This window comes from Acinetobacter sp. TUM15071, assembly GCF_008980925.1.
In the GTDB taxonomy this organism is placed as follows: domain Bacteria; phylum Pseudomonadota; class Gammaproteobacteria; order Pseudomonadales; family Moraxellaceae; genus Acinetobacter; species Acinetobacter dispersus.
In genome coordinates, this window is sequence record NZ_BKGB01000001.1 from 1 (window position 1) to 230,686 (window position 230,686).

210 protein-coding genes, 2 tRNA genes and 1 pseudogene (1 of these 213 cut by a window edge) are annotated in these 230,686 nt (G+C 40.7%); 104 read left to right on the plus strand and 109 right to left on the minus strand.

Going from position 1 to position 230,686, the window contains the following annotated elements; all coding sequences use genetic code 11:
• The first annotated feature begins 129 nt into the window (after nt 1-129).
• Complete coding sequence (locus tag GBI66_RS00005) at nt 130-2,202, plus strand: TonB-dependent siderophore receptor (protein WP_151714711.1); 2,073 nt, start codon at nt 130-132, stop codon at nt 2,200-2,202.
• A gap of 159 nt (nt 2,203-2,361) precedes the next feature.
• Nucleotides 2,362-2,583, plus strand: a complete 222-nt coding sequence (locus GBI66_RS00010; protein ID WP_151714712.1) for a DUF6500 family protein — start codon at nt 2,362-2,364, stop codon at nt 2,581-2,583.
• On the opposite strand, the gene GBI66_RS00015 is transcribed toward GBI66_RS00010, so the two are convergent.
• The 3 genes from GBI66_RS00015 to GBI66_RS00025 are packed head-to-tail and all read right to left on the minus strand — an operon-like array spanning nt 2,580 to nt 6,254.
• Entirely contained in the window at nt 2,580-4,049 is a 1,470-nt protein-coding gene (locus GBI66_RS00015) for a sulfite reductase flavoprotein subunit alpha (RefSeq protein WP_151714713.1), read from the minus strand. The two genes, GBI66_RS00010 and GBI66_RS00015, sit on opposite strands and share 4 nt — an antisense overlap.
• A 9-nt stretch (nt 4,050-4,058) precedes the next feature.
• Nucleotides 4,059-4,649, minus strand: a complete 591-nt coding sequence (locus tag GBI66_RS00020; protein ID WP_151714714.1) for a PepSY-associated TM helix domain-containing protein — start codon at nt 4,647-4,649, stop codon at nt 4,059-4,061.
• Between the two features lie 33 nt (nt 4,650-4,682).
• Complete coding sequence (locus GBI66_RS00025) at nt 4,683-6,254, minus strand: DUF2271 domain-containing protein (RefSeq protein ID WP_151714715.1); 1,572 nt, start codon at nt 6,252-6,254, stop codon at nt 4,683-4,685.
• Nucleotides 6,255-6,568: 314 nt separating this feature from the next.
• On the opposite strand from GBI66_RS00025, the gene GBI66_RS00030 reads away from it, so the two are divergent.
• The 3 genes from GBI66_RS00030 (at nt 6,569) to GBI66_RS00040 (ending at nt 9,300) form a co-directional block, all read left to right on the plus strand.
• A complete protein-coding gene (locus GBI66_RS00030) occupies nt 6,569-7,456 on the plus strand; it encodes a DUF4198 domain-containing protein (protein ID WP_151714716.1) in 888 nt (295 codons plus the stop codon).
• 122 nt (nt 7,457-7,578) lie between these two features.
• Complete coding sequence (locus GBI66_RS00035; protein ID WP_151714717.1) at nt 7,579-8,580, plus strand: AraC family transcriptional regulator; 1,002 nt, start codon at nt 7,579-7,581, stop codon at nt 8,578-8,580.
• A 96-nt stretch (nt 8,581-8,676) separates the two neighbouring features.
• Nucleotides 8,677-9,300: a sterol desaturase family protein gene (locus GBI66_RS00040; protein WP_151714718.1), complete on the plus strand. Its 624-nt coding sequence runs from the start codon at nt 8,677-8,679 to the stop codon at nt 9,298-9,300.
• A 65-nt stretch (nt 9,301-9,365) separates the two neighbouring features.
• Here the strand turns inward: GBI66_RS00040 and GBI66_RS00045 are convergent, their stop codons facing one another.
• Nucleotides 9,366-9,698, minus strand: a complete 333-nt coding sequence (locus GBI66_RS00045) for a multidrug efflux SMR transporter (protein WP_004805937.1) — start codon at nt 9,696-9,698, stop codon at nt 9,366-9,368.
• 108 nt (nt 9,699-9,806) lie between these two features.
• Nucleotides 9,807-11,687, minus strand: coding sequence for a tRNA uridine-5-carboxymethylaminomethyl(34) synthesis enzyme MnmG (gene mnmG, locus GBI66_RS00050; protein WP_151714719.1), 1,881 nt, complete (start codon nt 11,685-11,687; stop codon nt 9,807-9,809).
• Nucleotides 11,688-11,939: 252 nt separating this feature from the next.
• On the opposite strand from mnmG, the gene GBI66_RS00055 reads away from it, so the two are divergent.
• The 9 genes from GBI66_RS00055 to GBI66_RS00095 all read left to right on the plus strand — a co-directional run bounded on the left by GBI66_RS00055 (nt 11,940) and on the right by GBI66_RS00095 (nt 21,339).
• On the plus strand, nt 11,940-12,308 hold the full coding sequence (locus GBI66_RS00055) for a hypothetical protein (protein ID WP_151714720.1): 369 nt from the start codon (nt 11,940-11,942) through the stop codon (nt 12,306-12,308).
• 183 nt (nt 12,309-12,491) lie between these two features.
• Nucleotides 12,492-13,397, plus strand: a complete 906-nt coding sequence (prmA, locus tag GBI66_RS00060; protein WP_151714721.1) for a 50S ribosomal protein L11 methyltransferase — start codon at nt 12,492-12,494, stop codon at nt 13,395-13,397.
• Between the two features lie 14 nt (nt 13,398-13,411).
• Nucleotides 13,412-14,272, plus strand: a complete 861-nt coding sequence (locus tag GBI66_RS00065) for a DUF3426 domain-containing protein (protein ID WP_151714722.1) — start codon at nt 13,412-13,414, stop codon at nt 14,270-14,272.
• 374 nt (nt 14,273-14,646) lie between these two features.
• A complete protein-coding gene (gene fis, locus GBI66_RS00070; RefSeq protein WP_001086304.1) occupies nt 14,647-14,916 on the plus strand; it encodes a DNA-binding transcriptional regulator Fis in 270 nt (89 codons plus the stop codon).
• 82 nt (nt 14,917-14,998) lie between these two features.
• The gene (gene purH / locus GBI66_RS00075; protein ID WP_151714723.1) at nt 14,999-16,573 is read left to right on the plus strand and encodes a bifunctional phosphoribosylaminoimidazolecarboxamide formyltransferase/IMP cyclohydrolase; all 1,575 of its coding nucleotides are present in this window, start codon (nt 14,999-15,001) and stop codon (nt 16,571-16,573) included.
• A gap of 203 nt (nt 16,574-16,776) precedes the next feature.
• Nucleotides 16,777-18,063 carry a phosphoribosylamine--glycine ligase gene (gene purD / locus GBI66_RS00080; protein WP_005189848.1) on the plus strand — a complete coding sequence of 429 codons (1,287 nt, stop codon included), beginning with the start codon at nt 16,777-16,779 and terminating at the stop codon, nt 18,061-18,063.
• Nucleotides 18,064-18,671: 608 nt separating this feature from the next.
• Nucleotides 18,672-19,547, plus strand: coding sequence for a MetQ/NlpA family ABC transporter substrate-binding protein (locus GBI66_RS00085; protein ID WP_005151915.1), 876 nt, complete (start codon nt 18,672-18,674; stop codon nt 19,545-19,547).
• Between the two features lie 71 nt (nt 19,548-19,618).
• Nucleotides 19,619-20,647, plus strand: a complete 1,029-nt coding sequence (locus GBI66_RS00090; RefSeq protein WP_005189850.1) for a methionine ABC transporter ATP-binding protein — start codon at nt 19,619-19,621, stop codon at nt 20,645-20,647.
• A complete protein-coding gene (locus GBI66_RS00095) occupies nt 20,644-21,339 on the plus strand; it encodes a methionine ABC transporter permease (protein WP_004654491.1) in 696 nt (231 codons plus the stop codon). Before GBI66_RS00090 ends, GBI66_RS00095 begins: the two co-directional genes overlap by 4 nt.
• Before the next feature lie 54 nt (nt 21,340-21,393).
• On the opposite strand, the gene GBI66_RS00100 is transcribed toward GBI66_RS00095, so the two are convergent.
• The gene (locus GBI66_RS00100) at nt 21,394-22,260 is read right to left on the minus strand and encodes a histone deacetylase (protein ID WP_151714724.1); all 867 of its coding nucleotides are present in this window, start codon (nt 22,258-22,260) and stop codon (nt 21,394-21,396) included.
• The gene (locus GBI66_RS00105) at nt 22,254-23,240 is read right to left on the minus strand and encodes a hypothetical protein (RefSeq protein WP_151714725.1); all 987 of its coding nucleotides are present in this window, start codon (nt 23,238-23,240) and stop codon (nt 22,254-22,256) included. Before GBI66_RS00105 ends, GBI66_RS00100 begins: the two co-directional genes overlap by 7 nt.
• A gap of 360 nt (nt 23,241-23,600) precedes the next feature.
• Here GBI66_RS00105 and gloB point away from each other — a divergent pair, with 360 nt between their 5' ends.
• The 10 genes from gloB (at nt 23,601) to GBI66_RS00155 (ending at nt 35,252) form a co-directional block, all read left to right on the plus strand.
• Entirely contained in the window at nt 23,601-24,332 is a 732-nt protein-coding gene (gene gloB, locus GBI66_RS00110) for a hydroxyacylglutathione hydrolase (protein ID WP_005189857.1), read from the plus strand.
• Between the two features lie 299 nt (nt 24,333-24,631).
• Nucleotides 24,632-24,838: a hypothetical protein gene (locus tag GBI66_RS00115; protein WP_004771531.1), complete on the plus strand. Its 207-nt coding sequence runs from the start codon at nt 24,632-24,634 to the stop codon at nt 24,836-24,838.
• Nucleotides 24,839-25,136: 298 nt separating this feature from the next.
• Nucleotides 25,137-26,519 carry an adenosylhomocysteinase gene (ahcY, locus tag GBI66_RS00120; RefSeq protein WP_005211580.1) on the plus strand — a complete coding sequence of 461 codons (1,383 nt, stop codon included), beginning with the start codon at nt 25,137-25,139 and terminating at the stop codon, nt 26,517-26,519.
• Between the two features lie 73 nt (nt 26,520-26,592).
• Nucleotides 26,593-27,429 carry a methylenetetrahydrofolate reductase [NAD(P)H] gene (metF, locus tag GBI66_RS00125; protein WP_033133643.1) on the plus strand — a complete coding sequence of 279 codons (837 nt, stop codon included), beginning with the start codon at nt 26,593-26,595 and terminating at the stop codon, nt 27,427-27,429.
• Between the two features lie 22 nt (nt 27,430-27,451).
• Nucleotides 27,452-28,171, plus strand: a complete 720-nt coding sequence (locus tag GBI66_RS00130) for a 16S rRNA (uracil(1498)-N(3))-methyltransferase (protein WP_151714726.1) — start codon at nt 27,452-27,454, stop codon at nt 28,169-28,171.
• A gap of 116 nt (nt 28,172-28,287) precedes the next feature.
• Nucleotides 28,288-31,164 carry an EAL domain-containing protein gene (locus GBI66_RS00135; protein WP_151714727.1) on the plus strand — a complete coding sequence of 959 codons (2,877 nt, stop codon included), beginning with the start codon at nt 28,288-28,290 and terminating at the stop codon, nt 31,162-31,164.
• Between the two features lie 191 nt (nt 31,165-31,355).
• Nucleotides 31,356-33,626, plus strand: a complete 2,271-nt coding sequence (locus GBI66_RS00140) for an NADP-dependent malic enzyme (protein ID WP_005189872.1) — start codon at nt 31,356-31,358, stop codon at nt 33,624-33,626.
• A 96-nt stretch (nt 33,627-33,722) separates the two neighbouring features.
• On the plus strand, nt 33,723-34,949 hold the full coding sequence (locus GBI66_RS00145) for a multifunctional CCA addition/repair protein (RefSeq protein WP_151714728.1): 1,227 nt from the start codon (nt 33,723-33,725) through the stop codon (nt 34,947-34,949).
• A 142-nt stretch (nt 34,950-35,091) separates the two neighbouring features.
• Nucleotides 35,092-35,167: transfer RNA gene (locus GBI66_RS00150), tRNA-Asn, on the plus strand.
• Nucleotides 35,168-35,176: 9 nt separating this feature from the next.
• A tRNA-Asn gene (locus GBI66_RS00155) sits at nt 35,177-35,252 on the plus strand.
• A gap of 58 nt (nt 35,253-35,310) precedes the next feature.
• On the opposite strand, the gene GBI66_RS00160 is transcribed toward GBI66_RS00155, so the two are convergent.
• From GBI66_RS00160 to GBI66_RS00215, 12 genes are all read right to left on the minus strand, one after another.
• Nucleotides 35,311-35,991: a TonB C-terminal domain-containing protein gene (locus GBI66_RS00160; RefSeq protein ID WP_151714729.1), complete on the minus strand. Its 681-nt coding sequence runs from the start codon at nt 35,989-35,991 to the stop codon at nt 35,311-35,313.
• A 48-nt stretch (nt 35,992-36,039) separates the two neighbouring features.
• A complete protein-coding gene (locus GBI66_RS00165; RefSeq protein ID WP_151714730.1) occupies nt 36,040-36,702 on the minus strand; it encodes a tRNA-(ms[2]io[6]A)-hydroxylase in 663 nt (220 codons plus the stop codon).
• 4 nt (nt 36,703-36,706) lie between these two features.
• Nucleotides 36,707-37,435, minus strand: a complete 729-nt coding sequence (pdxJ, locus tag GBI66_RS00170; protein WP_005189881.1) for a pyridoxine 5'-phosphate synthase — start codon at nt 37,433-37,435, stop codon at nt 36,707-36,709.
• Between the two features lie 54 nt (nt 37,436-37,489).
• A complete protein-coding gene (locus GBI66_RS00175; RefSeq protein ID WP_005189885.1) occupies nt 37,490-38,197 on the minus strand; it encodes a DNA repair protein RecO in 708 nt (235 codons plus the stop codon).
• A gap of 9 nt (nt 38,198-38,206) precedes the next feature.
• Nucleotides 38,207-38,404, minus strand: coding sequence for an NF038104 family lipoprotein (locus GBI66_RS00180; RefSeq protein ID WP_005189888.1), 198 nt, complete (start codon nt 38,402-38,404; stop codon nt 38,207-38,209).
• Nucleotides 38,405-38,430: 26 nt separating this feature from the next.
• The gene (gene era, locus GBI66_RS00185) at nt 38,431-39,456 is read right to left on the minus strand and encodes a GTPase Era (RefSeq protein WP_005189893.1); all 1,026 of its coding nucleotides are present in this window, start codon (nt 39,454-39,456) and stop codon (nt 38,431-38,433) included.
• Nucleotides 39,457-39,460: 4 nt separating this feature from the next.
• On the minus strand, nt 39,461-40,156 hold the full coding sequence (rnc, locus tag GBI66_RS00190; protein WP_004805889.1) for a ribonuclease III: 696 nt from the start codon (nt 40,154-40,156) through the stop codon (nt 39,461-39,463).
• Nucleotides 40,125-40,502, minus strand: a complete 378-nt coding sequence (locus GBI66_RS00195) for a DUF4845 domain-containing protein (protein ID WP_004654518.1) — start codon at nt 40,500-40,502, stop codon at nt 40,125-40,127. Before GBI66_RS00195 ends, rnc begins: the two co-directional genes overlap by 32 nt.
• A 24-nt stretch (nt 40,503-40,526) precedes the next feature.
• Complete coding sequence (gene lepB, locus GBI66_RS00200; protein WP_005189895.1) at nt 40,527-41,390, minus strand: signal peptidase I; 864 nt, start codon at nt 41,388-41,390, stop codon at nt 40,527-40,529.
• Between the two features lie 73 nt (nt 41,391-41,463).
• Complete coding sequence (gene lepA, locus GBI66_RS00205) at nt 41,464-43,281, minus strand: translation elongation factor 4 (protein ID WP_005189899.1); 1,818 nt, start codon at nt 43,279-43,281, stop codon at nt 41,464-41,466.
• A 162-nt stretch (nt 43,282-43,443) separates the two neighbouring features.
• Entirely contained in the window at nt 43,444-43,899 is a 456-nt protein-coding gene (locus GBI66_RS00210) for a thioesterase family protein (protein ID WP_151714997.1), read from the minus strand.
• A 129-nt stretch (nt 43,900-44,028) separates the two neighbouring features.
• Nucleotides 44,029-45,405 (minus strand): Do family serine endopeptidase, encoded by a 1,377-nt coding sequence (locus GBI66_RS00215; protein ID WP_151714731.1) that lies wholly within the window; start codon nt 45,403-45,405, stop codon nt 44,029-44,031.
• A gap of 380 nt (nt 45,406-45,785) precedes the next feature.
• On the opposite strand from GBI66_RS00215, the gene nadB reads away from it, so the two are divergent.
• Nucleotides 45,786-47,417 (plus strand): L-aspartate oxidase, encoded by a 1,632-nt coding sequence (gene nadB / locus GBI66_RS00220; RefSeq protein WP_151714732.1) that lies wholly within the window; start codon nt 45,786-45,788, stop codon nt 47,415-47,417.
• Nucleotides 47,418-47,490: 73 nt separating this feature from the next.
• Here nadB and GBI66_RS00225 read toward each other — a convergent pair whose 3' ends face one another.
• The 5 genes from GBI66_RS00225 to pabC form a co-directional block, all read right to left on the minus strand.
• Complete coding sequence (locus tag GBI66_RS00225) at nt 47,491-47,856, minus strand: immunity 22 family protein (protein WP_151714733.1); 366 nt, start codon at nt 47,854-47,856, stop codon at nt 47,491-47,493.
• A gap of 33 nt (nt 47,857-47,889) precedes the next feature.
• Nucleotides 47,890-48,315 (minus strand): hypothetical protein, encoded by a 426-nt coding sequence (locus tag GBI66_RS00230; protein WP_151714734.1) that lies wholly within the window; start codon nt 48,313-48,315, stop codon nt 47,890-47,892.
• Nucleotides 48,316-48,395: 80 nt separating this feature from the next.
• Nucleotides 48,396-49,001, minus strand: a complete 606-nt coding sequence (tmk, locus tag GBI66_RS00235; RefSeq protein ID WP_151714735.1) for a dTMP kinase — start codon at nt 48,999-49,001, stop codon at nt 48,396-48,398.
• Nucleotides 49,001-50,080 (minus strand): endolytic transglycosylase MltG, encoded by a 1,080-nt coding sequence (gene mltG, locus GBI66_RS00240; protein WP_151714736.1) that lies wholly within the window; start codon nt 50,078-50,080, stop codon nt 49,001-49,003. Before mltG ends, tmk begins: the two co-directional genes overlap by 1 nt.
• Before the next feature lies 1 nt (nt 50,081).
• Nucleotides 50,082-50,894, minus strand: coding sequence for an aminodeoxychorismate lyase (pabC, locus tag GBI66_RS00245; protein WP_151714737.1), 813 nt, complete (start codon nt 50,892-50,894; stop codon nt 50,082-50,084).
• Between the two features lie 251 nt (nt 50,895-51,145).
• Here pabC and GBI66_RS00250 point away from each other — a divergent pair, with 251 nt between their 5' ends.
• The 6 genes from GBI66_RS00250 to GBI66_RS00275 all read left to right on the plus strand — a co-directional run bounded on the left by GBI66_RS00250 (nt 51,146) and on the right by GBI66_RS00275 (nt 56,639).
• A complete protein-coding gene (locus tag GBI66_RS00250; RefSeq protein ID WP_005189923.1) occupies nt 51,146-52,153 on the plus strand; it encodes a sulfate ABC transporter substrate-binding protein in 1,008 nt (335 codons plus the stop codon).
• Between the two features lie 31 nt (nt 52,154-52,184).
• Complete coding sequence (locus GBI66_RS00255) at nt 52,185-52,787, plus strand: alpha/beta hydrolase (RefSeq protein ID WP_005211528.1); 603 nt, start codon at nt 52,185-52,187, stop codon at nt 52,785-52,787.
• Between the two features lie 77 nt (nt 52,788-52,864).
• Nucleotides 52,865-53,698 carry a sulfate ABC transporter permease subunit CysT gene (cysT, locus tag GBI66_RS00260; RefSeq protein WP_151714738.1) on the plus strand — a complete coding sequence of 278 codons (834 nt, stop codon included), beginning with the start codon at nt 52,865-52,867 and terminating at the stop codon, nt 53,696-53,698.
• Nucleotides 53,695-54,579 (plus strand): sulfate ABC transporter permease subunit CysW, encoded by an 885-nt coding sequence (gene cysW / locus GBI66_RS00265; RefSeq protein ID WP_005189931.1) that lies wholly within the window; start codon nt 53,695-53,697, stop codon nt 54,577-54,579. Before cysT ends, cysW begins: the two co-directional genes overlap by 4 nt.
• Nucleotides 54,580-54,590: 11 nt before the next feature.
• The gene (locus GBI66_RS00270; RefSeq protein WP_151714739.1) at nt 54,591-55,661 is read left to right on the plus strand and encodes a sulfate/molybdate ABC transporter ATP-binding protein; all 1,071 of its coding nucleotides are present in this window, start codon (nt 54,591-54,593) and stop codon (nt 55,659-55,661) included.
• A gap of 54 nt (nt 55,662-55,715) precedes the next feature.
• Nucleotides 55,716-56,639, plus strand: coding sequence for a CysB family HTH-type transcriptional regulator (locus tag GBI66_RS00275; protein ID WP_005189937.1), 924 nt, complete (start codon nt 55,716-55,718; stop codon nt 56,637-56,639).
• 102 nt (nt 56,640-56,741) lie between these two features.
• Here the strand turns inward: GBI66_RS00275 and carO are convergent, their stop codons facing one another.
• Nucleotides 56,742-57,497 carry an ornithine uptake porin CarO type 5 gene (gene carO / locus GBI66_RS00280; protein ID WP_005189940.1) on the minus strand — a complete coding sequence of 252 codons (756 nt, stop codon included), beginning with the start codon at nt 57,495-57,497 and terminating at the stop codon, nt 56,742-56,744.
• Nucleotides 57,498-58,059: 562 nt separating this feature from the next.
• Here carO and dapD point away from each other — a divergent pair.
• The 8 genes from dapD (at nt 58,060) to GBI66_RS00320 (ending at nt 63,241) form a co-directional block, all read left to right on the plus strand.
• The gene (gene dapD, locus GBI66_RS00285) at nt 58,060-58,881 is read left to right on the plus strand and encodes a 2,3,4,5-tetrahydropyridine-2,6-dicarboxylate N-succinyltransferase (RefSeq protein WP_151714740.1); all 822 of its coding nucleotides are present in this window, start codon (nt 58,060-58,062) and stop codon (nt 58,879-58,881) included.
• A 119-nt stretch (nt 58,882-59,000) separates the two neighbouring features.
• Nucleotides 59,001-59,711, plus strand: a complete 711-nt coding sequence (gene queE / locus GBI66_RS00290; RefSeq protein WP_151714741.1) for a 7-carboxy-7-deazaguanine synthase QueE — start codon at nt 59,001-59,003, stop codon at nt 59,709-59,711.
• 77 nt (nt 59,712-59,788) lie between these two features.
• Complete coding sequence (queC, locus tag GBI66_RS00295) at nt 59,789-60,457, plus strand: 7-cyano-7-deazaguanine synthase QueC (protein ID WP_201772399.1); 669 nt, start codon at nt 59,789-59,791, stop codon at nt 60,455-60,457.
• Between the two features lie 31 nt (nt 60,458-60,488).
• Nucleotides 60,489-60,914 carry a hypothetical protein gene (locus tag GBI66_RS00300; protein ID WP_005151830.1) on the plus strand — a complete coding sequence of 142 codons (426 nt, stop codon included), beginning with the start codon at nt 60,489-60,491 and terminating at the stop codon, nt 60,912-60,914.
• Between the two features lie 94 nt (nt 60,915-61,008).
• Entirely contained in the window at nt 61,009-61,695 is a 687-nt protein-coding gene (locus tag GBI66_RS00305; protein ID WP_151714742.1) for a diphthine--ammonia ligase, read from the plus strand.
• A 19-nt stretch (nt 61,696-61,714) separates the two neighbouring features.
• On the plus strand, nt 61,715-62,176 hold the full coding sequence (locus GBI66_RS00310) for a peroxiredoxin (RefSeq protein WP_151714743.1): 462 nt from the start codon (nt 61,715-61,717) through the stop codon (nt 62,174-62,176).
• 120 nt (nt 62,177-62,296) lie between these two features.
• Entirely contained in the window at nt 62,297-62,866 is a 570-nt protein-coding gene (locus GBI66_RS00315) for a CAP domain-containing protein (RefSeq protein WP_151714744.1), read from the plus strand.
• Nucleotides 62,867-62,878: 12 nt separating this feature from the next.
• Entirely contained in the window at nt 62,879-63,241 is a 363-nt protein-coding gene (locus GBI66_RS00320) for a glyoxalase superfamily protein (RefSeq protein ID WP_151714745.1), read from the plus strand.
• A 13-nt stretch (nt 63,242-63,254) separates the two neighbouring features.
• Here the strand turns inward: GBI66_RS00320 and GBI66_RS00325 are convergent, their stop codons facing one another.
• Nucleotides 63,255-63,827: a nicotinate-nicotinamide nucleotide adenylyltransferase gene (locus tag GBI66_RS00325; protein WP_171494241.1), complete on the minus strand. Its 573-nt coding sequence runs from the start codon at nt 63,825-63,827 to the stop codon at nt 63,255-63,257.
• A 107-nt stretch (nt 63,828-63,934) separates the two neighbouring features.
• Here GBI66_RS00325 and GBI66_RS00330 point away from each other — a divergent pair, with 107 nt between their 5' ends.
• Nucleotides 63,935-64,735 (plus strand): enoyl-CoA hydratase-related protein, encoded by an 801-nt coding sequence (locus GBI66_RS00330; protein ID WP_151714747.1) that lies wholly within the window; start codon nt 63,935-63,937, stop codon nt 64,733-64,735.
• A 135-nt stretch (nt 64,736-64,870) separates the two neighbouring features.
• Complete coding sequence (locus GBI66_RS00335; protein WP_151714748.1) at nt 64,871-66,016, plus strand: glycerate kinase; 1,146 nt, start codon at nt 64,871-64,873, stop codon at nt 66,014-66,016.
• A gap of 3 nt (nt 66,017-66,019) precedes the next feature.
• On the opposite strand, the gene GBI66_RS00340 is transcribed toward GBI66_RS00335, so the two are convergent.
• The 5 genes from GBI66_RS00340 to purL all read right to left on the minus strand — a co-directional run bounded on the left by GBI66_RS00340 (nt 66,020) and on the right by purL (nt 72,366).
• Nucleotides 66,020-66,334, minus strand: a complete 315-nt coding sequence (locus GBI66_RS00340; protein WP_151714749.1) for an NGG1p interacting factor NIF3 — start codon at nt 66,332-66,334, stop codon at nt 66,020-66,022.
• Nucleotides 66,335-66,396: 62 nt separating this feature from the next.
• Nucleotides 66,397-66,528, minus strand: a complete 132-nt coding sequence (locus tag GBI66_RS19805; protein ID WP_005189972.1) for a KGW motif small protein — start codon at nt 66,526-66,528, stop codon at nt 66,397-66,399.
• A 109-nt stretch (nt 66,529-66,637) separates the two neighbouring features.
• Nucleotides 66,638-67,189 carry a hypothetical protein gene (locus GBI66_RS00345; RefSeq protein WP_151714750.1) on the minus strand — a complete coding sequence of 184 codons (552 nt, stop codon included), beginning with the start codon at nt 67,187-67,189 and terminating at the stop codon, nt 66,638-66,640.
• A 56-nt stretch (nt 67,190-67,245) separates the two neighbouring features.
• Nucleotides 67,246-68,460 (minus strand): multidrug effflux MFS transporter, encoded by a 1,215-nt coding sequence (locus GBI66_RS00350; RefSeq protein ID WP_151714751.1) that lies wholly within the window; start codon nt 68,458-68,460, stop codon nt 67,246-67,248.
• Between the two features lie 75 nt (nt 68,461-68,535).
• Complete coding sequence (purL, locus tag GBI66_RS00355) at nt 68,536-72,366, minus strand: phosphoribosylformylglycinamidine synthase (RefSeq protein WP_151714752.1); 3,831 nt, start codon at nt 72,364-72,366, stop codon at nt 68,536-68,538.
• Between the two features lie 418 nt (nt 72,367-72,784).
• On the opposite strand from purL, the gene GBI66_RS00360 reads away from it, so the two are divergent.
• From GBI66_RS00360 to pal, 10 genes are all read left to right on the plus strand, one after another.
• On the plus strand, nt 72,785-74,125 hold the full coding sequence (locus tag GBI66_RS00360; protein ID WP_005189988.1) for a deoxyguanosinetriphosphate triphosphohydrolase: 1,341 nt from the start codon (nt 72,785-72,787) through the stop codon (nt 74,123-74,125).
• Between the two features lie 68 nt (nt 74,126-74,193).
• Nucleotides 74,194-74,799, plus strand: a complete 606-nt coding sequence (ruvA, locus tag GBI66_RS00365; protein ID WP_151714753.1) for a Holliday junction branch migration protein RuvA — start codon at nt 74,194-74,196, stop codon at nt 74,797-74,799.
• Nucleotides 74,800-74,806: 7 nt separating this feature from the next.
• Nucleotides 74,807-75,802, plus strand: coding sequence for a Holliday junction branch migration DNA helicase RuvB (gene ruvB, locus GBI66_RS00370; RefSeq protein ID WP_151714754.1), 996 nt, complete (start codon nt 74,807-74,809; stop codon nt 75,800-75,802).
• A gap of 173 nt (nt 75,803-75,975) precedes the next feature.
• Nucleotides 75,976-76,866: a hypothetical protein gene (locus tag GBI66_RS00375; RefSeq protein WP_151714755.1), complete on the plus strand. Its 891-nt coding sequence runs from the start codon at nt 75,976-75,978 to the stop codon at nt 76,864-76,866.
• Between the two features lie 147 nt (nt 76,867-77,013).
• Nucleotides 77,014-77,421, plus strand: coding sequence for a tol-pal system-associated acyl-CoA thioesterase (gene ybgC, locus GBI66_RS00380; protein ID WP_005151801.1), 408 nt, complete (start codon nt 77,014-77,016; stop codon nt 77,419-77,421).
• Nucleotides 77,422-77,445: 24 nt separating this feature from the next.
• On the plus strand, nt 77,446-78,144 hold the full coding sequence (gene tolQ, locus GBI66_RS00385) for a protein TolQ (RefSeq protein WP_005189993.1): 699 nt from the start codon (nt 77,446-77,448) through the stop codon (nt 78,142-78,144).
• Nucleotides 78,144-78,596: a protein TolR gene (tolR, locus tag GBI66_RS00390; protein ID WP_151714756.1), complete on the plus strand. Its 453-nt coding sequence runs from the start codon at nt 78,144-78,146 to the stop codon at nt 78,594-78,596. Before tolQ ends, tolR begins: the two co-directional genes overlap by 1 nt.
• Nucleotides 78,597-78,599: 3 nt before the next feature.
• Nucleotides 78,600-79,961 (plus strand): cell envelope integrity protein TolA, encoded by a 1,362-nt coding sequence (gene tolA, locus GBI66_RS00395; RefSeq protein WP_151714757.1) that lies wholly within the window; start codon nt 78,600-78,602, stop codon nt 79,959-79,961.
• A gap of 99 nt (nt 79,962-80,060) precedes the next feature.
• The gene (gene tolB, locus GBI66_RS00400; RefSeq protein ID WP_005189999.1) at nt 80,061-81,344 is read left to right on the plus strand and encodes a Tol-Pal system beta propeller repeat protein TolB; all 1,284 of its coding nucleotides are present in this window, start codon (nt 80,061-80,063) and stop codon (nt 81,342-81,344) included.
• 22 nt (nt 81,345-81,366) lie between these two features.
• Nucleotides 81,367-81,933, plus strand: a complete 567-nt coding sequence (pal, locus tag GBI66_RS00405; RefSeq protein WP_151714758.1) for a peptidoglycan-associated lipoprotein Pal — start codon at nt 81,367-81,369, stop codon at nt 81,931-81,933.
• 57 nt (nt 81,934-81,990) lie between these two features.
• Here pal and GBI66_RS00410 read toward each other — a convergent pair whose 3' ends face one another.
• The gene (locus GBI66_RS00410) at nt 81,991-82,176 is read right to left on the minus strand and encodes an NF038105 family protein (RefSeq protein WP_151714759.1); all 186 of its coding nucleotides are present in this window, start codon (nt 82,174-82,176) and stop codon (nt 81,991-81,993) included.
• A 176-nt stretch (nt 82,177-82,352) separates the two neighbouring features.
• On the opposite strand from GBI66_RS00410, the gene GBI66_RS00415 reads away from it, so the two are divergent.
• The 5 genes from GBI66_RS00415 (at nt 82,353) to GBI66_RS00440 (ending at nt 85,622) form a co-directional block, all read left to right on the plus strand.
• Nucleotides 82,353-83,324, plus strand: a complete 972-nt coding sequence (locus tag GBI66_RS00415; RefSeq protein WP_151714760.1) for a class 1 fructose-bisphosphatase — start codon at nt 82,353-82,355, stop codon at nt 83,322-83,324.
• Nucleotides 83,325-83,380: 56 nt separating this feature from the next.
• The gene (locus tag GBI66_RS00420; RefSeq protein WP_005211471.1) at nt 83,381-84,157 is read left to right on the plus strand and encodes an RNA methyltransferase; all 777 of its coding nucleotides are present in this window, start codon (nt 83,381-83,383) and stop codon (nt 84,155-84,157) included.
• Between the two features lie 158 nt (nt 84,158-84,315).
• Nucleotides 84,316-84,933, plus strand: coding sequence for an RNA polymerase sigma factor (locus tag GBI66_RS00430; protein WP_005190009.1), 618 nt, complete (start codon nt 84,316-84,318; stop codon nt 84,931-84,933).
• Complete coding sequence (locus tag GBI66_RS00435; RefSeq protein ID WP_005190010.1) at nt 84,920-85,243, plus strand: hypothetical protein; 324 nt, start codon at nt 84,920-84,922, stop codon at nt 85,241-85,243. Before GBI66_RS00430 ends, GBI66_RS00435 begins: the two co-directional genes overlap by 14 nt.
• Nucleotides 85,233-85,622 carry a DUF3106 domain-containing protein gene (locus GBI66_RS00440; RefSeq protein WP_005211466.1) on the plus strand — a complete coding sequence of 130 codons (390 nt, stop codon included), beginning with the start codon at nt 85,233-85,235 and terminating at the stop codon, nt 85,620-85,622. The genes GBI66_RS00435 and GBI66_RS00440 overlap by 11 nt, the downstream gene beginning before the upstream one ends.
• A 72-nt stretch (nt 85,623-85,694) precedes the next feature.
• Here GBI66_RS00440 and GBI66_RS00445 read toward each other — a convergent pair whose 3' ends face one another.
• The 4 genes from GBI66_RS00445 to cxpE form a co-directional block, all read right to left on the minus strand.
• Nucleotides 85,695-88,211 (minus strand): CSLREA domain-containing protein, encoded by a 2,517-nt coding sequence (locus GBI66_RS00445; RefSeq protein ID WP_151714761.1) that lies wholly within the window; start codon nt 88,209-88,211, stop codon nt 85,695-85,697.
• Nucleotides 88,212-88,225: 14 nt separating this feature from the next.
• Nucleotides 88,226-90,103 (minus strand): rhombotarget A, encoded by a 1,878-nt coding sequence (gene rbtA / locus GBI66_RS00450; RefSeq protein ID WP_151714762.1) that lies wholly within the window; start codon nt 90,101-90,103, stop codon nt 88,226-88,228.
• Nucleotides 90,104-90,215: 112 nt separating this feature from the next.
• Nucleotides 90,216-90,914 carry a DnaA regulatory inactivator Hda gene (hda, locus tag GBI66_RS00455; RefSeq protein WP_005151777.1) on the minus strand — a complete coding sequence of 233 codons (699 nt, stop codon included), beginning with the start codon at nt 90,912-90,914 and terminating at the stop codon, nt 90,216-90,218.
• 20 nt (nt 90,915-90,934) lie between these two features.
• Nucleotides 90,935-92,128: a chloramphenicol efflux transporter CxpE gene (cxpE, locus tag GBI66_RS00460; protein WP_151714763.1), complete on the minus strand. Its 1,194-nt coding sequence runs from the start codon at nt 92,126-92,128 to the stop codon at nt 90,935-90,937.
• 133 nt (nt 92,129-92,261) lie between these two features.
• Here cxpE and purM point away from each other — a divergent pair, with 133 nt between their 5' ends.
• Together purM and purN are read left to right on the plus strand one after the other, a co-directional pair.
• Nucleotides 92,262-93,332 carry a phosphoribosylformylglycinamidine cyclo-ligase gene (gene purM / locus GBI66_RS00465; RefSeq protein WP_004805639.1) on the plus strand — a complete coding sequence of 357 codons (1,071 nt, stop codon included), beginning with the start codon at nt 92,262-92,264 and terminating at the stop codon, nt 93,330-93,332.
• Nucleotides 93,329-93,958 carry a phosphoribosylglycinamide formyltransferase gene (gene purN / locus GBI66_RS00470; protein ID WP_171067215.1) on the plus strand — a complete coding sequence of 210 codons (630 nt, stop codon included), beginning with the start codon at nt 93,329-93,331 and terminating at the stop codon, nt 93,956-93,958. The genes purM and purN overlap by 4 nt, the downstream gene beginning before the upstream one ends.
• A gap of 37 nt (nt 93,959-93,995) precedes the next feature.
• Here purN and GBI66_RS00475 read toward each other — a convergent pair whose 3' ends face one another.
• The gene (locus GBI66_RS00475; protein WP_151714764.1) at nt 93,996-94,787 is read right to left on the minus strand and encodes an alpha/beta fold hydrolase; all 792 of its coding nucleotides are present in this window, start codon (nt 94,785-94,787) and stop codon (nt 93,996-93,998) included.
• A 131-nt stretch (nt 94,788-94,918) separates the two neighbouring features.
• Nucleotides 94,919-95,941, minus strand: coding sequence for a signal peptide peptidase SppA (gene sppA, locus GBI66_RS00480; RefSeq protein WP_151714765.1), 1,023 nt, complete (start codon nt 95,939-95,941; stop codon nt 94,919-94,921).
• A gap of 137 nt (nt 95,942-96,078) precedes the next feature.
• Between sppA and GBI66_RS00485 the strand changes: the two genes are divergently transcribed.
• A complete protein-coding gene (locus tag GBI66_RS00485) occupies nt 96,079-97,035 on the plus strand; it encodes a lysophospholipid acyltransferase family protein (protein ID WP_151714766.1) in 957 nt (318 codons plus the stop codon).
• Between the two features lie 4 nt (nt 97,036-97,039).
• Here GBI66_RS00485 and GBI66_RS00490 read toward each other — a convergent pair whose 3' ends face one another.
• The 3 genes from GBI66_RS00490 to GBI66_RS00500 form a co-directional block, all read right to left on the minus strand.
• On the minus strand, nt 97,040-99,460 hold the full coding sequence (locus tag GBI66_RS00490) for a DNA internalization-related competence protein ComEC/Rec2 (RefSeq protein ID WP_151714767.1): 2,421 nt from the start codon (nt 99,458-99,460) through the stop codon (nt 97,040-97,042).
• 86 nt (nt 99,461-99,546) lie between these two features.
• On the minus strand, nt 99,547-100,230 hold the full coding sequence (gene lolD / locus GBI66_RS00495; RefSeq protein ID WP_005151761.1) for a lipoprotein-releasing ABC transporter ATP-binding protein LolD: 684 nt from the start codon (nt 100,228-100,230) through the stop codon (nt 99,547-99,549).
• Nucleotides 100,223-101,458, minus strand: a complete 1,236-nt coding sequence (locus tag GBI66_RS00500; protein ID WP_005211449.1) for a lipoprotein-releasing ABC transporter permease subunit — start codon at nt 101,456-101,458, stop codon at nt 100,223-100,225. The genes lolD and GBI66_RS00500 overlap by 8 nt, the downstream gene beginning before the upstream one ends.
• Before the next feature lie 25 nt (nt 101,459-101,483).
• On the opposite strand from GBI66_RS00500, the gene GBI66_RS00505 reads away from it, so the two are divergent.
• Nucleotides 101,484-102,059 (plus strand): PilZ domain-containing protein, encoded by a 576-nt coding sequence (locus tag GBI66_RS00505; RefSeq protein ID WP_005190032.1) that lies wholly within the window; start codon nt 101,484-101,486, stop codon nt 102,057-102,059.
• Between the two features lie 13 nt (nt 102,060-102,072).
• Here GBI66_RS00505 and GBI66_RS00510 read toward each other — a convergent pair whose 3' ends face one another.
• Entirely contained in the window at nt 102,073-102,966 is an 894-nt protein-coding gene (locus GBI66_RS00510) for a DMT family transporter (RefSeq protein ID WP_005190035.1), read from the minus strand.
• Nucleotides 102,967-102,973: 7 nt separating this feature from the next.
• The gene (locus GBI66_RS00515; RefSeq protein ID WP_005151751.1) at nt 102,974-103,444 is read right to left on the minus strand and encodes a YaiI/YqxD family protein; all 471 of its coding nucleotides are present in this window, start codon (nt 103,442-103,444) and stop codon (nt 102,974-102,976) included.
• Nucleotides 103,445-103,677: 233 nt separating this feature from the next.
• Between GBI66_RS00515 and GBI66_RS00520 the strand changes: the two genes are divergently transcribed.
• Nucleotides 103,678-104,616 carry a hypothetical protein gene (locus GBI66_RS00520; protein WP_151714768.1) on the plus strand — a complete coding sequence of 313 codons (939 nt, stop codon included), beginning with the start codon at nt 103,678-103,680 and terminating at the stop codon, nt 104,614-104,616.
• A 35-nt stretch (nt 104,617-104,651) separates the two neighbouring features.
• The gene (locus tag GBI66_RS19390; RefSeq protein WP_005151747.1) at nt 104,652-104,795 is read left to right on the plus strand and encodes a hypothetical protein; all 144 of its coding nucleotides are present in this window, start codon (nt 104,652-104,654) and stop codon (nt 104,793-104,795) included.
• Between the two features lie 75 nt (nt 104,796-104,870).
• Here GBI66_RS19390 and serC read toward each other — a convergent pair whose 3' ends face one another.
• On the minus strand, nt 104,871-105,950 hold the full coding sequence (gene serC / locus GBI66_RS00525) for a 3-phosphoserine/phosphohydroxythreonine transaminase (protein ID WP_151714769.1): 1,080 nt from the start codon (nt 105,948-105,950) through the stop codon (nt 104,871-104,873).
• A gap of 348 nt (nt 105,951-106,298) precedes the next feature.
• On the opposite strand from serC, the gene GBI66_RS00530 reads away from it, so the two are divergent.
• The 8 genes from GBI66_RS00530 (at nt 106,299) to GBI66_RS00565 (ending at nt 115,123) form a co-directional block, all read left to right on the plus strand.
• Complete coding sequence (locus tag GBI66_RS00530; protein ID WP_032864450.1) at nt 106,299-107,795, plus strand: TolC family protein; 1,497 nt, start codon at nt 106,299-106,301, stop codon at nt 107,793-107,795.
• A gap of 12 nt (nt 107,796-107,807) precedes the next feature.
• The gene (locus tag GBI66_RS00535) at nt 107,808-108,971 is read left to right on the plus strand and encodes an HlyD family secretion protein (protein ID WP_151714770.1); all 1,164 of its coding nucleotides are present in this window, start codon (nt 107,808-107,810) and stop codon (nt 108,969-108,971) included.
• Nucleotides 108,972-108,974: 3 nt separating this feature from the next.
• Nucleotides 108,975-110,105, plus strand: a complete 1,131-nt coding sequence (locus tag GBI66_RS00540; RefSeq protein WP_151714771.1) for an ABC transporter permease — start codon at nt 108,975-108,977, stop codon at nt 110,103-110,105.
• Entirely contained in the window at nt 110,102-111,190 is a 1,089-nt protein-coding gene (locus tag GBI66_RS00545) for an ABC transporter permease (protein WP_151714772.1), read from the plus strand. Before GBI66_RS00540 ends, GBI66_RS00545 begins: the two co-directional genes overlap by 4 nt.
• Before the next feature lie 117 nt (nt 111,191-111,307).
• Nucleotides 111,308-112,102, plus strand: a complete 795-nt coding sequence (locus GBI66_RS00550) for a ChbG/HpnK family deacetylase (protein ID WP_151714773.1) — start codon at nt 111,308-111,310, stop codon at nt 112,100-112,102.
• Complete coding sequence (locus GBI66_RS00555) at nt 112,099-113,079, plus strand: glycosyltransferase family 2 protein (protein ID WP_151714774.1); 981 nt, start codon at nt 112,099-112,101, stop codon at nt 113,077-113,079. Before GBI66_RS00550 ends, GBI66_RS00555 begins: the two co-directional genes overlap by 4 nt.
• Nucleotides 113,079-113,462, plus strand: a complete 384-nt coding sequence (locus tag GBI66_RS00560) for a GtrA family protein (RefSeq protein ID WP_151714775.1) — start codon at nt 113,079-113,081, stop codon at nt 113,460-113,462. The genes GBI66_RS00555 and GBI66_RS00560 overlap by 1 nt, the downstream gene beginning before the upstream one ends.
• Before the next feature lie 14 nt (nt 113,463-113,476).
• A complete protein-coding gene (locus GBI66_RS00565) occupies nt 113,477-115,123 on the plus strand; it encodes a glycosyltransferase family 39 protein (RefSeq protein ID WP_151714776.1) in 1,647 nt (548 codons plus the stop codon).
• Between the two features lie 36 nt (nt 115,124-115,159).
• On the opposite strand, the gene GBI66_RS19685 is transcribed toward GBI66_RS00565, so the two are convergent.
• The 9 genes and pseudogenes from GBI66_RS19685 to xerA form a co-directional block, all read right to left on the minus strand.
• Nucleotides 115,160-115,570: a hypothetical protein gene (locus GBI66_RS19685; RefSeq protein ID WP_228267275.1), complete on the minus strand. Its 411-nt coding sequence runs from the start codon at nt 115,568-115,570 to the stop codon at nt 115,160-115,162.
• The gene (locus tag GBI66_RS19690; RefSeq protein WP_228267276.1) at nt 115,567-115,875 is read right to left on the minus strand and encodes a hypothetical protein; all 309 of its coding nucleotides are present in this window, start codon (nt 115,873-115,875) and stop codon (nt 115,567-115,569) included. Before GBI66_RS19690 ends, GBI66_RS19685 begins: the two co-directional genes overlap by 4 nt.
• A 145-nt stretch (nt 115,876-116,020) precedes the next feature.
• On the minus strand, nt 116,021-118,753 hold the full coding sequence (gene gyrA / locus GBI66_RS00575; RefSeq protein WP_151714777.1) for a DNA gyrase subunit A: 2,733 nt from the start codon (nt 118,751-118,753) through the stop codon (nt 116,021-116,023).
• Between the two features lie 348 nt (nt 118,754-119,101).
• Nucleotides 119,102-119,323: pseudogene (locus GBI66_RS00580) on the minus strand (hypothetical protein); the annotation flags it as partial.
• 36 nt (nt 119,324-119,359) lie between these two features.
• A complete protein-coding gene (locus tag GBI66_RS00585; RefSeq protein WP_373885775.1) occupies nt 119,360-120,322 on the minus strand; it encodes an MBL fold metallo-hydrolase in 963 nt (320 codons plus the stop codon).
• Nucleotides 120,323-120,409: 87 nt separating this feature from the next.
• Entirely contained in the window at nt 120,410-121,249 is an 840-nt protein-coding gene (locus GBI66_RS00590) for an AraC family transcriptional regulator (protein WP_151714998.1), read from the minus strand.
• Between the two features lie 77 nt (nt 121,250-121,326).
• A complete protein-coding gene (locus GBI66_RS00595) occupies nt 121,327-122,262 on the minus strand; it encodes an electron transfer flavoprotein subunit alpha/FixB family protein (protein WP_151714779.1) in 936 nt (311 codons plus the stop codon).
• 17 nt (nt 122,263-122,279) lie between these two features.
• Nucleotides 122,280-123,029 carry an electron transfer flavoprotein subunit beta/FixA family protein gene (locus GBI66_RS00600; RefSeq protein ID WP_004654672.1) on the minus strand — a complete coding sequence of 250 codons (750 nt, stop codon included), beginning with the start codon at nt 123,027-123,029 and terminating at the stop codon, nt 122,280-122,282.
• A gap of 438 nt (nt 123,030-123,467) precedes the next feature.
• The gene (xerA, locus tag GBI66_RS00605) at nt 123,468-124,355 is read right to left on the minus strand and encodes a site-specific tyrosine recombinase/integron integrase (protein WP_171494244.1); all 888 of its coding nucleotides are present in this window, start codon (nt 124,353-124,355) and stop codon (nt 123,468-123,470) included.
• Between the two features lie 162 nt (nt 124,356-124,517).
• On the opposite strand from xerA, the gene GBI66_RS00610 reads away from it, so the two are divergent.
• A complete protein-coding gene (locus GBI66_RS00610; protein WP_151714781.1) occupies nt 124,518-125,129 on the plus strand; it encodes a LysE family translocator in 612 nt (203 codons plus the stop codon).
• 50 nt (nt 125,130-125,179) lie between these two features.
• On the opposite strand, the gene dapF is transcribed toward GBI66_RS00610, so the two are convergent.
• From dapF to GBI66_RS00635, 5 genes are all read right to left on the minus strand, one after another.
• Nucleotides 125,180-126,034, minus strand: a complete 855-nt coding sequence (gene dapF / locus GBI66_RS00615) for a diaminopimelate epimerase (protein WP_151714782.1) — start codon at nt 126,032-126,034, stop codon at nt 125,180-125,182.
• A 6-nt stretch (nt 126,035-126,040) separates the two neighbouring features.
• Nucleotides 126,041-127,291 (minus strand): diaminopimelate decarboxylase, encoded by a 1,251-nt coding sequence (gene lysA / locus GBI66_RS00620; RefSeq protein ID WP_005190266.1) that lies wholly within the window; start codon nt 127,289-127,291, stop codon nt 126,041-126,043.
• Between the two features lie 22 nt (nt 127,292-127,313).
• On the minus strand, nt 127,314-127,553 hold the full coding sequence (locus tag GBI66_RS00625) for a lipoprotein (RefSeq protein ID WP_151714783.1): 240 nt from the start codon (nt 127,551-127,553) through the stop codon (nt 127,314-127,316).
• 142 nt (nt 127,554-127,695) lie between these two features.
• Nucleotides 127,696-129,108, minus strand: coding sequence for an amino acid permease (locus GBI66_RS00630; RefSeq protein ID WP_151714784.1), 1,413 nt, complete (start codon nt 129,106-129,108; stop codon nt 127,696-127,698).
• A 293-nt stretch (nt 129,109-129,401) separates the two neighbouring features.
• Nucleotides 129,402-130,910 carry a sodium:alanine symporter family protein gene (locus GBI66_RS00635; RefSeq protein ID WP_151714785.1) on the minus strand — a complete coding sequence of 503 codons (1,509 nt, stop codon included), beginning with the start codon at nt 130,908-130,910 and terminating at the stop codon, nt 129,402-129,404.
• 349 nt (nt 130,911-131,259) lie between these two features.
• Between GBI66_RS00635 and radA the strand changes: the two genes are divergently transcribed.
• Entirely contained in the window at nt 131,260-132,651 is a 1,392-nt protein-coding gene (radA, locus tag GBI66_RS00640) for a DNA repair protein RadA (RefSeq protein WP_151714786.1), read from the plus strand.
• A gap of 95 nt (nt 132,652-132,746) precedes the next feature.
• Nucleotides 132,747-133,733, plus strand: a complete 987-nt coding sequence (locus GBI66_RS00645; protein WP_005190280.1) for a Tim44 domain-containing protein — start codon at nt 132,747-132,749, stop codon at nt 133,731-133,733.
• Between the two features lie 471 nt (nt 133,734-134,204).
• Here the strand turns inward: GBI66_RS00645 and GBI66_RS00650 are convergent, their stop codons facing one another.
• Nucleotides 134,205-135,836: an inorganic phosphate transporter gene (locus GBI66_RS00650; protein ID WP_005190284.1), complete on the minus strand. Its 1,632-nt coding sequence runs from the start codon at nt 135,834-135,836 to the stop codon at nt 134,205-134,207.
• A 438-nt stretch (nt 135,837-136,274) separates the two neighbouring features.
• On the opposite strand from GBI66_RS00650, the gene metH reads away from it, so the two are divergent.
• A complete protein-coding gene (gene metH / locus GBI66_RS00660; protein WP_151714787.1) occupies nt 136,275-139,961 on the plus strand; it encodes a methionine synthase in 3,687 nt (1,228 codons plus the stop codon).
• A 54-nt stretch (nt 139,962-140,015) separates the two neighbouring features.
• On the opposite strand, the gene GBI66_RS00665 is transcribed toward metH, so the two are convergent.
• From GBI66_RS00665 to def, 3 genes are all read right to left on the minus strand, one after another.
• Nucleotides 140,016-141,011: an AbiH family protein gene (locus GBI66_RS00665; protein WP_151714788.1), complete on the minus strand. Its 996-nt coding sequence runs from the start codon at nt 141,009-141,011 to the stop codon at nt 140,016-140,018.
• Between the two features lie 194 nt (nt 141,012-141,205).
• A complete protein-coding gene (locus GBI66_RS00670; RefSeq protein ID WP_151714789.1) occupies nt 141,206-142,483 on the minus strand; it encodes a glutaminase in 1,278 nt (425 codons plus the stop codon).
• 116 nt (nt 142,484-142,599) lie between these two features.
• Complete coding sequence (gene def, locus GBI66_RS00675) at nt 142,600-143,082, minus strand: peptide deformylase (protein ID WP_004805557.1); 483 nt, start codon at nt 143,080-143,082, stop codon at nt 142,600-142,602.
• 133 nt (nt 143,083-143,215) lie between these two features.
• Between def and GBI66_RS00680 the strand changes: the two genes are divergently transcribed.
• Entirely contained in the window at nt 143,216-143,419 is a 204-nt protein-coding gene (locus GBI66_RS00680) for a hypothetical protein (protein ID WP_016541744.1), read from the plus strand.
• A gap of 44 nt (nt 143,420-143,463) precedes the next feature.
• Here GBI66_RS00680 and GBI66_RS00685 read toward each other — a convergent pair whose 3' ends face one another.
• Nucleotides 143,464-143,955 carry a DUF2505 family protein gene (locus GBI66_RS00685; protein ID WP_005190300.1) on the minus strand — a complete coding sequence of 164 codons (492 nt, stop codon included), beginning with the start codon at nt 143,953-143,955 and terminating at the stop codon, nt 143,464-143,466.
• Between the two features lie 107 nt (nt 143,956-144,062).
• Nucleotides 144,063-144,353 (minus strand): hypothetical protein, encoded by a 291-nt coding sequence (locus tag GBI66_RS00690; RefSeq protein WP_005321921.1) that lies wholly within the window; start codon nt 144,351-144,353, stop codon nt 144,063-144,065.
• Between the two features lie 249 nt (nt 144,354-144,602).
• Here GBI66_RS00690 and GBI66_RS00695 point away from each other — a divergent pair, with 249 nt between their 5' ends.
• The 3 genes from GBI66_RS00695 (at nt 144,603) to GBI66_RS00705 (ending at nt 147,062) form a co-directional block, all read left to right on the plus strand.
• Nucleotides 144,603-145,043, plus strand: a complete 441-nt coding sequence (locus tag GBI66_RS00695) for a universal stress protein (RefSeq protein WP_004805552.1) — start codon at nt 144,603-144,605, stop codon at nt 145,041-145,043.
• A gap of 262 nt (nt 145,044-145,305) precedes the next feature.
• The gene (locus GBI66_RS00700) at nt 145,306-146,547 is read left to right on the plus strand and encodes an OmpP1/FadL family transporter (protein ID WP_151714790.1); all 1,242 of its coding nucleotides are present in this window, start codon (nt 145,306-145,308) and stop codon (nt 146,545-146,547) included.
• A 146-nt stretch (nt 146,548-146,693) separates the two neighbouring features.
• Nucleotides 146,694-147,062, plus strand: a complete 369-nt coding sequence (locus GBI66_RS00705) for a hypothetical protein (RefSeq protein ID WP_004805549.1) — start codon at nt 146,694-146,696, stop codon at nt 147,060-147,062.
• Between the two features lie 53 nt (nt 147,063-147,115).
• Here the strand turns inward: GBI66_RS00705 and GBI66_RS00710 are convergent, their stop codons facing one another.
• Nucleotides 147,116-148,279 (minus strand): alanine racemase, encoded by a 1,164-nt coding sequence (locus GBI66_RS00710; RefSeq protein WP_151714791.1) that lies wholly within the window; start codon nt 148,277-148,279, stop codon nt 147,116-147,118.
• Here GBI66_RS00710 and GBI66_RS00715 point away from each other — a divergent pair.
• Nucleotides 148,278-148,517 carry a hypothetical protein gene (locus GBI66_RS00715; protein ID WP_151714792.1) on the plus strand — a complete coding sequence of 80 codons (240 nt, stop codon included), beginning with the start codon at nt 148,278-148,280 and terminating at the stop codon, nt 148,515-148,517. The two genes, GBI66_RS00710 and GBI66_RS00715, sit on opposite strands and share 2 nt — an antisense overlap.
• 6 nt (nt 148,518-148,523) lie before the next feature.
• On the opposite strand, the gene GBI66_RS00720 is transcribed toward GBI66_RS00715, so the two are convergent.
• Both GBI66_RS00720 and GBI66_RS00725 read right to left on the minus strand, forming a co-directional pair.
• A complete protein-coding gene (locus GBI66_RS00720) occupies nt 148,524-149,810 on the minus strand; it encodes a D-arabinono-1,4-lactone oxidase (protein ID WP_151714793.1) in 1,287 nt (428 codons plus the stop codon).
• Nucleotides 149,807-151,555 (minus strand): neutral/alkaline non-lysosomal ceramidase N-terminal domain-containing protein, encoded by a 1,749-nt coding sequence (locus GBI66_RS00725; RefSeq protein ID WP_151714794.1) that lies wholly within the window; start codon nt 151,553-151,555, stop codon nt 149,807-149,809. The genes GBI66_RS00720 and GBI66_RS00725 overlap by 4 nt, the downstream gene beginning before the upstream one ends.
• A gap of 62 nt (nt 151,556-151,617) precedes the next feature.
• On the opposite strand from GBI66_RS00725, the gene GBI66_RS00730 reads away from it, so the two are divergent.
• Nucleotides 151,618-152,712 (plus strand): AraC family transcriptional regulator, encoded by a 1,095-nt coding sequence (locus tag GBI66_RS00730; RefSeq protein WP_151714795.1) that lies wholly within the window; start codon nt 151,618-151,620, stop codon nt 152,710-152,712.
• A gap of 319 nt (nt 152,713-153,031) precedes the next feature.
• On the opposite strand, the gene tauD is transcribed toward GBI66_RS00730, so the two are convergent.
• Genes tauD through tauA form a run of 4 tightly spaced genes read right to left on the minus strand, consistent with a single transcriptional unit; the run spans nt 153,032 to nt 156,613 of the window.
• The gene (gene tauD / locus GBI66_RS00735) at nt 153,032-153,877 is read right to left on the minus strand and encodes a taurine dioxygenase (protein WP_151714796.1); all 846 of its coding nucleotides are present in this window, start codon (nt 153,875-153,877) and stop codon (nt 153,032-153,034) included.
• A gap of 16 nt (nt 153,878-153,893) precedes the next feature.
• Entirely contained in the window at nt 153,894-154,775 is an 882-nt protein-coding gene (tauC, locus tag GBI66_RS00740; protein ID WP_151714797.1) for a taurine ABC transporter permease TauC, read from the minus strand.
• On the minus strand, nt 154,772-155,563 hold the full coding sequence (locus tag GBI66_RS00745) for a taurine ABC transporter ATP-binding protein (protein ID WP_151714798.1): 792 nt from the start codon (nt 155,561-155,563) through the stop codon (nt 154,772-154,774). Before GBI66_RS00745 ends, tauC begins: the two co-directional genes overlap by 4 nt.
• 9 nt (nt 155,564-155,572) lie before the next feature.
• Nucleotides 155,573-156,613 (minus strand): taurine ABC transporter substrate-binding protein, encoded by a 1,041-nt coding sequence (gene tauA / locus GBI66_RS00750; protein ID WP_171494238.1) that lies wholly within the window; start codon nt 156,611-156,613, stop codon nt 155,573-155,575.
• A 405-nt stretch (nt 156,614-157,018) separates the two neighbouring features.
• On the opposite strand from tauA, the gene GBI66_RS00755 reads away from it, so the two are divergent.
• The 4 genes from GBI66_RS00755 (at nt 157,019) to GBI66_RS00770 (ending at nt 161,654) form a co-directional block, all read left to right on the plus strand.
• Nucleotides 157,019-157,528, plus strand: coding sequence for a rhodanese-like domain-containing protein (locus GBI66_RS00755; RefSeq protein ID WP_004805540.1), 510 nt, complete (start codon nt 157,019-157,021; stop codon nt 157,526-157,528).
• Between the two features lie 62 nt (nt 157,529-157,590).
• Complete coding sequence (gene epsC / locus GBI66_RS00760) at nt 157,591-158,529, plus strand: serine O-acetyltransferase EpsC (RefSeq protein ID WP_004805539.1); 939 nt, start codon at nt 157,591-157,593, stop codon at nt 158,527-158,529.
• Nucleotides 158,530-158,776: 247 nt separating this feature from the next.
• Nucleotides 158,777-159,709, plus strand: coding sequence for a family 2A encapsulin nanocompartment shell protein (locus tag GBI66_RS00765; RefSeq protein ID WP_004654714.1), 933 nt, complete (start codon nt 158,777-158,779; stop codon nt 159,707-159,709).
• Complete coding sequence (locus GBI66_RS00770; RefSeq protein ID WP_151714800.1) at nt 159,684-161,654, plus strand: family 2A encapsulin nanocompartment cargo protein cysteine desulfurase; 1,971 nt, start codon at nt 159,684-159,686, stop codon at nt 161,652-161,654. Before GBI66_RS00765 ends, GBI66_RS00770 begins: the two co-directional genes overlap by 26 nt.
• Nucleotides 161,655-161,700: 46 nt before the next feature.
• Here the strand turns inward: GBI66_RS00770 and GBI66_RS00775 are convergent, their stop codons facing one another.
• On the minus strand, nt 161,701-162,342 hold the full coding sequence (locus GBI66_RS00775; protein ID WP_151714801.1) for a LysE family translocator: 642 nt from the start codon (nt 162,340-162,342) through the stop codon (nt 161,701-161,703).
• Between the two features lie 92 nt (nt 162,343-162,434).
• On the opposite strand from GBI66_RS00775, the gene GBI66_RS00780 reads away from it, so the two are divergent.
• The 11 genes from GBI66_RS00780 to chrA all read left to right on the plus strand — a co-directional run bounded on the left by GBI66_RS00780 (nt 162,435) and on the right by chrA (nt 173,305).
• Nucleotides 162,435-163,379 carry a LysR family transcriptional regulator gene (locus GBI66_RS00780; RefSeq protein ID WP_151714802.1) on the plus strand — a complete coding sequence of 315 codons (945 nt, stop codon included), beginning with the start codon at nt 162,435-162,437 and terminating at the stop codon, nt 163,377-163,379.
• A gap of 252 nt (nt 163,380-163,631) precedes the next feature.
• Nucleotides 163,632-164,384: a GntR family transcriptional regulator gene (locus tag GBI66_RS00785; protein ID WP_151714803.1), complete on the plus strand. Its 753-nt coding sequence runs from the start codon at nt 163,632-163,634 to the stop codon at nt 164,382-164,384.
• A 44-nt stretch (nt 164,385-164,428) separates the two neighbouring features.
• Nucleotides 164,429-166,168: a fumarate reductase/succinate dehydrogenase flavoprotein subunit gene (locus tag GBI66_RS00790; RefSeq protein ID WP_151714804.1), complete on the plus strand. Its 1,740-nt coding sequence runs from the start codon at nt 164,429-164,431 to the stop codon at nt 166,166-166,168.
• 10 nt (nt 166,169-166,178) lie between these two features.
• Complete coding sequence (locus GBI66_RS00795; RefSeq protein WP_004654721.1) at nt 166,179-166,424, plus strand: ferredoxin family protein; 246 nt, start codon at nt 166,179-166,181, stop codon at nt 166,422-166,424.
• Nucleotides 166,425-166,434: 10 nt separating this feature from the next.
• Entirely contained in the window at nt 166,435-167,844 is a 1,410-nt protein-coding gene (locus GBI66_RS00800; RefSeq protein WP_151714805.1) for an ABC transporter substrate-binding protein, read from the plus strand.
• 128 nt (nt 167,845-167,972) lie between these two features.
• Nucleotides 167,973-168,815 carry an ABC transporter permease gene (locus tag GBI66_RS00805; protein WP_151714806.1) on the plus strand — a complete coding sequence of 281 codons (843 nt, stop codon included), beginning with the start codon at nt 167,973-167,975 and terminating at the stop codon, nt 168,813-168,815.
• A 1-nt stretch (nt 168,816) separates the two neighbouring features.
• Nucleotides 168,817-169,638, plus strand: a complete 822-nt coding sequence (locus GBI66_RS00810; protein WP_151714807.1) for an ABC transporter ATP-binding protein — start codon at nt 168,817-168,819, stop codon at nt 169,636-169,638.
• A 12-nt stretch (nt 169,639-169,650) separates the two neighbouring features.
• Complete coding sequence (locus tag GBI66_RS00815; RefSeq protein ID WP_151714808.1) at nt 169,651-170,643, plus strand: HEAT repeat domain-containing protein; 993 nt, start codon at nt 169,651-169,653, stop codon at nt 170,641-170,643.
• A complete protein-coding gene (locus GBI66_RS00820) occupies nt 170,633-170,920 on the plus strand; it encodes a gamma-butyrobetaine hydroxylase-like domain-containing protein (RefSeq protein ID WP_151714809.1) in 288 nt (95 codons plus the stop codon). The genes GBI66_RS00815 and GBI66_RS00820 overlap by 11 nt, the downstream gene beginning before the upstream one ends.
• A 106-nt stretch (nt 170,921-171,026) precedes the next feature.
• Nucleotides 171,027-171,950 (plus strand): chromate resistance protein ChrB domain-containing protein, encoded by a 924-nt coding sequence (locus tag GBI66_RS00825; protein WP_151714810.1) that lies wholly within the window; start codon nt 171,027-171,029, stop codon nt 171,948-171,950.
• Between the two features lie 2 nt (nt 171,951-171,952).
• Nucleotides 171,953-173,305: a chromate efflux transporter gene (gene chrA / locus GBI66_RS00830; protein WP_151714811.1), complete on the plus strand. Its 1,353-nt coding sequence runs from the start codon at nt 171,953-171,955 to the stop codon at nt 173,303-173,305.
• Between the two features lie 46 nt (nt 173,306-173,351).
• Here the strand turns inward: chrA and dmeF are convergent, their stop codons facing one another.
• Nucleotides 173,352-174,299, minus strand: coding sequence for a CDF family Co(II)/Ni(II) efflux transporter DmeF (gene dmeF / locus GBI66_RS00835; protein ID WP_151714812.1), 948 nt, complete (start codon nt 174,297-174,299; stop codon nt 173,352-173,354).
• Between the two features lie 56 nt (nt 174,300-174,355).
• Between dmeF and GBI66_RS00840 the strand changes: the two genes are divergently transcribed.
• Nucleotides 174,356-174,622, plus strand: a complete 267-nt coding sequence (locus GBI66_RS00840; protein ID WP_151714813.1) for a metal/formaldehyde-sensitive transcriptional repressor — start codon at nt 174,356-174,358, stop codon at nt 174,620-174,622.
• Here the strand turns inward: GBI66_RS00840 and GBI66_RS00845 are convergent.
• From GBI66_RS00845 to GBI66_RS00925, 17 genes are all read right to left on the minus strand, one after another.
• Entirely contained in the window at nt 174,617-175,234 is a 618-nt protein-coding gene (locus tag GBI66_RS00845) for an ATP-binding cassette domain-containing protein (protein WP_151714814.1), read from the minus strand. The genes GBI66_RS00840 and GBI66_RS00845 overlap by 6 nt on opposite strands.
• Nucleotides 175,231-175,926, minus strand: a complete 696-nt coding sequence (gene modB, locus GBI66_RS00850; protein WP_005211366.1) for a molybdate ABC transporter permease subunit — start codon at nt 175,924-175,926, stop codon at nt 175,231-175,233. Before modB ends, GBI66_RS00845 begins: the two co-directional genes overlap by 4 nt.
• 4 nt (nt 175,927-175,930) lie before the next feature.
• Nucleotides 175,931-176,701, minus strand: coding sequence for a molybdate ABC transporter substrate-binding protein (modA, locus tag GBI66_RS00855; protein ID WP_151714815.1), 771 nt, complete (start codon nt 176,699-176,701; stop codon nt 175,931-175,933).
• Between the two features lie 458 nt (nt 176,702-177,159).
• On the minus strand, nt 177,160-177,966 hold the full coding sequence (locus GBI66_RS00860) for a hypothetical protein (RefSeq protein WP_151714816.1): 807 nt from the start codon (nt 177,964-177,966) through the stop codon (nt 177,160-177,162).
• 68 nt (nt 177,967-178,034) lie between these two features.
• Nucleotides 178,035-180,290, minus strand: a complete 2,256-nt coding sequence (locus tag GBI66_RS00865; RefSeq protein WP_151714817.1) for a TonB-dependent hemoglobin/transferrin/lactoferrin family receptor — start codon at nt 180,288-180,290, stop codon at nt 178,035-178,037.
• A gap of 465 nt (nt 180,291-180,755) precedes the next feature.
• Nucleotides 180,756-181,019, minus strand: coding sequence for a PAAR domain-containing protein (locus tag GBI66_RS00870; RefSeq protein ID WP_005190378.1), 264 nt, complete (start codon nt 181,017-181,019; stop codon nt 180,756-180,758).
• 33 nt (nt 181,020-181,052) lie between these two features.
• Nucleotides 181,053-181,826, minus strand: coding sequence for an OmpA family protein (locus GBI66_RS00875; RefSeq protein WP_151714818.1), 774 nt, complete (start codon nt 181,824-181,826; stop codon nt 181,053-181,055).
• A complete protein-coding gene (gene tagF, locus GBI66_RS00880; RefSeq protein ID WP_151714819.1) occupies nt 181,823-182,782 on the minus strand; it encodes a type VI secretion system-associated protein TagF in 960 nt (319 codons plus the stop codon). Before tagF ends, GBI66_RS00875 begins: the two co-directional genes overlap by 4 nt.
• A 37-nt stretch (nt 182,783-182,819) precedes the next feature.
• Complete coding sequence (gene tssM / locus GBI66_RS00885) at nt 182,820-186,629, minus strand: type VI secretion system membrane subunit TssM (RefSeq protein ID WP_151714820.1); 3,810 nt, start codon at nt 186,627-186,629, stop codon at nt 182,820-182,822.
• Nucleotides 186,630-186,657: 28 nt separating this feature from the next.
• The gene (locus tag GBI66_RS00890; RefSeq protein WP_151714821.1) at nt 186,658-188,082 is read right to left on the minus strand and encodes a hypothetical protein; all 1,425 of its coding nucleotides are present in this window, start codon (nt 188,080-188,082) and stop codon (nt 186,658-186,660) included.
• Complete coding sequence (gene tssG / locus GBI66_RS00895) at nt 188,082-189,077, minus strand: type VI secretion system baseplate subunit TssG (protein WP_151714822.1); 996 nt, start codon at nt 189,075-189,077, stop codon at nt 188,082-188,084. The genes GBI66_RS00890 and tssG overlap by 1 nt, the downstream gene beginning before the upstream one ends.
• Complete coding sequence (tssF, locus tag GBI66_RS00900) at nt 189,041-190,849, minus strand: type VI secretion system baseplate subunit TssF (protein WP_151714823.1); 1,809 nt, start codon at nt 190,847-190,849, stop codon at nt 189,041-189,043. The genes tssG and tssF overlap by 37 nt, the downstream gene beginning before the upstream one ends.
• 12 nt (nt 190,850-190,861) lie before the next feature.
• On the minus strand, nt 190,862-191,338 hold the full coding sequence (gene tssE, locus GBI66_RS00905) for a type VI secretion system baseplate subunit TssE (RefSeq protein WP_004654759.1): 477 nt from the start codon (nt 191,336-191,338) through the stop codon (nt 190,862-190,864).
• Between the two features lie 78 nt (nt 191,339-191,416).
• Nucleotides 191,417-191,920 (minus strand): type VI secretion system tube protein Hcp, encoded by a 504-nt coding sequence (locus GBI66_RS00910; RefSeq protein ID WP_005151564.1) that lies wholly within the window; start codon nt 191,918-191,920, stop codon nt 191,417-191,419.
• Nucleotides 191,921-191,971: 51 nt separating this feature from the next.
• Nucleotides 191,972-193,453: a type VI secretion system contractile sheath large subunit gene (gene tssC / locus GBI66_RS00915; RefSeq protein ID WP_005190398.1), complete on the minus strand. Its 1,482-nt coding sequence runs from the start codon at nt 193,451-193,453 to the stop codon at nt 191,972-191,974.
• Complete coding sequence (gene tssB, locus GBI66_RS00920; RefSeq protein ID WP_004805522.1) at nt 193,446-193,949, minus strand: type VI secretion system contractile sheath small subunit; 504 nt, start codon at nt 193,947-193,949, stop codon at nt 193,446-193,448. Before tssB ends, tssC begins: the two co-directional genes overlap by 8 nt.
• 19 nt (nt 193,950-193,968) lie before the next feature.
• Complete coding sequence (locus GBI66_RS00925; protein ID WP_151714824.1) at nt 193,969-194,676, minus strand: hypothetical protein; 708 nt, start codon at nt 194,674-194,676, stop codon at nt 193,969-193,971.
• Between the two features lie 373 nt (nt 194,677-195,049).
• On the opposite strand from GBI66_RS00925, the gene tssH reads away from it, so the two are divergent.
• Genes tssH through GBI66_RS00955 form a run of 6 tightly spaced genes read left to right on the plus strand, consistent with a single transcriptional unit; the run spans nt 195,050 to nt 202,631 of the window.
• On the plus strand, nt 195,050-197,716 hold the full coding sequence (gene tssH, locus GBI66_RS00930) for a type VI secretion system ATPase TssH (RefSeq protein WP_151714825.1): 2,667 nt from the start codon (nt 195,050-195,052) through the stop codon (nt 197,714-197,716).
• Nucleotides 197,717-197,741: 25 nt separating this feature from the next.
• Nucleotides 197,742-198,839, plus strand: coding sequence for a type VI secretion system protein TssA (gene tssA / locus GBI66_RS00935; protein ID WP_151714826.1), 1,098 nt, complete (start codon nt 197,742-197,744; stop codon nt 198,837-198,839).
• Between the two features lie 16 nt (nt 198,840-198,855).
• A complete protein-coding gene (gene tssK / locus GBI66_RS00940) occupies nt 198,856-200,220 on the plus strand; it encodes a type VI secretion system baseplate subunit TssK (protein WP_005190409.1) in 1,365 nt (454 codons plus the stop codon).
• A 10-nt stretch (nt 200,221-200,230) separates the two neighbouring features.
• Complete coding sequence (gene icmH, locus GBI66_RS00945) at nt 200,231-201,037, plus strand: type IVB secretion system protein IcmH/DotU (RefSeq protein WP_005190413.1); 807 nt, start codon at nt 200,231-200,233, stop codon at nt 201,035-201,037.
• Between the two features lie 10 nt (nt 201,038-201,047).
• Nucleotides 201,048-201,659 carry a hypothetical protein gene (locus GBI66_RS00950; RefSeq protein WP_005190416.1) on the plus strand — a complete coding sequence of 204 codons (612 nt, stop codon included), beginning with the start codon at nt 201,048-201,050 and terminating at the stop codon, nt 201,657-201,659.
• Between the two features lie 3 nt (nt 201,660-201,662).
• Nucleotides 201,663-202,631, plus strand: a complete 969-nt coding sequence (locus GBI66_RS00955; RefSeq protein WP_167515362.1) for a M15 family metallopeptidase — start codon at nt 201,663-201,665, stop codon at nt 202,629-202,631.
• Between the two features lie 122 nt (nt 202,632-202,753).
• On the opposite strand, the gene GBI66_RS00960 is transcribed toward GBI66_RS00955, so the two are convergent.
• Nucleotides 202,754-203,314, minus strand: a complete 561-nt coding sequence (locus GBI66_RS00960; RefSeq protein WP_151714827.1) for an undecaprenyl-diphosphatase — start codon at nt 203,312-203,314, stop codon at nt 202,754-202,756.
• Nucleotides 203,315-203,473: 159 nt separating this feature from the next.
• On the opposite strand from GBI66_RS00960, the gene GBI66_RS00965 reads away from it, so the two are divergent.
• The gene (locus GBI66_RS00965; protein WP_005190423.1) at nt 203,474-204,238 is read left to right on the plus strand and encodes a hypothetical protein; all 765 of its coding nucleotides are present in this window, start codon (nt 203,474-203,476) and stop codon (nt 204,236-204,238) included.
• Between the two features lie 88 nt (nt 204,239-204,326).
• Here the strand turns inward: GBI66_RS00965 and posA are convergent, their stop codons facing one another.
• From posA to GBI66_RS01025, 12 genes are all read right to left on the minus strand, one after another.
• Nucleotides 204,327-208,325 (minus strand): delta-poly-L-ornithine synthetase PosA, encoded by a 3,999-nt coding sequence (gene posA, locus GBI66_RS00970; protein WP_151714828.1) that lies wholly within the window; start codon nt 208,323-208,325, stop codon nt 204,327-204,329.
• Nucleotides 208,326-208,493: 168 nt separating this feature from the next.
• Nucleotides 208,494-209,195: a membrane integrity-associated transporter subunit PqiC gene (locus tag GBI66_RS00975; protein ID WP_151714829.1), complete on the minus strand. Its 702-nt coding sequence runs from the start codon at nt 209,193-209,195 to the stop codon at nt 208,494-208,496.
• Nucleotides 209,192-210,844 carry an MlaD family protein gene (locus GBI66_RS00980; protein ID WP_151714830.1) on the minus strand — a complete coding sequence of 551 codons (1,653 nt, stop codon included), beginning with the start codon at nt 210,842-210,844 and terminating at the stop codon, nt 209,192-209,194. Before GBI66_RS00980 ends, GBI66_RS00975 begins: the two co-directional genes overlap by 4 nt.
• Before the next feature lie 45 nt (nt 210,845-210,889).
• Entirely contained in the window at nt 210,890-211,669 is a 780-nt protein-coding gene (locus GBI66_RS00985; RefSeq protein ID WP_005190433.1) for a paraquat-inducible protein A, read from the minus strand.
• The gene (locus tag GBI66_RS00990; RefSeq protein WP_151714831.1) at nt 211,666-212,316 is read right to left on the minus strand and encodes a paraquat-inducible protein A; all 651 of its coding nucleotides are present in this window, start codon (nt 212,314-212,316) and stop codon (nt 211,666-211,668) included. Before GBI66_RS00990 ends, GBI66_RS00985 begins: the two co-directional genes overlap by 4 nt.
• A gap of 314 nt (nt 212,317-212,630) precedes the next feature.
• Nucleotides 212,631-214,121: an amino acid permease gene (locus GBI66_RS00995; protein ID WP_005205135.1), complete on the minus strand. Its 1,491-nt coding sequence runs from the start codon at nt 214,119-214,121 to the stop codon at nt 212,631-212,633.
• Between the two features lie 172 nt (nt 214,122-214,293).
• Nucleotides 214,294-215,268 (minus strand): succinylglutamate desuccinylase, encoded by a 975-nt coding sequence (gene astE, locus GBI66_RS01000; protein WP_151714832.1) that lies wholly within the window; start codon nt 215,266-215,268, stop codon nt 214,294-214,296.
• Between the two features lie 33 nt (nt 215,269-215,301).
• Nucleotides 215,302-216,642, minus strand: coding sequence for an N-succinylarginine dihydrolase (gene astB, locus GBI66_RS01005; RefSeq protein WP_151714833.1), 1,341 nt, complete (start codon nt 216,640-216,642; stop codon nt 215,302-215,304).
• A 32-nt stretch (nt 216,643-216,674) separates the two neighbouring features.
• The gene (gene astD / locus GBI66_RS01010) at nt 216,675-218,144 is read right to left on the minus strand and encodes a succinylglutamate-semialdehyde dehydrogenase (protein ID WP_151714834.1); all 1,470 of its coding nucleotides are present in this window, start codon (nt 218,142-218,144) and stop codon (nt 216,675-216,677) included.
• Nucleotides 218,144-219,187: an arginine N-succinyltransferase gene (gene astA, locus GBI66_RS01015; RefSeq protein WP_151714835.1), complete on the minus strand. Its 1,044-nt coding sequence runs from the start codon at nt 219,185-219,187 to the stop codon at nt 218,144-218,146. Before astA ends, astD begins: the two co-directional genes overlap by 1 nt.
• Nucleotides 219,188-219,208: 21 nt before the next feature.
• The gene (locus tag GBI66_RS01020; protein WP_005205143.1) at nt 219,209-220,414 is read right to left on the minus strand and encodes an aspartate aminotransferase family protein; all 1,206 of its coding nucleotides are present in this window, start codon (nt 220,412-220,414) and stop codon (nt 219,209-219,211) included.
• A 78-nt stretch (nt 220,415-220,492) separates the two neighbouring features.
• Nucleotides 220,493-221,767, minus strand: a complete 1,275-nt coding sequence (locus GBI66_RS01025) for a Glu/Leu/Phe/Val dehydrogenase (RefSeq protein WP_171494239.1) — start codon at nt 221,765-221,767, stop codon at nt 220,493-220,495.
• Nucleotides 221,768-221,992: 225 nt separating this feature from the next.
• Here GBI66_RS01025 and GBI66_RS01030 point away from each other — a divergent pair, with 225 nt between their 5' ends.
• Nucleotides 221,993-222,415: an Lrp/AsnC family transcriptional regulator gene (locus tag GBI66_RS01030; RefSeq protein WP_005292597.1), complete on the plus strand. Its 423-nt coding sequence runs from the start codon at nt 221,993-221,995 to the stop codon at nt 222,413-222,415.
• Between the two features lie 42 nt (nt 222,416-222,457).
• On the opposite strand, the gene GBI66_RS01035 is transcribed toward GBI66_RS01030, so the two are convergent.
• The 6 genes from GBI66_RS01035 to tgnC all read right to left on the minus strand — a co-directional run.
• A complete protein-coding gene (locus GBI66_RS01035) occupies nt 222,458-224,158 on the minus strand; it encodes an NAD-dependent malic enzyme (RefSeq protein ID WP_151714836.1) in 1,701 nt (566 codons plus the stop codon).
• 589 nt (nt 224,159-224,747) lie between these two features.
• Complete coding sequence (locus tag GBI66_RS01040; RefSeq protein WP_151714837.1) at nt 224,748-225,134, minus strand: carboxymuconolactone decarboxylase family protein; 387 nt, start codon at nt 225,132-225,134, stop codon at nt 224,748-224,750.
• A complete protein-coding gene (locus GBI66_RS01045; protein ID WP_151714838.1) occupies nt 225,131-226,588 on the minus strand; it encodes an NAD-dependent succinate-semialdehyde dehydrogenase in 1,458 nt (485 codons plus the stop codon). The genes GBI66_RS01040 and GBI66_RS01045 overlap by 4 nt, the downstream gene beginning before the upstream one ends.
• Nucleotides 226,589-226,722: 134 nt before the next feature.
• Entirely contained in the window at nt 226,723-227,892 is a 1,170-nt protein-coding gene (locus GBI66_RS01050; RefSeq protein WP_151714839.1) for a hypothetical protein, read from the minus strand.
• 30 nt (nt 227,893-227,922) lie between these two features.
• Complete coding sequence (locus GBI66_RS01055) at nt 227,923-229,317, minus strand: cytosine permease (RefSeq protein WP_151714840.1); 1,395 nt, start codon at nt 229,315-229,317, stop codon at nt 227,923-227,925.
• A gap of 311 nt (nt 229,318-229,628) precedes the next feature.
• Nucleotides 229,629-230,686: the 3' portion of a (Z)-2-((N-methylformamido)methylene)-5-hydroxybutyrolactone dehydrogenase gene (gene tgnC / locus GBI66_RS01060; protein ID WP_151714841.1), read on the minus strand. It continues 412 nt past the right edge of the window; 1,058 of the gene's 1,470 nt are visible here — the last part of the coding sequence; its start codon lies off the right edge, out of view — the gene reads right to left on this strand; the stop codon is at nt 229,629-229,631.

The window sequence follows — 230,686 nt, forward strand, 5'->3', positions numbered from 1 at the left end:
TCCTATTAAGCTGTTTAATCATAAAAATATTTTTAAATCTTTGAGTTATCAGCACTAAATTCCATTTTTCTACACAATTGTACATTAGGCTACACAGAAAATAATTTGATCGTTTCTTGGGGTTCTAGAATGAAATATGCTGTTTATTGTGGAAAACTCAGTGTGCTTAGCTCAGCATTACTCAGTATAAGTGCTTCAATGTTCGCTGCCGAACCCGCTACCGAGAGTTCTATACCCGCAGCGTCCGAGTCAAGTCCTCAGGTTTTGCCTACTCTCTCATTCAAGGCTTCGGCCGAACCCAAAAAAGTAAAAGATGATGATATTAGTGCTGTACCTAAAACTATTATTACCCAAGAAGAAATGCTGCAATATGGCGACCAGTCTGTGATGGATGCTTTACGACGCGCTGCTGGTTTTCAAATCCCTGCTTTCGGCCAAAGTCCTCGCGGTGGCGGCGGTGCTTCAGGCATGCGTTTCCGTGGTGGTGGCGCACCCACATTTTTGGTCAATGGTGAGCCTGTACAAGGTGGCCCACGTGGTGGTATGTCAGTTATTGACACCATTACTCCAGAAATGATTGAACGGATCGAAGTGATCAAGCAACCCAGTGTTGCTCAAGCTTCGGTTGCCTCTTCAGCAGTGATTAATATTATTTTAAAAGAGCCTCTAGATACCCGTTTAAATGGCTCAGTCAAACTCGGCTATGGATTGCGTGATAGTGGTGAACAACAATCTGAACGCAAGCAAATCAACATTCAAGCAGACGGTCGTGAAAACCAGTGGTCATATAGCGTTTCAGCCAATCAGATGTGGATGGACAACACGTCAATCACTAAAACTGAAACAGCAACGGGAACACGCGAACAGCTTCGTACCACCAACCGTACCATGCAGATGTTCTCCCCACGTTTGCAATACGATTTGGATGATCAGCAAAAGTTGATTGCAGAATTGTTCTACCGAAATATCAAAATGGATGGCTATTCATCTAATCAAACTCAAGATGACAAGAACGATAGTATTCGCTTAAACACGCGTTATGAGCGTAAAGACAAAGACCTGAGTGATAAAATCCGCTTGTCTGTTGAACGTCAGACGGAAACACAGCTCACACGCTCGCCACAAAATACAATTTATACCGATGAAACGGTAAATGAGTATGGTCTTGCTTATGATGGCGTTCGTAAATTAGATAAAGACCGCCAAATTAAATTTGGTTTTGATACCCGCAGCAACGAACTCGATAGCAACGTCAGTAAAAGTCTGGATGAACAACGCTATGCTGTTTATGGTGAGGGTAGCTGGCGTTTTACAGACCACCAAACAGTAACTTTAGGTGCGCGTCAGGAATGGCTTAATCGTTCAGGCTTGGTTGATTATCAAGATCAACATTTAAGTCCAGTTTTGGCTTATCGCTTTGACCTCACTGAGCAATGGTCAATTCAAACCAACTTGAGCCAAGCATTTAAAAGCCCGAATACCGATCGGCTAATTCCGAATGTGACTGTCTCTACAGATAGCGATGCGGGTAGTTTAAATAACCCTGATCGTGGTGGTAATCCTAATTTAAAACCTGAAAAAATCCGTGCAGCTGAATCCACCCTTGCCTATGATTCTGCGAGTGGTGGTGTAAGTGTCACGGCGTATCATCGCGAAATTAAAGACTACATTGAAAAAGTCATTGCACTTGAAGGCACACGTTATGTAGAGCGCCCACAAAACCAAGACCAAGCAACCACTTATGGTATTGAATTCTCAGGACGTTATGCTTTAAAACAAACTGAAGCTGGACACGCGTTTATGCTCAACGGGCAAGTGTCAACGATTCGCGCCAAGATTGAAGATGGACAACATAATGAACGTTTGGTCAGTGATGTTGCACCCTATAATGCCAGTGCTGGTATGTCTTATAGTTATAAGCCTTGGCAATTATCAACCAGCGTGAACATTAGTTACACGCCTGAATTTACCCGTGCCTTAGATGGTCAGCCCTATGATCGCACCACCAATGAACGTTTTAGCTTAGATTTGAGTGCAACCAAACGCTTTAATCATGGCTGGGCAGCGAGCCTTAATCTCAATAACGTCTTGAGTACCAATTATAAGGAACGCCTCACCAATCAAACCGATGGCAGCTTATATCAGGCGAGAACCAATGAAAGTATTCCATCATTACAGTTTAGCCTTGAGAAAAAATTCTAATTTTCTTGCGCTTTAAAATGATTCAAGCACCCAAAGTCAGCTTATCTCAAGCTGACTTTCAAATTTCAAGAACAAATATTAAAACTAAATAATGGCAATCGCGTATGTTTAGGATGCTATGATCTGCACCCAATTCTGATTAGCCACTTAGAACTCAAGATGAGAACCGAATTAAAAGCTAAAATCATACAGATTTGCGATGAAAAAATTACCAAAAAAGGTAGCAATGTAGGACTTTCATTTTATGCTTTCTTTGCCAATAAAAATGATGATCCTGAGTGCCTTATGGAAGCTGCCCATTGGTGGATTATGGAGCATCGACTGGATCATTTTGAGAAAGCCAGCAAGATTAAAGCACTGGTTTTAGCTGAATCCGATTAATAGACATCGCGTTGATAGCGTTGTTCCTGTTTGAGTTGCTCCACCAAATCAAGGCCTAAAATCTCTTTTAAGGCTTGATCAACGCCACCCGCCATTCCCTTAAGGCTACCGCAGATATAAATTGCTGCGCCCTGTGCAACCCAAGTCAGTAATCGAGTTGATTGGCCTCTTAAACAATCTTGCACATAGACTTTCTCAACTTGATCACGAGAAAATGCATAATCGACTTGATCAAGAAAACCATGTTGCTGCCAATAGTGAATTTCAGTCTGATAAAGATGATCAAATTGCTGCTGTCGTTCACCAAAAATCAGCCAGTTTTGCTTATAACCCCAATGTTCTCTCTGGCGTAAATGTGCCAGTAAACCCGCAATCCCCGTACCATTGCCAATCAAGATCAAAGGCCTCGCATCATGCGGCAAATGAAAACTTGGATTATGACGAATATGAGCCTGAATCAATTGATCTTGCTGTAAGCCTTGTGTCAGCCAGCCAGAACCCAAACCCAGACCTGTTTCTGTATGTTGTTGCCTAACCACCAGCTCAATAAAACCATTTTCAGCTAGACTTGCGATGGAATATTCACGCTTGGACAAGTGCTCAAATTGTGCCATCCACTGTTCGAAAGATTGCTCTGCTTTGCTCGGTAATTTTCTTAAATTCAGGGTACTTAATTGAGTCGCCAACGCAGAAGTAACCTGCTGTTGCTGTGATTGCAAAAAAGCCTCAATATCATCCAGATTGTTTTCGCATTGGATCTCTAAAATATCACCTGATGACCAAACCAAGTCCTCATCACCAATCAATTGAACTTTATAAATAGGCTCGCCGAGACTACCTTTATTTAAGCACTGCCGATGCGCAAATTTTAATTGCAACATCTGTTGTGAACTTGGCAAGTCACTGAATTGCATCGAGGTCAGTTGTTCTAAACCACTCAACCATTGTTCCAAATCACGGCTATTCAGCTGGTCTACCAAAACAGTATCAAATAAAGCATGTGCCTGTTGTTGAACTAACCATTGTTCTAATCGCTGCCCAAACTGACAGAAATTAGCATAGCGTCGATCTCCCAAAGCCAATATTGCAAAAGATAAATGGGATAAATCCAAGCCTTGAGTAAAAGCTTTATTGATAAAAGATTGTGCACTATCTGGTGCATCCCCTTCACCATAGGTACTGACTACCCATAAAATTCGCTGTTGTTCGGCTAAATCATTGATACTCAAATCTTGAATATTTCTGACCACAATCTGATCATCAACTAAACGTAATTGCTCAGCCGTATGTCTCGCCCAGATTTCGGCATGTCCAGACTGACTGGCATAGACCACCAAATATGAAGGATGCGATTGCGGGGATAATTTTGTATTTCTTTGCTGCCAATATAGCCACACAATCACAAAAAGATGCAGACTCAATAATATTGCCAATATAGCAATAACGATCAGCACAGCCTGAGTCATGATGTCACCTTAAATGGCAAACCAAATGAGTAAAATAATTGCCGCTAAACTAGCAGCTGTGAGCAGCAAATGCGTCATTAAACGGGTTTTAATGGTGAGAAATAAAATATAGCCCGCCAAGGACAATAAAATAATAATGATCGCACTGATATCAATAAGCCAATGCCATGTTTCACCGACATTTTTACCGCGATGTAGATCATTGAGCAATGAAACGGTAGTTGCTGGTTTTTGGGTAATTTCGACTTCGCCTTGATCCATCAACACCCAGAGATCTGTTGAACCTGCTGGACTCTCCAAACGGATCATCACCTCCCCATCCATGACTTCGCTGCTTTTATAGCGTCCAATCAATGGCTGCTTGTCGCGAACAAAATCCAGAATCGCCTGAGTTGGATTCTCTTGTTTTTGGATAGCACTCACAAAAGCAGTTGGCAAAGTGAGTTTTACGATTTGCTCATCATTGGATGATTTAAACCAATCTGGGTTATTGAGCAGCAATCCTGTTGCAGCAAAAAAAATCAGTACGATGAAAGCAAATGCAGAGAGCCAGCCATGCACATAGCGTGCATGGCGGTAAAAATCACGACGTTGATACAAGTGACAAGCCTCGTAAATAAATAGGGCTTTTAATTAAGCACCACGTTGGAAGTTTAATTTCAGCGTACCAATTTCTGCCTGTGCAGGAAGTGTTTTTGTTACAGGTTTAGGGCCAACCTCTAACTCAAAGCTTTGATATGAATGATCGCCATGCTCACGAGAGGTTTCAATATGAATTAAATATTTACCCGCATCTACCGCTTTGCCTGCTTCATCTTTACCATCCCAAGCCAAACGGTACTGTCCTGGTTGACGTGATGGCTTCGCCACTGCATCCAAGTTTGGCATTTGACGACCATAGCGGCGCCACCATACATAGTTTGAGTTCAGCCACTTCTCATCTTTGCCCCAAACGGCAAGCGTACGAACTAATTTTTTATCGCTGTCTGTCACCCAAACGGAAACATAAGGTGCACGATAATTATCAACGGCAAGTTTGGGAATATTCACTTCAATTTGAGCCTGATAACCTTTAGGCCAAGCCGTTGCTGCACCATTTGCAGCCACATGTCGCATGATCGCAGGTTGATTGGCATCTAAAAGCGTAGACCAACCTGAACTTTGATAGCTGCTGCCATCACTCGCAACCAACTGGGCTTCAAAACCAACCAATTGTTCAATCAGCTGCATTCCTTCATGGGGTGACATTGCGGTTAAAGCCGTTGCCAAAGCATCCGCATCTGCAGCGCACTGTCCGACCACGACACATTGCTCTACGTTTTGAATTGGCATACCTGTTTGTGGATTGAGCAAATGCGATTGGCCTGCCAACGAACGATAACCTTGCCCACTAAAAGCAACAGCTTGATCTTTAATATTTAAAACTTGTGTTGGTGCTGTATTATCAAAGCGTTCATTTGGATCTTGAATACCGATCTTCCAGCTTGCTTGTTGTGGTGATTGACCCCACACCCGCATATCGCCACCAATATCGATCAAAATCCCCTGTAAATATGGCACGGCTTGTTTAGCGGCAATCAGGGCACGATCAATTACATAGCCTTTTGCATAGGCATCTGGTGCAATTTTAACGGCTGAATCAAGCTTAATCTGTTTGGTTTTTGGATTTAACTCAATACTCTGTGTCTTTAACTGGCGTAATAAGGCTTCTTGGGTTTGATCATCCAGATTGTGTACCTGATGACTTTGTTCCCATAACTGAATCAATTGGCCTAAACGTGCATCAAAACCACCACAGGTCGCACTGCGCCATTGTTCACAAGCAGCAATTACCTCATAAAGTTCAGAAGAAGCTTCGATCTGTTGTTCACGATTGAGCTGACTGATTTCACTGTCATCACGCCATACCGATAAAATCTTGTCCAAACGTGCCACTTCATTCTGGATTGCCTGTAATGCCTTTTCTGCATCTTTTTGATGTGCAGTAGTTACAACAACATCTAAAGAAGTACCCAAAATATGATCTTGGTGAAAACTATAACTTGGCGTCTGAACGGGTGCTTGTAATGTCTGAGGGTCTTTTATAGCATTTTCATTGGCCTGAGTTGCTGTAATTGGCGACATGAATACAGCGATAGCTGCCATCAACGGTGATAAACGAAATATGATTTGAATCGGGCGAAAAGCTTGTTGCGTTGATGACATCGTTAAGGTTCCTTTTCTAAGATTTACCTAAGCCAATACATGAGCTTTGTCAAAAGCAAATGGCTTGGTCTCACGCATGAATTACAACCAAAAGAACATGAAAGTGAAACTGTTTTATTTTCAATAAAATCAAAAATATTCCATTCACTTAAGATACACATTAGGGAGAAAAATAACGTGTTCATCTTTAGATGTCTAATGGTATAAAAACGATTAAAAATTTATCGAAATAATATTGCAACTGATACTCGTTATCAAGTAGATTGTAGCAATTCTTTTGCATTTTTGTTTATTTCTCTTTTAAGGAATTCTTCATGCGTCATCTACTTACTGTTGCCTTATTTTCTGCACTGCCAACATTCAGTTTTGCTCACACAGCAAGCCCTTTTTTATTGCCAGAAGTATTTGACAGCAAAGCAGATAACGTCAGCTTTCAAAGTGGAATCACTGTAGAAAAATTCTTTGTTCCAAGCCGTAACTTTAAAACAGATTATCAGGTCACTACGCCAGAAGGAAAAACTGAAACCATTAAAGCAGCAGCAGAATTAAAAAAATTTAATATCGCTGAAGTCAATTTAACCACGGATGGCACCTATCGTCTTCGTACGCAAAATGCGACAGGCAACCCAACGAAATATGCATTGATTGATGGTCGTTGGCTACGTGTTCGCCCTCAACGCCCAGCGAATGCAAACTCGATGCCTCCTCAAAGCAATAATGCAGAACAAAAAGCGCCTCAAGCACCAGCAAATCAACCACCTCGTTTTATTGCTGAAGACCAAATTCCTGCAAATGCAAAAACGGCTCAAACCATCAATACTTATATTGCTGAAAGCTTTATCACCAAGGGCAAACCAAGTACTGTACCTGCAGTGACCAACAAAGGCTTTGAATTCAAATTTATCACCCATCCAAATGAACTGTATGCGGGTGAATCATTTAAGGCTCAGGTTTTAATGGATGGTAAACCAGTGCCAAATTTAGAAGTTGATGTGTTTAAAGGTGCAAGCAGTTACCAACCCAATGCAAAACGTGATCAACCGCATGTGAAAACCAACGCCAAAGGTGAAGTTGAAGTGAAATTCAATGAAGCTGGTATTTATCTCATTACCACCGCTTACCCTGAAGCAAATACAGATAATACTAAACAACCGATCGCTCAATCTTATACATACAGCGTGACCGTTGAAGTGACTGAATAAGCCTTTTGACCAAGGTACTTATCAGCGTATAAGTACCTTTCCCCCTCTGATTTAGCTGCAATCCATTTCTATCTTAAAAATAACAGCGTATATTGTTTTAAAACTCGTACTTACCCTGTTTTATGACTTCAAAAAAAACCAGTGATGCAGGCATCTTTTTATGGATGGTTTATCAAACCATGCAAAAGATGAATTTAGATGCCGCTGCCATATTTGCTCGTGTTCATTTACCGGATCAGCCACCTGATAAATTCGTACGGCGCGACAACGCCACACAGCAACGCTTTTGGCAAGCAGCAGAACAAATTAGTGATGATCCCGATATTGGTTTACATGTCGGTCACAATGTTCCACCCTTTCGCGGGCAAGTGATTGAATATCTTTTTCTCAGTAGTGCAACATTTGGTGAAGGCCTCAAACGAACCGTTCGATATCAGGCCTTACTCACTGATGCCATGTCATTTAACTTAGAAATGATAAATGAACATAGGGTAATGATTTCAGGGCTCAATCATCCTGTTCGACACTATTTGGAATGTGCCATAGGCATTCTACTTAACTTCTTTAAATATATTAGTGATGAAACATTTACACCACTTGAAATCGGTTTGCCGTATCTAAACGGAGCAGATCAAGAGGAATATCAGAAAATATGGGGATGTCCTGTCAAACTCGGTCAAGATAATGGCTACATTTGCTTTGATTCAGCACAATTAACAACACCCTCTGCTGCACATGAACCTGAACTGTTAAAAGTACATGAACATCATGCTGCCTCACAGCTTGAGCTATTAAACAAACACCAGCTTATAAACGAAATCGAAAAAATCTTGGCCAGTGGTTTATTAGAGTCTGGAGAATTTGATCAAAACATCATTGCTGAGTATTTGGGACGTAGCACTCGTAGCTTAAGAGCAGATCTACAACTGTTAAATACCAGCTACGAAAAAGTTATTGCACATTATCGTGAACGCCTTGCGCGTCGCTTACTCTCCCAGACACAGGAAAGTATTGATCAAATCGTTTATCTCACAGGTTTCTCCGAACCTTCAGCATTTTCAAGAGCATTTAAACGCTGGACTGGAGAGACACCTACAGCATATCGACAACGTAAACAGGCTTAAATTGATTGGATAGGCAGCTTAAAACTGTCAGATCAGTCAAAACTTTTTGCGCTTCTCTTTTTAAAATTCGATCTATGTTAGACGAGGTAATCCAGCATGATCGGTTTTCCAGTAGGTGTTTTTGTTGCAAATGGTATGGAATGGTACTTCCACAAAGTATGGTTACATGAATTTCCAAGCAAAAATAGAAACAGCCCCTTCTTTACCCATATTGCCCATCACAAACGTGCTCGCTTAAATGGCTTTCATGATGAAGGCTATGCGGAGTCGATGTTTAAAAACTCTGAAATGTACAATGAGAAATCAGCACTCATCGGCTTAGCTGCTGCATCCACCATTTTTCTTCCCGTTGCCCCCTTCTTTACCGCGGGTCTATACTATGGCATTTGGAATTATTGGAAGGTGCATGCCAAATCACACCTAGATCCAGAGTTCGCCAAAAAGCGGATTCCTTGGCACTATGATCATCACATGACTAGCAATCAAAATGCCAATTGGTGTGTGACTAAGCCATGGTTTGATTACATTATGGGAACGCGTGTGATGACCAATGTATCAGTAACGGAAACCAATCCATTGGCGATCAACATGCCGAAATGGCTAGAAAAAAGAGTAAATCGGGTAGCACGCCAGCTATTACCGAAAGCCTATGCTCAAATTGATACCAATACGCAATTTGATCAACAGAATTTACGCCAAGGGATTGAGGTAGCGTTATAAGTACACTGTATTAGAATATTAAATCAAACCGAGTTATGCATGACTCGGTTTTTATTGCTGGAAAGTCAATGCGAGCTGGTTTTAGACAGCAAATTAAGGATAAGTACACCGCTCATGATCAAGACTATCCCAATGATCCCCCAGACATCCAGCTTTTGGTCAAATACAAACCAAGCCACGGTAGTAATCAAAACAATCCCGACACCAGACCAAATCGCATATGCAACGCCTACAGGAATGGTCTTTAAGGTTAGCGACAAGCAATAAAATGCAATCACATAGCCAACCACAACCACGATAGAAGCAACTGGTTTGGTAAAACCTTCACTACTTTTTAAGGCAGATGTTGCGATCACTTCTGCAGTAATCGCAATGAATAAAATTATCCAATTGTTCATTTACTCATCTCCCATAATTAAATACGACCTATAAGAACATCTATAAGAAAAAACACCCTTTTATAAAGGGTGTTTTTTAATGTTTATTTCAACGTGTCGAATAAAAGCTTAAGCCGACTTCTTTGCCATATTGTTTTTACGGATAGTAATCATCACCAACTGAACGGCAGCTGGCGTAACACCCGGAATACGACTTGCTTGCGCTAAAGTCTCAGGACGAACTGTTTTCAACTTCAAAGTAATTTCACGCGACAAACCAGAAATACCATCATATTCAAAATCAGCAGGAATCTTGGTTTCTTCAAGACGCTTTAATTGCGCAACATCTTCATGTTGACGATTAATATAGCCTTCGTATTTCACCGCAATTTCAATTTGCTCACCCACATGTTCAGATACTTCTGAACCCGTTAATTCAGCAATTTGAGCAAAGTTGATATTTGGGCGTTTCAACAAATCGATCGCACTACATTCTTTACTGAGATCAGCACCCGTCATTTCAACGAATTTTTTACCCATTGGGTTGTTTGGCGCAGCCCATAAATGTTGTAAGCGAGAGGTTTCACGCTCAACTGCTTCCATTTTTTCGCTATATGCAGCCCAACGCGCATCATCAACTAGGCCAAGTTCACGACCAATTGACGTTAAACGTTGATCGGCATTGTCTTCACGTAACATCAAACGGTATTCCGCACGTGAAGTAAACATACGATACGGTTCTTTGGTACCCAAAGTGATCAGGTCATCGACCAATACGCCCATATATGCTTGATCACGTTTCGGTGTCCATTCTTCTTGTTCCCACGCACGGCGTGCCGCATTCAAACCTGCAAGCAAGCCTTGTGCACCCGCTTCTTCATAACCAGTCGTACCGTTAATTTGACCAGCAAAGTACAAGTTTTGAATCGCTTTGGTTTCAAGTGTGAATTTTAACGCTTGTGGATTGAAATAGTCATATTCAATCGCATAACCTGGACGAAGGATATGCGCATTTTCCATACCACGGATTGAACGCACCAAATTGAACTGCACATCAAATGGCAATGAAGTCGAAATACCGTTTGGATAAAGCTCATGAGTATCTAAGCCTTCAGGCTCCAAGAACACTTGATGTGAATCTTTATCGGCAAAACGGTGAATTTTATCTTCAATCGATGGGCAATAACGTGGACCAACACCTTCAATCACGCCTGTGTACATTGGTGAACGATCTAAACCACCACGGATAATTTCGTGGGTTTTTTCACTAGTATGCGTGATATAACAATTGACTTGTTCAGGGTGCATTGACGCATCACCCATGAATGACATCACTGGAGATGGGAAATCACCGGGTTGTGGCGTCATTACTGAGAAATCAACACTACGTGCATCAATACGCGGTGGCGTTCCAGTCTTTAAACGTCCAACAGGTAATTTAAGCTCACGTAAACGATGAGCCAATGCAATTGACGGCGGATCACCTGCACGACCACCACTTGTGTTTTGTAAACCAACGTGGATCACACCACCCAAGAATGTTCCTGTCGTCAATACCACTGTTTTAGTATCGAAACGGATACCCATTTGAGTGACAACACCCTTAACAGTATCGCCTTCTACAATTAAATCATCTGCTGCTTGTTGGAAAATATCCAAATTCGCCTGATTTTCTAAAGTTTCACGAATCGCAGCTTTATAACGTACTCGGTCCGCTTGCGCACGTGTTGCACGCACAGCCGCACCTTTACGAGAATTTAGGATACGGAACTGAATACCACCTTTATCAGCAGCAAGTGCCATTGCACCACCAAGTGCATCAATCTCGCGGACAAGATGTGATTTACCAATACCACCAATCGCAGGGTTACAGCTCATCTGCCCCAAAGTTTCAATATTATGCGTTAACAATAATGTTTGTCTTCCCATACGTGCAGCAGCAAGCGCCGCTTCCGTACCAGCGTGACCGCCACCAATTACGATAACGTCGTAAACTTTAGGATAGTGCATAGTGGTAAATGTGTATTCAAAAAATGACAGAGTATTATATAGGAGTTTTCCATTAAATTGGCAAAAACCATCAACATTGTTGTAGGTTTCAAGCCACTGTTCTGGCTACAGAATACACAAAAAGAAACCTTCTGTTGCATTTTCCTCTTAGACTTCACACAGCGAATCATCACTATTAACTTGAACACCACTGTTTTATCTGTTCAGTTTCTTATCCTAAAAAGTGCATAACAAATACTTTAGGAAAATGACATGAACACAAAGCTTTTATTTTCATCTCTTATTTGTGGCCTATGTTTTAGCGTAGCTGCACATGCAGATACCAAGGCAACCCAAGATCAGCAAACCAAGAAATATCAGCAGGTTTGTAAAGGCAAAAAACAAGGTGACCCAGTTTCTTTTGCATATAAAGGCGTTGTTTTCAATGGTTCATGTGAACCGAATGAAGCAGGTAAATTATCCTTCCAACCACCAACACCTGCCAATAATGCGACACCTGAAACACAAAGCCGTCTTTCAGAAACGCAATCTGCACCTCGTCCTGTAACTGAACCTGTAGAGACCCCACCAGTGGCTCCAGCACCTCCAGTTGCACCAGATGTTGAGCAGACAGCACCTTAATTGCAATAATCATTAAGAAGGTCTTTATGACCTTCTTTTTTATTTATTGGCTACAAAAACAATCTCATAACACCCACTTACTGAGATATTTGCGCTTAAAATTGTAATCTGTCTATTTTATAATCCCTTTAATAAGTTTTAATCTATTACAATACGCACAAATACATTTATTTAGGTTTTCCTGTGAACTGGCTACAAATTCATATTACTGTTGATCAAAATCAAGTTGAACTCACCGAAACATTACTCCTGTCATTGGGTGCGGTAAGTGTTACTTTGGATGATGCAGAAGATCAAGCCTTGCTAGAGCCACTTCCAGGAGAAACACCACTTTGGAATAAAGTCATCGTCACGGGCATTTATCAACAAGAAGAAGATGACCCAATTGATGTCGATACTTTAGAAGCGTTCCTCAAAGTACAACTTCCAGATGTTCCTATGCGCCACCAATACTTAGAAAATCAAGTCTGGGAACGTGCATGGATGGATTATTACGAGCCAATTCAAATTGGTGAAAAATACTGGATCGTTCCAGAGTGGTTAGAACCGCCAGAAGCAGATGCAACCAACATCAAGTTAGATCCAGGTCTTGCATTTGGTACGGGCAACCATGCGAGTACCTTTTTATGCTTACAGTGGTTAGGTAAAACTGATGTAAAAGATAAAATCGTGATCGATTATGGTTGTGGTTCAGGTATTTTAGGCGTTGCGGCACTGTTATTAGGTGCAAAAAAAGTTTATGCAACGGATATTGACCCGCAAGCTGTACTTGCTACAAAACAAAATGCAGATTTGAATGGTGTACTTGATCGTCTTTATGTAGGATTACCAGAAGAATTTGATCAAGAATTTAAACCACAACAAGCAGACGTCCTTGTCGCAAATATTTTAGCGGCACCGTTAATGGCGCTTGCGCCTGAATTCTCAACTTTATTAAAAAATGAGGGTAAGTTCGCACTTGCAGGTATAATTGAAGAGCAAGTTGCTGATGTTTCTAGTGTTTACTCGCAGTTTTTTGATATATTAGAGATTGAAAAGCGTGAAGAAAACTGGTGCCGCATTTCAGGAAAACGTAAAACAACAATTTGAGAACATTGTTACTTATGAGTGAAAAACAAACCCGCTGCCCTAAATGTTCAACTGTGTACAAAGTGACCCTTTCACAACTCAGTGTTGCACAGGGCATGGTTTGTTGTCCAAAATGCGTGATTAACTTTAATGCATTGACCAATTTATTAGAATCAGAAAGCGAAGATATCCCCACTCCGACAAATCGCTCACTCTTTTCTTCAATTCAACCTGATAGCTCCTTTGCAGAAAAGCAAATGCAGATTTTGCGAATCTTCGATCAGAAAATTGAAAACTCAAATATTGATTTATTAACTTATCTCAATAATCTAAATTACTTTAATACCGAACCCGTTACCGCCCTCCCCAATTTAAATCTGTCTGAAGATACTTTGTTGATCGATCATGAGAACAATGACAAACAGCATGGGTGGCTGTATTACACCTTGTGGGGTATGGGCAATATTGCTTTAATTTTGGTTTTTGCATTTCAAATTCTATGGTTCAACCCTAAACTGATGCATGAAAGCCCAGCACTGAATCAGATGTTTAATTATGCATGCAGCATTTTTTCATGCAAAACCAGCAATGAACAATATAAATACCTTAGCTTTGAAAAAGTAAAAATTAAGCAGGCCGAGAAAGATAAAACCATTTTTTCTGGTGTGCTTTTGAATCATCACGAAAATAGTGTGGCACTACCTCCGATTAAAGTCGTGCTCAAACAAAATGACGAAGCCGTTTTTAACGTAATGCTCAAACCACAAGATTATTTAGTCGACAGTTTAAAAACGATTCAACGTATTCCAACTAACAGCCCTTTTCGCTTCGAATTTACCCTTCCAAAAAGCAAAAATAGCTTTAATGACTATAGTTTAGAATTTGTACAGCCCTAAAAGCTCAAAAAAGTGACAAAAAAACAAAAAAAAGTGAAGTTAATTTGCTCACTTTTTCGCTGACAGTGGTATGATACGCGCCACGAATGCTTTGACCTACTTACTCCTCGTTATTTATAGACAATAAAATCGTTAAACGAACTGTGCTTCTATCCCATAAGCGCATTGTTGGTTTTTTTGTTTTTAAAAGTAGGCGGTAACAAATATTTAACTATTGTTACGCTTATTTTTTACACAATTCGAGGATTTGTGGCAAGCTAATAGTCCCATTGTTTTAGAGTCACTGTTTTAGGATCTAAAACAGGACTCAGTAATTTAGACCACATTTATATCACTTTACCCAAGTGATATTTTGATTTTTCGGATTAAAACGCATGAATAGCAAATCTCCTATTTTTACGGCTCAATCTGATGTCGCTCTTCGCATCCATGTAGATCGCGCAGTTCGTCATTATTTTGCACAATTGCAAGGTGAGCAACCATCTCAAGTTTATGACATGGTTTTAGCAGAAATGGAGAAACCTCTTTTATCTGTGGTCTTAGAATATACTCGCGGTAATCAAACACGTGCCGCTGAGATTTTAGGCCTTAACCGCGGAACTTTACGCAAAAAGTTAAAAGCTCACGGTTTAATGAGTGAATAATTGATAAAATGCTCACGTTCTCGTGGGCATTTTTTTTGCCTTTTATTTTCAATCTGTAGACTTCAAACTGTTGACTAAAATCATGACTATCAAACGTGCTTTAATCTCTGTATCTGATAAAACCGGAATCGTTGAATTCGCTCAAAATCTTGTAGCTCTAGGGGTAGAAATTTTATCTACGGGCGGTACATATAAGTTGCTTAAAGACAACAATATCGCCGTAGTAGAGGTTTCTGAACATACAGGTTTTCCCGAAATGATGGATGGTCGTGTAAAAACATTACATCCAAAAATTCATGGAGGCATCTTAGCTCGTCGTGGTCTGGACGAAGCAGTGATGCAAGAACACAACATCGATCCGATTGATCTGGTGATTGTAAATCTGTATCCATTCGCAGCAACAGTAGCAAAACCGAACTGTTCACTTGCAGATGCAATCGAGAATATCGACATCGGTGGTCCGACGATGGTTCGTGCCGCTGCAAAGAACCATGCTTCAGTAGGCATTATCGTGAATGCAGCTGACTACGACACAGTGGTTGCTGAATTAAAAGCAAATGGCGCACTTTCTTACGAAACTCGTTTCGACCTCGCGGTAAAAGCATTTGAGCACACTGCACAATACGATGGCATGATCGCATCTTATTTAGGCGCGCGTGTTGGCAAAACTGAAGGTGAAGCGGACCTGTTCCCACGTACCTTCAATACCCAACTAAATAAAGCACAAGATTTACGTTATGGTGAAAACCCTCATCAAAATGCAGCATTCTATGTAGAAGAAAATGCAAAAGAAGCATCTGTTTCTACCGCGAAGCAATTACAAGGCAAAGAACTCTCTTATAACAATATTGCAGATACCGATGCAGCACTTGAGTGTGTGAAATCATTTGCGAAGCCTGCTTGTGTCATCGTTAAACATGCAAACCCTTGTGGCGTTGCTGTTTCATTGGATGGTATCAAAGCAGCTTATGATCTTGCTTATGCAACCGATCCTGAATCAGCATTTGGTGGCATCATTGCATTCAACCGTGAATTGGACACTGCGACTGCACAAGCGATTGTAGATCGTCAATTCGTTGAAGTGATTATTGCACCAAGCATTGCGGATGGTGTACTTGAAATCACAGGTGCGAAAAAGAATGTACGTGTGTTGGTGTGTGGTGAGCTTCCAGCAATTGACGCTCGTGCAGCACAACTTGACTATAAGCGCGTGAATGGCGGTTTATTGGTTCAAGACCAAGATCTAGGCATGATCACTAAAGATGATCTTAAAGTTGTGACCAAACGTGCGCCAACTGAACAAGAAATTGATGATTTGATCTTTGCTTGGAAAGTAGCGAAATATGTGAAATCAAATGCAATTGTTTATGCAAAAAATCGTCAAACGATTGGTGTAGGTGCAGGTCAAATGAGCCGCGTCAACTCAGCACGTATTGCAGCGATTAAAGCTGAACATGCAGGTTTAGTGGTTGAAGGTGCGGTAATGGCATCTGATGCATTCTTCCCATTCCGTGATGGTATTGATAATGCAGCTAAGGCTGGTATTAAATGTATTATCCAACCAGGCGGTTCAATGCGCGACGAAGAAACCATTGCAGCAGCGGATGAAGCTGGTATTGCCATGGTATTCACAGGCATGCGTCACTTCCGTCACTAATACTACTTTAAAAATTCCATCTTATTTACCTCCCTCTAAATCTCCCTCCTAAAAGGAGGGAGACTACACCAATATCGATATGGGTTCCCTCTCCTCTTAGGAGATGAGGGACGATTGTAGTTCCGCAAGGGAGAGGTTAAGGGGGACTTTTTTATTCTGAACAGGTATATTCTTAGATACTGAAAAAGGGAAATAACTTAATAATGAATATTTTAGTTTTGGGTAGCGGTGGCCGTGAACATGCACTTGCATGGAAAATCGCACAAGATGCAAAAGTCACACAAGTTTTCGTTGCGCCAGGTAATGCAGGCACGGCAACAGAAGATAAATGTACAAACGTAGAGCTTAATATTCTAGACAATCCAGCAATCATCGCATTTGCAAAAGCAAATGATATTGCATTGGTCATTGTTGGTCCTGAAGCACCATTAGTCAATGGTGTAGTAGATGCTGCACGTGAAGCAGGTTTAAAAATCTGGGGCCCAACCCAGTACGCTGCACAGCTTGAAGGTTCTAAAGCATTTGCCAAACACTTCTTAAAACGCCACAACATTCCGACGGCTTTTTATGACGTTTTCACTGAAGTGGATGCAGCAAAAGCCTATGTTGAAAAAAATGGCGCACCTATCGTAATTAAAGCGGACGGTCTAGCTGCAGGTAAAGGCGTAATCGTGGCAATGACCAACGAAGAAGCTTTTGCTGCGATTGACGATATGCTTGCGGGTAACAAGTTTGGTGATGCAGGTTCACGTGTTGTTATCGAACAGTTCCTCGCTGGTGAAGAAGCAAGCTTCATTTGTATGATCGATGGCAACAACATTTTGCCAATGGCCACCTCACAAGATCACAAACGTATTTTTGAAGGCGATGAAGGTCCAAACACTGGCGGTATGGGTGCTTACTCTCCTGCACCAGTGGTAACCCCAGAAGTGTTTGAACGTGTCATGAACGAAGTGATGCGCCCAACCGTTGATGGTATGGCTGCGGATGGTCACGTTTATACAGGTTTCTTATATGCAGGCTTGATGATTGATGAACAAGGTCAACCACGTGTGATCGAATTCAACTGTCGCTTTGGTGATCCTGAAACTCAACCGATCATGATGCGCTTAAAATCATCTTTAGTTGATTTGGTTGAGGCTGGTATTGCAGGTAACTTGCCAAGCGAAGCTGAATGGGATGAGCGCAAATCGATTGGTATCGTTCTTGCTGCTGGTGGTTACCCTGAAACTGTACGCAAAGGCGATGTGATTTCAGGTCTTGGTCAATCTCCAGAAGACACCAAGATTTTCCATGCAGGCACGGCGATGAGTGCTGATGGACATGTGATTACTGCGGGTGGTCGTGTACTGTGTGTGACTGCACTGGGTGATACCGTACTTGAAGCACAAATCAATGCGCTAGAGGTATGCGGTCAAGTAACCTTTACAGGTATGCAATACCGTAGTGACATCGGGTACCGCGCAATTGCTCGTGAAAAAGCTGAATAAGCTTTGTTGAGCAAAAAAGCCTTCTCAGGAAGGCTTTTTTTATTCCATAAACCGCATAAATATGAATTCTATATTCATTATTTAAATATAAAATTCAGAAAAATATATATTTATTATTCAACTGATTCCTCTCTTTATATTTTTGGAAAAATTTATAAAACTATCATTTATTTATATTTACTTAGGCCATAATTTTCTTCTAGCAAGCAGGTTGTTAAGCTGCGAAGTACAAGCTGTTCCACTATAACCGCCCATAAATTGTTGCTATGATTGCCGAAATTTTAGATGTTGTTTTTATGTTAACTGTATATTCTTTTTCATTATTTTAAATGTCTAGAATATTAAACCTAACAAAACAAATTGCAGCTAAATCCAAATTTGATTTGAAAATGAGATGAATAGTTGGTTCCTATCTGTATATACTGAATTGGAACATGAATATTCATCTACTTTTCGGATGTTGTAGATCTATCACACTTGTTCAAACTTTAAGAATAATTCAGGGATTGTTTTGAGTGCGATGTCAATTTACAACATACAAACCTATTGCAATCATTAATGCTAGAGAAATGATGATTTTCTCGACATTTTACGATTAGGATTTATACATGAAAAAGCTGATTAGTCTTTTTTTAAGTGTATCTGTGTTATTACTTGCAGCCTGCAGTAAACAACCAGATACCGCATCTACTGAACAAAAAGGTGATGCTGCTGCATTACAAACCGTTGTAATCGCTTCTACAGGTTCAGACGCTGATATTTGGCGTTATATCGCAACATTACCAGAAACTAAAGCCGCTGGACTTAAACTCGAAATCAAGAACTTCACAGACTACGTTGCAATGAACACTGCAGCCGCGAATAAAGAAGTTGATTTGAACGCATTTCAATCTTACGCTTACCTTGTCGCATTCAATGCTGCAAATAAAGACAAGATTGCTCCTGTTTCAACCACTTACTTAGAACCAATGGGTATCTACTCAAGCAAAGTAAAGAAAGTTGAAGAGTTTGCTGAAGGCGCAACCATTGCGATTCCAAATGACGGTGCCAATGAATCACGTGCTTTATTACTTTTACAAAGTGCTGGCTTAATCAAATTAAAAGCTGACTTCGACCCTGTAAAAGGCACGCCTGCTGACATTATCGAAAACAGCAAGAAAATCGTGATTAAACCTATCCAAATGGCGACAGCTGTACGTGTTAAAGACGAAGTTGATGCGATTCTATTGGGTAATACACTTGCAATGGAAGGCGGTTTAAACGTTCTTAAAGATGCAATCTACTATGAACCAGTTGATCAAAGTACCAAATTAAATGTCAATGTATTGGCAACTGCTGAATCTCGTAAAGATGATGCAGTATTGCAAAAAGTTGGCGCGCTTTATCATACGGAAGCAGTGAAGAAATATGTTCAAGAACACTTTGCTGGTACTAAAGTTGACGTAAATAAACCAACAAGCTACCTCACAGAAGCGAATTCGTAATATAATACCCCCAAATAAAACAGGCAAAGTGATTTTGCCTGTTTTTTCTTTTTTGCATAGTATTGACGAACATGATCCAATTTAAAAACATTTCGAAACACTATCAGTTGAAAGGTCAAACAATTAACGCGCTGGATCAGATCAATTTAGAGATCCCAGACGGTAGTATCTTTGGCATTATTGGCTACAGTGGTGCAGGTAAAAGTACGCTTATCCGTATGATTAATTTACTTGAGCGCCCGACTCAGGGACAAGTGATCATTAATCAAAAAGATTTTACCGCAATGGATGCGCGTACACTTCGTCAAGAACGTGCAAATATCGGCATGATCTTTCAGCACTTCAATTTACTTCAGACCAAAACTGTGTCTGAAAATATTGAAATACCGCTAAAATTATTAGGTCATAGCAAAGCAGAGCGAGAAAAACGTCTCGCTGAATTGCTTGATTTCATTGATCTCAAACATAAAAAAGATGCCTACCCTGATGAACTTTCAGGTGGTCAAAAACAACGCGTCGGGATTGCACGTGCACTCGCCAATCATCCTAAGATTTTACTCTGCGATGAAGCAACCTCTGCACTTGATCCACAAACCACCAAATCTGTTTTGGCTTTATTAAAAAAGATCAATCAAGAACAAAACATCACTATTGTCATGGTCACTCATGAAATGGATGTAATCGAATCGGTATGCGATTATGTGGCGGTAATGGAATCAGGTCATGTGATTGAAACTGGTCCGACACTGGATATTTTCAGTCAGCCACAGCATCCAACCACCAAGACCTTTATTCAAACGGTATTGCAACAACAGTTGCCGATCAATATTCTGAATAATCTTGAACATAAGCATCACAATAGCATCTATAGCTTGCAGTTCTTAGGTACATCAGCACAAGAAACCGTTATTCAAGCTGCGATTAAGCAATTTGATATCAGTCTAAATATTCTTTTCGCGAACATGACCGAAATTAATGGCACCGTGATTGGACAAATGTTCATCCAACTCTTAGGTGATCCGCTGACCATTCAAGAAACTGTTAAATTTCTTGAGCTTCAAGGCGTGAAAGTTGAACAGTCTGGAGTGGTTAGCCAATGAGAGATTTAATCGTACAATGGTTGACTCAAGTCACCGCTCCGTTTTGGCATAGTTCCTTATCCATCGACCAATTTGTTACAGCACTACAAGAAACCTTCCAAATGGTATTCTTCTCCCTGCTGTTTGGCTGTATTTGGGGACTTATCCAAGGCATTACCTTAGTGGTTACCCGTACGGGCGGTATTTTACAAAATCGCGCGATTTATTATTTCCTCAATCCGATTGTGAATGCCTTACGTTCTCTTCCCTTCATTATCTTATTGATTGCTGTTATTCCACTGACCAAAATGTTGGTTGGAACATCAATTGGGACTTGGGCTGCGATTGTGCCCTTAACCATTTATGTCGGCCCATATTTAGGTCGTTTAATTGAAACTTCGTTACTTGAAGTGAATGAAGGCATTGTTGAATCCGCACAAGCAATGGGTGCATCCCCTTGGCAAATTATCTTTAAATTTATTATTCCTGAAGCACGTAGCTCTCTGATTCTGAATTTAACTACGGGTACGATCTCGCTCATCGGTGCAACTGCGATGGCAGGTGCTGTTGGTGCTGGTGGTATTGGTGACTTGGCAATTTCTTATGGTTACCAGCGTTTCGACACCAGTGTGGTGATTTTAACGGTCATCGTGTTATTACTGTTGGTTCAGATGGTACAAATGCTCGGTGATTGGTTAGCAAAACTGCGATAGTAAAAAATAGAAAAAACGCTCAGCTGAGCGTTTTTTTATGTCTTGTATTTTTACTTAAGGAAAATAGATTTTATTCGCCGCTTTAAAAGTATTGACATGCAATGGCACTAAATCATCCAATGCCTGATATCCCCCAGCCAAAACGAACAGTATTGGAATTTTCATTTTCTTGGCCATCTCAAAGACAATTCGATCACGTTCGAATAATAGCTCAGTGCTAAACCATTTGGAGCCATATTTATCATGTTGATGACAGTCCATACCTGCCTGATAAATGATTAAATCTGCCTCCCAACGCGAAGCATATTGGAATGCCTCAAAAATCGCTTCACGATATAAATCGAAACTCCCTTGTTTGGGATGAATATAACGGGTCAGGCTGCGATCACCAGCCTTACAACCAAAACGAATGCCAAAAATTCCAAAATTTACCAAATTGGTCATTCGGTTGGTGAAAATAGCTGTGCCATCACCGCCATGCTGATCACAATCCAAAACAAATATACGTTTTTCTGGATATTGCTTAGCAACCAGCGCTAAACCATTAAAAGTACAATAGGCTGCACCAGATTCATAACTGGCATGATGAAAACCTTGAGCAATATTTGCGGCAATCCCTTCATTCAAAGCGATTTCAGCTCCAATCAACTGTCCAGCCTGAACTGATAAAATCGCATCTCTCAGTTGTTCATTCCATGGCTTAAAACCTTGAATAGTTGCAAATGCAGTTTCTCCAGATATAAAAGCATCCACATACTGTGGATTATGCAATTTCTTTAACAGCTCAACATCAATACTACCTGGGTCTATCAATTCAACCATCTGTTGAGCACGTAATACATCCGCAACAGCAGTGAGTTTTTCCATACTATTGGTATGCGTTCGTGCAAAATAGCGTGGAGAATAACAAGCTTTTAGCATGGATGTCCTACGTAAATCTGATCACGCGCAATTTCCATCAGCTGACTCAATTCGGTTGTATCAGGTCTAAATAATCCATTATCGACCTGTTGTTTAAAGTGATATCCAAATGCCCGAGCACGATTTTCAGGTGACACAGCCAAAGTTGTTAAACGTAAAAACCAAAAACCATTCATCTCGGCAATCGGGATCACATAGCCTTTATATTGCTTATTTTTATGCTTTTCGAGCAGCTCGATTTCATAATGTGTTGAAAACAGACTTCCGGCAGGTAAACGAACACCATTCATCATCAAGGGAACTAAGCTGATGCAAGAGTGGTTATCCCCCATATTCAATTTTTCCATCATGATGGGTTGATCATGCTCATCCACAAAAATATTGATTTCACCCTGCCTTAATAAACGGTGGTGTGCAATACGCAAGAAGAATTTTTCTGCCATCGGGCAAGAGCCCACCTTGGGCTTTTCCTCTAAAGCCTGACACTCAATCATGCCAATCTGCTGTGCTTTTTGCGGCAGAATAATATCGCTAAGAAGCTGACAAATCAGCTGGCTCTCTTCAAGTTCTGCATATTGATGAATGGCTCTTAACTTGGCTTGAAAATTAACTTCCTGTTGCAGATTTTGGGCAAAGGTTTCTTGTGGATTTAAGCGTTGTAAACATTGTTGAACTGCTGGGCTAATATCTAAGTTGCGCCACGAATCAAGTTCCAATCCATAGGAAGCACTCTGGTTCAAGACATTCTTTAAACCCTTGCTGTCATAATCTTCAAAAATACGCAAATCCTGAAACCCAATTGAATCTCGAACTTGAGAAACAAACTCTGCAATAACACGCGTTGCTTGTGTATAACCACAACCCCGACGTTCAGTCTGATGACTAAAATGCTCATTCAGCATTTCTGTAAGTTTGGCAGAGAGCGGGTATAAATACTTTTTAAAGATAACGACCACTTCATGATCGATCAGCTCAGACATAACGCCCCCTCTTGTTTTTCAGATTTATTACTTTTCACCCATCGTAAAAAATCTGTATTTCTCTTTTTAAATCTAATCATTGAAATTATTTAGCTTTACTTCAATATTTTTATACGATTAAAGATAAATCATTAACTTATAAAACTTTTATCTCATCTTTATTGAAAATATGATACTTGTCAACGATAAAGATATCGGCTGAACTTAGCTGTCAAAATATGCCCGAGAAAGTCATTATTCAGCACTATAAATCAGTAGGAGTTTTGCACTGGACTGAATTTGCACTTACACTAGAAATAGGCACTCATATGGGTACCCAAACCGCAATAACCTCACGAAACAAAGCTTTAGGATTCGGCTATGCATTATAAGATTCATGCAATTGACGTAAAAAATGCCTTAAAAAACTATATTTGGTTATTGGAAGATACAGATACACAAGAAGTCGTAGCCATTGATCCAACAGAAGCTGGTTTAGTTACTGATTTCTGTGAGCAGCATGGTCTACAACTTAAACAAATCTGGCTGACGCATTGGCATAAAGATCATACAGGTGGAGTTGAAGGTTTACTCGCCGATCAGAATATTTTGGTGTATGGACCACGGGATGAGTTGACTAAAATCTCATTCATTTCAAATCCATTACAAAATGACGATCATTTTCATTTTAATGATCTTAAAGTTGAAATTATTGCAACACCTGGTCATACCCTTGGTCATATTACTTATTTTATTGAAAAAATAGAGACACTGTTTAGCGGTGACACCTTATTTGCAATGGGTTGTGGTCGTCTATTTGAAGGGACAGCGGAGCAAATGTATCACTCATTGAATCGGTTGGCTGCGTTACCTATTCAGACCAAAGTATACTGCACCCATGAATACACCCTTGCCAACGCTGAATTCGCCTTAACTGTTGAACCAAATAATGTCGCACTACAAGAGCGTATGCAACAAGTCAAAGCGCTAAGAGAAGCAGATCAAATTACCCTTCCAAGTACGATCGAATTAGAGCTTGAAACCAATCCCTTCCTGCGAACTGAAAGTGCAGAAGAATTTGCACGAATTCGTAGTCTGAAAGATCAATTTTAATTAAATCCCATCGCTTCGACTGATTCATTTTCTACTTTCACAGCAAAGTGGAAAATGAAATCATTTTTTACATTTGATTCAAGAATATTTTCCCTAAAAATTGATTTCCACCATATTTATAAAAAATATTTTTTATAGTAAATTCAATAAACTAATAAAAACACAGATAAGATTCTATCTATAAAAATTACGCTAAATTTACATTACTTACATGTGGAAAAATAAATCTATGCAATCCCCCCTTTAAAAAAATTTAACTGACCCTTATTAATAAATACATGTTCACAAGGAGATCTGCCATGAAAAACAGAGTTGTTAAAGCAAAAAACGTATTGGCTTTCCGTATTTGGTTAGAAAAATTAGGATATTCGGTTAAAAATCTGACAGATAACCGTGGCTTCACATTTAGCTTCAAAAAAGAATATGGATTAGTCACAGGCGATTTATCTGGTAATGCTTTAGCAATGCAACTGGGTGAAGAGTTTGAAGATCATTTAAAAGCCTAATGGCAAATTTCCCTAGATATCAGGGTTTCAAAGGGATTTGGAATCCTTGATTGATGCTCATAAAAATAATTAAAACGTATCTCTCATTTAATCCTTCATTTTCTAACCATTTCAAACAAAATTTCATTGGAACAAACACGATTTCCAAGTATCATTATGGCCAGTCGAGGGATGCTGCGACAATTGATTGGCATTAAAGATCAATTTGCCAGGCTCGACGATCGGTTAGACGCTCGTTTTAACCAACAACGGCATCCGCGAACAGAATGATCCATACTATTTTTTCTAGGAGATCCTGATGAACGCGGTGAATGCTTCATTTACAGATTATAAAGTTGCTGATATTTCCCTTGCTGACTATGGTCGTAAAGAGATCAAACTTGCTGAAGCAGAAATGCCAGCTTTGATCGGTTTACGTAAGCGTTATTCAGCAGCTAAACCACTTGCTGGCGCAAAAATCTTGGGTTGTATCCACATGACAATCCAAACTGCTGTTTTAATCGAAACATTGGTTGAACTCGGCGCAGAAGTGCGTTGGACCTCTTGCAATATCTTCTCTACTCAAGACCATGCTGCTGCTGCGATTGCTGCAAGCGGTGTTCCAGTATTCGCGTGGAAAGGCGAAACTGAAGAAGAATATGTGTGGTGCTTAGAACAGCAAATCAACGTCAACGGTCAGCCTTGGGATGCCAACATGATCTTGGACGATGGCGGTGACTTAACTGCTCTTGTTCATGAAAAATACCCTGCGCTTTTAGAACGTATCCACGGTATTACTGAAGAAACCACAACAGGTGTACAACGTCTGTTGGAAATGTGGAAAGACGGTTCGCTTAAAGTACCAGCGATCAACGTGAACGATTCGATCACTAAATCGAAGAATGACAACAAATACGGTTGCCGCCATTCATTAAACGATGCTATCAAACGTGCAACTGACATGTTACTTTCTGGTCGTCGTGCACTAGTCATTGGTTATGGTGATGTTGGTAAAGGTTCTGCGCAATCTTTACGTCAAGAAGGCATGATCGTTCGTGTAACTGAAGTTGATCCAATCTGTGCAATGCAAGCATGTATGGATGGATACGAAGTTGTATCTCCATATAAAAATGGCGTACAAACTGGCAAAAAAGAAGATATTAACCAAGACTTACTAGGCAATACTGATCTTGTTGTCACGACAACTGGTAACTACCATGTATGTGATTCTGCAATGTTAGATAGCTTAAAAGCGGGTGCTGTAGTGTGTAACATCGGTCACTTTGATACAGAGATCGACACTGCATACTTACGTGGTTACAAGTGGGTTGAAGTGAAGCCACAAGTACACCAAGTGTATCGTTCAGAAGACGAAAACAACTACCTCATTCTTCTTTCTGAAGGTCGTTTAGTGAATCTTGGTAATGCAACAGGCCACCCATCACGTGTGATGGACGGTTCTTTCGCTAACCAAGTGTTAGGTCAAATGCATTTATTTGCTGAAAAATTTGCTGACTTACCTGCTGAGCAAAAACAAGCAGCGATTCGCGTAGAAGTTCTTCCTAAGAAATTAGATGAAGAAGTTGCTGCGGCAATGGTGCTTGGCTTTGGTGGTGTGTTAACACAATTAACGCAAGTACAAGCAGATTACCTTGGCGTTCCTGTAGAAGGTCCGTTCAAATCTGACGCTTATAAATACTAAGAAAATCAGGGCAGACGTTTTACGGACTGCCCTTTTTTCTAAAATTCCAAGCGATTTTTAAAAAGGATTTGAAATGACAAAACGTGTTCCTATTTCTTTTGAATTTTTCCCACCAAAAACTGATGCTGGTGCAGAAAAATTAAAAACTGTTCATCAAGAATTACAACGATTAAACCCAGAGTTTTTCTCGATTACCTATGGTGCAGGTGGCTCTACACGCGAACGTACTCTAGCTGCGATTAGTGACTTTAACGGCAAAGGTACACCAGTTGCGCCTCACCTTTCTTGTATTGGTGATGACAAAGCACGTATTGCTGAGCTCTTAGATTTATATAAATCTCAAGGGATTGATCGTATTGTCGCTTTACGTGGTGACTTACCATCAGGTCAGGTCGGTTTGGGCGAACTTCCTTATGCCCAAGACTTAGTTCGCTTTATCCGCGAGCATTCAGGCGATCATTTCCACATTGAAGTGGCTGCCTATCCTGAAATGCATCCACAAGCTGATACCTTTGATAGTGATATTCAACGTTTTGTTGAAAAAGTAAATGCAGGCGCGAATGCAGGTATTACTCAATTTTTCTTCAATCCAGATGCGTATTTCTATTTTATTGAACGTATTACTAAAGCTGGCGTGAATATTCCAGTTGCACCAGGTATCATGCCAATTACCAATGCGAGTAACTTGATCCGCTTTGCTGATGGAACAGGTGCAGAAATTCCACGTTGGATTCGTAAGCAACTCGCAGCGTATGGTGACGATAGCGCAAGCATCAAAGCATTTGGTCACGAAGTGATTGTAAAACTTTGTGAACGCCTGATCGCAGGTGGCGCACCTACCCTACATTTTTATTCAATGAACCAAACCGAACCGACTCGACAACTGGTTGTCGATCTTGGTTTAAACTAATTTGTACGAGCATAACCCAAGCATGAATCGTTTTTATATCGAAACCGAATTAAATACAGGCAATACCGTTGAATTAACCGAATCGGTATTTCATCATTGGGTACGTGTGCTACGTGCAAAAGAACAAGAACAAGCCATCTTTTTCAACGGAAAAGGTGGTGAATATGTCGTAACACTAACTCAAATCGACAAAAAAAATGCTTTTGTTTCTGTTGATCAATTTGAAGCAGCAGACCGTACAGCACCTTTCAAAGTTGTTTTAGGTCAAGTGATGAGTAAAGGTGATCGCATGGATTATGCGATTCAAAAAGCCACTGAACTCGGTGTTACGACCATTCAACTCCTGACCAGCGAACGCTGTGAAATGCGTTTAAAGTACGACCGTGACCAGAAAAAAATAGACCATTGGCAGTCCGTTGCAATTGCAGCCTGCGAACAATGTGGCATGAATCGCGTTCCGCAAGTCCTTGCCCCGATTCCCTTAACAGAGTGGCTAAGTTCAGAGCTACCTACAACACGTTTAGTGCTTGCACCCAATAAAGACCAAAACAATGTATTGCTGAATAGCTCCCCTGATTTAGCCTTACTTATTGGTCCCGAAGGTGGCTTAAGTGAAGCAGAGATTAACACTGCCAATCAACATCAGTTTCAAAACTGGTGTATTGGTGATCGTGTTCTAAGAACGGAAACAGCACCAGTTGTTGCTTTATCTATTTTAAATTATCACTTTGCATCGAACTAAAACAGTAGCATTGCTTTCTGTTATGTTTAGCGTTAATTTAAAATAAAACTCCGCTCTGTTTACAAAAAAACAAAGACTGTAAATATAGATAAAAAATGAAAAGGATTATTCTTTGTATGTTAGGGGTTCAGGAAAAAAATTTGCCACAGTTTATCTATACGGATCAAATCGATTATCCAAATCATGTACGCTTATTCGTATTAAGCGTATTTTGTATTTGTCTGTTAGATTACGCCCTGTTTGGTCTTTTTTATTCATTTGAATCAAATATTTTCACAACTTGGATGAGCATTACCCTCATCCTTTTGTTTAGTTTCACTTGTATCTGTCATTTTCTATTAAAACGCTATTCTTCGATTCGCTATACCAAACAAACCAACATCATTTTCCAGTTGATTTGTTTCTTTACAGGCTTATTGATCGGGGTCAATACCATTGTGATTAATCACTATTTGATGGTAGATGTCCCTCATCTGGTCGGGTCGCATGTTTTAACTTTAACTGCCTTGTTACTTACGGCATCTCATATCATTGCACTCACCTTTTTAACTCAACATATTCGCTATTTTTTCTTATTTTTTATTCCAAGTATCTTCCCTTTAATCGCATCTCAGCTTTTACATCGTGATCATGATCACACCTTGTTCTATCTTGCTTATTATTCTTCTTTTTTTGCAACAGTCCTGTGTGCTCAAGTCACCTATAAAATTCATAAACGTTTAGCTTTGGTACTGGATAAGAATAAACAACTGATTGATGTCGCTGAACAACATAATCAATGGACAGAAGAACTTTGCCAACAATTACAACGTGAAGTGAATAAATCTAAAGATATTGAAGCGCAACTCCAGTTTAATAATCATTTATTGGAACAGAAGGTTCGTGAGCGTACATTCGACCTCACACAAATGAATGAAAGTTTAGAAGAACATCGTCAGAACTTAACCTTTGCCCATGAAACTGCGGGCATTCGCCCTTGGGACTGGAATCTTGAAAATCATACCGTTGGCGTGACCAATGCGCACAGCAATGCAGTCACTCGTAATTCTGAAAATCACTACACCCTATTACATAAAATCATTCACCCAGAAGACATCGAGCGGGTAAAAAACACCTTATACAATCACCTCTGCGGTCAAACTAAACGTTATGAAGAAACCTTCAGAATTAAACGCCAAAATGGTGAGTGGACCTGGATTCACGATGTCGGTCAGGTCATTTTAAGAGACCCCAAAGATGATACGCCTTTACGCATGGTGGGTATTCATCGTGATATTAATCAGGAAAAGAAAGATCAGGAACGTTTAAAACTCGCCGCCAGTGTGTTCGAACAAGCATCTGAAGGTATTTTTATTTTAGATGAAAACTTTAACTACATTGAAGTGAATCCAAAATACGAGCAACTTACCGGCATCGATAAACAAACCATCATCAATAAACAGTTATTTGAAATCACCAAACAAAATAAACAACATCACCACAATTTCCATTTGTCTATTCTCGATACTCTTCGTGAAGAGCATGAATATGAAGGTGAATTTCAAGAAACCTATAGTTCTGAAAAATCCTGTTTCTTATGGATTCATATCAATGCAGTGAAAAATGAGCAAGATCGTGTCATCAATTATATTGGTATTGTCTCGGACCAAACTGAACGCAAACATCAAGAACAGCGTTTATCTTACCTCACCAATTACGATACGCTGACTGATCTGCCAAATCGCTTTTACTATCAACAACAACTACATCAATATTTGGTCAATGAAGCTTCGATTCAACATTTGGCTGTAATTCGTCTAAATATCGATCGTTTCCGCGCATTGAATGAAATCATTAGTAATCAAGCTGGCAATGAGCTGCTGAAACAGGTCGCACAACGTTTACGCATTAGTAATATTGATGCGCTATTAGTCGCGCACTTAAGTGCAGATGACTTTGCGATCATTTACGAAATGTCACCCTTGCACCCGCCGATTCATCAACTGTGCAATAACATCGTTGAAGCCTTCAGCAAGCCATTTTATTTGGCTGATCAAGAATACTTCGTGAGTATTTCAATTGGTGTTGCCATTTACCCAGAACATGGTCGCCAAGTGGATAATTTAAATACCCACGCAGAACAGGCGCTGACAGAAGCCAAGCGCTTGGGTGGCAATACCATTCGCTATTATTCAAATGAAAGAGCCAATTTTGTTGCGAAATATACCGACCTTGAACTTGACCTCAGAAAAGCCATTCAGAACAATGAACTGGTTGTTTACTATCAACCGAAAATTAATGCACATAATAATCAAATTAATGGTTTTGAAGCCTTAATTCGCTGGAAGCATCCAACCAAAGGTCTGATCATGCCAAGTATTTTCATTCCTTTAGCGGAAAGTACCAGCCTGATTTCGGATATTGGTCAATTCGTCTTGCATGAGGCAGCCAAACAACTGCAAACATGGCAAAAACTTGGTTTTAGTAATATCAACATTGCTGTCAATATTGTGGCGCAGCAGATTTTACGTGGTCAACTTCTACATGACATTGATGCTGTGTTAAATACCTATGCCATTTCAGGGAAAAATCTTGAATTGGAAATTACTGAATCTGCCTTTATTGAAAATACCGACAGTGTCAAAACGGTGTTAAATGCCATTAAAGAACGTCATATTTCTATCGCTTTAGATGACTTCGGTACAGGCTATTCTTCACTCGCCTACTTAACCGAATATCCAATTGACATTTTAAAAATTGACCGAGCTTTTATCTCGAAAATTGGCAATGCCAAACAAGATGCGATAGTTAATGCCATGATTGCAATGGGCAAAACCATTGGCCTAAAAGTTGTAGCAGAAGGCGTTGAGACAGAACAGCAGTACGAATACTTGAAACGACAAAATTGCGACATATTACAGGGTTACTTATTTTCACAGCCATTAACTTCTGCCCATGCAACGGAATATCTGCAAAAACAGATGCAACAGTCAACTGTAAAATATTCCATTTAACGACTAATTTTGAGCTTTTTGGCAGTTTATTTTACACACAGCATCGATTGTCAATAAGCTTGAAGTTCAGTGAAAATAAGCTTTTTTGACTGTGCGAAAGCATGAACTAGTGCTATATTCTTGTGCACTTATCTTAATATCGTAATTAGACATCTATATGTCTGATTATTATCGGAACAAACGAGACTCAGATGGACGATCAATCTTTAAAACAAGCCGCTTTGTATTACCATGAATTTCCAACACCAGGAAAAATCAGTGTGACACCTAGCAAGCAGCTCGTTAACCAACGAGATTTAGCGCTTGCCTACTCACCAGGTGTTGCTGCTCCATGTTTGGAAATCGAACGTGACCCTTCTGCCGCTGCAAAATATACAGCGCGCGGTAATCTGGTTGCCGTCGTGAGTAATGGTACAGCCGTGCTTGGTTTAGGAAATATTGGTCCGCTCGCTTCTAAACCAGTGATGGAAGGTAAAGGCGTTCTGTTCAAGAAGTTCGCTGGTGTTGATGTATTTGATATCGAAATTGATGAAAATGATCCAGACAAGATCGTTGATATCGTTGCTGCATTAGAGCCAACTTTTGGTGGTATCAACTTAGAAGATATCAAGGCACCAGAATGTTTCTATATCGAGAAGAAACTTCGTGAACGCATGAAAATTCCAGTGTTCCATGATGACCAACATGGTACCAGTATTATTGTCGGTTCAGCATTGCTCAATGCTTTGCAACTGGTAAATAAAAAAATTGACGAAATTAAAATCGTTGCATCAGGTGCAGGTGCTGCCGCACTTTCATGCTTAGATTTGCTTTGTGCTTTAGGTGTGAACAAAGCAAATATCTTCGTTGCCGACTCTCGCGGTCTTCTCACAACATCACGTGAAGGATTGGATGATTCGAAAAAACGTTATGTGCAAGACATTCAAGCCAGCCAATTACATGAAGTTATGGCAGGTGCTGATATGTTCTTGGGTCTTTCAGCTGCAGGTATCTTAACCAAAGAAATGGTTAAAGAAATGGCTGAAAATCCAATTATTTTTGCACTTGCAAACCCAGATCCTGAGATTTTACCTGAACATGCACATGAAGTTCGCCCAGATGTCATTATGGCAACAGGACGTTCTGATTATCCAAACCAAGTAAACAATGCACTTTGCTTCCCTTACATCTTCCGTGGTGCACTTGATGTTGGTGCAACTACAATTAATGAAGAAATGAAGATTGCATGCGTACACGCAATTGCACGTATGGCACATGTTGAAGCTGATGCTGCAACCTATGGTGAAAAATCTGCATCATTTGGCCGTGATTACCTGATCCCTCGCCCACTTGATCAACGTTTGATTTTAGAAATCGCGCCTGCTGTAGCGAAAGCTGCAATGGATTCTGGTGTAGCAACACGCCCGATTGAGGATTTCTCTGCATACCGTCAACGTCTTTCTGAGTTTGTTTATAACTCAGCATTCTTGATGAAACCTATCTTCTCTCAAGCAAAGACAGATCCTAAACGTATTGCATATGCCGAAGGTGAAGACCAACGTGTATTACGTGCTGTTCAGATTGTGGTTGATGAAGGCTTAGCGAAACCAATCCTGATTGGTCGTACTGCGGTAATTGAAGACAATATCAAAAAGTTAGGTTTACGCTTACAACATGGTGTAAACATTGAAATCGTCGATCAGGAAAAAAATCCTTCATACGATGATTTCTGGAAAGAATACCATCAAATCATGCAACGCAAAGGCGTAACTGTTGAATATGCGCAACGTGAAGCACGTCGTCGTTCTACACTTATCGCAGCGATGTTGGTTAAATTTGGCAAAGCTGATGGTATGTTGTGTGGTACCTACTCAAGTTACGACATTCATTTAGATTTCGTGAAAAACGTCATTGGCTTAAAAGAAGGTCGCAGCACATTCTTTACATTGAATGCGTTAATGCTTGAAGATCGCAATTTATTTATTGCTGATACTTATGTAAATACCAATCCAACAGCGGCACAACTTGCTGAAATGACGATTTTAGCGGCTGAAGAAGTTCGTCGTTTCGGGATTACACCACGTGTTGCCCTGCTTTCTCATTCAAGCTTCGGTAGCGACCAAACTGATGCAAGCGCACAAAAAATGCGCGAAGTCTATCGTTTGCTTTCAGAGCAAGCGCCTGAGTTAGAAGTGGAAGGTGAAATGCACGGTGATGCAGCATTAGATGAAAATATTCGTCATTTTGCATTCCCGAACTCACGTTTCAAAGGTTCAGCAAACTTGTTGATTATGCCTAACCTAGATTCAGCTAACATTTCATTCAACTTGTTAAAAGCAACTTCTGGTAATAATGTGACTATTGGTCCTATTTTATTAGGTGCTGCAAAACCTGTTCATATTCTGACACCTACAGCAACGACTCGTCGTTTGGTGAATATGACAGCATTAACAGTTGCTGAAATTCAGCAAAGTCAAAACTAAGTCGACTCGAGCCTAGCTTTTCTTGAAAAGCTTCGCTTAACGCTTGAGAAAACCTCTATTCTGTAGCATGATTGTGTGAAGAATAGAGGTTTTTTCATGCAAGTTTATTTAGTAGGCGGTGCAGTTCGAGATCATTTACTCGGCCATCCCTATCACGAAAAAGATTATGTGGTGGTTGGAGCAACGCCCGAGCAACTATTGGCTGAAGGTTATCAACCCGTTGGCAAAGATTTTCCTGTATTTTTACATCCAAAAACAAAAGAAGAATACGCGCTTGCTCGTACAGAGCGTAAATCTGGTGTGGGTTATCACGGCTTTCAATTTTTTACCGACACTACAGTTAAGTTAGAAGAAGATCTCATTCGTCGCGATTTAACCATTAATGCAATGGCGATGGATGATGATGGTACAGTATATGACCCCTATGGCGGGCAGCAAGATTTAGATCAAAAAATTCTACGTCACGTATCGGATGCATTTACCGAAGATCCACTACGCGTACTCCGTGTAGCTCGTTTTGCTGCTCGTTATGCAAGCTACGGCTTTAAAATCGCAGATGAAACTCTAGAATTAATGCAGGAAATTGCCAAATCAGGTGAGCTTGATGCATTAACACCTGAACGCGTCTGGAAAGAAACCTCACGTGCATTGCTTGAAGATCACGCAGATGTCTACTTTCAAACACTCAAAGCGTGTGATGCCCTAAAAATTTTATTCCCTGAGATTGACGCGCTATTTGGTGTACCACAACGTCCTGAATATCATCCTGAGATTGATTGTGGTATTCACACGCTCATGGCACTCAAACAAGCCTGTTTAGCAAAATATGCGCTAGATGTGCGTTTTGCTGTGCTTGTTCATGATCTTGGCAAGGCACTCACCCCAGTGGACGAATTACCACGCCATATCATGCATGAAGAACGTGGCATAAAGCCTGTGACAGATCTCTGTGATCGTTTAAAAGTACCCACCCATTTAAAAAGCTTAGCTTTAATTGTGTGTAAAGAACATTTGAAGTGCCATCAAGTAAAGAATCTGAAACCTGGCACTTTATGGCGTCTTTTACAACGCTTAGATGTATTGCGTCGACCTGAAAAAGTGGAAGCTTTTGTTCAGGCCTGTGAATGTGATGCCAAAGGTCGTTTAGGCTTAGAGCAACGCCCGTACCCACAAGCGCAATACATGTTAGATGCGATGCAAATCGTCAGAAATATTCGTGCGCAAGATTTACCTGAACATGTCACTGGCCCAGAAATTGGTGAAATGCTGATTCAGTATCGCATTGAAGCACTAGCCAAATTTAAAGAGTTGCACAATAACTGATTAATTTTTAAGTAAATTAAGTCTTTTTTATACAGATTTTCTTATCTATGTATCAAAAAGATTATTAATCAAGCAAACGATTAATTTTATTTACTATTGTTGTTGACGCATCTGCTTTTCATGCCTAAAATGCGCATCAGATTCTCCAATAGCTCAGTCGGTAGAGCGACGGACTGTTAATCCGCAGGTCCCTGGTTCGAGCCCAGGTTGGAGAGCCAATCTACTAATCTCCCATAGCTCAGTCGGTAGAGCGACGGACTGTTAATCCGCAGGTCCCTGGTTCGAGCCCAGGTGGGAGAGCCAAGATTCTAAAAAGCCCTGATCATTGATCGGGGCTTTTTTTATACGTACAAATTAATATTTAGTTTGATCGAAATACTATTATTACCACCCTTGACTCCAACCCACCAAAGAAATCATTCTTCTCAGCATTCGTTAAATTACTTACAATTGTTGAATGACGAACTGCTTGTCTCGTAGATAGATCAAAAATTCTATTCCCACTACTCTGAAGAACCTGTACAGAATCAATTGCGTTATTTCTTGATATATTAAATCTCACGATATTACTTAAATTTGCACTATCAGCAGGAACTTCCCATAAGCCCATTATTTCTTTATGAACTTTCTCTTCTATTGATTTACTTCTATCACTTTCTGTTAAAGCTGGATCATCCACTTGATTATCATTAATATAAAATTCGAAGGGTTGCTCGACTCTAACAGGATAATATTTACCATTTAACTGATACGGATAAAGACTAGATTTCTTAATTTCAGCCTCCACCAAAGTATCTAACTCAACAATACCACTACTTTTCTTAATTTTTGATGCAACTACTTCCCCTTTCTCATTTACATATATCAAAATATTCAGATCCCTATCTTTACCTTGTAATAAAGAAGGATTAACTAATATTTGCGGTATTTTTTTCCATTTTAAGACATGACGATCAATATTAATAAATTCAATGCTCTTAGCATGAATACCCTCTGCCCAAATGCACAATAATACAACTATTATTTTTGATAAAAATCTCATTTATAATTCTCAAAGTTGTTATTTTTATATCCCTAATTCGCTATCTCATTACGATGAGATAGCGACCTGAGCTGGCACACCACTATGGAAACGGAAGGTATCATCTGGACTTAAAATCAGATTTTTTTCCACTTCACGAATATGCTCGATGCGTTGCTGGATCGTCTCTTCTGGATCTTTAAGTTTCGCCGTTTTTGCAACATCCAAAGCTAAAGCCAGATAGTCCTCAAAATGACGAGATTCAGACTTAAGCAAGTAGCGGTAGTAACGCCCCAGCTCATCGTCCACAATCGGTGCTAGCGCATAGAAACGCTCACACGAGCGTGCTTCGACAAATGCACCAATAATCATCACATCAATTAGAGCCTCAGGCTCATAAGTACGGATCTCTTTCCGCAATCCACCTGCATAGCGGCCTGCACTCAAACCCTTCCACTCTTGGCCGCGTTTGTTCATGAATTCCAAAACCTGCTCATAATGCAGCATTTCTTCACGCACCAATTGCGCCAATTTCACTTGCAGGTCCGTAAAGAAACTATAGCGGAACATCAAGTTCATTGCTGTACTCGCTGCTTTTTTCTCACAGTTAGCATGGTCTTGCATTAAGATGTCCAGATTATTAATGGCTTCATCCAACCACGCCTGAGGAGTCGTACAACCCAAAAATGCGATGACAGGTTGCATCAACTCATCATAATTTACACTACTCATCAACTTATCTCGCAGCAGCCTGAATCGCTGCTTTCATATCTGTTACTGCTTGAGCCAAACCAACAAATACACTATCGGCAATAATTGAGTGTCCGATGTTTAATTCATGAATTTGTGGAATTGCTGCAATCGCGGCAACATTATCCAAATTCAATCCATGCCCAGCATTCACAACCAAACCTTTTGCCGCTGCATATTCAGCACCTTTGATAATACGAGCTAATTCAGCTTGCTGTTGCTCATCCGTTTCCGCATCTGCATAAGCACCCGTATGGATCTCAATGGTGGGTGCACCACATGCTACAGCGGCATCAATTTGTGCCAAATCTGCATCGATAAACAAAGACACATCACTGCCAATGGCTTTGAGTGCTTGGGTCGCTGCTTTAACTTTTTCAAAATGACCAACCACATCCAAGCCACCTTCGGTTGTCACTTCTTGACGACGTTCAGGTACAAAGCACACATGTTGCGGTTGAATCTCTTTGGCAAATGCAACCATTTCATCAGTCACAGCCAATTCAAGATTCATACGTGTTTTTAACAATGGACGCATGCGACGTACATCATCATCTTGTATATGGCGGCGATCTTCACGCAAATGCAAAGTAATCCCCTCAGCACCTGCCTGTTCACAGACCAAAGCAGCCTGAACTGGATCAGGGTAAGTTGTACCACGTGCTTGTCTTAATGTCGCAACATGATCAATGTTTACACCCAAGATTGCAGCCATAAAAATATCCTATCGGTTTAGCCCTGAATCATTATTTTCAATACATCAGGAATATCAATTTTGTGTACTTTGAATCCAAAGTTGCCGACTCTTCAGCGGCCGATCGCCCAGCAAAGAGCTAATCATTTGACGGTATAGTTTACCCAATAATTGCAGCTGTTCGTGAGAAAAATCCTGCCCATCTTCGTAACTTTGCATGGAGGTAATCAATGCACCATCAAGTGTTGAACGCGAAGCTTGTGAAACTGGTAGAAAGCCATCATTGAGTTGAAATTGATAGTGCTGAGTGACCTGTATGTCTTTTTGGCTCGCGTCTACTGAGAAATCAATGGCATAACCAAGTTCAGGCAATAATACATGCTCAAATTGACGTAAAATTTGTCGAAGAAACAAAGCCGCTTGCTCATGTGTAGCCAATTGCTGTAACAGCGCGAGAATCAACTGATATTGTTCGAATGTTTGCGGCATCATCTCTTCTAAAGGACACAGTCGCAATAGAATTTCATTTAAATAAAAACCAGCAAAAAATGCATCACCATGAAAGAACACAGGTTGATTCAGGATTTCTAATTTGGTGAAATTTTTAAGTTCCGACTTACCAGAAGCTTGCAGACGAATAGGTTGGTATTGCGGCGGTGGGATCTGCCTAAGAATCCCATCCACCCGACCATATTCTTGGGTAAATAAATGCACAATATGGCTTTTTTCACGATATTTACGATGATGAATCAAATAGCCATGCAGGACTTCATTACGCATCATAGAACGATACTAGTCCTTCTTTTTCTCATCCTTTTCTTCATCATCGCCATCAGGAATCACTGCACCAACAACCGCAGCAGTCCCTTTAACAACACCTTTAGTGGTCTTATAAGCAACTTTCACAGGTACAGTCACAAGCTTATGAATACAGCCCTGCAACATGAATACACATGTCACGATTGCGAGTAAACGGATTGTTGTTTTCATACCTGTTTCCATTGTCAACGAGACAGTTAAATATCGCTATAACCTAAGCTTTTAAGTGCACGTTCATCATCAGACCAACCACCTTTAACTTTCACCCAAAGTGTCAGCATGATTTTTTGCTCAAACATTTTTTCCATGTCTGCACGTGCATCCATACCAATACTTTTCAGCTTCGCACCTTTGTCGCCAATCACAATCGCTTTTTGACCTTGACGCTCTACAAAGATAGTTGCATCAATATAGGTACAAGGTGGTTTTAAACGACCGGTTTTTTCATTTACAGCCGCTTCTTCAGTTTTGAATGATTCAATTTGAACCGTTAAATCGTACGGAAGCTCTTCACCCAACTGACGCATAATTTTCTCACGAATGATTTCACTCGCAAGGAAACGTTCAGAACGATCGGTAATCTGATCTAATGAATACAAAGGTGGTTGATACGGCAGATATTTTTCAATCGTGTCACGTAAATGATCTAGGTTCGCACCACGCAACGCTGATACTGGAACAATCTCAGCAAAATTCATTAACTTGGCACGCTCTCGAATCAGCGGCAAAGCTTCATTTTTATTTTCGAAAGTATCTAGCTTATTGATCACAAGGATCACAGGCATATCTGCATTTTTAAGCTTTTCCAAAACCAATTCGTCGTTTTGCGTCCACTTTTGTGCATCAACCACAAATAAAACCAGATTCACATCGCGCAATGCTGAGTGTGCAGCACGGTTCATCATCTTATTGATGGCACGTACTTCTTTTTTATGCATCCCAGGGGTATCTACGAATACCGCCTGTGATTTCTCACGTGAATCAATCCCCACGATCTTATGACGTGTGGTTTGTGGCTTACGTGAAGTAATCGATAGTTTTTGACCTAGGATGTGATTCATCAAAGTTGACTTGCCCACATTTGGACGGCCAACGATTGCAACAAAACCGCTTTTGAAATCTGAAGGAATTGTACTTCCTTGAGAACTAAAAAATTGATCAACTACATTATTGCCATCTTGCTGTTCAGTTGCTTCTGGCTTATTTTCTTCTGAATGAGACATCAGGTTATTGCTCCAATAATTTTAAAATCTCTGCCGCTGCCGTTTGTTCGGCAAAACGACGACTTGAGCCCTCGCCTATAATTTTTGGCAATCCCGCTACATCACATTCCACTTTGAAATGTTGATTCGGGGCATCACCCTGAATATCTACAACCTCGTAAACTGGGAGAGGTTTTTTACGTGCTTGTAAATACTCTTGCAAACGTGATTTAGGGTCTTTCAGTTGATCTGTCGGTTCGATATGATCAAGATATGGTTCATACCATTTTAACACAATGCGCTCTAGCAAGTTGAGATCATTACTGTCTAAATAAATAGCACCAATAATGGCTTCAACCGTATCAGCCAAAATCGATTCACGGTGATGTCCACCCGATTTTAACTCGCCTGTGCTTAAAATTAATGACCGACTCAATTGTAAGTCATTTGCAATTTTCCCCAATGCTTCCTGTCGAACCAAAGTCGCACGCATACGTGTTAAGCGACCTTCATTTTCTAGGGGATAGGCATTGTACAAATAATTTGCAACAATCATCCCTAATAATGCATCGCCTAGAAATTCTAGGCGTTCATAATTATGTTTATGACTGACCGAGCGATGGGTCAAAGCCAGTTTTAACAAGTCAAACTGTTTAAACTGGTGACCTATTCGCCCTTGCAGCCGTGTATCATTGAGCTTGTTTTGCAGATTTTTGGTCAAAAGTCTTCTCAAAGGTCATCACTAAACTGATATTCAGCATGAAAGGCTTACGTATTTCATACTTCTTCATCACCACAAGATCATCTTTATAAGTCACTTGCGCAATATCTTTAAAATGTAGATCGCGAATCCCGTTCATATCGAAACGTTGATCCATCTGAGATGCAAACTTACTCGGTGTGATATTTGCAGGACTATCTTTTAATAGCCCCTCAATTTGAGTATTAATCAGTTTGTCATCCCAGTATGCTGGCCAAATCGCAATTGCCGCTTTCACAGCAACTGCAAATAAAACCACCCCAAATAAAATTGCAATATACGAAGTCCCTTGTTGAGATTTACGCATCTGTCTATTTCCTATATATTTTTATTAGTCAATCTTACCATTTCGGTTGAAACTTGGAAGATTAAAACCAGGTTCTTTATGCATCCATACATAAAAAGCACGACCTGTTAGGTTCGCTTCAGGTACAAAGCCCCAAAAACGACTATCTGCACTTTGATCACGGTTATCACCCATTGCGAAGTATTGCCCCTTTGGCACGGTTACTTCCCAATCTTGACCATTGCTTTGGATAAATACATCATTCGCTTTTGCAACAAATGGTACCAAAGCTTCAGCACCTCTTAATTGCGCAAATTGGAATTGTTCAGCAAGTGGATTGCGTCCTTCCAAGTAACGGATTAAGTGCTGATGTTCACCCAAAGTTTCCTTGAAATAAAGTGCTGTAGGCGTATCTTGCTGATCTTTTGCACGCGTAAATTGCGTTGCAACTTTTGCAATCTGCTGACCATTGATTGTCAACTCGCCCGCTTTAAACTGAATATGATCACCTGGTAAACCAACCACACGTTTAATGTAGCTAATAGTTGGTTGTGGTGGATAACGGAATACAATCACTTCACCACGTTTCGGTTCACCAACGTTAATGATTTTCGAATTTACAATCGGTAAACGAACACCATAATCAAACTTATTCACCAGAATAAAATCACCGGTTTCTAAGGTCGGAACCATAGAATCTGATGGAATATTAAATGGCTCATACAAGAAAGAACGTAGTACAAGTACAACAGCTAACACTGGCCAGAAATCATATGCCCATGTGATCACAAAGTTTTCTTGATTACGCCCACGTGTTGCACGCTGTTTTAATACCAACTTATCCAGTAACCACACCAAAAAGAAAATCAGTGTTGCTGGCACCAGAATCAAGTTAAAATCAAAATCCACAAACCCTCTCTTGCAGTTTAACTGCCTGTCGTTCGACTGGGTAAAACCAACGTTTCCCCAGCCTCATCTTTCTTTATCTATCAACTTTCAATACAGCTAAGAACGCTTCTTGTGGAATCTCAACACTTCCCACTTGCTTCATACGTTTCTTACCTTCTTTTTGTTTCGAAAGAAGTTTCTTCTTACGCGAAACGTCACCACCATAACATTTTGCCAATACGTTTTTACGCATTGCTTTTACGGTAGAACGTGCAATGATTTGCGCACCAATCGCGGCCTGAATCGCAACATCATACATTTGGCGAGGAATCAAATCTTTCATCTTCTCAACCAATGCAATACCACGATGACGAGCATCTTGACGGTGGCAGATCATTGCCAAAGCATCAACCTTTTCGCTATTAATTAATACATCAACCTTAACCAGAGCTGAACTCTCGAAACGAACGAAGTTATAATCCAGTGAGGCAAAACCACGTGAACATGATTTCAATTTATCAAAGAAATCCATGACCACTTCTGCCATTGGAATTTCAAAAGTGATTGATACTTGGTTACCCAAGAATTTCATATCTTTTTGAATACCGCGACGCTCGATACACAAGGTCATGACATTACCCAAGTATTCTTGCGGTACAAGGATATGACATTCAGCAATCGGTTCACGTAGATCTTCAACTGTCGAGCCATCTGGCATTTTTGACGGGCTGTCGATATAAATGATATCGCCTTTCTTAGTCAAAGCTTCGTAAATAACTGTTGGTGCAGAACTGATCAGATCAAGGTCGTATTCACGTTCTAAACGCTCTTGTACGATCTCCATGTGCAGCATTCCCAAGAAGCCACAACGGAAACCAAAACCTAAAGCATCTGAACTCTCAGGTTCGAAGAATAAAGCAGAGTCATTGATCTGTAATTTTTGCAGTGCTTCACGGAATGGTTCAAAGTCACTTGAATCAATCGGGAACAGACCTGCATAGACCTGTGGTTTAACCTTTTTAAAACCCGGTAAAGTCGCAACATCAGGTGTATTCGAAAGTGTAATGGTATCACCGACTGGTGCACCAAAAATGTCTTTAATCCCTGCAATTACAAAGCCAACTTCACCTGCTTCAAGAATGTCAGTTTCAGTATGCTTCGGATTGAACACACCCACAGAAGTCACAGGATGTGTTTGCCCTGTTGATTTCACCAACATCTTGTCGCCCTTGCGGATACGACCTTGTTTAATACGAACAAGCGATACAACACCAAGGTAGTTATCGAACCATGAGTCGATAATTAAGGCTTGTAACGGTGCATCACGATCACCTTCTGGTGCAGGAATCACGTCAACCAAACGTTCTAGAACGCCTTCAACACCTAAACCAGTTTTTGCAGAACAAGTAGGTGCATCTGTCGCTTCAATCCCGATAATTTCTTCAATTTCGTGGATTACACGTTCAGGCTCAGCTTGAGGTAAATCAATCTTGTTCAAGATTGGTAAAACTTCTAAGCCCTGCTCAATCGCGGTATAACAGTTTGCAACTGACTGCGCTTCTACACCTTGAGCAGCATCAACCACCAACAATGCGCCTTCACATGCAGCCAAAGAACGTGATACTTCATAAGAGAAGTCAACGTGTCCCGGAGTATCAATGAAGTTCAATTGATATTCTTGACCATTTGGGTGCGTGTAATACAAGGTGACTGACGCGGCTTTGATGGTAATCCCACGTTCACGCTCAAGCTCCATAGAGTCTAATACTTGAGCTTGCATTTCGCGATCTTGCAAACCACCGCACATTTGAATGAAACGGTCAGCCAAAGTTGACTTACCATGGTCAATATGAGCAATGATCGAGAAATTGCGTATATTTTTGATATCTACGGATTTTTTAGCTTGCGCCATGGGTTACCTTAACAAAATAGAACGCCCTGTACCTTAAAAAAGTAGTGGGCCAAATGGTTTAATAAAATTGCTCGCGATTATAACAGAACAGGCTTTCAAAGTATTCAAAATAATAAAAGCTTTAATAGGATCAACTGAACAATTTATCTATATTTAAACCAATTAAACTGCTTCATATGAAATGGAGAAATCCATTGGGTTTAAATCAGGAGCAATCGGCTGATAAGCTTGAGTAAAACTTTGCGACATCCGTTTCGGTCTTCCTGTTTCAATTTCGATACAGGCCCATTTGGTATTGCCGACAAAGAGTATGCTCTGATCTTTAGGTCGATAAAAAGCATACTGGCGAAATGAGTAAAGCGCATTAATATCATCCAGCCATGTCCGCAAGATGACCTCTTCACCTTCAAGCGCAGCTTTACGATATTGAACATGATGTTCAACTGCCACCATGGCATGTTTCAGCTCTAAGTATTGAGCCAGTCCCAAACCCAAAGTTTCAATATGAGCTGCCGCAACATCTTGCATCCACTGGATATATATGACGTTATTGACATGCCCCAGTACATCAATATGCTCAGGCTGAACTTGTATCTTCAAATCAAAAATCGTACTCATAATCTCAGGTATTTCATTCATCAAAGTTCAGCTAGCTACACTAATCTAAACACAACGGCATTACAAAACAAAAACCACCCTATTTTTAGAGTGGTTTTATTTAGTCTTCTACAGCATGTCAATTAAAACTTAAGGTAGGCGTAAACCAAGAATTGCACGTTGACCTTGACGAATAATCGTCACACGCGCAACGCTATTTTTTGGCAAAGCAGAAACAGTTTTTGCAAACTGCTGGCTGTTGGTAATCGGTGTACCATTCACTTGCACAATCACATCACCCGCAATCAGATTTGATAAAGACGCAGTACCACCACGCTTCACATCTTGAATCAAGATACCACCACGAACTTCTAAACGTGCTTGTTCAGCCGCGCTTAAATCACGGATACTCATGCCTAACCCACTGGTTGGGTTATTTTTCTCAGCATCAGCAGCAGTATCATCTGGTGCAGTACCCAGCGTTGCAGAAATCGTACGTGTTTTATCATCACGAAGAATTTCTAGTTGAACTATTTGGTTCGGCGCAATACGGTTTAGTGAATACAATAAGTCGCTGGTACGCGAAATTGGCGCACCATTGGCTTTTAAAATCACATCCCCTGATTTTAAACCTGCTTTTTCAGCTGGAGACTTTGGTGCTACTTGAGTAATCAACGAACCTTCAGGTTTCGGCAACTTATAGGCTTCCGCCAAGTTACGATCAATATCTTGCATCATAATACCAAGATAAGAACGGGTAACTTTACCTGTTGTCTTCAATTGTTGTACGACATCCATCGCCACATCAATTGGGATGGAGAATGATAAGCCCATATAACCACCCGTACCACTGAAGATACGTGAGTTAACCCCCACCACTTCACCACGCTGGTTAAATAATGGACCACCCGAGTTACCTGGGTTTAAAGCCGCATCAGTTTGAATAAATGGAACCGAAGTTTCCCCACTCATATTTCGTGATTTTGCACTGACGATCCCTGCTGAAGCCGAATAATCAAAACCAAATGGAGAACCAATTGCGAGTACAGGCTCACCTACTCGAAGTTGATTCACATCACCTACTTTCAACTCTGGGAAATTACTGCCATTCACTTTCAGCAAGGCGATATCGGTACGTTCATCACTCCCTACAAGCGTCGCATCAAGCTCACGACGGTCATTCAGCGTGATACTGATACGTGACGCATCTGCAATCACATGTCGGTTGGTAAGCAAATAACCATCTTTCCCGATAAAGAATGCACTTCCGAATGCAGTTTTTTCTTGCGGGCCCTGCTGTTGCGGGATAATCACTTGATTACCAAAAAAACGTCTTAAAATTTCAGGGACTTGTTGTTGCAATAACTCTTCCTGAGTCATTTTCTTTACAACATTGACACTCACAACAGCAGGACTGACCTGCTCAACGAGGTTTGAAAAATCTACTGGCGCAGCAGCATTGACTTGAGACGCTGCTATCGTAAATACCGCAGCATACATTCCTTGTTGTAAATAGCGACTTTTCATGAAGCAAGAACCTACATACTGATAATTAAAATGAAATTTAGGTCTATATTTCTAGCACACCCCTATCATTCTTTTCGTAAAAATATGTTTATATTTTCAATGCATACAACGATCTAGAATGATGAAATGTGAATAAACTGTGGAGAAATACGCCATAATCTACCCTATAGAAATGGTTTTATCCTGAACAGCTTAACGATAGATTAAAACAATGTACTGAAACGTAATCATTTTCTCATTCATACAGATGAGGCAAAAATAATCAGCAAATAAGTCGCATTCGCTAAAAATTCACTCAATTCTAGGCAGATTGGCCCTTGCCTTTTTGATAAAAAAGCGGTGTCATTAGCGAACGTTTAAAACTGAAGCAGATCGACGACATGCCTGATTTAAAAACAATTCACCATTTTGATGTGATTATTGTGGGCAGTGGCGGTGCAGGTTTAAGCCTTGCACTCTCTTTACCTAGTCATTACAACATTGCAATTTTAGCTAAGGCTGCGCTGACAGAAGCCAGTACTTTCTATGCGCAAGGTGGTGTTGCTGCAGTATTAGACGAAACTGATTCTATTCAACAACACATTAATGACACTATGATTGCAGGCGGTCATCTTTGTGAGTTGGATGCCGTCAAACATACCGTCGAAGGCGGTAAACCTTCAGTTGATTTCCTGCTCAAGCAAGGCGTGCAATTTACGTTAGATGACGATGAACAATTACACCTTACCCGCGAAGGTGGTCATTCACAACGTCGTATCATTCACTCTGCCGATGCGACAGGTAAAGCCATTTCAACTACATTGGTTGAACGTGCGAAAGAACGAAAAAATATTACGATTTTTGAAAATTATATTGCGATTGATCTGATTACCCTACATAAGCTTGGGCATCAAAACCAAACCAATCGATCAATCGGCCTATATGCTTTAGATGAAGCTAATGAACAGGTTCATACTTTCCTAGCGCCATTCACCGCACTTGCCTGTGGCGGTGCAATGAAAGCTTATCTCTATACGTCTAATCCTGATATTGCGACTGGTGATGGAATTGCCATGGCCTATCGTGCAGGTTGTCGCGTGGCGAATATGGAATTTAACCAATTCCATCCAACCTGTTTATATCATCCGAAAGCGCGTTCGTTCTTGATCACCGAAGCGATGCGGGGTGAAGGTGCTTATTTGCGCCTACCAGACGGCGAACGTTTTATGCTGCGTTTTGATGAACGTGCTGAACTTGCACCACGTGATATTGTGGCACGTACCATCGACCATGAAATCAAGCGCTTAGGTATTCGTCATGTTTGGTTAGACATCACCCATAAATCGCCAGAGTTTATTACTGAACACTTCCCGACACTGTATGCCCGTTTGCTTGAACTCGGTATTGATATCACCAAAGATATGATTCCCGTGGTGCCAGCAGCACATTACACCTGTGGTGGTGTGGTGGTCGATGAACATAGTCAAACTGACTTAGATGGCTTATATGCCATTGGTGAAACTTCATATACAGGTTTGCATGGCGCCAATCGTATGGCAAGCAACTCATTGCTTGAATGCTTTGTTTATGGCATGAGTGCAGCAGAAGATATCGAACAAAAATTTGATGCGGATTTTAAACTTCCAGACGTTCCTTCGTGGGATGAAACGCAAGTCACCGATGCCGATGAAGATGTGGTGATCCTGCAAAACTGGGATGAGCTTCGTTCCACCATGTGGAACTATGTGGGTATTGTTCGTACCACCAAACGTTTACAGCGTGCCTTGCACCGTATTGAAATGCTAAAACGTGAAATCACTGAGTATTATCAGGATTATCGCGTCAGTAAAAATCTGATTGAATTGCGTAACTTGGTTTTAGTTTCGGAAATGATTGTGCGTTGTGCAATGGAGCGTAAGGAATCACGTGGTTTGCATTACACACTGGATTATCCAGAACTCTCAAATGAAATTCGCAAGACAGTGTTAACACCACCAAATTTTAAAGTGGAACAGCCGTTGGTGAATGAATAATAAACTAATTGAGATACATATTTTTATTGGGCCGCATTACTAAATATATAATGTTGGCCCAGCCAAATCTTGATTATTTATAAGGAACTGCACACAAAAAAGTAAAGTTTTCTGTTGTCTTGTCTAATTCATATGAATAATTATATATCAATATTATTGAATTAATAGGAAATGGCAACCTAAAGCCCTTTAAAGTTATTTCCTCTTTTATCTTATCAGAATAAGAAAAACCATCTAAAATCATCTCGAAGTTACTAGTTAAATTATGGAAATCCTTTTCAATAAAATCGTCATCTACAAAATCTATTTCAAATTCTTTTGAAAAAATAGATCCTACAAACTCACCATCCCATGAATAATCATTAAATGTATAACTATTTAACAAATCATGAGAACCTAATACTCCCCCCCAAATAGAGACATAGCCATTTTTCTGCATCACTCATCACCTAATACAACATAAACCATCTGATTAAATATCAACCATTTGTTCTAAAAATTCTAAATATTTGGGATCATCTTCCATGAAAATATCGATGCCCCCTCTCATATAAGCTCGAACAAATTCATCTTGTGCTTTTTCCCAGTGTTCCTGCTCAAAATAATACTGCCCTAAACGAAAGTGTATATATGGATTACCCAAACCATTTGGACATTGCAGAGCATTATAATAAGCTTTAAAAGCTTTCTCATTATTATTAAGGTGTAAATGTGCATCACCTACAGCAACATATATCCATGTTGCTGCTTCCCACTCTTGATGATTAGAAGGCAACAAAAGTAAAGCATCCAAATATGAATCCTTTGCCTCCTCAAACTGCCCTTCTGCTACCTGCTTATCACCTTGTTTACATAAAACCATAACATCTTGATAAACACTATCAGCTAATTGCTTCATAAAAAACCAACCAAAAAGAAGTAAGCCATGGATAATTTATTAGTTCACAATAATGTCAAATAAATTATATAAAACAGCTCTTAGAGCTGTTTTATATAATTTAATGCCTCTTCAAACACAACATCTGCATTCTGTGTTGCATCCAAACGCTTCATCCGTTCAGGTTCTACTTGCCACAAGGTCTCGTAACCTGCACGCACCTTAGCAAAGAAACTTAATTTCTCTTGCTCAAAACGGTCCAAAGCACCACGCTCTCGCGCACGGGTCATGCCCAATTCAATTGGGGCATCCAGCCAAAAGGTGATATTCGGCATTTTCGCCACAAAGGTTTGATTTAACAGTTGCAACTTTTCCTGACTTAAACCACGTCCAGCACACTGATAAGCAAAGCTGGCATCGGTAAAACGATCACTCAACACAATCTTCCCTGCCGCTAAAGCAGGTAAAATCACTTGTTGTAAATGCTGTGCACGTGCTGCATAAATCAATAACAGCTCGGTATCATGACTCATTTGCTCTTCATGATTCACTGCTAATAATAAGGAGCGAATCTGCTCAGCCAATGGCGTTCCACCCGGTTCACGGGTCAACACCACTTCTTTACCTTGCTGTTCAAAGTACTGATGAATTTTACGAATCAGCGTGGTTTTTCCTACACCTTCCGTACCTTCAAAACTAATAAACATTATTCGCCCTGCTTTTTCTTTGAACGTAGCACAGTTAAATATTCTTGCACTGCACGATTATGGTCTTCTAAAGACGCGGTAAATTTATGCCCGCCATTGCCTGTAGCAACGAAGTAAATATTTTTGGCATCATCAGGATGCATCGCTGCTTCAATTGCTTTCTTACTTGGCAAAGCAATTGGTGTTGGTGGTAAACCGTTAATGGTATAGGTGTTATAAGCCGTTGGCGTACGCAGGTCATTACGGGTGATATTGCCTTTATAGTTATCGCCCATACCATAAATCACAGTTGGATCTGTTTGTAAGCGCATACCCATTTTCAAACGACGGACAAATACACCTGAAACCTGTTCCAACTCACTGTCTAAACTGGTTTCTTTCTCGATAATTGAAGCCATGATCAATGCTTCATACTTATCTTTATACGGTAAGTTCGGTGCTTTCTTGACCCAAGCCTCATCCAACGATTTCATTTGACGGCGATACAAATCGGTTAAGATTTTTTTATCGGTCTCACCTTTGGCAAAGAAATAAGTATCCGGCGCAAATAGGCCTTCTGGATGCGTATATGAAATATTTAATTGTTTTAATAATTCACTTTGCGGAAGATCAAGCAACGTATTGGTGACATTTGGGTCTTTTCTTAGACTCTGAATCAACTGTGAAAAAGTTGTTCCTTCAATCACTAGAATACGGTTCATCTGTGCATTATCTGCATCAGACAACATATCCATCACCTGACGAATACTCATGCCTTCTGTAATTTCATAAACGCCCGCTTTCATGGTGTCATGAATCATAAACTTCTGATACAGCTTTAAAACTATTGGAAAATTCACCTTATTTTCTTTGGCTAAACGATCAATAAAGCGTGAATAGGTATCACCAGAAGAAATCACTAAAAGTTGTTTTTTACTGTCTACAGGGTAATTTTTAAATAAACTAGACCATACAATGCCAAAGATCGCCAATACAAAAATAACAATGGCGATCAAAAAGGCTTTAAAAAAAGAAAATCTAGATTTCGGTTTCGCTTTGGGCTTTTTCTTACTTTTGCTGGAATTTGGCGGCTTTGGCATATTAATCAATCTGGCTAAGTTTTAAAGTTTCAAATAAATCAAGATAGGGTTGCTGCGCTAAGGCCTGATCATTAAATCGAACAACCGCTTTCATTGGATGTAACGCATTGCAAAAAAATAAACTTTGGATATGGCCAATCTCATTCATATCGATACACCGCTGCTCACATTCAATCTGATATTGCTGCATTCTCGACAAGATTTTGGCTCTCATCACACCGTGGACGCCATTATAGCGAAGTTCGGGCGTAATCCACCGATCATTTATACGAATAAAACAATTACTGCTCACCCCTTCAACAATATAACCTTGTACATCACTGACGAGGGCTTCTAACCAACCACGCTGATCAGCCTCTTGCTTGAGCAAGACCTGTTCTAATCTGTTCAGCGTTTTTAAACCCACCAAATGAGGCATATTCAAACCCAACGCATGATTTAAAATGCCACTTTCAATCCACTCAGGCTGAAAAGCCTGTGTTACTCTTGGGTAATACCAGACATAAACATCAGCCGCATGTAATGGCAGACTATAGCCACGATCGCCTTCACCACGGCTAATCACGACTTTTAATGTGCCATTGAGATTTGAATATTGCTGCTGTAATTGCACCAGTGACTTTTCTACACAAGATAAATCTGCATCCAGCTGTAAGGACTGACATGCCAATTTTAAACGTGCAAAGTGTAGTTCTTTTAGTTCAAAAATTCCGTGAAAAATACGTGCTGTGGTAAAGCAGCCATCACCATAATGAAAAGCTCGGTCTAATAAAGGGATGGAATCAATTAATTGTCCATTTTTATAACACTGCATAATCTAGATACCTTTCCACTTTATAAGTCAGCACCACCAAAACCAATAAGCCATTGATTTTAAATAAGTATAACAATTAAAACCTAAAATTAAAAATCGCTTATATATCAATAATTCAGCAAAGCTTATCTGTTTTATCTATTTCTATTTTTTTCATAACAAATTCGATTTTAATTATTTTTTTTGCAAAAAAACTGGCGTTATGCTGCGTACATATTCCAAACAGTGATTTAGATTTTAAGGGGTTTTCCATGCGTTTTTCTCAAGTTAAAGTTGGCGTAATTGCCGCATTACTCTCAGTTTCTTCATTCGCGGCACAAGAATTCTTAAACGTTTCTTATGACCCAACGCGTGAACTGTATACAGATTTCAATAAACAATTCGGTACGTTCTGGAAACAACGTACAGGTCAGGACATCGACTTTAAACAATCACACGGCGGTTCAGGTAAACAAGCCCGTGCCGTGATTGATGGCTTAAATGCAGATGTAGTCACACTTGCACTTGCAGCAGATATCGATGAAATTGCAGAAAATGCAAAACTCCTTCCAGCAGACTGGCAAAAGAAATTACCGAACAACTCTACGCCATATACCTCAACAATTGTATTCCTAGTTCGTAAAGGCAACCCAAAACAAATCAAAGATTGGGGTGATCTCGTTAAGCCAGGTGTAGAAATCATTACACCAAATCCTAAAACATCGGGTGGTGCACGTTGGAACTACTTAGGTGCTTGGGCTTGGGCAAAACATCAAAAAGGTGGTAACGACGCTAAAGCTCAAGAGTTTGTTCGTCAAATTTATAAACAAACCAAAGTACTTGATTCAGGTGCACGTGGTGCAACCACAACATTTGCTGAACGCGGTATTGGTGACGTATTACTGGCTTGGGAAAATGAAGCTTATCTTGCGGTACGTGAGCAACCAGGCAAATTCGAAATTGTCACACCTTCTCTTTCGATTCTTGCAGAACCGCCAGTTGCTGTAGTTGAAAAGAATGCTGAGAAAAAAGGTAATCTACAAATCGCTCGTGGTTATTTGAATTACTTGTATTCACCAGCAGGTCAAGAGATTGCTGCACGAAACTTCTACCGTCCACGTAATGCGGCAGTGTTAAAGAAATACAGCAATGTATTTAAACCACTTAAATTAGTGACGATTGATCAAGAATTTGGTGGCTGGACCAAAGTACAAAAAACTCACTTTGATAATGGTGGTGTGTTTGACCAGATCGTCAAGCTCAACAGCACAACGAAATAATTTACTCAACGGGTAAATAGGGAGAGCGGACATGATTCATACCGTAATTGTTCCAGGTGTAGGTGGTAGCGAAGCACAGCATTGGCAGTCTTGGTTACAACAGCAGCTCGTGTCTAGCTCTCGCGTTCAACAGAAACACTGGGATCGTCCTGTGTTAAGCGAATGGGTCGCTCAATTTGTTAAAACTGTTATTGCAGCTCCAGCGCCTGTTCAAATCGTTGCACATAGCTTTGGCTGCTTAACCAGTGTTGCTGCACTTGCTGAACACCCAGAACTCAGAGCAAAAGTTAAAAATCTGATTTTAGTTGCACCCGCGAACCCGGCACGTTTTGGTGAAGCAGGCTTCGCTCGTCATAGCTTGACTGACTATAAACAGTATTTTCAGCAACTGAAAATTGACGTGCCGACCACGTTATTGATCAGTGAAAATGACCCTTGGTTAGGTTATGTCGATGCACTACAACTTGCTCAAGCATGGAAGTTAACACCAATCAATTTAGGTCCAGTGGGTCATATCAATGTTGCTTCTGGATTTGGTCCTTTCCCCGAGATCCTGAACTATCTGCTGCCTGAAAAAAAGACGCAGTTGGTTGCCCGAATGAGTCAGGCAAATTTTAATTTGAAATTTGCCTAACCCCAGCTTTCCGTAATTTTAGTATTCGCATTATTTATTTGCTTGTTTTAGCAAACATTTCTCTTTGAGGAAATATCATGTCGCAGCGTTCCCGAGTGCTGCCTGGGTTTGGTCTCTCATTAGGCTTCACCCTCGCTTACGTGTCTTTGATTGTGCTTATTCCTTTATCTGCTGTATTTATCAAATCTTTAGGGATTGGGTGGGATGGCTTATGGGAAATCTTAACTTCAGAACGAATTTTAAAGTCCTTACAACTGAGCTTTAGCGCTGCATTGATTGCCGCTTTGGTGAATGTAGTCTTTGGCTTATTGCTCGCATGGTGCTTGGTTCGTTACAACTTCCCAGGTAAACGCATTGTCGATGCTTTGGTGGACTTACCGTTTGCCCTACCGACTGCTGTTGCGGGTATTGCCTTAACCTCTTTATATGCCCCAACAGGCTGGATTGGACAATATCTTTCCCCTCTTGGGATTGAAGTGGCTTATACTCCGATTGGGATCACACTTGCTTTAATCTTTATTGGTCTACCCTTCGTAGTTCGTACCGTACAACCTGTACTCAGTGATATTGAAACCGAATTGGAAGAAGCCGCTTCAGCACTAGGAGCGAATCGTTGGCAAACCATTACCAAAATCATTTTGCCGATTTTATTCCCTGCTTTGCTAACAGGTTTTGCCTTAGCTTTTGCGCGTGGCGTTGGCGAGTATGGCTCTGTTATCTTCATTGCAGGCAACCAACCTTATAAAACAGAAATTGCACCATTGATGATCATTTCTCGCTTAGAGGAATACGATTACGCAGGTGCAACGACCATCGCTGTGGTTATGCTCATCCTCTCTTTCGGCATCTTATTTTTAATTAACTTGGTGCAAGCATGGGCTAGCCGTCGTACAGGGAGAGTTGCACAATGAGCTTAAATACCAATAGCAACGCTTTAGCAATCAAATTACAAGCCAGAGATGCAACCCGAGAACCAACTTGGGTCCGTTATACCCTAATTGGTGTTGCTCTGATCTTTTTCCTGAGCTGCTTAATCCTACCGCTGATTTTGGTTTTTGTTGAAGCATTTAAACAAGGTCTGACCGTTTATATCAATGCTTTAACCGATTCTGATACTTTATCGGCGGTCAAACTGACCTTACTCACTGCCGCGATTGCAGTACCCATTAATGTGGTGTTTGGTGTTGCAGCAGCATGGGCGGTTGCAAAATTCCAGTTCCGAGGGAAAGCCATCTTAACCACCATTATTGATATGCCTTTCTCGGTATCGCCAGTCATTGCCGGTTTAATGTTGGTTCTGATTTTTGGTACGCAAGGTTGGATGGGCAGTTGGTTAATGGACCATGACATCAAAATCTTGTATGCCGTACCTGCGATTGTATTAGCCACCATTTTCATTACTGTTCCATTCGTTGCTCGTGAGTTAATTCCTTTAATGGAAGCACAAGGGACTGAGGAAGAAGAAGCTGCGATTGTACTCGGTGCTTCAGGCTGGCAAACCTTCTGGAGAGTGACGTTACCGAATATCAAATGGGGTCTGATTTATGGCGTGATTCTGTGTAATGCCCGTGCAATGGGTGAATTCGGTGCGGTATCCGTGGTTTCAGGTCATATTCGTGGTCAAACCAATACCTTACCGTTACACGTCGAGATTCTTTATAACGAATATACCTTTAGTGCTGCATTTGCTGTGTCATCGTTACTGGCATTTTTAGCGATCATCACTTTGATTTTGAAAACATGGCTAGAAATACGTCAAGAGCAAGCAAATAAACATCAGCCGAATCACTAAGGAATAAACACATGAGTATTCAAGTTAAAAATATTGAAAAACACTTTGGTGCATTCCATGCGCTGAAAAATATCTCTTTGGACTTTCCTGAAGGTGAATTGGTTGCCCTACTTGGTCCTTCAGGCTGCGGAAAAACAACCTTATTACGCATCATTGCAGGCTTAGAATCTGCAGATGGCGGTCAGGTTTTACTTGAAGGTGAAGATGCAACGGATATTCATGTACGTGAGCGTCAGGTTGGTTTCGTATTTCAACACTATGCCCTGTTCCGCCACATGACTGTTTTTGACAATATTGCCTTTGGTTTACGCGTTCGCCCTCGTGCAACACGCCCTTCAGAAGCTGAAATCAAAAAACGTGTGACGCGCTTACTTGATCTGGTGCAACTTGGTTTCTTGGCAGATCGTTACCCTGCTCAGCTTTCTGGTGGTCAACGCCAACGTATTGCTTTAGCCCGTGCACTCGCAGTTGAACCACGTGTTTTGTTACTTGATGAACCATTTGGTGCACTTGATGCTAAAGTTCGAAAAGAATTACGCCGTTGGTTACGTACCTTACATGACGAGCTGCATATTACTTCGATCTTCGTGACTCACGATCAAGAAGAGGCTTTAGAAGTAGCTGATCAGATCATCGTCATGAACAAAGGTGATGTCGAGCAAATCGGTTCACCACGTGAAGTGTATGAAAAACCAGCAACCCCGTTTGTTTTTGATTTCCTTGGTCAAGCAAATCGTTTTGAAGGTGAGCATACTGACGGTATTATTCGTATCGGTGATGACCGTATTCAGCTACCGACTCTACTAGATGCGCCACAAGGGAAAGTCATTGCATTTGCACGACCAAATGAATTACATATTCATACCCAACCTCAAGCCAATACCATTGAGGCAACGTTCTTACGTGAAGTGTGGATTGCAGGTAGAGTTGTGGCGGAATTACAAGATCGTAGTGGACGTACTATCGAAATTTTATTAAGTGTAGAAGAAGCGAACTTACATCAATTCAAACCAAATCAAACCGTTTGGATCAGTGCAGCTCAACTTCATTTATTCGCAGATCAAACAACGCAAGTTGCTTAAAATAATATTGATGGGGTAAAAACACGCCCCATCCTCTTATGAGGAAAAACTTTTATGAACTTCCAACAACTCAGAATTATTCGAGAAACTGTTCGCCAAAACTTTAATTTAACTGAAGCATCTGCGGCACTTTATACCTCCCAATCTGGTGTCAGTAAACACATTAAAGATTTAGAAGATGAATTAGGTGTACAACTCTTTGTACGTAAAGGTAAACGCTTATTAGGCCTCACCGAACCTGGACAATCCTTATTAAGTATTGTAGAACGCATGTTGGTCGATGCTGACAATATTAAACGTCTAGCCGATGATTTTAATAAAGTGGATGAAGGTACACTGACTATCGCGACTACGCATACTCAGGCTCGTTATGTACTGCCACCGATTGTGAATCAATTTAAAAAATTATTTCCAAAAGTACATTTGGTTTTACAACAGGCTAGCCCTGTTGAGATTGCAGAAATGCTACTCCAAGGTGAAGCAGATATTGGTATTGCAACTGAATCATTAACAACAGAAGATAATTTGGCCAGCGTACCTTATTATGAATGGCACCATAGCATTATTACTCCAAAAGACCATCCTCTAGCGAAACTAGACAAAATCAGCTTGGATGTCTTAGCCGAATATCCGCTGATTACCTATCATGGCGGTTTTACAGGCCGTTCTAAAATTGACAAAGCCTTTGAAGATGCACAATTGCATGCCGACATTGTAATGTCAGCCCTCGATGCCGATGTCATCAAAACCTATGTTGAACTGAATATGGGCGTCGGAATTGTCAACGATGTTGCTTATGATGCAGAGCGTGACTATCGTTTACAGCAAATCAAAACAGATATATTTGGTGTTAATACAACATGGATTGCGGTACGCAAAGGGCATCTGCTCCGTGGTTATGGTTATGAATTTATCTCACTCTGCTCACCAGAAACAGATATTAAAGCACTGAAAAAAGTAGCTTATCCAGAAGAATAAATTATCCAAAAAACAAAAGGCTCATATAAGCCTTTTGTTCTACTTATTAAAGCACATAAAAAAACGAGCATTGAGCTCGTTTTTTTATGCTGAATGCATGGATTAGAACTTGAAGCTCACACCCACTTTCGCAACTGGCATCCACTCATATTTACTTTTGTTTTCAATATTACGTTGTTCTTTATCAACAGCGCTTTCTAAAGTATTACCATTACTACCGATGATTTGATCATCGCCAGAAGTTTTTAAGTTAACGGTTGGGTTACCTGTATAATAAGCACCAACTTCACCAAATAAACCGATATTTTTATACACAGGGGCATTTAAACCAAAACCTACGTATGGTGCGATATCATTATCATAATTCATCGTACCATCAATTTGTGCACTCTGACTATTGGTTGTTGTAAAGCGCTCACCATTAACCCGAACCAAACTGTTGCCACCAACACGTTTTTTCAAATCATAGGTATTGTCAAGATAACCAACACCTGCTGCTACATAAAGAGCACGAGCAAATGCATTTTGGTTAGTACCCCATGGGTAAATTTCAGCATTTAAATATGCTGTTTTATTATCCATGTCCATATCATATTTCGTGCCATCAACTTTTAAACTGTCTGACCAAGAAATATCCCCACCATTGTAACCAAGGCTTAAGCTCACGTATGGGTTAACTCGATATGAAATTGCACCACCGTAGCCTGTTGTACCAACTTCAGCACGAACTGAAACTGGATCTAAGTATGAAGGAAATGCATAAACAGATTCCTGCACAACTTGCTCATCCGCTGCAAATGCAGTACCTGCAATCGCTGTTAATGCACCTGCTGCTAACATAACACGCAAAGCTTTCATTGAAGTCTCCTCACAAAACGCTTTTATTTAAATAAATATATAATTGTTGCTTGTGGACTAAGCATAAAAGAATGATCGCTAACTTTTTATACAGAAACTGATTACTTTTTGTTATTTTTTGATACAAATTCGAATGAATTATGTATTTCTAAATTATAGATAAAAAACAATGGACTCCATTTTTATTACAGTTTTGTTGCACAAATTTAAAACAATATATTGTAACTACTTTTTTCAAAGATTCTGAGGGTCTGCTGCCAATTTATCTATGGTTGCGACAATGGAGATTTTTCAGGCGATACAAGGCATGGCTTGTGAAGTTTAGGCTTTCTAAATGAACAAGACATAACGATGTAGCGACAAAAAACTCCTTGTCCCAAAGGGTTATAGCTAAAATTTCCTCATACTTCGTTATGATACTTGGCAAGGGAATAGCCATTCCCTGCGTTTCATGCCTCGTCTGATAAAATTTTAGCTTATAACGCAACCTATTTATAAAATGGCAACAGACCCTACAAAATTAGTGTAAAATCTTCAAAATTTTTTTGGAAGAACGAAGATCATGTCTCAGCTTTCTACAATCATTGAGCAAGCATTTGAAGACCGTGCCAACTATAGCGCAACGGACTGCCCAACAGAAATTCGTCAAGCTGTAGAAGAAGCATTGACTGCTTTAGACAACGGCTCACTTCGTGTAGCGGAAAAAATCGATGGTGAATGGGTTGTTCACCAATGGTTAAAAAAAGCAGTTTTACTTTCATTCAAACTCAATGACAACAAGCCAATTGAAGCTTGTGATCTTCGTTTCTATGACAAAGTAGATACTAAATACGCAGGTTGGACTGAAGAACAGTTCAAAGCTGCGGGTGTACGTGTTGTACCGCCTGCTGTAGCTCGTCGTGGTAGTTTCCAAGCGAAAAATGTGATTTTGATGCCTTCATATGTCAACATCGGTGCTTATGTAGATGAAGGTACCATGGTTGATACATGGGCTACTGTAGGTTCATGTGCGCAAATCGGTAAAAATGTTCACTTATCTGGTGGCGTTGGTATCGGTGGTGTTTTAGAGCCATTACAAGCAAACCCAACCATTATTGAAGATAACTGCTTCATCGGTGCACGTTCTGAAATCGTTGAAGGCGTGATTGTTGAAGAAGGTTCTGTAATCTCAATGGGTGTTTTCATTGGTCAATCAACCAAGATCTTCGATCGTGAGACTGGTGAAGTTCATTATGGCCGTGTACCAGCAGGTTCTGTGGTTGTTGCGGGTAGCCTTCCATCTAAATGCGGTACTTACAGCCTTTACGCTGCGATCATCGTGAAAAAAGTTGATGCGAAAACACGTGCAAAAACTAGCCTAAACGATTTATTGCGTGCAGACTAATTTCTAATATTTATTGCGGAACTTGGTCGTTCCCCGTCTCTACGATCAGTCATGGTCGTAGAGATTTTGTTTTTTATGTACATGCTGCTTGTGTAGCAACTGTTTTGTGGTAACTGTTTATGGCTTCCTTACGTTCTTCTGCAATTCCTGTCTCAGATCCTGCGGCAGGTTTACGCATCACAGAGATTTTTTACTCTTTGCAAGGCGAAGCGAATACCTTTGGTCTACCGACCGTTTTTATTCGTTTAACAGGTTGCCCTTTACGTTGTAGTTATTGCGATACGACCTACTCTTTTGAAGGTGGCGAACGTTTATCGCTTGAACAGATTATCGAAACTGCAAGCCAACATAAAACACCTTATATTTGCGTCACAGGCGGCGAGCCACTTGCTCAGCCAAATTGCCTGATTTTATTACAGCGCCTATGTGACCTCGGTTTTGAAGTATCTCTAGAAACCAGTGGTGCCTTAGATGTGTCTAAAGTTGATCCACGTGTTTCTAAAGTATTAGATTTAAAAACACCGACTTCTAAAGAAGATCATCGGAACCTATACAGCAATCTTGACTATTTAACGCCACATGATCAGATTAAATTTGTGATTTGTAATCGTGGGGACTATGAGTGGTCGAAACAACAACTTGAACAATTCCAGTTGCAAGATAAAGTGAGTACAGTATGGTTCTCGCCTGCTTTTGCAGTTGAAAAAGGTGCTGTTGCCCTGCCTGCTTTGGCGCGTGACTTAGCTCAATGGATTTTAGAAGACCATCTCCCTGTTCGCTTCCAATTACAGTTGCATAAGCTGTTATGGAATGATGAATCTGGTCGTTAAAATGCTTACCATCTCCGTTCTGCAAAATAGATCGGCTTTTATCAAATTTATTTTTAGGTTGAATCATGGAAAATAATATGCGTTCTCGTGCCATCGTATTATTGTCTGGCGGCTTAGACTCAACAACGTGTCTTGCTTGGGCACAGGCAAATTATGAATGTATCGCCTTAAGCTTTATGTATGGTCAACGTTCAACGACTGAACTTGATGCAGCCAAAGCACTTGCACAACGTGCAGGTGTAGAACACCGTGTCATTAATATTGATTTGGGCAATTTGGGTGGTTCTGCACTTACAGATCATAACATTGAAGTCCCAGAACAATTACAAGAAGGCATTCCTGTAACTTATGTTCCAGCACGTAACACTATTTTCTTATCTTATGCACTTGCTGCAGCCGAAGTTTTTGACGCAGCTGCCATCGTGATTGGGATTAATGCTGTTGATTATTCAGGATATCCTGACTGTCGCCCTGAATTTATTGACGCTTTTGCCAATCTTGCCCGTCTGGCAACAAAAGCTGGTGTTGAAGGAAAACCCCTTAAAATTGAAACACCTTTGTTACATTTATCTAAAGCGAATATTATACGCTTAGGCATCGAACATGGCGTAGACTATAGTCAAACGGTATCCTGCTATCAGGCAGATGCTCAAGGACGTGCATGTGGCAAATGCGACAGCTGTCGTTTACGTCAACAAGGTTTTATCGAAGCAGGTATTGCGGATCCAACGCGTTACGCTGAATAACCGATATAGGGTAAAAAATTAGGTACATTATATGAAGTTTTCTAAATCAAATCTTATTCTTTCTACAATGATGTCAGCTGCTGCATTATTTGCAACAGCAACTCACGCAGCTGATAATCCATTACAAACTGCGTATAAAAGTACCAATGTAAAAGCAGCGTTGGTCAATGTATGTAAAGACCAAACTGCGAAAGGCGGCAAATTAACAGCGGCAGAAGTAAGCAAGTTCTGTGGTTGCCAAATTGATGCACAAGGTAAAGTAACTGAAGCACAAAAATGGGAAATCCAAAGTGCAATCAACGCGAAGAAAAGCCCAAGTTCTTTAGGTTTTGTACAACAGCAAAATAAAGACTTACAAGCTTGCCTAGGTGCACCGCTTGTAACTAAGCTTGAAAAGCTAACTGAAGAAGCAATGAAAGCTGCTCAACAACAACAGCAACAAGCACCGAAAAAATAAGCTTGTCTTGCTCAGAACAAAGCCTGCATTTATGCAGGCTTTTTCTATAGGGTTTGTTAAAATCTCTTTTATCATGAATTAGTTGAATAACACCATGCAAGACCAATGGAAAACCAATGCGGATCAAAGGCAGTCAATCGTCTCTTTTAGTGGGGGTAAAGATAGTTCCCTCGCCTTATACCATGCCATGCAAACAGGTACAGTGATCGGACTGATTGTGATGCTGGAAGAGCAAGGACAACGCTCGCGGTCACATGCAATGCCACTGGATATTATCCGTGCGCAAGCAGATGCAATTGGTTTACCTGTGTATATGACGTCATCAAGTTGGGCTGATTATGAGACAAAGTTTATCGCGCTACTCAATCAAGCCAAACAAAACGGTGCTGAAGTACTGGTAACAGGTGATTTGGATATGCCTCAACATGGCTGTTGGCATGATCAGGTGACTCAGCAAGTAGGACTAAAATTGGGCATGCCGCTGTGGTTACGCCCACATAAAGAAGTGGTTGAAGAGTTTATCAATTTAGGATTTAAAAGTGTCATAGTGACAGTCAACCTGAAACTGGGTATGCAAGTCGAAGATCTGGGCAAAATCCTCACTCTGGACTACATCCAAGAATTAGAAAGCCGTGGCATTGACTCATGTGGTGAAGGTGGTGAATTCCACACCACCGTGATTGATGGACCAATTTTTAACAAAGCTATTCCTGTACGTCGTGGCGATATTGTTTATCATGAGGAATATGCTTTTTTACCCCTTGAGCTTGAACAAAATTAATTTTATCGAAGGATAAACAATGTCTGAGAATATTCAATTACCGAATCACACTTTCCCCACCACACAAGGTGAAATCAATTTGGCTGAGACTAGCAGTGAATGGTTGGTACTCTATTTCTATCCTAAAGACTCAACCCCTGGTTGTACCACTCAAGCAGTGGGCTTTTCTTGCTTAAAAGACCAATTTGATGCGTTAAACTGTCAAATTATTGGCGTATCACGCGACTCGGTCAAAGCACATCAGAACTTTACCGAAAAACAAGCGCTCAGGATTGACTTAATCAGTGATAAAGAAGAAGTGTTATGCAAACATTTCGATGTGATCAAAGAAAAAAATATGTATGGCAAACAAGTGATGGGCATTGAACGCTCAACCTTTATTTTCCATAACAAACAGTTAGTGAAAAGCTACCGTAAAGTCAAAGCGGCTGGACATGCAGAACAAGTCTTAGAAGACCTCAAAGCATTACAAACTGCTTAATCACATGTAATAACAAAAAAGCGGGTTCTAAACTCGCTTTTTTTATTCAAGCAAATTGCTGTCAGCTTCGCGCTTGGCGTATGATAAACAGATTAAAAGAATAAGCTAAAGACTTCAAAAATGAATTATCTCAATGTGTTCTTATCATTACCCTTACTTATGTTTGTATCTGCATGTAACTCGAATGCACCTACGACTTCTCAAAACTCTGCTCCCATAGTCGCACAAATTCAAAAATCAGCGACCGAAATACGCTGCCAAGACCTACAAAACCCTGCTTATCAACAAGTGCTTCTTGATGCAATTAATGAAATTCGGCAACATCCACGTCAATGTGGTGGACAGTATTTTCCCGCAGTTGCACCACTTCGATGGAACAATCACTTATATCAAAGTGCCTTGGCGCATGCCGAAGATATGGCGCAGTACAGTGTGCTTGGACATGTGAGTAGCACAGGTCAAGATTTTAGAACCCGCCTAAAACAAACATCATTTAAAGGGCGAGGCGGTGGTGAAAACGTAGCACGTGGACAAAAAAATTTAAATGATGTGATGGCCACATGGCTTGCCAGTCCAGTGCATTGTCATAATTTAATGCATCCAAAATTTACAGATTATGCGCTAGCCTGTACAGTCGATGCCTCAACCAAGCAAAAAAGTTATTGGACTCAACAATTTGGTGTTCGATAAAAAGGAATAAGCATGCAATCTGGCTCTATTACCCCGATTTTCCGTATTTTTGATATTGCACTTGCGCAAGCATTTTATCTTGAGTATTTGGGCTTCCAATTGGACTGGCAACATACATTTGGGGATAACTTCCCGCTTTATCTACAGATTTCCAAAGAGGATTGCATCATTCATTTAACTGAGCATTTCGGTGATGCTAGCCCGCATAGTGCGATTCGTATTTATTGGGAGAATCTCAGTTTGCTTCATGCAGAATTGGATGCAAAAGATTATAAATTTGCCAAACCTCAAATTGAGAAGACCGATTGGGAAACATTGGAGCTGAGTATCACCGACCCATTTTCAAATCGAATCATTTTTTGGGAAGATGCTTAATCTTCCCTTTGTATTAAGACTCATCGATATTGGAGCGATCATTGTGCTTAAATTTTTGCTGTAATTGTTGATATATCGCTGATTTTTGAAACTCACTCAGAAACTGGATTGTCCCTTGTGGGAAAAATTCAGTTTGAATCTCTCCACGATAATAAGCTTCACGCATTGGTGTTGCTGAAATTGAATCTTTCAAACTATCCAGTTCCACCATCTGCCACTCAGGAAATAAACGTAAATAATACGAAGATTCATCCTTAAAGTGACCAATTAACCCGACTTTTGCATTGGGCTGAATGACCGCATTGACCAAATCTTTAACCTGCTTAACCCATTTTTCATCGTTATAGACATCAACGACATGCACAAAATAAATCCGCTTTTGATCTTCGTCAGAAAAGTTCGACAAAATCATTTGCTCACGTTCAGATGCTAAAAAGGGATTTTTGATATTCCGTTCAGATTGAGCCGAGCCCAAAGCCAAGATCACGTTCTGACTTTGTTGTAATGCAATTTCAATGGTTTGCATATGCGCCAAATGAAAAGGCTGAAAGCGTCCAATAAAAACAAGATAGTCAAATGTGTACATAGGCGTAATTTCACTTTTTGTGAACTCATCAGTTGTGTCATTCAGATAAATATGCGACATAATGAGGGCACTTAAAAATCAATCTGGATTAAAGCAAGGATAGTACGATGACACTTAGCTGTATTCAACAACCTCATCAACATTTGCAAGCAAATTTAGAAGATGGCGTACTCACCTTAGCCATTAACCGTTCAGAAGCAAAAAATGCACTCTATGGCGAACTTTATCTTTGGATCGCAAAAGCTTTGGATGAAGCAGATGCGGATAAAGACGTTCGTGTGGTGATCTTCCGTGGTGCAGAACAAGACTTTACTGCGGGTAATGACATGAAAGACTTTATGGGCTTTATCCAAAAGCCACATGAAGGCAAAGCTGGCGATCAACCTCCATTTGTATTGTTAAAAGCTGCTGCACGGTTATCTAAACCATTGATCATTGCGGTCAAAGGTGTAGCAATTGGTATTGGTGTAACGCTGCTATTACATGCTGACCTCGTTTTCGCAGACAACACTGCCCTGTTCCAAATCCCATTTGTCAGCCTTGGCTTGTCTCCAGAAGGTGCTGCAAGTCGTTTATTAGTCAAACAAGCAGGCTACCAGAAAGCAGCTGAGTTATTATTCACAGCGAAAAAATTTGATGCAGCAACTGCGGTAAAAGCCAACCTGGTCAATGATGTGGTTGAAGATGTCTATGCAACTGCACAACAAACGGCTCAACATTTAGCTGCATTACCATTGGCGTCGATCAAACAAAGTAAGGCACTGATGAAACAAGACTTAGCTGAAATCATCGCTTGTGTAGATGATGAAGCAGAAATCTTTATGCAACGTGTACGTTCTCCTGAAATGATGGAAGCTGTACAAGCCTTTATGCAAAAGCGTAAACCTGATTTTTCTCAGTTTAATTAATGCGACAGTCGTTGATTAAACCAAGCCACTGAGTTACTAAACTTAGTGGCTTTTTTTATTTTCGTCATTCATCTAGATATTCAACATCGGACAGACTAAGCTCAAGTTAGATTAAAATTAGATTACAAAGAATTTATGAAAGTTGTGATTGCCCCAGATTCATTTAAGGACAGCCTGTCTGCACACGGTATTGCTCAGGCGATTGCTTTAGGTTGGCAACAAGTCTTTCCTAATGCAGAAATCATTCAATGCCCTATGGCGGATGGCGGTGAAGGCTCTATTGAAGCCGTCTTAGAGGTATGTTCTGGGCAATGGCGTCAGCAAATAGTACAAGGCCCTCTTGGTGAAGCTGTACTGGCAAAATGGGGCTGGTTAGATGCTAAAAAGATCGCCATCATTGAAATGGCACAAGCCAGTGGTATTCAACTGCTTCAACCATCACAACGCGATGCATGTCATAGCAGTACCTATGGCACTGGACAACTGATTCTCGCAGCACTAGATGCAGGTGCTAAGCAAATCATTCTAACGATTGGCGGGAGCGCAACCAATGATGCAGGTTCAGGTTTACTCAATGCATTAGGTGCTAAATTTCTAGATGCAGATCATCAAGTCTTGCCTGCAGGTGGTCTTGCCCTGCAAAACTTAGTACAGATCGATCTGGAAAATTTTGATTCACGAATTCAACAGACTAAATTTTTATTGGCTGCCGATGTGACCAATCCTTTATGTGGACCAAATGGTGCTTCTCATATTTTTGGGCCACAAAAAGGCGCTTCACCTCAACAAGTGTTGGCGTTAGATCAAGCCCTGTCCCATTTTGCCGACGTTACTGCTCAATACTTTGGCTTTGATCAACGCAATGAGACTGGTGCAGGAGCAGCAGGTGGACTCGGTTTTGCTGCGAAAATATTCTTAAAGGCTGAGTTTCGATCTGGAGTCGAAGTCATTGCTGAACTAAATCAACTTACTGCCAAAATCCAAGGCGCGGATTGGGTAATTACAGGCGAAGGAAAATTTGATGAGCAGACTTTAAATGGTAAAACACCTTTTGGCGTTGCTAAAATTGCACAAGCAGCCAGTGTACCCGTCATTGTGATAGCAGGAACGCTTGGACAAAACTATCAAGCTTTATATGAGCACGGTATTACGGCTGTCTTTTCTTTAACTTCAGGCCCGACCAGCCTCGAAGAAGCCTGTCAAAATGCGGCAGATCTAATTCGTGCACGGACAACAGATATCGCTCGGTTGATTCAAAGCAGTATGCTTAGAAAAGAATAAAGTTTATTGAATATCTAAAATCTGGATAAACTCAAAAGCAGGTTCTTCATAAGGATGGCTTGCCTTTAAAGCTTTTGCCACAGCACTGGCCTTTTCCTCAGAGACAATGGTTTCAACTCGCCATTCTTCGAGCTGCTCTAATTCATCTAATTGTCCTAAGAAAGGATTTGCACCTTTTACGGGCTTAAATTGTCCAATGCCTTTGACTTGCCAAGCACAATGTTCGTAATTACCAATACCGCCTGCTCCTGCTTCGAAAATGGCAGATTTTGTAGATTCAAGGTGAGACTCTGGCACGTAATAAATCAGCTTTAACATCTTAAAATGGCTCAAATCGAAATCAATTAGACTTCAATCATAACGTTATAAAAGCTGAACAATCAAAGAGAAATGTTGATGATGAGATAACTCACGACGATAAAAAGCAGTTGGATAAACACAGTTAAGCCAAACCAAAACCAGCCTTTGTCTTTTGAATAGCTTGTTCTCAAATAGTTTTCATTTTTCATCATACTGTTCTCGCATATCTTATTCATTGTTGAAATATGAGCAGCAAGAATTGAGCCAATGAAATAAATTAGTCATCAATACAAAGACAGCTTTTCCACACCCTCTTGTAAGCTATTGTGTCTTACTATGACTAAATAAAATATCAGTATCTGCTAGTGATTTTATAGGTCGTGTTAATGGAAAATGAATGTTCCCCATCATATGATGGCTTTCTATTGATAGTGAATCTATATAATTACGTTGTTCTATCCACAATGTGTGTGGAACGCAATATCCCTCACTATATCGCATGAAACTCCTACCATATGAATCAATAAACTTCACTCTAACTTGAAAATAATCACCAAATAAAGTTTCTGGCAATATTTTATGATCTTTATCAAATGCAATTTTTATTGTTGCCTCAGCTAAATCCCCTCTCTTTTTCTTATGAATAGCTAAATACTTATCGAGATAGTCCGAAAATTTGAGATTAACTTGCTTCAAGAACTCATCACGTCCAAAGCAGTCCTGATCTATAAGATTAAATGTTAAGAAGGATTTATCTAAAGACTGGCAATAGGTGTATAAAACACCTATACCCCAAAAATCCTCATAATCATGATAACGATTAACAAATTTATCTAACAAGATTGTTGCTGTATCGAGAAGTCTTCTTTTCAATTTCCTAACACCACTAGCCTAGAGCAGAGTATAGACTCACACCATTATTAATTTACTTAATGACTTATATCCTTAGAAATTTTTAAATGTCTTTTCTCATATTGTGTCATTACAAAAGCCAAACCACATAAAATCACAAAGCCACTGGTCATCGGAATCAAAGTACCGTTATATAACTGCCCAATAATTGAAGCTAAAATCAAAGACAATACTGAAGACGATGCACCAATAATCGCTGAAGCCATACCTGCTACATGTCCCATCGGTTCCATGGCAATCGCATTCAGATTGCCAAATAGTGTTCCAAATAATAAAAACAGAATGCAGGCATACAACATAAACATCCAGAACGAAACTGGCACACCCATAAGCTGGATGATTAGGAACAGCAATGAGATTAGACTTAAACCAAGAAAACCATAAATACAGATGGGACGCATACCAAACTTCATGACAATTCTAGAGTTAGTAAAGGAAGCAATCCCCATCACACCTGCTAATAAAGCAAAGTAAGCACTAAATTCCTGCCCTGTTTTACCAAATTGCTGCATAAAGATTTGCTGTGATGTTCCAAGGTATCCGATAAAACCGCCAAAACAAAAACCTGCACATAATAAATAACTCATGGTAGTTTTATTGCTCACCACTTCTTTAAAACCATCCTTAAATGCTTGCACGCGCATTGGCAAACGGTTTTCTGGAATTAGCGTCTCTTCTAGTCGTAAAGCGACCCAAGCGCCAACAGCGATGGCATAGACCATATACAATACAAAAATATCGCGCCAGCCAAAGAAATGGATGATCAACTGTCCCAAACTGGGTGCAATCGCAGGTGCGACCATAAACACCATCATGATCAAAGACATGATACGTGCCATTTGGGCACCACTATATTTATCCCGAACGATGGAAATCGAGGCCACATAAGGCCCTGAAACACCGACACCCTGAATAAAACGACCCAGCAAAAACCATTCAAAACTTTGGGTCGAATAACACAATAAACTACCTAAAAAATAGATCACGATGCCTGTAAATAAAATCCGTTTTCGTCCAATCGCATCGGACAATGGTCCTGCAATCAGTTGTCCAATGGTCATGCCTGAAAAAATACTGATAATGACCCATTGCGCCTGATTACTATTTTGCAAAGTAAAAACACGACCAATTTCACCGAGTGCGGGTAAAACAGCATCAATTGAGAATGAGACGATGGACATCAGTAATGCCATCAGCAGTGCAAATTCGCGGAAATGGATTTTTGATTTCATTTTTCTTGTCCATTGATGATTATTTTATACGGAATGAAATAAGCCACCTGACGGTGGCTTATTTCATGACTTTAATTAACCAATAAATTTACGTGCGTTACGGAACATACGTAACCAAGCACCATCTTCTGCCCAATCTTCAGGCTTCCAAGAATGCTGTAAAGCACGGAAGTTACGTTCTGGATGCGGCATCATCACGGTTGCACGACCATCTTTAGAGGTTAAACCTGTAATCGCCTCAGGTGAACCATTCGGGTTCAATGGATAGTGTTGAGTTGGATTACCCAAACTATCCACATAGCGTAAGATCACTTGGTTCTCAGCATTTAAAGCAGCAATTTGCTGTTCAGTTGCAACCAAACGACCCTCACCATGCGCAACCGCGATTGGTAAAATCGAACCTTGCATATCTTCAAGCAAGACTGAAACTGATTTTTCTACACGAACGTTCACGGCACGCGCTTCAAATACTTCTGATGTATTGCGGTGGAAACGGCCCCAATGCTCTGCACCTGGAATCAGTGGTGCAAGTTGAGACATCATTTGACAGCCATTACATACGCCTAAGCTGAATGTATTTTGACGATGGAAGAACTGTTCAAACTGATCACGCAATTTTGCATTGAACAATACTGATTTCGCCCAACCGCCACCAGCACCCATCACGTCACCGTATGAGAAACCACCACAAGCCACTAAACCTTCGAAGTCGCTCAAGCTGACACGACCTGCAAGTAAGTCACTCATGTGTACGTCGATGGTGTTGAAACCAACTTTATCAAATGCAGCAGCCATTTCAACATGACCATTAACACCCTGCTCACGCAAGATTGCCATGTTTGGACGACGTGTATTGATAAACGGTGCTTCAACTGGCTCATTTAAATCATAAGTTGCTTGGGCAATTAAACCTTTGTGGTTTTGATCTGCAATTAAAGCAAACTCTTGATCAGCAGTTTCAACGTTGTCACGTAAACGTTGGATCTGATGCGATACCTCAGCCCATGCTTGTTGTAATTCAGCACGTTCTAAAGTCAAACCATTCACAGCCAATTGATCTGTCGTATTAACACGACCCACAACTGCAATTGCATCTTTCAGGCTAGAAGCTGCAACTTCAACTTCTAGCTGTGCCCAATCAGCCGCTGTGATTTGCAGTACAGCGCCAATTTCTTCAGCAAATAAGCTTTCAGTCGTTTGATTTTCTAAAGCAACACCTAAGCGTGAAGCAAATATCATTTCAGCAACAGTCGCCAATAAACCGCCATCACCGATATCATGGTAAGCCTTAATCACACCACGATTGTTCCAGTCTTGAATCAAGGCAAAGAATGCTTTGAAGTCATCAAAACTATCGACATCAGGTGTCACCGAACCAATGGCTTTATACACTTGCGCAAGGATCGAACCGCCAAGGCGGAACTGACCTTTAGATAGGTCAATACGAACCAATACTGAATCAACTAAATTTTTCAATTCAGGCGTTAATGTTTTACGAACATCTAGAACTGGTGCAAATGCTGTGATCACACCTGTCATTGGCGAAGTCACGGCCTTGTCTTCACCATCATTCCACGTCGTACGCATAGAAAGTGAATCTTTACCAACTGGAATTGCGATGCCTAATGCAGGACACATTTCCATACCAATCGCTTTTACACCTTCAAACAAGGCTTGATCTTCACCTTTTTGACCTGCCGCTGCCATCCAGTTTGCTGAAAGTTTGATATCACTAATTTGTTCGATGTTGGCACAAGCAATGTTGGTAATCGCTTCTGCAACCGCTAAACGTGCAGATGCAGCTGGATTTAACAATGCAACAGGTGGACGTTCGCCCATTGCCATTGCTTCACCAGTGAAACCTTGCAAGCTTGTAGTCGTTACTGCTGCATCTGCTACAGGAACCTGCCAGCGACCCACCATCTGATCACGTGCAACCATACCTGTAATCGAACGGTCACCAATGGTGATCAAGAATGATTTAGATGCAACTGTTGGATTTTTCAATACACGGAAAATCGCATCTTTTAAATCAACTTTCGCAACATCAAAGTCGTTACCCGTACGCTCAATCGTTTCATATGAACGTTGCATACGCGGTGTACCGCCTAAGATCACCTGCATTGGAATATCGACAGGCTTGTTCTCAAACAACGGATCTTCAACCGTTAAGTGACGCGCTTCAGTCGCTTCACCCAATACCGCAAACGGACAACGCTCACGTGCACAAATTTCTTCAAACTGTTCTAAAGACTCTGGGCGAATGGCAAGCACATAACGTTCTTGCGCTTCATTTGACCAGATCTCCATCGGGCTCATACCTGGCTCTAATGATGGAATTTTACGCAGGTTAAGCACTGCACCCAACTCATGATCATTCACAAGTTCTGGCATCGCATTGGATACACCACCCGCACCCACATCATGTACAGACACGATAGGGTTAAAATCTTCTAAGCGCCAGCAGGTATCGATGACTTCTTGGCAACGGCGTTCCATTTCTGGGTTTTCACGTTGCACCGAAGCAAAGTCCAAGCTCTCGCCCATCGTACCGCTGTCTACAGAAGACGCTGCGCCACCGCCAAGACCGATCAACATTGCAGGGCCACCCAATACAATGAGCAAGTCACCTGGTTGAATCGCATCTTTCTCTACGTGGTCAGGACGAATGTTGCCGTAACCACCAGCGATCATGATTGGCTTGTGGAAGCCCTTCACTTCACCATTTACATTCTGTTCGAAAGTACGGAAATAACCATTTAATGCAGGACGACCGAATTCGTTATTAAATGCTGCGCCACCCAATGGACCTTCAATCATGATTTGTAATGGCGATGCCATACGTGAAGGTTTACCGTAGTTATCTTCCCAAGGTTGTTCAAAACCAGGAATATTTAAGTTTGAAACAGTAAAGCCTGTTAAACCAGCTTTTGGTTTACCACCACGACCAGTTGCACCTTCATCACGGATTTCACCGCCCGAACCTGTTGCAGCACCTGCAAATGGAGCAATTGCAGTTGGGTGGTTGTGTGTTTCAACCTTCATTAAAATATGAGCAGCTTGGCTCTTATATTTATAAACGAAGTGACCATTTTCATCCGCTTTCGGATAAAAACGCATCGTGTCATAACCCACGATCACAGACGCGTTATCTTTATATGCCGACAACACATCTGTTGGAGATTCTTTATAGGTATTTTTAATCATTTGGAACAATGATAATGGTTGTTTTTCACCATCAATTGTCCATTCAGAACCAAAGATTTTATGACGACAGTGTTCAGAGTTTGCTTGAGCAAACATCATCAATTCGATGTCGTTTGGATTACGGCCAAGCTTAGTAAATGCTTCGGTTAAGTAATCAATTTCTTGCTCAGATAAAGCAAAGCCAAACTCATTGTTGGCTTTGACTAACGCTTCTTTTCCTTGACCCAAGATATCAATTGAGTTCAATGGCTTCGGTGCTGTTTCTGAGAATAGAGCTTTTGCATCATCAATTTGAGCAAAAACACTCTCTGTCATACGGTCGTGTAAAGCCAATTTCACTTCGTTCGAAATCTCTTTCACACCTTTCAGTGTAAATAACAGACCACGCTCTAAACGGTGAATGGGCGTATTACAGTTTTGGAAAATATCGGTTGCTTTAGATGACCATGGCGAGATTGTCCCCACACGCGGTGTCACTAAAATCTGGATTTCATCACTTGCAGCTTGGCGAAGTTCGAAAGATTGACCATCGTTTAAAAGTTGTAATGCCGATTGATGTTGCTGCTCGTTGAGCGCTTGATCAAACAAATAAACCCACTGGCTGTCAAAAGATTGAACAGAACTCATTGACGTTAATCGGTTTAAGAGTTGAGCTTTCTTGAAAGAAGAATGTGCTGATGCACCGGCCACGATAAACATGTTGACTTTGGCTCCACGGGTGGGTCTAACGAACCTACCACAATGTGACTTATGAAAGAGCGCATATTCTACTGTGAAAGGCTCATTTCAGCTAGCTAATCCATCTTAAAAATCAGAGTTTTCTACTGCAAATGGCTTAATTTCTTGTAGCTTTATCCATTTTACTTTATTCGTAACAATTCATTTAAGCTGATACAGCCATCACATTTCATATTTATAGCTCATTACTCTTATTTCTTTTCTGCTATCGAAATCGCAATGTATCCCCGCACAACAGACTTTCCTTCTTCTCTACCTACCATTACTTTATCTTGAAATCTCCCTATTTACCTTATTAAGACAACTTGTGTCGCTCTACCCTAGTGCTTTAATCTTTTTTTTGGCATGATGAACCTGAACTCATAGTGAATAATGATGAATGGAACAAATGCGTTGGGTAGAATTGCTATCTGCAATTCGTTTAGGTAGTAAAAAAAGCAGTACTGAATTGGCTCGAAGCCCATTCCACAAAGATTATGACAGAATTATATTTTCGCAAAGCTTTCGCCAACTGAATAGAAAAACACAGGTTCATCCACTTACACAACATGATGGTATCCATACCCGCCTCACGCACTCGCTAGAAGTGTCTTGTATTGGGCGTTCACTCGGCATGTTGGCCGCAGAAAAAATCAAAGATGAATTACCGATGTGGATCTCCCCAGCAGATGTGGGTGCGATTATCCAAGCAGCCTGTCTGGCACATGATATTGGTAATCCACCTTTTGGTCATGCTGGCGAATATGCGATTCGTGAATGGTTTGATGATGCATCGCATCGTGACTTCTTGACCAGACTTACACCTGAAGAAGCAGCCGATGTACGCCAGTTTGAAGGCAATGCACAAGGACTTCGCCTACTCAGCCGTATTGATTACCATCCCGATGATGGCGGCATGCGTTTAACCTGTGCAACACTCGGTGCTTATTTAAAATATCCATGGTTATCCAAAACCATCGAAGAACAAGGCGATATGCCATCGCATCAACGGGCGAAATTTGGTTGTTATCAATCTGAAAAAGAAATTTTAAAACAGTTAGCAGAGCAACTTGGTCTGATTCAGCTTGGTGACTATCACTATTGCCGCCATCCACTGACCTATTTATTAGAAGCAGCTGATGATATTTGTTATGCGCTCATTGATTTAGAAGATGGCATTATTCTGAACATGTTGAACTATGCCGAAGTTGAGCCAATTTTTCTGAATCTGATTGCAGATTATGGTTATCCAGAAGAATTACATTTACCACATACCACATGGCAGCAAAAAATTGCGGCCTTACGCGGTCGTGTGATGAAACGTTTAGTCGATGAAGTGACCACTGCATTTGCCAAACATCAGTATGAAATTTTAACCGGTCAGCTCAAAGGTAGCCTATTACAATATTGCTCACCTGATATTGAAGCAGGTATTCAAACGGCGAAGAATCTGGCACGTGACCGAATTTTTGAACATCCCCAAAAATCAGGTTTAGAGATTATTGCCCATCAAAGTCTACAAACCATTCTGGATGCATTTATTCCTTTGACCATGCCGCATAAGACATTAAGCTTTAAAGAACAGCGATTAATGTCAATTTTGCAACATTCAGGGGTAAATCTGCAAAACAACCACTATAATAATATTATGCAAGTCTTGGATATTATTAGTAAGTTTTCTGACCACCAAGCCTATAGCTTGGCGCAAGAGCTGCAAGGCAATAAAATTGGATTCTTTTAACAGTTGAAATTAGACCAAGACTTTTTTCAAGCTCAAACTAAATTTTTTAAAATAGTGAAATTTAACTCATGATCGGATGTTTAATTGGCGAAGTGTTTGCCCTAGAAGCCCCAACAGTATTACTCAATGTGAATGGTGTGGGTTATGAAATAGACACACCACTTTCGACATTTTGCCAATTACAAAAAGGACAGAAAGTTACTTTATGGACCCACTTGGTCGTTCGTGAAGATGCTCAACAACTTTATGGCTTTAGCGATGCTCAAGAAAAAACCATTTTCCGTACTTTACTTAAAGTAAATGGTGTAGGTCCTAAAATGGCTTTAGGTATCCTGTCTACCTTAAGTATTGAATTGCTGATTCATACTATTGAACATGATGATATTAATACCCTGATTAAAGTTCCAGGTGTGGGCAAGAAAACAGCTGAACGTTTAATGATTGAATTAAGAGATCGTTTCAAAGCCTTAGCACAATCAACTGGCAGTATAAGCACTACAGCAGTAACGCAAATCCAATTTATGTCAAATTCACCTGTTGCAGAAGCAGAAGCCGCATTACAATCTCTTGGTTATAAACCAGCAGAAGCACAAAAAGCCGTGGCGGCAGTTAAAGCAGACTATACTGAATCTGCTGACATTATTCGTGCTGCGCTTAAATCAATGATGAAGTAATAGATATATGCAAGATCGTCTTATAAGCGGAACAGAAAAACCTGAAGATCAATTTGATCGCGCGATTCGTCCTACCTCATTGGTGGACTATATTGGTCAACCTGTCGTACGCGAGCAAATGGAAATCTTCATTGGTGCAGCGCGTGGCCGTGGTGAAGCACTTGATCATACCTTGATTTTTGGTCCACCAGGTTTAGGTAAAACGACCCTTGCCAATATTATCGCAAGAGAAATGGGCGGTAATTTAAAGTCTACTTCTGGTCCTGTATTGGAACGTGCTGGCGATTTGGCTGCCATGCTGACCAATTTAGAAGAAGGTGATGTTCTATTTATTGACGAAATTCACCGTCTTTCGCCTGTGATTGAAGAAATTCTTTATCCTGCAATGGAAGATTACCAATTAGATATTATGATTGGTGAAGGTCCCGCGGCTCGTTCAATTAAGCTCGATTTGCCACCCTTTACTTTAGTTGCTGCAACAACAAGAGCTGGCTTACTCACCTCTCCTTTACGTGATCGTTTCGGGATTGTGCAGCGCTTAGAGTTTTATTCAGTTGAAGATTTGACTCATATCGTGACACGTTCTGCCAATTTAATGGATGTTCCGATTACCCAAGAAGGTTCGACTGAAATCGCCCGTCGTGCTCGCGGCACACCACGTATCGCCAACCGCTTATTACGTCGTGTACGTGACTATGCGCAAGTCAAAGGTACGGGTGAAGTGACTCAAGATATGGCTCAACGTGCTTTAGACATGCTTAACGTGGATAAAGCAGGTTTAGATACGCTCGATCGTCGTTATCTCAGTATGTTACTGGAACGTTTTGAAGGACGACCAACCGGTGTTGAAGCTTTGGCTGCGGCAATGGCTGAAGACAGCGGAACACTTGAAGATGTAATTGAACCTTATCTAATTCAGCAAGGTTATGTTATGCGCACAGCACGTGGTCGAATTGCAACCAATATGGCGTATTTACAGTTTGGTATGACACCACCTGAATAAATACTTAATAGAATAAATATCGTATTAATGCGATATTTATTCTAAAAACCACTTCAATATTTTAAAAATAAAATATCTGGATATTAAAAATAAAATTTCCTGTTATAATTTTTCATCTTAAAATTAAACCACACATTCAAACCAACCAAAATTTAATATCAAGGGTGAAAGAAATGTCAAACAAATTATTAATTTCTACTATATGCTCTGGGGCACTATTATTAACAGCCTGTGGAGGTGGTGGAGATAATAACGAGTCCAGCTTTAATGGTAAAGAAAAAATAGACTACACCAAAGCAGAGTCAATACAATCAATTTATGAACCAATCATCACGTTATCTCAAGAAGATGACAATATCGTGCTCATTGGTAATGAACTTGCAGAAAGTATTTATTATGGCATCAATGCAGGCAATAACTTTAAATGTTCCGAAGGTTCATATACAAAAAATAGCGATAAAAGCATTACCTTCAATAACTGTAAATTTTTAACTTCCGTAAATGATGAAGACAGTGCATTAAATCGCTTAAGATTTCTTACTATCTCTGGATCAGTAAATAGTAAAGAAATATTATCTACAGATTCGGTACGTTATGAAACCACGTTAAAAAATTTCAAAATTATTCCACCAAGTGATTCCACGATTACATACAATGGTAACCTTGTTAGTAAATACACCCCTACATCCACTCAATATCAAATTAAAGAAATGGCATTGAATGTATTTGATGAAGAAACAAAAAAAACTCAACAGTTGATGATCAATAATTATCAACTTAATGTAAATAATCTTACGCTCACTGCACTAGGAAATGTTCAAGGTAATCCTGAAAATAAATTTTTCTCAGTAAATTTCAGAAGTGATCTCAGATTTGAAAGCAGTAATGATAAATTAGCTTTTCGTCCTAATTTCGCAGAAATTATGATTGAAGATACCAACAATATAAAAAACACGATTAAAATTTCAAATACAAGTAGTTATCAAGCTTTGATTAGTGCATATGCAAATGGCATCACCGTTGTTGGTTTTCCTAAAACGATTGATTGGGATGAGCTTAATTAACTTCAAATAATTGTCTTTTTATGAAGCCCTACATGTTAGGGCTTTTTTATCAGCATCAAGAATATGTTATTTATTACTATTTCCTTAGCCCGTTTGACGCAATATCATTCGTGATTGCTCACAGTACGCAAAACATAGGTAATAGACATGGCAAATCATTTTGAGTTCAAAATTCGCGTTTATATCGAAGATACAGATGCTGGCGGTATCGTTTACCATGCCAATCATATCCGTTTTATGGAGCGTGCTCGGACCGAATGGCTACGTGCAGCAGGTGTAGATCACTACTGGCACCAAAAAGACTACAGCTTCGTGGTACATCAGATTCAGGTTAAATATGTACGTCCAATATTAATGGATGATTTAATTACCGTTACAGCACGTGTTATTTCGTGTAAAGCCGCATCTTTTGTGTTGCAACAAAATATTTATCGTGGTGAAATCTTGCTGGCTTCAGGTGAGGTTGTGTTGGCATGTTTAAACAAAGATCTAATGCCACGTAGACTTCCTGATGAAATTCGTGATCTGATTCAAAAAGAATTAGCACAGGACTAAAATAAACTTTTGGCACCGTAACTTATGGCAACTAACTTAGAATCTTCCCTGCACATTTCTGACCTAATTTTACAAGCAAGTCCTGTTGTACAACTGGTCATGCTGATCTTACTATTTGCTTCAATTTATAGCTGGTACTTGATCGCTAAATTACACATGGGCTTTAAAAAAGCAGAGCAAGATGATGAGCATTTTCAAAAGATGTTTTGGTCTGGTGCCGAATTAAATACGCTTTTTAATAATGCACAACTTAACTCTAAACGTCGTGGCCTTGAAGATATTTTCTACCAAGGCTTAGGTGAGTTTTTTAAACTACAGAAACGTAAAGCAGATACCAACCAAACCATCGAAGGAACTGAACGTATTCTTCGTGTCGGTTTAAGCCGTGACCAAAGTGGTTTAGAAGTTGGCTTAGGTGCGCTTGCTAGTATTGGCTCTGTAGCACCTTATATCGGTTTATTTGGTACAGTTTGGGGCATCATGAATGCCTTTATTGGCCTGGCTGCAGTTGATCAAGTCACATTAGCAACAGTTGCTCCTGGTATTGCAGAAGCTCTGATTGCAACAGCAATTGGTTTATTTGCAGCAATTCCTGCTGTACTTGCATTTAACCACTTTACTGCTAAAGGTGAATCAACTTATTCAGATCGTGCTTTATTTGCAGAAGAAATGGTTGCTCTTTTACAGCGTCAAGCGATTGGAACGACACAGGATGATGCATAATGGCGATTCAACGATCTGGACGTTTTGAGCGGATTAAAAAACCACTGAAAAGCGACATGAACGTCGTTCCCTATATCGACGTTATGTTAGTACTACTGGTTATTTTTATGGTGACTGCACCCATGATTACCAGTGGTATCAAAGTGGATTTACCTCAAGCTAATAATCACCCTATTGAATCTAAAGATATGCCAGCAATGGTTACCATTGGTAAAGATGGTGATATCTTTTTACAGTATCAAGGACACAAAGGCAGTGAACCGCTATCACTTGCACAGCTTGAAACACTTTTAAGTGAAGCTCAAACACAAGCTGAACAAGAAAATAAACAACTGACTGTTCTCGTGAATGGTGATAAATCTCGTCCTTATGGTGAAGTGGTTTCACTGATGGCGAGTCTACAAGAAGCAGGCCTAACTCAAGTTGGTTTACTGACCGAGCCGTTAAAATAAGCTATGAAAAAATTTCAAGAGCCGCCTTTTAAACAAAATGCGATTGCGCTGGGTTTCACACTCGGTGTGCATGCAATCGCAATTGTTGGCTTACTGTTTTTAGGCTTGAGTAAACCACCAGAAGAGCCTAAAAAACTCACCACTATTTTGGTGAAGCCAGAAGATTTACCTCAATCGCTTCAGCAGCCTGAACAGCAAGTCACTGCTGATAAACAAGCACCAGAAGTGGTCAGTCCAAATGTAGATCAGACCTTACCTGAAAATATTCCTGTAGCCCCTCCACCACCAACTGCACAACAACTTGCTGCTGAAAAGCAAAAAGTCGAACAGGCTCAGCAGGCAAAATTAGCTGAACAAAAACGTAAAGCCGATGAAGCTACTCGTGCCAAGCAAGTGGAAGAACAACGTAAACTTGCAGAAGCTCAAGCACAAAAACAACGTGCTGATGCCGAAGCTAAACGTCAAGCTGAGGCAAAGACAGAAGCTGATGCGAAGCGTAGAACTGAACAAAATGCAAAAGCTGAGGCTGAAGCGAAGGCACGCCAAAAAGCTGAACAAGATGCGAAATTAAGACAGCAAAAAGCTGCCGAAAACGCAAAACTTCAAGCACAACAGGATGCTAAACGCAAAGCTGAGGCAGACGCAAAGGCGCGTGTCGAAGCAGATGCAAAACGTAAAGCAGATGCTGATGCGAGAGCAAAAGCTAACGCAGACGCTAAACGTAAAGCGGATGCCGATGCGAAGGCAAAAGCTGAGGCAGACGCTAAACGTAAGGCAAATGCAGATGCCAAAGCAAAAGCTGAGGCAGATGCCAAACGTAAAGCGGATGCTGATGCGAAGGCAAAAGCTGAAGCAGACGCTAAACGTAAGGCAAATGCAGATGCCAAAGCAAAAGCTGATGCGGATGCAAAACGTAAAGCTGACGCAGATGCCAAAGCGAAAGCCGACGCGGATGCGAAACGTAAGGCCGATGCTGATGCAAAAGCCAAAGCTGAGGCAGATGCGAAACGTAAAGCGGAAGCTGAAGCAGAATCTAAGGCTGCAGCAGCTAAAAAAGCTGAACAAGAAGCTGCTCAGAAAAAAGCCGATGCTAAACGGATTGCATCAACAGCTAAGCGAGATTTTGAACAAAAAATCTATCGTGCTTGGAATATGCCCTCAGGTTCATCAGGTCAGCGAGCCAGTGCTCGTGTAACTTTAAGTGAAAGCGGTGCTGTTTTATCTGTTGTTGTTTCAGCAAGCGACCCTGATGTTAAGGCAAGTGTAGAAGCTGCTGTTCGTGCTGCCGCCCCTTATCCAATGCCAGATGATCCAGTTGCTCGCCGTGAAGCAAGAAGCTTTACTTCAAGTTTTACTGCAAAATAGTAATGAATAGTTAACGTTACAGGCTTTTAATAGCACAAAGCCTGTAACTATGTTAAATAATCAACAGCCACAAAAATACGAACGCAAGTAATTGTAACTATGGACAAGACTCGTAAACACCTCCTCTCGTTGGCAGTTTTCGCTGCAATTAGCACAGTTGTTCCAACAGCAACTTTTGCACAATTACATCTCGAAATTGCTAAAGCACCTGAACAAGCACCTAAAATTGCGATTATCCCATTTGCGAATGACAATGCGATCTATCCAATTGTGGAAAGTGACTTGAATCGCTCAGGCCGTTTTACCAGCGCATCTCAAAATTTACCTGCAACTGCTAGCCTAAATCAGGTTCAAGCGGGTGATTGGCAAAATGCTGGTGTACCGTATGTCGTCGTCGGGCAAATGAAAGCCGTTGATGCCAATACATTCGAAATTCATTACCAATTATATGATGTACAGAAACAACAATATTTATTGAATGAAGTACTGACTGTTCCAAGTTCACGTGTACGTCAAGCAGGACACCTGATCAGTGATACGATTTATCAGGCTTTGACCGGTATCGCAGGTGACTTTAGCGGTCGTATTGCCTATGTCTTGCGTAATCAGGCAACACCTGCTCAACGCTATACCTTGCAAATTGCAGATACGGATGGTGAGCAACCTAAAACCGTACTTTCTTCACGTGATCCAATCCTCTCTCCGGCTTGGACACCTGATGCAAAGAAAATTGCTTATGTATCATTTGAAACCAAACGCCCTGCGATTTATCTGCAAGACTTAGCCACTGGCCAACGTGAAGTTCTAGCAAGCTTCCGTGGTTTAAATGGTGCACCAAGTTTTTCGCCAGATGGTAAATCAATGTTATTTACCGCTTCTATGCACGGCAATCCTGAAGTGTATCAAATGGATTTAAGTACCCGCCAAGTACAACGCATGACCAATGACTCTGCGATTGATACTGAAGCACGTTACTCACCAGACGGTAAATCCTTTATCTTTACTTCGGATCGTGGTGGTTCACCACAAATCTATCGCTATAGTTTTGATGACAGTTCAGTCAAGCGACTCACCTTCAAAGGTGCATTTAATGCACGTGGTACTTTAAGTGCTGATGGTAAAAAGATTGCTCTAGTACATCGTCCAAGTGGTAGTAACTACAAAGTTGCAATCCAAGATATCAATACGGGTATCACCAATATTCTGACCCCAACCAGTTTAGATGAATCACCAAGCTTCTCACCAAATGGACAAATGGTGGTTTACGCAACGCGTGAAGGTAGCCGTGGTTTGTTATCAGTCATGTCTACTGATGGCCGTTTCCGCATGAATTTACCAAGTGAACAAGGCGAAGTTCGCGAACCAGCTTGGGCACCAAAATAAGTTTAATCGATTGGAGAATCATATGAACATTAAATATCTAACGCTTCCACTGATTGCCGCAACGCTTGTTTTTACAGGTTGTGCAAGCCGTAAACCTGCTGCTGAAATCACTGCTGGCAATACACCTAATGGTTCATCAACTGTAAGTACTGATGGTCTAAGTGAAGATGCAGCTTTAAATGCACAAAACTTAGCGGGTGCATCTTCAAAAGGTGTTACAGCAGCAAACAAAGCTTTCCTCGCGAAACGCGTTGTGCACTTTAACTATGACAGCAGCGACTTATCAAACGAAGATTATCAAACCTTACAAGCGCATGCCCAATTTCTCGTAGCTAATGCGAACTCTCGTGTTGCCTTAACAGGTCATACCGATGAGCGCGGTACACGTGAATACAACATGGCGTTGGGTGAGCGTCGTGCCAAAGCCGTTGAGAGCTTCTTGATTACCAATGGCGTAAATCCGCAACAACTTGAAGCGGTAAGCTACGGTAAAGAATCACCAGTAAATACTGGACATGATGAAACAGCATGGAAAGAAAACCGTCGTGTAGAGATCAATTACGAAGCAGTTCCACCATTACTAAAATAATGGTTTAGCTTCAAATAAAAAATGCTCACATCATGTGGGCATTTTTTATTTCTTAAATTAAGATGATGATTGGGATTTAGATTCTGACTGCATCGACTCAATCATATCGTGCTTATTAAAATCTTTATATTCTGGCTTTGCCTCATACTCTTTCCAAGCATCCTTCACATTTTCTTTAGAAATCTTGTCGAGACTAATCGGTTCACTTGGCGTGGGGGTTGCCTCAAAATTCTTGGTTGACATCTTAATCTCCAAACATCCTGTCTAGTATCTGTCCAACATAGCATGTAATCACGTGCTTGTAATCATAAAAGCAACATAAATAAAGTAAGATAATTTTTATTTTTATGTGATCTCATCTAGAATAGCCACATTCTTTTTTATCATTTTTTGACACGGCTAAATCGGAGCTATTCAATATGTCAAACCTTACTTTGACCCAATACTTAGAACAACAAAATGGGAATTTGACTCCAGAGTTGGCACAAGTTATCGAAACAATTGCAGCAACGTGCCAAACCATTGACCAAGCATTACAAAAAGGTGCTTTGGCAGGGATTTTAGGTAGCGCTGGCAATGAAAATGTTCAAGGTGAAACACAAAAAAAATTAGACGTTATCTCGAATGATTATCTGATTGATGCTTTAAAAGTTCATCCACAAGTTGGTGGTTTGGCATCAGAAGAATTAGATGACTTCACCCCTGCTCAAGAAAACGGGAAATACCTCGTATTATTTGATCCATTGGATGGTTCAAGCAATATCGATATTAATATGTGTGTTGGTACCATTTTCTCTATCCTTCCTGCTAAAAATGCTGTGACTCAATCTGCAGATTTTATGCAAGCAGGTACTGAACAAGTTGCTGCGGGCTATGTACTTTATGGTCCTTCAACCATGCTAGCACTTACGGTGGGTGCTGGTGTTGTATTCTTTACTTTTGATCCAACTACTCAAACTTTCGTACTTACAACTGAGCAGGTTCAAGTTTCAGCGGATACACAAGAATTTGCTATCAACTCATCTAACCAACGTCATTGGGAAAACCCTGTAAAACGTTATATTGATGAGCTTTTAGCTGGAAAAACTTCAGTACGTGAAAAAGATTTCAATATGCGTTGGGTCGCATGTATGGTGGGTGACATTCACCGCATCTTATGTCGTGGTGGTATTTTCCTTTACCCTTACGACCTAAAAGATCCTAAAAAAGCAGGCCGTTTACGTTTAATGTATGAAGCAAACCCAATGAGCATGTTAATCGAACAAGCTGGCGGTGCATCAACAACAGGCCGTGTTCGTATTATGGAAATCCAACCTACAGAACTACACCAACGTGTTCCTGTCATTATCGGTTCTAAAAACGAAGTGGAACGCGTAACAAGCTACCACTAATTAATTTTATAATCAGGGCATCATAAGTCTATGATGCCCTTTTGGATGTTTATCTTATGGCGGTTATTTTTCTAGAATCAAAAGACAATGCAAAAATTAAACATTTGCGTGGGTTAATCGAGCTCAATAGTGCTCGAAAAAAACATCAACAAACTGTTCTAGAAGGTACACATCTTTGTTTAGCTTGGTTACAACAACAGAAAAAACTCTTTTCTTTATTTACCACTGAACAAGCATTAGAGCATCCTGATTTACAAGAAGTCATCGAACTACACCAAGGTCATGTCTTCGTTATTAGTGAAGTGCTATATAAAGATTTAAGTACTTTAGGTACCACCTTACCTTGCTTAGCCATTATTGATCTTCCAAAAACATCAATGACAATTGATTTTAATGTAGATACTTTAATCCTAGAAAACATTCAAGATCCAGGTAATGTTGGAACATTACTCCGTTCAGCTGCCGCTGCAAACATCAAACAAGTAATTTGTACGCAAGGCTCAGCAACACTTTGGTCTCCGCGTGTACTTAGAGCAGGTATGGGTGCCCATTTTAGTTTGCATTGTTTTGAAAACTTTCAGTTATCAGATATTCTTCCAAAGTTTCAAATTCCTGTTTTAGTGACGAGTTCACATCAATCAACTAGTCTGTATGCCCAAGATTTAACACAACCTTGTGTTTGGATTTTAGGTAACGAAGGCCAAGGTGCAAGTGATTATGCATTAGAGCATGCAAAAGCTGTTGCCATTCCTCAACCAGGTGGGCAAGAGTCACTTAATGTTGCAATTGCAGGATCAATTTGCTTTTTTGAAATGGTTCGCCAACGTCAGTAAAACGTTAAATTATTTTAAATACGATTTTTTTACTGAGAAAATCAATTACACTACTAAAAATAATTGCTTAAGTTGTCAACGCGCCCACCAGTTTCAACGTTATATGATTAATGAATTGGAATTAATGGTGGGTATCCATGACAGGATTTTCCATCTCTATGGATTTAGCACCGAAACAGGCTCGAACCGAAACCAGTACTGATCGCAGTACGGTTGAACAACGTCTGCGTTTTTTTATGCAAGACGTTACAGGTCGTGCCTTGGTTATGATGGAAAGTGCAACTCAAGGACAACAAGGCATTGCCATGGATTTAGTACAGGAAGCCTTTATTTCCTTGCATAAATCATATGCTGATAAAAATATAGAAGAATGGTATCCCCTGTTCTACACCATTTTAAATAACAAACTCCAAGACTGGAGACGTAAAGAAGCACGTCGTGCGAGCCCCTTCTCATTATTCAAAAAGATTAGTTTAGATGATGACGAGGAAATTATTGATGTTGTAGATGAATCTACCCCGAATCCTTTTGATTTTCTTGATCAAGAAGTGACGATGGAAGAAATTCAAGCAGCAGTCAATCAACTACCAGTCCGTCAACAACAAGCATTTATGCTAAGAGCATGGGAAGGCTTTGATACGATGACTACAGCTCAAATTATGGATTGCAGTGAAGGCAGTGTAAAAACACATTACCACCGTGCAATTCAGGGACTCAGAATTGCTTTAGAGCATTTAAACCCACATACGGGAGGATCATCAGATGAAGAAAGATGAATTCACCAAACAAGTAACATCCAAACTTGACCAACTTGCCAGAGAGCAGCATCACAACAAAATGCTGGTGATGAATCATGTTCTCGATACTGTCCAGAAGAAACCAACTTCTTATTACAGTGTTTGGAAAATGACAGGTTTTGCATTTGCCGCTGCAATTATGGGCATTGTTGTTCTACCAAGTTCCTTGCAATTGGCAGATCAGCCACAAAACCAGGTTGTCGTGAATCCAAAGCTTTCACCACAAATGGTTGAAGATATGGAAATGTTATTGGTCTTGGGTGAGGATAAAGTTCCACATGGCAGCTAAAAAACTAGCACTTGTTGTGTGTACACTCGGCTTATTGCAAACCAGTTTTGCTGGCTCTGAACGCTTTTGGGTATTTTCTAAACCCAATAAACCAGCAACAGAAGAAGCTTGGGATGATCTATCGCCTGAAGAGCAACGCGTTTTAATTAAACGCTACCAAACTTTAAAAGAAATTCCGACCAATCAGAGCTCACAACTGCAACAACGCATGGAATGGTTTACACAACTACCAGAAGACGAAAAACAGAAAATGCGTGATGTGTGGCAAAAAATGAGTACTCAAGAGCGCAATACACTTCGTAAACGTATGCAAAATGCCAGCACTGAAGAACGTGTAAATATTAGAGAAGAATACCTCACCAAATATGCTGAGCATTAATTTTTTATTTCTATAAATATTTAAGATAAAAAAACAGCGCCATTTAGGCGCTATTTTTTATTTTTAGTGCTCTTATTTTCTAAAACGACGATAAGCTAATAATCCAAATAATCCAAAGACAGAATAAAAGCCAAAGCTACCACCACCGCTGCTAGCAGAGCGTGTATCATCAGTGGTTGTAGCCGTGCTAATAGTTCGCACGGTCGCTACATTTGATGACATACGATCTGCATCGTAAACCTGATATTTAAACTCGAAATTAAATGGGTTAAATGCATTTACTTCCTGCACATAAATATTTCCGCCATAACAAGTTTCTTTTTGATCTGGTTCAGGACAAGGTCCTTGACGGTCCGCCGTAATACTAAGATCTTTCTTTGGAATATCACTTAATCGGATTGGTAACTCTATACCATCCGCATTCCTCCAAAACTTAGGCTTATTTGGATTCTTTTCTGGTCCAGGTCCACCTTTACCCGTATCCCCATCATCATTAGCAAAGTTTAATAAATTAATGCTTAGCTTTTGCTTTTCCTTATACTTAAAGGTTAAAGAAGTATCTGTTGCCACAGGCGCAATATTTACAAATTTTGCTTTGAGTAATCCAGATGAACTAACTACAGGACTAGATGTAGATGGCTTAGACGTAATCGTATATTTACAAAAGACTTGGTCTACATCTGATGTAGTTTTATCATCCTTCCGATAAAAAATGATTTGTTGCAACTCATTATTCCAAGTGCACACCAAATTTTCCTTATCCTTTTCATCGATCTGAACAACATCCCCATCAATCAAGCCTGTACCTAGTGGCTCCGCCTTAACGTCGTATACATTAGGATCAAAGAATTGTAGTCTATACTTCCCTTCTTCTTCTATATCTTGAGGTAAAGGTAAATTTTTAAGATCAAGATAAATCGCACGATAATGCAAATTCTCTTTCGTATACTTTAAAAGTCTTTGGTAATCAGCCAATCTAAATTTGTAATAAGTTAAAAAATCAGGATCATTCGGATTTTTCACTAAATTATCAAAAAAATCATATTGGCTTTGATAGCCCGCTATACTGTTACTGATCGAACCATTTTTTGCACCCTCTAAATCGCCTGCTCTAAATTGCATCAATTCAACCGAACCAATATCACAAAGATTTCGAGCTGTAGGATCAAAAAATAATGTGCCATTGGTAATACGTGCCAAACCACGTTGATCCGTTGTACTACAATCAATTCCATCAACGTCCAACAAGCCAATTACTTTTTTAACCGTCTCACCATCTTCTTCAACTTGAATTTCTGTTACATTCTTCTTCGGATAATACATCGGCATAAAAGCGGTATAAGCAGAAGGTGTTTGTAATGAGCTCAATAAAGTACTCAGATTGATCTTACTTACATTGACGTTACTTTTATTATCTTTGAGCGACTCTTTTGGTACATCACATACATTATTAACAGCAGTTGTTACTCCATCTTCTTTAAGTGCAACTGCATTGTAGGTAAAATTAAATTTAACTTTTTCTTGATCAGCTACACTCCCAAACAGATAACGACAAGCATAACTATTATTATCACCATTATAAGCAAGCACATTGAATGACAGCTTCTTGGAACCAAGTTTATCGTATAAAAGTGTTGTAAAAGCCGTATTTTCTACAATAGTGTTACTTTTTAATTCTAATGTACTACTATCACTTAAAATACTTGGACGGTTATTTGGATCAGTGCCAACCTTGGTATCACCAGTAAATTTAATTAAATTTCCTGTAGAACTATTCACAATATTTTTTGCAATTGTATTTATACTTAGATCGGCTGAGACCTCTCCACAGAACTCAAACATACTGCTTGAATTTTGCGAGCCATTGTCTACAAAACTATTCGCGGTCAAAGTCGCTTTGTTCTGAATATATCGTGCATCAGTCGTGCAATCCATAGACAACACACTGCCTTTTGCAGCTTTATTACCCTGTATTACACTTTTAACCATAGTGAGTGTAGACGAAGGTCCTGCCATAAATATAGCACCACCTTCTTTAATGGCTTGCGAATCTAAAATTTGGCTACTTTGCAATAAAACATCAGCACCCGCATAAATTGCACCACCAAAATCAGACGCCCGACCACCAGTTAAGATTAAATTGGTTAAAGTTAAATTACTGGCACCACGTGTCGTATTAAAAATACGTGAGCTTTCAGCTTTAATCGTTGTTTTCAACGGAATTTGTGCTGGATATTGATTAACCACATCATTTATCAGAACATTTTTCCCCTCCCAATCAGCAGGGGTTGCTCCTAAAATGGAAACACTCACGGTAGGTGTGAGTTCCTTCTTTAGGGTGTAGACACCTTTTTCAAGTTGAATAACTTTGGTTGTGCTTGACAAGGTATCTGTAACAGCACAACCACCATATGAAACTCGATCTGCGGCTGTTTTTAAAGCTTCTCGCAATGAACAAGCATTAAGATTGTCACCATCTTCATCTTCAAAAGTTGTTACTTTAATAGGCGTACCACTAGTACCAGCCGCCATTAATGGCATTGTTGCCACAACCATAGTTGCTAATAATGCTTTTTTATAATTTTTCATCTCATCATCCCTGATTATGATTTAAAACGGCGTATTCCAACCAATCCTAATAACATCAGAATCGCACCAATTCCCCAACTACCACCACTGACATTTACCGTTTTACTTGTAAAAGTATCTGGTGGGTCCTGAACAATAGTGGTTGGAATATTAATATAATAATTCGTAGCATTATTAAAACGCGTGATGGTGGTCATGATACGCAATCTAAAAATATCCGCTCCATGCCAATCACTATAAGGAACATAAGTGACATTGCCATCCTGATCTATGGTAGTCTTACCCTTAGATGGTGTTTGGTTTTGTACAATATCCAAGCAACCATATTGCCACGCCTGACCATCAGCACGCTTTCCTAAAAGTTGCTCACAAGTATTTGGATCTAATAATTCCCCATCTAACAAATTGTTTGAAATATTAAAATTCGCAATTTGCTTAAAACGGATATCCATCCCCTCAACAGAAACGCTACTACGATCAACAGTTAATTCTATCGAGCCTAAATCACACAGCTCATTAAAAGCTGTACGGCTTTTACCACGTTGATCCGTAGCCTCGCAAACCGCTACACTAAAACTCGTCCCATCACTATAAAGTCGTCCTTTATTGACAATCGGTGAATCGGTAAGCTGCTTATAAGAGGTTAATAAACGTGGCTTAAAAAAACCCAACATTTGGTCTTTTGGAACTGAATAAGGACACAACAATCCTTTTGCTGGTGGAGCTGCACATATCCCTTCATCATTGGTACCGCCAGCGATTAAGGCTTGCTCTGGATCATTCGCATTCCACATAAAGTTTGGTAATCGTGCTTCCGCATTACGATCGCACTCTGCTGTAGTTAAATTACTCTGCACAATCGTGGTATCTGTAGGAATACTCCCACAGTTACTATTTCCGTTAGCAATCAGAATGCTATTCGAAACATAGGCACTAGGAAACTCCTCAACTTTTGTCTCCCCATTTTCAGTTGTTGTTACCTTCCGATTTAAAGACTGTAAATATAATCCAGCTGCATTTTTTATTATTGTATTATTATTGAGAATCATACCTTCACGGATATTCGCAACATAGCCACCTGTATTATGAAAGATAGTATTGCTTCGAAAACCATAAATCCCACTATCTAATGCCCCTCCAATAGTGTCATTATTTAGCCCGTTTAAAACGTAAAGTAAAGCACCATCCGAACCTACTGTTCCTTCATTATCTCGAATGACAGATTTTGTGATTAAATATCTTGGCATTTCACTATAAATAACAGCCCCTTGATCAGCTTTATTATTCTGTAAAATACTATTACTTACATTAATATAACCAGCTGTTTTTTTATCTGCTGATAGAGTTCCAACATTATAAATTGCCCCACCTCTATTTGCAGCCCCCCCCATTAACCGTGAAGAATCTATCGACAAACTTTCACGATTGAGAATTAAACCACCATTATTTACCTTCGTGGAGGCACCCTGCAAATTAAGTTCGCTTAACTTAACTACAAGTAATTCACTTTCAACATTATCATCATCTATTACAAAAAGACGATCAGCCCCCACCATTTTGAGCGTTGCATTATTTAAACCTTTCTTATTGTCATTGAAACCATCACTAGCCGCGGTAGCAATTGTCATTGTTGCTTTAATTTCTAATGCTTTCTTAAGTTGATAAATCTGATCTCGCTGTAAGATAATCGTGCTGCTTGCATCTTTATTACCACATCCGTGATAACCATTCTCAAACTCTTTTTTACTTCTTTGATTCAAAAACTCTACAGCATTTCGTAACGAGCAACCGGTATAATTCTCTTCATCGAGTAACGTCGTGACTTGAATATCCGCAGAATATGCGTGTCCAGTAATCGCAAATAAAGCGCAGGCAAGCGTCCGTTTGAGCATACCGATCTCCTTCTTTTTTCATTTTTCTTCGTATTACAAACTAGGTGTTTGCAACCACATTCCTTTGTGCGTACTTTGTCATAGCTCTCGAAATTACTCAAGAAATTTTATGCTATTGGCGATATTCATCAATCAAGGCATAAATTTGCTTAAGTGTTGTATTTGAAAGCTTAGTTTTTTCGCCTTTTAGCATTTTCTCAAGTTGAGCCAATGTTTGTAATAATACTGATGCCTGATGCGGTCCATTACTGAGTAGATAATCTACAATTTGTTGATCAAAATGGATTCCTCGACGCGTCATCACCGATTGCAATAAGGCTTGTCGATCAATATACGAGCTACCATTGGGTACTTTGACACTCACTGCTTGGGTTAACCTAGATTGTAAATCTGGTAATTCAAGCTTAAGTTCGATTGGCGCAACACGAGATGAAAAGACCAACTGTCCTTCATGATTATTCATTAAATGAAAAACGGCCTTCTGCCAATGCGGAACCCCACTGATCGCATCAATATCATCTAGCGCAACTAAATCATAAAACTCTAGCGATGTAATCGCTTCAATCGGCGCATCTAATAACTCTAGTAATGAGACCTTTATTGCTGGTCGGCCTAATTCTAGGTATGAATCACAAATTGCCGAAAGCAAATGGCTCTTCCCCGTACCAGCACCACCGTATACATAAAATCGGCTGACTAAACCTGCATGTAACTGTCTGACTGCATCAACCACAGGTCCCCAACCCGGACCCGAAAAATCACTGATTCGAGCATCGAGTTGTGGTTCTATATCCAGTTGTAGTTGACGCATATATTTAATGAGTTCCTCAATTACTTTAAGTCATTCGAGTTTGAAGTATCTGTATCTTGAGAGTTTTTAATTTGAATATCAAGCTCTACATGACTAGTTTCAACATTTATATGCTGAGTTTCACCTTCTGCTAAAACAACTTCAGCAGGTAATCCATATAAGGGACTTTTCTCATAATTATCACGGGCATGTTTTAATAGCACAACAATGACAGCAGCTACAGGCAATGCAATCAACATACCGAGGAAACCACCCAACTGCGCGCCTGCCAATACAGCAAAAACAACAGCTACAGGAGATAATCCGATTTTATCACCCAATAAGAAGGGTTGAAGAATATAGCCTTCGACCATTTGTCCAATCATAAAGACGACACCAACAAGCAGTAGCTGGGTCCAATCTAATCCAAACTGGAACAGTGTTGCGATCACAGCAGCGATAATTCCGACACCAAAACCTAAATAAGGAATGATACTTGCCAAACCGGCAATCATACCGATGATTAAACCGACTTCTAGACCAATTAGTTGTAATCCAACCGCATAAACAATCCCTAATAAAAGCATTACAAGGAATTGGCCTTTTACAAAGGCACCCAACACACTGTGGCATTCACGAACGATTGTTAAAGTTGAAGCTTCATAAGGACGTGGAATTAAACGTCTAAAGCTTTGCAGCATTCTCTCCCAGTCTAGCAGGAAGTAGAATGAAATAATTGGAATCAGGATAACGACCCCACCAATTTGGATAAAGTTCAAGCCAGATTGGGCAACTTTTAATGCCATGGTTTGAATACTATCAGCACTATAATTAGTCTGAATATAATCCATCAATGCTTTGGTAATCTGCTCTGTATCAATTTCCATGGGTACAACATTAAAAGTATGTGATACCCACGGCAAGAAAGTTGCATTAATCCAATGGATACCCGCAGGAATACTGTCCCGCGCATACATTAATTGCTTCCAGATCAACGGTACAAGGAACCACAAAACCATGGTCAAGGTCACACCAATACCAATAAATACGATACTGATGGCCAGCCAACGCGGCAATTTAATTTTTACAAGAACATCGACCAGTGGACTAAATAAATAGGCAATAAAAAAAGCACCTACAAAAGGAATCACAATGGGCTTCAATAGATAGAGCACCCAAAGAAATAATGCGAGCCCAGCGATGATAAAGATACGACGTAGTACCTGATCTTGCATAAAATCTAGCCTTTTCTTGTGTAATCGTTATAAAAGAAAAAAAATTTAATTAAAGATAGCATTTTCGAGCATAAATAACATAAGAGTTTCGTATATTCAGGTTATAATCTGCCGCCACTGCGGAGACTTCACTATGAGCAACTCAACTTCTACCCCAAATACTGGTTTAAGCTATAAAGATGCTGGCGTCGACATTGAAGCGGGCGACGCATTAGTCGATCGTATCAAATCTGTCGCTAAACGCACCACTCGTCCTGAAGTTATGGGCGGCCTTGGTGGTTTCGGTGCCCTATGCAAAATTCCAAAAGGTTATGAAGAACCTGTATTGGTTTCAGGAACAGATGGCGTAGGTACAAAATTACGTTTAGCGTTAAACCTCAATCGTCACGATACCATCGGTCAAGATCTTGTTGCAATGTGCGTAAACGACTTACTCGTTTGCGGTGCAGAACCTCTTTTCTTCCTTGATTACTATGCAACTGGTCATTTGAATGTTGATGTTGCAGCAGATGTAGTGACAGGTATTGGTAAAGGTTGTGAACTTGCTGGCTGTGCATTGGTTGGCGGTGAGACTGCTGAAATGCCTGGTATGTATGAAGGCGAAGATTACGATCTTGCTGGTTTTGCAGTGGGTGTGGTTGAGCACAGCAAAATCATTGATGGGACTAAAGTGAAGTCTGGTGATGTACTTCTTGGTGTTGCATCAAGCGGTGCTCACTCAAATGGTTACTCATTACTGCGTAAAATCCTAGATGTTAAGAATGTAGACTTAACTCAAATCGTTGATGGTCGCCCACTTGCAGATGTTGCAATGGAACCAACACGTATTTATGTAAAACCAGTATTAGAACTTTGCAAACAAGTTGATGTCCATGCTATGGCACACATCACTGGTGGTGGTTTACCAGGTAACTTACCACGTGTACTTCCGAATGGCGCACAAGCTGTCATTGATGAATCTAGCTGGGAATGGTCTGAGTTATTCCAATTGCTACAACGCGAAGGCAATGTAGAACGTTTTGAAATGTATCGTACATTTAACTGTGGCGTTGGTATGGTGATCGCGGTTGATGCAAGTGAAGCGGACAAAGCCATTGATCTATTAAATGCCCAAGGCGAAAAAGCATGGAAAATTGGTTATATCCAAGAAAATGCTGAATCGGTTGAAGGTGCAGACGAAAAAATTCGCGTGATCTTTGCATAATGAGAATTGCTGTCCTTGTCTCTGGCAACGGTAGCAACTTACAGGCCCTGATAGATGCAAATCTGTCAGGGCAAATCATTGGTGTACTCTCGAATAAAGCAGATGCTTATGCATTGCAACGTGCCGAGGAAACCAATATTGCGACCGCTGTTATTTCACATAAAGATTATCCAAATCGAGAAAGCTTTGACGACGCTATGCATCAACAATTGTTAGCATGGCAAGTAGATTTAGTGATTCTTGCTGGTTTCATGCGTATTTTAACACCAAGCTTTGTGAGCAAATGGCAAGGTAAAATGTTAAACATTCATCCGTCTCTCCTGCCTTGCTATAAAGGTGTGAATACACATCAACGTGTATTAAATACAGGTGATCGTTTGCATGGTTGTACCGTTCATTTTGTCACAGCCGAACTCGATGCAGGACAAAGTATTGCGCAATCGGCAATTCAAGTTGGTTTGCATGATTCTGTAACAAGCTTGGCGCAACGTGTGCATGAACTTGAGCATTTTATCTATCCTCAAGTTGCACAATGGTTCTGTACAGGTCAACTGACCTGGCAGAATGGTCAAGCCTATTTCAATCAGAAACCTTTAGAACGGCCAATTCAGTTTGCACAATTCTAAAAAATAAAACGCATCCTAGGATGCGTTTTTTATTGATTTAAACAACTAAACTTTTAATTTTCTCTACTGTTTCCATCGGATGCTCTAATGGGAACATATGTCCACCATCCATTACGGAAAAAGGAATACCCAATTTCTTTTTCGCCACTTGCGGAAACTTTTCCTTTAAGAAAATACTGTCACGACCTACGACTAGATGCACTGGTACTGGTGGTTTTGGCATCGGTAACCACCACATGGATGGTGTAGTCCTAAACATTGCCACCTCATCATCTTTAGGTATAGTAAGGGTTACACCACCATTTTGCGGATCGTCAGTCAAAGCATGATCAATATAGGCTTGGAAACAATCTTTATCAAAGTACTGATAAAAACCTCTCGAACCTAGCAGTTCCGCAGCTTGTTCGCGCGAATCCCAGTGATCACGACGACGTACCGACAAACCAGCTGGGGTGATTTTATCCACCAGTTTCGGCTTAAAGATTTTAGCAAGATGAAAAACAAAGGATGCTTTACCAATAATAAGTGGTGGATCAAGCATGATGACTTGTGAAAATAACTCCGGACGACGATAAGCAGCCATCAGTGTCAAAACTGAACCCAAAGAGTGCCCCCAGCCAATTACTTTACGCCCTTGTGCTTGCTGCACAATGCTATCAATAATCTGATCGACCAAATGCGTCCAGCCCTGGGTAATTGGATAGCGTTTGTCATTTCCAATTTCTGCCACATAAATAATGTCGTATTGATCTTTTAATTGATCAAACAGCTTTTGATAAACTTTAGATGGAACACCATTGGCATGGGCAAAATGAATCAAAGGTTTCATAAGCTTGTCTTTTATTTTCACTGATTGGTCAATTATCCTGCTCTACATATGTATTGCAAATTAAAAGGATAACTGCCCAGTTATTTTTAGAATAAAAAAGGGTTGTGATCAACACAACCCTTTTTGAAATATTATTGTATTTTTGCGTTCTGTTGAGTTTCTAGCTGTGCTGCAAGCGAACTACCAATACCTGCACCAAGCTGCGCCCCCATACGTCCCAAGATAGACTCTAATGGATTACGTTGTACCGTATAGTCCACTTTTTGCTCGATTTTTAGATCGCGCATCAATGTCGTCAAACTACCGCTACGGTCAGCAACACCTAAAGCAACAGCCTGTTCACCTGTCCAGAACAATCCTGAGAAAATAGCTGGGTCATTTGACTTCAAACGTTTACCGCGCCCTTCTTTCACTGCATTAATAAAATGAGTATGCACATTATCAAGCACTGACTGCACATGTTGTTTCTGTGCTGGATCAAGTGGTTTGGTCATACTTAAAATGTCTTTATTGCTACCCGCAGTAAGTGTGCGGTCTTCAATCCCCAGCTTTTGTGCTAATCCACTTAAGCCATAATTCGGCATGATCACACCGATTGAACCGACCAAGCTTGATGGATTCACAATGATTTCATCTGCTGCCGAAGCAATATAATACGCACCTGATGCACCCATATCACCAATTACGGCATAAACTTTTTTATCTGGATGTTGTTTTTTCAGATAACGGATTTCTTGCCAAATTTCATCAGACTGTACTGGTGAGCCGCCAGGTGAATTGATATTTAACGCAACCGCTTTACTGCCGCTGGCTTCAAATGCACGTTTTAAAGCTTTGTTGGTATCTTCACTATTCACTGTAGACTGACCTGCAGATGAATCGATGGTTCCCACAATATCAACAACAGCTAAGTGATTACTACTAATATTGGTTGTTGCTTTATCAGATGACGAGGTACAGCTCTTGGTCATTGCCAATAATACAATCAGCAAATATGCAAAGCCCAAGCATTTAAAAAAAATGCTCCAACGACGACTACGGCGTTGTTCTTCAACAGAAGCTAAAACAGCTTTTTCTAAAATTTGCCATTCTTTGCCTGTCACATTATTACTATTTGTAGATTCATTTTGTGGTTTTGGTGGCCAATCGGACATAAGATTCCAATCCAATATATTTTAAAGTGGCTTTATTATATACGTGGATTTACACAAAACTGTTTAAATAACTTGTCTTAACTTATAATTATTTTTTGCTTTATACTTCCCTTTGTAATTTTTCTAACTTTTAATACATGACTCAGCCCAAAACAACCAGTTCAAATTATCGTCTTATCAAGCTTATTAGTCGTCAACCAATTCAATTGGGACGGTTCTTTGCACGTCTGGTTGCCACCTTAGTCAATACATTTCCGCTGTCCAAGCTCTCAAAAATTATCAGATTGAATATACAAATTGCTTTTCCTGAAATGGAACAACAACAAAGACAACAACTTACCAAACAAGCTATTCAGAACGAACTGACCTCTTATTTCGAGTTTTTGAGTATTTGGGGTTCAACAAATGAAAAAAATATCAAAAGTATTCATCGCATTCAGGGTGAACATTATTTCTATGAGGCTGTCGCAGAAAAGAAAGGTTTAGTATTAGTCATCCCTCATTTTGGTACATGGGAAGTCATGAACTCATGGTTATCAAAATACACTCAAATGACAATCCTCTATAAACCAGTTAAAAATCCCGATGCTGACCAGTTTGTCCGTGATGCACGTAGTCGCGAACAAGCCCATCTAGTTCCTACAGATGAAAGTGGGGTACGACAGATATTTAAGGCCTTGAAACAAGGCGGAACTACGGCCATTTTACCAGACCACACCCCTGACCATGGCGGTGACATGATCAACTATTTTGGTATTCCGCTTGCCTCTAGCAGTCTCAGTGCCAAACTGATTCAAAAAACCAAGGCGAAGGCCCTCCTCATCTATACAAAAAGAAATGATCAAGATGGTTTCGATATGTACATCGAACCAATCAATCCTCAGATTTATGAAGGTACAGCAGAAGATGGGACTTTAATTATCCATCAGACACTCGAACAGTTGATTCGACGTTATCCAGAACATTATCACTGGAGCTATAAACGTTTTCGGGCTAACCCTGATTTAAAGAAAATCTACGATATTGATGAAAAAGAAGCCCTGTTAAAAGTTGCTGATGTTCGTCTACAAAAGCAACAAAAAGAGAATGCTTAGGCTATTATCTTCTCAACCACTTCAATTGTTGTCTCTGTTGTTTTAACTCGACGCTGCCATGGTCAAATATAAAACTCAGACTACCTGTCTGTGCTGTATTCAGCAAAGGAATATTTAAGGCTCGAAGACGACTTTGTAGTGCTTGGCTTGGATGGCCATAACGATTATCAAACCCCGCTGAGGCAATCGCCAGTTTGGGTCTTAAAACTGCCAAAAAATCATATGCAGAACTATTTTTGCTTCCATGATGACCAAGTACTAAAACATCCACTTTCAAGTCAGGATACTGCTGTAATAGCTTATATTCGGTTTCCCAACCCGCGTCACCCATAATTAGAAAGTTTTGATAAGGTTGAGCATTGAGGAATTGCAGATATACCACACAGGACTGTTCATTTTTCTGATGTTTTGCAAGTGCTAAACCATCCAGATCGGGTGATAGAATTTGTATTTTTAGATTTGAATAAGACCAATTTTGCCCTTGCTGACACAATGAAAAATTATCTTTGAAAGGCATCTCGCCCCGTTCATTAGATTGAACCTGAGTAATATCAAACGCATTTTGAATGGAAGGAAATGCACCGCTATGATCTTGATCTAAATGGGACAAAATGACGTGATCCAATGTGCGGATGGCCTGCTGCCTTAAAAAGGGAATCACCACCCGTTCACCTAGACTAAATTTGGTTTCATCATAAGAACCGCCAGTATCAATCATCAAAGTCTGCTGCGGATGCTGTAAAAAGATCGATTGCCCCTGCCCTACATCAAGGATATTCAAGATAGTAGGTTGAGCTTTTACTCCCAACATGATTGGCAACAAACAAATCCCAGCCCACATCTTTGGGATTGTTCCCCAAGGCATAAATAAAATGATCAAACCAACAATTAAGCTCACCATCATCAAAGGTGTGTAACTCACTCCATATAAGCTGGGTGAAAAATGTTGAAGTATATTTAGCAGCCACATTAAACCGGATAACAGCACATCATTACACTGAAACAAAAACTGCCCGAATACAGGAATCAGTAGCCAAATACAAGCTGCAATGATATCCAAGGGAACAATCAAGCCACTGAGTAATGGGATTGCAATGAGATTACTCAGTGGTGCAGCCCAAGAAATTTGCTGGAAAAATATCAGCAGCAATGGCAGTAGTGCAATAAAGATCTTCCACTGTGATTCAATGAAAATATTGACGGTCAAAACCAGTTTTTGTGTCGGTGTCAGAGTCAATTCTTGCGGTACTTGCTGAATGGTTTGATAGATTCGCAGCAAAATAAAACACGCCCCATAAGACAGCCAAAATGCAGCCGATAAAATGCTAAATGGATCATAGATAAGTAACAAACTGGCACTATAAACCAAGAGCGATAGGGGTTGAATCGACTTGCGAAATAATAGAAAAAGGCTTGCAATGATAGCGGTTAATAATGTTCTTATCGCTGGAATTTCAAAACCGACAAAGATCACATAAAGTAATACGCTAAGTACAAAGGGCGATAACAGTAAGATCTGTCGCGGTTGCCATAAATATAATTTTGGACAGTAACGCTGTACGATATTCTTCAGTAGCCATGTCAACAGCAACGCAAAAATCAGCACATGAGGTCCTGAAATCGCCAATAGATGTGAAATCCCCAACTGTTGAAATTGTTGCTTTAAACGAGTTGATAAAAGACTTTCATCCCCTGTCAACAATGCGAGAAGTAAACCTTTATGTTGAAGTCCCGAAGCCTGAAACATGTTTCGAAATGACAGTCGCATGGCCTCAATTTTTAATAACAACATTGCTTGAAGGCTTTGTTGCTGCTTAAGATGCTGCTGATAACCTAGGCGATAAATTTCATCGCGACTCAATGGCTGAATATGTCTTACCGAAAATGCCGACATCACTTTTTGTTGTAAAAACCATTTCTCCTGATCAAAAGCACCTGCAACGGTATAACTATGCGCAGGTTTGATAACGCCTTCAATTCGATAATAATGACCCAACTCTAAAATTTGTTCTTGAATTGCTTGTTTTTTTTCCTTACTAAGATAAAGAAACCAATCCACTGGTTGCTCATGTCGATTGAGTACCTCAGCGATTTGTTTTTGTCCTTCATCGCTTAACTCATCTAATTTTTTAATATAAACAACTGCTTCAAATGGCTGCGCCTTTACTTCTCTAAGCTTCAGCCGTTGTTCTAAGGCTGTATCGGCATAATCAAAGCCAGTACAAAATAATGCCCAACCAACACTGATTAAAATCAGCGCTTTATACATAGGATTATTGAAATACCGTCGTCTGTCATAAAACCCATAAGCAAAGACTGCAATTGCTAAAACTAGCCACATCCACCATGTGGTCGTCACAAAAGGAAGGTCCAGCCCCATAAAGGCAATCCCTGTAATCCAGCCCAATAAAATATTTTCTAGCATTTTACTAAATTAATTTTTTAATTATTCTAAAGACAAAATTAAAGCCCGTTTTCAGGGCTTTAACAAGAGCTTATTCAAAATATTTATTATTGATCAAGCCATAAACCATCTTGCATATGCAAAATAGAATCAGCCGACTGCGCCAACTGCTCATCATGGGTCACAATCAACATGGCCATATTCAGTTCTTTTTTCAAATCTGTCAGTAATTCGAAAATGCTGAGCGCTGTTTTACGATCCAAATTACCCGTCGGTTCATCTGCTAAAACAACCGCAGGCCGAGTCACCAACGCACGTGCCAATGCCACACGCTGACGCTCACCACCAGACAATTCACCTGGTTTGTGATCCATACGATGAGATAAACCGACACGATCCAGCAGGTATTCCACCTGCTTTTTCACATCTTTAAAATTGCTTTCACCACGTATCATTAATGGCATTGCCACATTTTCAAGGGCTGAAAACTCAGGCAGCAAATGATGGAACTGGTAAACGAAACCTAAATACTGGTTGCGCTTATAGCCACGTTCAGCTTCACCTAAATTATCAAAACGCTGTCCTTGTAAAAACACCTGCCCTTGTGAAGGTTGCTCTAGGCCACCTAACGCATGCAGTAGTGTACTTTTACCCGAACCACTTGAACCAACAATCGAGACAAACTCACCTGCTTTCACTTGAAGTGATAAACCTTTAATCACTTCAACTTTGCTTCTACCATCATCAAAATGCTTGTAGATATCTTTTGCTTCTAAGACAATCTTACTCATAACGTAACGCCTCAGCAGGTTGAACTTTCGCTGCACGCAATGCAGGGTAAACTGTTGCCAAGAAACTTAATAACAAAGATACCGTTACAATCACAACCACATCTTGCCATCTGAGATATGAAGGCAGGTAATGAACAAAGTAAGCATCAAACAGATTCAAACCTAAGACGGTATTAAACCAAGAAATAATATCGCTGATTGTAAGCGCCAACGTAACACCTAAAATCGTACCTGCAATGGTACCAATTACACCAATTACAGTTCCTTGTACCATGAAAATTTTAGTAATCATCGAAGGTGATGCGCCCAAGGTACGCAGGATTGCAATATCAGACTTTTTATCAGTCACGACCATGACTAATGAGGAAACAATATTAAATGCAGCAACGACAATAATCAGTACCAGTAATAAACCTACTAAGGTCTTTTCCATTTGAATCGCATTGAACAAATTACCATGGGTATAAGTCCAGTTCGATGCATAGAAATTACTTGGCAGCTGGCTGACAATATCATTGGCCACTTTTGGCGCAGCAAAAATATCATCCAGTTTCAAACGTACGCCTTGTGCACCATCAGGTAAGCGTAACAAGGTAGAAGCATCATTCAAGGCGATATAACCCACCATTGAATCCACTTCTGCACCTACACTGAAAATACCAACGATTTTAAAACGTTTAAAGCGCGGTACCACGCCTGCTGGCGACGGTGTTGCTTCAGGTAACACTAAAGTCACATTATCATTTAAACCTAGACCCAGTGCATCGGTCATGTCCTTACCTAGAACAATACCAAACTCACCTTTCTTCAAGGCATTTAAATCACCTGAGACCATGTGGTTTTGAATAATTGAAACCTTTTTCTCATATTCTGGTTCAATACCTGTGACCATGATTCCTGCCACTTGACCTTGCGCAGTTAACATTCCCTGCAATTGGGTAAATGGTGCAACCCCAGTGACATGCGGATGATGCTCAACTTTTTTTACAAGCTCAGGCCAATCTGTTAGAATTTGAGTAGAAGAAACAGTGGCTTGTGGAACCATTCCTAGAACACGAGTTTTTAATTCGCGATCAAAACCATTCATGACAGATAACACTGTAATGAGGACAGCAACGCCAAGGGTTAAACCAATCATGGAAACCAAGGCGATAAAAGAAATAAAATGATTACTCCGCCTAGCACGAGTGTATCTCAACCCTATATACAGCGAAATTGGCTTAAACATACCATCTAGTCCGAGGTGATTTATTATGGAAAATTCACAACATCATCTTGTTGACGACAACACTGAACGTCGAGTGATGTCTCGTATTGATGCCGTGTTGAGAATCAACTATCAAATCATTCCAGATGATGTTGCGCTGAATGATCCTTATGACTCTCATTTCGTATTACCGCGCTATTTTCTACTACTTGCAGAATTAGATCAATTTGATCACGCGTTTCGCTACGAATTAGAACAATTAAATGAAAAAGATCAACAAATTGCTCGCATCTTATCCCTTTTTAACCAGAAATTGAATCTGATTACAGGGTCTTTTTACGACAATATCGTGCAATCCTTGTTGCCAGTACCTGAACAGGTGAATTTTTCAGAGAATGGATTAAGCTTCTTCAGCACACAAGATATTAATGAAGGTACTTATATTCATATCACCTTGAGTCACCCTGAAAACTTCTTCCATATTGCAGCGACTGCCCAAGTGGCACATAGTAGTGCAGATGAACAAGGTAAGTTCCGTATCGGTGCCTATTTCATTACTTTGAACCCGCAAGATCGTGCAAAATTGGCTGCCAGCGTTCAACAAAGCCAGCAAGCAAGCTAAGATCACTTAACGTTTATACTTTTAATCGACGATATGCACGTAAATCTCTAAAGAAATAGAGAAATAAACCAAAAAGAATAATGCTTGCCCCAACAAATACCTGAACTGACAATTGCTCGTGGTTCAGGTATGCCCCAATCAAGATTGCCAACATTGGCGTCATCACTGTCGTCAGGGACAAGGTCGTGGCTTGAAGATTTTGAACTAGTTTAAAGTAACAGAACATCGCAATCAGAGATGCCATAACAATCGTATAGGTCAGTGCCAATAGTGATTTAGCAGATGGGATATGCGTGGGTGCATATTGCCAAATCCAAGGTAATAACATACTTGCCAATATCGTTGAAACTAGAATTGAACCTGTCGCTTGTGCCATCACAGGTAAATCAGCATTAATTTTTTTCACCAAAAAGATTGATAGAGAGTATGAAAAAACACTGATCAGCATTAAAACAATACCCAACGGTTGTACATGTTTCTGACTACCGCTCAGACAAATCATCGCTAATCCAACAATCGATGTCGCCATACCTAACCACTGTAAACCCGCCAATTTTTGCTGGAAGCCAAATCGACCAATCAGGCCAGCCATGATAGGCGCCAAACCAAACATCAATGCAATCAATCCAGAACTGAGATAAGCAGTTGCCGCGTAGGTAAAGATTTGCGAACCGATCAGACTTAATGAGCCTGCAGCGTAACTTAATAATGCAATTTTATGGGTTGGGAATTTTACTTTTAGCAGTAATAAAACTGTGGCAGCCAAAGGCAAGGCTATAAAAAAACGAATCAACAATGCCCACATGGGGTGTAAATCAGAAACACTCCACACAATGGCTAAAGGCGTGGTTGCCCATATGAATACCAATAATCCATAAGTGAACATTAAGTTAATGCGAGATGGCATACTAAACTCAAGAAGCTGTTTTACGTTTCTGTTTTAAAATGGTCTGATCCAGTGAACTTGAAAACTCTCGCTTGTCTCGTTCCGAGATCGGAGGAGGTCCACCAGTTTGCACACCCGCACCACGTAAAGTATCCATAAAATCTCGCAAATGCAGACGCGCTTTCACATTTGCAGTGGTATAGATCTCACCACGCGGATGGATTGCGATCCCGCCCTTTTCAATCACTTGTGCTGCAAGCGGTATATCCTGTGTAATGACAATGTCATTTTCTTGCATTCGATCTACAATTTCCTGGTCGGCCTTATCGGCACCACTCATCACTTGGATAGATTTAATCCGCAGTGACGGCGTAATACCCACATTTTGATTGGCAACAAAAATAACTTCAAGTTGATAACGATCAGAAGCACGTAGAATAACTTCACGTAAAATTTTAGGCAAAGCATCAGCATCTACCCACAATTTGAATGGCAGCACGTTGGCAAAAGCTCATGAAAGTAAAAAATATAGTGTAACAGATTACTGGAAAAGTAGAGTGAAGATCATCTGACTATTCACATCGACAGTTCGTGTAAGACATACTTAAGCAGCATATTGATATTTCGAGCTAAAAAGTAAATTAATTGTAGAGAATTACAGATTCAGACTTGAAATATGACAGTTACCCTCGATTTAATAGAGTAAGTTCAATCTTTTTAGCATTACGCTTTATGAAAAATCAAAACAGTCCAGAAATCATTAAAATTCAAGATCAAAATTTCGGTAATCATGTCGAGCATTGGAACTTACTGACAGATACTCCCGAAACGGATGTTCCCAAATGGTTAGGATTGGCTCTTGATGCACCGGTAATGCCGATGGGTCTCTGTCAGGACGAACATGAAATGGATCAATCATTCTGGCTGATTCAAGGCCCAAGTGGCGAAGCTGTTTCGATTAATCAAATTATTGCGGTTGAAGATCAAAAACCCCGTGCATTAAAAACAGCATTTCCAAGTTTTGATAGCCCATATAAATATGATGCGCAAATCGAGCGAATTATTACCTGTGATTCTTCAACTCAGGCAGTATTACGTTTGAACTTAAATAAAAACACCATTATTTATGCATTTGATAATTTATTCAGTGTAAATAGCTGTCAATATGACAAAAATCAAACCTATCAAGTTCAATTTAATGCTTGGGCATATGAATTAGAAACAGTTTCGGCTGATGAGAAAATCATTGTTGATGATCCAGCTTCAATTAAACATCACCGCGCATTAAATGCGATTTTGACTGAACATAATGGAGTTGCGCCAGACAATTTACAAGAATTGATTAATGACTGGCAACCAAAAACACCAGAAGATCAAGAACCTGTCACTGTCGACTTTTCTAAAATGGTGGCCTATTTATTTGGTGAAACATTAGGTCAAGAAGATGAAGCTTGGTTCCAAGGTAATATCGTAGGTAAAACTTCTATGCAGTTTATGCAGGAAGAATATACCCTTTATGATGTGACGCTGGTATTAGAAGATGATTTACCCGCAATCCTGATTCGTATTGCCACGAAGAATGAATTGTATAAAAACTTTAACATTGGCCAATATATTCGCGGTAACCTATGGATTCAGGCGAATATTTATGCTAAAACTGCACATAAGTGACAAAAAATCACATAAATGGCATTTTAGGCGTTCTAATGAAAATTATACCAGAACAAACGACCACCAGTCTGATTCACTCGAGTGATCAAGGTCTTAAACTTGATGTTGGTGCTTTTTGCTTTTTTTTACTTGGTATGTTTTTAGCAGCACTCATGTTTCATCAAATTGGCTTTTTTTAAATTTTTGACCACTACCCTATTCAAACATAAAAGCCCTCAATACTGAGGGCTTTTATTTTAGCTACGTATTATGGCTTAACCATGACGTTTTGCAAACTCATCCATAAAGTCTACAAGCGCTTGCACACCAGCCAATGGCACTGCATTGTAAATACTTGCACGCATACCACCAACTGAGCGATGACCTGCTAAGTTTAACAAATGATTTTGCTCTGCTTCTTTTAAAAAGGTCTTTTCCAATGCTTCATCAGCTAAAGTGAAGGGTACGTTCATCATTGAACGGTTTGGAATGGCAATTGGATTGTTATAGAAATCGCTTGAATCAATATAGCCATAAAGCAGTTTGGCTTTCTCTTGATTCACTTTATAGATCGCATCTACCCCACCCTGCTCAAGCAACCACTCAAATACCAGACCAGATAAATACCACGCATAAGTCGCAGGAGTATTCACCATTGAACCATTCTTGGCTTGATCGGCATATTTTAAGATACTTGGAATCTCAGGTTTTGCTAGATCTAACAAGTCATCACGAATAATGACGATAGTTAAGCCTGCTGGACCAATATTCTTTTGCGCACCCGCATAGATCAGACCAAACTTGCTTACATCTAAAGGTGCAGACAAGATACTAGATGAATAATCACACACCAATGGTGCGTTTACATCTGGAATTCCCGCGAATTGTAGACCACCAATGGTTTCATTATCTGCATAATGTACATAGGCAGCGTCAGCCGAAAGATTCCAGCTGCTTTGTTCAGTAATGGCATGTTTACCATCAATTAAAGTTCCCGCTTCAACGATATTAATATCACCATAGCGTTTTGCTTCTTTGAGTGCTTTCTCAGACCAAATACCTGTATGGATATAATCTGCCTTATTATTTTTACCTAACAGATTCAAAGGTATCGCTGAGAATTGCAAGGATGCACCACCTTGTAAAAACAAGACCTTATAGTTCTCTGGAATATTCATGAGCTTACGTAAATCAGCTTCAGCTTTCTCTGCCACAGCAACATAGTCATTGCTACGATGACTCATTTCCATGATCGACAGACCCTTACCTTGCCAATCCAACAATTCTTGTTGAGCTTTTTCTAAAACAGCCGTAGGTAATGCAGCAGGACCAGCGCAGAAATTATAAGCACGCATGAGTTTTCCCTTGTTAAAGTGGAACAAATTGGAATGGGAATTTAACCATAGATTGGCGAAGCTTGCAGCAGCTTATCCAGTAAATATTTCAATTTGATTGAGAAAATAGCATTAATTTTTCTATCATGTCTTTGTCATTACATTTATTTTTAGTTGAATAACCAGCTCATATTTACTTGTTCAAAAAACCATAATTCCACCCGTTTCAATTAGATTAAAAACTCTACTTTTTACAAATTCACTACACCAAACCAAGCGATATAACTATTTAATTAAAAACATAATATTTTAATTTTATAAAAAGAATTTAGACTACCTCAGGATATTATTAAATTGCGACCTACCCCTATGTTGAAACGACATGATCGACCGAGTTTTAAGGTCCAACGGTTTCCCAGAAAGTTAAGCTTGAGTATAAGCCTAATTAGCTGTGCCCTATTTTCAACGGTATTATCTGCACAAACATTAAGTTATAGCGAAGCTGAACAATATGTTGTGGAAAATGCTTACGGGACGCAAGCACAGCAGGCCCTACAGCAAGCTTCACAACTTGAAATGGAAGCCGTCAAGCATTTAGGTTTACCGCGTATCGACTTAAATGCACGTGCTTACTCATTTCATAGCGAAACTAGCGTACCTTTAGAATCGAGTAAACGTCGGCTTGAAAACTCCCTCACGCGGGGCTTTGATGATAAATTATCGCAATGGGGTAATGTGCTTCCACCAGAAGTGATTGATCAAGTCAGCCAAGGTTTTGATCAAACTGTCCAAGAAGGCTTAAATCAGGTACCCAATAATCTGGATGTCACGGTGAAAGACCATGATGTGCGCACTTCAATTTCAATGGTGATGCCACTCTATACTGGCGGGAAAATTAGTAGTGCCAAACAGATTGCGACGATTCAAGCACAACGCTCAAATATCAGCGAAAAACAACAACAAGATTCACAACGCTTCGAGATGATTCAATCCTATTTTAATGTGCAATTACAACAACAGTTACTCAACGCTAGCCTGTTTAATTTGAATGCGATGCAAGAACACTATAACAATGCACTTAAATTAGAGAAGCAAGGCTTTATTAATAAAGGGCAACGCATGCAGTTTGAAGTGGCGCGGAATAATGCAGAACGCACCTATCAAAATGCGCAGTCGAATCTGCAAGCGAGCCAGTTTAGCCTAAAAAATCTATTACAGACTAAAGAAGGCCTAAACCTTACCACCCCACTATTTGTGAATAATGCACAAAATCATTCTTTGGATAAACTGCTGGCAAATTATGATCAAAACTCCAGTTTGATTAAAAAATTGCAAATGGATACCCAGTTAGCCAATGAAAATGTCAAGGTTCAACAATCTGCGAAGAAACCAAGTGTTTTTGCCTTTGGTGAATATGGGCTGGACAATAAAGAGAATTGGATTGTCGGCGTGATGGCGAAATACAATTTATTCTCAGGCATTGATAACAACAAAAACATACGTGCTGCCGAATTGAAAAAATATGCTGCTGAACTCATGACCGAACGCACCAAGCAAGAAGTCGAAAACGTGCTGTACAAATCATATAGCGAATTAAACGCGTCTCAGACTAGCCATCAACTATTAACGCAGAACACCAAAGCTGCTCAAGAAAACTTACGTATCCAACAGCTTTCATTTAAAGAAGGTATGGGCACGGCGACTCAAGTGATTGATGCACAAAATGCATTCAGTGCATTAAGAAGTGAGATGGCGATAAATTCATATAAATACATCTTATCTTTAGCCACCTTATTACAAAGCTATGGTTCGATTGATGAGTTCAAGCTTTATGTTAATCAACCACGTACAGACTATATCCGTTAATTGGAGAAATTTATGAGCCAAGATCAATCATCATCCAATTCAGAACGTGATACAGATCAAGTGGAAAATAAGACTGAGACCCAAGCTTCTGAACTATCTCAAGCACAAGTGACCTCTACAGAAAAGGTAGAACAGCCGAGACCTGAGACATCAAACTCAAATCAACAACAGCCTCCGACAGAACCACCAAAAAAAGGCACGGCAAAAATCATCGGCCTGATTATTTTAATTTTGCTTTTAGGTCTGATTGCATTTGGTTTATGGAAAGCCTATCAGCCACAAGCCATTGAATTACAAGGTCGGGTTGAGTCAGAAACCGTACATATCAGCACCAAAGTACCGAGCCGTATTGAGGAGTTCTATGTGTCTGAAGGTCAGTCCGTTAAAAAAGGTCAGGCCTTAGTTCGTTTTGTCAGCCCTGAATTAGAGGCTAAAAAAGAACAGGCACAAGCCGCATTACAAAGTGCGACCGCTTTTCATTCAACCGTGTATCGTGGCGCACAACAAGAAAATATCGATACGCTCTATGCCAACTGGCAAGCAATGAAAACCCAAGCTGAATTAGCAGCAACAACCTACAAGCGTGGTGAAACCTTATTTCAACAAGGTGTGATTTCTCGCCAACGTCGAGATGAAATGCTTGCAGCACAAACCTCTGCACGTGAAACAGCCGAGGCATCGTACCAACAATATGCGCGTGCCAAACGTGGCAGTACTGAACAGCAAAAATCAACGGCTGATGCACAGGTTGCTATGGCACAAGCAGCGGTGAAAGAAGCCAATGCCTTGACTGAGGAAACTAAACTGTATTCACCAACAGATGGTACTGTGTCTAAAACCTATGGCAAACCGACTGAACTGGTTGCGACAGCTGTGCCTGTGGTCAGTATTATCGAAGATCATGATTTGTGGGTCAGCTTAAATGTCCGCGAAGACATGTATAGCTCTGTTTATAAAATGAAAACGATTGAAGGCTTTATTCCTGCACTCAATCGTAAAGAAACTTTCAAAGTCAAAAATATTGATGCTGAAGGTGACTTTGCGACCATCAAAACCACACGCCAAACAGGTGGTTATGATATTCGTAGTTTCAAATTTCACCTTGTACCAGAACAAAGTATTCCAGATTTAAAAGTCGGTATGAGTGTGTTGTTTAAAATTGAAGAGGCAAAATAAGCGATGTTTGCAGTGATGCTGCGGGAATTGCGCTATTTAAAACACCATAAAGTTGATTTGTTTATGGCGGTCATTGCCCCTTTGCTGGTGATTCTGTTATTTGGCAGCATGTTTTCCGCTGGTAAGGCGGAACATTTACCCATTGTGGTGATTGATCAAGATCAAAGTGAGATGAGCCGTAAAGTGATTCATGCACTTAGCATCAATCATACTCTGAAGGTTAAAACGATTACCGCTAGCCAAGATGAAGCCGAACGACTCATCAATAAAACCGAAGCTTGGGGATTCGTGATGATCCCTGAGGGAGCTGAACAACGCTTGGTCAAAGCCCAAGATGCGCAGATCAGCATTGCCTATAACCAATCCTTTTTTAGTATCGGTAATACCATTTCCTCTGCCATGCTCATCAGCACGCTAAATGGTATGGCTGAATATATGGGGCAAAGCTATTTAGCCAATACTATTCCCTATTTAGACATGCCCACACCGCATATCAAGATCTCAACCCTGTATAATCCAAGCATGAGTTATGAACTGTTTCTGGAACCTTTTATGGTGCCAGCAGTCTTACATTTATTACTGTGCTGTTGCGTGGCTTTTGCTATCGGGCAGGAATTTAAACGCAAGACTGTCGGTGAATGGGTCCAATCAAAACAAATTATCTCTAGCCTACTTGGTAAAGTCCTGCTCTATGTCTTTATCTTCTGCGCCTGGACTTGGTGCTGGATGTTCTGGCTGGCACATATTCGTGGTTACTTTATCGCAGGTTCACTTACACTGATCCTTGTTGCACAGTTTTTGCTGTATTTTGCTTATGCCGTGATTAGCAGTACTGTGGTTTTGGCAACACAGAATTTACCCAAAACCTTTGGTTTTATCGCACTCTACGGTGGATCATCACCAAGCTTTTCTGGAATTACATTACCACTCAATAATGCACCCGCATTTACTCAATTTTGGTCGATGATTATTCCTTACACACCTTACGCTAAATTGCAGACCGAGCAATGGATTATTGGCAGTGATATTTATGTTTCATTGGTTCCATTTGGTATCTTAGTGGTCTTTGCAGGTTTATTCTTTGCGTTAAGCGTGCGTCTGTTAAAGAAAAATACTCAGGAGCTTTGTTCATGAAGTCATTTTTCAGTTATTACTTACAGACCTTTAAAAATATTTTTGCCAATAGCTCGGTGTTTACCACGCTCATTGCCGCAATCTTGCTCTATAGTTTTTTCTATCCAACTGCCTATAAAGCACAAACCGCTGAAGATATTCCGATTGTAATTGTGGATGAAGAACAGAGCATTTTGACCTCAAAAATCATTAGCCAAGCGTCTAATAGTCCGCATATCAAAATCATCACCGTGACAGATAACTTTCTTGAAGCACAGCGCATGGTGAAAAACCAGCAAGCTGAAGGTATTTTGTTATTACCAGAAAACCTGACCAATAGCTTAAAACGCGGTGAAATGGGCGGCATTGGCCTGTACTTGAGCACGGCTTATTTCATTCGAACCAAAGAAGTAGGTGTAGGTTTAGCAGGTTCTATTGAATATACGCTAAAAGAGCATTTAGAAAAGTTCGGCAATGCCTCTGCTTTTGAGCCTGAACTTTCGATCCACCAAATTCCATTGTTTAACACAATGTCTGGTTATGGCAGTTATATCTTCCCTGCTGTGGCCAGTTTAATTATTCACCAGACTATTCTGCTCGGTCTGGCGATGCTGATTGCCAGTTACCGTGAACAAGGCTGGGTAGCAAAACCTGTAGAATTCTGGGCCACTTTTGCAGCCATCTTTACTACAGGTTGTTTAGGTTGCCTGTACTTATTTGGCTTTACCTTCTGGTTATATGAATATCCACATGGGGGCAATTTTTGGGGCATGCTGCTTGCTGTACCAATCTATGTCAGCTGTGTGATTGGTTTGGGTATGTTGGTCGGTTCACTGGTTGATATGCCAGAACGGGTTGGTCATTTAATTGTGGTGACCTCTGTCCCATTGTTCTTATTAACTGGTACCGCATGGCCACATGAAGCCATGCCGCATTGGATGCAATGGTTTGCATGGACACTGCCTTCAACCCATGGGGTACAACTCTTTGTACAACTCAATCAGATGGGTGTACCCACCTCAATCGTGGTGCCAAAACTGATTTATCTTACTACAGTCGCTGCAATATTATTGGCAATTTCTTATTATCGTCTGGTTAAAAAATAGTATTTTTCGCTTTAAGTTGATATTAAGGATCTCTTGGCATATTGCTTCAATCGTAGACATTAAAAGGTAAGGCTAAATTGGGCTTACCTTTTAATCCATCTGAATTGAGGCATGGATATGGCCAAAGTATGCTATTGCGCTGATGACTTCGCAATGAATCCTGAGATTTCAGATGCGATTCTACTGCTCATCAAAACAGGTGCTTTACATGCAACTTCTTGCATGACACAAGCGGAGCATTGGCCTATTGCAGCGCAACAGCTCAAGCCAATCTCTAATAATATTGATGTCGGTTTACACCTAAATTTCACCCATAGATTTAGCTCAGCAACCACAATATTTTCATTGCCAATATTAATGCTTAAAGCATGGGGTCGACAGCTAGACAGCAAACTCATTCAACAAAGTATTGAACAACAGTGGAATGCATTTGTTGAGGCAATGGGAAAACAGCCTGATTTTATCGATGGACATCAACATATCCACCAATTCCCCATCATTCGGGATATATTGGTTTCCTTCCTCAAACAACAAAATTTTCAAGGCTGGGTTAGGAACCTACAACACCCAATCACAGCCCCTGCCTATTTGATAAAAACTCGCTTACTGTCACGACTAGGCGCGCCCACACTAGCCTCAATATGCCGGCAACAGAACATTCGGCAAAATCGATATTTCGCAGGGATCTATAACTTTGAATCGAACAGCTATTCCCATTTAAACCAACAGTGGTTGGAGCAGGCTCAGGATAATTTACTGATCATGTGCCACCCTGCTACGCAAGTAATTGATCAACATGACCCCATTTCAGTTGCACGCGTTCGAGAATTCCAATACCTCAGCTCATCTCAATTTCGTGATGATTGTCAAATCTATCAAATTTCGCTGACCTCAATGGATACATTATTATGATAAACAGTCCATTTCTTTCTTGCGTAGTCCCTGCCTACAACGAAGCAGAAAACCTTAAAAAGTTTATCCCAGCTTTGGCGCAGCAGTTAGAACAACAAAATTTACGCTATGAAATCATCATTATTGACGATGGGAGTAAAGATAATAGTATCGCAGTCTTACAGCAAATGCTCGATGACTATCCTTTACGCATCCTTACACTATCACGGAATTTTGGCAAAGAAGCAGCCTTAAGTGCAGGTCTGGACTACGTTACAGGCGATGCGACCTTATTGATCGACGCCGATTTTCAACATCCTTTAAATGCCATTCCAACCATGATTCAACTCTGGAAAGATGGCTATGACATGGTGTATGGCATTCGAGATCGAAGCACAGAATCATGGCTCAAAAAAGTCTTTACTCAAGGCTATTATCACGTTTTGAATTTAAGTTCTTCGGTCAACATCCCTGAAAATGCGGGTGATTTTCGCCTATTGGATGCAAAAGTCGTTGAAGCTGTAAGAAAACTTCCTGAAAAGAACCGTTATATGAAAGGGTTGTATGCATGGGTTGGTTTCAAGAGTATTGGGATCCACTTTACGGAGCAACAGCGTCAATATGGGCAATCCAGTTTTAATTTTAAAGCCCTGTTTCAATTGGCAATGTCAGGATTGACTGGCTTTTCCGATTTACCGCTACGCTTATGTATTTATCTCGGTGCATTACTTGCACTCTTTGCAATGAGTTACGGCGTCTGGATCATTATTGAAACGATGATTGAAGGTATCCGTGTACCTGGTTGGGCTACGTTGGCCGCTGGTATGACACTTTTAGGTGGTATCCAACTACTCTGTATTGGGATTTTAGGTGAATATATTGGGCGTATTTATGCGGAAGTTAAAAACCGTCCCAAATATATTGTTTCTGCCGAGTATTCACATAGCCATGCTAAACCTTTCGTACATGATAAGCAAAATAATGTAGTTTCTTTCTAATGCAAACTCATGTCCTACAGTTTTTTCGTTTTGGTATTGTTGGTTTGATTGCAGCACTTTCACACTATTTTCTTGTGATATTGCTGATTCGGCCTCAATACCAAGTGTCACTAAAATATGCAAATCTGCTCGCCTTTCTCACAGCTTTCTGGATCAGCTACTTTGGTCATCGTATTTTTACTTTTCAAGCCATACACCTTAAGCATAGGGAAACACTTAAGAAGTTTATCGTCGTGGCTGGACTGGGATTCATGTTGAATGAATCTGTTTTATTAATCAGCCACCATTACCTTGATACCCCTATTTCCATACTGATTATTTTTAGTATTGGCATTACTTCAATTTTTACTTTTTTGCTCAACCGTTATTTTGCATTTCAATAATAAGGATTCAACATATGCAACAATGGCTACGATCATCTAAATTTTTACTTATCTTTTTACCCGTTTGGTTATTGATGAGCTCATGGATTCGTCCACTATCTGTACCAGATGAAGGACGATATGGGGATATTAGTCGCGCAATGCTTGAATCAGGAGACTGGCTGATTCCACGTATTAACGGCTTACCTTTTATGCACAAACCTCCTTTACTGCATTGGCTCTCTACCGCTTTTATGGAGATATTTGGCCTTCATCCTTGGGTATTACGCCTTATTCCTACCTTAGCTGGCAGTATGATGCTGATCAGTCTTTTTATCTTTTTAAAAAAGCATGTTTCGGAACATATTGCTCAGTTAACCATTATTATCTTAGCAACCAGTCTTTTGTTCTATGGCAGTAGTGAATATATCAACCATGATCTACTAGTCGCTTCATGGATAACCGTTTGTATTCTGAGTTTTGTTGACTTTAGCCTTTCAGGTAAAAAAACCGTTCTATTTTTAGGCTACTTTGCTGCTGCAGCAGGCTTTCTCAGTAAAGGTCTAATTGGTGTCTTGATCCCAGGACTCGTATTATTACCTTGGCTACTCTACACGCGACAATGGAAAAAAATTCCAACCCTGCTCAACCCTTTCGGGATTCTCTTTTTCCTCGCCTTAACAGCCCCTTGGGTTTATCTGGTTCAATTAAAATACCCGCAATTTTTGCATTATTTCTTCATTGATCAACAATTTAGTCGTTTTAGTTCGAATGGATTTAATAATAAGCAACCTTGGTTTTTCTACTATCTCATTCTGTTTGTAAGCTTTTTACCATGGTTGTTTGTGAATCGTTTTAGATTCTCAAAACGTATTTTTCAAGCATCACTTTCTTCTTCTTTGCTCGCCCTCTGCCTCTGGTGGTTTATATCGGTGAGTATTTTCTTTTCCATCCCCCCTTCAAAATTAGCTGGTTATATCCTCCCTGCCGTACCACCTTTAGCCATTTTACTAGCTGTCACAGTACGCCCTATTCTAGATAATTTTGCTAAGAGCAAACTTCAAATCTGGGGTCCTGCTACCTTTATCTTTATTTTAGGGCTTGGGATCATTTTAGCGCCACATTTCATAAAGAATAATCATGCTTTTTATACCAGTCATGCTATTCAAATTTACATGATTGGCACGATTCTATGCATTGTTCCTTTTAGCTTAATGCTGTTATTTAAACTGAAGAAAATAGATTATTTAAGCGCAATTTTCTTAAGCTTAATTCTATTTTGTACCTCTATTTCAGCTGCAGTCCGCGTTCTCGATACCAAGAACAATGCTGACCAAGTCGATTTTGCAAAATCGATGAATCCTAAATCGGATGTGGTCTTTTATTACAATTACTTCTATGACCTTCCTTTTTTATTGGACTTTAAAAAACCAGTTTATATTGTCAATGATTGGGATAGTGTAAAAACAGATAACTCATCTTTAGAACTTAAAGATGGCTTGCTATTTGAACCTGAGCGTAAACAATATTTATGGAATAAGCAGCAGCTCCAAAACATGTTAAAACAGAACCAGCCAGTAGTTGTTGTGAGTAACCCTGGCGGCTACAAACCAGATCATCCCAACGTTAAAGTTCTGCATTATCGCAACTATGATGTATTTCTGATCAACCAAAATTTTTAAATAAAAAAAGGAAGCTGATCAGCTTCCTTTTTATCATCAGATACCAAATTGCTTTTTGACGATGTGTACTAACTTTTCTTTAGCTGAGTTTTCTAAAACTGTGCCATGTGCGGCAACTAAATGCTGAAAATCCAATTGTAGTAGTCGATCAAAATCTTTTTTTAAGCTAGCAGATTTTGGTGTGACTCTTTTCAACCAAGGCCCACCAATAAATAAGCCTAATCGAAATCCCATGAGGTAAATAATAATTTTGCTTAGAAAACTAAAATATTTCCAATCACTCCAGTATTGAATACTATCTGTCGTGATTAACAGCTTTTTATCCTGTATGTATAAAATTGCTTCAGGGCAAGTTGCTTGTTCAAATATAAAGAATTCAGCATTTTTGATAGGAGGAAGTGTACACGATTGAATTATCTTTATCGGAAATAAGTTTGGATAATTCACATGATGCGATTGGCTCCAAAAGTTGCCTGATATGTATCGATATAAAATTGATCATCAATACCATGAAAATCGCCTAAACGAATGACATGTTTAATTTGCCCTAAACCTTTTAATTTCTCTAATTCTATTTTAGACATCCGAACTGCATTGATTAGAGTCAGCTCATTGTTTTGTTTGACAATAATCATATTACGATTCATGGAGAGACCAAATCCAAGCCTGATACTGCCCCTTAGTAAGTAAATATTTTCAAAAATTTCAACAATCGGATCATGAGGGTAAACAGGCGCATAATTTTCTTTCATCTTTATATTCCTTTATTTTTATCAATATATCTTATACATTCAAATTAAAAATATTAGATTGGCCAATATATAAAAAACAAAGTCAATTTTGTAATAAGCATAAAAAAACCCAAAGATAACTTTGGGCTTTTTAAAAAATTATTGCTTACGCTTCTGGCGTATCATCTTTAGGTTCTACAGCCACTTCTTCAGAAGTTGCAGCCTCAACAACCTCGGTATTCTCCACTTCTTCTGTAGCATCTAACTCTTCGTCATCTTCTACAGCTTCAATCGAAACAACACCAACTAAGGTTTCAGCATCGCTCAAACGAATCAAACGAACACCTTGTGCATTACGACCCGTGGTTGCAACTTCAGCTGCACGGGTACGTACCAATGTACCGCCATCTGAAATCAGCATGAGTTCTTTGCTTTCATCAATAGATACTGCACCAACAAGCTCACCATTACGTTCGCTGGTCTTGATTGCAATTACACCCTTACCACCACGTTTCTTGGTCGGGAAGTCATCTACTGGCGTACGTTTACCATAACCGTTGGCACATGCACACAGTACTTCACCTGTTTCAGGGACAACAACCAGTGAAACAATACGGCTAAGCACATTTGAATCTGATGAATCATCATTATCATCCAAATCATCATTTTCAACGTCTGCATCATCAGCTTCAATGGTATTGCTTGCAAAACTTACGCGCATACCACGGACACCTTTCGCGGTACGTCCCATTGCACGAACATCAGTTTCAGCAAAACGAATTGCTTTACCTTCGTTCGAGAACAGCATGATTTGCTGTTGACCATCGGTAATTGCAACACCAATCAGAGTGTCTTCTTCATTCAATTCGATCGCACGTAAACCATTTGAACGAACATTGCTAAATTGCCCCAACTCAACACGTTTTACTGTGCCTGATGCTGTTGCCATAAAGACATAATGGTTTTCAGGGAATTCGGTCAACGGCAAGATTGCAGTCACAGTTTCATTTGCATCCAATGGAAGCAAATTAATAATCGGACGACCTTTCGCACCACGAGATGCCTGAGGTACTTCGAATACTCTTAAGCGATACACTTTACCGACATTGGTAAAGCATAAAACCGTCGCATGGTTTGATGCCACAATTAAATGTTGGATAATGTCATCATCTTTCATTGAAGTTGCGGACTTACCACGACCACCACGACGCTGTGCTTGATAATCAGAAAGTGGTTGAGTTTTCGCATATCCCGTTTGAGAAACAGTCAATACAACCTGCTCTTCAGGGATCAAATCTTCACGGCAGAAATCAACACCAGACTCTACGATTTCTGTGCGACGTCCATCACCATATTGCTGCAAGATTAAAGCAAGCTCTTCACGAATTACATTCATCAATAAATTAAAATCATTGAGAATTGCCGTTAATTCAGCAATTTGACCCAAAATTTCACTATATTCTGCATGTAGCTTGTCTTGTTCAAGACCCGTTAAACGGTGTAAACGTAATTCTAAGATTGCTGCAACTTGCGTAGGTGACAAGCGATAGATATCACCAACCAGTCCAAATGGACGTGCAGGATCTTCACCTTCAATCTCATCTGGGCGAACAGAAATCGCACCTGCTTTTTCAAGCAATGCAACCACACCGCCACCAGCCCACTCGCCTGCTTGTAAACGCTCACGCGCTTCAGCAGGGTTAGCAGAGCTTTTAATGGTTTCAATAATGGCATCGATATTTGCCAAAGCAACCGTTAAACCTTCTAAGATATGGCCACGCTCACGTGCTTTACGCAACTCGAACATGGTACGACGAGTCACCACTTCTTGGCGATGACGAATAAATGCCGCAATAATATCTTTCAGGTTCATCAACTTAGGCTGACCATTATCTAGGCAGACCATGTTGATACTGAACGAGTTTTGCAATTGGGTATGTAAAAATAAATTATTTACTGCAACTTCTGCATTTTCACCACGCTTCAAGTCGATCGCGATACGCATACCGTCTTTATCTGACTCATCACGTAGCTCAGAAATTCCTTCAAGTTTCTTTTCTTTCACTAATTCAGCAATACGCTCAATCGTTCTTGCTTTATTGACTTGATAAGGAATTTCAGTAAATACGATCGTAGTACGACCTGTTTTCTGGTCTTCTTCAAAGTGATATTTACCACGGATATGCAAACGGCCTTTACCAGTACGATAGGCATCAACAATACCTGACTTACCGTAAATAATACCGCCTGTAGGGAAATCTGGGCCCGTAATATGCTCCATCAAACCTTCGATAGAAATATTCGGGTTATTGGCATAAGCCAAACATGCATTCACGACTTCAGTCATGTTATGCGGCGCCATATTGGTCGCCATACCTACCGCAATACCTGTCGTACCATTAATCAAAAGATTTGGAATACGTGTCGGCATCACTTGAGGAATACGTTCAGAACCGTCGTAGTTATCTTCCCAATCAACAGTATCTTTTTCTAAGTCTGCCAAAATTTCATGGGTTAACTTTTGCATACGGACTTCGGTATAACGCATTGCTGCTGCGCTATCACCATCGACTGAACCGAAGTTACCCTGACCATCAACCAACATATAACGTAAGCTGAAGTTCTGCGCCATACGAACGATTGTTTCGTATACTGCACTGTCACCATGAGGGTGATATTTACCGATCACATCCCCGACAACACGAGCAGACTTTTTGTACGCTTTGTTATAATCATTGCCCAATTCGTGCATCGCAAATAAGACACGACGATGAACAGGTTTTAGACCGTCTCTCACATCTGGCAATGCACGAGATACAATTACGCTCATCGCGTAATCTAAATATGAATGCTTGAGTTCGTCCTCAATGGCAATCGGTCTGATTTCCGATACGCTCATGCATACTCCTTGTTTACAGATAGAGAGTTCTACCTGTCTTTATGTCTTCAATCTTGCAAAAATTTAGCTCAAGAGCTTGAACTAAAAATAAAAAATACAGCGAAAAATTATAGCATAAAGGACAAACCAACTGTGAGTTTAAACTTTGAAAAATAGCATTTTTTTACAATAAAAATTATATATAAATTAATAACTTAAAATTATCAAATGCAAGACCGACAGATAAAAATCGATTCTTACCCATTTTGGGCAAAAGATCCTCAAATGATGAGATAAAAACAACGAATTTAATGTACTAATTTCAATTAGGCTCAAGCTCAAAAAATGAGCTAAGCCACATTAAATGACTCAAGAATAAGAGCCTGACTTAGCTTCAATTGGAAGCGTTTCTGACTCGGTCACTTCGACTTGATCATGTTGCATAAAATAAAAGGCCATAAAGAATAGAGCTAAAATAAAAGGTGTTTCATATAACTCTTCTACAATGTCCTGATTCATTACATCCGCAATTAGCCATGTATAAACGAAACGGTGATGCTCGACACTATCAGCAAAGAATAAAGACAGAACAAGACTCCCTTCTTCTTCCCCATTAGAATCTAACATTCATTTGTCTGGACGATATTGTGTAGGAATCCACTGGTAACCCTTACTATTTTTTCCGATATGACCAATCCCAGGGAAAGCAACATGTGCAGCACCAATCCACCATTGATTTTGATAAGCTTGCTCGAAAATATTTTTACGAACCGCGATTGCATGTTGAAAACTGGTATCAGGTTTATAACTGGCTTCAGGATAAGGAAATTGCACAGCAGCGTAATGCACCACATCGCCCAAGCCCAGAAACTTTTGTCCATTCTGACCATCGACCAAATAAGATGAATGGCCTTCGGTATGACCATGTGTCGTAATTAATTCAACATTCGGAACCTTAAACGAATCTTTGGTGAAAGCAATCAACTGTCCAGCCTGCTGATAAGGTTTTAATGCATCACGTGTCATTTTAAATAATGGTTTAAAGAAATCAGAGGCTTTTGCTTCGTTCTCAGTCGATGTCCAATAGTCCACATCCTCTTTGGCCAGATAAACTTTGGCATTTGGATAAGCCATTGTTCCATCTAGCGTAATTCCACAAAGATGATCCGGATGGGCGTGAGTAATTAGAATGGTATCAATTTGCTCAGGTTGTACCCCCGCCTTTTTTAAATTTTCAGGGACATAGCCCAAGCTTGGACCAAAACATTTTGCCGTGCCCGCATCAATTAAGATATTTTGTGTTGGTGTTTGTACTAGATAAGCAGAAAAATCGGTCACAATATGATTATGTTCATCGACAGGTACAAAATTCTCTTTGAATAGCTGATTGGCTTTCTCTGTTGAAATACCCAACAAATCACTGCGTGGTAATCCCAATTCTCCATCAAACAAAGCCGTAACTTTTAGATTACCGACAGGCTGTAAAAAATACCCATCAACCTGTTGTACCTGTGGTTTAGATTCAGCATATGTCGTGCTGGTACTAAACAGTAACGCTATTAGGATATGCTTTAATAATTTCACACTCATCACCTTGATATTTGATTAATTTAAATCTAACTATTTTTAGTGATAAAAATCGCTCAATCATCTACGTGAATCGCTCAATTTAGATTATTACAAAGATAAAACAGCGGGATCTACTTCATAACGCTGCATAAACCGTTCACGAAATGTTGCAGTAGATTGATAACCAGATTTTGCTGCAATCGTTTTCATAGGCAACTTATTTGAGTACAACAACTCCAATGCATAAGCAAGCCGTGCCTGAGTAATAATTTCTCTCAAAGAAGTCTGCTCATGGCTCAGTTTACGACGCAGTGTAGCGCTACTTAAACCTAAACGCATTTCAATTTCACTGGATTGCCATTGATGCTGAGGGTTCTCTATAACCCATTGGTAAATTTGCGTTGCCAGTTTCTGTGGAGGGAGAATAAGTACATCTGCACAATGCTGTTGGCATAACTGTACCAGTATCGCGGCAATAGATAAGCGTGCCTTAACCAAATCGTGTTGAAACAAAGCCGTTTGCCACTCAAGCAGAGACTCCGCAAAATCCGTGATTGAAAATCTTAAGATAGATTCTGTTTTATCCGTAATTGGCTTGGCCCAAATCATCTGTGCAGCATGAATCACTTCTTCACACATCGGCACCAGAATCGTCAAATATTCGCCTGTCTCTAAATCTGGGATATTCACCGTATCTGCTACGGTATCGGGCTTAATAATAAAAAGATCGCCTGCGTTGAGCTCTATTTGTTTATTATAAGTATTCAAGCGTTGTTGCCCATGCAGAATAATCCCCATGTGTAGCTGATTCACTTTAATATTTGACAGGCCATGCTGGTTCTTGGCCCGAATACACAAATAATCCCTCGCCATATCTGCGTGTGCTAGTTTAACCAGTGAACGATGTAAATGATCAGCCTGTATTGAAGCCGAAGAATTAATATTCATAATCATGAAAAATAAAAACGCCCTTGAGCAATGTATAGCACAAGGGCATTTGTTTGAATAAGTATCAGGCTATAAAATTACAGCTTGCTTACCAATTCAGGTACAACAGTGTTCAAATCACCAACTAACCAGTAGTCAGCAACACTGTTGATTGGCGCTTCTTCGTCTTTGTTGATTGCAACAATAACTTTAGAATCTTTCATACCTGCCAAGTGCTGAATCGCACCAGAGATACCAATCGCCATATAAAGATCTGGAGCAACGATTTTACCAGTTTGACCAACTTGGAAATCGTTTGGTACGAAGCCAGCATCTACCGCAGCACGTGAAGCACCTTGAGCAGCACCAAGCTTGTCTGCTAATGGATCAAGTACTTTGTGATAGTTCTCACCAGAACCTACACCACGACCACCAGAAACAACGATACGTGCAGCAGTTAACTCTGGACGATCAAGTTTCACGATTTCTTCGCTTACAAATGTAGAAATACCAGCGTCTTTCGCTTCAGCAACAGCTTCAACCGCAGCAGAACCACCTTCAGCAGCAACTGCATCAAATGCTGTACCACGAACTGTACCAACGATGATTGCTTCGTCAGATTGAACAGTTGCAATCGCGTTACCCGCATAGATAGGACGCTTGAATGTATTTGCAGATTCAACAGCAATGATGTCTGAAATCATGCTTACGTCAAGAAGTGCAGCAACACGTGGAAGAATGTTCTTACCCGTCGTTGTAGAAGCAGCTAATACGTATTTGTATCCGCCTTTCGCGATGTCAGCAACTAAGCCAGCAACGTTTTCAGCCAATTGGTTTGCATAAGCAGCATTGTCAGCAAGTAATACTTTGCTCACACCAGCAACTTTAGCAGCAGCATCTGCAACTGCTTGAGCGCCAGAACCAGCAACTAATACAGTAATATCACCACCGATTTTTTGAGCTGCCGCAACAACGTTTAAAGTTGCACCGTTAAGTGTCTGATTGTTGTGATCAGCGATAACTAAAATACTCATGATTTTATCCTTCTGTATTAGATCACTTTCGCTTCGTTTTTCAATTTTTCAACAAGCTCGTCTACAGACTTCACTTGTACGCCAGCTTTACGTTCAGCAGGTGCTTCAACTTTAATTGTTTTAAGTTTAGTACCAGTTGCAACGCCATAATCAGCAGGAGATTTTGTATCAAGTGGCTTTTTACGCGCTTTCATGATGTTTGGAAGAGCAGCATAACGTGGCTCATTCAAACGTAAGTCAGTCGTAATGATTGCAGGTAATGCAAGCTCAACAGTTTGCAAACCACCATCAACTTCACGAGTAACCTGAACTTTACCGCCATCTACTTTAACTTCAGATGCGAAAGTACCTTGACCTGCACCGAGTAAAGCACCGAGCATTTGACCTACTTGGTTAGAGTCATCATCAATTGCTTGTTTACCAAGAAGGATAAGTTCTGGTTTTTCAGCATCAACAACGCCCTTCAAGATTTTAGCAACTTCTAAAGCGCCAACTTCATCAGCAGTTTCAACTAAAATACCACGGTCAGCACCTAAAGCCATTGCAGAACGAATTTGTTCTTGAGCGTCTTTAGAACCCACTGAAACAACAACGATTTCAGAAACTGTTCCTTTTTCTTTTAAGCGAACCGCTTCTTCCACTGCGATTTCACAGAATGGGTTGATTGACATCTTAACGTTGGTAAGGTCAACCCCACTATTGTCCGGCTTAACACGAACTTTTACGTTGGCATCAACCACACGTTTTACAGCGACAAGAGCCTTCATGTAATCCTCGGCTGTTCTAAGCAAGTAAATGTAATGAAGAGCATTCTAACTCTTCGATCGAAACTTTTTAGGTGCCCTATCTTGCAATGTATTTGGCATTTCGGTCAAGTCACAATTTCCGCTACGGCTATAAAAAAGATGAAACGCTCAGTTCACATATTGAAAATAGTTATTCATTTTACAAATTTAGTTAACAAGAAGGATGAATATTAAACTTTGATTTTTTTAATATTTTATAAAATTCAATGATCTAAAACAGGCTTTTTCAATCTTTCGCGCATGTTCTGTAACGGATCATTTCTCGTAAAAATTGACAGCTTTATGGATTTGCAAAAATGTGGCAATTAAGTAAGAACAACAATTCGACAGATGTCGTTAATAAAGTGGAAAAGTAGTCGACTATTAAACGCTCAAATTTGCAACATAATATATCAAAATTTAGCTTTTTTGCGCTCTTGGATGGGTTTGATCATACACTTTGGCCAATTGTTCAAAGTCCACATGCGTATAAATCTGGGTGGTCGATAGATTACTATGACCCAGCATCTCCTGCACAGAACGTAAATCACCGCTGGCTGATAGCATATGACTGGCAAAACAATGCCTTAATAGATGAGGATGTAAATCAACATTCACACCCGCACGTTGTGCTTGCAGTTTGACCCGATTTTCAATTTGACGCGGCGTTAAAGCATTACCACGCTGCGAGATAAAAACTGATGAATCCGCATTAAAGCCACCTTGCCAAATTCGATAGATTTTTAACCATTCAACCAAACTGTCTTTGGCTTTAGTACCAAATGGAACGATCCGAGTTTTATTGCCTTTACCTGTAATACGTAACAGCTGTCGATTAAAATCAATATCTTTAACTGTTAAACCTTGTAGTTCAGCTAAACGCAAACCACTTGAATATAATAGTTCAAGCATAGCTTTATCACGTAACCATAGCTGTTGTTCGATCGGCTTTTCTGGCGCTGCTTGATCTAAAATTTGATGTACAGTCTCAATATCAATCATGCCCGGCAAAGGTCGTGGTTGACGCTTTAATTTAAAATCTTCGGATGGATTTTGTTCCAAATATTGACCTTGTTCCGCCCACTTCATAAATTGGCGAATTGAAGTCAAATGACGCTGCAAGCTACTACTACTCAGTTGATCTCGTTCAACCCGATTAGCCAGATACTCTCTCAAATCCGATGCTTCAATATCTTGCAGTTGTAATTGTTTATATCCACAGAACTTAAAAAAATCCGTTAAATCTCGTTGATAAGCAGCAATGGTATGTTCAGATTGATTTTGAATCATGCGTTCTTTTAACCACATAGATAGCAGTTTTTCAGGGCTTTCCAAATTGCTCTCCAGTGTTATGCCTATAGCTACTGCTACAGTCTAGCAAATTTTACTGCGATTTATCGTTAAACCAATATCGAAGTATTGATGCCTGTGTAATACAATAAATTTCAAGTTTTAAGTAGCGCCATCATCATGACAACAATGCTTATTCCCTATCTCATCGCAATCACCCTCTTGACCATTACCCCTGGTCTAGATACCACACTGATTATTCGCACTGCGACCTTGGAAGGCAAAGCCAAAGCTTTTCAAGCGGCTTTGGGTATTAATCTAGGTTGTATTGTGTGGGGAATCATCGTGGCTTGTGGCTTAGGTGCCTTATTGATGACCTCAGATATTGCCTTTAATCTTTTAAAATGGATGGGTGCAATTTATCTCACATGGTTAGGATTTAATCTTATTCTAAAACCTCGCAACCAGCTCGCGAGTTTAAATGACGCTACAACGACTCAAAACTGGTTTATTAAAGGCTTCTGGGGCAATTTGCTCAATCCTAAAGTTGGTATTTTTTATATTTCCTTTTTACCCCAATTTATCCCCCAGTCCTCATCTCCAATCATTTGGACCATGGGACTGGTGATGATTCATGTCGTGATTGGTTTTATTTGGTCAATCTTCCTGATCTCAGCCATGCAATCGATTTCAGGGTATTTAAAGCAACCAAAATTCATTCGCTATATGGATCGTATTACAGGGAGTATTTTCATTTTATTTGCACTCAAACTCGCATTCAGCAAACGATAAGCAATAAAAAGCACGTTGATTAAAACGCGCTTTTTTTAAATCTTAGATCATCAGCCTTGGAAATATCTTAAATCCAAACGGGCATCATAAACATGCGTGGTTGGACCAGTCATCCACACCACATCACCTTCACGCCAAGCAATATGTAACTTACCACCTGCAAGCTGCACTTCAACTTCATTGGCCAGCAAACCACGGCGCATACCACTGACCGCTGCGGCACAAGCCCCTGTACCACAAGCCAAAGTCTCACCTACACCACGTTCAAACACACGTAAACGGATATGCTTTTCATCCAGAATCTGCATAAATCCAGCATTCACACGTGCAGGAAAACGTGCATGTGATTCCACTTGTGGTCCCATACCTTCAACATCAGCAGTTAATACGTCTGGTACAATGGTGACCGCATGCGGATTACCCATATTGACTACATCAATATTAATGCTCTGACTATCTGCAAGTTCCAATGCGTATAAGCCTTCAATATCTTCATGTTCTTGAGTAACAAATGGAATTTCTTCAGGCAAAAACTTCGGTGGGCCCATATTGACACGCACCCAGCCATTGGCACCCAATTCAGGCTCTACAATCCCTGCTTTGGTTTGCACACGAATTTTGGTTTTAGTCGTCAATTGACGCTCATGTACAAAGCGAGCAAAACAACGCACCCCATTACCGCATTGTTCGACTTCAGAACCATCTGCATTAAAAATACGGTACTTAAAATCAACATCCGGTAGATCAGGTGGTTCAACAATCAACAATTGATCAAAACCCACACCGAAATGACGATCAGCTAAACGCTGAATCGTGACTGTATCTAAATAAGCTCGCTGGGTAACGAGGTCAACAACCATAAAATCATTGCCTAACCCATGCATTTTGGTAAATTCTAAATACATCTCAATTTACTCCTCAGGCAACAAACGCTCTTTTTCCCAAAGGGATTCTATGGTTTCGCGCTCACGAATTAAATAGGCTTGATCACCACTGACCATAACTTCAGCAGCACGACCACGCGTATTATAATTAGAGCTCATCACAAAACCGTATGCGCCTGCACCCAACACAGCCAATACATCATTTTCCTGTAGCGCCAACTCACGTTCTTTACCCAAGAAATCACCAGTTTCGCAAATGGCACCGACTAAATCCCAAGTTTTAACTTCAACGTCAGTATTTGGATTAACCGACTGAATATCCATCCAAGCTTCATATAAAGCTGGGCGAATTAAATCATTCATGGCCGCATCAATAATGGCGAAGTTACGATGATTAGTCGGTTTGAGTAAATCCACCTTGGTTAATAATGCGCCTGCATTGGCAGAAATACTACGTCCCGGCTCCATAAATACTTTGAGACCCAGTTTTTCTAAAGCTGGACGCATTGAATTGGCATACTCTTCAACACTTGGTGGCGTTTCATCTTTATAACGCACACCTAAACCGCCGCCAATATCAATATGTTTGAGGTTGATACCCAAGCTTTTCAATTGCTCAATCATTAAAATCACACGATCAAGTGCATCCACAAAAGGTTTAGTTTCAGTCAATTGTGAACCGATATGACAATCAATACCGACGATCTCAAGATTCGGTAACGATGCTGCATATTGATAAGTTTCATCAACAGTATCGCTTGGAATACCAAACTTGTTTTCTTTCAAACCTGTAGAGATATAAGGATGTGTTTTGGCATCTACATCTGGATTTACACGTAACGAAATCGGTGCTTTTTTGCCAAGTTTTGCTGCAACTTTTTGAATACGATCCAGCTCGGCATGTGATTCAACATTAAAGCAAGCAATCCCGACATTTAAAGCTTTTTCGATATCTGCTTCAGATTTACCTAAACCAGAAAATACGATTTTCGAAGGCTCACCACCTGCCGCCAGCACACGTGCTAATTCGCCACCTGTCACGATGTCAAAACCTGCACCTACTTTTGCCAATACATTCAACACAGCCAAGTTTGAGTTTGACTTCACTGCAAAACAGATTTGATGATCGATAAAATCAAAAGCACGGTGCATATCCAAGTAATGCTTTTCAAAAGTTGCTTTTGAATAAACATACAAAGGCGTGCCGTATTGCTGTGCGAGCTGATCCAGTGAACATTGCTCAGCATGCAATACTCCATTAATGCGAGTGAAACTCATGAAGATGTCCTTATTTACAAACTTAAGGTGAGATGGTCTGTGATTGAGTCGTTGAAGACGTCGCTTGGCTTTCCCTTTTTACATCGTCTGCTTTGCTTGCCGACGATGCTTTCGCCTGAGATGCTTCATTTTTATAAAGCAGATATTTTGCACGATTGTCGTAGTTTGGATCAGATGGCAATTGCAATGCACCTGACTGACCACATGCAGTTAAAACGACACTGCTGAGCAATAAACTGATTGAACAAATGACTTTAAGCATCTGAGCACCTAACTTTTACAATTCGGAGCAGTATAGCGTGATCATCAGATTGGCTAAAGTCTAAACTTCAATGAATAAAACAATAACCATAAAAAAACGCCGACTTTAAAGTCGACGTTTTCATCATCATTGAGCTAAAAGCTTACTTTTTCTTATAGAAGAAATAACCAATAGCCAAAATAATGAACCAGATTGGGCTGACTTTTAATGATTCTAAAGTCGTTTCATCCAACGCTAGGAAGTAAATTGTTGCAAGGAAAAATAAAATTACAACCCAACATGTAAACACGCCACCAGGCAATTTAAATGTAGATTGTGCATGCAGTTCAGGACGATTTTTGCGGTAGTTAATATAACTCCACATGATAATGATCCATACACAGATGAACAGAATCGTTGATAAAGTCGTCGCTAAAGTAAATGCTGTCACTTCGTCATTAGTACCCGTTTGTAATTTATAAACGAACTGTACGAATGCACCGATAAAGATACAGATAGACGAGAAAATCAATGCTTTTGCAGGTACTGCAGATTTAGACAGTTTTCCGAATAGTTTAGGTGCTTGATTATCTCCAGATAAACCAAACAACATACGACTGGTCGAGAACACACCACTGTTCATTGATGACATTACTGACGATAACACCACCAAGTTCATAATGATTGCAGCAGATGCAATCCCCGCTTGCGAGAAGATATTTACGAATGGACTGACTTTAGGATTAATCTGATCCCAAGGTGTCACACACATCACCACGAACAATGCCAATACATAGAAAATAATGATACGAATTGGAATCGAGTTAATCGCTTTTGGTAAATTGCGTTTTGGATCTTGTGTTTCAGCAGCAGTTGTACCCACCAACTCCACACCGACAAAGGCGAAAATAGCAATCTGGAAACCAGCCAAGAAACCATCTAAGCCTTTAGGGAACATGCCACCATGTGTCCATAAGTTAGACACACTTGCTACAGTACCAGAAGCATTGGTAAATCCAGTAAAGATCATCCACAAACCAACAGCAATCAAGACAATGATCGCTGTGATTTTCACCATCGCAAACCAGAACTCCATTTCACCAAACAGCTTTACGGTGACCAAGTTCAAGCCAAGTACGAATAGAATGGCGACGGTACTAATCAGTAGACCGCCAGCAGCACTGAAGGATTCACCACCATTGAAGAATTCAAGATAATAAATAATGGCTGATAAATCTGCGATACCAATCGTGACCCAACAGAGCCAGTAAGTCCAACCTACAAAATAGCCAGCCCAAGGGCCAATTAAATCCGTCGATAAATCAATAAAAGATTTATAGTTTAAGTTTGATAGTAAGAGTTCCCCCAATGCACGCATTACGAAGAACACCATCAAACCAATGGTCATGTAAATAAATAGAATTGATGGTCCAGCTAAACTAATGGTTTTACCAGATCCCATGAACAACCCTGTTCCAATGGCACCGCCAATCGCAATCAACTGCAGATGTCGATTAGATAGACTACGGTGAAGTCCGCTTTGTTCAGCAGCCTCACTCAGATTTTGATTCGACATTTTACAAAAACTCTCCAGTGTTTTAGTTCATTAGCTGAAACAACGCCGAACAACGATTCGTACTATTTTTAGTATCTTTTCTCGTTATTCATGTGTTGGCTTGCTTTAGCTAAGAAATGTTTTACCTGTATTTTTTTCAAGTGAAATACAATCGAATTCGATCATACGCACAAGGTTAAAACAATACAATGAACTTATGAGGGCAACTCACCAGTCATAAAAAGGCACTTCAAAATTAAAGAGTGGCAATGTAAGCCACTCTTTTTCTACTTGAGAAAATATTGATTTATAATTCAATCATTAGAAGGTTGCTTCTGTTTATTTTTGAGACGCTCCTCCCAAAAAGTTGCATTACGGATACCCAATTTAATTGGATCAAATGTAAACTCCTTAACTCCTGCTTTTTGTTGTTCTTCATAGTCACGTAAAGCTTTAATGGTCGGTTTCCAAATAAAATAAGTGACGATAATACCAATAATATTGATCCATGCCATTAAGCCAACGCCAATATCACCAATCCCCCAAATATAACCTGTTGCACTTACAACACCATAAGCCACAGAAATCATAATAAAACATTTGGTGATGAACAGCAGTGATGGCGCTTTGGTGATATAACTCAGATAGGTAATATTGGTTTCCGCAATATAGTAATAGGCGACGATCGTCGTAAAGGCGAAGAAGAATACAGCCAATGCAACAAAGATTTGACCAAAGCCACCAAATACGGTGCTCACTGCCATTTGTGTAAATGCAGGTGAACCAATTTCAGTGGTAGCCGCAACATTTTGTACAATAAACTGCCCTGCTTCTAAAGTACCTTGTACGTTATACATACCGGTGATTAAAATCATAAAGGCTGTAGCAGAACATACAAATAATGTGTCGACATAAATCGAGAAGGCTTGGACAAAACCTTGTTGTGCTGGATGTTGAACCTCAGCCGCTGCTGCTGCATGTGGTCCTGTACCTTGTCCCGCTTCATTGGAATAAACACCACGTTTTACCCCCCAACCAATTGCCGCACCTAAGCCTGCCATTGGAGAAAAGGCATCTTCAAAGATGAGTTTGATCACGCCAGGTAATTCTTGAATGTTCATCCCAACAATAATGACGGCCATCAGAATATAACCTAATGCCATAAATGGCACGACCAACTCTGCAAAACGCGCAATACGTTTGATTCCACCAAAAATAATGATAGCCAATAAGGTTACGATCACAACAAGCGCTAATAATTTATACGCACCCACATTACCAAACACGATAGCGCCTTCACCCGTAATTTGGGTAAATGCATTACCAACGGCATTGGCTTGAATACCTGGTAAAAATAAGCCACAAGAAATAATCGCAGCAATGGCAAATAGAATTCCTAACCAACGTTGCCCTAGTCCACGATCGAAATAGAAAGCAGGACCACCACGATATTCACCTTGATACTCCACTTTATAGATTTGACCAAGTGTTGATTCAACATAAGCAGTACTTGCACCAAGAAATGCAACCAGCCACATCCAAAACACAGCACCTGGACCACCGAAACCAATTGCTGCCGCAACACCTGCAATATTACCAACACCAACACGTCCTGATAGAGAAACAGATAACGCTTGGAATGATGAAATCCCTTGTGCTGAAGATGAACCATTAATCAATAGTTTCGCCATTTCCTTAATTTGGCGAACCTGTACAAACCGAGTTAAAATAGAAAAAAATAAACCTGCACCGAGGCATAAATAGATCAGCGCTGGACTCCAGATAATCCCGTTGACCCAATTTACAATTTCTGCTGCACTCATAGACATCAACCTTTATTATATATTTTGAAAAGATAGTCACTGCTAAATTTTCATTCGTCTGAGCATGAGCAATATCTATGCCATTCGATCAAAATCTTATGACAATAAATAAGTGAACACACCAACACCATCCATGGAAAAAGTGAATTGAACAAAAAAATGAATGCTAAAAACACACTGTCTATAAGTTGTATATCATGTTATTTTCCTGAGCACTTCCCTTTAACCAACCAGTGACGAAACCGTACTGTCTTCTTGTTTTATCCTTATAAAGAACGATCAGCATTGTTAGAAATTTTCGTCCTGACTCTTTTTTATCTAATTTTAAGAAAGTTTTCAATTTTATCTTATGGCAAAAATTAAATCCGTTTACAGATGTGAACAATGTGGTGCAGATCATCCCAAATGGGCTGGGCAATGTTCTGAATGCGGCGAATGGAATAGTTTACTAGAAGTCCGTGTCGAACCAGTGGTGACCCATCGTGGTCAACCTAAAATGGGTGGCGGTTATGCAGGCCAAGTCGCAAATATTACCACACTCAATCAAATCTCGGTCTCAAATGAAACCCGTCTGCAAACGGGGATTAGTGAGTTTGATCGAGTCTTGGGTGGCGGCTTGGTGACAGGCTCTGTAGTACTGATTGGTGGTGATCCTGGTATTGGTAAATCGACTATCCTGCTGCAAACTGCAACGCACATGGCCAATAAAAAAAGCTCAGCACTTTATGTGACGGGTGAGGAATCACTTTCACAGGTTGCCTTACGGGCTCAACGTTTGGATCTTCCCACAGATTCACTTAAGGTCATGGCAGAAACCTGTGTCGAGCGTATTTGCGAAGTGCTCGCCCAAGAACGCCCTGCTGTTGCAATTTTGGACTCAATTCAAACCTTATATACTGAAACACTGCAATCAGCACCTGGCGGTGTCTCACAAATCCGTGAATCTGCTGCCCTGCTGACTCGGTTTGCCAAAAATAGCGGCACTGCTTTATTCCTTGTGGGGCATGTTACCAAAGAAGGTGCGCTGGCAGGCCCTCGTGTTTTAGAACATATGGTCGATTGTGTACTTTATTTTGAAGGACAATCCGACTCTCGTTATCGCATGATACGTGCGGTAAAGAACCGTTTTGGTGCAGTCAATGAACTCGGGGTATTTGCGATGACCGATAAAGGTCTACGCGAGGTTGCCAATCCATCAGCGATTTTCCTGAGTCGCTATGATGAAGCCATTCCGGGTTCTATTGTGATGATTAGTCGCGAAGGAACTCGCCCACTACTGGTCGAAGTACAAGCACTGGTTGATGATGCACATGGACAACCCCGTCGAGTCGCATTGGGCTTGGAGCAAAACCGGTTAAATATGTTGCTTGCAGTAATGCACCGACATGGTGGTGTACAAACCTCTGGGCAAGATGTCTATGTGAATGTGGTCGGTGGTTTGAAAATTACTGAAACAGGTTCTGACTTAGCCGTTTTACTTGCTTGTGCATCCAGTTTGAGAGGCAAAGCCTTGCCGCAACAGTTAGCGGTTTTCGGTGAAGTTGGACTCTCTGGTGAAATTCGCCCTGTACCCAATGGTCAAGAACGCCTGAAAGAAGCAGCAAAACATGGTTTTAAATATGTGATCTTACCAAGAGGTAATGCACCGCAAAAACCCATTGAAGGCGTACAAATCATTGCGGTTGCCCGTTTACATGAAGCATTGACAGAAGCCATGCAGTTGAGTGATGAGTTACTCTGATGCATTGACATAAAAAAACATACTTTTCTAGTTGAAATTACATCGAAATACCTGCATAAATACATTTACAAACTGAATTTAAATAGGAATTTTCGATGCAAGTACATCAGCGTGGCTTGATGGCAGCTCTTTTAATGGCAACTTTGGTTGCTGCACCGCTTGCGGAAGCAAAACGTGCAGGTGGCGGTAAAAGCCACGGCATGAGCAGATCTAGTTCATCTAGCCAATCTTACCAGCCATCTCGTCAAGCAACTCCAGCACCTCAACAACAAACTGCACCACAGAGATCTGGTCCAGGCGTAGGTACGATGGTTGCTGCGGGTGTAGCTGGTGCTGCAGTAGGTGCTGTTGCTGCCAATGCATTAGCAGATGACAAGCAACACAATCCAACAGCAACTGAGCAACAAGCTAATGCTCAAGCGCAGCAACAGGAAGAAAAAGGTGGCATTCCTAGCTGGCTTTGGGTTCTTCTTGCTGCAGCGATCGCCTTCTTTGTTTTCCGCAAATTAGGCGCAAAAAAAAAATTAGCAACCAATAATCCATATGCACCAAACAATGGCGGTCAAAATAACTTTGGTCGTCAAACTCCACCTCAGCCTGCGGCACGTCAAGCAGCAACTGACAATACCAATATCTTTGGTCAGTCTGTAGGTGGCGGTACTGCTGCTCCGCAAGCGCCATTTGGTGCTGCATCAATGAGTAGCGGCAACCAATTACCAGATGGTACTGAACCTGCTGCATTCTTACGTATTGCGCGTCAACGTTTTAACCATATCCAATCGGTAAATAGTGCAAGTAATGTAGAAGAAATTCGTCGTTATTTAACACCTGAGCTTTATAGCTCAATGTATAGCGACATTATGGCGAACCAAGACCAAGACGTTGCTGAATTTAGCAACCTCAATGCAATGGTTGTGGAAAGCTCTACTGAAAATGGTCAATACGTCGTAAGCGTACGCTTTACAGGTACTGTGAGTGAAGACTTAAACAGCTTGCCTCAACCATTTGCTGAAATCTGGCATTTTGTGAAGCCTGCTGGCTCACAACAAGATTGGGTTGTTGCAGGTATTCAACAAGCTTAACTGCTTTGATTGAACAAAAAGAGCTGTTTCGACAGCTCTTTTTTTATGGGTTAGCTTTTAGCAACACTAAAAAAAGCCACTCTCTATATCGGAGAATGGCGGAGTGTAAATAGAACAACGCTTGATACCTATTATAATAATGAAACAGCACAACCTAGCACGATCTGTCTATTGATACTAACGGATAAGCTCATGGAAAAACTATTCCTCATTTGGGGAATAAAGCTATTTTATTGAGACTATATTCAACAACTTTCAGCTCCCACTTTGTCGTGAATATCACGCCACAAATACGTCTTTAGGAACCACTATCGGCACGTTAAGGTTAACTTAATCCATTTCCCCTACAACACAAAACTGCAAGCCTACGAGGGCAATCTGCTCAGATTCATCATGGTATATAAACCGACTCACATAAAAAAGGCTTTGCCGAAGCAAAGCCTTTAAATCTGATCTTTTAAGTATTCAGGATCATGAAACAAACTGTAGGAACAACCAATATAGACCACCAGATAAGGTAATCGTTGCTGGTAAAGTAAAGATCCAAGCAGACAGAATTGTTCTAACCGTTGCGAAGTTTAGACCTGACTTATTGGCAACCATAGTACCTGCAACCGCACTGTTTAACACGTGTGTGGTTGATACTGGCATACCAAGACCATCCGCTGCTGCAATAGTACTCATCGCTACAAGCTCAGCAGACATGCCCTGACCATAAGTCATGTGGTTCTTACCAATACGCTCACCGACAGTCACAACAATACGCTTCCAGCCCACCATGGTACCTAGACCAAGCGCAAGAGCAACCGCAACTTTCACCCAGTTTGGAATGTACTGAAGGAATGAATCCAAGCTACTACGGTATTCTTTCACAACTTTAGCTTGGTCTTTATCCATTTCTGGCAAAGCTTCAGCTTTATCTAAACGCTTAAACGTTGTGGTGCTTAAATACATGTCATTGCGGATTTCACTAACAGCAGCCTCAGGAATCGCCTTAAGATCGCCATAGCCAGCAACACGTGTACCCAAGTGCTCTGTCATACTTGCGAGCGCAGGCACAACTTCAGCCGTTTGTTCTTTGGTTTGGATATATTTAGTTAATACTTCACGCGCTTTCTCATCTGTCAGCTCGTTTTGATTAACGTTTAAAACCGTCGCTGTTTTTGAAGAAAGCTGTTCAAAAGACTGTAAATGCTGTGCATCCAAGTTTTTATTTAATGAATAAGCCAATGGAACCAAGCCAATTAGGATCAACATGATCAGGCCCATGCCTTTTTGACCATCGTTTGAACCGTGCGCAAAGCTCACACCTGTACAAGTAAAAATGAGAATTGCACGAATCACTGGTGGTGGTGGCTTATTGCCTTCTGGTGGCTGAAACAGCTCCATTTGGCGTTTAAATACTTTCTTCACCAACAGAAATAGAATTGCTGCAAATGCAAAACCAATCAATGGAGAGAATAATAATGCCTTACCAACTTTAATCACCTGATCCATATCAATACCGCTACTGGTCGCACCAGCTGAAGCATTTAAGATATGGTTCATAATACCCACACCCAAAATCGATCCAATTAAGGTATGTGAACTTGATGCAGGAATCCCCAAAAACCACGTTCCTAAATTCCATAGGATCGCCGCGATTAACAATGCAAAAACCATCGCAAAGCCAGCACCACTGCCGACATTCATGATCATTTCTACAGGGAGTAATGCAATAATACCGTATGCAACCGCACCACTCGCCACCATAACCCCAAGGAAGTTACAGAAGCCAGCCCACATCACTGCTGCTGGAGCAGGTAATGCATTGGTATAAATAACCGTCGCTACAGCATTTGCCGTATCGTGAAAACCATTTACAAATTCAAAGCCTAAAGCAATGAAAAGTGCCGTCGATAAAAGAATAACTGAATATAAACTTAAAGGCGGTACATGTGCCAAATCAGCACTGAGCTGAAAACCGATATAAATCAGTGTTGCAACAATAATTGTCAAAAACACCGGCATAAAGAATTTCGGTGTTGGTACATGTACATTCGTCGATTTTGCCTGAGAGCTGGCAAGCGGTGAATCCGAAACAGGAGGAAGATTAGAATTCATGTAGACGGTTAGAGGATAATAAAATCCCCTGTATTGTTTAATTAAATTATGACAATTATATGACAAAGGGCTGTCACATAAAGCCAAAATTTCATGTTTTCATCACATTTTTTTGTATTTTCCAGTAATAAATTCACCTTATTTTTCATTTTAATTAATAAAAAACAATGCATTACAAAAACAAAAACAACGATAGAACTGTTTGTCTGATTTTGCAACAAACGCTACGAAATATGACATTAAACTGTCACATTTCGAACTGGATGTTTTCTTTTTAAGCATTATTCAATTCAATTGTGACAACTTCATGAACATTTTATGACATTTTCTAAGTGACCCGATGAATCACTGTTCAAGCTTGCTGAAAATACGCGCTTTGACCTAGCTTCTGTTACAATGCCCCTGCTTTTTATCTTGATCATCAACTGGGGTTTCTGAATGTCCACGCTTACCACCCTACAATCACTTCTTGCCCAACGCATCCTGATTATTGATGGTGCAATGGGAACCATGATTCAACGCCATAAACTAGAAGAAGAAGATTATCGTGGTGAACGTTTTGCAGATTGGGCATCAGACCTTAAAGGCAATAACGATTTATTGGTTCTAACCCAACCTCAAATTATTCAAGGTATCCATGAAGCCTACTTGGATGCAGGTGCAGATATTATCGAAACCAACAGCTTTAACGGCACCCGTGTTTCAATGTCTGACTACCACATGGAAGACCTTGTTCCAGAGATCAACCGTGAAGCGGCTCGATTAGCCAAAGCAGCATGTGAAAAATACTCAACCCCAGAGAAACCACGTTTTGTTGCAGGCGTACTTGGCCCAACCTCACGTACCTGTTCGATCTCACCGAATGTTAACGACCCTGCATTCCGTAATATTACATTTGATGAACTCAAAGAAAACTATATTGAAGCTGCCCACGCCTTGATTGAAGGTGGTGCAGACATTCTCTTGATCGAAACTGTGTTTGATACCTTAAACTGTAAAGCTGCAATCTTTGCGGTGAAAGAAGTATTCAAGCAAATTGGTCATGAACTGCCGTTGATGATTTCAGGCACCATCACCGATGCATCAGGTCGTACCTTAACAGGCCAAACTGCAGAAGCGTTTTGGAACTCAGTACGTCACGGTGATTTACTCTCGATCGGTTTTAACTGTGCCTTGGGTGCGGATGCGATGCGCCCCCACGTTAAAACCATTGCGGATGTTGCTGATACTTTTGTCTCTGCGCATCCAAACGCTGGTTTGCCGAATGCCTTCGGTGAGTATGATGAAACTCCAGAACAAACCGCAGCATTCATTAAAGAATTTGCTGAAAGCGGTTTAATCAATATTACAGGTGGTTGCTGTGGTACCACACCAGATCATATTCGCGCTATCTATAATGCAGTCAAAGACATTCAGCCACGTCAAATTCCTGAAACCAAACCAGCCTGCCGTTTAAGTGGTTTAGAGCCATTTAACATTTATGATGATTCACTGTTCGTCAATGTGGGTGAACGTACCAACGTCACGGGTTCAAAAAAATTCCTGCGTCTCATCCGTGAAGAAAAGTTTGCCGAAGCTTTGGAAGTAGCTCAGCAACAAGTTGAAGCCGGTGCACAGATCATCGACATCAACATGGATGAAGGGATGCTGGATTCGCAAAATGCGATGGTGCATTTCCTGAATCTGGTTGCTTCTGAACCTGATATCTCTCGCGTGCCGATCATGATTGACTCATCAAAATGGGAAATCATTGAAGCAGGCTTAAAATGTGTACAAGGTAAACCTGTTGTTAACTCAATTTCATTGAAAGAAGGTTATGACGAGTTTGTTGAAAAAGCACGGTTATGCCGTCAGTATGGTGCTGCGATTATTGTAATGGCCTTTGATGAAACAGGTCAGGCAGATACCGCTGCACGTAAGCGTGAAATTTGTAAACGTTCTTATGATGTTCTCGTCAATGAAGTGGGCTTCCCTGCTGAAGATATTATTTTTGACCCGAACGTATTTGCCGTGGCAACAGGCATCGAAGAACACAACAACTATGGCGTCGATTTTATTGAGGCTACAGGCTGGATCAAACAGAACTTGCCACATGCCATGATTTCAGGTGGTGTATCTAACGTTTCGTTCTCCTTCCGTGGTAATGAGCCTGTGCGTGAAGCGATTCACTCGGTATTCCTATACCATGCCATCAAACAAGGCATGACTATGGGGATCGTGAACGCTGGTCAAATGGCGATTTACGACGATATTCCAAAAGAACTAAAAGATGCAGTTGAAGATGTTGTTCTGAACCAAAACCAAGGTGAATCAGGTCAAAACGCTACAGAAAAACTGCTTGAAGTGGCGGAAAAATTCCGTGGTCATAGTGGTGCGCAACGCGAAGCCGAAAACCTTGAATGGCGCAATGAGTCAGTTGAAAAACGTCTTGAATATGCCTTAGTTAAAGGTATCACTACTTATATTGATGAAGATACTGAAGAAGCGCGTTTAAAAGCCAACCGTCCACTCGATGTGATTGAAGGCGCATTGATGGATGGTATGAACGTGGTCGGTGATTTATTCGGTTCGGGTAAAATGTTCCTACCACAAGTGGTGAAATCTGCGCGTGTAATGAAACAAGCCGTGGCATGGCTGAACCCATACATCGAAGCTGAAAAAGGCAATGCACAATCCAAAGGTCGTGTTTTGATGGCAACCGTAAAAGGTGATGTGCATGATATTGGTAAAAATATCGTAGGCGTGGTTTTGGGCTGTAATGGTTATGACATCGTTGATCTTGGCGTGATGGTACCTGCGGAAAAAATCCTGCAGACTGCGATTGATGAGAAATGTGACATCATCGGTTTATCTGGTTTGATTACCCCATCTTTGGATGAAATGGTATTTGTTGCCAAAGAAATGCAACGTAAAGGCTTTGACATTCCGCTGTTAATTGGTGGCGCAACTACATCGAAAGCACATACTGCAGTCAAAATTGATCCGCAGTATCAAAATGATGCAGTGATCTATGTGGCCGATGCTTCCCGTGCGGTTGGTGTAGCAACGACCCTACTATCAAAAGAAATGCGTGGCAATTTTATTGCAGAACATCGTGCTGAATATGCCAAGATCCGTGAGCGTTTAGCCAATAAACAGCCGAAAGCAGCCAAACTCAGCTATGCCGAATCGATTGAAAATGGTTTCAAGGTGGATGACAACTATATCCCACCGATTCCAAATAGTTTAGGTACGCAAGTCATTACCAATTATCCATTGGCGACCTTGGTTGAGTACTTTGACTGGACACCTTTCTTTATCTCTTGGAGCTTGGCGGGTAAATTCCCGAAAATCCTGACAGATGAAGTAGTGGGCGAAGCAGCCACTGATTTATATAACCAAGCGCAAGCGATGCTAAAAGACATTATCAAGAATAATCGTTTTGATGCACGTGCGGTATTTGGTCTATATCCTGCACAACGTACAGGTGCGGATACAGTGAGCGTATTCGATGAATCTGGTCAAAAGGTTACACATACCTTTGAGCATATTCGTCAGCAATCTGACAAGGTGACAGGCAAACCAAACTTATCTTTAGCTGACTTTATTAGCACTTCTAAAGACAATACCGATTATCTCGGTGGTTTTACTGTATCAATCTTTGGTGCGGAAGAATTGGCGAATGAATATAAAGCCAAAGGTGATGATTATTCAGCAATCTTGGTTCAGTCTTTGGCTGATCGTTTTGCCGAAGCATTTGCCGAGCATTTGCATGAGCGTATCCGTAAAGAGTTCTGGGGTTATAAAGCCGATGAGACTTTGGGCAATGAAGAATTGATCAAAGAGAAGTATGTCGGCATTCGTCCTGCACCAGGTTACCCTGCTTGCCCAGAGCATTCTGAAAAAGCGGTGTTATTTGATTGGTTAGGTTCGGAAGCGAAGATCGGTACCAAGTTGACTGAACACTTTGCGATGATGCCACCTTCTTCTGTGAGTGGTTTCTATTATTCTCATCCTGAAAGTGAATACTTTAATGTAGGTAAGATTTCTCAAGATCAACTTGAGGATTACGCGAAACGTAAAGGCTGGACACTAGATGAAGCGAAGCGTTGGTTAGCGCCGAATTTAGATGATTCGATTGGGTAAGCTATAAGAAAAAAGTCCCCTCGATTGAGGGGATTTTTTATTTTTGTATTAAAATTAGGAAGCATAGGAATTTTCTAAATTTTTAAGATTAAATATATCTGCATTAACTTTGATATAAATATGTTGACTAAGTTCCTCATGTTCATCAACGGTTAAGTCAGACATAGCTAAAAACATTTTTTTTACATTCCGCTGTATTCTCAAAACTTTATGAGCCAATCTAGGATTTTGTTCTTCCGCTCTAAAGAATATAATCACTTTCATACCACGTTTTAAATTTTCAGCAATTAGCTTCCACCAAAACTTATCTGTTTCTCCCAAAGAACATCCAAAAATAAAAATCATATCCGCTCTATTGATTAAATTTTCACATCTTTTATCTACATTGTGCCTTTGTCTAGAATTAGATTCTATTTTTATTAGAGCCTCAACGAAATCATTATCATTATGAAATTTCTCATTTAAAACTTGACTTTTATCATTCACACCCAGAATAGTTCTCTCACTTGTATAACCATGAATATGTATCAACTCTTTTAAATAAAATTTAGTATTATTATAAACTCCAATAGGATCTTGTGGCCTATAGCCTTCTAATATATTTTTTATAGAAGGAGTATAATTAAAATTAATAATATTTATAATTCTAGCATTTGCCCCCCACTTACTGCTATATTCAACAAGTTCATTCATGTCAGCATTTGACAGAAATGTTTCTGCTTGGCATAGGTTTTTAAAAAAAACATCTTTTTTTAGGGTATTAAAATCATAACTTTCAGACTCTTTATCTAAGTAATCACAAAGACTATTTAAAATATCCTCATAGACTTCATCAAAATCAGAAACTTTTTGAAAATTTAATGTATAACCCCCTAAAGCAAGCTCTAAATCTGACCAGTGTTTAACATTATCAAATATATTTAATTTTAATTGTTTAATCAACTCAGAATCAGATTCATTTTTCAAATAATATTCATAAAAATCAATATACTTAGTTTTTAAACCTAAATTAATATCAAAACCATTCCCAAATAAATACAATATATTCATAATAATAAAAAACCAAAATTATATAATAAAAGTCTTATAATTATATAATTTTCTATCAAAAAATGCATACCTATGGAGGGACTAGAGCATTGAATTTTTTTATAAAAATTATGCTCAACCCAATCCAAATGTCTCTATCACAATACATAAACTCTATTTAAAAACTATATCATTTCAATATAGGCTCTCTACTCCTACAGCTCTTTCCGCTTCTCAATCAAATCTTCAAGATTCTGATAAACATGCAAAACTCGATCTTTATGCGTTCGCGCGTTATCCAAACGCTGCTCAGGATCAACCAACAACAAGGTGTGACCATCATCAATCAAGCGATCAATCCCCTCAAGAAACATTCGTTTTCCGACATCATGAATTAGGGAAATCTGGGTTAGATCAATCACGATGCTACTGTTATCGTCTGGCTCACATTGCAGCGTCCGTAACAACATTTCCGCTTCAGTAAATTTCAAGACACCACGAAGTACATACACACTCAAAGAAGCATCTTTTCCCGTTCGGTAATGGCTCTGCACAATGGTTTGTGCGGAAGGTGTGCCTTCCATCAAATGCAAGCCCATATCACGAGAGAGTCGCTCCAAGATATCTATGCCGCGTACACTATTGCCATGTTCATCGAGTCGAGGAGAAAAAGCCGCTATGCTGACCTGACCGGGTAACACGCCCAAGATTCCGCCAGCGACACCACTTTTGGCAGGAATACCAACCGTTGTGAGCCAATCCCCCGCGGCATCGTACATACCGCAGCTCATCATCACGCTCAGAACTTGGCGTACCACAGCACGATTCAATAAGCGTTTTCCAGTTTTAGGATCAACCCCGCCATTGGCAAAAACACTGCCCATCCGCACCAAATCTTTAACCGTGACCAAGATCGCGCATTGACGAATATAACCATTCACAATATCAACAGGATCAGTTTCCAAAATCCCGACGGTACGCAACATATAACCAATCGAAAGGTTACGATAAGCCGTTTTCACCTCAGATTCGTAAACAGCATCATCAAATTGCAATTCACGCCCTGCCAGCTCGCTCATAAATCGACGTAAGATTTCTGCGCCTGATAGATCCTCTTTACTTGGAATCAATGAATGCGTGGTGATTGCACCCGAGTTAATCATCGGATTTTTAGGACGACGATCTTTACCCAATGAAATTTCATTAAAGGCTTCGCCCGAAGGCTCTACTCCAACTTTCTCTAATACCGCATCAATGCCAAGCTGTTGCAGCACATAGGCATAGGTAAACGGTTTAGACATCGATTGAATCGTGAATTCAATCTCATCATCCCCAACGGAATAGATTTCACCATCGACTGTAGACAATGCCAGTGCTAATCGATCCGGATTAGCATTGGCTAACTCAGGGATATAATCTGCGAGATGTCCACTGTTATCGATATCGCAGGCATCAATCACATGTGCCAAATAATCAGGAAGTGGAGTTTTCATGGTCATCTAGCCTTTAAATGTTTCAAGTTTTAATTTAGATAAGCGCTTATAGTACAGAGGACTGATCCCATTAAAATTATAGCTTTTGTAATGATTTTATGAGCTTACATACACAACTAACTCAAACGTTCTACAAATAATATCCCATCCAAATGGTCCACTTCATGCTGAACAATCCGTGCAGGAAAACCCTCAAAAGCGGTTTCAATCACTTCACCTTGTAAAGTGTAGTAACGTACTTTGATTGCTTGCGCCCGTTCGACCTGCCCACGCTCATCTGGCACACTTAAACAGCCTTCTTCACCTAAACAAGACTCTTGAGAAAATGCCAAAATCTCAGGATTGACCATCACCACCGCATCCATTTCAGGTGCATCGGGATAACGTGGATTCGGGCGAGATGCCACAATAATTAAGCGTTTAGAAATATAGACCTGTGGTGCTGCAATCCCAACCCCATTGCGCTCCAACATGGTCGCATGCATGGCAGATGCCAATTGCAATAACCACTCACTATTAAATTCCCCGTTTGCGACAGCTGCCGCTTTAATTTTTAAAACTTCTTCACCACGTTGTGCTACAGGTAGAATTACACTCATCCCACGCCCTTATCGTTGTTTTGACCAAATAGTGAATATTATCGTATTGGATATTTTATCGCGTTACCATAATTTTCATTTAAGAATCTTGTCATAATATATTCGCGAAAAAAAATAATGAATGGCAAAGCACATGAATGCAACTCAACTGTTTCTAGGTGTCATCTTTAGCTCAATTGGCTTAGGCTATTTTATGTATGGCAAAAAGCAGAAAATGACCGTGCCTTTGGTCTGTGGTTTGGTCTTGATGCTCTTTACTTACTTTATTGATAGCACAGCCATGATCAGTATCATTGGCGTGGCGCTTTCGATTGTTCCCTATTTCCTGCGCTTCTAAAAACAAAAAACTCCCCAAATGGAGAGCTTTCTTTTCTGCGAAAATTATAGGTGTTTCTTTAATTCATCTGCAACGATCTCGATTTCAAGATTGCTGAATTTACGAATTTCACCTTCCGCATGTTTCTCTAACATGCCACCAATCAATGGCACTTTGACTTTAACAGTCCATGTTAAAGAGATATTCACTTTTTCACTATCACCCGTGACACTGCGCTCACCCTTCGCTTCCAAAGGCAGGTTTGCGCCCAATTCAACTGTTGAGGTTAAGTTTTTCAAATGGGTAATATCCGCACGTTTTAAACGGAACGCATTTTTTAATAATTTTTTCGCCACCTCTGGAATATTAACATCCAGATTATATTCACGGCGTAAAGTATAAATATCACCCTGAATATTCGATTCGATAATTTCCAAATTTTCACCCGGAATACGTTTACACACTGCTTCATGCAATGAAGTATCCGCGACCAGTCTTGAAAAGTCCTCAATTGAAACACCATGAATTGTTTCATTAACCGTAAATTGATGTGCCATTCTTAAATGTCCATTTCGTTTTATTAGGATTTCATCATTGCGCAAAAGTATAGCATTCTCATTTGCATCTCTAAATCTGATCAGACAAAAATGGATGACTGCTCGGATTAGTTATTTCTATTGTAATGATGCCGTATGCCTAATTTGACCGTGACCCGTTCCATACGACTGATATACAGATAATGATCCCCATATTCAATCACCGCATAAAACTGCTCCGCACCATCATCCAAACCTGTAGCTGACCATCTTGTGCCTTGCGGAAACTCATCTAACCAAGCCGCTTTATAAAAGTCTGAAACCGAATCAAAAGTCAGATAATGCTCAGGATCAGCCATAATTTTAGCCGCCATCTGATCAAATTTTTGTTGTTTAAACGCCTCTAAACTGAGTAACACAAATATTCCTTATTCATTTAAATGCAGCTCAGATTTTGTGCTTCGATCTAAAGTTAATCTTAAGCTGAATTACAAAAATACAGTGATTTTCTTATCGCTCTATTTTGCTAGGGAATTTGCTGTTTTTCTACATTATTTTCAGCTTTATCATATATTTTGTGCTGCTACTGATTTGCTAGACCCATCTCAATATGTTATCAACTTATTATGCTTTATATTTTTTACAACGATAAACTATAAGGAGTAAACATGTCTTATCAAAATATTTTAGTCCCTGTTGATGACTCTCCAATTTCTTATGCTGCAGTCGAACATGCGCTTTCTCTAGCAAAATTATCAGGGGCTAAAGTGACTATTCTCAGTGTGGTTGCAGTTGATCCATTTGTTGGTGTGGACTTTTACCAAGTGGCTCCTGCGATCACTGATCATTTTATGCAGGCCGAAGCACATGCCAAAACACAGCTTCAAGATATTGCCCAATCTTTTGTACGTGATGGTATTCAGGTGACAACCAAAATTCATCATGGCGTAGCCAGTGAAGGCATTATCTTTGTTGCCGATGAAGTTGGTGCAGACCTGATTGTGATGGGTTCACATGGCCGCACAGGCGTCAAACGTTTATTGCTAGGTAGTGTGGCGCGTGCCGTTTTAACAGAATCACATATTCCAGTGCTGATTGTGAAGCAATAACAGTTTGCTTTAATTGAAAAAACCTTGTATCTCGATACAAGGTTTTTTTATTTTCTAGAATACCTCGATCTGACCGATTCGCCCCCCATATTGATCATTTACAACCCTGTTCTGCGATTTAAAAAGATGCTTCACTAGCAGTTGGGCATTTATTTTCAAGTCAAAATAGTGAGTTGAATCAGCTGACTATCGCCAGAAAAAATGACCGTCAATAAAAACAGCACGTTTAAGAATAAGACACGGTTTTACAAGGATGATCAATATGAAACTCAATCCAATGGTGATTGGCCTATGTGGGATATGTATCAGTACATTGAATCACGCTGCAGCACTGGACCAATCAGGACAATCCATTCTCCCTTTTCTGGAAAATGGTAACTATGTTGAAGTCAATGCCACAGCCGTTGATGCTGACATTTCGGGGAAAATCCGTAATCGTCCAGAACTAGTCAATGATCCACAGAACCTGAACTCAGGCAATATGGGCAATAGCTTTCAATATTATAGTGCCGCGCTCAAGCTACAACTGACGGATCGAATCAGCTTTGGCCTGCTCTATGACCAGCCTTTTGGTGCCGATATTCGCTATCCGATGCAATCGAATAATACCTTTTCGGACAATGAATTTACCCAGCAAGACACATCGGTCAATGTTGATACTGAAAGTATTAGCATGATTTTGGGTGTCAGTCCTTTTAGCAATTTTCAACTCTATGGCGGTGCTGTCTATCAATCGGTGAAAGGTGATGTCGCGCTGCGTGGTAATTCATACAGTGAAGCCTTTAATGGCTATGATGCCAAATTTAAACAGGATCATGCAGTCGGTTGGCTGGCAGGCTTGAGTTATCAAATCCCAGATATTGCCTTAAAAGCTGCGCTGACCTATCGCTCCAAGATCGACCACGATATGCAAGTGACTGAGACCATGTTCGGTCAGCCTTTAGAAGTGACTACCCCAAGTAAAACCAAAATTTCGACGCCACAATCGGTGAATGTTGATTTTCAAACGGGTGTGTATAAAGACACACTGCTCTATACCAATCTACGTTGGGTCAACTGGAAAGATTTTCATATTCGCCCTACTCAATTTGGCGCAGTTACGGAGTATCTCACCGGCATAATCAGCGAAGGAACCTATACAGGTGGCTTTGACTTAGACAGCTACCAAAAGGATCAATGGACAGTCAATGTCGGGCTTGGACATCAGTTTACTGAAAAATGGAGTGCATCCACTGAAGTCAGTTGGGATTCAGGGACAGGTGACCCTGCATCCACATTGAATCCAACCAAAGGCTCTTGGGGTATTGGTCTAGGTGCTCAGTTTAATCCTGCCCCGAACTACTTCATTGCGGCTGGCGTTAAATACTTCTGGTTAGGTGATGTGGTTGCAGAAGACGGCACCTATTACATTCCTGTAGCAGGAATTAAACCTATTGCTGAACAAGCCGATTTTAAAGATAACAGCGCAATCGCTTATGGTTTGAAAATAGGCTATCACTTTTAATCACGACGTCTCATCAAGCCAAATAGGAACATGATCTACTTCTGGTCTGTCTCCTACTTGGCTATTTTCTAGCATTCAATCAGCAGATTAGCTTAGAATCTCAAAGCATTATTTTAATAATGAATGTCATCTCTAGGAAAAATCCAATGAAAAAAATCGCTCTTGTCTTTTCAATATTTATATCTAGCTTCGTTTTTCCTTTTACCGCTTTTGCCGATCCGACTGATCCTAAAGAAAGTATGGATATTTTTATTGGCACCTTAACTATTCAGGATAATAAAGCCATTTTAAAGCGATGCGATATTGCGCAGAATGAATATGTGTTGAAAGATGCGGATTGGTCTAAGCAAAAGGCCGTATCTGATTTTCTCTCCAAAGCCACAAAACTAAAACAGCCAATTTATGCAGAAGTAATCGCAGCGTATAAAAGCGAAAAAGATATCAACATTCTATTGGTTGATTCCATTGAAAATCTGACTGAAGCGAAAAGCTGTCATTTGGCCGATTTATTTTAAGGCTCAAAATACACGGCAGACTTTTAGCTCGAATATTTGTAATCGCAATACCGTTATTCACTAAACGTTTGCCATGTCTCAAAAGCATGTTTGCGATACAGCTTCAACTTGGAGAATTGAGGAATAATCGCTTCACTCTGCGTTGGTCTTAAAAATACAAAATCATCGACTTGAATATCACAATCCTTCGATACATTAACCAATTCTTGATTACTGCTACGCCCGTACAATGCATGGGTATGCGCTTGATTAGGATAGACATAATCAGCCAGCCAATAGCCCCCATAAATAAACAGCGCCTTACATTTATGTGGCAATTTATCCAATAAAGACATAGATGGCAGTTGAGTAAATGGCAGTATTTTTAATACAGGCGCAGCAATCCATAACGCAGGCTGTAATGCCCTTAAGAAATCACTGTCAAAATCACTTGGTTTTAATAGCATTGAGCCAAAGGACAAATCATTGCAAACACTTTCAGTGGTATGAAAGCTAAAGGTTGGGCTACCACCGCCATTAAAACAAAGCTCATCATGCCACAGCGTTGGGAACTGTTTTTGAATCAGTTGTTGATAACGGGCATAGGTCTGTTGGGAGCTTTGATAAGCCAATTCAGGCTTTTTAATGATGGCTGGAATTTTAGTGACATGTGCATCATAACCCATCAAACCAGAAAGCTTTAAATACTGCGGATACTGTTGAATCAGCTTTAAAATTTCGGTCAGTTGCTGTGTCGACTGTACCCCACCACGATGTAAACCAACATCAATTTCAATATTCACATCTAAGCAAAGAGAATAGAGCTGAGCGATCTCGAGATATTGCTGTAAGCGTTGCTTGGTATCAATCAGCCATTGAATTTTGGCATTCGACCACTCCGCATGCTGATCAAAAAAATGACGTACAGCTTGGGCAGGCATAGGCTTACCCAACAGAATATCGGCTTCGGCAAAATTTTCTAGGATCGAAACAATATGCGGTTGATGAAATACCATAAAGCGTTGCGTATTAAGTTGTTCAGACAACAACTTAAGTAGGTCTAGGCTTGCTAATGACTTGACCACCAAGCGTGCTTTTAAATGTTTGGCATGAGCAAGACGAATCTGAACATGTTGGATATTTTGTTTTAACGCTGCTTCATCGATGATCAGTTGCGGAATCGCAATCCCCTGCTTTTTTAGGTCGAGATTGAGTTGTTTAAAATAATGATCCAACATGGCTATACCTTTTTTATTTAATTGTGATTCTAAAAAACCATCTTATACGAGGGAATATCATCTACAACCTGAGCAAGCCAAAGCGACTAAAGCTTTGAGTGCAAGAAGTTTAAATATATCTTACCAAGCTTCAAACGCTTCTCAGGGTGAAACCAAAGTAATTCCAGCTGAAAGCTTAACCCTTAATTGGATGAGAACTCGACATGACTCCGTTAAGCACTTTCAGCTTATAAAATAACTCTATTTAACCTAAAAACAGCTTTTCCAGATAGGGATTTAAAAACTTGGCTTCTGGGTCCAACTGCTGGCGCAAAGCCATAAAATCATCCCACTTTGGATATAAAGCCCGAAGCTGTGTGCTGGTCATATGATGCATTTTACCCCAATGCGGACGCCCTCGATATTTCTGCAAAATCGGCTCAACCACATCAAAAATCAACTTCGGGTCTTGCTTATGATATTGATGCACTGAAATCGAAATGGAGTCCTGCTGATAAAACGGACTAAGCCAAATATCATCACCCTTCACAAAGCGAAATTCGAGCGGAAAAAAGGTGGCCACTTTATACTTTCTTAAGGCATGCAATATTTCATCCAAACACTCAATTCCACGATCAACAGGAATCTGATACTCCATTTCATTGAATTTGGTATTACGCGGCGTTGGAAATATCTTGCTCGACCAATCAACATAGGTGGTCGGTTTGACAAAGATGCCTAATAGCTTCTGTAAATAAGGATTCAGCGAAGGAAAGTTTTTGGTCAGTTCTGAACACAAAGTCAGCAAGGTATCATCCGATGGAAAATTTTCCTTCCGCGGCAAAACCGCTTCATCAGTCTCATCCAAAGTTTTTAGCATCAACTGCTTTTCATGGGAAAACACAAAGCACTCAATATGTCGATGCTGCTGCTTCCATTGCTGAATATGCTGCATCATGTCTTCTACCGGACACAGTTGAATATGCTCTTTGAGCTTATAGCGAGGGCGATTCTGCATGGTGATCTGAGTCAGGATACCCAAGCTTCCCAAAGACACCCGTCCTGCGGCAAAGATTTCAGGATATTCTGTGCGGCTACATTTCAGGATTTCACCAGAAGCCGTCAATAACTCAAAAGCTTCAACATAGGCCGAAATACAATGTAAATCTGCTCCTGTCCCATGTGTGCCTGTGGAGACAGCCCCCGCTAGACTTTGCTGATCAATATCGCCCTGATTCATCAAAGCCTGATTGATCGATTGCTGTTGCAGATGTTGATCTAGGTCATATAAACGTGTACCCGCATAAATGCTGCTCTGACATCGTTCAAGATCTGTCGATGCAATGCCTGCAATATGATCCAAAGACAATAAGATTGCATCAGTACAAACTAACGGAGTAAATGAATGTCCTGCACCGACTACCCTTATTTTTTGTTGCGCTTTAACAATGGACTGTAATTCTTGCACATTGACTGGTTGTAAAACCTGTTGCGGCATAGATTTTTGGAAACCTGACCAGTTCGTCCAGATGCCTTGTGTTAAATCACTCATACTGCCTCTCCTTGGCTAACGGCAGTTTTTACATTGCCATGGTTGGTGCGTTTTGCGAGTTCCTGTGCTTGAATCGGTTGTGGTCGTGTCATTTCATCGTAATGACGTTTATTTTTCTCTAATAACAATTGTTCAGCTAAACCTTTGAATTTGCTCTGACAGGCAGCTAGCGTCCATTGACCAAATAAGGTATGTCCACCTTCATAGGCTTGCGCTTGATATTCTTCATAGGTGGTGACATAACCCATATAATCATTACAGTAGGATGCTAACCAGACGTTTTCAATTGAAGCCTGTACGGCAAGCGTCTGTTTAACCGTATCAACCACACGCTGTCCTGCGATGGTGGTAAATTCTCCTGGACAGCAAATCAAAGCCAATTGACCTAATCGCACAATTTGTAACGGAACAACGCTTGGGACTAAAGGACTGTGCTGAATCGCTCCCGCTTTCACTTGTCGGTTCATTTCTGCAATCAACGGATCAAGAATACTCGGTGGAAAACCAATCGGTTGGCCTAAAATCTTTTTGGTGCCCGCTTCCAGTAAAATCTGTTTTGGCCCTTGAGAGGCATACAACTGCTGATAGTCTGCAAAATCAGCTGCTTTTGAATGCTTGGTTTTCTGTCTGCGAAATTGATCCGCTAAAAATTGCATCCCCATAATTAAGGGTTTGGGTGCACCTAAACCATCGACAGGCGTGCCTGCAAAAAATGCGGTGCCATGACAAGGCTGACTGGTCTTGGCATGCTTTTGACCCGCTGCAAACTCATTTGGAACTTCAATATTACTCAAGTCTATATAGGACAAAACAGCATCGATCTTGCCTTCGACTTTATGTAAATTTTTAGGAATATTTGACTGTAAAGCCGTCAAAGCCAGTTCACTTTGATAGCGCCCATTTTGTTGCGCGTATTGATATTCCTGCTCGCCTTTAATCTTATTGCGAATCTTGAGCTGGTCTTTGCCATGAAAATGCGGCGATACATCTCCCGCAGTTGCTTGAGCAAAAATCGTGACTGGATTTTGAATCCCTTGCTCAATTAAAGCCTGCTCAGAGAATGCAGCTGCATAGCCTTTATTATCGCCATCATAGGCGTTTAAAGAATTTCCCAAACAAGTTGCATGTACCCCAAATAAGGAAATAAAGGATTGTAGTTTTTGCTTACGATAGAAACCGATCAACTGCATTTCTCGGTTCAAGGCTAAATGCGTTTCAGCTTCGGTACGTGGCAGAACCTCTGGGTTACGATTATAGGCTTTGATTGAACGATTCCATGCGACAGGTGTCTGTTCTGGAAAATGCTGTGTACTGATAAAAATTTCAGTGTCTTGTTCAGACGCAATCGCATTTTGAATACTCTGTACAATCGCCTCAACAATTGCGTTTAAATGCTCAGGCACAAAACCAGGGGTTGGCATATTATATAGAGCTTCATGACCACAACCGCCAGGTCCTGAGTGAGTATGGGTTGCCATGAGGACCAATTGATTTTCATCAAATGGTGAATCTAGAATTTGTGTGAGTCGTGCTACGGTTTGGCTGCGTATGGCATGGGTAATACAACCTATGTCCAGACAACAGATGAGTAATCGGTTATGTTGTTGATCGACAATACTCACGCTACGCGCAAATAAAGCTGTGCGCTGCTCATAGGCCCGATGTGACCATTGCCCATAACCAAACATGGCATAACCTTTCGGTATAATTTTGATTTGCTGCTTGTCCCAACCCACCTGATACATCACGATTTCCTTTCAATTATTTTTCTAACTGTGTTAAAGCATGTTGAAAGTTAATCAAAATTATGCGATACCCAACAGGGTTAAAGACACTTTTCTTTGGGGGGCAAAACGGACTTATGCCTATACGTAGCAGCGATAAAAATGAACAACAGCAATTTATTCCACCCACCATTCTGGCGAGCCTGATCCATTATGCAGAGCAGCAACAGTGGGATTATGCTGCATGGTTTCAGAATTCAGGTTTAGACATTGCACAAATACAGCAAACCCAAGCTGTGGTTCGTTTTAGCCAACTCTGTGATGTGGTTGGTCAAGCCATGGCCACCTATCAACAACCTAACTTAGGCTTAAAGCTTGGCAGTAGCGAAGGTCTGATTTCGATGGGGATTTTGGGTTTTGCCATGCAATCGTGTAAAACAGTTGCAGATGCTCTAGACATTGCACTGCGCTACCATCGGATTTCTGGCAGTGTCTTGAATATCGACTTTTCCATCCACGCTGATCTTTGTGAATTGGAAGTCACTGAACCCTATCCCTGCAATGAACTGAAAGCCTTTTTTTATGATGAATTTTTTAGCAGCATCATCACCTGTTTAAACGCCATGTTGGGCGATCATGATGATGTGATCAGTCTTGAGCTCAGCTATTTACCACACGAATATCAACAACAATATAACGAACTCTTTGGCTGCCCAATTCAATTTAACTGTGATAAAAATATCATGCGTTTTAGCAATAGCCTGTTGCAGCGCAGCTTAAAAAATTACAGCCCTGCCAACTACGCAACTGCTATCCAAATCTGTGAACAGGCCCTAAAAGAAATAGACCAGCTCAACCAAGTCGGCTATGTGCATTTACTCGATCATTTGATTGAACAACATTTACCTGAACGTTTTGAGATGCAGCAAGCTGCTGAACAATTACGCATCAGCGAACGCCATTTAAGACGGCAATTATTATTGGAAGGTCTGAGTTTTCAACAAATTCGGCAAAATGTGTTGGAGCGTAAAGCTAAGCAATTACTGGAACAGAACCTATCCATGAGTGAGATTAGCCTGCAATTAGGTTTTAGCGAATTACGTGAATTTCGACGTGCCTTTAAACGTTGGACCGGGCAAGCGCCTTCGGTTTATAAACAAGAGACTCACCTTACTTAATATCTAAGAATAAAACGGTCTAGAAATTTCCAAGCTCAGATAAAAGAGAACCGGAAATGCCTTTTCTTGTAATTTTAAATTCTCGCAAATATTCACTACCGCGCTCGGCGGCATGGATGCCGCCAGTTTGGCTGTGATACAAGGAAGTATCATCAGCCAAACAAAGGATTTTTGTTACTTTTCATCCCTGAAAAGTAAGAGAGAAAACGAAAGCTTATCCAAGAATAAGATGAGATCTCTGTAAGACTCCACAAAGATGATCGAACTATAAAATAAAAAGCTCAGGATTTTACCTAAGCTTTCCAATCTAAATAAAGTCTTAACTTGCTGCTTGATAAAACGGTACATCACCATTAATCGTGGCACGATGCATAATCCGATGCGCATCACCATAATCAAATAACGCCTTATGCTGTGTACAACGATTATCCCAAATCGCCACATCACCTGCCTGCCACTGCCAACGTAAATGGAACTGCTCATTGGTGGCATGCGCAAATAAATACTGTAGCAATTCAGCGCTTTCAGTTTCATCCAGTTCATTAATACGCGTAGTAAACCCTTCACTCACGAACAAAATCGGCTGACCAGTTACAGGATGCGTTCTCACCACAGGATGAACAACAGGTGGATTACGCTTAAAGGTTTCTTCCAGTTTTTTACGCTCAACATCATTATGCGCGAAACGCTCAATCGGGAAAGACTGACGAATATCATGCGTTGCGGTTAAGCCTTTTAACTTTTGCTGTAAACCTTGATCCAAGGCAGCAAATGCAGCTGCCCCGCTTGACCAAAGTGTATCACCACCGACAGGTGGAATCTTGATGGCTTGCAATACACAACCCAATGGCGGTTTCTGACTGAAAGTCACATCGGTGTGCCATAGTTCATTGTCACGTAAGTCTTGTTTCCAGCTATCCAATACAATGATTTCAGGCACATTATCAATAGATGGATAGATGGGATGAATATGCAAAGAACCAAAACCACGCGCCAACTCCGCTTGTGCCTGAGGTGCAAGCTGCTGATTGCGGAAGAAAATCACATGATGATCCAGCAAAGCTTGTTGAATTTGTTGCGTCGTATTTTCATCAGCCGTGTTTAAATCAACATCGTGAATAATTGCACCAATCGTTGGTTTAATAACTTCAATATTTAAGGTCATCTTCTACTACTCACACTTATAACTGTTGGCCATACCAAGGAGATAATTGCTTCTGTAACCAACGCAAAAACAATTCAAAACTAACGGCGACAATCGCAATCACAATAATGCCCAGAACTACGGTATCGGTGATGAGGAACTGTGCCGCTGACTGCACCATAAAACCAATACCTCGATCAGCTGCAACTAATTCTGAAGCCACCAAGGTTGACCAGCCCACACCTAAACCAATACGAATACCCGTTAAAATATGCGGTAAGGCCGTCGGCAGAATCACATGCCAAAACACTTGGGATTGACTTGCTCCTAAAGACAAAGCGGCACGTTCACGATTGAGCTGATGGCTCAGTACACCATGGGTACTACTGATAATCACAGGTGCAAGGATCGAAAAGAAAATCAAAAGTACTTTGGTGGTTTCACCAATCCCGAACCAGATCACCAATAAAGGTAAATATGCCAAAGGTGGAATCGGACGCAATAACTCAACCAATGGATCAAGCACCGCACGCACCCATTTATTCAGCCCCATCCATAAACCTAAAGGCACACCAATGGCAATCGCGGCAACTAAAGCCAATAAGACACGGGAAATACTTGCTGCCAAATGCTGCCATAAGGTGGCTTTCATAAAACCTTGCTGACTGACTTCAAGGAACTTCTGCCATACCGCTTGTGGGCTTGGCAAAAATAAACTCGGGACAATTTTTAATGCCGTGATCAAATACCAGATCACCAGTACGCTCAAGACACTAGAAAGACTGAGCACTAAACTACGATGACGAATAAAGAAAGCCCCTATTGGATTAAAAACCGAAGTAGACTGTGCTTGATCCGTCGATTGCAATTCCTCGGCCTTACTCACTTCATAGGCTGTATTTTTTGCTTGCCCCGTCATACAGCCACCTCATGCCCTGCTTGTTTCTGCACACGTAGGCGTTCAAACAATTGCTCACGTAATTGAATAAATTTTGGATCCGATTTAATCGCACGAATCGATTCGCCTTGCTTATAACGCTCTGCAAAATCCAGTTTTAAAGTTTCGACAATCTTACCTGGACGAGCCGTCATCAACACCAATTGATTACTCAGCAATAGTGCTTCTTCAATGTCATGTGTAATCAGGAAGAAGGATTTATTTTGTTCAATCCATAAATCCAGCACCAACTGCTGCATGGTTTCACGGGTAAATGCATCAAGCGCAGCAAAAGGCTCATCTAGTAAAATGAATGCAGCATGGCTAATCAAAGCGCGAGCAATCCCAACCCGTTGTTTCATGCCACCTGACAATTCCCAAATATTGGCTTTAGCCACATGACTCAAGCCGACAATTTTAAGAATTGCATCGACTTGCTGTTGAATTTCTTGCTCTTTTAAACCTTTGAGCTGCAAAGCAAAACCGATATTTTCAGAGACATTTAACCAAGGTAATAGCGCATGATCCTGAAACACCACCGCACGACGTGCATCTGGTGCAGTGACAACTTCATGATCCAGTGTAATCTGCCCGGAACTTGGCTTTTGAAAACCCGCCAAAATATTCAGTAATGTTGTTTTACCACAACCAGACTCCCCCAAAATCACAGTCAAAGTGCCTTCGTCAATCTTCAGATTGATATCTTGTAATACAGGCACGGTCTGTTTTGGAAAGGTTAAATGAAGATGCTCGGCAGCTAATACGCTCATTTAGATCTCCTATGGCTGTAAGAATTGGGTGGTGACATTACCTTGATAATCAGGTTTTACTTGATCTACCTTGCCTTGGCTTTTGAGGAAGGTTGCTGTATCGAAAATATTTTTGGCAAACTCACCCGCTAAAGTTGCTTGTTGTTGCTGACCATTCAGATAAATATTGCCTGACAACAGTAAAGGAATATCTTTCACATCAGAGCCTGTCAGCTGAGCAATTTTCTGGATATTGTCCGCATTTTGTTCAAATGCTTTTGGATCCTGCTGATACGCTTCAACTTGTTTCAAGCTGGTTTTTACGAATGCTTTTAAGAACTCTGGATTTTTTTCAGCGAAATCTTTACGAACCACCCATAAATCATAGGTTGGTGCACCCCACTCGCCGACTTGTTTCGAGTCTGTTAATACATGACCACTGGCTTTGACTTTACTTAATGCAGGTTCCCAAACATAAGTTGCATCGATATCACCACGTTCCCAAGCTGCTGTGATTTCAGGTGGACGTAAGTTAATAATCTTGACTTGGTTATCCGCAATATTCCAATGCTTGAGTGCTGACAACAAGCTGTAATGCGTGGTTGAAACAAATGGTACGGCAATGGTTTTGCCAATCAAATCTTGAGGGTTTTTAATGCCTGATTTGTTACTCACCACCAATGCCTCTGAACCGCCTAATTTAGCCGTCACAAGAAAGACTTCAATCGGTAAATCACGACTTGCAGCAGCAGCCAGAGGACTAGAACCAATATTGCCGATCACCACATCACCCGAAGCCAATGCATTGACCACATCTGAACCTGCATCAAATTTTCGCCATTGAATTGCTTGATTACTATCACGTTCATAATCACCATTGGCTTGTGCAACCTTGGTTGGATCCACACCAGTTTGATAGGCAATCACTACTGCCTTGTTATTTTTAGACTGAACAGGTGCAGCATCTTTTTGATTTTGATAGACAATAAAAGCAACAATCGCCACAAGGACGATCGCTGTAACAATTAGCGGCTTAGAGTTTTTGATACCCATAATTAGATGATCTTTCAACAATATAGGCTTATGGTATGCGGCATGCTTTATGATTAAAAATAAGAAAAAGTGAGTTGCTTATTCCTTTATGAGATAAGAATAAGACTTAGGCAATTTTTGCTGTTTTTATATTCAATTGGTTTATTTTTAGTGTTGTTCCATTTAATTTCCCAACTAAGCCTTTTAAATATTTATCCCTCTGTTTAATTGAAAAGTAAAATATTTAATCCTGATAATTTCATCTCTAAATTAAATAAGCATTTTCATTTTAAAATATAACTCCAAACTATATTCCGAATAAGTTAATAAAAACCTATTATTTATCAAAAATAGATATATAAATAAATTTTGCTTATTTTCCTGAATATAAAAACAGTCCTAAGATAAAAACATCATCCCGCTGATGTATGAAAGGTTATAAAAATGAATGCTCAATTTGATTCTACTGATATAGCAGAATCGACATCTACGATTCACGGTTTATCAAAAAATCCACAAGATATCTTAGCGCGTGCGCAACATTATGCTGAAGAAAATGAACTCGATTTCACTGGCAGCGTTCCCCCACCTGAAGCTTGGTATTTGGTTGAACAAGGCCTAGCGGTATTGGTCGATGTACGTACCAATGAAGAACGCAAATTTGTCGGCTATGTCCCTGAAAGTATCCACGTCGCATGGGCAACGGGCACATCATTTAATCGAAACCCACGCTTTCTGAAAGAACTGGATAGCAAAGTTGGCAAAGACAAAACCATTCTGTTGCTCTGCCGTAGTGGTAAACGCTCTGCTTTAGCAGCTGCAGCAGCATTTAGTGCAGGTTTTGCCCAAGTTTATAATGTGCAAGAAGGCTTTGAAGGTGATTTAAACGAGCAACAACAACGTAATCAAAGCAATGGCTGGCGTACACATCAGTTACCTTGGTTACAAGACTAATGCTGCTTTTTTAAGCAATTATTTTACGATTTATTTAAGATCTCGTTTTGCAAGGAACTCGCGTGAGCCAATGGAAAATACAGCCTGTCGTCGAAGGCCTACAACAAGCACGACATGAATGGAGAGAGCGTCAACATCGCATCAAAGAATTTGGTGGACGTGAACTCCCATCTAAGGATGCGCTGAAGTCAATTTTAGATGATCTGTGTGGGATCTTATTTCCTATGCGACTTGGGCCGAGCGATCTACGCCAAGAAACTGAGGATTACTATATTGCCTATACCCTTGACCGTGTTTTGAATGAACTGTTTGCTCAGGTCAAGTTGGCTTTAAATTACGAAGCCAAAAGTCGAGTCAAACCGATCCCTGTTTCAAGCAATGAACGTCTGCTATATGAGCAGCAAGTCGCTTTGGCCCAAACCATCGTACAGGATTTTGCCAATACCTTGCCTGACATTCGCCGCTTATTGGATGCAGATGTCTGTGCTGCATATGAAGGTGATCCCGCAGCGCATAGCGTCGATGAAGTCCTCCTCTGCTACCCAGGTATTTTAGCGATTATTCATCATCGTGTAGCACATCAGCTCTATCACAGTGTACCGCTGCTCTCACGGATTATTTCTGAATTGGCTCATTCTGCAACGGGTATTGATATTCATCCGGGTGCGCAAATTGGGAAAGGCTTCTTTATCGATCACGGCACAGGTGTGGTGATTGGAGAAACCTCAGTGATTGGTGAATATGTCCGTATCTATCAGGCGGTGACGCTCGGTGCAAAACGGTTCGAACTGAATGAAGACGGAGCACTGAAAAAAGATTATGCCCGTCATCCGATCGTGGAGGACCATGTGGTGATTTATGCAGGTGCAACAATTTTAGGCTGTATCACCATCGGTAAAGGCTCAATTATTGGCGGGAATGTGTGGCTTACCCATAGTGTTGCAGCAGGCAGTCAGATTTTACAGTCACCAAGTGAGTCATTACATAATAGTAAAGTTTAATTTAATGAATTATTTAACCAAGTAAATAAAAAGGCGTAAGAATAAATAACGTATATTCAATACTTATATTTATTTTTCACAATTATATTCTTATGAGTAATAAGCAAATAATTCACGATTATTTATCTCATAATAATATTTTTAAAAAAACTAAATAGCCTCTAGTCTAACGAAATAAATCATTAAATATTATTGCAATAAAACCAATTTTTATTAACAAAGCCAAAGACAACAGGAAAACTTATTCATGGCAAAAACCACAGATAAAGTCCAACTTGCGCTTGGAGATCATGCAGCTAGACAGCTTGCCAATGCCACCAAGACCGTTCCACAACTTTCGACCATTACCCCACGTTGGCTCACACATTTATTGCAATGGATTCCTGTTGAAGCAGGTATTTATCGCGTTAACCGTGTCAGCAACACCGATGATATCCAAGTGGCCTGTACACAACGTGATGAAGCGACTTTGCCGCAAACCTTTGTTGATTACGATGCGCAACCGCGTGAATATTTCTTAAATGGTGTTTCTACCGTCTTGGATATTCATACCCGAGTTGCTGATCTTTACAGCAGCCCACATGATCAAATTAAAGAACAATTACGCTTAACCATTGAAACCATTAAAGAACGCCAAGAAAGCGAGCTGATCAATAACCCTGAATATGGTTTATTGGCCAGTGTCGCAGATGAACAGCGTATCTCAACTTTAAATGGTCCCCCAACACCAGATGACTTTGATGATTTACTTCGTAAAGTCTGGAAAGAACCCGGTTTCTTCCTTGCACATCCAGATGCAATTGCTGCATTCGGTCGTGAATGTACTCGTCGTGGCGTGCCACCACCAACCGTCAGTTTATTCGGTTCACAGTTCATCACATGGCGTGGTGTGCCACTGATTCCATCGAATAAAATTCCAGTGGAAGATGGTAAAACCAAAATCTTGTTACTGCGTGTGGGTGAAAAACGCCAAGGTGTGGTGGGCTTATTCCAACCGGGCTTGGCAGGTGAGCAATCTCCTGGGCTTTCTGTACGCTTCATGGGCATCAACCGCAATGCGATTGCGTCTTATCTGATCTCACTGTACTGCTCATTGGCGGTATTGACTGAGGATGCGTTGGCTGTGCTCGAAGATGTGGAGGTGGACAAATATCATGACTACCCAGTTAACTACAAGTAACCTATCTTCTACAGGTACTGGGCAAGGTGGTCCAACGAGTTCTGAAGTGGTCGGTGTTAGCCCACCGTCCAACTTCCCGGATGAAGCAACACTTTCAAGACTCGCGTCTGAATTTTTTGCTGCATTGCCAAGCTCAGGCAGTGGCCACTCTTCTGGCTTGAATTTGGACTTGCCCAATGTCGGTACACCACCACATCAACCCCAGCCTGCCGAACCTTTAGCAGCGTTAAGTGGACGTGCGCCCAATATTGCCTATGAAAAAAGTTTGAATCCTGAATATCCTGAGCATATACCCAACTATCCCGACTACCCTGAACGTCGTGCGATTGCTTCTGCGCCAGTGGTTGGTGGAGCGAACTTACCTCGCCCACCGATTGAACCTAATTTTCCACAGGCCATTCATAGTGCACCGAATGTGCCTTTGGTTGAACCTTCTCGTCCATCTGCAAGTGAGGCATCGCCATTTTATTTTTTAAATGATTTTGCAGCGCCCAGCACATCAAGCTCTGAATTTGATGCTGCCAGTTTTGCGACCGCACAATCATTTCAATTACCACATGGCGATGCGCTAAAAAGCTTGTTACAGCAAGATCAGCCAAGTTTAGCTCAACCTAAAAGTACCACTTCTACAGGTTTCTATTTTTTGGATTTGCCACAAAGCAACGCGGGTTATGGCAATTACCAACCTTCACAACCGCAGTTTGTAGCCAACGCAGCTCAACCTTTGGATATTCAAGCGATCCGTCGTGATTTTCCAATTTTGCAAGAGCGCGTCAATGGCCGTCCTCTGGTCTGGTTTGATAATGCAGCGACCACGCAGAAACCACAAAGCGTGATTGATCGTATTGCCTATTTTTATCAGCACGAAAATTCCAATATTCATCGTGCCGCACATGAACTGGCAGCACGTGCAACCGATGCCTATGAGCATGCACGCAATGTGGTGGCTCGTTTCATTGGAGCAAAATCATCCAAGGAAATCATTTTTGTACGTGGTACCACTGAAGGTATTAACCTGATTGCCAAGACGTGGGGTGAGCAGAATATTGGTGAAGGCGATGAGATCATCGTGTCTCATCTTGAGCATCACGCCAACATCGTACCGTGGTTCCAGCTCACCAAAAAAGTCGGTGCCAAACTCCGTGTCATTCCTGTGGATGATACCGGTCAAATCATTTTGGAAGAACTGCCAAAACTGATTAATGAACGTACCAAACTGATCTCAATTACCCAAGTATCCAACGCCTTAGGTACGGTAACACCTGTCGCTGAGGTAATCAAAATCGCGCATGCTAAAGGTGTGCGAGTCTTGGTCGATGGTGCTCAATCGGTTTCACATATGTCAACCGATGTCCAAGCGATTGATGCCGACTTCTTTGTATTCTCAGGACATAAAGTTTTTGGGCCAACAGGTATTGGTGCAGTCTATGCCAAGCCTGAAATTCTGGAAACCATGCCCGTTTGGGAAGGTGGCGGTAATATGATTCAGGATGTGAGCTTTGAACAAGTGGTTTACCAACCAGCTCCAAATAAGTTCGAAGCAGGCACAGGCAATATTGCCGATGCCGTGGGTTTAGGTGCAGCACTGGAATATGTGGAACGCCTTGGCATTCATAATATTGCCCGTTATGAACATGACTTGTTGGAATATGGTCAGCATGCATTGAGTACGGTTTCAGGTTTAAGACCAATTGGCACGGCAAGAAACAAAGCCAGCGTGATGTCCTTTACCCTTGCAGGTTATTCCACTGAACAAGTGGGTAAGGCACTGAATCAACATGGCATTGCAGTGCGTTCAGGGCATCATTGTGCTCAACCGATCTTGCGTCGTTTTGGCGTAGAACAGACTGTGCGTCCTTCTTTGGCGTTTTATAACACTACTGAAGAAATTGATTTACTGGTGTCAGTATTACATCAACTGACCAGAAACAAACGCAGTGCCTAACGCCTCTCCAATAAAAAAGACTGCCTCAGCGCAGTCTTTTTTATGTTCAGGCAAAGGCAACACTCCAAATCAATCGTATTGCAACTACACCGAGAATAACCCCCATTACCCGTTCAAAATACACCCCAAACTCTAAAAAGCGTTTCCGCACAACAGGCTGAGCAAACATAATACTGACCAAAATAAACCACACCGCATTCACTAGACACATCCAGATGCCATAACCAATTTGAATCTTTAACGGTGTGGTCGGGCTAACAATGGTAGTAAAAATCGCCAGAAAGAAAACGGTTGCTTTTGGGTTCAGTGCATTGGTCAAAAAGCCCATATTAAAGGCTTGGATTAAGCTCGGTTTGCCCATCGCCTCACCAGCCAAAATATCCAGATTGTTATTTGGTTGACTACGTAAACATTGCCAGCCTAAATAAATCAAATAAGCCGCCCCAGCTATGCGTAATACCGACATTAACCAGACACTTTGCTGGATCAGCACGCCAACGCCCACCAAGGTATAAAACACATGCACCGAAATGCCGACACCAATGCCAATTGCAGTGATACAACCAATTAAATAGCCATATCGAACACTCTGCCGTACTGTAATAATAAAATCAGGACCTGGTAAAACAACTGCCATAAAATGGATCAATGCCAAGGCCAGAAACTCATGTCCATACAACTGCCACATTTGATTTATCTCCATCATGACTACAGGAAAAAGATTGTATTGCGATTTTTAAAGCGCGATAATCCAATCAAAATCCAAATAACTTTTGCGTCATGAGCACAAATCAAAGTCTGGTTCTGTTAAATGAAATGGCAACCTTTGTCAAAGTTGTCGAAACGGAAAGCTTTTCTGAAACAGCACGGCAGCTCGGTTCAACCCCGTCTGCTGTGAGCCGCGCCATTGCCCGTTTAGAACGAGCTTTAGGTACACGCTTACTGCATCGTACGACCCGTAAACTGCGCTTAAGTGAAAGTGGTCAGCAGGTCTATGAACGCTGCATCGACATGGTCAATGCCGCACAAGCAGTGATGGAAAGCTCGGGGCAGTTCCATATTGAACCACAGGGCATTATTCGGATCAGTGTGCCTAAGGCAGTTGGGCATTTTATGCTGCATCCACATCTGCCCGAATTCTTGGCGTTATATCCAAAAATTGATATTCAATTATTATTGGAAGACCGCTACATTGACTTGATTGATGATGGTGTCGATCTAGCCATTCGTATTACCGAACAACCACCGGGTGGCTTAATGGGACGAAAACTGATTGATATTGATCATTTAATTTGTGCCACACCCGAATATTTACAGCAACATGGCATACCGCAACATCCTCATGATTTAAAGCAGCACCAATGTATCTATTTGGGTGAACAACCGAATGACTCGAAATGGAAGTTTCAGCAAGAACAGAAATCCATTACTGTGCCAGTCCGTGGTCGTTATGCAGCCAATCACACTGGCGTACGCCTGAGTGCCGCTTTACAACATTTAGGCATAGCCAGTTTGCCTTACTTCGTAGCACGTCATGCCTTAGAACAAGGTTCTTTGGTGCAGGTCTTACCTGATTGGCATTTTAAGACCCATTATAGTGGCGGTGCATGGTTGCTCTATCCACCTACCCGTCATGTGCCACCTAAATTGAGTGTCTTCATTCAATATCTGGCAGAAAAATTAGCCGCAGAACCGGTCTTATTTCCGCAAAATACGCCGAGCTAAAACGATCACTTTCATTTATAAATCTGGCGAAAATAGCAAACCAAATGAAAATCAATAAAGCTTAAAATATTGATTTTCATTTATATATCAATAGAAATCATCCATTCATAAAACAATAAAAAGCATCTTTATTTTCATCCTGCATGATAGACAATGCACAAAAACAGATATTTTTTGCTGCATAAGTTATTTTTCTTCATTTTGCATAATCGCTAATCTAACAACCAAGTTGTTATAACAAGTTTAAGTGCAATGAACCAACCGATTGTAAATAAAGCGAATGGCGAACGCCCGCTGTATGATCAAGTCTATCAAGCCCTACTGCAACAGATCGTCGAGGGGAGCTATCAGATTCATCAACAGTTGCCATCTGAAAAAGAACTGAGTGAATTATTTAATGTCAGCCGTATCACCATTCGTCAGGCACTTAATCAACTTCAGCTCGAACATTTGGTTTACAAGATTCAAGGCAAAGGCACTTTCGTGAGCGCACCGAAAACCTTCCAAAACATTTCCCAATTGCAAGGCTTTGCAGAAGCCATGACCAATATGGGACATGAGGTGTTTAACGTGGTCAAAGAATTTCGCTTTATTCCTGCCACACCGCAAATTGCATCGAAATTAAAACTTTCAGTGAATAGCACTGTGGTGGAAATTAAGCGCATTCGCTTACTTAACCGTAAACCCGTTTCATTTGAACTAACTTATTTACCCGAATCGATTGGTTTAGCTTTGCAAGAGATCAACCTCTCCACGCGCGATGTGTTTTTAGCGATTGAAGAAGATTTATCGATTGCCTTGGGACATGCAGATTTAAACATTGACGCAACCCTTGCTGATGAAGAACTCAGTGAGCTTCTGCAAGTCGATATCAATGCACCACTGTTAAGAGTGGAGCGACTGACTCATGATCATGCTGGACACCCAATTGACTTCGAATATCTCTACTTCTCAGGAGAGACCTTCCAATACCGTTTAAGAGTAGATCGAAAAAGAAATACCTAACGTCACTAACCTTGTGAATTAAAACGCACTCAAAAAGGCACAACATGAATACGATTACACTGGACTATGACATTGTCGTCATCGGTGGGGGGACGGCTGGCCCAATGGCAGCCATCAAAGCCAAAACAGCCAACCCCAACCTGAAAGTTTTACTGATTGAAAAAGCCAATGTGAAGCGCAGCGGTGCAATTTCAATGGGCATGGATGGCCTGAATAATGCCGTTATTCCGGGCTATGCCACGCCTGAGCAATACACCAAGGAAATTACCATTGCCAATGATGGCATTGTCAATCAAGCCACCGTCTATGCCTATGCCAAACACAGTTTCACCACCATTCAACAGTTAGATCAATGGGGCGTGAAATTTGAAAAAGATGAAACAGGTGAATATGCGGTCAAAAAGGTCCATCACATGGGTGCTTATGTACTGCCGATGCCTGAAGGACATGACATTAAAAAAGTCCTGTATCGCCAACTGAAACGTGCTCAGGTCAAAATCAATAACCGCATTGTCACTACTCGCCTGCTGAAAAATGCCGAGGGAGCCATTAACGGTGTACTTGGCTTTGACTGTCGCAATGGTGATTTCTATGTGATCAAAACCAAGGCTGCGATTTTATGTTGCGGTGCAGCAGGACGTTTGGGTTTACCTGCATCTGGCTATTTGATGGGAACTTATGAAAACCCAACCAATGCGGGTGATGGCTATGCCATGGCTTACCATGCAGGGGCTGAACTCTCCAACTTGGAATGCTTCCAGATCAATCCGCTGATTAAAGATTATAACGGCCCTGCCTGTGCCTATGTGACCGGTCCATTGGGTGGTTATACCGCCAACAGCAAAGGCGAACGTTTTATTGAATGTGACTACTGGTCAGGCCAAATGATGTGGGAATTTTATCAGGAACTGCAAAGTGGCAATGGCCCAGTGTTCCTGAAAATGGATCATTTGGCGGAAGAAACAATTCAAACCATTGAAGAAATTCTGCATACCAATGAACGCCCAAGTCGTGGCCGTTTCCATGAAGGTCGTGGTACCGATTACCGACAAGATATGGTGGAAATGCAGATTTCAGAAATTGGTTTCTGTAGTGGTCACAGTGCTTCTGGGGTGTGGGTCAATGAAAAAGCCGAAACCTCCGTCAAAGGTCTGTATAGCGCGGGTGATATGGCAGCCGTTCCACATAACTATATGCTGGGTGCCTTTACTTATGGCTGGTTTGCTGGGGTCAATGCCGCTGAATATGTCGTAGAACAAGCCAACTCAGAATTGAATACCAATGAAATAGAAGCCGAAAAAGCCCGTGTTTTTGCACCCTTACACCGTCCAGATGGGCTGTCATCGGAACAAGTGGAATACAAGTTGCGTCGTATGGTCAATGACTACTTACAGCCACCGAAAACCCGACAAAAAATTGAGATTGCACTCAAACGCTTTGAAGAAATCAAAACCGATATTGAGCAGATCAATGCCAGCCATCCACATGAATTGATGCGCGTTGCCGAAGTAGCGGTGATTCGGGACTGTGCTGAAATGGCCGCGCGTGCTTCGCTCTTCCGTGAAGAAAGCCGTTGGGGACTCTATCACTACCGTGCAGATTGCCCTGAAAAAAATGATCGAGACTGGTTCTGTCATACCCATCTGAAAAAAAATCAGCTCGGCAATATGGTCAACTTTAAAAAAGCAGTTGAGCCTTATTTCATCCCAATTGAGGAGGATGAAGCCAACGCTTACAACCTGCTGCGTATTCAAAAAAAATTAGTCGCTGAAACAGTCGAATAAGGAACATCACATGGCTTTTATTTTTAAAGAAATTGCCCACCGCACAGCCGCACCTGTGTTGGTGGATGAAGATAAATGTATTGCCGACAAAGGCTGTACTGTCTGTGTTGATGTTTGCCCAATGGACTTATTGGCGATTCATCCAGAAAGTAAAAAAGCCTATATGCAGTTTGATGAATGTTGGTATTGCATGCCATGCGAGAAAGACTGCCCGACCGATGCCATTCAAGTCAACATTCCATATTTACTTAAATGAGGGGAACAATATGAGACTCAACCACTTAGCCAAAAGCCTGATTCTAAGCAGCAGTTTGCTGACAATCTTTAGCTCAGCACATGCGGAAAATATTCGGATTGCGATTGGTACCCAAGATACCACCATTAACTGTGCCACAGGCGGCTTGCTAATTCGCGAGTTAAATCTACTACCCAAATATTTGCCAAAAACAGGCAAATATAAAGATGCCAAATACGATATTGTCTGGAAAAACTTTACTTCTGGGGCGCCATTGACCAGTGAAATGGTGGCTGGTCGTTTAGATATTGGCGCAATGGCAGACTTCCCAGCAGTCAATAACAATGTCGCGTTTAAAAAGACGGGCAAAGAAAGTATTTTCCTGAGTGTGCTTTCTGGCAGCACCACTGGCAGTGGTAACGGCATCGTGGTCCCGCTGGATTCTGAGGTTAACTCGATCCAAGATTTAAAAGGGAAAACGATTTCTGTACCTTTTGCCTCAACCGCACATGGTCTATTACTGCGTGCCATTGCTGCACAAGGTTGGGACCCGAAAAAGGATGTCAAAATTATTGCCCAAGCCCCTGAAGTGGCAGGTCCAGCGCTCAAAAGCAATAAGGTTGATGCACATGCAGATTTTGTTCCTTTTGCAGAATTATTTCCCTACCAAGGTTTTGCCCGCAAAATTTATGACGGCGCACAGGCCAAAACCCCAACCTTTCATGGCTCTTTAGCCAGCAAATCCTATGCGCAACAATATCCAGAAATTATTCAAGCCTACTTACGCGCAACCATTGAAGCCGATCAACTGATCCGTAAAGAACCTGAAAAATATAGTGAACTGATTGCTGCCAAAACAGGGATTCCTGCCGAAGTAGTGTATTTATTTCATGGTCCGCTCGGTGTACAAACTCGCGACCTCAGTTGGAAGCCTGAATATAAGCAAGCCACTCAAACTGCCGTCGATACTTTGAAATATCTAGGTCGTGATGATGTTGATATCAATGTCAATCAATTCATTGATGATCAATACATCAAAAAAGCCTTCCAAAGCGCAGGCTTGAATTATGCGCAACAACTCAAAAATTACGCTCGATCACCTCTCGTTGCCAAAGATGCCCTGACTCAAAAACCGATTCAAAGTTTTGATCGGGTCACACAGATTTGGGTAAAAGGTGAAGCCAAAGTGCGCAGTTACGCCACACCTGAAACAGCCTTTGCAGATTTAAATAAATTAAAGCAGAGCGGTAAAAACATTCGTGTGGTCTACAACCAAGACCGTCATTTAAAAATCAAATTACTGGCGAATCTGGCGTGGTATGCCACCGATAAAAACGGTCAGATCAGTGCATTCTTACTGCGTGGGGATGCCAACAATTGGGCCAAAACACATGGCGGCAAAGTCTATGACTTTAATAATGCCCAAAAGCTGGTGAAGTAATGAAATCCCTCCTAACCTCCCTTTAGAAAGGGAGGAGCCTCACGAATCTTAGTCAGTCTTTAGACTCGTGAAAAGTCCCCCTTTTAAAGGGAGATTTAGGTGGATTCTGAGATTCAGGAGAAATAAATATGAATAGTTTAGCGGATACCCAACCGATTCAGTCTAAGGCAATCCGCCCTGTGCTGATATTTTCAAAAAGCCGTGTGATTTCATACAGCTTAAGTGCAGTGTCACTGGTGTTCAGTCTTGTGTTTTGGCAACTCGCCTCGCAATATCATTTAAATTTGGGACTGATTAACTTTGCCAATGTGCCTTCGCCACGAGATGTTATTCAATCTCTACTTGCTTTTGCCGAATTGGATACAGCCCTTGCACATGTCAAAGCCAGTATTACTCGAGTGTTGATCGGCTTCTTACTCGCATCCGTGCTCGGTGTCATTTTAGGATTATTGATTGGTTATTCCAAAACGCTGGCGTCCCTATTGATGCCACCCTTAGAAATCTTGCGTCCGATTCCAGCCGTCGCATGGATTCCCTTAGCAATTCTAATGTTTCCATCCTCAGAAGCCTCGATGATTTTTATTACCTTTTTAGGTGCGTTATTTCCAATCTTGCTCAATACCATTCATGGCGTTGAGGCCGTTGATCAACGTTTAATTGCTTCCGCAAAAAGTCTAGGTGCAGGCCAGTTTGCCATTCTGCGCGAAGTGATTATTCCAGGTTCTTTACCCAGTATCACCACAGGTTTAGCCATTGGCATGGGGACTTGCTGGTTCTGTCTGGTCACCGCTGAAATGATCTCTGGTCAGCTCGGTATTGGCTATTTCACTTGGGAATCCTTCACCTTGCAAAACTATGCCGACATTATTGTAGGCATGTTATTGATCGGTGCATTAGGTATGTTTAGCAGTGCTTTTTTACGCTATCTCGGTAAAAAGCTTACCCCTTGGTATCAGTTAAGGAAGACATAACATGAGTCAGTACGGTCATATCCATTTAAATAATATCGATCTGCACCTTGGGCAAGACAAACAACGCTTTCAAGCCTTGGATCATGTCTCCTTTGATCTTCAGGCAGGTGAATTTGTATGTTTGCTTGGTCCTTCGGGTTGTGGCAAATCAACACTGCTTGGCGCACTGGCAGGTCATTTACCGATTAGCTCAGGCACCATGTTATTGGATCAAAAAGCCATTGAAAAACCCTCATCTGATCGAGGCTTGGTGTTTCAACAACACACCCTATTTCCATGGAAAAGTGTGCTAGAGAATGTGTGTTTTGGCTTAAAAATGAAAGGCATCTCTAAAGCCCAACGCCTAGATCAAGCCCAGCAAATGATTGATCTGGTCGGCCTAAAAGGTTTTGAAGATAAATATCCTGCTGAATTGTCAGGCGGAATGCAACAACGGGTTGAAATTGCACGGGTGTTGATTAATCAGCCTCGTGTATTGCTGATGGATGAACCCTTTGGTGCACTAGATGCTCAGACTCGTTTAAAGATGCAGGAACTGCTGCTTGAAATCTGGCAAAGCATTCAAACCTCGGTGCTGTTCATTACCCATGATATTGATGAAGCTTTATTTCTGGCAGATCGGGTCTTGATCATGAGCCACCGTCCGGGACGTATTATTGAAGAAATCAAATTGGATTTCCCCCGTCCAAGACATGTTGATCTAGTGACTTCGACCGAATTTACCCAAATAAAAAAACATTGCATTCAAGTATTAAAACACGCCACTCAAGCGGAACTGAGTCGGTTAAATCCACTTGGTTTAAATCAGAAAGTCGCTGTTTAGGAAGCATAAAAAATGAGCTTAAATTACCCTATCCTGACGGATATTGATGAGGATTATGCTGATTATCTGTTTCAGCTGAATCAGGACGATGAAAATATCCGCTTTGTCGCAATTATGAATATTGCCGATGAGGAACAAACAGAATTATTGGCTTGGTTACAGCACGCAGTGTTACATGACCCAGCAAGCAAAGTACGTGAACGAGCTGCTATCCGTTTAGAAGGTTGGGAGGATGCGACATCTTTACATACTTTGGCTCAAGCTTTGAGTGATCCACATGAAAATGTGCGTGTTGCAGCAGCACAAAGCTTAAGTGAAATTAAACATGCTGAATCTGCCCATCATCTGGCAACATATTTGCAGCATCACGATGACTTTGTCCTTGCTGCAATTTTGAGAGCAATTAAGGAGCTACGGGCTGAACCGTTATTTGAAGCCACCCTCAAGCATGTTCAACATGCCAATCCCTTAGTGCGTAAAGAAGCTGTGAGTACACTGAGTTGGTTGCAGAAACAGGAAGGCTTAGCAACGCTGGCACATATCGCACAGCATGATGTTGATAACGAAATTCGTCGTATCGCCACAGGCGGCTTGGCGGCAACTCAAACGCCAACGCCCGAAATTTTATCGGCCTTACGCAGTTCTCTCACAGCTGATGCATGGCAACTACGGGTCGAAGCCGCCTTGACAATTGGAAAATTAAAAGTCCTTGAATTAGAACAGCCGCTTTTACAGCAACTGGATGATACTTACTGGCAAGTTCGCATTGCTGTTACACGCAGCTTAGGACGCCTTAGATCAAATGCTGCAATTGCCAAACTCCAAGAAAATTTCCAGCATGACATCAGCAACCTACGCAAAGAGGTCGCGATTGCCTTAGGTGAAATTGGCGGGGAATCAGCTCAGCATATTTTATTACAACATGCGGAAGACCCTGATCCAGAAGTACGTAAATCGATTCGTATTGGACTGGCACTCATTCAGGAGAGACAATATGTCACTTAAACCTTACCAGCTTAATGTCGATATCGAACAGCAACGCCTGTTTCTCTCATGGGAGGATGGTACTGAAAAGGATTTTAGCCATGCGCAGCTGAGAGCCAGCTGCCCTTGTGGGTTTTGTCGAGCAAAGCGTCTACGGCAACAAGATGTTCAATATCCAGATCATGTTGCCATCTCTGCGATCTACTCACAAGGTTACGGGATTCAGATCTGTTTTGATGATGGACATGACAAAGGGATTTTCCCTTGGGCTTTTTTAAAAACGTTGAATTCGTCATGAAACATTCAAATGACTTATGTATAAACCCTAAAACGATATGAAATTTTTAGATTTATAAAATAAAATTTATGTGTAATATATTTAACAAATAAGTTGAGTATATTACATGAAAATAACCTTACTCATTTCATCCCTGCCAACCCAGAACACTACAACGCGTATGCGAGTATGGCGAGCACTGAAAGCCAGTGGTGCTGCAACACTACGCGATGGTGTTTATGCTTTACCCAAGCAACATTCAGAAAAGTTTGATGCGATTGCTGAGGATTTAATTACAGAAAATGGCAGTGCCTATTTATTTCAGACCATTGCCGCAGAAAATCTGGATCTGATACAGCTATTTAACCGAAAAGAAGAATACGATGCGCTCTATCAACAACTCACACAACTTCGACAGGAGTTGAATCAGACCAATAAAAAAGAGCTTCTTAAACAGATTCGTAAATTACGTAAACAGCTTGATGCATTAATTGAAATTGACTATTTCCCAACCGAGGCAAAGCAGCAAACTATTCGGGAACTGAATGCGGTTGAACAGAGCATTTTACGTTTTGGCGAAACCGATGAACCACATTCTCTACACAGCGACATTCAAATACTACGCAAACAGGACTTTCAGAATAGAATTTGGGCCACAAGAAAACGACCATGGATTGATCGTTTAGCTTCCGCTTGGTTGATCCAAAATTTTATTGATCCTGATGCAACCTTTATCTGGTTAGACACACCAAATGATTGTCCTGCTACAGCCTTGGGGTTTGATTTTGATGGTGCAAGCTTTAGCCATATTGATCATTGGGTAACGTTTGAAACCTTATTACACAGCTTTGACCTAAATCAACAGTCTGCTTTAAAGCATATTGCGGAAATTGTGCATTTTCTCGATGTCGGTGGTGTTGAACCACCTGAAGCAATCGGGATCGAAAAAGTCATTCAAGGCTTAAGAGCTAAAATTACGGATGATGATCAATTACTTGAACTTTCCAATTATGTTTTTGATGGCCTATACGCCAATTTTTCTCCAGAATGATCATGCAACAAAAACAAAACCATGTACTCGATCAGCCAATACCCGTTGTCCCATTTTGGCAAGCCTTTTTATTCTGGCTGAAATTGGGATTTATTAGTTTTGGTGGCCCAGCTGGACAAATTGCAGTGATGCATCAAGAGTTGGTGGAAAATAAACGTTGGATCTCTGAAAAAAGATTCTTACATGCACTGAACTACTGCATGCTACTCCCTGGTCCTGAGGCACAACAGCTTGCCACTTATATTGGTTGGCTGATGCATCGAACCACGGGCGGGCTTGTCGCAGGGATTCTGTTTGTTCTCCCCTCGTTATTTATCCTGATTACCCTGTCATGGATTTATGTGCAGTTTGGTGATGTGCCAATTATTGCAGGATTGTTTTATGGGATTAAACCTGCGGTCACAGCAATTGTCTTTCATGCAACTTATCGTATTGGTAGTCGCTCATTAAAGAATCCGTTTTTATGGGCCATTGCTGCTGCCGCATTTATTGCCATTTTCGTGTTTAACGTCCCTTTTCCCCTGATCGTGTTAGCAGCTGCTATCTCAGGCTATGTGCTGAGTAAGAAAAAACCAGATTTATTTACTGCTCAGGCTTCCCATCAAAATAGTCATAAAAGTTATGGAACAGCCCTGATTGATGATGATACGCCGACGCCTGCCCATGCAGTTTTTCGTTGGGGCAATCTCGCCAAAATTCTGATTATTGCTGCATTCCTATGGTTTGTGCCGATGCTGCTTTTGACTTTGGGATTGGGATGGCAACATGCTTATACCCAAATGGCGTGGTTCTTTACCAAAGCAGCTTTACTGACCTTTGGCGGTGCTTATGCCGTTCTGCCCTACGTGTATCAAGGTGCAGTCAATCATTATGCTTGGCTGAGTCCAACCCAAATGATTGATGGTCTGGCACTCGGTGAAAGTACCCCTGGTCCATTGATTATGGTGGTGGCATTCGTGGGTTTTTTGGGTGCTTATAACCATGCTGTATTGGGTGCTGAACATCTATTTTTAGCAGGCGCAATTGGTGCGGTGATCGTCACTTGGTTTACCTTCTTATTTTCCTTTGTGTTTATTCTGGCAGGTGCCCCAATTATCGAATCTACGCATAATGAACTGAAATTTACCGCACCACTCACTGCGATTACCGCTGCTGTGGTCGGGGTAATTTTAAATCTGGCCTTATTCTTTAGCTATCACGTGCTCTGGCCAAATGGTTTTGATCATACCTTTAATTATGAAGCGGCCTTTATTACCGTTGCAGCATTGATTGCTTTATTCAAATTTCAGCTCAATGTGTTGTATGTGATTTTTGCATCGGCCTTTTGCGGTTTGATCTTATATATTGGTGCGTAATTGAATGCATCGAGTAGCTCAAAACGCTACTCGATGAAGTTCTCTCTTAAATATGGTGAATTTCCACAGAAGCGTGCACAATTTCCTCATGAATCGCCAATTCCGCTTTAACCTGATCAGGATTCAAATCAGCCAGTGTAGTTTCCAATCCTAAAATACAAGAGAACTTGCCTTTCCCGACCTTCCATACATGTAGATCAGTAATTTCAACCTGTGAAAACTGGGCAATCACCTCACGTATTTCTTCAACCACAGGATGCCCCATTTCAGCATCCAATAGAGTTTTTCCTGTTTCCTGCATCAGCCCCCAAGACCATTTTGCAACCAATAATGCGCCGACAATCCCAAGCAAAGCATCCAGAAAATTCCAGCCAAAATATTTGGCCGCAAATAAGGCAATAATCGCGAGTACCGAAGTGACTGCATCAGCAACCACATGTAAAAAAGCTGCTTTTTGATTCAAATCATGATGATGATCATGGCCATGGTGATCTGCTTCATCATGAGGATGACGATGCGAATGATGGTGATGATGCTCATGTCCCCCATCATGTAATAACCATGCACAAATTAGATTGACGATCAGCCCCACAATCGCAATGGGAATCGCTTCATTAAAATGAATGGTGACAGGATTAAATAAACGCTCGAGTGACTGAATTCCCATCAACAGTGCCACCACCATCAGTAAAATCGCACTGCTATACCCCGCCAAGATTTCAATTTTCCATGTACCAAAGCTAAAGCGTTGATCCTGCGCATAATGTCGTGCCATACGATAGGCAAAATAAGCAAGCCCCAAGGCCAGCATATGCGAACTCATGTGCCAGCCATCGGCAAGCAAAGCCATCGAATTAAAAAACCAACCGCCTAGAATTTCCAAGACCATCATCACAGCGGTCAAAATGGTGGCAATTAAAATTCTTTTTTGAGCCAAGGGATTTCCTTGATCAAACTGGTGAGAATGACGTCGTTCTAGGTTACTATGCTGCATTTATTTTCGTCTTCCAATATACTCCCCCTAGTATATATTTTTTTAGGAAAAAAGGTATGTCTCACCTCCATCAAGATAAGAAAATTTTAAATCGTCTTAAGCGGATTCAAGGACAGTTCGCAGCAATCGAAAAATCAATCACAAATCCTGAAAGTTCTTGCATAGAAGTTCTACAGCAGGTTGCAGCAGTCAAAGGTGCGGTGAACGGTTTAATGAACCAATTGATCGAACAACACCTAAAAGAACATGTATTAAAAGGTGCAGATCATGTGGATGAGGAAGAAGTCGAAAAGTTTTTCACCTTATTACAACGCTATCTATAAATACCAAATGGTGTCACTCAGTTGTTCAAGCTCGGAATGATCATGACTCACATACAACATTGGGATCTTGATTTCCTGTTTAACGCGTTGAAAAAAAGGAATGATCTCGGCTTTATGCGCGGTATCCAGTGCAGACAGTGGCTCATCTAAAAGCAGCAATTGTGGCGAGTATAGTAAGGCTCGTCCCAAAGCCACTCGCTGTTTTTCTCCCCCAGACAGCTTAATCGGCATACGTTCCAGCAAATGCGTCAATTTCAACAACTCAACAATATAGTCCACTTCGAACTGACGTTGTTGTGGCGCAATATGCTTAAAACCAAACAGTAAATTCTGTTTGACGTTTTTATGTGGGAACAATTGCGCATCCTGAAAGACCAAACCGACACGGCGCTGTTGCGTACTGAGATAAATGTTCTGACCTTGATCAAACCAAGTCTGATTCTGGATTTTAATCCAGCCCGATTGAGGTCGAATTAAGCCTGCAATACTGTGCAATATGGTGGTTTTCCCCGAACCCGAAGCCCCAAATAAACCAATCACCGACTGATCAGACTGAAAACGTTGATTCAGACAAAATTGCCCTTGCTGTAGCTGTATATGACAATCAATCATGCTGAATACCCACGCTTATTTTTCTGATATCGATTGAACCACTGTGCAAACCATAAGGCAAAGAATGCCACCGATAAAGACAGGATAATCAATCGCCATACCGCGGCTTCGGTATCGGGTTGCTGCATTAAACTATACATTGCCAACGGTAAAGTGCGGGTTTCGCCAGCAATATTGCCTACAAAGGTAATGGTTGCGCCAAACTCACCTAAACTTCGGCAAAAACATAAAATAGCACCGACCAAAATACCACTACTGGCGAGCGGTAATGTCACCTGCATAAACGCCCCAAAGGAAGATGCCCCTAAGGTTTTCGCAGCCAGCTCCAAGCGTTGATCGACCAGTTCAATCGCCAGCCGAATCGATTGTACCAATAAAGGAAAGCCCATCACCGCGGATGCCAATACCGCGCCTTTCCAGTTAAAAGCAAACTCTAACCCCAGCGGTGCAAGATATTGCCCCAACAGTCCCCGATTACCAAACAATTGCAGCAATAAGTAGCCGGGCACGACAGGTGGCAAAACCAAAGGTAAGAACACCAAGGTCTCAAACAGTGACTTTCCCCAAAACTCTTTGCGGGCCAATACCCAAGCCACTAAAGTTGCAGGAATTAAGCTAAACACCAGACACGCTGCTGCCACTTTACAGGACAGCTTGAGAACTTCAATTTCTTCAGGGCTTAAGATCATCATTTAGTTACTGCAACACGCTAAACCCATATTTTTTAAATATCGTTTTTGCCTGTCCGCTTTGTAGAAATTTATAGAATTTGACCGATTCCGCATTCTTCTTAGTTAAACCTACGGGATAAATAATCGGTGGATGCGTATTTTCGGGGAAGATGCCCGCCACAACCACATCTTTACTGATGGCAGCATCCGTCGCATACACAATCCCCACCTGACATTCACCACGCGCTACAAAGTTTAAAGCAGCACGTACATCTTCTGTTTCAACTAGTCGTGGTTGAACTTTGTCCCACCAACCCAGTGAGGTCAACGCCTGCTTAGCATATTTCCCTACAGGTACGCTCTTGGTATCCCCTGTACACAGCTTGCCTTGAATCGCCGTAGTTGGATCAAAACTTTTATCCATTTTTAATTTAATCGGACGGTCTTTAGGGGTAATCACAACCAGTCGATTGCCCAGTAAATTAATGCGATCAGTTGGCGCAACCAACTGCTTATTCTGTAAATAGTCCATCCATTGCACATCGGCTGACATAAACACATCAGCAGGTGCCCCCGCCTCAATTTGCTTGGCTAAGGTTGAAGACCCTGCATAAGAGGTTTTGACCTCAGTTTTATTTTTTTGCTCATAGATTGCATCGAGTTCATTCACTGCGTTGGTTAAGCTTGCAGCTGCGTACACTGTAATCGCATCTGCGGCAACCGCATGGGTCTGCATCAATAAACTCGCCCCAAAAGCGACAGCACAGAGATGTGTTTTTTTCATCATTGTTGGCATTGTTTTGTCCTCAAATTTCGATATGTTTTTAAGAATATATCGCTTAATAAAGATACACTAAAAATAACAATTCGCCAGTCTTGTTATCCCTAATCCATCATCTGTTTATTTAGAACTTGAATGATCTCATCATAGGAACCATGATCATCATTTGGTGCAAAAAATCAGTTTTTCACCAATTCAGGGCATCTTCATCTAAATTTCGATATAAGCGATAGATCGCATCATCTAGATCAAACATGCGCTCGATCAATCGTTAGTTACCGAAAAATATAGCGATCAGCCCTATTTTGCTTTCCAAAATAAAAAGACGTCTATCCAAACACCAACCAAATGATGCTGAATAGACGCCTTTGTCTATTTCTAAAGATAGCCTAGATCGCTACCCTATTGCTTTTTAGCAAAAGATATGCCATGACCAACTTGATATAGCCATAACTCTGCAATTGATATTGAGCTTATTGACTAATGGCTTGGTCAATCTTCTTGGCGAATTTTTGAATATCACTGCTTTGGATCGTAGCTTTACCTTCGCTGATCGCTTGGAATTGCTGTGCTGCCATTTCCTGCATCTTGATTTTGCCAGATACAATATTACGGTCAAAGCGTCCCATAAATTCATCAACATATTCTTTTTCAGTCACGATATGGTCACCATTGGCATCGGTTTCAAAGAATTGCTTATCTCGCGCAGTCAAATAATCACCAAGTGTCACATACACCTTTCCTTGGCCATATTGTGTGATGAACTCATTGATATTACTTGGCATTGGCATCGAGATTGGAAGTTTGACACGGAAGCCATCATGGGTTGCGGTACTATTCTCAGATAGTTTTGCATCTTCCCCGTTAATTAAACCATCCTGATTTTTATCGAATTCATTAAATGTTTTTAAGCCGGTTTCCTGAAACTCTTTTAAAGTGAGTTTCTGATCTTTATTGCTGTTCAAAATGCCATAACGTACATGTGCCTGTTTCTCTGACATGTCACGGCGTTGTTTTAATAATGGCTCTAAACGTGTTTGTTCATATTGTACAAACTGCTGTTGCTTGACTTTTTTATTGTTTTTGAATAGTGCTGCATAGTCTTGAGTATATTGCTTTAATAAAGCCGCACTGCTCTGTTCTTTATTATTTGGATGATAAAGAACATACAATGCATACGCTTGCTGATACGCACTTGACTGATCAACCGTTTCCGCAGCAGAAGTCACCGAAATCGCCATTGCAGTTAAACCTGCAATCATTAAAGCCAATTTTTTCATGTTCATTTCCTTAAATGTAAACATTTGCTAGATCGAAAACCTTTTTCTATCTTGCTACTAAAATAAAATTAATATTTAAATTCGATACTTGCGACAACGTTACGACCTGGTTCAGCCGCACGATCAATTAGGCTGGCCTGATTGGTACCGTTAATTGTTCCTACAGCTGCGTAGTCCCAATAGGTTTTGTCAAAGATGTTATTAAAAGCGACATTGAGTTTGGCAAACTTAGTCACATTCCAATAAGCGGATAGATCAAATACGGTATAACCTGCCACACGTTGGTATTGCGTGTCTTCTTGATAAGAACTCACATCTTGTGTTGCAACTCTGCCACCGACAGCAGTTGCAGTCATGCCTAAGCCAAATACTTTATTAGGATCATCATAGGCAAAGGTTAAGCTGCCTTTTTCTGGCTGAACTGAATTGACGCCACTCTTCGCACCATTTTTATTTTTTGCCGTTCCTTTGGTTTTTCCTGCAACCAATGCAAGGCTAAAACCATCTGAATTTGGAATGAACTGGCCTAAATCGATGCGAGTAGATAATTCTCCACCCCAGATTTGTGCATCGGCTAAGTTTTCAGCTCGATAATAACCATATGGATATTGCGGTGTTGTGCCGTAATTGTAGTAATCGATAAAATCTTTATATTGAGTATAAAACCCTGTGATATCAAACTTGATCCCATCAATCGAGGTATTTCTCAACCCAATTTCGAATGCATCACTGCTTTCTTTTTTCAGATCCGAATTCCCAATCACAATATAACTTGGGTTGCCTGGTGTCGTTTGATAAATCCCGCCCATTTCCGTTGGTGAAGGAATACGATTGCCTTTTGAATATTTTAAATAGCTGTAGTTGGTCGGACTAAACTGATAGCTTGCTGAAAAACTTGGAGAGACATAATTAAAGTCTTTGGCCTGCACATCATTATAAGTGGTAATGTCTGGTCTAAATTCTTGACGTTCTAGACGTACCGATGGGGTTAAAGTTAGGTTTCGACCCAAGAGATCTAAGCGAATATCATCAGATACAAAAGCTGAATAGCGTTTCAATTTGGAATCTAATAAATAAGCACCTTGGTAAAGTGACGGAAGTGACGCCCCATTACGCAGATCAAGTTTGGTACTGGAGAACTCTTTCTGGTCTGCAGTTAGGCCATATTTGAGGGTATGATTTTTGATCACTTTACTTGCATCAATTTTTATACCTACATTTTTCTCTTTATATGTGGTTGAAAAATCACGTGCAACAGTCGCACTATTCATAAATGAAGTATCAGTATCGTTATTAGATTCTTGATACCAAATTTTGCTATTCAACTTATCAAACAATAAGAAACCGTTTGGCTTATAAATATGTTGAATACTGAATTGGGTGCGATCAATATCTTGGTGTTGCTGTGCGTCGCTCTTATAGTTAGTAAATAAATTCGCCGCAATCTCTTTGGTATCAGTTTTTTTCTTATAGTAATCTGCAGTAAAGTTTAATTGGTGCTGATCAGATAGGGTCCATAAAATACGAGTTAAAACAGCATCAGAGTTCCAATCTGCAGGAAAAGCCCTAGTTTTAGAATTCGGTTTGGTTTCTTGTCCATCACGATGCGCATAAGCAACCAATGCCTTTAGATCATCATTGCCAATCGCACCTGTTACAGATGCCAACCAAGCCTGATCAGCTGAGCTATAACCCGTTTTCAATGTACCAGCAACGGTCTTACCGTCAACTAAGTAATCTTCTGGTGATTTATTTTTAAAAGAAACTCGGCCACCAATACCATCAGTTGAAACATCTGTTGTACCAGAGACAATATCAACCGTGCTGAACATTTCAGGTTCGATGTAATCTCGCCCTGCTCCACGCTTGCCCATACTTTTCGGTGGAATATAAGTACTGACTGTTGCATCGGCAAGATCGACCCCATCGACATCTAAACCAATTCGGTTGGCATCAATACCACGAATGTTATAGCTACTTGTGCCAGTTCCGTCGAAAAATGTGCCACTGCCTGCTACCGAAAATGGTGCGTTGACCAGTGGTAAATATTTCACAATACTGGCCATGTCGGTAACACCAGTTTTATCCATATTTTCACGATTAATGCTGGTACGAGATACAGGTGACTCGTTTTCATGTTCTGCGTAAACGGTAATGGTCGATAATGAGGTATAAGCTTTATCCTGTTTGCTCTCTTCCGCATAACTTCCCGAACTCACCCCTGCACTCATGAGTGCAATCAAACATACAGACAAATAACGTGGTTTTAAAACAGTCATATCGGACTTGATTGGGCTATATAGCTCAACAGGATTACGATTCATACGGGAGCCTTTTAAATGATATTGATAATCATTAAAACTGTGTATTTTTACTTATTCACTCACCCCAAATTGTGATTGAAAGTAAGAATTACAAATATACACAGATCTAATAAATGCGAATCATAATCAATTACATTTTTATTTACAATAATTTTGTTCAATCAGCCAGTTCATTAGGCTAAAAAAGACCTCAAAAGTGAAAAAAGGACCAAAAGATCTGTGTAAATTTGGGAAATATGTGCGGAACTAAAGCGCTTCCATCTGTCAGCTATTTTGAAGAATCGAAATCTGTTTCAGTCTTTTCGAAGAGTGAAATGAGAAGCATCTATTTATCTACTAATTAAGAGATATTCAATCATTGCTTTATCCCATTATGATTATTCGATCATCAACTGAGCCCTATTCGTCAGCGGAGATATCACAAAAAATAAAGCCCTATGATTCATCAGAGAGCTTTAAAATCGATTAGCCTCTTACAGCTAAATTCTGCTTTGGCAACAGCTTACAACCACACGACAATGCATCATTCACTCTTGCCGCAGCTTTACCCATCACCTGCATATTTGGATCGCCAGCAATAATGGTAGCAACCGTTTTATGCTTAGGGCACGTTGCCTTATCTCCCACACAGGCAATCGGAATCCCTTCAATGAGAAAGCTACTGTTTCCAGTAATCACCTGCCCACCGCCTGTTGTAGGACAACCAATCACAATATAAGGTGTTGCCATAATCCTATCCCTCCGCTAAAAGTGCCTAAATAGTTAAAGCACTTCAAACTCAATTCGACGATTTTTCTTACGGCCATCTGCCGTTGTATTATCTGCAACAGGTTGACTTGAACCTTTACCTTCGGTACTTAGGCGATCAGCCGCAATACTTTTACTGACTAAGTAATTTTGTACTGCTGCAGCACGTTGCTGACTTAACACCGTATTCTTATTGGCATCACCTGAGCTATCGGTATGCCCAATAATTTTGACTTTCTTGCCACCAACCTTATTTAAAGCCACCGCCATTTCATCCAAAATCTGTTGCCCTGCCGCGGTCAAAATGGCACTACCTGATTCAAACTCAATGATTCGATTTTTTAGTGCATCATCAATAATTTTTTGCTCAGCCTGATTTACCGAAAGCTGAGCGTTAAAGCGATAAGGCTGTTGCACTAAAGATTGAAAACTGCTTGTAGTCGGTTGAATTTGGCTGGGATCAGTCATTTTCCCAGTTAAATCAACCTGAGTTCCTCTCACCTTTAACTGACCTTGTGAAATCTTTTTCAGATCTGGGGTAATGACACGAGTCACAGAGTCACTCCAGCCATTCGGAGCTGAAACTGGGCGAACCTGAATTTTATCGACCACTTGGTCTACACCATAGACAGACTGCATCTTGGCCAAGATTGCCTGCTTACTCGCATCATTTGGAACAACACCTTCCACCACGATTGGTGCGGCACTAGCAAGATGGCTTTGACCTAAAACAATTAAGCCAAACAGTAAACTTGCCCAGATAGATTTCGGATTATTTCTCATATTCATTCATCTAAAAAAGTTTGTCTGAACAGCTTTAAACCTTGATTAAGGCTTAACTGACGCTGACAAAGTGATTGTTCTAATGTTGCAAGACCTGCATTCTGTTCAAGATAAGCATCAATCCATTGTGCTTGGATCAATGATACCCAATGTTCACTCTGCATGTTTTGGGTAAAGATATCGCTGAGTGCCATGATGTCGGCACCTTGAAAACCGATAAATAGAATTGGCTCATCTCGATGTAAAATACCAATCAGAATTTCAGTATTGTTAATACCTAAGAATCGCCCGATCATACCGACCCAAAAAGCTGCGATTTCATAACAATACATATGATTATTAATAGGAAGGATCAACACTTTATTTAAACGGCTGGTGCCATTTTTTAAGATCGGCTGTAGTAATAGCCCTAGACCAATCATACTTTGTGCAAGTTCATAGACATTGATTTTCATCAATTGTGCAAATGAGTGCATGGTATGGTTTTCATAGAAACCATTACATTCTGTTGCAGTGAATAGTTGCACCACATTCGGCAGGTTATTCAACTTCTCCAACATGATACTGGTATCTCGAATACTACGAAGTACCCGATTACGTTGGAATAAATCAACCAAAACCGACTTGTAGTAATACGGCGCTAATAACAGATTTTGATATGGCTCCTCCACTTCAAGTAATTGACTGAGCACCATTGGAAATGCTCGACCAGAGCTGTCTTGGCTGGCAATCAAGTTTGCTGCCAAAAACATCGGCTCAGCAGGATTGGCAATAAAGAAATCCAATGCAGGTAAAGATTCATAACGCTGCTTAAAATCTGGTGCACGCATGGCATGCTCAAGTGCTTCTGTAATCCACTGATCAAGTACCTGAATCAATGCATACTGCCCTTTGGATTTTAGAAAGTCACCACGTGCGGGTGTCTTTCCATAATACAAAGGTGTCGTTTTTACTTGCTGCATCCAAGCCCCTCCTGCTGTTCCGTGATTATCCCTAACATTACGGTGTTGCTCCTTGAGCAGGTGCTGTTGGCTGTGGTGCAGTAGCTGCCGCACCCGCAGGCATTGCTTGAGCAGAGACTACACGTACCGCCTTCTCAGTCACCACTTTATCCACCAACTGTAAACCTGAATAACCACGGCTTGAACCAATATTGCCAGAGCTATTACCACTGATTAATCTGAAATTCACTTTCAATGCTAAAGATGGTTCAGTTTTGCTGGTCCATGTCATTTCAAAGCTACCATTTTGTTCTTTGCGTTGTGCTGCATCGATTAAACGGTTGATACCATACTCACCTGGCTCTTCAAAAATCGTATGGGTTTTACCTTCCAAATCCACTGCGGTAATACGCGCGCCCGGAATTGCACCTTGGTTCGGCCATACGAAGTTCACCCATTGCTGAATGCCGTTTTCAAACACCATACGTTGACCATCAATATCAATGGTATATGACAAGTATTGTGGATTCGGTAATGGGTAGAACTGGAAGTTCGATTGATTGGATACAGGTGCAGCCGCAGGCTGATCTAGACTGCCTGTCGCCATGCCGTTGATTGGTGCTACATATTGCTGGAATGCCATCACAAATTGTGGATTTAAACTAATACCTAAGTCTTTCCACGTCTTCGAAGTCAAGACATAACCACGACGGATCACAAATGGATCTAAAGCTTCTTTTACAAAACGTGCAATGCTACCGGTCTCACCAAAGATTTGACCAATTTCACTACTGGTTGCCTGTAAAGTCACACTCGAATTAAATGGATATTTTTGACTTAAATTGGTTTTAAATGGTTGATACGCTTGGATTCCCCACAACTTATTCAACTCATCTTGGGTTGGCACAATCAAGCTTGCAAAAGACTGAGTTAATGGTGTCATCAACAGTTTTTGTAATACTTGTTGATCGGTATCCTTGAGACCCACCATCATTTTTTCATCAACATATTTCTGTGTAAGGTTAAACACAGATGTTTGATCATTAATTGTTTGTTTCACCAAGGCCATCGCACTTGGGCCAATCTCACCTGCTGTTTTGAGATCATTAAACTTACTACGCACTTGCGCGAGGTTGTTCATGTACTCATCGAATAATGACTTATCCTGTAAATCATCACGCTTACGCACCAACTGATAGAACATTTGATATTCTTGTGAAATCGCACCTTGTGCTTTATTCATCGCCTGAGCTGCTGCTTTGTCATCTGAATTATTCAAGACTTTACGTTTAAACCACGCCACAAAGCCTTTTTCAGGTACTGCAAGTTCAGCCTGTACAATTGGATTGTCCCAGTTGGTTTCGATCGCAATGCGCTGTAATAAAGTACGGATTGGTGAGTTTTGCGGCTCGCCCAAAACATCGATACTTTTCACTTGCTGAGCAAACTGATCCGCTTTGGCATAATAAATACCATTCAGGAACTTTTTCCATTCTGCTACATATTCTTGCTTATACAGCGCCACCAACTGCTTACGGATTTGTTCAGGGCTACCTGAGAACGTAAGATCATCAGATTGACGACTATTCAGTACCCAATCTTTACTGTCCGTTGGTTTATTCGCTGCCTCTTCAATCGCTTTCTCTACATACTCATCCCAAGCTTTTTGTGTAAACACACCTGGTAAAGCATAACTACCAAGAACAATACTGCGGTTTTGTTCACCCACAATTTGTCCAACCGTTACCGCAGGGAAGCGTACTGCTGCACGCATCTTAATTTCGTTATACACACGATCACGCGCAGGCATACCGCGAATTACAGACAGTAAAACTTGGCGGGTTTGATCAACCACTTGTGCATCAGTTTCTAATACAGGGAAGCCTTCTTGATTCGCCAGAGTCATGGCATAAGAAAGAATCTTCTCTGCATCCTGAATCATTTCACCCCGTGGCATTTGTCCACGATTGGCATCTAACCAAGAACGCCAGAAACGTGAAACTTGATCACTTAAATGACTGGTATCCATATATTCATGATTACTCATCATCAAGTAGGCTTTCAGTGCGTTATAAGCATCTTGCGGATTCGCGTCTGACGGTTCTAAATATTGCTGAGTCTTGGCAACTTGCTTGATCTCTACATTCACATGATTGGCTTTTAAAGTCGCTTCATTATTTTTGACGCGTTGTAGATATTGCGCAATATTTTGTTGTGTTGGCATCAAGACAATCTGTTTAATGCCTTTGAGGTATTCTGCTTTTAAGCTTTCACGTAATTGATTGCCTTGGTAGAGGCCAAAACTGAATTTTAATGGACGATTTTCATCAAACTCATCCAGCTGCTGTAAACGTTCTTGTAAAATCAACAACGCCTCAAGTTGAGTTGATAATTGTTGACCTGAAGATTTCTCTAAATGTACGACTTTATCTAAGTCAGCTTGAACATCCGCAATCAATTGCTGGTTGTTACGATATGACCAAACCCATACACCGAGTACCAAAGAAACGCCCACCAAAGCGGCAATAAAAGCGATATAACGCTGACGCTTTTTCGCAGGATTGATATGTTGTTTCACAAGATCCTTATCTCGCAAAATCACATTGGAGAATAGACCTTGGAGGAAATAACCATGATTGGGTGCAATCGATTGTGCAGTGCCTTCTTGTCCATTGCCTTGGATTTGCTGGAGTTGAAATTCTTGGGCAATGTTTTCTGTCATCGGGCTTTCAATTACACCCTCTTGCAAAGCACTGGTAAAATAGAAACCACGGAAAATAGGTTGGAACTGATATGGATTATCTTCGAATAAAGTACCAACAAAACTTTTTAAGGCTGGTTTGAGTGTTTTAAATTCCAATGGGAAAGTCATGACACTCGGAGAAATATTTTGCGAGTGGCGACGACTTAAATGCGTAGTACTGACGCTCTTTAAACCATCATAAAGAATGCTGTAATGTTTTTCGAATAATTCCACTGCATTCTGAGACGAGTTCTGCTCATAAGGTAAGGTTGCACCCCACGCCTGATTATATTCTTGCGACTCATAGCAATCAAAAAACTCAGTAAAACCTGCAATCAAGTCCATTTTAGAAAAGACCAAATAAACAGGAACCACGACCTCAAGCTTTTCAGTTAAGTCTTGAATTCGAGCGCGCAGATTTTTAGCTAATTTTATGGAGTTCTCAGGGCTCTGGCTGATCAATTCGGCAATACTGACGATCAGCACCAAGCCATTGACAGGGGCTTTCGAGCGATTTTTCTTTAGAATATTTAAAAAGCCCAACCATTCAGAATGATCTTCTGAATAAACCGAATAACGGCCTGCAGTATCTAGTAAAATCCCTTCTGTAGAAAAGAACCAATCACAGTTACGTGTACCACTTAAGCCCGCTGAAACCATTTTTTGATGGGTTTCTTCAAATGGAAACTTCAAACCAGAATTATAAATTGCAGAGCTCTTCCCAGCTGCGGGATTACCAATCACCATATACCATGGTAATTCGTATAAGGCTGCATTGCCTTTTTTATCTCCCAATTTAGATTTACGAATCAGTTGAATCGATTCTTTCATCTGTTGCTGGATTAACTGTAATTCGGCTTTATCTTTGTGTTGACCATATTCAGCTTGACTGTCTTGCTCAATCGCATTGGCAAGTTCTTCGCCTTGTTCCGCATGGCGTTTTCTTTGAATCAACCAATAAATGCCGTAGACAATTAAGCCCAATGCATAGGTTGCTGCCAATGCCCAAAAGATATGACGTGGAATGGACGAATATGAAGAAATCAGTGCCACGAATAAAGACAAAGCAATAATTGCTTTAGGATTCGTGATGTACTGCCAAAGATAACCTAAAATGATATACATTGAGTTCTCGAATTCTTAATAAAGTTAATCAATTAGCAATTGCTACGCTGTCCTGATCTGGTTCGACCTCAGGAAAAGCTTGAATAAATGCTTGTAAATTTTGTCCATAAACAAAGGCAACTTGCTGCTCAGAAAGATGTGCCCCCAACATCAATCCAAAAAGTTTTGCCACGTTTTGGGTGTGTCCAAAAATCGGTTTACAATATAAATAATGGTGTGGTTCGACTGGGCTTTGGGTAAAGAACCGCTCTAACTTTTTCACAACTTTAATGTCTGCGCCATCTTCAACGACCAGAACAAAAGGGTCTTCCGCTTGATATTGTGGTAAGTCCGTAATCTTTAATTCTTGGAATATCTGATTTAAATTATTTTGATTTAATACCAGATTAAAGGTCTTTTCTGGCTGCAACTGCTCCAGTTGAACATCTGGATGCGCCAAACAACTACTGCTAATAAATTCAGCAGGAATATATGCGCTGGCTCCCCAAGACTTTTCATCAATAATGTCTTGATCAATTTCTGAATCACTGGCAAAGATGAGTGAAATTTCATGTGGTTGATTCTGAATCCGTTCAAATAATTCAACCAAATGCTGCTCTGTCGATGCTGCACTGAGATAATGATATTCAATATGAAATTTTTGCGGGATGATGCCTAAATCATAAAAAATGCTTTGGAGTGCTTCATTACTACTCGCATCATTCCAGGTATGCACCACATCCTCAGACAATAGGATATGTAGATTCAGCTTGTCTAAACGATAAACCTGTTCAACCTGAATCGCGTCACCATCCTCTGCTCCCGAAAGACTTGGATCAATCCAAGCTGGGTGCATCCGATATTCATGCAGATTTTGACTTTCATAAAACAAACTAGACTGCTTTAAGTGGTCAGAAATCGAAACTAAAAGTTCCGTATGCTGTTCAAGTTGATGATGAATCAATGCCATGATGCGCTGCTGTCGTATAGGTAGAAACTGCAGCGCCTCCTCATCCTCACTTTCAACTTGCGGATCTAAGGCTTCAATTCGATAAGAAAGGATAGGAACGCCATGAAAGTTCACCAAATGTTGATCTAACTGTGGACTACTAAACTGTTTAATGCCCTCAATAATTGAATCATTTTCACCTAAAGCACTATAGGCACTCGCTGCATATAAATTTAATTTTAACCATTTACTCTCTTGAGCAATCTGTTCAGTTTCAGTTGATCCGCCTTCCTGACTTTGCGCAGCCAGTATGGCTTGTTGCTTTTTCTCTTTATGATGTTGATACGCCTTATAGATCAACCAAGGCGAAAGCAAAACCAAAGTAATCGCAACAGGTAGAATCAGGAAATAGTTAATCAGATCAGCAGATTCAGGCTGATATTGAATATCTCGCCAATAATAGATAACAATCAATCCAACCAAAATAAAACAGCTGATTAAGGTCGCTAAAATTTTCTTTATCATTATGCCGCTCCTAAAAGTGCATAACGAGTCTCGCTGTTATGTTGTAGCTGTGCCGATGGCATTAAAAATGCGCCCTGTCCCAAACCGATTTCATGTCCTGAGTCCAAGCAAATTGGAGCAACTTCACTCTTGTTTAAAATCAAACGTACATCAATAAATAGCGTTGGACTGCACCATGTTTGGATTAAATGCTTTAACTTTTTATTCAAAGGCTGATCAGGTAAAAAAGCTAAATACTGCTCGCGACACAACGGCCCGATTTGAATTTCGATTTTTCCATCAATTTGCTGAACGGTATCACCACAAAAGGTATTCACACCAAGTAAGCTCGGATTATTTCCACCCAAACTGGTCTTTTGTTCATCGCCCAGTTTAAATTTTTCTTTTACAAATTCCTGAATCTGTACCTGTTCATTGAACACACAAGACAACACTGTTTTTAATGCATGCGCTGTATTATTTTGTCCCTGCATCAAACCAGAAAATTCTGCAAAATATTCATCTAAATCATGTTGTTCATGCTGAGCACGAACATAACCATTTAAAGCATGCAAAATATCTAGGTAATGATTATCTTGTTCAATTTCATAACGAACAGCTAGGTTATAAGTCAAACTGGCATCGACATATTTAGCAGTAAGCTTATGATTAAATAGGCCTAGAAACTCTTTAATCTCAAGTCGTTGCTGACGTGTGCTTTGTTTTAATTTATTGGTATAGGTATAAGGAAGTGCACCTTGTGTGCCTGTTAAACCCACAACCAAATTGGTCAAATGAATCCGCTGATCTTGATAGCTCAGTTCTTCAATCTCGGTCGCGGGGAAACTTAAACTAAATGACGTGCCAAATTTAAAATCGTCAGACCAATCCTGTTGTTGCGTTACTTTTGGTTGATGTCGCAACAAACGTGTCGATTGAACAAACTCAAACGAGCCTGATTTTTTAAAAACCTGATCGACTACAGAAGAGTCTTGCCACCAACGTTCTGCACGCATTGGTATATCTCCTGCTGGTTAAGATTGTCTTTTACGACCACATCAACAAAACTATTAATTTGAACTTTCAGATTAAAAATATGACTTAATAACTGACTAAAAATATATAAACTGTGCCCTCTAAATACACCCTTATTGACCGTCAATTCCGCTTTAACACCACGAATAAACATGGGAAAAGGCTTCGCATTCATCAACTTATTGGTAGTTGAGAAATTCAACTGCTTCAAAGCATCAATCAATAAAATATTTTCTTTGGAATGTGGCAAGTTATATAAGGCCAACAGTTCTTTTACATGACTCAGCGCATCCCCTTTCATCAGTGCCAAGGTATTGAGCGAAAGGTGAGAAATAATGCGCCATTGTTCATTACTGTTCTTATCAAAATGATAAGGCGATGTTGGACGCTTTAAAATCAAAGCACGTCTTGCCAAACTACTATCATTCAAATTGAGAATGTTATTGCTCTGACTTAATGCTTCATGTGGCAAATCACCATTTGAGCAGAGTAATTTTGTACTGATAAAATCGGACTTAATTTCATAGGGCTTCAAATGTTTAGAAACAATTGAATAGCCCATCTGCATGTTTTTGGTTTGTGTAGGCAAATAATTTAAAGAATAGAAAAATTGAACCTTATCATTGTGATAATGACTCATCGCAAAAAAAGGCAAAACAGGAAGATGCGTTTGTTCTTGATTGGTTTTTTCCCGCACCATGTTCATTTCAGTAATTGAATAAACTTGATACAGCTCAGGATGATGCGCATCAGTAATTAATGGATATTGCAGTTCTGTATGTGAAATCTTTTGTGGTTCAGCCTGCTTTTCAAATAAGTTAATGGCAGGTGTAGTAAACAGTTTAAAATTGGCAATATTCAGTTCTGAGTAATTACGCACAATTGCCTGATCATTCAAATTAAGTTTGAGATGAATCAAGACTTCAAAGTCATTCTGTTGTTGTAATAAACCTTTTAAAACACTTAGGTCAAAGTTCAAATAATTGAACTTCTCTGGAAAACAAAAGTATTCCATTAACAAGCGATAAGCATGATGAGTATGTTGATCGATCGGTAATAGGCTTTCCTGCTCGCTAAATCCCATCACGGCAAATGGATTGGCAATTTCAAGCACACGTTGTCCGACGCGAATCGAAAATCCCGTTTCTTTACGGAAAATACTGTCCAAAACTTGCAATGGGAAATTTGAAATTGCATCTAAATAGATCGATAATTTTTCATCCAAAATCCATGATTGAGCATCATTAAAGATTTCAAATTTTAGACTCAAGGTTGCATTCTGATTCAAATGCATATGTGTACTTGGCGAAGTCTGAAACTCTAGATTGCTTAATGTAATCGGCAATAAGCGAACTTCATTACTGGTATTAAACTCACATTGCACGCCCTTAAAGCTACGCGATTTCAATGTGGTTTTTTGCGGGATGATATGCGCAGCGCTAAGTTGTTTGAGCTTATTAATATCTTCAAAACTCACCACAGTACACGCTGGGAAATGACGTAAGTATTGAGGAAACATCACCTCAAAGAGAGAATGAGTAAACAGATCATAACTATCTGCTAATTTTTTATCGATACGTGCAGCGATCAGTGAAAAGGCTTGAATTAACCGTTCAATATGTGGGTCATCAATTTGTTCTTGATTTAAAGATAAGCGTTGCGCAATCTTCGGATATTTCTGCGCAAACTCTCTGGATTGTTGACCGAATTCTTGTAGTTGTTTTTCATAATACGGTAAAAGTTTCTCTATCACAGTTCGCTCACACTAAGTTCTGGCAGAAATAACATATTGTTGTGTTGTTGGTTTGAGTAAAGCGTCAAAAAAAACGGGTTCATAGAGTGGGTGAATATTTAAGTAGGCCTGAATACTTAAACAAAGTGATCCCATATTATGACCATCCAAGAGCATCTCAACTTTGATCTGTCTTAATCTTGGTTCATGTGCTGCAATAGACTGTTCAATCGATTGGCAAATCTTGTCACGATCGAGCGGATTGGCTGTAGATAAGCCGACAAAATCAATAATCCCAAACTGCAAAATCGATTTTTTTGCCAATGGAAATTCATCCATATCTCGGTCAAACTGTGCAATTCGACTATTCAGTAAGTCTTCCAAATCACGAGCAACTGACTCTCGTAATTGCTGAATTGACATCCCTCTTAAATAATCTTCTTGCTCAGGTACTAAACGATCAAATAATGTTGATCTGAATCCATAAGGATATAAATGATCTAAATTCATTTTTATAAGAACAAAATATTGGAAAAAATAGAGGCTAATAGGCAACTATTAACCTCTATTAGAAAATCACAATACCGATTACGCAGCGTATGAAGCTGTGTTATTAGAAAGTGACCATTTCTTAGTAACAGCACCTTTCGCAGTACCGTTAATGTCTTGTTGGTTATAAGTCCACTCAACAGCAGCGTATTTCAAACCAAATGTTTCTGTCGGAACACCTTCTTCATTTACAGTTGGTGTAACGCTAGATACAAGAACGTGTTTCAATTTGATTTGTAAGTACTTGATACGCTTGTCACCATTTGCACGGTAATAATCGATTTGTACTTCGTCAAATGTATAACCAGCAGAACAAGCTTCCCAAAGTTTTGGACTAGTTGCATCCAAATCTTTAACGAAAATCATGTCTGAATGTTCAACACGTTCAGCAGTATGACCGCCAACGCTACTTGAAGTCGCAGATTTTGGTTGACGAATGTTATGAGCCCAAGAGTTAACTTCAAGCCAACCTTTGTGTTCAGAATCGCGAGATTCTCCGTCTACCTTGTACTTACCACGAAACTCAACATATATATCTTTCATTTAAAATTTACCTCTATTTTATTTAAAGTTATTATCTAGCTGATCTCATTATTAATTTGAGGACTGAGGTAGTTCAGTCACGAGTCGTAAAGAAACAGATAACTCGTCCAGCTGGAAATGCGGTCTTAAGAAAACCACAGACTTGTAGTGACCCGGTTGAGCCGGATCTTCTACAACTTTTACAGATGCCTCACGAAGCGGATATTGTGCTTTTGCTTCTTGAGACGCACCATCATCTAGCAAGACATATTGAGAGAGCCATTCATTTAAAAATGCTTCAACATTGCCTGCAGATGCAAAACTACCCACTTTGTCACGCATCATTGCTTTCAAATAATGTGCAATGCGCGATACCGCCATGATGTATTGGATTTGGCTTGAAAGTGCAGAGTTTGCATTCGCCGTGTCACTGTCATATTTCTTCGGTTTTTGTGCCGATTGCGCGCCAAAGAAAGCTGCATAATCAGTATTTTTACAATGAACGAGTGGGATAAAACCAAGGTCACTGAGCTCTTTTTCACGACGGTCTGTAATTGCAATTTCAGTCGGACACTTAAATACAACTTCACCATCCGAGGTTTTAAAGGTATGGACTGGCAAGCCTTCAACTAAACCACCACCTTCAACACCACGAATCGCAGCACACCAACCATGCATATCAAACGCGTTGGTTAAACGTGTTCCAAATGCATAAGCAGCATTCATCCACAAATAATCATCGTGGTTTTCGCCAGAAACATCTTCAACGAAATTAAAGCCTTCAGTCGCAGTACCCTCTTTTGGATGGTACGGCAAGCGACCTAAAACATGCGGCATGGTCAAAGCAACATAGCGAGAGTCTTCGCTGTCACGGAAAGAACGCCATTGCACGTATTCAGCTGTTTCAAAGATTTTTGAAACATCACGTGGACGATCAATATCGGTGAACGATTCAAGACCTAAAATACTTGGGCTCGCTGCTGAAACAAATGGCGCATGTGCTGCTGCAGCAACATGAGAAATTTGTTCCAATAAATACATATCTGACGGTGTACGATCGAACTCGAAATCACCAATCAACGCTGCATAAGGTGCACCACCAAATGAGCCATATTCTTCTTCATAAATCTTTTTAAACAAGGTGCTTTGGTCAAAATCTGTTGCACCCTGAAAGTCTTTCACTAACTCTTTTTTCGTCGTATTCAACATACGAATTTTAATCATTGAGTTAGACGGTGTTTCTTGGCAGAAATAATAAAGACCACGCCATGTCGATTCGATTTTTTGGAATTGCTCATGGTGCATAATTTCACTCAATTGATTTGAAATTAATGCATCAATTTCCGCAATACGCTTATCAATCGACAAGGTCATATTTTCAGAAACAGTAATCGTTCCTGCCATGACTTCTTTTGCCAACTCACCAATTAAGCTTTTTGCACGAACATGCTCATCGTCATTACGGGCAATACGGCTTTGCTCAACAATTGAGTCCAACAAATTTGCTGATTCAGCTTCAACACTCGCTGCAGCGGCTGCTTGTAAATTACTCATTTTCAGCCTCCGCACTCAATTGGCGAACTTGATCAGTATTTTTTAATACTTCATCTAGCAAATCTTCTAAACGTTCGCTGTTTGAAATCTTATTACGCAAATCAGTCAGACGTTCACGCGCTGCAACCAGCTTACGTAATGGGTCAACTTGTTGCACCACTTGCTCAGGGCGGAAGTCTTCCATTGAGTTAAAAGTTAAATCAACAGACATACGTCCACCCTCTTCCGTCAAAGTATTTTCAACTTGGAAAGCTGCGCGTGGAGCCAGAGATTCCATCACTTCATCAATGTTATCTAAATCGACATTGATAAATTTTTTGTCTTTTAATTTGGTTTTTTCCAACTCAGATGCAGCTGAGAAATCACCCATTACACCAACAACAAAAGGGAGTTCTTTTGACTCTTTACCATCACCAACTTCAACATCGTAAGTCAGTTGTACACGAGGGGGACGTATGCGTTGCAGTTTTTTCTGTACGCTTTCTCTCTTTGCCATAACTTTTCACCCTTGATTATTATTTCAACGAATCGAATGGATTCGAACCTGTCTTTTGAACAGTATTTGGTTGTTTAGTAACTGTCGGTGCTACCGTCGTTTGACGTTTAACAGGTGCAGCTGTCTGATTTACTGTACTACGAGTCGGCTGTGTTGTACGTACCTTTCTGTTTGTTGTACGTCGAGTTGTGTTATTGGTTGAAGTATTTCGAACTTCCCTCTTCACCGACTCATCAGTAATTGCCTTGGTCGTTGAAGTATCAGGAGCAGGTACAGCGGCACGAATGCTGTCACTGAGTTGTTTTGCTGGTGGATACGTTAATTCATTACTCAAATAGCGCATCTCACTTGAGCGCATATGCTGTAAAGCTTCATTGGCAATTTCAACACTGGCTAAAAAAGTAACATCAGTTAAAGTAGCGCCACGTACGTTTTGCTCTTGTAATTGCGTTGCTAGTTTTAAAGCGTTCATAGGCTGCTTTAATTCATACATACGCATCGCAGCTTGAGCCAATAAATCATTTAGACGTGAGGCATTATCTTTATCGCAAGCCTGCTGATAAATATCTAATAAAGCATGATCCGTTTGATTTGCAGCCAACGGATATTGTTTTATGCATTTACTTTTTAATTTAATCGGTTTTATTGGTTGATCATCTGCATAAACTGAATTACCTATTAAACTCGCCGTTATACAAAGAATTGATATTACAATACCTTTTTTCAAAATATGCCTCGTATTATTTAACTTATAATTGAAGAGCTGACAATTATTGTTAAAAAACCCTCTTACTCGTCAATTTTTGTACATTTACATCATTTCCGCGAATTTAACAAAAAAAACACACATAAAGTCAATACTAGTTACGTTTATTAACATTATTAAATTTCTATGACAGACATTCTTGTAAAAAAAAACTTTAATCCCGTGCAATTTTTGTTTAAAAGTGACATTTTTTGTTGTAGAATAATCTGTATACTCGTGTAGAGTTATATTAAGTTTTTGATTTTATTCAAAAAATATTTCTAGCAAAAACAACCATATCAAGTTAGAACTTCGCGAATAGGACTTGGTATTTAAAAATTATTGTGAGTAATAAATGAGTAACTTAAAGGTTTTAATCACAAAACTATCACCTCCTACTCGTACTGCATTAGAAAAATCTGCAAATTTCTGTATTAACCAATTGAATTATGAGATTGAAATTGAACATCTATTTGTTGAATTATTAAATCAAAATACAGCCAATGATTTACACATTTTATTAAAAAAAAATAATATCTCTCCAGATGCGTTAATTGCTGATTTAAAAGAAACAATTGCCTCTTTACCTAAGGGAAATACCCGTACTCCGATCTTTGCAAAATCAATCGTTCGATTATTTGAACAGGCATGGTTACTTGCCTCTGCGGAACAAACGCCTTTAATTCGCAGTAGTCATTTATTGATTGCTTTGTTAACTGCGCCCGATTTACAACAAATTGCATTTAGAGCATCAAGTTTATTTGAACTTTTCCCAATCGATACCATGAAACATAAGTTTCTCGATATTTGCGGGAAAAGCAGCGAACAGCCTCAAACAGAAAACACAATAACTTCAGAAGTAGAGCCAACCGATACACAATCAACTATTACGGCAGCTAAGACACCTGCCCTCGATCAATACACCATCAACCTGACTGAAAAAGCGCAAAATGGTGGTATCGATCCTGTTATTGGTCGAGAGTTTGAAATCCGACTCATGCTGGATATTTTGATGCGTCGTCGTCAAAACAATCCAATTTTGACGGGCGAGCCTGGTGTAGGTAAAACTGCTGTAGTTGAAGGATTAGCTTTAAAAATTGCACAAGGCTTAGTCCCTGAAGCGCTCAAAAATGTACAGCTTCATAGTTTAGACATGGGACTGTTACAAGCAGGTGCAAGCGTTAAAGGTGAGTTTGAAAACCGTTTAAAACAAGTTATTCAAGAGGTACAAGCCTCTGCTCACCCGATCATCTTATTTATTGATGAAGCACATACCATGATTGGTGCGGGTGGTCAGGCTGGACAAAATGATGCAGCAAACTTGCTCAAACCTGCATTGGCTCGTGGTGAATTAAGAACCATTGCTGCAACAACTTGGGCTGAATATAAACAATATTTTGAAAAGGATGCAGCACTTAGCCGTCGTTTTCAGGTGGTTAAAATTGAAGAACCGACTGAGGAAGTGGCAATCGATATGCTACGTGCCATGATCCCAGTCATGCAAAATCACTTCAATTTACATATTGATGACCAAGCAATTATTACAGCCGTTCAAGCTTCACATCGTTACATCAGCGGTCGTCAACTTCCAGATAAAGCCGTAAGTGTATTGGATACTGCTTCTGCCCGTGTTGCACTGACTCAAAATGCACAGCCTGTGATTTTAGATCAATTCAAAGCACAACAACATAACCTCAAATTAGAACATCAGATTCTAACGCATGAACACCAACAGTTCCCTATTCACCACCAACGTCTAGATGATCTTAATCAACAACTCACTCGCTTAGAAACAGAAATTCAGGAAACTGAAATTAAGTGGCAACAAGAACTTGCGTTGGTCAAACAAATCCAACAGCTTAATGCGCAAACAGAAACGGATCATAAAGCACAGATTGCCTCTTTAAGAGCTGAGTTAGCACAATTACAGGGTCAAACGCCTTTGGTTTTTGAGCGTGTTAATGCGCAAATCGTTAATGAAATTATTTCAGATTGGACCGGTATTCCAGTTGGAAATATGGTCAACGATGAAATTAAACAAATTCTAACGCTTGAAGATAAACTCGGCGAACGTGTCATGGGGCAAGATTATGCGCTTGCTCAATTGGTTCAAGGTATTAAAACCTCAAAAGCCAAGTTAGAAGATCCAAATAAACCACAAGGTGTATTTATTCTGATTGGCCCAAGTGGTGTGGGTAAAACTGAAACGGCCCTTGCCTTGGCCAACGAACTTTATGGCGGCGAACAGCATCTGATTACCATTAATATGTCTGAATATCAGGAAGCGCATACGGTGTCTTCATTGAAAGGTGCTCCTCCTGGCTATGTCGGTTATGGTCAAGGTGGTGTTCTCACAGAAGCAGTTCGTCGTAATCCTTATAGTGTCGTGCTATTAGATGAGATCGAAAAAGCGCATAGTGATGTGCAAGAATTATTCTATCAAGTCTTTGATAAAGGCATGCTTGAAGATGGCGAAGGCCGTGTAATTGACTTTAAAAATACTACGATCATCTTGACCTCAAATACAGGCTCGAGCGCAATTATGCAGGCATGCTTAAATCAACCTGTAGAAGAATGGCCGCATGCCGAAGATTTAATTGAACACTTAAAACCAAGTTTATATAAACAATTTAAACCTGCATTTATTGGTCGTATGCGTATCGTGCCTTATTTCCCGCTGCATGATGAACTTCTGGTTCGTATCATCAAGCATAAGCTTGGGAAAATCGTGGCTCGTATTGAGAAGCAATATGCAACTCAGGTTCAATATTCTGATGATTTAATCGAATTATTGTTAAGCCGTTGTACCGAAGTGGATAGCGGCGCACGAAATGTGGACAACATCCTCAACTCGACTGTCCTTCCAGCCTTAGCAACTGAAATTTTAGTGGCTCTCGCGGAACATAAGTTACCGAAACTCATTGTGATTGATACTAAAGATGATGAAATTACCTATCAGTTAGATCCAGTTGAGAAAGTAACCAAGAAACGTTCAACTAAAAAAACCAAAGCTGAAGTGTAAATTTTAAGATTGAGCCAAATTTGTGATGCATATGGATATTTTATCTTTACTAACGCCAATTAATGAGCAGTCACCTTGTGGTGAGGATTACTCATTTTCAAATGAGTTTCATGCGATTAAAAAAGCAAAGACCCAAGATGATGTACTGCTTGATCAAGGTGACTGGGTCACTGAACCTAAGCAGGCCGATTGGGACTTTGTCTCAATGACATCTATAGATTTACTCCAATCGAAAAGTAAAGATATCCGTTTACTCACTTGGCTCTCAGAAGCTTGGGCAAACCTTTATGGTTTTGAAGGAATTTCCAAAAGTCTCGAGCTTAGCCATCGCTTATTAGAACAATATTGGTTAACGCTACACCCTGAAGTTGAAGATGAGGATCTAGATCAACGTATTGGCTTATTACAGGGCTTAATTAACCAACTGCCGCTATTGATCAAAAAAGTCTCTTTGATCAATCATGCACCTTATTATCATTTGCTCGACTACGACAACTTTCTTTATCACGAGAATATCCGTCGTAAACAAAGCGATGATTATGAGGGCTCAAGTGGTTCGACAGAATTAGAGCAATTCGAACAAGCCTTATCAAATACAGATAAAAATTTTCAGCGTCAAAACTATCAAAGTTTTAATGAGATCCTACAACAATGGGCAACATTGAAACAGGTTTTAGATGGCCTGCTTGGTTTAGACTCACCTAGTTTTGCTGCGATCGATTCAAGCTTAGACACCATTCATATCACGCTGAAAAAGATTTATAAGACCGATTTGTTTGAGCAGCCGGCTCAAACTGTCATTACAGAAATCGAAACATCGACAACGCCGATGGTACAACCCGTGACAACACAATCTTCTGCTCCACAAAACCAGCTGTCTTTCCAGCCACAAGTTCAATCGCATGTCGAAAATCGTGAACAGGCCATGCGTGTACTGCAAGAAATTGCCACTTATTTTCAGAAGAATGAGCCGCATAGTCCTGTCAGCTATATGCTGCAAAAAACCATCAAGTGGAGTCAAATGCCGTTGCATGAATGGTTAACCCAAGTGATTAAGGATGAACATCCTTTACAAATGCTACAGGACACCCTTGGTGTTCAGCCAAAGAATGAATACGAATAATTGTTGGTAAATAAATATGTTTAAAGCAGAAAAGATTCTTTGGGGTGAAGGCTTATTTTTACGTCCTCAGCATTTCCAGATTCAAGACACCTACCATGAGCAACGCTTGAATCATACGATTCGAGCAATGATTCCACATGCCTATGGCGTGCAGAAATTAAAGTTCGATGAAGTTCAACTTTCTACTCATATTCTAGCTTTGCAAGAAGTCGAAATCATTTGGCAAGATGGTGAAATTTATCATGCTCCTGCACAAGACTTATTGCCAGAACCATTGTTGTTAGATGACCTTAATCTACAAGGTGAAATGACGGTTTATCTGGCATTGCCAATTTTGCAGGCCAATAAGAAAAACATTGCCGATGAAACACGTTCAGTTTCTAGTCGTTATCATAACTATTTGACTGAAACACATGATCTGTTTACTGATGCTAGCCCTGCTGAACTGAATTTGTTACGTCGTCGTGCCGAATTCAAATTGTTAGAACAGCATATTCAACCTAGTCAAAATTTAGATGGCTTCTTATATATTCCAGTCGCTAAGATTAAGCGTCAAAGCTCAGGTCACTTTGAGTTAGACAATAAATTTATTCCCCCTATTTTGCATATCGCGGCTTCGGAATCTTTAATTAATAATTTAAAGCGTACGCTCAACGTTATTAAGGCAAAAATTAAAACCATTCAAAGCAACAATCGTGAAAATGAACAGAAACTCATTGAATTCCGTTCGGGTGACATCGTTTCGTTCTGGTTAATCAATGCCTTAAATACGGCTTATGCAGGCTTGAATCACCTGTTGCAATATCCATTGATTCACCCTGAGCGTTTATTTTCAGAATTATTGCGTTTGACAGGATCTTTACTGACCTTCTCCACTGCGTATGATGTTGATCATTTGCCACACTATAAGCATCACCAATTACAAGACAGTTTCCAACAGCTTGATCTGATTCTAAGAGATTTATTAGATACCATTATTTCAAGTCGCTATTTCAGCATTGCCTTGAAAGAAATTCGACCGTCTTATTGGGTAGGTAGTCTCGAGTCCGACAAAATTACCCGTGATACACGTCTTTATGTCGCTGTTTCAAGCAGCATGATGCAAACCCATGAATTGATCCAAATCGTTCCATTGCGCTTTAAAGTCGGTAGTACCATTGACGTCGAACAACGTGTAATTGCAGCACTTCCAGCTGTTCCACTCCATCATTTAATGCAAGTGCCGACAGCCATTCCAGTCCGTTCAGGTGTGAGCTATTTTGAGATTGAACCGCACCACGAACTTTATCAACGTATGCTTGAGTCAGAATCCATCTGTATCTATGTGCCTGCTGGGTTCCAAGATATTAGTATTGAACTGATTGCTGTAATGAATAGTTAAGAGAACAACAATGACTCAACCAACAGGCATCCCTTCTTTATTTGATGATGGAAAAATCGGTTCAGGTCTCCCTACGTCTGAGCAACCACAGAATAAAGCGCAAGTCACCAATTTGATTGACCTATTACATGATGGGTTTTATCTGGTTTTCTTAATTCGTAATCGTTACATTCCTGCCAACCCGAATGATTTCCGTGAAAAAATTCTGGATCTATTAAATCGTTTTGAGCAACAAGCCAAACGATTGCAATTTTCTGCCGATGATATTCATGATTCGAAATATGCATTTTGTGCACTGATTGATGAAACGATTGCGACACAACAAGATCCTGCTTACTTTAACTTGCAAAATACTTGGCTGATTAGCCCACTGCAATTGAGCTTATTTGGTTCACAACTGGCAGGCTATCGTTTTTTTGAAATATTGGAACAACTCCGTAGTCGTGGCAAAGAGCGCTTAGCTTCACTTGAAGTATTCCATTACTGTTTATTGCTTGGTTTTCAAGGCAAGTATCGACTGGAATCAGTTGAGAGCTTAAACCATCTTGTCGCTCGTGTAGGCGATGAGATTGATTATCTCAAAGGTAAAAAAGCGGCCTTCTCACCATTCGCAGCGATCCCTGACCAGATTAAACATATCATTCACCATGAGTTACCTTTTTTCTGGATTCTGATCTTCTTGCTCATGTTTGCAGCACTCACTTTTGCGGGCCTAAAGTTCATGCTGTCAAAACAAAATCAAGCTGCTTTAAACCCTTATCAAAATGTGATTTCTGCACCAGCGGAAGAAGCACATATCACCATTCATTTGCCTTAGTTGATAACGTATGACTCAGGAAAGAGCAACTTCTTTACGCATATTACAGACCAATAAGAAAAAAACCTTATCGCCTGTAATTTATATACTGATTGGATTTATTTCAGGGGTAATTTTTACCTCTCTGATTTTCTTTGTATTTGTTATGGGTTCAAATTCTGCCGATACAGCAATGCCACAGCAGCAACAAGCGATAGAAGAAAATCCAACCGTTCTGCCAAATGCAAAAGCGACAGCTCAAAATACCGATGAAGTTGCGACTATTCAGCACGAAACAACAGAACCCGTTGAAGAGAATAACATTGCTCAACCAGGAAGTAATGATTTAAGCAAATTCTTCCAACGGACACCACCAGCAGCACCTGCTCCGAGTGGGCAGCAGGTTTCCCCTTTTGCCAATGAGCCAAATGCCAAAACACCGCAAAAGGTAGCCCCTGTCAAATCACCACAAGGGAAAAATGAACCAGTTCCAGCGGTAATAAATAAAACCGTGAAGCCAACATCCCCTCAACCAGCTAAAGCCGCTCCAACAAAAGAGCCTGAAGCTGAAGTCGAAGCACCTGAAGCAACTGTACAGATAAAAGTGACCCAAAAACCTTTTGCCGTAAATGACCTCAAATAAAAAATGATTTGGCTTATCTTCTTCTGCTTCGCTGCAGTTGCGATTGGATTGACGTTGCTCATGTCTTATGAGTTACGTCATAAATCCAAACAACTATTGCAATCCCTGCTCCCAAGCGGAAAAAAGAAAATTGTCAATGCCATGCAGTTCGCAGAGAACATGCATCAAGCAGCTTCGCCAGAAAAATTGCAATCTCATTGGCACCTACAGCAATGGTGGATTTTAATCGCAGGCTTCTTTTTATTTGCCAGTATTATGATTTTTGCGTTTACCCGCCCAATCAATTCCACACGAATTGAAGCTGAGTATTTGAAAGAGACAGACCCGCAGATATATAGTTTACTCAATGGTGAAATGCTCAGTCCACCACCCGATGTTGACGATACACTGATCCAAGATGCAATTGTAGAAGCAACTCGTTTAGAACAAGCGTATCAAGCTCAGCACCCGACAGATCCAAGCATTGACGCTTCTCAAATTGAGATTCCAATTACGCATTCGCATGGCAGCTTGGATTCGTCACTTGTGGATCGTAAATGGGACAAAATCAATCCACGCTATAAGCAACGCCTGCTCATGGTGTTTAAAATCATGAAAGAACAACATGGTTATGAGCTGGTTCTACTTGAGGGTTATCGCAGCCCAAGTCGTCAGAATATGTTAGCTGGTAACCCAAATACAACCCGAGCCAAAGGTTACCAAAGCTATCACCAATTCGGTTTAGCAGCGGATGTAGCCTTTAAGCGCAATGGTAAAGTCGTGATTACTGAACGTGACCCTTGGGCTATGCGTGGTTATGAGTTATATGGCCAAGTTGCTGAATCAGTTGGTTTGACTTGGGGTGGTCGTTGGAAATCGATTAAAGATTATGGTCATACCGAATACCGTATGCCTGGTTTAAGAAAAACCAAGGAAATGGCTGAACAACTAACTGCTGAAGGACAGTTAACAGCAAGAGCAGATGAGTCTTAAAACAAATCTAAAGTACAGTAAAAAAATAAATAAAGCCTATCTTTATAAATAGATAGGCTTTATTTTAATATCGAATTAAAATATTTCAATAAAATATAAATCATACTAAAATTAAAATTATCTTAATCAACAACAGAGATGGGAATTGTTTTTTTAACTTTAAAAATAAATTCCTTAAATATTACACTCATCCCCAACACTAATATAAAAGCAATAATAAATGAGCCTAATACATCAAAAGGAAAATGAACACCTATATAAATCCTTGACCAACCTACGATTAAAGCCAATAGCAAAGCTGCACTTCCTATTTTTCGATAGCCAGAAACTAAGTAAGAAAAAGCAATCGTTGCCACAGTCAAGGTATGTTGGCTAGGAAATGAAGAAGATGAGCCATGCCCTGTCAGGATGTGTCCGATTCCAAGGTCAAACGGCCGTGGATGGTAATAGATTGCATGAATGAATTGCGTGACCAATAAAGAAACGACAATGGTGATGAGCATCTTGATAAACTGTACTCGGTATTTTTTATCCTTAAAAAACAATGAAGCAATTAAAAATACAAATAATACTGCAATTAAATTATGTGAAGCGAATAATGCAGCTTTATCTAAAATAGGATTTTGAGTTGCGGCCGAGTTAATCCAATTAAATAAGCTGATATCGATAGTTTCAATTGACATCGTCAATCGTTCCATGATGGTTTGACGATGCAAATATAAAAATATCAACTTAAAATAAAATTAAATACGCTTAAAAACCAAACAAAATTACAATTTAGTTTTAAGTCGCTATTAATAAAAAAATCCTAAATTTGATCTACCCTTCAATTGGAGTGAATTATGGATAACAAAAATAGGCTACCAGAAGTATTAAGCAAAGTGCCTGAAGTGACTTTGCTGTTCTGGATTATAAAAATTGCAGCAACAACACTCGGTGAAACGGCTGGTGATGCTTTATCAATGTCGCTCAATCTGGGCTATATATTAAGTACATGTATTTTTTCTATTATTTTTATTGGCTTTGTTTCACTGCAAATGAAAGCCAAAGAGTACAAACCCTTTTTATATTGGGCAACCATTATCTCAACCACAACACTGGGAACCACCATTGCTGATTATGTCGATCGCTCTCTAGGCATAGGTTATCTCGGAGGGAGTATTATTTTACTCACCCTACTGCTTAGCTCGCTTGCGATCTGGTATTGGAGCTGTGGCAACATTGCGGTGAACAGTGTCCAGTCCGCAAAGACCGAAGCCTTTTACTGGGTCACCATTATGTTCTCTCAAACCCTAGGAACAGCGCTTGGTGACTGGACAGCAGATACCCAAGGACTAGGTTATACAGGGGCTGCCCTGATCTTTGGTTCATTACTGCTTATCTTGATTATCTTATATTATTGGACCAAGATCTCTAGAACATTTTTATTCTGGTCAGCTTTTGTTTTAACCAGACCTCTCGGTGCGGTCTTAGGTGACTTTTTAGATAAACCTCTTGATCACGGTGGGCTGGATTTAAGCCGATTCGGTGCTTCTTTTGTGTTATTGGCTTTTATCCTTGTTTGTTTAGTGTTTTTTAAATCTAAACCAGCTTCAACAGCACATTAAATCTTTCTTCAATCCTCTTCACTGCACATATAGAAAAGGGACAAGAAAAATTATTTTCTTATCCCTTTTAGTGATCACTTATAAATGATTAGCTATGTTTCCAAGGTACTGCAGGTGAGCCAATCCATGCTGATTTTGCAGGAATATTCTCTCCTTTCATTACCAATGTCAGTGGACCTAATACCGCATGATCAGCCACATTGGCATTGTATAAAATGATACTACGCGAATTCACCACCACATCATTGCCAATATTGACTTGACCTATTTTCATGATGCGGTCTTCAAATAAATGCGTTTGTGGCCCAGAGAAGCTGTTAAATTCTGCACGGTCACCAATCTTCACACAGTCAAATTCAGTGATATCGGCGGTATCTAGATATACATCCTTACCAATCCCAACACCTAAAAGACGTAAGAAGAAAGGCAACATTGGTGTCCCTCTTAAATAATTCAAGAAGTTCGGAATCGCAACAGATTCATAGAGACTGGTAATCCCTTCACTAAGCCAAACGAACATGGTCCACATCGGTGCCGAACGTGGTTGATAACGTCCAATGAAAGTCCATTTCAATACGGTCACGATGACAAAACAACCGACTCCATATAGCAGTCCTGCTAAAGTTAAAGCCAACAATCCCGTAGCAATACTATAATGATTAATCACATCAATCACTTCTAAAACAATCATATAGCCTACACCAATTGCCAAAGCCGTTGGCAATACAATACGTAAACCCTCAATCAAAGCACGCATGAAACGGCGTTTCATACTTGGTTTAAAGGTTAGATGATCTGGATATTGCGCTGCTGCTTCACGCGCTGGCAACAGTAAAGGTGGCGAACCAAACCATGTCTGACCTGAATACATTTCTCGGTTCTCCGGTGTTTTCGATTGCACACCAATCAAAACATTATCCGGTAATACCGTACCATCCGCGATATAAGCACTATTCCCAACAAAACTACGATTGCCAATTTGAGTGGATTTCAACGACATCCAGCCACCTTTAATTTCTTCATCACCCAACATCACCGCATCTGCAATAAAGCTTTCTTCACCTAGGGTCAGCATTTCAGGAATCACACCTGTAGCGGTAGAAATTTCTGTATTTTTACCTACCTTTGCGCCCAACATACGAAACCATGTTGGAGCATATATGGTGGCGAACAAACCATGTAAAGTCTGTAAACTTGTCTCTAAAATCTGAGCTGCGAACCATTTACGATAATAAGTACCACCATGTACCGCATAAGTGCCTGTCTCTAAACGCGGCAACACTACTTTACGTATAGCGGATGAAATTAATGCAGTGATCACCATCATCATTGCACTGGCAGGAATCGCAAGAATGAAATAATACAGTGCGGTTTGAACATGATTATTCGGATCAATATTAAACACATTCACATCTAACCAATCGACCAATAAAAAGCTTGGAAAAATCGGAATAAAGAACAAACACGCAATGATTAAAGCACTGACACTGTAATAGCCATATTCAGAAAATTTTCGTACTAAGGATAATTTTGGACGTGCTGCCAATGATTCCAACTCATCAATATGGCCTATTTTTTTCGCTGGTGTTCCGTCCCAAATTTCAGCTGTGGGTACCGTCGTGCCATATTCAATTGAGGTTAAAGCATTGACATGCGCTTGCGGTTCTAACACGGTATTTTCTTCCAATACTGCATAAGATCCCACATAGCTGTCTTGTTTGAGTTGGATTGAACCCAATACGAGGTGTCCGTGTTCCACCTTGGCATTTTCCAGATTTACATTGGAACCAATACTGACCCCATCTTCAATCTCTAACAAAGATGGCATACGGATATGCACGGAACTAATCGTGACATCATGCCCAATTTTTGCCCCAAGTGCTTTGAGATATAAATTCAGTAAGGTTGAACCAGATAAAAGATATACAGGTGAAATACTGGTGATCCGATCCGCTAACCACCAACGGAAATAAGTCATTCCCCATAATGGATAACGACCTGCACCAACCCCTAACATCAGTAAACGTTTTACTGTAATTGAAACTACAAAACTGGCAATAATCACACTGATATACACCAGTAAAGACAATGCGATCGCATAAGGAATACTGTCTCGTGTGCCGCCTGTGAAATAGTGATAAGTAAAGAATGGTGCCAACCATTGCAGAATATTGATCGAGATCAATACAGGAATTGTCCCTGCCTGTGCAATTCCACACAGCCATTTATAGCTTTGATTACGCGGATTGTCTTGTCCAATTTGACGATCAAATGAGGAAGGTTCAGGCTGTTCTAACATTAAAGCTGCAATCGCCCCAACTTTTCTTGCCTGATATAAGCTTTGAATAGTCAGATGGCTATATTGAGGGTGTTCACGTAAATTTGAGATCAGTACTGCGGCAAGTAAGGAATGGCCTCCAAGATCATCAAAGAAATCTGAGTCTAACTTGATTGGGATATTCGGAAATAAACGACCTAGAATCTCAAATAAAATCTCTTCAGCTTCATTCTGTGGCTGGTCTGATTCACTCCGATCAATCACACTGGTTAATGGGCGAGCTTTCAAAGCCTTACGATCAATTTTCCCAGATAATAGTCGTGGCACTTCTTCAATAATTTCAAAGCGATTTGGCACCATATACGGCGGTAACCGCTGACTAAGCTGGTATCTGAGCTGCTTAATTTCAATCGCTTGTTTTGCCTCCAACTCAGGTGCAATAAAAGCAATCAGCTGATCAATACCATCTTCTGCTCTTAGAATAACTGCTGCCGTTCCAATTCCATCCAGATCACATAGCGCTGCTTCAATTTCACCGAGTTCGACACGGAAACCACGAATTTTGATTTGATCATCGGCACGACCTAAACAATGTACCTGACCGAACTCATCAATTTTGGCGAGGTCTCCTGTGCGATACAAGCTGATTTCATCCTCATTATTTGCCCAAGGATTCTCAATAAATTTGTCTGCAGTTAAATCAGCTCGACCTAAATAACCTTGTGCGACACTCGGACCAAAAATACACAGCTCCCCCGTTTCGCCTTGAGCTAATAGCTCTCGCTCTGCATTAATCACCAACATGCCATAGTTGGGCAATGGCTTACCAATGGTGACGGGTTTTCCTTGCTGTAATAATTCTAAACTAGCCGATACCGTGGTTTCAGTCGGACCATAGGTATTAAACATTTGATGGTGTGGTAAAGCCCAACGTTCCACCAATGAATCAGGGCACATTTCCCCACCCAGATTGATGATACGCAAGTTCGGAACGTCTTCAGGAAATAAAGCCAGTAAAGTCGGCACAGCATGTAATACGGTAATCTGTTGCTGTTTCAATGTTTGGCAGAGTCGCTCTGGATCACTGACTAAGGATTTTGGTGCAATCCACAAGCTTGCACCGACGAGGTAAGACAACCAGATTTCTTCAAAGGACATATCAAAAGCAACCGAGAAACCTTGATAGACCTTATCCTGCTCTTGAATCCCTAAAATACTGTTTTCACTGCGCAAGAAATGACAAATATTTTTCTGCGTGATCACAATCCCTTTCGGCTTTCCTGTCGAACCCGAGGTATAAATAATATAGGCAGGCTGTTCAGGTGAGGTTTTGGCTAATTCCACAGTCTCATGCAGTGGTCGCTGCAATTCAGTATTGGTCCATTTGGTCTGTGGGACGTCTTGTAGTTGTTCATACCATTCATCACTGGTAATCATCCCCACTGCCGCAGCATCTTCAAGACAGACGGTGATTCGGTCTGCGGGCGTATCCATATCAAACGGTAACCAAGCTGCTCCACTCAGACAAATCGCTAACTGAGATTTTAATAACTCAATACCACGCGGCAGCCATAAGCCAATGATATCGCCAGCTTTTACCCCCTTAAGGGTCAAATGCTGCGCCATGACCAAAGCTTGTTGATATAACTCGCCATAGCTCAACGTTCGTTCAGCTTCGATCAAGGCAATTTTTTCTGGAAATGTCTGTGCCGTCTGAATAAAAATATCAGCAAGGACTTCATGCTGTAAAAATTCTGGGTGGTGCTTACCACGAATAATATTTTTTGCGCTCATCACACATTGATTCATTTTTATGCTCTCTTTAATGTTCTGATTTGGCTAAAGACGAAATGAGGTGTTCGTATTAGCAGGTAAATTAAAGAGAGCAACTTAAAACAACATTAAAGCGTGATGTCTGAATAAACAATAAAACCTGAACAGAACAAAAGTGATCAATCTGACCACTTTTTATTCAAATTATGAACAAATTACCCCATTTATGTTAGGTGAGGTTTTTGCATCTAAGGACACAATTGACAGCGCCATTGCATCAATAACTCGACTCAATGAACTACTCGCACCACTCACAATGTCTTGTATCTGATTGTTCTTACCTGATACTGGCTGAGTAAATGTCATACGGCAGGCCAGCTGCTGATTTTGGGTTGAGTTTTGATCTAAGGTGATATTCGGATCATTACGCTTAATGATCCACGCAACCGAAACTTCAACATTTTTGTTCGCGATATCAGATGTATTAATGATATCAAAATGTGAAAAATCAGTTGCAACACGATAAGACACCTTGCCACCTACCATACCGCTGTTATAACGATCAACCGCACCAAGCTTTTGCTGTAGGCCAGCAGACAGATTGTCTCTTAATTCAGCTCCAAGCGTGGACGTCCAACGCTCGTTTTCCATGATTTTAGATTTACCTGCTGCATCCTGTATCACGATAGGCGCACGATTGATACGATCTGGTAATCCAACAGGCAATACTTCAATGACCTTGACTTTTGAACTTGGCAATGGAGAAACTTTGCTTGCCAAGGTGTAATAATTCGGTGTGGGTGAACCCGAACAAGCTGTGAGCAACACCGCAGCAGATAAGATGCTCACGCCACTGAGCACTCCTGCTACAGCAGATGAATGTTTAGCGATGATTGTTCTTATCATTTGTTTGCCTCTGCTTTTTTACCCCGAATCAATGATTCAGGATGCTGTTCAATATAATCAGCCATTAATTGTAAAGATGCCGCAGCTCGAGTCATTTGCTGCAATGCTTTACGCACATCCTGCTGCATCGGTGCATCACTGGATAAGATGGATTCACTCGATTGCATGGTTTTACGCACATCATTCAGCGTCGCTTGTAAGCCAGGTGCAACTTTGCCATCTAACTGTTTCACCAGTTTGTCAGTCGACTCAATGGTGGTGTTCATATTATTAAGCGTCTTACGAACATCTTGCCCGATTTCTTCGAGTGGGAACTTACTTACTTTATCCGCGATTTGTGAAACTTGCGCTTGTAAGCCACTCAACTCTGTTGCCGTGGTTGGTACTTCAACACGCCCATCTGGTCTGGTGATTAAAGATGCGGCTTTGGCTTTTGGAAACTTATCAAAGGCAATATAGTTCTGACCAGTTAATAAATTACCTGTCCGCATCTGCGCACGCCAACCTCTCTCAATAAAGTATTTAAAAATTTCGCCATCTGGATCAAGTTCTTTGCCATGCGCTAAACGCGATGGATAAATCACTGCATCCACGCGCATTCTTAAATGTGTATAAGACTGATCAAATTCGACATTGATTGCTTTGACATTACCAATCTCAATGCCCATAAAGTCAATTGGTGCACCCGCTGTTAAACCACGAAGTGAATGATCAAAGTACATAATAATTGGACGCGGCTTACCATCAGGCTCTTTCATGGCCTCTTTGCGAGAATCTGATAAAGTAAAATAACTATTGTTTGGTGCGATAGCCCCAGCAGAATTTTCCGGATAACCAAAGGCAATACCACCCGCAATAATACTGGCAAGCGATTGCGTATCCAGATTAAATCCGGATGCATTTAAAGTCACATCGACCCCACTGGCCTGCCAAAAACGTGCATCTGTGGTTACGAACTTATCGTAAGGAGATTGAATAAAGGTTTGTAGTTCAACACTTTTACCATCAGCTGCCAATTTATATGCTGTAATCTGCCCGACATTAATTCTGCGATAGTAAATCGGCACGCCAACATCAAGTGATCCCAAGTCCTGTGCTTTTAAGAAAAACACCTTACCTGGTATATCCGATGACACTACAGGTGGAACTTCGAGCCCAATAAAATTCTCTTGCTTCTGTTCAGCCTTCCCTCCATCGACTTCAATGTATGCGCCTGAGAGTAAGGTATCAATACCCGAAATACCTCCAGTTCCCACTCGAGGTCTCACCACCCAAAAACGCGAATCTTTAGCAGCAAAATTACTGGCATCTTTGCGTAATTCGATTTTGGCAATGACATGCGAACGATCATCCGAAAGATCAATTTGTCGCACTAAACCAATATCGACCTGCTTATAGCGTACCGTGGTTTTCCCTGCAACCAAGCCTTCTGCTGTTCGGAAAGACACTTCAATGGTTGGGCCTGTATCCAAAACGGCTTTTGCTGCAAGCGAAAGTGCGATTAAAAGCGCAACAAATGGAACCAGCCAAATGAGTGCAGGTCTCCAACGTCCCTTCTTTTTTTCAGGTTCGTCAAAGATTGCATCGTTCTGCGTTAACACCGTAGTGTTTTCTTCAGAATCTTGGCTATTCGGGGTATTTTCTGACATAGTGATCTTTCTTTTATAGGTCAAAAATAAGGCTCATCGTCAATCTTAACTTTTTAATTGATGAATTGCCGTTCCTTTCAAATGATTTGATTGTTGCGCATTCGCGTGACGCGCCTTGAAATAATTGTCCCAAATAATTCTTGGATCAAAACTGAGTGAAGCAAACATGGTCAACACCACTACAGCACCAAAAGCAACTGCGCCAGGCCCTGCCAAAATAGTGGCCAATGACTGAATTTGAATCAATGCAGTCAGCAATGCAACCACAAAGACATCAATCATCGACCAACGCCCAATAAATTCAACAATGCGATACATCAGCGCACATTGTTCAGGGGTAAAATGCCATCTTGAAGATGACTGCATATAGACTGAAATTAATAAAAAAATCAGAATCAATAATTTTAAGATTGGGATAAAAATACTGGCCATAAAAATAACCACAGACACCAGATAATCACTATTTTGCCAGAAATAGATCACACCACTGATAATGGTATCTTGCTGACGCCCCAACAAAGAATCTGTTACCGTCATGGGTAGTACATTGGCTGGTATATATAAAATTGCTGCAGCGACCACCAAAGCAAAAGTACGGTTTAAACTTTGTGGTTTGCGTGAGTGCAAGGTACTTTTACATCTTGAACATTGAGCATGATTGTGCTGATCTGCGTGACTTGCTACAGCATTCAGTAATCCACAGCAATGACATTGAATGAGCCCAACCTGTTTTGCCCTGACATAGTTTTTGATCTGTAAATCAACATCGGAAAGGTGTTCTACAATTGAACCAATCTCGGTGTCATGGTCGTGTTTTTGCTTCATCCAAGACTCCGATCAACTTCATCCCAGATATCTTTAATCTTGACCGAAGCAATATAGACCAAAAGCACGCTCAATAACGTAAATGCCCAAAGTGCAACACCAGGAATAACGGTGACCATGCCCACAAGTTTGACCAAGGTTACAAGTACACCAATTAAAAAAACCTCAACCATGCCCCATGTCCGAAACAGAAATAAGGCTCTCAGTGCCAAAGTCAAAAATTGAGGCCTGACCTTCAACACACTAATAAAAAAAAGCACATAGCTCAGCAATAACAGCTCAACCAAAGGCACAATAAATGTTGTAATCAGAATTAAAACACCGACCAAGGCACGGTCAATATGAAACATGGTCCATGCAGCACCGATTAAAGTGGTCTGAGAGGTATTGCCCTGTAGCTCAACAATGACGATGGGAAAACTATTGGCAATCACAAAAACAATCAAAGCGGTAATGACCAAGGCAAGCAAAGAAGAAAAAGATCGACTTCGACGATATAACTCCGCACTACAACAGGTGCAATATGCCCGTTCACCCGATGCAAGCTCAACCCTGCGATATATTGCATCGCATTCTTCACAACCCGCCAGTTCAGTTAGTCTGACTTGCTGACCAATCACTACGGATGGATTATTTTTATTCGCCATAAAGTCAAACTCATCACACAGATTCTTTGTTGTTTAAGAAATCGACTTAACCCATTTATACCTTTTATTTTTGCAATCACAACCACGGACTGTATTTCTTACACAATATGTAAACAAATCATCATCTAAAAGCATTCTTAATCATATCAATTGATGGCTTATTTAATCTTTATCAGAAAGAACAAAGCTCAGGTACGGGTAGTCTATCACCGAGCGTACAGCAGCCCTATTATCATACATAAAAAAGACGAATAGGTTGCAGATCACGCCTACAACCTATTCGTCTATATACTTATTTTAAATAAAAGTTTTACTTAAACGGCTTTATTTTTATAAAAAATATTGTAGCTCGCATAGCATGCGATAATAAACAGGACACAACAGACGAAGCCCACTTGCATCGATGGATCGGTCACCATACTAATACAGGTGATCACACAGAATACACCACCTAAAATCGGGGTGAGTGGGAATAATGGTGCAGCAAATTTTAAGTCTTTGACTGTTTTACCCGATTTGATCCATTGTCTGCGGAAGTTAAATTGGGAAACACAAATCGAAATCCATACCACTACCATGGTAAAAGCGGCAACACCCAATAAATTTTTGAAAATCGTTTCAGGTGCAAAATGTTCCGATAGCAAACCTGGAATCGCGCCAAACATAGTCACAATAATCGCAATAATTGGCGTCCCTGAACGGGTTAATTTTGAAAACACCTTCGGCAACTGATTCTTTGCAGACAATGACCACATCATCCGCGATGCAGCAAATAAACCTGAGTTTGCAGCAGATAAAAGTGCCGTAATAATCACAAAACGGATAATATCTTCCGCATATGGAATACCAATATAATTAAATACGGTAACGAATGGGCTATTACTGACACTGTTGGCATTTATACCTGCCATTTCATAAGGCAGTAATGCACAAATCACCACAATGGTACCCACAAAGAAAATCAACAAACGCCAGATCGCGGCATTGATGGCTTTAGGTACTGTTTTCGCAGGTTCTTCTGCTTCACCTGCCGCGACACCAATCAACTCTGTACCAGAGAATGCAAAGTTCACGATCAACATGGTCGCAAAAATTGGGAAAATACCATTTGGAAACCAGCCATGTTCCGTCAACTTACTGAACAACGGTGCCGACTCATGCCCATGATAAGAAATAAAGCCAAAGATAGCGGCTAAACCCAATCCAATAAAACAGATAATGGTCAGGACTTTAACCAAAGACAGCCAGAACTCTGACTCAGCAAATAGCCGTGTCGAACTGACATTTAAGCTAAACACCAGTCCTGCAAATAATAAGGTCCACGTCCACATGGAAATAGACGGAAACCATTCTTGCATCAGTAAAGCCGCAGCGGTAAATTCAGTTCCTAAGGTTGCAGTCCACGTCAGCCAATACAACCACGTGATCATATAGCCTGTGCCTGGGCCAATATAGGTTCTGGCATATTCACCAAAAGAACCTGAAACTGGCATTTGTACAGCGAGTTCACCTAAACACAACATCACCATGTATGCAATTACACCACCCAGTAGGTAAGAGAGAATCGCACCGACTGGACCAGCCTGAGAAATGACATCACCAGAGCCCAAAAACAACCCTGTTCCAATTGCACCACCTAAAGAAATCATGACCAGATGACGTTTGGTCATGGCACGTTTCAATGGTTTACCCACTTCAATCTCTGCGCTCGAAGTTTCCGATAAACTGGCAACATCCTGCTGCGGTACATATTGTCCACTCAGGGCTTGGCCTGAGGGAAATGTCTTTTCGTTATTGTTACTCATACACGGTCACTCCAACTGTATTCTTATGACAACCTGTCCTTGCTGTTTCACTTTCATAAAAACGAATATCTAAACGATATTCTTTGACACGCTTTGTTCTATTGAACATCCATATTCAAACTCCATTTCAACTATTCCTTGCCGACAGTTCAACTGTTAAAACGGCGACTGTTTATTCAATTTCTTTTAAAATCAGTCCAGCCCGAAGCCCTGTTTTTACCTTAGGGTTTGGAAATAAAATCCAGACTTGCTGATCATGCACGACATAATCCCCAGCCTGTTGTGTTGCAATCAACTCGCCTTTCTGAAAAGTAGAAAAGTTTGGTGCGTCAGCACTCAATTTGAGTTGAAAATCTTCACTTTGTTTTAATACTGAATCCACCACCTTAAACTGTCGAATGTCAGATTTCTGTCTGATCGGCAATGCTTGATCTGTAAGGACTGCACGTAGCATCTGGTCGGTACTGGCAAATTCAGCTAAATCATTTTCACCAAATGGCTTAGCCTTGCCTAACTCCAAAGTACTACTCGCGGCATTAAACTTTTCAGCAGTAAAGTGGGTAAAGGTTTTCCCAACTGCATTGTGATAGACCAAAGCATCCAAATCTGCAGCCTTTAAACTTTGGATGAGAAAGTCATCATAAGGCTGTGTTTGATAAGGGAATAAGGCAAACACAGGTAATCGTGATGCACGAATGGCAGTATGTAGATCGTAGTGATAACGCTGTGCATCTACTTCACTATCGGCAAAGAACTGTGCTGTCACTTGCTCTAAGTGAGCAGCCCGTTCCGTTTCCTGATCTTGGGCTAATTGCTGATACGCACCACAGAACATGCGGTTCATATCATTTTCAAGATAACGGACACCGTGACGAATGGCCTCAGGGTTACCGAATACAAAAAGTACCCGTACTGCCAAAGCTAAACGTTCTGCAAATAAATCATTGATGATATTTGCCAACAATTCGATGGGTGCGGTTTCATTGCCATGAATACCTGCAGAAAGCAGCATGGTTTTTCTATAGGCTGTTTTTGGAGTGCATTGCAATAGCCCTTCACCTAGCCATTGCCATGTAAATCCAGCTGTTTCCCCTTGCATTTGCACAGGGACTCGTTGTTCTAAAGTCAACGTTAATAGATCAACCATGTACTTTCATCCTTAAAAGCCGTTGTTTACTGTTTATCGTTGGAAGTGATAAACCGAACCTAAAGCTAAAATTTTAGTTAACTCATCTAGTGCTGTACGGCTCTCGATCAATAAACTTGGATCGGCCAAATCGTCTTGTGTTAACTCATCACGGTAGTGCTGATCGACCCACTGATTCAGTGTTTTGAACAATGCATCATTCATAAACAAGTTTGGATTCACCGCATTCAGTTCCGCTTCATTCACTGCAACACGCAATCTCAAACATGCAGGTCCACCACCATTACGCATACTTTCACGTAGATCAAACACCTTGATATCATCAATTGGCGTACCCATTTGAATCATATCATTCAAGTAACTCCATACCGCCTTGTTGTGACGTGATTCCTCTGGTACCACAATGCTCATGCCGCCATCTGCACGAGTCAAAATCTGGCTGTTGAACAAATAAGTCGAGACCGCATCTTCAACGCTGACGCGATTGTCAGGGACTTCAATCGAGATAAAATCTTGTTCGATCCCCGCCATTTTTTGACGGATTTCATTCAATGCATCAGCTTGATTTAAAAAGGCTTGCTGATGATGGAACAAGACCTGTTGATTACTCACGGCGATGACATCGTTATGGAATACGCCCTGATCAATCACATCTGGATTTTGTTGAATGAACACGGTCCGTTTCGCATCTAAACGATGTAAACGAGCAATTGCCTCACTTGCCTCACGAGTTTGACGCGCAGGGAATTTCTGTGGTGCAACCGTTCCACCCAGTTGTTGCTGACCATAAACAAAAACCTGTACGCCCGCCTGATCATATCCACCACCAAGGCGATTATGATTGGCTGCCCCTTCATCACCAAACAAAGCGGCTTCAGGCAGTGCTTCATGATGCGCGAAATATACATCATTATTGAACATCGCTTGAAGAATACGCGTGGTCGTATGATGCTCAATTGATCGATGGAACTTATTATTTAAGTTTGCCGCAGTAAAATGCATGCGTTTGTCAGCACTGTCTGCCGATGGCGACACCGTACACGAGTTGGCCGTCCACATCGAAGAAGCAGAACTCAACGATGATAATAAGGCTGGTGCAGTGCGCATCGCTTGGGTAATGACATCAATATCACTGCCGGTAAAACCCAAACGGCGCAGCGTTGGTACATGCGGACGCTCTTGTGGGGCGAATACCCCTTGTTTGAGTCCCAAGTCGGCAAGCGCTTTCATTTTCTTTAAGCCTTGTTTTGCAGCCAGCTTAGGATTTGATGCGTTATTACGGTTCTTGGTCGATGCGACATTACCAAATGATAAGCCGGCATAATGGTGCGTTGGACCCACTAAGCCATCAAAATTGATTTCATAGCCTGACATTTTATTCTCCCTGTGTCTCGATACGAGCCGACTTACAGCACAATGCCCGGTGATAATTTTGAAGGTAAAGTAACGCTGTCACTTTCCAGTGAAGCCATAGGCCATGCACTATAGTCTGCTGCATAGAAAGCACTGGCACGATGATTACCCGACGCCCCAACACCGCCAAATGGTGCGGCACTTGAAGCGCCTGTTAATGGTTTATTCCAGTTCACAATACCTGCGCGCGCTTCAATCAGTACACGATCAAATAAATCACGCTCAGGTGAAACCAGACCCACTGCCAAACCAAAGCGAGTGTTATTGGCAATGTTCAAGGCTTCATCGAAACTGTTATAGCGATAAATCGTGGTGAGTGGGCCAAAGTATTCATCATCAGGGATATCGGTCACCTGAGTAACATCTAAAATACCTGCGGTCAGCAATGAACTATCGGCTTGTGGACGCGTCATTTCCAACAAAGGTTTTGCACCTAAAGCAATGAGCTTGCTTTGTGCTGCCAACATCTGTTCTGCAGCATGTGCAGAGATGACACCACCCATAAAGGGTTGCGGTTCAGCATTCCAGCTTCCCACGACTAAGTTCTTCGCGACTTCAACAAAACGTTGAATGAAAGCATCACCATTGGCACCCTGCTTGACAATAATACGGCGTGCACAAGTACAACGTTGCCCTGCGGAAACAAAAGCGGATTGAATCGCTAAATTCACTACAGCATCAATATCGCTGGCTTCATCAATGATCAGGGCATTATTACCACCCATTTCCAAAGCAAGGATTTTTTCAGGAGCACCTGCCATTTGTTTATGCAAGTGGTAACCCGTGTTGGCACTGCCTGTGAACAACAAACCGTCAATTTGTTCAGCTGCTGCGAGTGCTTCACCCGTGCTGCGTCCACCTTGTACGATATTCAGCACACCGTTTGGTAGACCGGCTTGCTGCCATAATTTTGCAGTTTCTTCAGCCGTCCAAGGCGTGAGTTCACTTGGTTTAAACACCACGGTATTACCCGCAATCAATGCAGGCACAATATGACCGTTTGGCAAATGACCTGGGAAGTTATAAGGGCCAAATACAGCCAAAACACCATGTGGACGATGACGTAAAGAAGCTACACCATCTGGCATTTCAGTTTCGCTAAAACCTGTCCGTTGATGATAAGCACGAATCGAAATTGCCACTTTACCAATCATCGATTGTACTTCGGTCAAAGTTTCCCAAAGTGGTTTACTGGTTTCTTTGCTAATCACTTCAGCCAATTGGGTTTTATTCTGTTCTAATAATTCAGCAAAACGTTCAATTGTCGCGATACGGTCTTCTATTGACAAGCGTGCCCAAGCTGGAAATGCCTGACGCGCTGCATCGCAAGCCTGTGCAACATCGGTTGGGCTTGCTTCATGCCCCGCCCAAATTTGCTTATTGCTGACAGGATTGGTTTTTTCGAATGCGGTTCCTTGTCCTTGAACCCAAGCACCATCAATTAATAATGCACCTTGTGACATTAGTTATTCTCCATTTTTTCTAATGCTAAAACACGGACTTGATCGTGTTCAGCAATATTCAGTGCCTGTGCTTGTGCTGCTGTCATATACAAAGTCTCGCTTTCATCGACTTTGTTATTGATCAGCAACACGGCGTAATCTTGGTATTGGTCATTGGCAACCAAAAAATGTGTCTCAGTACTTTCGACTTGCTCAGTGAGTTTGACTTTGAGCAAGCGGCTCTCTTTCACCGCCCGTAACTCAGCAGTATTGGCTTCCAGTGTTGGCCCAGCATCGAAAATATCAACATAACCTTGATATTTAAGCCCTTCTGACATCAACACTTTTGCCGCAGGCAGCGTATGTGGGTGTACTTCTGCAATCACCTCACGTGCCTCTGAGCTCAGCAGATCTACGTAGACTGGAAATCTCGGCATCAACTCTGCAATAAAGGCTTTTTGCCCCACACCACTGAGATAATCTGCGGCAGCAAAATCCATATTGAAGAATAAATAGCCCAAGGAATCCCAAAACGGTGATTGTCCATTGTGATCCGAGAAACCACGCATTTCGGCAATCAATCTTTCTTCAAAAAAAGAGCGAAATGCTGCAATAAACAGAAAACGAACTTTGGATAAAAATTTGCCGTTTTGGTTTTTGCGATATTCAGGATCAAGAAACAAAGTGCAGAGTTCGCTACAACCAGTATGGTCATTACTTAAAAACAAGGTATCTAAAGTTTTATAAACATTTAAAGCTTTAGAGGCATGTACCTGTTTGGCTACACGGAAGTTATAAAACGGCTCATTCAACCCAACCGCAACTTCAATTGCACTCACACCCACAATTTTGTGAATGCTGGTGTCTTCCAATACAAATAGATAACTTGCCTCGCACTTTTCGGATAAGCCGTCTAAAGTGCGAGTGGTACGTGTAATACGTTCAGCCAAGATGTCTTTATTTTGTGGTAAGGAAGTCAGGCCAATGCCAGACTCCCCCGCTCGTTGCGCTAAACGATAAATATCATCTAAGTCCCGATGCGCTGCATGTCGAACAATCATCATGGGCAGATGCTCTCGGCAGACTTAGAGGCGTGCTAATGCACGAACAAAACGGCTTAGACCTTCATCAATATCGTGTTGAGGAATGATCAATGAAGGGGTAAAGCGCACTACATCTGCACCCGCTACTAAGGCCAATAGCCCTTCTTCACCCGCTAAGGTCACGATATTTTTCGCTTTGCCAGCATGTTCATCTTTCAATACACAACCGATTAACAAACCTTGACCACGGATTTCTTTGAACAATCCATACTCAGCATTGATTTTGTTTAAGGCATCGATGAAATATTGATGACGCTGTTTTACGCCGTCCAGAACTTCTGGTGTATTAATAAATTCAAACACCGCGCCAGCAACCGCACAAGCCAATGGGTTACCACCATAAGTGGTCCCGTGATCACCGACTGCATACATGTTGGCATAATGATCTGTAGTGATCATTGCACCAATCGGGAAACCACCACCCAATGCTTTTGCAGTGGTCAAAATGTCAGGCGTTACGCCTGTATTCATATAGGCATACAAAGAACCTGTACGACCGACACCCGTTTGTACTTCATCAAAAATCAGCACGGCACCTTTTTCATCACACAGTGCACGCAAGCCTTTTAAGAATTCGATATCTGCTGGCAGAACACCACCTTCACCTTGAATCGGCTCAACAATCACGGCACAAGTATTTTCAGTGATCGCTGCTTTTGCTGCTTCAAGATCGTTAAATGCAGTGTGTTCGATGCCACCCGGTAATGGTGCAAAGTCTTGAGAATATTTTGGCTGACCACCCGCCGTTACGGTAAATAAAGTACGACCGTGGAAGGCATTTTTAAATGCAACAATCTGGTTCTTGTTTGCATTACCACTGAGCAAACCGACTTTACGCGCCAGTTTTAATGCTGCTTCGTTGGCTTCTGCACCCGAGTTACAGAAAAATACTTTGTCTGCAAAGGTGCTATCCACCAATTGTTTCGCAAGGCGTAATACAGGCTCGTTGGTATAACCATTCCCAATGTGCCAAAGTTTTTGCGCTTGTTCAGTTAAGGCTTTTACTGCAACAGGATGTGCATGACCCAAGGCATTTACCGCGATACCACCAGCAAAATCAATATATTCTTTATCGTTTTGATCCCAAAGACGTGACCCTTCGCCACGCACTAAAATGAAATTTGCTGGGGCAAAAACGGGAACCATCCAATCATTAAAATTGCTACGTGTAATTGCGACTTCGCTCATTTTATTTACTCACTTCCTGTTTAATCTTCAGGCTTGTTAAATGCTCAACAAGCCCTTCACTATAATTTTATAAATGACTTAACCTGGGAAAATACCGCGTTCTTTACGCGCTTTCAGAATACGTTCACATGCCAAAATATAAGCTGCGGTACGTAAGCTACATTCCTTCTGTGCTGCAGTGTTCCAAACATCAGCAATCGCTTGGATCATCAATTTATCAAGACGTTCATTGATTTCATCCTCGGTCCAGAAGTAACTCGCCATATCTTGAACCCATTCAAAATAACTAACAGTTACACCACCCGCGTTACAGATCACGTCAGGGACAACGGTAATGTCGCGACTGACAAATACATCATCTGCTTCTGGATAGGTTGGGCCGTTCGCGCCTTCAAGTACGATTTTCGCTTTCAATTTTTGTGCACGTTCAACCGTAATCTGACCTTCCAATGCCGCAGGAATGAGAATGTCCATATCAACCGTCCAGAATTCTTCGTCTGAGATCACAGTTGAATCAACAAAGCCCATCACGCCGCCTGTTTCAACGACATGCTTTTGCAGTGCTTTAACATCCAAGCCTTCTGCATTGAAAATGGTACCGGTATGGTCTTGTACAGCAACGATTTTTGCGCCTGCATGACTAAACAAATAAGCCGCTTCATTACCCACATTACCAAAGCCCTGCACAGCAACTTTGCTGCCCTCAATCGGTAATTTAATGCGCTCAGCAACCTGCATACCCGTTACGAATACACCGCGGCCTGTTGCACGAACACGACCCAATGAACCGCCTAGATGTACAGGTTTACCTGTGACCACACCTGTTACGGTATGACCTTTGATACTTGAATAGGTATCCATCATCCAGCCCATAATATTGGCATTGGTGCCGACATCTGGCGCAGGAATATCAATTTGAGGACCAATGATTGGACTGATTTCACTGGTGAAACGACGAGTTAAACGCTCTAATTCACGCGGTGAAAGTTCTTTCGGATTCACACGGATACCACCTTTGGCACCACCGAACGGTAGGTTCAGCACTGCAGTTTTAATGGTCATCCATGCAGATAAAGCCATGACTTCATTCAGTTCAACATCTTGGTGATAGCGGATACCGCCTTTACCTGGACCGCGTGATAAATTGTGCTGTACACGGTAACCTTCAAAATGGCGAATTGAACCATCGTCCATCACGATTGGAACATCAACGATAAGCGTACGCTTTGGGGTTTTCAGTGTGTTGACAAAGTTACTGAGGTCCGCATCCAAATAAGGTGCCACTCGATCTACTTGAGTGAGAAAAGTTTGCCAAGCACTGCCATTTTGAGCCGCATATGATAAAGACATCATCTATTCCTTAATTAATCAATTGTCCCTGTTATTCACAGATTCCCTTTGTTTAAGGGCGTCCTACCCCCATCCTCCCTGATGTGCATCGAGCTTCTTTAGTGCCGAAGTGAAAATGCTTGGGGTGTTGTATTGTTATTATTATTAAGAATCAATTTGATTCACAAAATTCGTTATAATGATTAAAATGAATTAATTTTTATCAATTTGCTAATAGAAAGAATCAAAATGAACAATATCGATCATATTATATTAGGCTTACTCAAAGACAATGCACGGATGTCTATTACCGACTTGGCAGCAAAAACGCGGGTTTCTCGTGCCACAGTACAGAAAAGAATTGAATATATGGAATCCACTGGAGTGATCACAGGTTATACCGTGCGATTTCGCCCAAATGCTGAAAAGAATATCATTCGGGCATGGATGAATATTATGGTGGAGGGTACGCGAGCACAGGCTGTAATTCGGGAATTACGCTTAGAATCAGCAGTTGAACGACTGCATACCACCAATGGCAAATGGGATATTCTGGTCGAATTGCAATCTGATAGTTTGGAAAATTTTGATAAAGCGCTAGAGCGAATCCGAAATATTTCAGGGATTTACAATAGTGAAACCAGTATTTTGCTCTCTACCTATAAGACCTAAAAAAAGGGCCTCTAGCTAGAGGCCCTTTTTAAATGAAATGGCTTAATAACTAACACGGCGATAGTTACGATACTCTGGTGTCCAGAAATTATCTTCAATCGCTTGTTTCAACACATCATTACTCAATGGAACAGCCAAGCCGTCGGCCATTGCTGCTTTTGCCACTTTAAAAGCAATGAATTTAGACACTTGTTGAATATCATTGATATTTGGCAATAAATCCGCTGCGGCATTTTTCAAACGTGGTGAACAGTCTGCCAAAGCTGTACTTGCAGCCATTAACATCGAGTCACTGATATGGGTTGCACCACATGCAATCACACCTAAGCCAATCCCAGGGAAAATATAGGAATTATTGCACTGCGCAATGCTATACACCTTGCCTTGGAAATAAACTGGTGCAAAAGGACTACCAGTCGCTACAATTGCAGCACCTTGCGTCCATTCAATAATATCTTTTGGTTGTGCTTCAACTTGTGAAGTCGGGTTCGACAACGGCAATACAATCGGATGCTTATAATACTTAGCGAGCGTTTTAATCACGTCTTCACTAAATAAACCTGCCTGTCCAGATACCCCAATCAAGATGCTCGGTTTCGCATTTTTCACAACATCTAATAAAGCAACATTCTCACCTGTATATTCCCAAGTGCTAATTGCATTGACTGGTGTAGCAAGTTTTTGCTGGAAATCGAGTAAATTTGGTTGTTGATCGGTCATCAAGCCGAAACGATCCACCATAAAGATGCGTGAACGCGCTTCATGGTCACTCAAACCTTCATCCATCATCTGTCTAACGATCTGTTCAGCAATACCACAACCCGCAGAACCCGCACCAACAAAAGTAACCGTTTGATCTTTTAGCTGTTTGCCTTGCGCACGTGATGCCGCAATCAATGTAGCAACAGTCACTGCTGCTGTGCCTTGAATATCATCATTAAAACAGCAAATTTTATCGCGGTACTGAGTCAATAATGGCATGGCATTGGTTTGCGCAAAATCTTCAAATTGAATCAGCACATCTGGCCAACGCTGACGCACTGCCTTAATAATTTGCTCAACAAATTCATAATATTGCTCACCACGGATACGCGGCTGTTTCCAACCCATATAAATTGGATCATCAAGCAATTCTTGGTTATTGGTACCAACATCAATAGTGATCGGTAAAGTATAGGCAGGACTAATACCACCACAGGCGGTATAGAGCGACAATTTACCAATTGGAATCCCCATGCCACCAATGCCCTGATCGCCAAGGCCTAAGATACGTTCACCGTCAGTGATCACAATTACTTTCACGTTTTTCTTGTTAACGTTATGGATAATTTGATCGATGTATTGACGCTCTGGATAAGAAATAAAGATACCACGGTGACGGCGGTAGATATCCGAAAAGCGCTGACAAGCCTCACCAACTGTTGGGGTATAAATGATCGGCAGCATTTCATCCAAATGCTGACCCAATAAGTTATAGAACAGTGTTTCATTGGTGTCTTGAATATTTCGCAAATAAATATGCTTATTCAAGTCGTTGTCGAATGAAAGATACTGCTGATACGAGCGCTGAGTCTGCTCTTCAATATTCTCGATATTGTACGGAACTAGACCATGCAAGTTAAAATTCTCTCTTTCTTCTTCAGAAAAAGCAGAGCCTTTATTTAACAGAGGTAGTTCTAAAAGAGCGTTTCCAGCATAGTGAATATATAAAGGTTTTTTGATTTTACTAGGGTTCACAGACATACTTTACTCTTTAGACTCTCTCTCAAATGTACAAAAAATTTATTTGCTGAAATTCTTTTGAAAAGAACTTTGGCATGGACAATAATTTACACCAAACGAGGTCAGAAACCGAATAATCTAGTTACATGTAAAGTGAATCATTATTTAGAAAATAAATAGTAGTCCCTTTTTTAGATCATTTTTCGTTCTAAACTGCAACATTTTGAATTATTTTTGCACCAACATCGCTTTAGAATTGTAGTGATATCGTTTTACAAGCTTTGCAATAGACATTTATCTTAAATAAGGAGTAGCTACGTCAAGGTATACCAATCTATTTTAAGCAGTGAAGATTTACTTTTTTAAAATCGCATGATGCCCGATCATCTGAATTTAGTTTTCAAATCGTTGTTCTTCTTATCCTTCACTACACCACGACTAAACCCTTTAAAACCCACAATATGGGACAATTTTGCCCTATCTCTTGCAAATGATCGCCAGTTTTATATGATCTAAGTGAAAGCATTGCTCACCCTATAACGCTCCTTGTTTGACCATGAGCAATGCCTTCATTCATCTGGATCTAAGATCTTCGCAATCAACAGAAAACCTAATTATTTTCCTGTTCATATTCTTGAATCGCTTCTTTTGCAATACGGAAACTATCAACCGCAGCTGGCACACCACAGTAAATTGCAACCTGTAACAGTACTTCACGGATTTTTTCATTTGGCACACCATTCCGTAATGCGCCTTTGACATGAAGTTTAAGTTCATGCGGACGATTGAGCGCTGAAATCATAGCCAAATTGATCATGCTGCGTTCTGGTTTACTTAATTCCTCACGCCCCCAGATAGCTCCCCAACAATATTCTGTGACTAACTCTTGTAAGGGTAAGTTAAAGTCATCCGCATTATTGATTGAATTATTGACATAGCTTTCACCAAGTACCTGTTTACGGATTGCTAAACCTTTTTCAAATTTTTCATTGCTCATGGATTCAATCCTCCAAATAAGGTGTATTTTATTTCAAGATAATCTTCGATACCGTATTTTGATCCTTCACGGCCTAAACCTGAATGTTTAATCCCGCCAAAAGGAGCAACTTCATTGGAAATTAAACCTTTATTGATCCCCACCATGCCATATTCCAGTTGTTCACTCATACGCCATGCCCGCCCCAAATCTTTGGTATAACAATAAGCTGCTAGACCAAATTCAGTCGCATTCGCCATCTCGATGGCATGCTGTTCAGTTTCGAATTTAAAAATAGCGGCTAAAGGTCCAAAGGTTTCCTGGGTGGCAACATCCATTTCAGTGGTTGCATCGGCAATAATGGTCGGTTCATAAAACAGCTCCCCTACCTGATGACGCTTGCCGCCCGTAATTAAGCGCCCGTTTTTTGCCAAAGCATCGGCAACATGAGCTTCAACTTTTTTCACTGCATTGCTATTAATTAAAGGACCAATCTCATTTCCAGCTACGAGTCCATTACCAATGGCAAAAGCATTCACTTTGTCAGTTAATGCCGTAATGAAGCGTTCATAAATACCTTCCTGAACCAGAAACCGATTGACACAAACACAGGTTTGCCCAGCGTTGCGATATTTGGCAATCAATGCACCCTCAATCGCAGCATCTAAATCTGCATCATCAAAGACTATAAACGGTGCATTACCGCCTAACTCGAGAGAGACTTTCTTCAAAGTCTGAGCTGAACGCTGGTAAAGCAATTTCCCTACAGGTGTTGATCCCGTGAAAGTGAATTTGCGTACATCATCACTCTCAAAAATTGCATCACCTATGCTCACGGCATCTCCAGTGATGACACTAAAAATTTCTGCAGGAATGCCTGCTTGAACAGCAAGATCAACCAAAGCTAAAGCCGTAAAAGGAGTTTCTGGTGCAGGTTTGACAATACAAGGACATCCTGCTGCCAAAGCTGGTGCGACTTTACGGGTAATCATAGCTGCTGGAAAGTTCCATGGCGTAATGGCTGCAATCACACCAATCGGCTGCTTACTGACAATAATTCGTGCATCCGGATACGGACTTGGAATGGTATCACCATAAACTCGCTTTGCTTCTTCCGCAAACCATTCCACAAAACTGGCTGCATAGAGAAGCTCCCCTTTGGCTTCTGCTAAAGGTTTACCTTGCTCGCTGGTTAAAATAAATGCCAGCTCATCCGCATGGGCAACAATCAGATCAAACCATTTTTTTAGAATGCTTGAACGATCTTTGGCCGTTTTATTTTTCCATACTGCCCAATGGCTTACAGCAGCCTGAATCGCCCGATTCGCTTCAGCTTTGCCCATATTCGGCACAGTACCAATCATTTCTTGTGTCGCAGGATTATAAATATCTGATGTTTGCTGATCATCAGCATCACACCATTGTCCAGCAATAAAAGCCTGTTGGCGGAATAATTGCATTTCTTGAAGTTGCATACGCGTTATCCTGTATAGGCGTTGGAATGATTGAACAGATCATTAAAAATCTGAAAAACCATTCTTTATTGTATTATGGCATACCAAATAAATCTTGAAAAAAATTTTCGGTCGCCCGAATGTGATGACTCATCCTAAAAATAATAGAACAACGTCAGGTTTAATAATTTGTTCCACTTTCCATCATCGCCTAGAGCCAGTGAGTCTGGAGTTCCCCCAATAAAGGGATCATTTTTACTCATGATATATTCAGCAACCAAAGAAAGCTGTTTATGGTCAATTGCGACACCTAAAATATTACGGGTCGAATCCTGTGCACTGGCCTGATCTTTGTTGTAGCGGCTATGCATAAAATAAGGCGTAATATTGCCAATCTGTTTGACATCTTTAAAGGCATAACCAAGATCAGCCGTATAATAGGTTGCTTTGTTGGCAACATAATATTCGCTGTCGTATGACCCCATTAATGAAGCTGTAGCGTCAATTGAGTCTTTATTGGTGACATCATTTTTTCCACCTGTTAATGTCAATCCCAGATTGCCATAATTGAATTTGCTAAATAATGCCCAAGCATTACGTCGCCCTGTTTGGGACATGGTTTTATTTTCAATCTCAGCGGTCCAGTAAGAACCACCAATTTGTGTGCTTAAGCCTGTTACACCTAAAGGAATATCTTGCGTTATACGACCAACCCACATATTTTTCTCTTGTAGATCACTTTTGCTGCTATCATTTGAGCTCACATAATTGGCACTATAACGTCCAGCATCTCGCGTACTTCCTTTATAGTGACCCGCATCTGTCGCAAAATACCCCACATCAAATTGAGTCGCGCTTGGTAATTCAAAGTGATAGGTTAAACCGAGGTTATGAACATCCTCTAAACCTGCTGTGGTATTGATACTACCGTATAAGCTATTTCCCCAGAACCGCGCAGGTCCAAATGGAATGGGTTGCATACCCACTACCACCTGATCAGTCTGATTCAAATGATAACCAACGTAGGCATCAACCAAAGTCGAGAAATCACATAAGGTATCGTATTGATAGCAACGATATTCAGCATGTCCAAATAACTGCCCACGTTCATAATCCAGTTTTAACTGTGCTGCATCAAAACGTATTTTATGTTCAGATGCCGCTTCACCAAAATCTTTGTCTTGATAATTGGCGCGTACATAACCGGATAGAGTCAACTTGCCAGAATCAGCCGTTGCTTCACCAAAGCTGATGCCTGCATAACTTGGTGTGATCATGCTCATTAAAATGGTTGCTATAGCACCCTGTAAATAGATATTTTTCATCTTCAAGATTCCCTTCTGATCCTGTTTTCCTTATGCATTTGCATTAAATGCAGGGCGATTACATTTAATCTTTCCAAGATTAAATAGGTAATACACCATGAAGCTCACCACTAAACCAATCACCCATGAGATATCTACATCTGGAACGATATTGGCGAATGGACCTGTGAAAAAGGCATTGGTGAGAAAAGGAATCTGAATCAGAATACCGACAAAATAGGCAGTTAAGGCTTTGGCATTAAATTTGCCGTAAATACCACCATCCTGAGCAAAAATAGAGTGAATATCATAAGATTTCTTATTAATCACATAGAAATCCAGCAAGTTAATCGAGACCCAAGGCACTAAGATAAATAACAAGGCAAAAATGACATTCAGAAAGAAGCTGATAAAGTTGCTAGAAGCCCAAAGTGCCGTAAATGTCGCCAGAATTAATACCATAATGGACAAACTGATACGAACATTTTTACTTGGTATCCATTGACCTGCAAAGGTCTGAATCGACGTGATGCAAGACAGTACAGCACCATATAAGTTCATGGCATTGTGACCGATAATATTACACAGGAATAAAATCATTAGCACATAACCAAACAATCCTGTTCCAGACTTGACTGCTTCCATAGCATCTGTAGTTGAACCAATACTGACGGCAACCGTTCCAAAGCTCATCGCAAAGATCGTTCCAAGTGCTGCACCTAAATAGGTATAGATAAAAGGTTTATAAATCCCAATACTTTTAGGCAAATATCTTGAATAATCTGAAGTATAGGGTGAGAAACTAATTTGCCAGACGGCGCATAAACCAAACATGGCAAACCAGCCTTTCAGATTGAATGACCCCTTTGCCAAAACATCTGCATTGATATGCGGCAGCATAATCATCAGACCAATTAGCAACGAGCCGCCCATAAACCAAGTACCAATCTTGTTGAACTTATGAATCAGATGATAGCCAACAATACCAATTATCGTTGCGGCAATCGCACCAATTACTGTCGCGGTTGCAACAGGGATCGCTGGCATAACCGTATGCAGTGTTTTCCCAGACAGAATAATGTTGGAAATAAAAAAACCGAGGTAAATTAACGTGGTAAATAAGATGACCAGTAATGCACCATAACGCCCGAACTGCGCACGACTCTGAATCATTTGAGGAATGCCCACTTGTGGTCCCTGTGCAGAAGTCAGGGCAAGAATTGCAGCACCAAAGAAATGACCACAACAAATGGCGACCAAAGCACTGATCAAGCTTAAGTCAAAGGTCAACATGGACATTGCACCTGTAATCACAGCCAAAGGCGCAATATTGGTACAAAACCACAAAGTAAATAGATCCCGAACTTTTCCGTTACGTTCAGATGGATCGACATAATCAATTGAATGGCTTTCTATCGCGAAAGCATTTTTCTCATTTTGGCTCATATCCTTAATCTCTCTTTGAGGAACTCATTTCCTCAATATCAATTCGTGAGAGTAAATGTAGGTTTCTCAACCCGCCTTATCAGTGCCATATCCAGACGGCCTGACATTTATTTCTATTGTTTGCAGCCCTTGGTTGAGCGATATGTATGAAAGCTAGGAAAAAAAGATAAAACAGGTACAGTCGATGCATAATACATGCTCAACAAAAACTAGCTTTTCTCACCCAGCCTGAGATTTATATAATTTCTGCGTTCTGCATTTTCATGTTTTCATCCTTGAAATAGAAATCCTGAACTCGACCTTTTGCAGCATTAACGCATTACAAAAGGATCATCAATCGGTTGCTCCGAGGTACGCAACCAGACCGTTTTTGTAGTGGTGTAATCCAATACGGCATCAGAGCCGCCTTCACGGCCATGACCTGATAAACCATGACCGCCAAAAGGTGCCAGTGGAGAAACGGCGCGATAAGTATTCAACCAGAGAATGCCTGAACGAATGGCTTTGGTCATACGATGCGCGCGGCTTAAATTGTTGGTAAATATGCCCGCAGCAAGTCCGTAAGGGGTATTGTTGGCTTTTTGAATCGCTTCTGCTTCGCTACTAAAACTCACCACTGACAAAACTGGCCCAAATAACTCAGTCATGACGCAATCTGCCTGCGGGACATCACTACAATCCAGAATTGTTGGGGGATAGTAATACCCTGCTCTTGGCAATGATTTTCCGCCTGTTAATAATTTCGCGCCTTGCTGAATTGAACTAGCCACGACCTGCTCAATTTTTTCACGTTGACGTAATGTGCATAACGGCCCGTATTGGGTTGCCATGTCTTCAGGTAAACCAATTTTAATGGTCTGCACTCGCTCAACTAGACGCTGTAAAAACTCATCTTTTATACTGTCTTCAACTAATAATCGTGAACCAGCAACACAACTCTGTCCTGTTGCCGCAAAAATTGCCGCAACTTGAGCATTGACCGCACTTTGCATATCCGCATCAGCGAATACAATAAACGGGGATTTGCCACCTAACTCAAGTGATACTTTCGCCAGATTCTCAGCCGAATTACGCACAATATGCCGTGCTGTTTCAGGGCCTCCCGTAAATGCCACATGTGCAATATCTGGATGACTGCTTAACACAGCTCCACATTCAGGACCAAAACCTGTAATGACGTTGACCACACCCGCAGGAAAACCTGCTTCATGTACTAAGCGTGCAAAAGCCAGTAACGGTGCTGGACCCTCTTCTGATGCTTTCAGTACAACAGTACATCCAGCGGCCAAAGCGGGCCCCAGTTTGACTGCCGAGAGAAATAACTGACTATTCCACGGTACAATCGCTGCAATCACACCGACAGGTTCGC

Coding starts and splice junctions, on each gene's coding strand:
- GBI66_RS00875 (WP_151714818.1), bottom strand. CDS start 181,826: ATGAATATGAGAAATAATCCGAAATCTATCTGGGCAAGTTTACTGTTT.
- GBI66_RS00700 (WP_151714790.1), top strand. CDS start 145,306: ATGAAACTCAATCCAATGGTGATTGGCCTATGTGGGATATGTATCAGT.
- GBI66_RS00840 (WP_151714813.1), top strand. CDS start 174,356: ATGTCTCACCTCCATCAAGATAAGAAAATTTTAAATCGTCTTAAGCGG.
- GBI66_RS00210 (WP_151714997.1), bottom strand. CDS start 43,899: ATGAGTACGATTTTTGATTTGAAGATACAAGTTCAGCCTGAGCATATT.
- GBI66_RS00815 (WP_151714808.1), top strand. CDS start 169,651: ATGAGCTTAAATTACCCTATCCTGACGGATATTGATGAGGATTATGCT.
- GBI66_RS00560 (WP_151714775.1), top strand. CDS start 113,079: ATGCAAACTCATGTCCTACAGTTTTTTCGTTTTGGTATTGTTGGTTTG.
- GBI66_RS00710 (WP_151714791.1), bottom strand. CDS start 148,279: ATGTTGGATCATTATTTTAAACAACTCAATCTCGACCTAAAAAAGCAG.
- GBI66_RS00565 (WP_151714776.1), top strand. CDS start 113,477: ATGCAACAATGGCTACGATCATCTAAATTTTTACTTATCTTTTTACCC.
- pdxJ (WP_005189881.1), bottom strand. CDS start 37,435: ATGGCTGCAATCTTGGGTGTAAACATTGATCATGTTGCGACATTAAGA.
- purL (WP_151714752.1), bottom strand. CDS start 72,366: ATGTTTATCGTGGCCGGTGCATCAGCACATTCTTCTTTCAAGAAAGCT.
- GBI66_RS19690 (WP_228267276.1), bottom strand. CDS start 115,875: ATGAAAGAAAATTATGCGCCTGTTTACCCTCATGATCCGATTGTTGAA.
- GBI66_RS19805 (WP_005189972.1), bottom strand. CDS start 66,528: ATGATGAAAAATGAAAACTATTTGAGAACAAGCTATTCAAAAGACAAA.
- GBI66_RS00805 (WP_151714806.1), top strand. CDS start 167,973: ATGAATAGTTTAGCGGATACCCAACCGATTCAGTCTAAGGCAATCCGC.
- ahcY (WP_005211580.1), top strand. CDS start 25,137: ATGAACGCGGTGAATGCTTCATTTACAGATTATAAAGTTGCTGATATT.
- carO (WP_005189940.1), bottom strand. CDS start 57,497: ATGAAAGCTTTGCGTGTTATGTTAGCAGCAGGTGCATTAACAGCGATT.
- GBI66_RS00130 (WP_151714726.1), top strand. CDS start 27,452: ATGAATCGTTTTTATATCGAAACCGAATTAAATACAGGCAATACCGTT.
- astE (WP_151714832.1), bottom strand. CDS start 215,268: ATGGTTGATCTATTAACGTTGACTTTAGAACAACGAGTCCCTGTGCAA.
- GBI66_RS00670 (WP_151714789.1), bottom strand. CDS start 142,483: ATGAAAACTCCACTTCCTGATTATTTGGCACATGTGATTGATGCCTGC.
- GBI66_RS00445 (WP_151714761.1), bottom strand. CDS start 88,211: ATGAAAAATTATAAAAAAGCATTATTAGCAACTATGGTTGTGGCAACA.
- GBI66_RS00720 (WP_151714793.1), bottom strand. CDS start 149,810: ATGAGTGATTTAACACAAGGCATCTGGACGAACTGGTCAGGTTTCCAA.
- GBI66_RS00985 (WP_005190433.1), bottom strand. CDS start 211,669: ATGAAGCAAAAACACGACCATGACACCGAGATTGGTTCAATTGTAGAA.
- GBI66_RS00320 (WP_151714745.1), top strand. CDS start 62,879: ATGCAATCTGGCTCTATTACCCCGATTTTCCGTATTTTTGATATTGCA.
- dapD (WP_151714740.1), top strand. CDS start 58,060: ATGTCTCAGCTTTCTACAATCATTGAGCAAGCATTTGAAGACCGTGCC.
- GBI66_RS00595 (WP_151714779.1), bottom strand. CDS start 122,262: ATGAGTATTTTAGTTATCGCTGATCACAACAATCAGACACTTAACGGT.
- tssG (WP_151714822.1), bottom strand. CDS start 189,077: ATGCGTGCAGAACGTTGGTGGCAAGACTCTTCTGTAGTCGATCAGGTT.
- astA (WP_151714835.1), bottom strand. CDS start 219,187: ATGATGATTGTTCGACATGCAGCGCATCGGGACTTAGATGATATTTAT.
- GBI66_RS00090 (WP_005189850.1), top strand. CDS start 19,619: ATGATCCAATTTAAAAACATTTCGAAACACTATCAGTTGAAAGGTCAA.
- tolR (WP_151714756.1), top strand. CDS start 78,144: ATGGCGATTCAACGATCTGGACGTTTTGAGCGGATTAAAAAACCACTG.
- GBI66_RS00730 (WP_151714795.1), top strand. CDS start 151,618: ATGCGATACCCAACAGGGTTAAAGACACTTTTCTTTGGGGGGCAAAAC.
- cysW (WP_005189931.1), top strand. CDS start 53,695: ATGAGCTTAAATACCAATAGCAACGCTTTAGCAATCAAATTACAAGCC.
- GBI66_RS00810 (WP_151714807.1), top strand. CDS start 168,817: ATGAGTCAGTACGGTCATATCCATTTAAATAATATCGATCTGCACCTT.
- tauC (WP_151714797.1), bottom strand. CDS start 154,775: ATGACGGGGCAAGCAAAAAATACAGCCTATGAAGTGAGTAAGGCCGAG.
- GBI66_RS00650 (WP_005190284.1), bottom strand. CDS start 135,836: ATGAATTCTAATCTTCCTCCTGTTTCGGATTCACCGCTTGCCAGCTCT.
- GBI66_RS00115 (WP_004771531.1), top strand. CDS start 24,632: ATGAAAAACAGAGTTGTTAAAGCAAAAAACGTATTGGCTTTCCGTATT.
- GBI66_RS00870 (WP_005190378.1), bottom strand. CDS start 181,019: ATGGCAACACCTTATATTGTGATTGGTTGTCCTACAACAGGCGGTGGG.
- GBI66_RS00505 (WP_005190032.1), top strand. CDS start 101,484: ATGGAAAATTCACAACATCATCTTGTTGACGACAACACTGAACGTCGA.
- serC (WP_151714769.1), bottom strand. CDS start 105,950: ATGCGTGCTTATAATTTCTGCGCTGGTCCTGCTGCATTACCTACGGCT.
- GBI66_RS00180 (WP_005189888.1), bottom strand. CDS start 38,404: ATGAAAACAACAATCCGTTTACTCGCAATCGTGACATGTGTATTCATG.
- metF (WP_033133643.1), top strand. CDS start 26,593: ATGACAAAACGTGTTCCTATTTCTTTTGAATTTTTCCCACCAAAAACT.
- pabC (WP_151714737.1), bottom strand. CDS start 50,894: ATGCAGTGTTATAAAAATGGACAATTAATTGATTCCATCCCTTTATTA.
- GBI66_RS00610 (WP_151714781.1), top strand. CDS start 124,518: ATGACAACAATGCTTATTCCCTATCTCATCGCAATCACCCTCTTGACC.
- GBI66_RS00305 (WP_151714742.1), top strand. CDS start 61,009: ATGCAAGACCAATGGAAAACCAATGCGGATCAAAGGCAGTCAATCGTC.
- GBI66_RS00500 (WP_005211449.1), bottom strand. CDS start 101,458: ATGTTTAAGCCAATTTCGCTGTATATAGGGTTGAGATACACTCGTGCT.
- GBI66_RS00375 (WP_151714755.1), top strand. CDS start 75,976: ATGTCAAACAAATTATTAATTTCTACTATATGCTCTGGGGCACTATTA.
- GBI66_RS00645 (WP_005190280.1), top strand. CDS start 132,747: ATGCAAGTACATCAGCGTGGCTTGATGGCAGCTCTTTTAATGGCAACT.
- tssK (WP_005190409.1), top strand. CDS start 198,856: ATGTTTAAAGCAGAAAAGATTCTTTGGGGTGAAGGCTTATTTTTACGT.
- GBI66_RS01050 (WP_151714839.1), bottom strand. CDS start 227,892: ATGAAAAATATCTATTTACAGGGTGCTATAGCAACCATTTTAATGAGC.
- icmH (WP_005190413.1), top strand. CDS start 200,231: ATGACTCAACCAACAGGCATCCCTTCTTTATTTGATGATGGAAAAATC.
- GBI66_RS00535 (WP_151714770.1), top strand. CDS start 107,808: ATGAGCCAAGATCAATCATCATCCAATTCAGAACGTGATACAGATCAA.
- GBI66_RS00010 (WP_151714712.1), top strand. CDS start 2,362: ATGAGAACCGAATTAAAAGCTAAAATCATACAGATTTGCGATGAAAAA.
- gyrA (WP_151714777.1), bottom strand. CDS start 118,753: ATGAGCGTATCGGAAATCAGACCGATTGCCATTGAGGACGAACTCAAG.
- GBI66_RS00530 (WP_032864450.1), top strand. CDS start 106,299: ATGTTGAAACGACATGATCGACCGAGTTTTAAGGTCCAACGGTTTCCC.
- GBI66_RS00340 (WP_151714749.1), bottom strand. CDS start 66,334: ATGTTAAAGCTGATTTATTACGTGCCAGAGTCTCACCTTGAATCTACA.
- GBI66_RS00865 (WP_151714817.1), bottom strand. CDS start 180,290: ATGAATCGTAATCCTGTTGAGCTATATAGCCCAATCAAGTCCGATATG.
- GBI66_RS00035 (WP_151714717.1), top strand. CDS start 7,579: ATGACTTCAAAAAAAACCAGTGATGCAGGCATCTTTTTATGGATGGTT.
- gloB (WP_005189857.1), top strand. CDS start 23,601: ATGCATTATAAGATTCATGCAATTGACGTAAAAAATGCCTTAAAAAAC.
- GBI66_RS00415 (WP_151714760.1), top strand. CDS start 82,353: ATGTCAAACCTTACTTTGACCCAATACTTAGAACAACAAAATGGGAAT.
- GBI66_RS00140 (WP_005189872.1), top strand. CDS start 31,356: ATGGACGATCAATCTTTAAAACAAGCCGCTTTGTATTACCATGAATTT.
- lolD (WP_005151761.1), bottom strand. CDS start 100,230: ATGAGTAAGATTGTCTTAGAAGCAAAAGATATCTACAAGCATTTTGAT.
- GBI66_RS00755 (WP_004805540.1), top strand. CDS start 157,019: ATGAATGCTCAATTTGATTCTACTGATATAGCAGAATCGACATCTACG.
- ybgC (WP_005151801.1), top strand. CDS start 77,014: ATGGCAAATCATTTTGAGTTCAAAATTCGCGTTTATATCGAAGATACA.
- GBI66_RS00820 (WP_151714809.1), top strand. CDS start 170,633: ATGTCACTTAAACCTTACCAGCTTAATGTCGATATCGAACAGCAACGC.
- tssE (WP_004654759.1), bottom strand. CDS start 191,338: ATGAATTTAGATCATTTATATCCTTATGGATTCAGATCAACATTATTT.
- GBI66_RS00960 (WP_151714827.1), bottom strand. CDS start 203,314: ATGTCAATTGAAACTATCGATATCAGCTTATTTAATTGGATTAACTCG.
- GBI66_RS00665 (WP_151714788.1), bottom strand. CDS start 141,011: ATGAATATATTGTATTTATTTGGGAATGGTTTTGATATTAATTTAGGT.
- GBI66_RS00430 (WP_005190009.1), top strand. CDS start 84,316: ATGGATTTAGCACCGAAACAGGCTCGAACCGAAACCAGTACTGATCGC.
- posA (WP_151714828.1), bottom strand. CDS start 208,325: ATGAATCAATGTGTGATGAGCGCAAAAAATATTATTCGTGGTAAGCAC.
- GBI66_RS00725 (WP_151714794.1), bottom strand. CDS start 151,555: ATGTATCAGGTGGGTTGGGACAAGCAGCAAATCAAAATTATACCGAAA.
- GBI66_RS00410 (WP_151714759.1), bottom strand. CDS start 82,176: ATGTCAACCAAGAATTTTGAGGCAACCCCCACGCCAAGTGAACCGATT.
- tssA (WP_151714826.1), top strand. CDS start 197,742: ATGCATATGGATATTTTATCTTTACTAACGCCAATTAATGAGCAGTCA.
- GBI66_RS00490 (WP_151714767.1), bottom strand. CDS start 99,460: ATGCTAGAAAATATTTTATTGGGCTGGATTACAGGGATTGCCTTTATG.
- GBI66_RS00555 (WP_151714774.1), top strand. CDS start 112,099: ATGATAAACAGTCCATTTCTTTCTTGCGTAGTCCCTGCCTACAACGAA.
- GBI66_RS00955 (WP_167515362.1), top strand. CDS start 201,663: ATGATTTGGCTTATCTTCTTCTGCTTCGCTGCAGTTGCGATTGGATTG.
- GBI66_RS00795 (WP_004654721.1), top strand. CDS start 166,179: ATGGCTTTTATTTTTAAAGAAATTGCCCACCGCACAGCCGCACCTGTG.
- GBI66_RS00015 (WP_151714713.1), bottom strand. CDS start 4,049: ATGACTCAGGCTGTGCTGATCGTTATTGCTATATTGGCAATATTATTG.
- nadB (WP_151714732.1), top strand. CDS start 45,786: ATGCCTGATTTAAAAACAATTCACCATTTTGATGTGATTATTGTGGGC.
- tssC (WP_005190398.1), bottom strand. CDS start 193,453: ATGAGTAATTTACAAGCAGCCGCTGCAGCGAGTGTTGAAGCTGAATCA.
- GBI66_RS00965 (WP_005190423.1), top strand. CDS start 203,474: ATGGATAACAAAAATAGGCTACCAGAAGTATTAAGCAAAGTGCCTGAA.
- dmeF (WP_151714812.1), bottom strand. CDS start 174,299: ATGCAGCATAGTAACCTAGAACGACGTCATTCTCACCAGTTTGATCAA.
- GBI66_RS00890 (WP_151714821.1), bottom strand. CDS start 188,082: ATGATAAAGAAAATTTTAGCGACCTTAATCAGCTGTTTTATTTTGGTT.
- tssM (WP_151714820.1), bottom strand. CDS start 186,629: ATGTATATCATTTTAGGTTATCTTTGGCAGTACATCACGAATCCTAAA.
- GBI66_RS00145 (WP_151714728.1), top strand. CDS start 33,723: ATGCAAGTTTATTTAGTAGGCGGTGCAGTTCGAGATCATTTACTCGGC.
- radA (WP_151714786.1), top strand. CDS start 131,260: ATGGCAAAAATTAAATCCGTTTACAGATGTGAACAATGTGGTGCAGAT.
- GBI66_RS00680 (WP_016541744.1), top strand. CDS start 143,216: ATGAATGCAACTCAACTGTTTCTAGGTGTCATCTTTAGCTCAATTGGC.
- GBI66_RS00475 (WP_151714764.1), bottom strand. CDS start 94,787: ATGAAACCTTTGATTCATTTTGCCCATGCCAATGGTGTTCCATCTAAA.
- GBI66_RS00040 (WP_151714718.1), top strand. CDS start 8,677: ATGATCGGTTTTCCAGTAGGTGTTTTTGTTGCAAATGGTATGGAATGG.
- GBI66_RS00745 (WP_151714798.1), bottom strand. CDS start 155,563: ATGAGCGTATTAGCTGCCGAGCATCTTCATTTAACCTTTCCAAAACAG.
- GBI66_RS00005 (WP_151714711.1), top strand. CDS start 130: ATGAAATATGCTGTTTATTGTGGAAAACTCAGTGTGCTTAGCTCAGCA.
- GBI66_RS00765 (WP_004654714.1), top strand. CDS start 158,777: ATGGCAAAAACCACAGATAAAGTCCAACTTGCGCTTGGAGATCATGCA.
- GBI66_RS00950 (WP_005190416.1), top strand. CDS start 201,048: ATGACTCAGGAAAGAGCAACTTCTTTACGCATATTACAGACCAATAAG.
- rbtA (WP_151714762.1), bottom strand. CDS start 90,103: ATGCTCAAACGGACGCTTGCCTGCGCTTTATTTGCGATTACTGGACAC.
- GBI66_RS00195 (WP_004654518.1), bottom strand. CDS start 40,502: ATGCGTAAATCTCAACAAGGGACTTCGTATATTGCAATTTTATTTGGG.
- GBI66_RS00980 (WP_151714830.1), bottom strand. CDS start 210,844: ATGTCAGAAAATACCCCGAATAGCCAAGATTCTGAAGAAAACACTACG.
- lepA (WP_005189899.1), bottom strand. CDS start 43,281: ATGGCGCAAGCTAAAAAATCCGTAGATATCAAAAATATACGCAATTTC.
- GBI66_RS00335 (WP_151714748.1), top strand. CDS start 64,871: ATGAAAGTTGTGATTGCCCCAGATTCATTTAAGGACAGCCTGTCTGCA.
- cxpE (WP_151714763.1), bottom strand. CDS start 92,128: ATGCAAGATCAGGTACTACGTCGTATCTTTATCATCGCTGGGCTCGCA.
- GBI66_RS00770 (WP_151714800.1), top strand. CDS start 159,684: ATGACTACCCAGTTAACTACAAGTAACCTATCTTCTACAGGTACTGGG.
- GBI66_RS01045 (WP_151714838.1), bottom strand. CDS start 226,588: ATGCAACTTCAAGAAATGCAATTATTCCGCCAACAGGCTTTTATTGCT.
- GBI66_RS00800 (WP_151714805.1), top strand. CDS start 166,435: ATGAGACTCAACCACTTAGCCAAAAGCCTGATTCTAAGCAGCAGTTTG.
- xerA (WP_171494244.1), bottom strand. CDS start 124,355: ATGTGGTTAAAAGAACGCATGATTCAAAATCAATCTGAACATACCATT.
- GBI66_RS00175 (WP_005189885.1), bottom strand. CDS start 38,197: ATGATGCGTAATGAAGTCCTGCATGGCTATTTGATTCATCATCGTAAA.
- GBI66_RS01055 (WP_151714840.1), bottom strand. CDS start 229,317: ATGAGCCAAAATGAGAAAAATGCTTTCGCGATAGAAAGCCATTCAATT.
- tolB (WP_005189999.1), top strand. CDS start 80,061: ATGGACAAGACTCGTAAACACCTCCTCTCGTTGGCAGTTTTCGCTGCA.
- astB (WP_151714833.1), bottom strand. CDS start 216,642: ATGTCAGGCTATGAAATCAATTTTGATGGCTTAGTGGGTCCAACGCAC.
- purM (WP_004805639.1), top strand. CDS start 92,262: ATGAGCAACTCAACTTCTACCCCAAATACTGGTTTAAGCTATAAAGAT.
- GBI66_RS00045 (WP_004805937.1), bottom strand. CDS start 9,698: ATGAACAATTGGATAATTTTATTCATTGCGATTACTGCAGAAGTGATC.
- GBI66_RS00630 (WP_151714784.1), bottom strand. CDS start 129,108: ATGTCGAATCAAAATCTGAGTGAGGCTGCTGAACAAAGCGGACTTCAC.
- GBI66_RS00420 (WP_005211471.1), top strand. CDS start 83,381: ATGGCGGTTATTTTTCTAGAATCAAAAGACAATGCAAAAATTAAACAT.
- cysT (WP_151714738.1), top strand. CDS start 52,865: ATGTCGCAGCGTTCCCGAGTGCTGCCTGGGTTTGGTCTCTCATTAGGC.
- sppA (WP_151714765.1), bottom strand. CDS start 95,941: ATGTCCGATTGGCCACCAAAACCACAAAATGAATCTACAAATAGTAAT.
- GBI66_RS00485 (WP_151714766.1), top strand. CDS start 96,079: ATGACTCAGCCCAAAACAACCAGTTCAAATTATCGTCTTATCAAGCTT.
- purH (WP_151714723.1), top strand. CDS start 14,999: ATGACTATCAAACGTGCTTTAATCTCTGTATCTGATAAAACCGGAATC.
- chrA (WP_151714811.1), top strand. CDS start 171,953: ATGCAACAAAAACAAAACCATGTACTCGATCAGCCAATACCCGTTGTC.
- def (WP_004805557.1), bottom strand. CDS start 143,082: ATGAGTGTAATTCTACCTGTAGCACAACGTGGTGAAGAAGTTTTAAAA.
- tmk (WP_151714735.1), bottom strand. CDS start 49,001: ATGTTTATTAGTTTTGAAGGTACGGAAGGTGTAGGAAAAACCACGCTG.
- GBI66_RS00160 (WP_151714729.1), bottom strand. CDS start 35,991: ATGAGATTTTTATCAAAAATAATAGTTGTATTATTGTGCATTTGGGCA.
- GBI66_RS00025 (WP_151714715.1), bottom strand. CDS start 6,254: ATGTCATCAACGCAACAAGCTTTTCGCCCGATTCAAATCATATTTCGT.
- ruvA (WP_151714753.1), top strand. CDS start 74,194: ATGATCGGATGTTTAATTGGCGAAGTGTTTGCCCTAGAAGCCCCAACA.
- GBI66_RS00790 (WP_151714804.1), top strand. CDS start 164,429: ATGAATACGATTACACTGGACTATGACATTGTCGTCATCGGTGGGGGG.
- mltG (WP_151714736.1), bottom strand. CDS start 50,080: ATGCCAAAGCCGCCAAATTCCAGCAAAAGTAAGAAAAAGCCCAAAGCG.
- GBI66_RS00910 (WP_005151564.1), bottom strand. CDS start 191,920: ATGAAAGATATATATGTTGAGTTTCGTGGTAAGTACAAGGTAGACGGA.
- GBI66_RS00635 (WP_151714785.1), bottom strand. CDS start 130,910: ATGAGTGCAGCAGAAATTGTAAATTGGGTCAACGGGATTATCTGGAGT.
- GBI66_RS00225 (WP_151714733.1), bottom strand. CDS start 47,856: ATGCAGAAAAATGGCTATGTCTCTATTTGGGGGGGAGTATTAGGTTCT.
- GBI66_RS00135 (WP_151714727.1), top strand. CDS start 28,288: ATGTTAGGGGTTCAGGAAAAAAATTTGCCACAGTTTATCTATACGGAT.
- GBI66_RS00625 (WP_151714783.1), bottom strand. CDS start 127,553: ATGCTTAAAGTCATTTGTTCAATCAGTTTATTGCTCAGCAGTGTCGTT.
- tauD (WP_151714796.1), bottom strand. CDS start 153,877: ATGACCTTAAATATTGAAGTTATTAAACCAACGATTGGTGCAATTATT.
- purD (WP_005189848.1), top strand. CDS start 16,777: ATGAATATTTTAGTTTTGGGTAGCGGTGGCCGTGAACATGCACTTGCA.
- GBI66_RS00825 (WP_151714810.1), top strand. CDS start 171,027: ATGAAAATAACCTTACTCATTTCATCCCTGCCAACCCAGAACACTACA.
- era (WP_005189893.1), bottom strand. CDS start 39,456: ATGTCTCATTCAGAAGAAAATAAGCCAGAAGCAACTGAACAGCAAGAT.
- tolQ (WP_005189993.1), top strand. CDS start 77,446: ATGGCAACTAACTTAGAATCTTCCCTGCACATTTCTGACCTAATTTTA.
- GBI66_RS00440 (WP_005211466.1), top strand. CDS start 85,233: ATGGCAGCTAAAAAACTAGCACTTGTTGTGTGTACACTCGGCTTATTG.
- GBI66_RS00585 (WP_373885775.1), bottom strand. CDS start 120,322: ATGAGTGTGAAATTATTAAAGCATATCCTAATAGCGTTACTGTTTAGT.
- GBI66_RS00990 (WP_151714831.1), bottom strand. CDS start 212,316: ATGGCGAATAAAAATAATCCATCCGTAGTGATTGGTCAGCAAGTCAGA.
- GBI66_RS00995 (WP_005205135.1), bottom strand. CDS start 214,121: ATGAGTAACAATAACGAAAAGACATTTCCCTCAGGCCAAGCCCTGAGT.
- GBI66_RS00685 (WP_005190300.1), bottom strand. CDS start 143,955: ATGGCACATCAATTTACGGTTAATGAAACAATTCATGGTGTTTCAATT.
- GBI66_RS00315 (WP_151714744.1), top strand. CDS start 62,297: ATGAATTATCTCAATGTGTTCTTATCATTACCCTTACTTATGTTTGTA.
- GBI66_RS00230 (WP_151714734.1), bottom strand. CDS start 48,315: ATGAAGCAATTAGCTGATAGTGTTTATCAAGATGTTATGGTTTTATGT.
- GBI66_RS00270 (WP_151714739.1), top strand. CDS start 54,591: ATGAGTATTCAAGTTAAAAATATTGAAAAACACTTTGGTGCATTCCAT.
- lysA (WP_005190266.1), bottom strand. CDS start 127,291: ATGAGTTTCACTCGCATTAATGGAGTATTGCATGCTGAGCAATGTTCA.
- GBI66_RS01030 (WP_005292597.1), top strand. CDS start 221,993: ATGAACAATATCGATCATATTATATTAGGCTTACTCAAAGACAATGCA.
- GBI66_RS00215 (WP_151714731.1), bottom strand. CDS start 45,405: ATGAAAAGTCGCTATTTACAACAAGGAATGTATGCTGCGGTATTTACG.
- GBI66_RS00100 (WP_151714724.1), bottom strand. CDS start 22,260: ATGCTAAAAGCTTGTTATTCTCCACGCTATTTTGCACGAACGCATACC.
- GBI66_RS00590 (WP_151714998.1), bottom strand. CDS start 121,249: ATGAATATTAATTCTTCGGCTTCAATACAGGCTGATCATTTACATCGT.
- GBI66_RS00435 (WP_005190010.1), top strand. CDS start 84,920: ATGAAGAAAGATGAATTCACCAAACAAGTAACATCCAAACTTGACCAA.
- queE (WP_151714741.1), top strand. CDS start 59,001: ATGGCTTCCTTACGTTCTTCTGCAATTCCTGTCTCAGATCCTGCGGCA.
- GBI66_RS00030 (WP_151714716.1), top strand. CDS start 6,569: ATGCGTCATCTACTTACTGTTGCCTTATTTTCTGCACTGCCAACATTC.
- GBI66_RS19390 (WP_005151747.1), top strand. CDS start 104,652: ATGAAAATTATACCAGAACAAACGACCACCAGTCTGATTCACTCGAGT.
- mnmG (WP_151714719.1), bottom strand. CDS start 11,687: ATGCACTATCCTAAAGTTTACGACGTTATCGTAATTGGTGGCGGTCAC.
- GBI66_RS00705 (WP_004805549.1), top strand. CDS start 146,694: ATGAAAAAAATCGCTCTTGTCTTTTCAATATTTATATCTAGCTTCGTT.
- GBI66_RS00860 (WP_151714816.1), bottom strand. CDS start 177,966: ATGAAAAAATTGGCTTTAATGATTGCAGGTTTAACTGCAATGGCGATT.
- GBI66_RS00540 (WP_151714771.1), top strand. CDS start 108,975: ATGTTTGCAGTGATGCTGCGGGAATTGCGCTATTTAAAACACCATAAA.
- GBI66_RS00105 (WP_151714725.1), bottom strand. CDS start 23,240: ATGTCTGAGCTGATCGATCATGAAGTGGTCGTTATCTTTAAAAAGTAT.
- modB (WP_005211366.1), bottom strand. CDS start 175,926: ATGATGATCTTAAGCCCTGAAGAAATTGAAGTTCTCAAGCTGTCCTGT.
- GBI66_RS00095 (WP_004654491.1), top strand. CDS start 20,644: ATGAGAGATTTAATCGTACAATGGTTGACTCAAGTCACCGCTCCGTTT.
- GBI66_RS00775 (WP_151714801.1), bottom strand. CDS start 162,342: ATGTGGCAGTTGTATGGACATGAGTTTCTGGCCTTGGCATTGATCCAT.
- GBI66_RS00545 (WP_151714772.1), top strand. CDS start 110,102: ATGAAGTCATTTTTCAGTTATTACTTACAGACCTTTAAAAATATTTTT.
- GBI66_RS00310 (WP_151714743.1), top strand. CDS start 61,715: ATGTCTGAGAATATTCAATTACCGAATCACACTTTCCCCACCACACAA.
- astD (WP_151714834.1), bottom strand. CDS start 218,144: ATGTCACAAGGTGCATTATTAATTGATGGTGCTTGGGTTCAAGGACAA.
- GBI66_RS00325 (WP_171494241.1), bottom strand. CDS start 63,827: ATGTACACATTTGACTATCTTGTTTTTATTGGACGCTTTCAGCCTTTT.
- GBI66_RS00550 (WP_151714773.1), top strand. CDS start 111,308: ATGGCCAAAGTATGCTATTGCGCTGATGACTTCGCAATGAATCCTGAG.
- GBI66_RS00275 (WP_005189937.1), top strand. CDS start 55,716: ATGAACTTCCAACAACTCAGAATTATTCGAGAAACTGTTCGCCAAAAC.
- modA (WP_151714815.1), bottom strand. CDS start 176,701: ATGCCAACAATGATGAAAAAAACACATCTCTGTGCTGTCGCTTTTGGG.
- GBI66_RS00975 (WP_151714829.1), bottom strand. CDS start 209,195: ATGATAAGAACAATCATCGCTAAACATTCATCTGCTGTAGCAGGAGTG.
- GBI66_RS01020 (WP_005205143.1), bottom strand. CDS start 220,414: ATGAGCGAAGTCGCAATTACACGTAGCAATTTTAATGATTGGATGGTT.
- dapF (WP_151714782.1), bottom strand. CDS start 126,034: ATGTATTTAGAATTTACCAAAATGCATGGGTTAGGCAATGATTTTATG.
- tagF (WP_151714819.1), bottom strand. CDS start 182,782: ATGCAGCAAGTAAAAACGACACCTTTGTATTATGGAAAGACACCCGCA.
- GBI66_RS00715 (WP_151714792.1), top strand. CDS start 148,278: ATGGCTATACCTTTTTTATTTAATTGTGATTCTAAAAAACCATCTTAT.
- GBI66_RS01040 (WP_151714837.1), bottom strand. CDS start 225,134: ATGAGCAATGAAAAATTTGAAAAAGGTTTAGCAATCCGTAAACAGGTA.
- GBI66_RS00255 (WP_005211528.1), top strand. CDS start 52,185: ATGATTCATACCGTAATTGTTCCAGGTGTAGGTGGTAGCGAAGCACAG.
- tssH (WP_151714825.1), top strand. CDS start 195,050: ATGAGTAACTTAAAGGTTTTAATCACAAAACTATCACCTCCTACTCGT.
- GBI66_RS00250 (WP_005189923.1), top strand. CDS start 51,146: ATGCGTTTTTCTCAAGTTAAAGTTGGCGTAATTGCCGCATTACTCTCA.
- GBI66_RS00695 (WP_004805552.1), top strand. CDS start 144,603: ATGTCTTATCAAAATATTTTAGTCCCTGTTGATGACTCTCCAATTTCT.
- GBI66_RS00845 (WP_151714814.1), bottom strand. CDS start 175,234: ATGATTGATTGTCATATACAGCTACAGCAAGGGCAATTTTGTCTGAAT.
- pal (WP_151714758.1), top strand. CDS start 81,367: ATGAACATTAAATATCTAACGCTTCCACTGATTGCCGCAACGCTTGTT.
- GBI66_RS00510 (WP_005190035.1), bottom strand. CDS start 102,966: ATGCCATCTCGCATTAACTTAATGTTCACTTATGGATTATTGGTATTC.
- GBI66_RS00520 (WP_151714768.1), top strand. CDS start 103,678: ATGAAAAATCAAAACAGTCCAGAAATCATTAAAATTCAAGATCAAAAT.
- metH (WP_151714787.1), top strand. CDS start 136,275: ATGTCCACGCTTACCACCCTACAATCACTTCTTGCCCAACGCATCCTG.
- tssB (WP_004805522.1), bottom strand. CDS start 193,949: ATGGCAAAGAGAGAAAGCGTACAGAAAAAACTGCAACGCATACGTCCC.
- GBI66_RS01035 (WP_151714836.1), bottom strand. CDS start 224,158: ATGTCTGTGAACCCTAGTAAAATCAAAAAACCTTTATATATTCACTAT.
- hda (WP_005151777.1), bottom strand. CDS start 90,914: ATGCGTCAACTACAACTGGATATAGAACCACAACTCGATGCTCGAATC.
- fis (WP_001086304.1), top strand. CDS start 14,647: ATGAATAGCAAATCTCCTATTTTTACGGCTCAATCTGATGTCGCTCTT.
- GBI66_RS00330 (WP_151714747.1), top strand. CDS start 63,935: ATGACACTTAGCTGTATTCAACAACCTCATCAACATTTGCAAGCAAAT.
- GBI66_RS00360 (WP_005189988.1), top strand. CDS start 72,785: ATGGAACAAATGCGTTGGGTAGAATTGCTATCTGCAATTCGTTTAGGT.
- GBI66_RS00085 (WP_005151915.1), top strand. CDS start 18,672: ATGAAAAAGCTGATTAGTCTTTTTTTAAGTGTATCTGTGTTATTACTT.
- GBI66_RS00165 (WP_151714730.1), bottom strand. CDS start 36,702: ATGAGTAGTGTAAATTATGATGAGTTGATGCAACCTGTCATCGCATTT.
- ruvB (WP_151714754.1), top strand. CDS start 74,807: ATGCAAGATCGTCTTATAAGCGGAACAGAAAAACCTGAAGATCAATTT.
- GBI66_RS00350 (WP_151714751.1), bottom strand. CDS start 68,460: ATGAAATCAAAAATCCATTTCCGCGAATTTGCACTGCTGATGGCATTA.
- GBI66_RS00785 (WP_151714803.1), top strand. CDS start 163,632: ATGAACCAACCGATTGTAAATAAAGCGAATGGCGAACGCCCGCTGTAT.
- GBI66_RS00055 (WP_151714720.1), top strand. CDS start 11,940: ATGAACACAAAGCTTTTATTTTCATCTCTTATTTGTGGCCTATGTTTT.
- tolA (WP_151714757.1), top strand. CDS start 78,600: ATGAAAAAATTTCAAGAGCCGCCTTTTAAACAAAATGCGATTGCGCTG.
- GBI66_RS00600 (WP_004654672.1), bottom strand. CDS start 123,029: ATGAAGGCTCTTGTCGCTGTAAAACGTGTGGTTGATGCCAACGTAAAA.
- GBI66_RS00300 (WP_005151830.1), top strand. CDS start 60,489: ATGAAGTTTTCTAAATCAAATCTTATTCTTTCTACAATGATGTCAGCT.
- GBI66_RS00065 (WP_151714722.1), top strand. CDS start 13,412: ATGAGTGAAAAACAAACCCGCTGCCCTAAATGTTCAACTGTGTACAAA.
- queC (WP_201772399.1), top strand. CDS start 59,789: ATGCGTTCTCGTGCCATCGTATTATTGTCTGGCGGCTTAGACTCAACA.
- GBI66_RS00780 (WP_151714802.1), top strand. CDS start 162,435: ATGAGCACAAATCAAAGTCTGGTTCTGTTAAATGAAATGGCAACCTTT.
- GBI66_RS01025 (WP_171494239.1), bottom strand. CDS start 221,767: ATGATGTCTTTATCATATGCGGCTCAAAATGGCAGTGCTTGGCAAACT.